Annotated in this window: 158 protein-coding genes, 1 pseudogene and 3 riboswitches; of the genes and pseudogenes, 73 read left to right on the forward strand and 86 right to left on the reverse strand. The window is 73.8% G+C overall.

All coding sequences use genetic code 11. The features are described 5' to 3' along the window. Window positions 1–209, forward strand: a 209-nt coding sequence (locus tag ACFV1L_RS11495; RefSeq protein WP_380365032.1) for a hypothetical protein, incomplete at its 5' end; no start/stop codon positions are given. Between the two features lie 308 nt (window positions 210–517). Here ACFV1L_RS11495 and ACFV1L_RS11500 read toward each other — a convergent pair. The 4 genes from ACFV1L_RS11500 to ACFV1L_RS11515 all read right to left on the reverse strand — a co-directional run bounded on the left by ACFV1L_RS11500 (window position 518) and on the right by ACFV1L_RS11515 (window position 2,936). Continuing rightward, window positions 518–778, reverse strand: a complete 261-nt coding sequence (locus tag ACFV1L_RS11500) for a hypothetical protein (protein WP_380365033.1) — start codon at window positions 776–778, stop codon at window positions 518–520. Then, a complete protein-coding gene (locus ACFV1L_RS11505) occupies window positions 775–1,935 on the reverse strand; it encodes an anion permease (protein ID WP_380365034.1) in 1,161 nt (386 codons plus the stop codon). Before ACFV1L_RS11505 ends, ACFV1L_RS11500 begins: the two co-directional genes overlap by 4 nt. A gap of 270 nt (window positions 1,936–2,205) precedes the next feature. Further along, window positions 2,206–2,625 (reverse strand): SRPBCC domain-containing protein, encoded by a 420-nt coding sequence (locus ACFV1L_RS11510; protein ID WP_380365035.1) that lies wholly within the window; start codon window positions 2,623–2,625, stop codon window positions 2,206–2,208. Continuing rightward, window positions 2,622–2,936 (reverse strand): ArsR/SmtB family transcription factor, encoded by a 315-nt coding sequence (locus ACFV1L_RS11515; RefSeq protein ID WP_380365036.1) that lies wholly within the window; start codon window positions 2,934–2,936, stop codon window positions 2,622–2,624. The genes ACFV1L_RS11510 and ACFV1L_RS11515 overlap by 4 nt, the downstream gene beginning before the upstream one ends. A gap of 172 nt (window positions 2,937–3,108) precedes the next feature. Between ACFV1L_RS11515 and ACFV1L_RS11520 the strand changes: the two genes are divergently transcribed. Then, window positions 3,109–4,173, forward strand: coding sequence for a helix-turn-helix transcriptional regulator (locus tag ACFV1L_RS11520; RefSeq protein WP_380365037.1), 1,065 nt, complete (start codon window positions 3,109–3,111; stop codon window positions 4,171–4,173). Here the strand turns inward: ACFV1L_RS11520 and ACFV1L_RS11525 are convergent. The 10 genes from ACFV1L_RS11525 to ACFV1L_RS11570 form a co-directional block, all read right to left on the reverse strand. After that, on the reverse strand, window positions 4,164–5,123 hold the full coding sequence (locus ACFV1L_RS11525; RefSeq protein ID WP_380365038.1) for an SDR family oxidoreductase: 960 nt from the start codon (window positions 5,121–5,123) through the stop codon (window positions 4,164–4,166). The two genes, ACFV1L_RS11520 and ACFV1L_RS11525, sit on opposite strands and share 10 nt — an antisense overlap. 50 nt (window positions 5,124–5,173) lie before the next feature. Further along, window positions 5,174–6,424 carry a type III PLP-dependent enzyme gene (locus ACFV1L_RS11530; RefSeq protein WP_380365039.1) on the reverse strand — a complete coding sequence of 417 codons (1,251 nt, stop codon included), beginning with the start codon at window positions 6,422–6,424 and terminating at the stop codon, window positions 5,174–5,176. Continuing rightward, window positions 6,421–8,151 carry an IucA/IucC family protein gene (locus ACFV1L_RS11535; RefSeq protein WP_380365040.1) on the reverse strand — a complete coding sequence of 577 codons (1,731 nt, stop codon included), beginning with the start codon at window positions 8,149–8,151 and terminating at the stop codon, window positions 6,421–6,423. Before ACFV1L_RS11535 ends, ACFV1L_RS11530 begins: the two co-directional genes overlap by 4 nt. Next, on the reverse strand, window positions 8,148–9,344 hold the full coding sequence (locus tag ACFV1L_RS11540) for an MFS transporter (RefSeq protein ID WP_380365041.1): 1,197 nt from the start codon (window positions 9,342–9,344) through the stop codon (window positions 8,148–8,150). The genes ACFV1L_RS11535 and ACFV1L_RS11540 overlap by 4 nt, the downstream gene beginning before the upstream one ends. Then, window positions 9,341–11,011 (reverse strand): IucA/IucC family protein, encoded by a 1,671-nt coding sequence (locus ACFV1L_RS11545; protein WP_380365042.1) that lies wholly within the window; start codon window positions 11,009–11,011, stop codon window positions 9,341–9,343. The genes ACFV1L_RS11540 and ACFV1L_RS11545 overlap by 4 nt, the downstream gene beginning before the upstream one ends. Then, complete coding sequence (locus ACFV1L_RS11550; RefSeq protein ID WP_380365043.1) at window positions 11,008–12,204, reverse strand: ATP-grasp domain-containing protein; 1,197 nt, start codon at window positions 12,202–12,204, stop codon at window positions 11,008–11,010. The genes ACFV1L_RS11545 and ACFV1L_RS11550 overlap by 4 nt, the downstream gene beginning before the upstream one ends. A 37-nt stretch (window positions 12,205–12,241) precedes the next feature. Then, complete coding sequence (locus ACFV1L_RS11555; RefSeq protein ID WP_380365044.1) at window positions 12,242–13,237, reverse strand: ABC transporter substrate-binding protein; 996 nt, start codon at window positions 13,235–13,237, stop codon at window positions 12,242–12,244. Between the two features lie 85 nt (window positions 13,238–13,322). Next, on the reverse strand, window positions 13,323–14,150 hold the full coding sequence (locus tag ACFV1L_RS11560) for an ABC transporter ATP-binding protein (protein WP_380365045.1): 828 nt from the start codon (window positions 14,148–14,150) through the stop codon (window positions 13,323–13,325). Beyond that, window positions 14,147–15,256 (reverse strand): FecCD family ABC transporter permease, encoded by a 1,110-nt coding sequence (locus ACFV1L_RS11565; protein WP_380365046.1) that lies wholly within the window; start codon window positions 15,254–15,256, stop codon window positions 14,147–14,149. Before ACFV1L_RS11565 ends, ACFV1L_RS11560 begins: the two co-directional genes overlap by 4 nt. Next, a complete protein-coding gene (locus tag ACFV1L_RS11570; RefSeq protein WP_380365184.1) occupies window positions 15,253–16,221 on the reverse strand; it encodes a FecCD family ABC transporter permease in 969 nt (322 codons plus the stop codon). The genes ACFV1L_RS11565 and ACFV1L_RS11570 overlap by 4 nt, the downstream gene beginning before the upstream one ends. Before the next feature lie 159 nt (window positions 16,222–16,380). Between ACFV1L_RS11570 and ACFV1L_RS11575 the strand changes: the two genes are divergently transcribed. After that, on the forward strand, window positions 16,381–17,121 hold the full coding sequence (locus tag ACFV1L_RS11575) for a (2Fe-2S)-binding protein (protein ID WP_380365047.1): 741 nt from the start codon (window positions 16,381–16,383) through the stop codon (window positions 17,119–17,121). Window positions 17,122–17,460: 339 nt separating this feature from the next. On the opposite strand, the gene ACFV1L_RS11580 is transcribed toward ACFV1L_RS11575, so the two are convergent. Further along, the gene (locus tag ACFV1L_RS11580; RefSeq protein ID WP_380365048.1) at window positions 17,461–17,826 is read right to left on the reverse strand and encodes a hypothetical protein; all 366 of its coding nucleotides are present in this window, start codon (window positions 17,824–17,826) and stop codon (window positions 17,461–17,463) included. Here ACFV1L_RS11580 and ACFV1L_RS11585 point away from each other — a divergent pair. The 3 genes from ACFV1L_RS11585 to ACFV1L_RS11595 all read left to right on the forward strand — a co-directional run bounded on the left by ACFV1L_RS11585 (window position 17,798) and on the right by ACFV1L_RS11595 (window position 21,501). Beyond that, window positions 17,798–18,526, forward strand: a complete 729-nt coding sequence (locus ACFV1L_RS11585) for a glycoside hydrolase domain-containing protein (protein ID WP_380365049.1) — start codon at window positions 17,798–17,800, stop codon at window positions 18,524–18,526. The two genes, ACFV1L_RS11580 and ACFV1L_RS11585, sit on opposite strands and share 29 nt — an antisense overlap. A gap of 1,097 nt (window positions 18,527–19,623) precedes the next feature. After that, window positions 19,624–20,748 (forward strand): hypothetical protein, encoded by a 1,125-nt coding sequence (locus ACFV1L_RS11590; protein ID WP_380365050.1) that lies wholly within the window; start codon window positions 19,624–19,626, stop codon window positions 20,746–20,748. A gap of 39 nt (window positions 20,749–20,787) precedes the next feature. Beyond that, window positions 20,788–21,501, forward strand: coding sequence for a hypothetical protein (locus ACFV1L_RS11595; RefSeq protein ID WP_380365051.1), 714 nt, complete (start codon window positions 20,788–20,790; stop codon window positions 21,499–21,501). A gap of 17 nt (window positions 21,502–21,518) precedes the next feature. Here the strand turns inward: ACFV1L_RS11595 and ACFV1L_RS11600 are convergent. After that, window positions 21,519–22,397: pseudogene (locus ACFV1L_RS11600) on the reverse strand (IS5 family transposase). A 528-nt stretch (window positions 22,398–22,925) separates the two neighbouring features. Here ACFV1L_RS11600 and ACFV1L_RS11605 point away from each other — a divergent pair. Beyond that, the gene (locus ACFV1L_RS11605) at window positions 22,926–23,207 is read left to right on the forward strand and encodes a hypothetical protein (RefSeq protein WP_380365052.1); all 282 of its coding nucleotides are present in this window, start codon (window positions 22,926–22,928) and stop codon (window positions 23,205–23,207) included. 134 nt (window positions 23,208–23,341) lie between these two features. Here the strand turns inward: ACFV1L_RS11605 and ACFV1L_RS11610 are convergent, their stop codons facing one another. Next, a complete protein-coding gene (locus ACFV1L_RS11610; RefSeq protein WP_380365053.1) occupies window positions 23,342–23,671 on the reverse strand; it encodes an STAS domain-containing protein in 330 nt (109 codons plus the stop codon). Next, on the reverse strand, window positions 23,668–24,174 hold the full coding sequence (locus ACFV1L_RS11615) for a J domain-containing protein (RefSeq protein WP_380365054.1): 507 nt from the start codon (window positions 24,172–24,174) through the stop codon (window positions 23,668–23,670). Before ACFV1L_RS11615 ends, ACFV1L_RS11610 begins: the two co-directional genes overlap by 4 nt. Before the next feature lie 235 nt (window positions 24,175–24,409). On the opposite strand from ACFV1L_RS11615, the gene dnaK reads away from it, so the two are divergent. From dnaK to ACFV1L_RS11630, 3 genes are all read left to right on the forward strand, one after another. Continuing rightward, window positions 24,410–26,263 carry a molecular chaperone DnaK gene (gene dnaK / locus ACFV1L_RS11620; protein ID WP_380365055.1) on the forward strand — a complete coding sequence of 618 codons (1,854 nt, stop codon included), beginning with the start codon at window positions 24,410–24,412 and terminating at the stop codon, window positions 26,261–26,263. A 113-nt stretch (window positions 26,264–26,376) separates the two neighbouring features. After that, on the forward strand, window positions 26,377–26,715 hold the full coding sequence (locus tag ACFV1L_RS11625) for an ArsR/SmtB family transcription factor (protein ID WP_380365056.1): 339 nt from the start codon (window positions 26,377–26,379) through the stop codon (window positions 26,713–26,715). After that, entirely contained in the window at window positions 26,712–27,944 is a 1,233-nt protein-coding gene (locus ACFV1L_RS11630) for an MFS transporter (protein ID WP_380365057.1), read from the forward strand. The genes ACFV1L_RS11625 and ACFV1L_RS11630 overlap by 4 nt, the downstream gene beginning before the upstream one ends. Window positions 27,945–28,067: 123 nt before the next feature. Here the strand turns inward: ACFV1L_RS11630 and ACFV1L_RS11635 are convergent, their stop codons facing one another. Further along, a complete protein-coding gene (locus tag ACFV1L_RS11635; protein WP_380365058.1) occupies window positions 28,068–28,862 on the reverse strand; it encodes a metal-dependent hydrolase in 795 nt (264 codons plus the stop codon). 423 nt (window positions 28,863–29,285) lie between these two features. Here ACFV1L_RS11635 and ACFV1L_RS11640 point away from each other — a divergent pair, with 423 nt between their 5' ends. Genes ACFV1L_RS11640 through ACFV1L_RS11650 form a run of 3 tightly spaced genes read left to right on the forward strand, consistent with a single transcriptional unit; the run spans window position 29,286 to window position 33,943 of the window. Beyond that, window positions 29,286–29,663 (forward strand): WXG100 family type VII secretion target, encoded by a 378-nt coding sequence (locus ACFV1L_RS11640; RefSeq protein ID WP_380365059.1) that lies wholly within the window; start codon window positions 29,286–29,288, stop codon window positions 29,661–29,663. After that, window positions 29,660–33,442: a DUF6531 domain-containing protein gene (locus tag ACFV1L_RS11645; RefSeq protein ID WP_380365060.1), complete on the forward strand. Its 3,783-nt coding sequence runs from the start codon at window positions 29,660–29,662 to the stop codon at window positions 33,440–33,442. The genes ACFV1L_RS11640 and ACFV1L_RS11645 overlap by 4 nt, the downstream gene beginning before the upstream one ends. A 3-nt stretch (window positions 33,443–33,445) precedes the next feature. Continuing rightward, entirely contained in the window at window positions 33,446–33,943 is a 498-nt protein-coding gene (locus tag ACFV1L_RS11650) for an Imm15 family immunity protein (protein ID WP_380365061.1), read from the forward strand. Window positions 33,944–34,348: 405 nt separating this feature from the next. Here ACFV1L_RS11650 and ACFV1L_RS11655 read toward each other — a convergent pair whose 3' ends face one another. The 3 genes from ACFV1L_RS11655 to ACFV1L_RS11665 all read right to left on the reverse strand — a co-directional run bounded on the left by ACFV1L_RS11655 (window position 34,349) and on the right by ACFV1L_RS11665 (window position 35,987). Then, window positions 34,349–34,549 (reverse strand): hypothetical protein, encoded by a 201-nt coding sequence (locus tag ACFV1L_RS11655; RefSeq protein ID WP_380365062.1) that lies wholly within the window; start codon window positions 34,547–34,549, stop codon window positions 34,349–34,351. A 163-nt stretch (window positions 34,550–34,712) separates the two neighbouring features. Then, on the reverse strand, window positions 34,713–35,804 hold the full coding sequence (locus ACFV1L_RS11660; protein WP_380365063.1) for an RICIN domain-containing protein: 1,092 nt from the start codon (window positions 35,802–35,804) through the stop codon (window positions 34,713–34,715). Between the two features lie 45 nt (window positions 35,805–35,849). Further along, window positions 35,850–35,987, reverse strand: coding sequence for a hypothetical protein (locus tag ACFV1L_RS11665; RefSeq protein ID WP_380365064.1), 138 nt, complete (start codon window positions 35,985–35,987; stop codon window positions 35,850–35,852). A gap of 668 nt (window positions 35,988–36,655) precedes the next feature. On the opposite strand from ACFV1L_RS11665, the gene ACFV1L_RS11670 reads away from it, so the two are divergent. Continuing rightward, the gene (locus tag ACFV1L_RS11670; protein WP_380365065.1) at window positions 36,656–37,105 is read left to right on the forward strand and encodes a hypothetical protein; all 450 of its coding nucleotides are present in this window, start codon (window positions 36,656–36,658) and stop codon (window positions 37,103–37,105) included. Here ACFV1L_RS11670 and ACFV1L_RS11675 read toward each other — a convergent pair. Together ACFV1L_RS11675 and ACFV1L_RS11680 are read right to left on the reverse strand one after the other, a co-directional pair. Next, complete coding sequence (locus ACFV1L_RS11675) at window positions 37,073–37,336, reverse strand: hypothetical protein (RefSeq protein WP_380365066.1); 264 nt, start codon at window positions 37,334–37,336, stop codon at window positions 37,073–37,075. The two genes, ACFV1L_RS11670 and ACFV1L_RS11675, sit on opposite strands and share 33 nt — an antisense overlap. Before the next feature lie 327 nt (window positions 37,337–37,663). Further along, window positions 37,664–39,811 carry a CHAT domain-containing protein gene (locus ACFV1L_RS11680; protein ID WP_380365067.1) on the reverse strand — a complete coding sequence of 716 codons (2,148 nt, stop codon included), beginning with the start codon at window positions 39,809–39,811 and terminating at the stop codon, window positions 37,664–37,666. Window positions 39,812–40,079: 268 nt separating this feature from the next. On the opposite strand from ACFV1L_RS11680, the gene ACFV1L_RS11685 reads away from it, so the two are divergent. Continuing rightward, window positions 40,080–40,952 (forward strand): IS5 family transposase, encoded by an 873-nt coding sequence (locus ACFV1L_RS11685; RefSeq protein WP_380365068.1) that lies wholly within the window; start codon window positions 40,080–40,082, stop codon window positions 40,950–40,952. A 26-nt stretch (window positions 40,953–40,978) separates the two neighbouring features. On the opposite strand, the gene ACFV1L_RS11690 is transcribed toward ACFV1L_RS11685, so the two are convergent. Beyond that, complete coding sequence (locus ACFV1L_RS11690; protein WP_380365069.1) at window positions 40,979–42,112, reverse strand: IS630 family transposase; 1,134 nt, start codon at window positions 42,110–42,112, stop codon at window positions 40,979–40,981. Between the two features lie 107 nt (window positions 42,113–42,219). Here ACFV1L_RS11690 and ACFV1L_RS11695 point away from each other — a divergent pair, with 107 nt between their 5' ends. Then, window positions 42,220–42,636: an ester cyclase gene (locus ACFV1L_RS11695; protein WP_380365070.1), complete on the forward strand. Its 417-nt coding sequence runs from the start codon at window positions 42,220–42,222 to the stop codon at window positions 42,634–42,636. A gap of 567 nt (window positions 42,637–43,203) precedes the next feature. On the opposite strand, the gene ACFV1L_RS11700 is transcribed toward ACFV1L_RS11695, so the two are convergent. After that, complete coding sequence (locus tag ACFV1L_RS11700; protein ID WP_380365071.1) at window positions 43,204–44,142, reverse strand: pirin family protein; 939 nt, start codon at window positions 44,140–44,142, stop codon at window positions 43,204–43,206. 137 nt (window positions 44,143–44,279) lie between these two features. Between ACFV1L_RS11700 and ACFV1L_RS11705 the strand changes: the two genes are divergently transcribed. Continuing rightward, window positions 44,280–44,768, forward strand: coding sequence for a carboxymuconolactone decarboxylase family protein (locus ACFV1L_RS11705; protein ID WP_380365185.1), 489 nt, complete (start codon window positions 44,280–44,282; stop codon window positions 44,766–44,768). A gap of 106 nt (window positions 44,769–44,874) precedes the next feature. Further along, window positions 44,875–45,486, forward strand: coding sequence for a DUF4291 domain-containing protein (locus ACFV1L_RS11710; RefSeq protein ID WP_380365072.1), 612 nt, complete (start codon window positions 44,875–44,877; stop codon window positions 45,484–45,486). A gap of 60 nt (window positions 45,487–45,546) precedes the next feature. On the opposite strand, the gene ACFV1L_RS11715 is transcribed toward ACFV1L_RS11710, so the two are convergent. After that, the gene (locus tag ACFV1L_RS11715) at window positions 45,547–46,089 is read right to left on the reverse strand and encodes a GNAT family N-acetyltransferase (protein WP_380365073.1); all 543 of its coding nucleotides are present in this window, start codon (window positions 46,087–46,089) and stop codon (window positions 45,547–45,549) included. A gap of 280 nt (window positions 46,090–46,369) precedes the next feature. Next, window positions 46,370–47,146, reverse strand: a complete 777-nt coding sequence (locus ACFV1L_RS11720) for an alpha/beta fold hydrolase (RefSeq protein WP_380365074.1) — start codon at window positions 47,144–47,146, stop codon at window positions 46,370–46,372. Window positions 47,147–47,425: 279 nt separating this feature from the next. Between ACFV1L_RS11720 and ACFV1L_RS11725 the strand changes: the two genes are divergently transcribed. Next, on the forward strand, window positions 47,426–48,286 hold the full coding sequence (locus ACFV1L_RS11725) for an S-methyl-5'-thioadenosine phosphorylase (protein WP_380365075.1): 861 nt from the start codon (window positions 47,426–47,428) through the stop codon (window positions 48,284–48,286). Window positions 48,287–48,399: 113 nt separating this feature from the next. On the opposite strand, the gene ACFV1L_RS11730 is transcribed toward ACFV1L_RS11725, so the two are convergent. Continuing rightward, on the reverse strand, window positions 48,400–48,723 hold the full coding sequence (locus ACFV1L_RS11730; RefSeq protein ID WP_380365076.1) for a hypothetical protein: 324 nt from the start codon (window positions 48,721–48,723) through the stop codon (window positions 48,400–48,402). Between the two features lie 389 nt (window positions 48,724–49,112). Here ACFV1L_RS11730 and ACFV1L_RS11735 point away from each other — a divergent pair, with 389 nt between their 5' ends. Next, a complete protein-coding gene (locus ACFV1L_RS11735; protein ID WP_380365077.1) occupies window positions 49,113–49,457 on the forward strand; it encodes a hypothetical protein in 345 nt (114 codons plus the stop codon). Between the two features lie 76 nt (window positions 49,458–49,533). Here ACFV1L_RS11735 and ACFV1L_RS11740 read toward each other — a convergent pair whose 3' ends face one another. After that, window positions 49,534–50,538: a Ku protein gene (locus ACFV1L_RS11740; protein WP_380365078.1), complete on the reverse strand. Its 1,005-nt coding sequence runs from the start codon at window positions 50,536–50,538 to the stop codon at window positions 49,534–49,536. 32 nt (window positions 50,539–50,570) lie between these two features. On the opposite strand from ACFV1L_RS11740, the gene ligD reads away from it, so the two are divergent. Next, window positions 50,571–51,470 (forward strand): non-homologous end-joining DNA ligase, encoded by a 900-nt coding sequence (gene ligD, locus ACFV1L_RS11745; protein WP_380365079.1) that lies wholly within the window; start codon window positions 50,571–50,573, stop codon window positions 51,468–51,470. Window positions 51,471–51,603: 133 nt separating this feature from the next. Here ligD and ACFV1L_RS11750 read toward each other — a convergent pair whose 3' ends face one another. Together ACFV1L_RS11750 and ACFV1L_RS11755 are read right to left on the reverse strand one after the other, a co-directional pair. Next, window positions 51,604–52,512: a GNAT family N-acetyltransferase gene (locus tag ACFV1L_RS11750; protein ID WP_380365080.1), complete on the reverse strand. Its 909-nt coding sequence runs from the start codon at window positions 52,510–52,512 to the stop codon at window positions 51,604–51,606. A 296-nt stretch (window positions 52,513–52,808) separates the two neighbouring features. After that, the gene (locus tag ACFV1L_RS11755; RefSeq protein WP_380365081.1) at window positions 52,809–53,570 is read right to left on the reverse strand and encodes an alpha/beta fold hydrolase; all 762 of its coding nucleotides are present in this window, start codon (window positions 53,568–53,570) and stop codon (window positions 52,809–52,811) included. A gap of 110 nt (window positions 53,571–53,680) precedes the next feature. On the opposite strand from ACFV1L_RS11755, the gene ACFV1L_RS11760 reads away from it, so the two are divergent. Continuing rightward, entirely contained in the window at window positions 53,681–54,472 is a 792-nt protein-coding gene (locus ACFV1L_RS11760; protein ID WP_380365082.1) for a DNA-formamidopyrimidine glycosylase family protein, read from the forward strand. Between the two features lie 24 nt (window positions 54,473–54,496). Here ACFV1L_RS11760 and ACFV1L_RS11765 read toward each other — a convergent pair whose 3' ends face one another. Further along, window positions 54,497–55,132: a uridine kinase gene (locus ACFV1L_RS11765; protein WP_380365083.1), complete on the reverse strand. Its 636-nt coding sequence runs from the start codon at window positions 55,130–55,132 to the stop codon at window positions 54,497–54,499. Window positions 55,133–55,210: 78 nt separating this feature from the next. Here ACFV1L_RS11765 and ACFV1L_RS11770 point away from each other — a divergent pair, with 78 nt between their 5' ends. The 5 genes from ACFV1L_RS11770 (at window position 55,211) to ACFV1L_RS11790 (ending at window position 58,980) form a co-directional block, all read left to right on the forward strand. Then, on the forward strand, window positions 55,211–55,714 hold the full coding sequence (locus tag ACFV1L_RS11770) for an HD domain-containing protein (protein ID WP_380365084.1): 504 nt from the start codon (window positions 55,211–55,213) through the stop codon (window positions 55,712–55,714). Between the two features lie 59 nt (window positions 55,715–55,773). Then, window positions 55,774–55,947, forward strand: a complete 174-nt coding sequence (locus ACFV1L_RS11775; RefSeq protein WP_380365085.1) for a hypothetical protein — start codon at window positions 55,774–55,776, stop codon at window positions 55,945–55,947. Continuing rightward, a complete protein-coding gene (locus tag ACFV1L_RS11780; RefSeq protein ID WP_380365086.1) occupies window positions 55,944–56,234 on the forward strand; it encodes a dsRBD fold-containing protein in 291 nt (96 codons plus the stop codon). Before ACFV1L_RS11775 ends, ACFV1L_RS11780 begins: the two co-directional genes overlap by 4 nt. A gap of 228 nt (window positions 56,235–56,462) precedes the next feature. Beyond that, complete coding sequence (locus ACFV1L_RS11785) at window positions 56,463–58,127, forward strand: protein kinase (RefSeq protein WP_380365087.1); 1,665 nt, start codon at window positions 56,463–56,465, stop codon at window positions 58,125–58,127. Between the two features lie 13 nt (window positions 58,128–58,140). After that, window positions 58,141–58,980, forward strand: coding sequence for a hypothetical protein (locus ACFV1L_RS11790; protein ID WP_380365088.1), 840 nt, complete (start codon window positions 58,141–58,143; stop codon window positions 58,978–58,980). 64 nt (window positions 58,981–59,044) lie between these two features. Here ACFV1L_RS11790 and ACFV1L_RS11795 read toward each other — a convergent pair whose 3' ends face one another. Further along, window positions 59,045–59,323, reverse strand: a complete 279-nt coding sequence (locus ACFV1L_RS11795; RefSeq protein WP_380365089.1) for a hypothetical protein — start codon at window positions 59,321–59,323, stop codon at window positions 59,045–59,047. Window positions 59,324–59,468: 145 nt separating this feature from the next. Here ACFV1L_RS11795 and ACFV1L_RS11800 point away from each other — a divergent pair, with 145 nt between their 5' ends. From ACFV1L_RS11800 to ACFV1L_RS11815, 4 genes are all read left to right on the forward strand, one after another. Next, entirely contained in the window at window positions 59,469–61,874 is a 2,406-nt protein-coding gene (locus ACFV1L_RS11800; RefSeq protein WP_380365090.1) for an FHA domain-containing protein, read from the forward strand. A gap of 3 nt (window positions 61,875–61,877) precedes the next feature. Beyond that, window positions 61,878–62,588, forward strand: a complete 711-nt coding sequence (locus tag ACFV1L_RS11805) for a hypothetical protein (RefSeq protein ID WP_380365091.1) — start codon at window positions 61,878–61,880, stop codon at window positions 62,586–62,588. After that, window positions 62,585–63,559 carry a serine/threonine-protein kinase gene (locus tag ACFV1L_RS11810; protein WP_380365186.1) on the forward strand — a complete coding sequence of 325 codons (975 nt, stop codon included), beginning with the start codon at window positions 62,585–62,587 and terminating at the stop codon, window positions 63,557–63,559. Before ACFV1L_RS11805 ends, ACFV1L_RS11810 begins: the two co-directional genes overlap by 4 nt. A 285-nt stretch (window positions 63,560–63,844) precedes the next feature. Further along, window positions 63,845–65,725, forward strand: coding sequence for a M1 family aminopeptidase (locus tag ACFV1L_RS11815; RefSeq protein WP_380365092.1), 1,881 nt, complete (start codon window positions 63,845–63,847; stop codon window positions 65,723–65,725). Between the two features lie 158 nt (window positions 65,726–65,883). Here ACFV1L_RS11815 and ACFV1L_RS11820 read toward each other — a convergent pair whose 3' ends face one another. Then, the gene (locus ACFV1L_RS11820; protein ID WP_380365093.1) at window positions 65,884–67,701 is read right to left on the reverse strand and encodes a streptophobe family protein; all 1,818 of its coding nucleotides are present in this window, start codon (window positions 67,699–67,701) and stop codon (window positions 65,884–65,886) included. Between the two features lie 596 nt (window positions 67,702–68,297). On the opposite strand from ACFV1L_RS11820, the gene ACFV1L_RS11825 reads away from it, so the two are divergent. Further along, window positions 68,298–69,299, forward strand: coding sequence for a DUF6777 domain-containing protein (locus ACFV1L_RS11825; protein WP_380365094.1), 1,002 nt, complete (start codon window positions 68,298–68,300; stop codon window positions 69,297–69,299). A 53-nt stretch (window positions 69,300–69,352) separates the two neighbouring features. On the opposite strand, the gene ACFV1L_RS11830 is transcribed toward ACFV1L_RS11825, so the two are convergent. Further along, window positions 69,353–69,913 (reverse strand): dihydrofolate reductase family protein, encoded by a 561-nt coding sequence (locus ACFV1L_RS11830; protein ID WP_380365095.1) that lies wholly within the window; start codon window positions 69,911–69,913, stop codon window positions 69,353–69,355. A 264-nt stretch (window positions 69,914–70,177) separates the two neighbouring features. On the opposite strand from ACFV1L_RS11830, the gene ACFV1L_RS11835 reads away from it, so the two are divergent. Further along, on the forward strand, window positions 70,178–71,305 hold the full coding sequence (locus ACFV1L_RS11835) for a serine hydrolase domain-containing protein (RefSeq protein WP_380365096.1): 1,128 nt from the start codon (window positions 70,178–70,180) through the stop codon (window positions 71,303–71,305). On the opposite strand, the gene ACFV1L_RS11840 is transcribed toward ACFV1L_RS11835, so the two are convergent. The 3 genes from ACFV1L_RS11840 to ACFV1L_RS11850 all read right to left on the reverse strand — a co-directional run bounded on the left by ACFV1L_RS11840 (window position 71,287) and on the right by ACFV1L_RS11850 (window position 74,498). Beyond that, a complete protein-coding gene (locus tag ACFV1L_RS11840) occupies window positions 71,287–71,592 on the reverse strand; it encodes a DUF2087 domain-containing protein (RefSeq protein ID WP_380365097.1) in 306 nt (101 codons plus the stop codon). The two genes, ACFV1L_RS11835 and ACFV1L_RS11840, sit on opposite strands and share 19 nt — an antisense overlap. Window positions 71,593–71,757: 165 nt before the next feature. After that, window positions 71,758–73,134 (reverse strand): NRAMP family divalent metal transporter, encoded by a 1,377-nt coding sequence (locus ACFV1L_RS11845; RefSeq protein WP_380365098.1) that lies wholly within the window; start codon window positions 73,132–73,134, stop codon window positions 71,758–71,760. After that, window positions 73,131–74,498, reverse strand: a complete 1,368-nt coding sequence (locus ACFV1L_RS11850) for a magnesium transporter MgtE N-terminal domain-containing protein (RefSeq protein WP_380365099.1) — start codon at window positions 74,496–74,498, stop codon at window positions 73,131–73,133. The genes ACFV1L_RS11845 and ACFV1L_RS11850 overlap by 4 nt, the downstream gene beginning before the upstream one ends. A 657-nt stretch (window positions 74,499–75,155) precedes the next feature. After that, window positions 75,156–75,328, reverse strand: a riboswitch (M-box (ykoK) riboswitch). Window positions 75,329–75,579: 251 nt separating this feature from the next. On the opposite strand from ACFV1L_RS11850, the gene ACFV1L_RS11855 reads away from it, so the two are divergent. Next, window positions 75,580–76,923 carry an acyltransferase gene (locus ACFV1L_RS11855; protein WP_380365100.1) on the forward strand — a complete coding sequence of 448 codons (1,344 nt, stop codon included), beginning with the start codon at window positions 75,580–75,582 and terminating at the stop codon, window positions 76,921–76,923. Between the two features lie 7 nt (window positions 76,924–76,930). Here the strand turns inward: ACFV1L_RS11855 and ACFV1L_RS11860 are convergent, their stop codons facing one another. Beyond that, window positions 76,931–77,812, reverse strand: a complete 882-nt coding sequence (locus tag ACFV1L_RS11860) for a GNAT family N-acetyltransferase (RefSeq protein WP_380365101.1) — start codon at window positions 77,810–77,812, stop codon at window positions 76,931–76,933. A gap of 373 nt (window positions 77,813–78,185) precedes the next feature. On the opposite strand from ACFV1L_RS11860, the gene ACFV1L_RS11865 reads away from it, so the two are divergent. From ACFV1L_RS11865 to ACFV1L_RS11875, 3 genes are all read left to right on the forward strand, one after another. Continuing rightward, window positions 78,186–79,619, forward strand: coding sequence for a glutamine synthetase family protein (locus ACFV1L_RS11865; protein WP_380365102.1), 1,434 nt, complete (start codon window positions 78,186–78,188; stop codon window positions 79,617–79,619). 141 nt (window positions 79,620–79,760) lie between these two features. Further along, window positions 79,761–81,137: an aldehyde dehydrogenase family protein gene (locus ACFV1L_RS11870; RefSeq protein ID WP_380365103.1), complete on the forward strand. Its 1,377-nt coding sequence runs from the start codon at window positions 79,761–79,763 to the stop codon at window positions 81,135–81,137. 4 nt (window positions 81,138–81,141) lie between these two features. Next, window positions 81,142–81,909: a 3-oxoacyl-ACP reductase gene (locus ACFV1L_RS11875; RefSeq protein WP_380365104.1), complete on the forward strand. Its 768-nt coding sequence runs from the start codon at window positions 81,142–81,144 to the stop codon at window positions 81,907–81,909. A gap of 88 nt (window positions 81,910–81,997) precedes the next feature. Here the strand turns inward: ACFV1L_RS11875 and ACFV1L_RS11880 are convergent, their stop codons facing one another. Both ACFV1L_RS11880 and ACFV1L_RS11885 read right to left on the reverse strand, forming a co-directional pair. Then, window positions 81,998–82,387, reverse strand: coding sequence for a hypothetical protein (locus ACFV1L_RS11880; RefSeq protein ID WP_380365105.1), 390 nt, complete (start codon window positions 82,385–82,387; stop codon window positions 81,998–82,000). 194 nt (window positions 82,388–82,581) lie between these two features. Beyond that, window positions 82,582–85,686, reverse strand: coding sequence for a SpoIIE family protein phosphatase (locus ACFV1L_RS11885; protein ID WP_380365106.1), 3,105 nt, complete (start codon window positions 85,684–85,686; stop codon window positions 82,582–82,584). A 136-nt stretch (window positions 85,687–85,822) separates the two neighbouring features. Here ACFV1L_RS11885 and ACFV1L_RS11890 point away from each other — a divergent pair, with 136 nt between their 5' ends. The 3 genes from ACFV1L_RS11890 (at window position 85,823) to ACFV1L_RS11900 (ending at window position 89,150) form a co-directional block, all read left to right on the forward strand. Beyond that, complete coding sequence (locus ACFV1L_RS11890) at window positions 85,823–86,770, forward strand: pseudouridine synthase (RefSeq protein ID WP_380365107.1); 948 nt, start codon at window positions 85,823–85,825, stop codon at window positions 86,768–86,770. Window positions 86,771–86,902: 132 nt separating this feature from the next. Then, window positions 86,903–87,829 (forward strand): diiron oxygenase, encoded by a 927-nt coding sequence (locus ACFV1L_RS11895; RefSeq protein WP_380365108.1) that lies wholly within the window; start codon window positions 86,903–86,905, stop codon window positions 87,827–87,829. Window positions 87,830–87,977: 148 nt separating this feature from the next. Next, complete coding sequence (locus ACFV1L_RS11900; protein WP_380365109.1) at window positions 87,978–89,150, forward strand: CapA family protein; 1,173 nt, start codon at window positions 87,978–87,980, stop codon at window positions 89,148–89,150. 21 nt (window positions 89,151–89,171) lie between these two features. Here the strand turns inward: ACFV1L_RS11900 and ACFV1L_RS11905 are convergent, their stop codons facing one another. Continuing rightward, window positions 89,172–90,368 carry a transglycosylase family protein gene (locus ACFV1L_RS11905; protein WP_380365110.1) on the reverse strand — a complete coding sequence of 399 codons (1,197 nt, stop codon included), beginning with the start codon at window positions 90,366–90,368 and terminating at the stop codon, window positions 89,172–89,174. Between the two features lie 3 nt (window positions 90,369–90,371). Further along, window positions 90,372–90,538, reverse strand: a riboswitch (cyclic di-AMP (ydaO/yuaA leader). A gap of 560 nt (window positions 90,539–91,098) precedes the next feature. Here ACFV1L_RS11905 and ACFV1L_RS11910 point away from each other — a divergent pair. After that, window positions 91,099–92,352 carry an MFS transporter gene (locus ACFV1L_RS11910; protein ID WP_380365111.1) on the forward strand — a complete coding sequence of 418 codons (1,254 nt, stop codon included), beginning with the start codon at window positions 91,099–91,101 and terminating at the stop codon, window positions 92,350–92,352. A gap of 95 nt (window positions 92,353–92,447) precedes the next feature. Further along, the gene (locus tag ACFV1L_RS11915) at window positions 92,448–93,824 is read left to right on the forward strand and encodes an MFS transporter (protein WP_380365112.1); all 1,377 of its coding nucleotides are present in this window, start codon (window positions 92,448–92,450) and stop codon (window positions 93,822–93,824) included. Window positions 93,825–93,908: 84 nt separating this feature from the next. On the opposite strand, the gene ACFV1L_RS11920 is transcribed toward ACFV1L_RS11915, so the two are convergent. The 3 genes from ACFV1L_RS11920 to ACFV1L_RS11930 form a co-directional block, all read right to left on the reverse strand. Further along, window positions 93,909–94,622: a hypothetical protein gene (locus ACFV1L_RS11920; protein ID WP_380365113.1), complete on the reverse strand. Its 714-nt coding sequence runs from the start codon at window positions 94,620–94,622 to the stop codon at window positions 93,909–93,911. A 54-nt stretch (window positions 94,623–94,676) separates the two neighbouring features. Next, on the reverse strand, window positions 94,677–95,369 hold the full coding sequence (locus ACFV1L_RS11925; protein WP_380365114.1) for a tyrosine-protein phosphatase: 693 nt from the start codon (window positions 95,367–95,369) through the stop codon (window positions 94,677–94,679). 505 nt (window positions 95,370–95,874) lie between these two features. Continuing rightward, window positions 95,875–97,323, reverse strand: coding sequence for a glycine hydroxymethyltransferase (locus ACFV1L_RS11930; protein WP_380365115.1), 1,449 nt, complete (start codon window positions 97,321–97,323; stop codon window positions 95,875–95,877). A 30-nt stretch (window positions 97,324–97,353) separates the two neighbouring features. Next, a riboswitch (ZMP/ZTP riboswitch) is annotated at window positions 97,354–97,461 on the reverse strand. A gap of 169 nt (window positions 97,462–97,630) precedes the next feature. Here ACFV1L_RS11930 and ACFV1L_RS11935 point away from each other — a divergent pair. Both ACFV1L_RS11935 and ACFV1L_RS11940 read left to right on the forward strand, forming a co-directional pair. Beyond that, complete coding sequence (locus ACFV1L_RS11935; RefSeq protein WP_380365116.1) at window positions 97,631–98,146, forward strand: DinB family protein; 516 nt, start codon at window positions 97,631–97,633, stop codon at window positions 98,144–98,146. 85 nt (window positions 98,147–98,231) lie between these two features. Further along, window positions 98,232–98,723 carry a hypothetical protein gene (locus tag ACFV1L_RS11940; protein ID WP_380365117.1) on the forward strand — a complete coding sequence of 164 codons (492 nt, stop codon included), beginning with the start codon at window positions 98,232–98,234 and terminating at the stop codon, window positions 98,721–98,723. A gap of 107 nt (window positions 98,724–98,830) precedes the next feature. On the opposite strand, the gene ACFV1L_RS11945 is transcribed toward ACFV1L_RS11940, so the two are convergent. Next, window positions 98,831–100,132 carry a carbohydrate-binding protein gene (locus ACFV1L_RS11945; RefSeq protein ID WP_380365118.1) on the reverse strand — a complete coding sequence of 434 codons (1,302 nt, stop codon included), beginning with the start codon at window positions 100,130–100,132 and terminating at the stop codon, window positions 98,831–98,833. Between the two features lie 337 nt (window positions 100,133–100,469). Then, the gene (locus ACFV1L_RS11950; RefSeq protein WP_380365119.1) at window positions 100,470–101,333 is read right to left on the reverse strand and encodes a TetR/AcrR family transcriptional regulator C-terminal domain-containing protein; all 864 of its coding nucleotides are present in this window, start codon (window positions 101,331–101,333) and stop codon (window positions 100,470–100,472) included. 264 nt (window positions 101,334–101,597) lie between these two features. On the opposite strand from ACFV1L_RS11950, the gene ACFV1L_RS11955 reads away from it, so the two are divergent. Continuing rightward, window positions 101,598–103,127, forward strand: a complete 1,530-nt coding sequence (locus tag ACFV1L_RS11955; protein ID WP_380365120.1) for an MFS transporter — start codon at window positions 101,598–101,600, stop codon at window positions 103,125–103,127. Window positions 103,128–103,330: 203 nt separating this feature from the next. Here ACFV1L_RS11955 and ACFV1L_RS11960 read toward each other — a convergent pair whose 3' ends face one another. From ACFV1L_RS11960 to ACFV1L_RS11970, 3 genes are all read right to left on the reverse strand, one after another. Next, a complete protein-coding gene (locus ACFV1L_RS11960) occupies window positions 103,331–104,959 on the reverse strand; it encodes a cellulose binding domain-containing protein (protein WP_380365121.1) in 1,629 nt (542 codons plus the stop codon). Window positions 104,960–105,438: 479 nt separating this feature from the next. Further along, on the reverse strand, window positions 105,439–106,374 hold the full coding sequence (locus ACFV1L_RS11965) for a lytic polysaccharide monooxygenase (protein ID WP_380365122.1): 936 nt from the start codon (window positions 106,372–106,374) through the stop codon (window positions 105,439–105,441). Between the two features lie 431 nt (window positions 106,375–106,805). Continuing rightward, window positions 106,806–107,324 carry a protein phosphatase gene (locus ACFV1L_RS11970; RefSeq protein ID WP_380365123.1) on the reverse strand — a complete coding sequence of 173 codons (519 nt, stop codon included), beginning with the start codon at window positions 107,322–107,324 and terminating at the stop codon, window positions 106,806–106,808. Window positions 107,325–107,524: 200 nt separating this feature from the next. On the opposite strand from ACFV1L_RS11970, the gene ACFV1L_RS11975 reads away from it, so the two are divergent. Next, a complete protein-coding gene (locus tag ACFV1L_RS11975) occupies window positions 107,525–108,949 on the forward strand; it encodes a lamin tail domain-containing protein (protein WP_380365124.1) in 1,425 nt (474 codons plus the stop codon). A 96-nt stretch (window positions 108,950–109,045) separates the two neighbouring features. On the opposite strand, the gene ACFV1L_RS11980 is transcribed toward ACFV1L_RS11975, so the two are convergent. From ACFV1L_RS11980 to ACFV1L_RS11995, 4 genes are all read right to left on the reverse strand, one after another. Further along, window positions 109,046–109,792 (reverse strand): hypothetical protein, encoded by a 747-nt coding sequence (locus ACFV1L_RS11980; RefSeq protein ID WP_380365125.1) that lies wholly within the window; start codon window positions 109,790–109,792, stop codon window positions 109,046–109,048. A gap of 149 nt (window positions 109,793–109,941) precedes the next feature. Further along, complete coding sequence (locus ACFV1L_RS11985) at window positions 109,942–110,913, reverse strand: hypothetical protein (RefSeq protein WP_380365126.1); 972 nt, start codon at window positions 110,911–110,913, stop codon at window positions 109,942–109,944. Window positions 110,914–111,193: 280 nt separating this feature from the next. After that, complete coding sequence (locus ACFV1L_RS11990) at window positions 111,194–111,751, reverse strand: hypothetical protein (RefSeq protein ID WP_380365127.1); 558 nt, start codon at window positions 111,749–111,751, stop codon at window positions 111,194–111,196. 51 nt (window positions 111,752–111,802) lie between these two features. After that, entirely contained in the window at window positions 111,803–112,408 is a 606-nt protein-coding gene (locus tag ACFV1L_RS11995; RefSeq protein WP_380365128.1) for a hypothetical protein, read from the reverse strand. Window positions 112,409–112,504: 96 nt separating this feature from the next. Between ACFV1L_RS11995 and ACFV1L_RS12000 the strand changes: the two genes are divergently transcribed. Then, complete coding sequence (locus ACFV1L_RS12000) at window positions 112,505–112,918, forward strand: SRPBCC family protein (protein ID WP_380365129.1); 414 nt, start codon at window positions 112,505–112,507, stop codon at window positions 112,916–112,918. Window positions 112,919–113,059: 141 nt separating this feature from the next. On the opposite strand, the gene gdhA is transcribed toward ACFV1L_RS12000, so the two are convergent. Both gdhA and ACFV1L_RS12010 read right to left on the reverse strand, forming a co-directional pair. Then, window positions 113,060–114,439 carry an NADP-specific glutamate dehydrogenase gene (gene gdhA, locus ACFV1L_RS12005; protein WP_380365130.1) on the reverse strand — a complete coding sequence of 460 codons (1,380 nt, stop codon included), beginning with the start codon at window positions 114,437–114,439 and terminating at the stop codon, window positions 113,060–113,062. 342 nt (window positions 114,440–114,781) lie between these two features. Next, entirely contained in the window at window positions 114,782–116,488 is a 1,707-nt protein-coding gene (locus ACFV1L_RS12010) for a glycoside hydrolase family 13 protein (RefSeq protein ID WP_380365131.1), read from the reverse strand. A gap of 314 nt (window positions 116,489–116,802) precedes the next feature. Here ACFV1L_RS12010 and ACFV1L_RS12015 point away from each other — a divergent pair, with 314 nt between their 5' ends. After that, window positions 116,803–117,306 carry a helix-turn-helix transcriptional regulator gene (locus ACFV1L_RS12015; protein ID WP_380365132.1) on the forward strand — a complete coding sequence of 168 codons (504 nt, stop codon included), beginning with the start codon at window positions 116,803–116,805 and terminating at the stop codon, window positions 117,304–117,306. Window positions 117,307–117,328: 22 nt separating this feature from the next. On the opposite strand, the gene ACFV1L_RS12020 is transcribed toward ACFV1L_RS12015, so the two are convergent. From ACFV1L_RS12020 to ACFV1L_RS12030, 3 genes are all read right to left on the reverse strand, one after another. Continuing rightward, window positions 117,329–118,093: a TetR/AcrR family transcriptional regulator gene (locus ACFV1L_RS12020; RefSeq protein WP_380365133.1), complete on the reverse strand. Its 765-nt coding sequence runs from the start codon at window positions 118,091–118,093 to the stop codon at window positions 117,329–117,331. 107 nt (window positions 118,094–118,200) lie between these two features. Beyond that, a complete protein-coding gene (locus tag ACFV1L_RS12025) occupies window positions 118,201–119,745 on the reverse strand; it encodes an MFS transporter (protein WP_380365134.1) in 1,545 nt (514 codons plus the stop codon). A 165-nt stretch (window positions 119,746–119,910) separates the two neighbouring features. Then, window positions 119,911–120,441, reverse strand: coding sequence for an RICIN domain-containing protein (locus tag ACFV1L_RS12030; RefSeq protein ID WP_380365135.1), 531 nt, complete (start codon window positions 120,439–120,441; stop codon window positions 119,911–119,913). Window positions 120,442–120,638: 197 nt separating this feature from the next. Between ACFV1L_RS12030 and ACFV1L_RS12035 the strand changes: the two genes are divergently transcribed. After that, a complete protein-coding gene (locus ACFV1L_RS12035) occupies window positions 120,639–122,114 on the forward strand; it encodes a helix-turn-helix domain-containing protein (RefSeq protein ID WP_380365136.1) in 1,476 nt (491 codons plus the stop codon). Window positions 122,115–122,117: 3 nt separating this feature from the next. Here ACFV1L_RS12035 and ACFV1L_RS12040 read toward each other — a convergent pair whose 3' ends face one another. After that, the gene (locus ACFV1L_RS12040; protein WP_380365137.1) at window positions 122,118–125,621 is read right to left on the reverse strand and encodes an NACHT domain-containing protein; all 3,504 of its coding nucleotides are present in this window, start codon (window positions 125,619–125,621) and stop codon (window positions 122,118–122,120) included. A gap of 126 nt (window positions 125,622–125,747) precedes the next feature. Between ACFV1L_RS12040 and ACFV1L_RS12045 the strand changes: the two genes are divergently transcribed. Both ACFV1L_RS12045 and ACFV1L_RS12050 read left to right on the forward strand, forming a co-directional pair. Continuing rightward, a complete protein-coding gene (locus tag ACFV1L_RS12045; protein ID WP_380365138.1) occupies window positions 125,748–125,999 on the forward strand; it encodes a hypothetical protein in 252 nt (83 codons plus the stop codon). A 7-nt stretch (window positions 126,000–126,006) separates the two neighbouring features. After that, window positions 126,007–126,357, forward strand: coding sequence for a DUF6191 domain-containing protein (locus ACFV1L_RS12050; protein ID WP_380365139.1), 351 nt, complete (start codon window positions 126,007–126,009; stop codon window positions 126,355–126,357). 24 nt (window positions 126,358–126,381) lie between these two features. Here ACFV1L_RS12050 and ACFV1L_RS12055 read toward each other — a convergent pair whose 3' ends face one another. Together ACFV1L_RS12055 and ACFV1L_RS12060 are read right to left on the reverse strand one after the other, a co-directional pair. Next, window positions 126,382–127,797 (reverse strand): cytochrome P450, encoded by a 1,416-nt coding sequence (locus ACFV1L_RS12055; RefSeq protein ID WP_380365140.1) that lies wholly within the window; start codon window positions 127,795–127,797, stop codon window positions 126,382–126,384. Window positions 127,798–127,996: 199 nt separating this feature from the next. Beyond that, window positions 127,997–128,509, reverse strand: coding sequence for a DUF1453 domain-containing protein (locus tag ACFV1L_RS12060; RefSeq protein WP_380365141.1), 513 nt, complete (start codon window positions 128,507–128,509; stop codon window positions 127,997–127,999). 75 nt (window positions 128,510–128,584) lie between these two features. On the opposite strand from ACFV1L_RS12060, the gene ACFV1L_RS12065 reads away from it, so the two are divergent. Beyond that, the gene (locus ACFV1L_RS12065) at window positions 128,585–129,211 is read left to right on the forward strand and encodes a TetR/AcrR family transcriptional regulator (protein WP_380365142.1); all 627 of its coding nucleotides are present in this window, start codon (window positions 128,585–128,587) and stop codon (window positions 129,209–129,211) included. A gap of 100 nt (window positions 129,212–129,311) precedes the next feature. Here ACFV1L_RS12065 and ACFV1L_RS12070 read toward each other — a convergent pair whose 3' ends face one another. Continuing rightward, window positions 129,312–130,130 (reverse strand): transglutaminase-like domain-containing protein, encoded by an 819-nt coding sequence (locus ACFV1L_RS12070; RefSeq protein WP_380365143.1) that lies wholly within the window; start codon window positions 130,128–130,130, stop codon window positions 129,312–129,314. Between the two features lie 185 nt (window positions 130,131–130,315). Between ACFV1L_RS12070 and ACFV1L_RS12075 the strand changes: the two genes are divergently transcribed. Further along, window positions 130,316–131,173 carry a CHAD domain-containing protein gene (locus tag ACFV1L_RS12075; protein ID WP_380365144.1) on the forward strand — a complete coding sequence of 286 codons (858 nt, stop codon included), beginning with the start codon at window positions 130,316–130,318 and terminating at the stop codon, window positions 131,171–131,173. Between the two features lie 22 nt (window positions 131,174–131,195). Here ACFV1L_RS12075 and ACFV1L_RS12080 read toward each other — a convergent pair whose 3' ends face one another. Further along, window positions 131,196–131,999: an NAD-dependent epimerase/dehydratase family protein gene (locus tag ACFV1L_RS12080; RefSeq protein WP_380365145.1), complete on the reverse strand. Its 804-nt coding sequence runs from the start codon at window positions 131,997–131,999 to the stop codon at window positions 131,196–131,198. Between the two features lie 168 nt (window positions 132,000–132,167). Here ACFV1L_RS12080 and ACFV1L_RS12085 point away from each other — a divergent pair, with 168 nt between their 5' ends. After that, complete coding sequence (locus ACFV1L_RS12085) at window positions 132,168–133,067, forward strand: hypothetical protein (protein WP_380365146.1); 900 nt, start codon at window positions 132,168–132,170, stop codon at window positions 133,065–133,067. An 85-nt stretch (window positions 133,068–133,152) separates the two neighbouring features. Here the strand turns inward: ACFV1L_RS12085 and ACFV1L_RS12090 are convergent, their stop codons facing one another. After that, a complete protein-coding gene (locus tag ACFV1L_RS12090) occupies window positions 133,153–133,908 on the reverse strand; it encodes a uracil-DNA glycosylase (RefSeq protein WP_380365147.1) in 756 nt (251 codons plus the stop codon). Window positions 133,909–134,060: 152 nt separating this feature from the next. Here ACFV1L_RS12090 and ACFV1L_RS12095 point away from each other — a divergent pair, with 152 nt between their 5' ends. Together ACFV1L_RS12095 and ACFV1L_RS12100 are read left to right on the forward strand one after the other, a co-directional pair. Then, window positions 134,061–134,990, forward strand: a complete 930-nt coding sequence (locus tag ACFV1L_RS12095; protein ID WP_380365148.1) for a slipin family protein — start codon at window positions 134,061–134,063, stop codon at window positions 134,988–134,990. Window positions 134,991–135,126: 136 nt separating this feature from the next. Beyond that, window positions 135,127–135,549 carry a CBS domain-containing protein gene (locus ACFV1L_RS12100; RefSeq protein WP_380365149.1) on the forward strand — a complete coding sequence of 141 codons (423 nt, stop codon included), beginning with the start codon at window positions 135,127–135,129 and terminating at the stop codon, window positions 135,547–135,549. A gap of 84 nt (window positions 135,550–135,633) precedes the next feature. Here the strand turns inward: ACFV1L_RS12100 and ACFV1L_RS12105 are convergent, their stop codons facing one another. After that, window positions 135,634–136,527, reverse strand: coding sequence for an SGNH/GDSL hydrolase family protein (locus tag ACFV1L_RS12105; protein ID WP_380365150.1), 894 nt, complete (start codon window positions 136,525–136,527; stop codon window positions 135,634–135,636). 106 nt (window positions 136,528–136,633) lie between these two features. Further along, window positions 136,634–137,173 (reverse strand): PaaI family thioesterase, encoded by a 540-nt coding sequence (locus ACFV1L_RS12110; protein WP_380365151.1) that lies wholly within the window; start codon window positions 137,171–137,173, stop codon window positions 136,634–136,636. 103 nt (window positions 137,174–137,276) lie between these two features. Between ACFV1L_RS12110 and ACFV1L_RS12115 the strand changes: the two genes are divergently transcribed. Continuing rightward, on the forward strand, window positions 137,277–138,380 hold the full coding sequence (locus ACFV1L_RS12115) for a PP2C family protein-serine/threonine phosphatase (RefSeq protein ID WP_380365152.1): 1,104 nt from the start codon (window positions 137,277–137,279) through the stop codon (window positions 138,378–138,380). 598 nt (window positions 138,381–138,978) lie between these two features. Here ACFV1L_RS12115 and ACFV1L_RS12120 read toward each other — a convergent pair. Further along, window positions 138,979–139,833, reverse strand: coding sequence for a maleylpyruvate isomerase family mycothiol-dependent enzyme (locus ACFV1L_RS12120; protein WP_380365153.1), 855 nt, complete (start codon window positions 139,831–139,833; stop codon window positions 138,979–138,981). Window positions 139,834–139,990: 157 nt separating this feature from the next. Between ACFV1L_RS12120 and ACFV1L_RS12125 the strand changes: the two genes are divergently transcribed. Next, complete coding sequence (locus tag ACFV1L_RS12125; protein WP_380365154.1) at window positions 139,991–140,989, forward strand: Gfo/Idh/MocA family protein; 999 nt, start codon at window positions 139,991–139,993, stop codon at window positions 140,987–140,989. Here ACFV1L_RS12125 and ACFV1L_RS12130 read toward each other — a convergent pair. The 3 genes from ACFV1L_RS12130 to ACFV1L_RS12140 form a co-directional block, all read right to left on the reverse strand. Further along, a complete protein-coding gene (locus tag ACFV1L_RS12130) occupies window positions 140,974–143,859 on the reverse strand; it encodes an FAD-binding and (Fe-S)-binding domain-containing protein (protein WP_380365155.1) in 2,886 nt (961 codons plus the stop codon). The genes ACFV1L_RS12125 and ACFV1L_RS12130 overlap by 16 nt on opposite strands. A 76-nt stretch (window positions 143,860–143,935) precedes the next feature. Then, window positions 143,936–144,604 (reverse strand): DUF981 family protein, encoded by a 669-nt coding sequence (locus tag ACFV1L_RS12135; protein WP_380365187.1) that lies wholly within the window; start codon window positions 144,602–144,604, stop codon window positions 143,936–143,938. Window positions 144,605–144,770: 166 nt separating this feature from the next. Continuing rightward, window positions 144,771–145,193: an arsenate reductase ArsC gene (locus ACFV1L_RS12140; protein ID WP_380365156.1), complete on the reverse strand. Its 423-nt coding sequence runs from the start codon at window positions 145,191–145,193 to the stop codon at window positions 144,771–144,773. A 70-nt stretch (window positions 145,194–145,263) separates the two neighbouring features. On the opposite strand from ACFV1L_RS12140, the gene ACFV1L_RS12145 reads away from it, so the two are divergent. Further along, window positions 145,264–145,569 carry an ArsR/SmtB family transcription factor gene (locus tag ACFV1L_RS12145; protein ID WP_380365157.1) on the forward strand — a complete coding sequence of 102 codons (306 nt, stop codon included), beginning with the start codon at window positions 145,264–145,266 and terminating at the stop codon, window positions 145,567–145,569. Next, the gene (gene arsB, locus ACFV1L_RS12150; RefSeq protein ID WP_380365158.1) at window positions 145,569–146,660 is read left to right on the forward strand and encodes an ACR3 family arsenite efflux transporter; all 1,092 of its coding nucleotides are present in this window, start codon (window positions 145,569–145,571) and stop codon (window positions 146,658–146,660) included. Before ACFV1L_RS12145 ends, arsB begins: the two co-directional genes overlap by 1 nt. A 418-nt stretch (window positions 146,661–147,078) precedes the next feature. Here the strand turns inward: arsB and ACFV1L_RS12155 are convergent, their stop codons facing one another. Both ACFV1L_RS12155 and ACFV1L_RS12160 read right to left on the reverse strand, forming a co-directional pair. Next, window positions 147,079–147,552, reverse strand: coding sequence for a GNAT family N-acetyltransferase (locus tag ACFV1L_RS12155; RefSeq protein WP_380365188.1), 474 nt, complete (start codon window positions 147,550–147,552; stop codon window positions 147,079–147,081). A 14-nt stretch (window positions 147,553–147,566) separates the two neighbouring features. Continuing rightward, a complete protein-coding gene (locus ACFV1L_RS12160) occupies window positions 147,567–147,944 on the reverse strand; it encodes an ArsR/SmtB family transcription factor (RefSeq protein WP_380365159.1) in 378 nt (125 codons plus the stop codon). A 112-nt stretch (window positions 147,945–148,056) separates the two neighbouring features. Here ACFV1L_RS12160 and ACFV1L_RS12165 point away from each other — a divergent pair, with 112 nt between their 5' ends. Further along, complete coding sequence (locus ACFV1L_RS12165; protein ID WP_380365160.1) at window positions 148,057–149,439, forward strand: FAD-dependent oxidoreductase; 1,383 nt, start codon at window positions 148,057–148,059, stop codon at window positions 149,437–149,439. A gap of 39 nt (window positions 149,440–149,478) precedes the next feature. On the opposite strand, the gene ACFV1L_RS12170 is transcribed toward ACFV1L_RS12165, so the two are convergent. The 3 genes from ACFV1L_RS12170 to ACFV1L_RS12180 all read right to left on the reverse strand — a co-directional run bounded on the left by ACFV1L_RS12170 (window position 149,479) and on the right by ACFV1L_RS12180 (window position 152,648). Continuing rightward, window positions 149,479–150,348, reverse strand: a complete 870-nt coding sequence (locus ACFV1L_RS12170; protein ID WP_380365161.1) for a hypothetical protein — start codon at window positions 150,346–150,348, stop codon at window positions 149,479–149,481. Window positions 150,349–150,592: 244 nt separating this feature from the next. Beyond that, complete coding sequence (locus ACFV1L_RS12175; protein WP_380365162.1) at window positions 150,593–151,591, reverse strand: glycosyltransferase family 2 protein; 999 nt, start codon at window positions 151,589–151,591, stop codon at window positions 150,593–150,595. Between the two features lie 244 nt (window positions 151,592–151,835). Next, window positions 151,836–152,648: a lytic transglycosylase domain-containing protein gene (locus ACFV1L_RS12180; RefSeq protein ID WP_380365163.1), complete on the reverse strand. Its 813-nt coding sequence runs from the start codon at window positions 152,646–152,648 to the stop codon at window positions 151,836–151,838. 549 nt (window positions 152,649–153,197) lie between these two features. Here ACFV1L_RS12180 and ACFV1L_RS12185 point away from each other — a divergent pair. The 3 genes from ACFV1L_RS12185 to ACFV1L_RS12195 all read left to right on the forward strand — a co-directional run bounded on the left by ACFV1L_RS12185 (window position 153,198) and on the right by ACFV1L_RS12195 (window position 155,033). Then, on the forward strand, window positions 153,198–154,505 hold the full coding sequence (locus tag ACFV1L_RS12185) for a metallophosphoesterase (RefSeq protein ID WP_380365164.1): 1,308 nt from the start codon (window positions 153,198–153,200) through the stop codon (window positions 154,503–154,505). An 88-nt stretch (window positions 154,506–154,593) separates the two neighbouring features. Next, a complete protein-coding gene (locus tag ACFV1L_RS12190; RefSeq protein ID WP_380365165.1) occupies window positions 154,594–154,764 on the forward strand; it encodes a hypothetical protein in 171 nt (56 codons plus the stop codon). Then, on the forward strand, window positions 154,749–155,033 hold the full coding sequence (locus tag ACFV1L_RS12195; protein WP_380365166.1) for a hypothetical protein: 285 nt from the start codon (window positions 154,749–154,751) through the stop codon (window positions 155,031–155,033). The genes ACFV1L_RS12190 and ACFV1L_RS12195 overlap by 16 nt, the downstream gene beginning before the upstream one ends. A gap of 10 nt (window positions 155,034–155,043) precedes the next feature. Here the strand turns inward: ACFV1L_RS12195 and ACFV1L_RS12200 are convergent, their stop codons facing one another. Further along, the gene (locus ACFV1L_RS12200; RefSeq protein WP_380365167.1) at window positions 155,044–155,499 is read right to left on the reverse strand and encodes a DUF2000 family protein; all 456 of its coding nucleotides are present in this window, start codon (window positions 155,497–155,499) and stop codon (window positions 155,044–155,046) included. A 49-nt stretch (window positions 155,500–155,548) separates the two neighbouring features. Between ACFV1L_RS12200 and ACFV1L_RS12205 the strand changes: the two genes are divergently transcribed. From ACFV1L_RS12205 to ACFV1L_RS12215, 3 genes are all read left to right on the forward strand, one after another. Further along, a complete protein-coding gene (locus tag ACFV1L_RS12205; RefSeq protein WP_380365168.1) occupies window positions 155,549–156,355 on the forward strand; it encodes an AraC family transcriptional regulator in 807 nt (268 codons plus the stop codon). Window positions 156,356–156,508: 153 nt separating this feature from the next. Continuing rightward, window positions 156,509–157,735 carry a PQQ-binding-like beta-propeller repeat protein gene (locus ACFV1L_RS12210; protein ID WP_380365169.1) on the forward strand — a complete coding sequence of 409 codons (1,227 nt, stop codon included), beginning with the start codon at window positions 156,509–156,511 and terminating at the stop codon, window positions 157,733–157,735. A gap of 139 nt (window positions 157,736–157,874) precedes the next feature. Continuing rightward, window positions 157,875–159,074, forward strand: coding sequence for a glycoside hydrolase family 6 protein (locus ACFV1L_RS12215; protein ID WP_380365170.1), 1,200 nt, complete (start codon window positions 157,875–157,877; stop codon window positions 159,072–159,074). Here ACFV1L_RS12215 and ACFV1L_RS12220 read toward each other — a convergent pair. Then, a complete protein-coding gene (locus ACFV1L_RS12220) occupies window positions 159,058–159,588 on the reverse strand; it encodes a MarR family winged helix-turn-helix transcriptional regulator (protein WP_380365171.1) in 531 nt (176 codons plus the stop codon). The two genes, ACFV1L_RS12215 and ACFV1L_RS12220, sit on opposite strands and share 17 nt — an antisense overlap. Before the next feature lie 113 nt (window positions 159,589–159,701). On the opposite strand from ACFV1L_RS12220, the gene ACFV1L_RS12225 reads away from it, so the two are divergent. Then, window positions 159,702–160,556 (forward strand): alpha/beta fold hydrolase, encoded by an 855-nt coding sequence (locus tag ACFV1L_RS12225; RefSeq protein ID WP_380365172.1) that lies wholly within the window; start codon window positions 159,702–159,704, stop codon window positions 160,554–160,556. Window positions 160,557–160,613: 57 nt separating this feature from the next. Further along, window positions 160,614–160,970 carry a VOC family protein gene (locus ACFV1L_RS12230; RefSeq protein ID WP_380365173.1) on the forward strand — a complete coding sequence of 119 codons (357 nt, stop codon included), beginning with the start codon at window positions 160,614–160,616 and terminating at the stop codon, window positions 160,968–160,970. Between the two features lie 6 nt (window positions 160,971–160,976). Here ACFV1L_RS12230 and ACFV1L_RS12235 read toward each other — a convergent pair whose 3' ends face one another. Together ACFV1L_RS12235 and ACFV1L_RS12240 are read right to left on the reverse strand one after the other, a co-directional pair. Beyond that, window positions 160,977–161,336: a 5-carboxymethyl-2-hydroxymuconate Delta-isomerase gene (locus tag ACFV1L_RS12235; protein WP_380365174.1), complete on the reverse strand. Its 360-nt coding sequence runs from the start codon at window positions 161,334–161,336 to the stop codon at window positions 160,977–160,979. Window positions 161,337–161,442: 106 nt separating this feature from the next. After that, on the reverse strand, window positions 161,443–161,820 hold the full coding sequence (locus tag ACFV1L_RS12240; RefSeq protein ID WP_380365175.1) for an ArsR/SmtB family transcription factor: 378 nt from the start codon (window positions 161,818–161,820) through the stop codon (window positions 161,443–161,445). Window positions 161,821–161,913: 93 nt separating this feature from the next. Here ACFV1L_RS12240 and ACFV1L_RS12245 point away from each other — a divergent pair, with 93 nt between their 5' ends. From ACFV1L_RS12245 to ACFV1L_RS12255, 3 genes are all read left to right on the forward strand, one after another. Continuing rightward, window positions 161,914–163,887: a heavy metal translocating P-type ATPase gene (locus ACFV1L_RS12245; protein ID WP_380365176.1), complete on the forward strand. Its 1,974-nt coding sequence runs from the start codon at window positions 161,914–161,916 to the stop codon at window positions 163,885–163,887. After that, window positions 163,884–164,303 carry a (2Fe-2S) ferredoxin domain-containing protein gene (locus tag ACFV1L_RS12250; RefSeq protein WP_380365177.1) on the forward strand — a complete coding sequence of 140 codons (420 nt, stop codon included), beginning with the start codon at window positions 163,884–163,886 and terminating at the stop codon, window positions 164,301–164,303. Before ACFV1L_RS12245 ends, ACFV1L_RS12250 begins: the two co-directional genes overlap by 4 nt. Before the next feature lie 255 nt (window positions 164,304–164,558). Then, window positions 164,559–166,589 (forward strand): SpoIIE family protein phosphatase, encoded by a 2,031-nt coding sequence (locus tag ACFV1L_RS12255; RefSeq protein ID WP_380365178.1) that lies wholly within the window; start codon window positions 164,559–164,561, stop codon window positions 166,587–166,589. Here ACFV1L_RS12255 and ACFV1L_RS12260 read toward each other — a convergent pair. After that, a complete protein-coding gene (locus ACFV1L_RS12260; protein ID WP_380365179.1) occupies window positions 166,567–166,989 on the reverse strand; it encodes an SRPBCC family protein in 423 nt (140 codons plus the stop codon). The two genes, ACFV1L_RS12255 and ACFV1L_RS12260, sit on opposite strands and share 23 nt — an antisense overlap. A gap of 192 nt (window positions 166,990–167,181) precedes the next feature. Here ACFV1L_RS12260 and ACFV1L_RS12265 point away from each other — a divergent pair, with 192 nt between their 5' ends. Continuing rightward, a complete protein-coding gene (locus ACFV1L_RS12265; RefSeq protein ID WP_380365180.1) occupies window positions 167,182–167,829 on the forward strand; it encodes a hypothetical protein in 648 nt (215 codons plus the stop codon). A gap of 61 nt (window positions 167,830–167,890) precedes the next feature. Here the strand turns inward: ACFV1L_RS12265 and ACFV1L_RS12270 are convergent, their stop codons facing one another. From ACFV1L_RS12270 to ACFV1L_RS12285, 4 genes are all read right to left on the reverse strand, one after another. Beyond that, window positions 167,891–168,280: a M48 family metallopeptidase gene (locus tag ACFV1L_RS12270; RefSeq protein WP_035858159.1), complete on the reverse strand. Its 390-nt coding sequence runs from the start codon at window positions 168,278–168,280 to the stop codon at window positions 167,891–167,893. A 102-nt stretch (window positions 168,281–168,382) separates the two neighbouring features. Next, complete coding sequence (locus ACFV1L_RS12275) at window positions 168,383–169,819, reverse strand: hypothetical protein (protein WP_380365181.1); 1,437 nt, start codon at window positions 169,817–169,819, stop codon at window positions 168,383–168,385. 202 nt (window positions 169,820–170,021) lie between these two features. Next, window positions 170,022–170,501 (reverse strand): Zn-ribbon domain-containing OB-fold protein, encoded by a 480-nt coding sequence (locus ACFV1L_RS12280; protein WP_380365182.1) that lies wholly within the window; start codon window positions 170,499–170,501, stop codon window positions 170,022–170,024. A 197-nt stretch (window positions 170,502–170,698) separates the two neighbouring features. Then, window positions 170,699–171,415, reverse strand: a complete 717-nt coding sequence (locus tag ACFV1L_RS12285; protein ID WP_380365183.1) for a TetR family transcriptional regulator — start codon at window positions 171,413–171,415, stop codon at window positions 170,699–170,701. Window positions 171,416–171,617: the final 202 nt, after the last annotated feature.

Here is a 171,617-nt window from a genome sequence, read left to right on the forward strand (position 1 = left end):
TGCCGTCCGCGTCGATGGCCACGCCGTGGTGGTGGCCCTTGCCGCTGTCGATCCCCGCCCATATCCGGCTCATCGTGCTCCTGACGTGCGTTTTCGTGCTGCTCGTACCACGGACGACCTCGCCGGCATTGCTCTACGCAGCGACTTTCTCGCACTTCCTAATCGGCGGCCGAGTCGTCGTGGGGTACTGGGCGGCGAAGCGAGGTTAGCCACGAGACGGCAGCCGCCTGATAGCCACACCCAGCACCCCTGGGTGGTCCAACCCTACGAATGACCAGACCAACCCGGCTCAGAAGGTAGAGCCGCCTGACGCCCCTTCCCCTGCAAGCCCGGGTACGCCCACGCGCACCCGGGCTGCCGGCGTGTTCCCGGCGGCTTCCGCCGGGAAGCGGACCGGGCCGGGCCGCGCAGGACCGGGGTCTCGTGAGGGCGATGTCCGTGCGCAACCCGCCGGTCGGGCCCGTGAGTTCGGCAGCACACGGGACGGATCGTCCGTCCGCAGGCGGGCCGGGTGGGGTCAGCGGTGGCCGACGATGACCGAGATGCCCCACCCGATCGACGCGAGGACCACGGCGAAGAGCAGTCCGGCCAGGGCCCGGCGGAGCGGCCCGGCGGTGGGGCGGCCGGGCGAGGTGCGACCGGGGGAGGGTGCGGCGGCGGTGCCGGGCGGGTTGAGCAGGCGCAGGCCCAGGGCGAACAGGGCGGGCAGGCCGGCACCGGTGAGCAGGCCCACCACGACGATCCTCCAGAGCGCGTCCAGGTTGATCCAGGAGCTCACGGACTGACCTCGTCCCCGTTCCTGGCGGGGCCGGGCACCACCGTGCCGGTCCACGCGGCATTGACGTTCTCCGGCGTCACGGCCGGATGGCGGGAGGCGACGAAGAAGGCCGCCGACGCCAGGATCAGCGCCACGAAGATCACCACCACGCCGGCCGTCCCGCCGATGCCGTTCGCGACCCCGTAGGCCAGGGCGCCGACCAGGGCGGCGGCCGGCAGCGTCAGCACCCAGGCGGCGACCATCCTGCGGGCGAGCTGCCAGCGGACCCGGGCCCCGGTGCGGCCGACCCCCGAACCGAGGATCGACCCGGTGGCGACATGGGTGGTGGAGAGGGAGTAGCCGAAGTCGGTCGAGCAGAGGATGACGGCGGCCGACGCCGACTCCGCGGCCAGGCCCTGCGGAGGCTCGATCTCCACCAGGCCCTTGCCCAGGGCCCGGATCACCCGCCAGCCGCCGAACCAGGTGCCCAGGGCGATGGCCAGCGCGCAGGAGACGATCACCCAGTCCGGCGCCTTCGACCCGGGCGGCAGGGTGCCGGCCGCGATCAGGGCCAGCGTGATGGCGCCCATGGTCTTCTGCGCGTCGTTGGTGCCGTGGGCGAGCGACACCATCGACGCCGAACCGACCTGGCCGAACCGGAAACCGCGCCCGCGCGCCGAGTCGGGCACGCCGCGGGTGAGGCGGTAGACCAGGAACGTGCCGGCCACCGCCACCAGGCCGGCGATGAACGGCGACAGCGCCGCGGGCACGATCACCTTGGAGACCAGGCCCTGCCACTTGACGGCCGAGAACCCGGCCGCCGCGACGGTCGCGCCGACCACGCCGCCGACCAGCGCGTGCGAGGAACTGGACGGGATCCCGAGGTACCAGGTGGCCAGGTTCCACAGGATGCTGCCGGTCAGGCCGGCGCAGACCACCGTCAGGGTCACCTTCCCGGTGGCGACCAGGCCATTGGCGATGGTCGCCGCCACGGCGGTCGACAGGAACGCGCCGACCAGGTTCAGCACCGCCGACAGCGCGACCGCGATCCGGGGCGGCAGCGCCCCCGTGACGATCGAAGTCGCCATCGCGTTGCCGGTGTCGTGGAATCCGTTGGTGAAGTCGAAGCCCAGCGCCGTGGCCACCATCAACGCCAGGACCGCGTCGTTGCCGGTCACACCCACGAACCTAGCCCGCACACCGGGCCACCCCCGGCCCCTCACCCACCCGGCACACCGGACGCCGAAGGCCCGCCATCCGATCGGCCGAACACGCCGCGCTGGACAGCCCCGTCCCCGGCCCTGTGCTCAAGGGGCCACGGCGTGCTTCCGGTGCGGCCCCGTGATCGGCTCCGCCCGGCCTCGCCCCGGTCGACGTCGACCAGCCCGTCCCCGGTGCGCGTGTGGCCGTCTTCCCCGGCGGGCGGTGGGGTGGCTGTGCGCCGGTTCCTACCGGGACGCCGCAGTGAGGGCCGGGTCGATGCGCCGCAGGACGTCGGGCCAGCCGCGTCCCATGCCGTCGAGCGCGGCCCTGCCGAGCGGGGAGTCCAGGTCGAAGCCGGCGTGTTCGAGGAGCAGGCGGGTGCCGGTTCCCTCCGGGTGCAGCCGCCAGGTGATCGTGGTGTCCAGCGAGCCCGGGGCGAAGCTGTAGCGCAGCAGGCGCTCGGGCTCGACGGCGAGCACCTCGCACTCCTGAAGCCCCCACGGCCCCATGTCCAGGGTGAAGCGGTGTCCGACGACGGGCTGCACGTCGCCGGCGGCCCACCACTTCGCGTGCAGCTCGGGATCGGTCAAGGCCTTCCAGACCGCCGAGGGCGCATGGGCGACGAACTGGTCGCAGTGGATGACGGTCGGGTCGGGGGTGGTCACGGGTTCTCCTTGTCGATCAGGTCGGCGAGCGCCGCCATCCGGCCGCGCCAGTAGTGCTCGAAGGGATGCAGCCAGTCGCCCACCTCGGCAAGCGGCTTCGCCTCCAGGTGGTAGTAGCGATGCCGCCCCCGTGGCTCCTCCCGCACCAGCCCGGCGTTCCTGAGCACCGCCAGATGCTCGGAGACCGCGGGCCTGCTGAGTGCGAACTGCCCGGCGAGCTCACCGGCCGCGCTCGGACCGTCCCGCAACGCCTCCAGCAGCCTGCGCCGCACCGGATTCGCCAGCGCGCTGAACACATCGACTGTTGCCATGCCCACCACTATCCGTCGGGAACTTCCGACATGTCAACTTTTCCCGACGCATCCGCGGAGCGCCACGCCATGCCGAACGGACGGTCCCCGCCGACCTGCTGGCGTGCGGTCCGACCCTCGGCACTGCCCCCCGGGTGAGCTGCCGGGTGGTGGATCGGCGATGCTGGTGCGCATGCGTGCTGCCCGTCTGATCCGCATGGCGCTCCTGTTGCAGTCCGTTCCCGGCCTCACCGCTGCGGATCTGGCCCGGGAGCTGGAGGTGTCCGAACGGACCGTCATCCGTGACGTGCAGGCGCTGCAGGAGGCCGGGATCCCCGTCCGGTCCGAGCGGGGCAGGGCCGGGGGCTACCGGCTCGCCCCCGGGTACCGGACCCGTCTCACCACGCTGGACCCGAGCGAGGCCGAGACCCTCTACCTGTCCGGCCTGCCCTCCGCGCTGCGCGACCTCGGGCTGTCCGACGCGGCCGACACCGCCCGGCTGAAACTCTCCGCCACCCTGCTGCCCTCCCTGCGGGCGGCCGCCGAGTCCTCGGCCAGGCGGTTCCACCTGGACGCGCCGGCGTGGTTCCGCGAGCCGTCCACCCCGGAGCTGCTCCCGGAGCTGGCCCGCGCGCTCTGGGCGGACCGCGCGGTCGAGTTCGGGTACGCCCGCCCCGGCCGTGAACCCGGGGCGCCGCGCCGGGTGGAACCGTACGGACTGGTCCTGAAGGCGGGCGTCTGGTACCTGGTGGGCCGGAATCCCGACGCTGCGGGCACCGCCTACCTGACCTACCGCGCCGACCGGATCACCGCGCTGCGCACGCCGACTGACGGCGCGTTCACCCGCGACGCGTCCTTCGACCTGGCGGCGTACTGGCAGGAGCACAGCGCCCGCTTCGCCCTCTCGCTGCTGCGCGCCACCGTCACGGTGCGGCTCACCCCGGCGGGCGCGCGCCGCCTGCCCGAGGTCACCGACCGGGCGGCGGCCGAACGGGCGCTGGCCGCCGCCGCGTCCCCGGACCCCGGCGGCCGGGTCACCGTCGAGCTGGCCGTGGAGTCCGAGGACATCGCGTTCGCCGAACTGCTCCCGCTCGGCGCGGACGCCGAAGTGCTGGCCCCGCCCGCGCTCCGCGGCCGCTTCGCCGAGCACGCCCGGGCCCTCGCCGCGCGCTACTGCGACGCAGGGCCGGACGCCGCAGACCTTGCCGTGACGGCGGAGGGGGTACGGGGCGGCGGCCCCGCCGAGGATCAGCGATAGTCCTCCGCCAGGACCGGATCCCCCTTCCCGGCCCGCTCGCCCACCGCGTCGAAGTACGCCCAGGCGTCCGGCCTGCTGCCGTCCACGTCCGTGACGCCGTAGACCCGGGCGAGCTCGGCGCTGGACGTCGACTTCCGGTTCCACCGCTCGGCCCGGCGCGGGTCGGCGGCCAGCGCGGCCACCCCGCGCGCGAGGTACTGCGGCGTCTCCGCGATCGCGAACGTGGGCTCGACGGCGATGACGTCCCGCCAGTTCTCCTCCGTCACGCCGAAGTGCGCGAGCATCTGCTCGGAGCGCAGGAAGCCCGGGGTCACGCACACCGCCGCGCCGCCGTACTCCGCCAGCTCCTCGCCCAGGCCGAAGGCCATCCGGATCGGGGCGTTCTTCGCCAGGTCGTAGTAGAGGTTCTCCCGGTACCGGCGGTTGGTCGCCGCCGTGCCGTCGGTGACCTCCACCAGCAGCGGCGCGGCCGAGCGCACCAGCAGCGGCAGGCCGAGCGCCGCCGTGATCACGTGCGAGCGGACGCCCAGTTCCAGCATCCGCAGCCCGTCGGCGAGCGGCGTCTCCCAGCTCTTCTTCCCGAAGATCGACTCCACGGTCAGGCGTTCACCGCCCCACAGGTCGTTGACCAGGACGTCGAGGTGCCCCTGCTCCTCCTCGATCCGCCCGAACAGCGCCCGCACCTGCGCCTCGTCCAGGTGGTCGGTGGGCACCGCGATCCCCACCCCGCCGGCCGCCGTGACCAGCTCTCCCGTCTCCTCGATCGTCTCGCTCGCCCGGCCGACCTCGCTGACCCGCTCACGCGTCGTCCGTCCGGTCACGTACACCGTCGCCCCGGCCCTGCCCAGCTCCACCGCCAGCGCCCGACCCGCACCCCGGGTCGCGCCCGCGACCAGGGCGATCCGGCCCGCCAGCGGACGGGGCTGGGCATCGTTCGTGTTGTTCTCCATGCTTCAACGATCGACGCCAAAGGTGACAAGCGCCGTCACCCTTAATTCCTTCACGAGTCGTCCGCCGCATCGACACCTGCGGCTGCGCCGGGCAACCGACGGTGCGCGGGGAGGACCGGCCCCCGGTCGCCGCGGAGGTAGTGGAAGGCCGGCCGGGGGTGCATCAGGAACTCGTGGTGCGAGATGTTCCAGGCGTACGCGCCGGCCATCGCGAACAGCAGCCGGTCGCCGGCCCGCAGTCCGGCGACCGGGGCGCGGGCGGCGAGCACGTCCTTGGGGGTGCAGAGCTGGCCGGCGACGGTGACCCGGGTGTCGGTGGCGGCCGGGCGCGGCCAGGGGTGCGGCCAGCCCTCGACGGGCAGGACGGTGAACGGCTGGGAGTGGCCGCGGGTGGCCGGGGTGCGCAGGTGGTGGGTGCCGCCGCGGACCACGGCGAAGGCCTCGCCGTGGCTGTGCTTCACGTCCAGCACCTCGGTGACGTACCAGCCGCAGTGGGCGGTGAGGGCGCGGCCGGGTTCGATCCGGAGCGTCGTGACGCCCGGGTGGCGGGCCAGGAGCTTGTCGAGGCCTTCGCCGAAGGCGGCCCAGTCGAAGCGGGCGTCCGGGTCGCCGTAGTCGACGGCCATGCCGCCGCCGACGTTCACCTCGTGCAGCGGGAGGCCGTGGCGGGCGGCCAGGCCGGCGGACCAGTCGACGATCCGCCCGGCGACGCGCAGGTGCTCGGCGGCGGTCAGGCCGCTGGCCAGGTGGGCGTGGATGCCGCGCAGGCGCAGCCGTTCGAAGCCGGGGGAGGCGAGCAGGGCGAGGCAGTCCTCGATCCGGTCGGGGTCCATGCCGAACGGGGTGGGGCGCCCGCCCATGGCGAGGGCGACGCCGTCGAGGGCGTCGTCGCCGACCGGGAGGTTGGCACGCAGCAGGACGTCCACCGGCCGGTCGGCGGCCGCGGCGAGGGCGCGCAGTTCGCGTTCGCTCTCCACGTGCCAGCGCCGCACGGCGGGCAGCCGGAGGGCGGCGGCGATCTCCTCGGGGGACTTGCCGGGGCCGCCGAAGGCCAGCGGCGCGTCCGGGACGGTGGCGTGGACGTGCGCCAACTCGCCGCCGGAGGAGACCTCGTAGCCGTCCACCAGGCCGTGCAGCGCGGCGAGGATCGGCGCCTCGGGGTTGGCCTTGGCGGCGTAGTACAGCTCGACGCGTTCGGGCAGGGCCGCCCGGACCGCGGCCGCGTGGGCGCGCAGGGCGGACAGGTCGTACAGGTAGGCCGGGAGTTCGGTCAGCCCGGCGGCGGCGGTGCGGACGGTCACGCGTACTCCTCGGCGGGGGCGGGGATCGAGGTGCACATTCCGGCGGAGAGGGACAGCGGCGAGGCGATCGGCACGTAGGCCGCCTCCCGGTCGGGGCGGCGGGACCAGCGGGTCAGCAGGTTCGCCTTGGCCGGCAGCGGGACGCCGGCCAGCAGGGCGGCCAGCCGCGGCGGGCAGCCGTGTTCGGAGGCGTAGTCGCCGAGCACCGTGCGGAGTTCGTCCCACAGCGCGGCCTCCAGCTCGGGGTGCCGGTCGGCGAGGGCGGCGAGCAGTTCGGCGAGGTGGTTGACGACCAGGCAGTAGACGACGCGGTCCCAGCCGCGCTGGGCGTCGTACGTCATCGGGCCGGCCACCTCGGGGGGCAGGCCGGCGAGCAGCGCGGCGTTGTGCTCCGGGAGCAGCTTGGTGCCCTCCAGGTCGCGGAACAGCACCTGCGCGGGCCTGCCGTCGGCGTCCACGCAGACCAGGACGTTCTGCAGGTGCGGCTCCAGCACCACGCCGTGGTCGAAGTACGCGGCGAGCACCGGCGGGACGACGAGCCGCAGGTAGGCGGCCCACCAGGCGCGGGCGTCCGCGGCGTCGCGCCCGGCCAGCAGGGCGGAGATCTGCGCGGGGCTGGTCGGGTACTCGTCGGCGACGGCGGCGGCCAGCAGCGGGGTCAGGCCGGGCCGGACGGCGGGCGCCAGCCCCTCCCGCACGATCAGTCCGAAGCCCTCGAAGAGCGCGGTGTCCGGTGCCCCGCCCGCGCCCGGCAGGGCGAGGGTGCGGAACGCGGGCTCGCGCAGCACGGCGGCGGCGGGGAACCGCTCCGCCAGGTCGGCGAGCGGCCCGGCGAGCAGGCGGGTGAGGGCGACGGCGCCGGCGAGCTCGTACGCCGAGTTCTTCCGCAGGCAGTTGGTGATCCGCACGTTCAGGCTGAACTTGAGGAACGCGCCGTCGCCGTACAGGGTGCGCACCGAGGCGGTGGCGGCGTACGGGGTGCCGCCCTCGCCGAGGTCGAGGACGTCGCCGCGGTCCAGGGCGGCGGTGAACAGCGGGTGGTCGGACAGCAGTTGGTACTGCCAGGGGTGGGCGGGCAGCAGCGTGTAGCCGTCCGGGACGGGGCGCAGCGCGTCCAGGCGGGCGAGCGCGGCCGGGTCGGCGGCGTCCTGGGCGATGTACTCGGAGCGCACGGCGAGGTGGCGCAGGCGGAACGCGGCGCGGGCCTCCGGGGCGTAGTCGGACCACGAACCGCGCTCCGCGGAACGGGACTTGGGCGCCGGGTGGAAGCGGTGGCCGAGGAGCAGGGCCTGCTCCGATTCCAGGTACCGGTCGTCGCCGGCGGCGGGTCGGCCGGTGAGGGCGGCGCCGACCCCGCGGTGGCTGGAGGCGACCTGGTCGAGGAACTCCTCGTTGGCCACGCCGGTGCGCAGGGTGAGTTCGGTGCGGATGTGCCCGGCCAGCTCCTGCCAGCCCAACTCCCGCCAGCCGTCCGGAGTCTGCCGGCTGACCGGGCCGGTGAAGCGGTGCGCGCCGAGCAGCGAGGTGCGGCGCAGCGCGACCCGCAGCAGGGCGCCGCACCGGGGGAGGCGGAGCAGCAGGGCGCCGTCGGCGACGGCGGTCTGGTGCTCGGGGGCGGAGACCTCGCGGAGCAGGCAGTTCAGCAGGGTGTGGGAGACGGCGTGGTCGGCGGTGGGCAGGGCGTCCGGGCCCGCCGCCGACGGACGGCGGTCGGTCTGGGTGGTCATCGGGGGCTCCAGCGGGTCAGGAGGACGAGAGTGGCGGCGAGTGCGGCCGCGGCGGTGCCGGCCAGTACGGGGGCGGTCGGGCCGAAGGCGCCGTTGACCAGGGCGGCGGCGGCGCCGGCGGCGACCGCACCGCCCTTGGAGACCAGCTCCAGCGTGCCGAACATCCGCCCCGGGGCGCGCCCTTCGGCGGCGGCCGCGGCGAGCACGGACAGGCAGACCAGGCCGAGCGTGAGGCCGACGCCGAGGACCGCCCGGGCGAGCGCGAGGCCGGGCAGGGAGTGGGCGGCGCCGTGCCCGGCGAGGCCCAGGCCGACCAGCACGAAGGCGGCGAACAGGCCGCTGCGGGGCCGGTGGTGGAACATCCGGTGCACCCGGCCCGCGCTCAGCAGGTACACCAGGTGCGGCAGGGCGAACAGGACGCCGGAGACGGTGCCGGAGACACCGGGCAGGCGCTGCTCGACCAGGGCGATCAGGTAGGGGAAGGAGACGATGGTGGCGAAGACGAAGGCGAACTCGAAGAGGTAGAGCAGGCGCAGCGGCCCCGCCGGCGCCGGCCGTCCGCCGCCGGTGCGGGCGGTGGAGCCGTGCGGCCGGCCGGGCTCGGGCAGGAAGGCCAGCAGCGCGGCGGCCGCCAGCGGCAGGACGGCCATCAGCAGGTACTGCCGGTGCGGGGAGACCCACGGGGAGAGCGCGCCGACCAGGATCGGCGCGGCGACCAGCGAGGCCCGGGCGCTGCCCTGCATCAGCGTGAGGGCGCGGGAGAGTTCGGAGCCGCGCAGGGCCGCCCCGAGGTAGCCGTTGGTGGCGGCGAAGGTGCCGCCGAGGAAGCCCTGCAGCACCAGGGCGACGGTGAAGGCGGCCAGCGAGTCGGCCGCGCCGGCCAGCAGGAAGGAGAGGGTGAGGCCGAGTTGGGCGCGCAGCAGCAGCCGCTTGCGGCCGAACCGGTCCGCCAGCCGGCCCCAGAACGGGGCGCCGAGCGCGCTGAACACGGTCGGCACGATGTACAGCAGCCCGGCCCAGCGCCCCTCGCGGTCGCCGAGGGACGGCAGGATCGCGGTCAGGTACGGCGGCAGGCCGAGCGCCGCGAACGAGGCGACGAAGTAGCAGGCCGCCACCGCGTGCACCTGGCGCCGGTCGAGGCCGCCGGGCCGGTCGACGGCCGGGGCGCCGCGTTCCGGCGCCCGGGTGCTCACGGCCGCCCCGCGCGGAGCAGGTAGTTGGGCCCGCTGGTGTAGTGCTTGTTGATGTCGGCGGCACCGGAGCGGTCCTTGGCCAGCAGGGTGCCCGCGGTGACCATGGCTTTGACCGGCAGCCGCTCGGCGTCCAGCAGGTCGGTGCGCAGCGGGGTGCCGACCGGGCCGAGCCGGTCGACGGCCTCGCCGAGCGTGTCGCGCAGCAGGCCGAGCAGCCGGGCGAGCGGGGCGCGGCCGTGCTCGGCGAGGCCGAAGGCCAGTGCGGCGGTGCACAGGTGGCCGGTGATGGTGGTGAACAGGTCGGTCAGCGGCCGGTCCTGGTCGCCGAAGATCCGCTCGTCGTCGAACAGGCGGCGGTGGTCGGCGAGTTCGCCGAGCCGGGCGGTGTTGATCCGGGGGCCGTCGTTGTCCTTGAAGAGCAGCCGCAGCCGGGTCCGGCCGCCCTCCGCGTCCAGCACCAGCGAGGTGTTCTGCTGGTGCGACTCCAGCGCGATGCCGTACCCGAACAGGGTGGTCTGCCAGTCCAGCAGCAGTTCCAGCAGCGCCCGGTACAGCTCCAGGACGGAGCCCCGGTAGAACCGGTCGGCGAGGTGGTCGACCACCAGCCGGCCCCCGGGCGCCGGGGCCAGCAGCGCGGCCAGCGGGACGGTCACCGCGTCGTCGAGCCCGGCCGGGTAGCGGCGCAGCAGGACGGCGAGCAGCTCGTCCCCGGCGGCCTGGGCGTGGCACTGCTCGTCGGCGTGCAGGATCCGTGCGGCGAGCCGCGGTTCGCGGTCCAGCACGGCCTGGAGCAGCAGCTGTCCGGCCGCCCCGTCGGCGAGCGTGCCCGGCTTGATGGTGCGCCGGTTGCGCAGCCCGAGGGTGGCGGTGGCCAGCGGCAGCTTGAGGTGCAGGGACGGGTCGCGGGCGACCGCGACGGTGCGCATCGACAGGGTGGGCAGCACCTCCAGGTACGGCTCGTCGACCAGGACCGCGCCGGGCAGGTCGGGGAGGTGGTCGACGGTCAGCGGGTGGACCGGCAGGGTCAGGTGGTCGCCCGCCACCCCGAACCGGCGGGCGTTCGGCCACCAGCGGGGGAGCGGCTCGGCCCCGTGCACGTCCAGCTCGCCGGCCGGCACGGCCAGCCAGCGCAGCTCGAACGACGGGTGGAACTCCGGCGCGTAGGACCGCAGTTGATGTTCGGTGAGGCCGGCGCGCCCGCGCGCGGTGGGGTACACCGGATGGTCGAGGTGGGCGGCGAGGGTGTCGAAGGCCGGCGAGGCGCCGAGACCGGTCCACCGGGCCGGGTCCGCGCCGTACACCTCGGCGAGCCGGCCGTGCACCCCGTCCCGGACGGTGTCGTGCAGCTCCATGGTGGCCAGGGTCTGCCGGCACTCCTCGGCGAAGGCGAGGTGCCCGGGCCGGTCCCGCGGATCGGCGTCGGCGGCCAACCGGGCCAGGATCTCCGGGAGTTCGGCCAGCGCGCGGCCGTCCGCCTCCAGCAGCGGCAGCCGGGCGGCGTACTCGCACTGGAAGCCCTCGGGCGCCACCGGCAGCGCGTACCGGCCGCTGCGCAGCCACGGCCCGTCGGAGCGCTGCTCCAGCGCTGCGCCGGTGCGCAGGCCGAGCACGTCCTCGCGCAGCAGGGCGGAGAGCACCCGCAGCGTCAACTGCTCGGCGGCGGTCACGGGGCGATCTCCCAGCGGTTGGCGGCGATGAAGGCGGCCACGGCGCTGTCCGCCTGCTGCTGGCTCGGGGCCGTCGCCCAGACCACGCCGAGGTAGTCGCGGTTGGTCCGGTGGTGCTCGTGGCGCTCGCCGATCCGGCGGGTCGGCCGGTAGGAGAGGGCGACGCCGTCGGCCTCGCTGTCGTACGGGCCCGGGGCGGCGGTCAGCGTGCCGGCCCGGTCGGCCAGGATCGCCTCGTTGCGGGCCCGCCGGTCGGTGCGCAGGCCCAGGTCGGCGGGCAGCCGCTCGCCGAGGTGGGCGCGCAGCACCAGTTCGAAGAACGGGACGTCGAGGATCCGCGCCAGCATCAGGTCGCACTGGTCCCCGATGGCGCGGTAGTTGACCTCGATGATCCGGGCCCGGCCGTCCGGCTGGACGACGAACTCGGTGTGGCAGGCCCCGAGGCCGACGCCGAGCGCGTCGAGCTGGGCCAGCACCTGCCGGGTGACCTCCGGCGGGTGGGCCGGGACGAAGGTCAGGACCTCCTCGATGAAGTCCGGCGGCGGGGAGAGCCGGGTCCGGAAGCCGCCGAGGACGTGCCGGGTGCGGCCGTCGCCGAGGGTCTCCAGGGTGTGCAGCTCGCCCGCCAGGAACTCCTCGACCACCAGCGTCGCCCCCGGCCGCCGGGCGCGGATCTCCGCGCAGCGGCGGGCGAGTTCGGCCGGGTCGGCGACCAGCGAGACGTCCTCGCTGGCCACGCCCTCGCGCGGCTTGACCACGCACGGGTGGGGGACGTCCGGTCCGGACGGGTCGGCGCCCGGCGGCAACTCGGCGGAGCGGACGGTGTCCAGGCCGGCCAGCGCCAGGTGGCGGCGCAGCAGGCCCTTGTCCTTGGCGCGCAGCGCGGCCCGCCAGTCCTTGGCCGGCAGCCCGAAGTACTCGGCGGCCAGCGCGGTCTGGGTCTGCAGGTGGTCGCTGTTGCTGAACACCGCGTCGGGGGCCGCCAGTTGCGAGACGGTACTGATCACCGCGCGGAAGTCGCGGACCTCGCACCCGACCACCTCCGGTCTGAACTCCCGGTCCGCGTAGGCCCGGCGGTGGTCCTCGACGCTGTCGGTCAGCACCGTGACGTCGAGTCCGAGCTTCGCGGCCGCCGGCAGGAAGCCGTCGGTCACCGAGTCGGTGGGGTTCAGGGCGAGAAGGTAGAGCCGCATGGTGGTCACTCCCAGTGCAGGTGGCGGAACGGAAGGGTTACTCGGGCGCGTCGACGCCGGCGGCCTCGGCGATGTCCTTGAGCATCTCGTCGGCGGCCTGGACGCCGATCCCGGACATCCAGGTCTCGTCCGGGACGGTGAAGACCTTGCCGTTCTTCACCGCGTTCAGGCCCTGCCAGACGGCGGTCTGCTGGATCTCGGCCTGCTTGGTCTTGCTCGGGTCGTCGGAGGTGGTGACGAACACCAGGTCGGCGTCGGCCTGGTTGATCTGCTCCGGGCCGACCTCCAGCATCGACTTGTCGACGTCCGGCGCCTGGATGGCGCGGGCCATGCCGACGTCCGCGAGCACCACGCCACTGAACGAGGCGTTCTGGTAGAGGCGGGTCGGGCCGGCCACGAACCGGACCACCGACACCGTCGGCGCCTTGCCGCTGTACTTGGCCCTGACCGCCTCGCCGAGCCTGGCCGCCCGGGCCTCGTAGTCGGCCACCGCCTTCTTCGCCTCGGCCTCCTTGCCCAGCGCCTCGGCGTAGAGCTTGAGGTTCTCCTTCCAGGGCTGCCCGGTGGTCTCGGCCATCACGGTCGGGGCGATCGCGTTGAGCTTCTCGTACACCTTCTGGTGGCGGACCTTGGAGGTGAGGATCAGGTCCGGCTTGAGGGAGGCGATCAGCTCCAGGTTCGGTTCGTTCATCGGACCGACGTCCTTGGTGCCGTCGACCCTGCCCTTGAGGTACGCGGGGAAGCCGCCCTCGGTCTTCAGGTGCGGGGCGACCGCGCCGACCGGGGTGATGCCGAGCAGCGTGACGTCGTCCAGCTCCCCGGAGTCCAGCACCACGACCCGCTTGGGCTGCGCCTTGATCTCGGCGGTTCCCATCGCGTGCTTGACGCTGCGCGGGAAGACCGCGGCGCTGTCGCCCGCGGCCCGGCTCGCGGCCGGCCGGGAGTCCGTGGAGCCGCTGCTGCCGCAGGCGGCCAGCAGGGTGGTGGAGAGGACGGCGGCGAGCACGGCGGCGGGGAGTCTGCGGTTGATCATGTCTCTGTCCTTGCGGGAGTGTTTTCGGGCAGGGTTCGTCGCCCGGTGGCGACTTGTCGTGGCACCACCGGAAGCCGAGGGGGAGTCAGCGGCGGGCCAGCGGCACGACCAGCGGAGTGCCGGTCTCGGGGTCGGGGATCACGCGGCAGGGCACCTGGAAGACCCGCTCGACCAGGTCGGCCGTCAGCACCTCGCCCGGCGGGCCGGCCGCGGCCAGTTTGCCGCCGTCGAGCACCACCAGGTGGTCGGCGTAGCGGGCCGCCTGGCCGAGGTCGTGCAGCACCATGACCACCGTCCGTCCGAAGTCCCGGTGCAGGTCGGCGACCAGGTCCAGGACGTCCAGCTGGTGCCGCAGGTCCAGGAAGGTGGTCGGCTCGTCCAGCAGCAGCAGCTCGGTGTCCTGGGCCAGCGCCAGCGCGATCCAGGCGCGCTGCCGCTGGCCGCCGGAGAGCTGGTCCACCGGGCGGTCGCGCAGCGCGTCGGTGCCGGTGCGGCGCAGCGCCTCCTCGACGGCGTCCCGGTCGGCGGCCGACCAGGGGGTCAGCATCCGCTGGTGCGGGTAGCGGCCGAGCCGGACCAGCGCCTCCACGGTGACCGCCTCGGGCGTGACGGGCTGCTGCGGCAGCAGGCCCATCCGGCGGGCCAGCGTTCTGGCCGGCATCCGGTGGATGTCGGCGCCGTCCAGGGTGACGGTGCCGGCCGCCGGGCCGAGCAGCCGGACCAGGCCCCGCAGCAGGGTGGACTTGCCGCAGGCGTTCGGGCCGACGATGGCGGTGACCGCGCCGCCGGGCAGTTCGAGGTCCAGGCCCCGGACGACCGTGCGGTCGCCGTAGCGCAGGTGCAGGCCGTGCGCGGCCAGCCGGTCGGCGGCGGCGGTCGTGGCGGCGGTGGCCGTGGTCGTGGTGGTGGTCATCGGGAGCTCCTCTGCGGCTGTCGGCCCTGGCGGATCATCAGCGCCAGCAGCCAGGGGGCGCCGAGCGTCGCGGTGGCGGCGCCGACGGGCAGGCCGTGCACCGGCAGGACGTGCAGGACGAGGTGGTCGGCGGCCAGCAGCAGCAGCGCGCCGGTCAGTGCGGTCAGCGCCAGCGTCGCCGGGGTCGGCGGCCCGGCCAGCAGGCGCACCAGGTGCGGCACGGCCAGCGCCACGAAGGCGACCGGTCCGGTCAGCGCGGCGGCCAGCGAGGCCAGCACCACGGCGAGCAGCAGCAGCGCGAGCCGCGCCCGGTGCGGGTCGAGGCCGAGCCCGCCGGCCGAGTCGTCGCCCAGGTCGAGAACGGCGACCTGACGGTTCATCAGGAACACCGCCGTCACCGCGACCGCGACGGCCCCGCCCACGGCCCACACCTCGGGCCAGGTGCGGCCGTACAGCGAACCGGTGGTCCACTGCAGCGCCTGGCCGGCCAGCTCCGCCGGGAACCGGACGATCATCAGGTTGACCGCCGCCGCCAGCCCCGCCTGCACCGCCAGACCCACCAGCACCAGCCGGGTCACGGCCAGCCGGGAGCGCCACGCGAACGCTCCGAGCAGCGCCGCCGCGAGCAGTCCGCCGCCGAGCGCCGCCAGCGGGGTCAGCGCCTGCGAGGCGCCGGTGGCCAGCAGCAGCACCGCGCCGAACGAGGCGCCGCCGGTCACCCCGATGACGTCCGGGGACGCCAGCGGGTTGCGGAACAGCCGCTGCAGCAGCGAACCCGCCACCGCCAGGCCGGCCCCCGCGAACAGCGCCGACAGCACCCGCGGTGCGCGGAACTCCCGCACCACCAGCACGTCACCGTCCGCGCCGAAGCCGAACAGCGCGCGCAGGGCGTCCAGCAACGGGATCCGCACCTGGCCGGTGGACAGCGCCACCCCGGTCAGCAGCACCAGCAGGACCGCGGCGGCGGCGATCAGTACGAGGCTCCGCCGGCGGGCCCGGGCCGCGGCACCGCGCGTCGTCGGCACGACGAGCGGCGGACGGCCCGCCGCGGAGCGGGGCGTCGTCGGCACGACGGGCTCCGGACGGCCCGGTACGGACCGGCTCATCGCGCCGCCACCTTCCGGGCCAGCACCGCGAGCAGCGGCGCGCCGAGGAACGCGGTGACGATGCCGACCTCGATCTCGGACGGACTCAGCACCAGACGGCCCAGCACATCGGCCGTCAGCAGCAGCACCGGCCCGGCGATCAGACAGCCCGGCACCAGCAGCCGGTGGTCGCCGCCCAGCAGCGGACGCACCAGGTGCGGCGCGGCGAGTCCGACGAACGCCACCGGCCCCGCCACCGCGACCGAGCCCGCCGCCAGCAGCACCACGGCCAGGCCGCCCACCACCCGGATCCGGGCCACCGGCACGCCCAGCGCCTGTGCGGCCTCGTCGCCGAGCGCCAGCGCGTTGAGCGCGGGGGAGACCAGCAGTGCGAGCAGCAGCCCGAGCACGACCAGCGGCAGCACCTGGTACAGCGCGTCCAGGCTGCGCCCGCTGATCGAACCCGCCAGCCAGAACCGGGCCTCGTCCAGCGTCCGACGGCTCGCCAGCATCAGCGCCGAGGTCCAGGAGGCGAGGACGGCCGAGAGCACGGTGCCGCCGAGCGCGAGCCGCACCGGGTCGAGATCGCCCGAGCGGCGGGCCATTCCGTACGCGAGCAGCGCGGCGCCCGCCGCACCGGCGACGGCGAACCAGACGAACTCCAGCGGCCGGGTCAGGCCCAGCGCGAAGATCGCCACCACCACGGCGAAGCCCGCCCCGGCGTTGATCCCCAGCGTGGTCGGCGAGGCCAGCGGGTTGCGGGTGACGCCCTGGGCGACCGCCCCGGCCACTCCGAGGGCGGCGCCGGCGGTCACTCCGATGACGGTCCGCGGCACCCGCAGGCCCACCACGACATCGGCGTCGCCGCCGTGCGCCGTTCCGGACAGGGCGTCAATCACGGTGGACAGCGGGATCGATCGCGATCCGAGGGCGAGGCTGAGCGCCGCGCAGAGCACCAGCACACCGACACCGGACGCCAGCAGCAGAGGCCGCCGGACCGTCGAGTGCCGAGCTGCCGGGGCTGTGGACGCCGGGGTTTCGGTACTGAGCACGAGATCAAAGTTTGGTGAGGCTTGCCTAAGTTCGTCAAGTCCGAGGTGAGCGTGTGTAAGGTTTGCCTCACCTCAATCCCACGGGGGGTCACCATGCTCCACCTGCCCGCCGGGTGTCCGCCGACGGCCGACAGACTGGCCGAGACGTACCGTCAACTTGGCGAGTACTGCCCGGTGTTGGGGCTCACCCTGGTCGACTGCGCCCCGCCGGCCGGCCGGCAGTGGATCCCCGCCGACCGGCTCGCCTCCTCCGTCGAACAGCTCATCGACGGCGAGACCGCCCGGATCCGCAGCCGACACGGCATCACCCCGCGGCCACACGTCGCAGCCTCCCGGCTGCTGCACCACTACCTGTGGAGCGCCTCGCTGCTGATCAGCGGCGTCTGGTACCTGGAGCGACGAGTCCCGGTCCTGGCCGCCCGCGACCTGTGGATCGCCGCCGACACCGGCGACTTCGCCCTCCGCCCCGGCGACTGGGCGCTCGGTGACGAGGCCGCCCTGCGCGATGCCGTCGCCGCCCACGTCGGACCCGTCCTCGCGGCCTTCCAGCCCCACGTCCGACGCGGTCCCCGCGCACTGTGGGGCATGGCCACCGACGACCTGGTCTCCGGCATCCGGTACCTCGGCCTCGTGCTCGACCAGGAGGACCGGGCCGTCACCGTCGCCACCGCCCTCGTCCCCGCCGACACCCCGCCCTGGACCGGCCCCGCCGCCTTCCGCCGCGAACACGGAGCCTGGACCCGCACCCGCAGCGGCTGCTGCCTCTACTACGCCATCGACCCGGCGAACCCCTGCGGGACCTGCCCGCGGCGAGAAGCACCGTCCCGCGGATGACACCCCGCCGGACCCGGCCTCCCCGTGACGGGGCGACACCCGCCGGGCACGGCCGGCTGGTGCGGACCGCGGCCTGACGGGCGACGGCCCGGTGCAGCGGCCCCTCGTCGAAGTGCCGGGCCGCGGCGGGCCGGACAGTCCGGTTCCGGCAGCACCGGTGCGCCCTCCGGGCCGGCCGGCAGCGGGTGACTTCCCGGGGCGGGGCCGCTCCGGGCCCCTCCGGCCGTGGTGGGAGACAGGAGCGCGGGCGTCCCGGCTGCCGGCGCCGGCCTGCGTGGAACGGACGCGGTCTCAGGTGATATTCATACGGGCATCGTTCGCCGCTCCTGCGGACACGTCTCAGTGAGGAACCTCTGTGCCGAACACCCCCCGTCGCAGGGGGCGCAGCGTGATGCTGTCTGCCGTCTGCGCGTCCGTTGTGGCTGCCGCGTTGGTGCTCGGCTCGTGTGCGAAGCCTGCGGACGGGCCGCGCAGCGAGGCGGCCGGCGAGTCGGCCGGGACGGTGCCGGGGGCCTCGCCGTCGGCGAGTGACGGTCCGTCGGCGGCGCCGTCGGCCTCGGGGTCCGCGTCGGCGTCGGCGTCGGCCTCCCGTTCCGCGTCGCCGTCCGGGTCCGCCTCCGCCGTGGTCTCCGCGTCGGCCGCCGCCAAGCCGTCCGCGGTTGCGGGCGGCGCACTGGTGGGGGCCTCCAGCGGGAGCGTCTTCACCGGCCTGGCGTTCGACACCTGCACCGCGCCGCCGCTGGCCACCATGAACGCCTGGCGCGGCGCCTCCCCGTACGGGGCGATCGCCGTCTACGTCGGCGGCAGGAACCGCGGCTGCGCGCAGCCCCAGCTCACCGCGTCCTGGGTGGGCGCGGTCGCCGGCTCGGGCTGGAAGCTGGTGCCGCTGTACGTGGGGGCGCAGCCGCCGTGCCAGACCGGCGCCAGCCCCGAGAAGATCACCGCCGACACGGCGGTCGCGCTGGGGGCGGCGGACGGCGCCGACGCGGTCGGCAAGGCCTCCGCGCTGGGGATGCGCCCGGGCAGCACGCTCTACCTCGACATGGAGGCCTACAACACCGCCGACACGGCGTGCGCGGACGCGGTGCTCGCCTACACCCAGTCGTTCAACCGCGCGGTCAAGGCCCGCTCGTACCGGCCCGGCTTCTACGGCTTCGCCTCCTCCAGCGCCGCCGGCATCGCCAAGGCCGCCGAACAAGGCGCCGCCGACCTCCCCGAAGCCCTCTGGTACGCCAAGTACGACGGCGCCGCCGACACCACCGGCAGCTTCCCGTACAGCAGCAGCCTGTTCGGCGGGCACCGCCGCGCCCACCAGTACCAGGTCAACCAGCGCGAGACCTACGGCGGCGCCACCCTGACCGTCGACCGCAACGCCTGGGACGCCCCCGTCGCCATCACCGGCTGACCGCCCTCCCCGGTCCTGCCGCCCGGCCGACCGCCGAAGCGGCACGGATTCGTGCGGGGGAGTGGTGCAGGCCGGGAGGGGAGGTCTTGATGTGGGGGGCAGGAGCCGCCGATCACCACTCCGGCCGGCGGCCGGCAGGACGCCGGCCGGGCCGCACAGGAGCGGCCACCCACCCCGGCCCGGACCGCAGCGGCGCAACCGACGGTCCTCGCCTGCGGCTGGCGGGACCGGACGACCCGTCAGTTCTCCCCCCGGCTCTCCGTGTTCGGGTCGTCATGGACGGCTCCAGCCCGTCCATGACGCTCCTCGCGCACGACCGCGCCGTCGCCGCCGAAACCGCCACTCTGCACACCACCGCCCCCGCCACCACCGTCCTGGCGGGTGCCGCCACCACCCGCGCCCGCCGGCGCGTTGCTTGCCCGCGCCGAGGCCGTCTCTGTCGGCGGTGTCCGGCACCTGCCCCGGTGTGGGCGTCGCCACCGTCACCAGCACTGGGGACCGACTCGCCGGACGGTTGACCGCCGCTGCGGCCGCTGCCCGACGGGCGGATCGACCGACAACCGTTCGGGGCCCGACGACTTCGCCATCGAGCTGCATGACGACGGCACCGTCGGCACGGGCTGCTGCGGTGATCCGCAGGGCGGTCCGACCAGCTCCGGCGGTCGTTGTCCCTCCCCTCATCGGCCGCTCTTCGACAGGTTCCTGCGAGATGAGGGGGCGGACGGGCGCCGGGCGCGACGCCGAACGTGTCGTCTGCCGCAGCCCGGGTAGCCGCACCCGCGGAGTACGTGCACGTTCGGACGTCGCAGGGGAGCAGTGATCGTGGGAACACCACCGAATGACCCGGTACCTCCCAGTCCTACCCCGGTTCCGGGGCCCGGCCCGGCGCCGGGCCCGGTGCCCGGGCCGGTGCCCGCGCCCGGTGGGCCGGATCCGGTTCCGCCCGGGCCGCCTCCGCCGGGGCCCGATCCGCAGCCGCCGCCCGCGCCGGGGCCGGCACCCCGCCCGGAGCCGGGACCGCTGCCCGGTCCGGGGCCCGCTCCCGAACCGGTGACCTGAGTATCCGGGCGTGCTCCGGGGACCGCAGGGGTGATGTCGTGAAATCCCAGTTCCTGCACCGTCTTTACGAGCCTGACTCGCCCGTCGCATCGGTGTACCTCGACACCTCCCGCGACGACATCGACGATCCGGACCGGGCGATCGAGCTGCGCTGGCGGCACCTGCGGGAGAACCTGCTGGCCCACGACGCGGACCCGGACACCGTCACGGCGATCGACACCGTCATCGCGGGTGCCGGAGCGAAGCGAGGCGTCGTCGGCCGGCACGGGCAGGCCGTGTTCGCCGCAGCCGGGCGGATCCTGCTCGACGAACGCCTCGCGGAGCCGCCGACGCAGGACACCGCCCGGTACGGGACGCTGCCCGACGTCCTTCCGCTGGTCCTCCAACGCGCTCCGGACCTCCCCTACGCCGCCGTCTCCCTCCACCGGGTCCACCCGCCGGGCCGCACGGCGAACGGGGAGGAGCTCGAAATCGACCACGACCTGGGCCGCTGGCCGGCCAACCGCGTCAACTCCACCGCCGTGCACCGGCGGATCCCGCTCACCGACTGGGCCCCCGAGGCCGAGCGGATCCTCGGCGAACTGGCGAGCGTCGCCCCGGACGACGCCCCCGAGCTCATCGTGATCGCCGGACACCCCTGGGCCGCCAACACGATGATCCGGCTGGCCCCCGGCCCGCTGGCACGCCGCATCGTCAAACTGCGCGACACCGAGCACCACCGGCCCGAGCCCGGACGGGCGGTCCTGGAACACGAGGCGGCCCTGCTGATGGCGGACCGACTGGCCGAACCCGACCAGCGCCGGCTCGACGCCTTCCTCACCCGCAGAGCCCGTGACCACGACACGGCCGAGGGACTCGCCGACACCACCGCGATCCTCCAACGCGGCCAGGCCGCCGCCCTGTTGATCAGCCGCTCCCTGCCCTCCCTGCCACCGCTGTGGGTGGGCCCGGAGCCGACCGACCTCGCACTGTCCGCCGCGGACCTCGCCGCCTTCGGCGTCGGCTACTCCTGGGAGACGGCTGCGACGGACGCCCTCGTCCGCGCCGCCGTGGGGACGCACGCGGACCTGATCGTGGTCCCCGCCGACCAGGCGGCCTTCACCGAGGGCATCGCCGCGCTGCCCCGGTACCGCGACGCCGGGCACGACCACGAGGACGGGTAGGTTCTGTCCGGCGGATCTTCGTGCGGCATCATGTGCGAGGTGACCTCGACGCTGCCTGATGACCTGATCACCCGCCTGATTGAGGCCGATAAGCCAGCTGATGTTGTCCATGCCGGGGCCGCTTGCCTGGCTGGGATGCTCGACGGGTTCGGGTGGGTCAGGTCTCGGCATTCGCTGGAGCGCCGGGAATCGGTTCGCCGGGAGGTGCTCCAGTTGGAGAAGAGCAAGTGGAACCGATCGGGACACTTGATCAAGTTCACCGTGACGAGCCTGACCGTCTTCGACGACGACCTGGGCAGGTGGCGTCGGGCCAACCCCGAGCTGACCGTTGACCGCCCTGAATCCGTCGAGTCGATCGTCTGCGCCTCCAGCTTCCTCGACATGCCTGGTCAGCACTTCGTGGTGCTCACCCAGGCCGAGGAGCGTCCGACGCAACTGGAGCAGTTCGCAGCTCACCTTCGTGACACCGCGCTCCAGTGGTTCGCCAGTACCGCCGATCCCGAGCAGATCGCGCGGACAGTTCCTGATCCTCTTCTCACCAGGTGGGGGTTCGCGCAGGATCTGGTCGAGTTCCTCGTCAGCACCGGCTACCACCCGCAGGCGCAGGCACTCTGGAGGAGGGTTCAGGAACACCAGCCGGCCCACCGGCAAGCGTTCGCGGCAGGCCGGGCCATGGCCGGGACCGGAGAGCGACCCCGCTGGCACACACCCGAGGCCCTCGGGTGGAGTGCCTCCGTCCTGGGACTGCTGTAGATACCCTGTGCGGCGGTTCAGGGACTGAGCCACAGGCGTATCGACGCGACGGTGACGGTGCCGTGGAAGACGTAGGCTCGCTTGTCGTACCGCGTCGCGACGGCCCTGGAGTGCTTGAGCCGGTTGATCGTGCGCTCGACCTCGTTGCGGCGCTTGTACGTCTCCATGTCGAAGCCCGCGGGCCGGCCTCCTTGGCTGCCGCGGTGCCGGCGGTTGGCCCGCTGGTCCTTCGGCTCCGGGATGGTGTGCTTGATCTGGCGTCTGCGCAGGTAGCGACGGTTGCGGCGGGAGCTGTAGGCCTTGTCGCCACCGAGGTGGTCGGGGCGGGTGCGCGGATGGCCGCCGCTGGGCGCTTGACCCTGATGCGTTCCAGGACCGGGATCAGCTGCGGGCTGTCGCCCCACTGACCGGGCGTGATCAGCATGGCCAGTGGACGACGTCCGCCTTCCCCGGCAAGGTGGATCTTGGAGGTCAGACCGCCACGTGACCGGCCGATTTCCTCGTCGGGGCGGTGCTGCCGGGGCGTTGATCTCCGCTTCGGGATACGGGGTGTTCCGTGCGGTGCACCGGCAGCGTGCTGGTGGGCCCGGCGCGAGGTGGAGTCCACGCTCACCATGCTCCAGTCGATGCGCTCCTGGGAGTCGGCCTCGGCCTGGACGCCTTGGAGGATCCTTCCCGGGTGCCGTCCGCCGACCACCGGCGGTGGCGCTCGTACACGGTTTTCCAGCTACCGAACCGCTCCGGCAGGTCCGCCACGGGACGCCCGTGCGGACCCGGAACAGGATCCCGTTGATCATCGTCCGGTGATCAGTCCACCGTCCGCCTCGGTGCCCGGTCTTCGGCAGATGTGGTGCCAGTTGCATCCACTCGTCGTTCGTCAGATCGCCCCGCCCCACGACCAACCAATGGTCCACGCGAGGCGATCACATGATCCGCCGGACAGAAACCTAGCCCGCCCTCCGTTCATGCACGGTGAGCGGCAGTGACGTGGCGGACACCGCGGAGGTCCGACACACGGCGGTCAGGCCTTCTCGACCGCAGTCGCACGGGAGCCTTCCTCGACGCTGTAGGTGACCTTGTCTCCTTGGTGCAGAGTCAGCGACTCGTCAGGGTTCAACAGGTCATTCGCGCGGACACCCCTGCTACCAGGAAAGACCCTGTTCATGCGCGCTGACATTCCCCGGCAGAAGCCGATATCGGGTGCGGACGAACACGGCGGTAGAGCGCCTTGCGGCAGTTTCCGGTGGCTGGTCGGCCGCGCTGCCGCTATCCCCGTGGCCGCACGCGCCGACGGGCGTCCTTCGCACGATCGGCGCGTCGGCGCGCCTGCCGGAGGCGGTTCCGCGCCCGCTGCACCAGTCGGGGCGCGGGTACGAGCAATGAACTCGGGAAGGTCAGCCTGCTCGGAGACATATAGTGCGTCCATGTCCAGCGAGTGGAGCGGGCCGGAAGCTCGGAAGAGCGCGAAGCCGGCGACCTACGAGAGTGCCAGTGCCGCAATCCTGGTCTCGCTCGACTACGCCAATCTCGACATGGACTTCCCCCGCATCGTGCACTGGCTGAGGCAGTTGCCCACGGGAGACCGCGATCGCCTCCTGGGCGAACTGGAAGCAGTCGCCGCCACCGATGCGGTCCGCCGGGACGACGCAACGTACCTGCTGGACGACCTCGGGCTGCGCCGCGTCCACTGGGACGACCAGGCATAGAGCCGCCTCCCACGGCCCGGCCGGCGGCGACGGTGGCGAAGGCCCCGACGTGGACGGCCCTGCGTCCGTAGCGGCGACGGGGCCGGCGCCGCCAACCAGAAGCGCTCCCAAGGCTCGGGACTGCATGGCCGAGGTCAGCCGGGCCGGTGGGGTTCGACCAGGTCGGCGAGGCCGAGGAGGTCGAAGAGTCGGGCGACGATCGGGGCCCGCACCTCCGTGACCTTCAGGTCGACGCCTTCCTCCCGTGCCTGGTGGTGGAGGCGTTCCACGGCGTCGGCGCCCGAGCTGTCGCAGAACCTCACCTGTGCGAAGTCGAGGTCGACGCGGCTGGGCCGGCGTGCCAGGCACTCCTTGACGCGGTTCTCGAGCTCCGCCGCGGTGGCGAGGTCGACCTCGCCCGCGACCGCGACGGTGACCCGGTCGTCCCACCAGGAGACGGCGCTGCGGAAATCAGTGCCGTTCACAGCCATGGCTCCACCTCCCGCAGCCGATGCACCGTCCACCGCCACGGGTCGCCGGGAGCGTCCGGGGCCGGGGCCGACGCGCCCAGTGGTGCGACCGACACCGGGCCCACCCGGATGAGCGGTTCGGACCGAGGGGGCGTTGCCGCTCCGGCAGGTGGCGGCGTGGCACGTGCCGACCCTGCGCCATCGGCGTCCCGGACGATGCGTACGGACACCCGGCGGACGGCGGCCGGGGCACGGTCCGACGTGCGGCCGGCCACGGGGTGCGGCCGGGTGGTTTCGCGTTCGGCGTCGTAGGCGGCCCGCAGTTCGGGATCGTGCAGGACCTCGTAGGCGGCGACCACGGCACCCAGTCGCTCCGCCGATCCGGGCTCGGCCGGGCCGGTGTCGGGGTGCAGGAGCCGGACCAGGGCGCGATAGGCCAAGGTGACCTGCCGCGCGGAGGCCGTGGGCTCCACGCCCAGCACCGTGTAGTGGTCGCGGCGGTCTCGCGATCCCGTCATGGCGGCTCACCTCCCGGGCAACCCCCCCGGCAAACCTCCTCATTGACCTGGATAGAACCGTCCCCGGTCGCTGTCAAGATGCCCGCTCGTCCCGTCGCAGCAGGGGAGCGACGCCGACGTCCCGCTGCTTCTCCTCCAACCGCAGCCATCGATCTATCATTGAGTCCATAAGGCTCAAGTTTCCTTCCTCTCCCTGAGGCAGGACGGGAGGAACGGGCGGAAGAGGAGACCGGCCATGACACGCGCAGTCGGTATTGACCTGGGAACGACGAACTCGGTGGTCTGCGTGCTGGAGGGCGGCGATCCGGCCGTCCTCGCCAACGCCGAGGGCGCCCGCACCACCCCGTCGGTGGTGGCCTTCGGCAAGGGCGGCGAGGTGCTGGTCGGCGAGGTCGCCAAGCGGCAGGCGGTCACCAACGTGGACCGCACCGCCCGCTCGGTGAAGCGGCACATGGGCGAGAGCGACTGGCGGTTCCCGGAGAGCGGGGACGTCGACGGCAAGCGCTACACCGCGCAGGAGATCTCGGCGCGGGTGCTGCAGAAGCTCAAGCGCGACGCCGAGGCGTACCTGGGCGAGGACGTGACGGACGCGGTGATCACCGTGCCCGCGTACTTCAACGACTCCCAGCGCACCGCGACCAAGGAGGCGGGCGAGATCGCCGGCCTGAAGGTGGCGCGGATCGTCAACGAGCCGACCGCCGCCGCCCTCGCGTACGGCCTGGACAAGGAGAACGACCAGACGGTGCTGGTCTTCGACCTCGGCGGCGGCACCTTCGACGTCTCCCTGCTGGACATCGGCGAGGGCGTGGTCGAGGTGAAGGCCACCTCCGGCGACACCCACCTCGGCGGTGACGACTGGGACCAGCGGATCGTCGACCACCTGGTCAAGCAGTTCAAGAACGGCTACGGCATCGACCTGTCCCAGGACAAGATGGCTGCCCAGCGCCTCCGGGAGGCCGCGGAGAAGGCCAAGATCGAGCTGTCCGCCGCGACCGAGACGACGATCAACCTGCCCTACGTCACGGCCTCCGCCGAGGGTCCGCTGCACCTGGACGAGAAGCTCACCCGGGCCCAGTTCCAGCAGCTCACCTCGGACCTGCTGGAGCGCTGCGAAGGCCCGTTCCACCAGGCCGTCAAGGACGCCGGGATCGAGGTCTCCGACATCGACCACGTCATCCTGGTCGGCGGCTCGACCCGGATGCCGGCCGTCACCGACCTGGTGAAGAAGCTCACCGGCAAGGAGCCGCACAAGGGCGTCAACCCGGACGAGGTCGTCGCCGTCGGCGCCGCTCTGCAGGCCGGTGTGCTGAAGGGCGAGGTCAAGGACGTCCTGCTGCTCGACGTCACCCCGCTGTCCCTGGGCATCGAGACCAAGGGCGGCATCATGACGAAGCTCATCGAGCGCAACACCACGATCCCGACCCGCCGTTCGGAGACCTTCACCACCGCCGAGGACAACCAGCCCTCGGTGACCGTGCAGGTCTACCAGGGCGAGCGGGAGATCGCGGCGTACAACAAGAAGCTCGGCATGTTCGAGCTGAGCGGCATCGCGCCCGCCCCGCGCGGCCTGCCGCAGATCGAGGTCACCTTCGACATCGACGCCAACGGCATCATGCACGTGGCCGCGAAGGACCTCGGCACCGGCAAGGAGCAGAAGATGACCGTCACCGGCGGCTCCTCGCTGCCGAAGGACGACATCGACCGCATGATCCGGGAGGCCGAGCAGCACGCCGAGGAGGACCGCCGCCGCAAGGAGGCCGCCGAGACCCGCAACCAGGGCGAGCAACTCGCCTACGGCACCGAGAAGTTCCTCACCGACAACCAGGACAAGGTGCCGGCCGACGTGAAGACCGAGGTGGAGGCGGCCCTGGCGGAGCTGAAGGAGAAGCTCAAGGGCGAGGACACTGCCGCGATCCGCGCGGCGAGCGACCGGGTCGCCCAGGTCAGCCAGAAACTGGGCCAGGCCCTCTACGCCGAGAGCGACCCCGGTGAGCCGGGCAGCGGCGCCACCGCCCCGCAGGCAGCGGAAGAGGAGGTGGTGGACGCCGAGATCGTCGACGAGGACGAGCCCAGGGGGCGCGCCGGATGACCCCCCGTCCAGTCGCTGCGCGCCGACGGGGATTCGGCGGATCCGCTTGATCGTGCGAGAATTCCCGCACTATCATCGTGCGAAAATATCCGCACGATGTGCAGGGGGTTCCCATGGCACCGCCACGGGTGTACGAACATCCCGAGGTCGACGAGATCGCCATCCCGCGCGTGCTGTTCGCGCTGAGCGAGCCGCTGCGACTGTCGATGGTGCGGATGCTCGCGGAACGCGGCGAAGTCGACAGCATCGAACTGGGACCGGACCTGCCGCGCTCGACACTCACCCACCACACCAGCCTCCTGCGCGAGACGGGGGTGGCACTCGTCCGCGCCGACGGACGCAAGTGCATGATCCGGCTGCGCCGTGAGGACCTGGAGAAGCGGTTCCCCGGCTTGATCGACACGGTCCTCGCCGGGTACGAGGAAGCGCCGCCCGCAGGGGAGGACGGGTGATCCGCCGCCTCTGGCCGCTGGTCGCGGCCGCAGCCGCGCTGGGCGTCGACGCCTACGTCCTCGCCGGGGTGCTGCCCTCGATCGCCGACTCGCTCGCGGCCACGGTGGCGGCGGTCGGCCTGGGCGTCACGGCCTTCACCGCCGCGTACGCCCTGGCGGGGCCGCTGCTGTCGGGAGCACTGATCCGGCGGAGCGCCGCGGCGGCGCTGCTGATCGCCCTGGGCGTGTTCAACCTCGGCAACCTGCTGACCGTGCTCGCACCGCGGATCGAGGTGTTCCTCGCCTCCCGGGTGCTGGCCGGAGCCGGCGCCGGAGTGCTCACCGCCGTGGCGACCGCGACCGCCACCGCGATGGCCCCCGACCGTCAACGGGGCCGCGCCATGGCCCTGGTGACCTTCGGGCTGTCCACCGGAACGGTCGTCGGCGTGCCGATCGGAATGCTCGTCGGCGACCGGCTGAACTGGCGGTGGACCATGGGCCTGGTCGTCGCCGTCGGCCTGGTCAGCATGGTCGCGCTGGCGGCCGGGGCACGGACGATCCCGCCGCTGCCCGCGCCGCCCGGCCCCGCCTTCACGGTCCTCCGCTCGCCGAGGACCCTCGTCGGGACCGCCGCCGCCTTCCTCCTCGGCGTGGCCAGCCTCGGCCTCTACACCTACCTGCTGCCCCTGGCCGAGTCCCGCGGACTCCAGGGCTGGGGGTTCGCGCTGGTGTGGGCCTGGGGCATCGGCGGAGTCACCGGCTCCGCCCTGGTCGGCAGGGCGCTCGACGCCTACGGGCCGCGCCCCCTGCTCATCGCCCTGCCCGCCGCGCTCCTGGCCGGCTTCGCCGCCTTCTGGCTCTGCGCCGTCCCGGCGGTGTGGCTTGCCGCGGCGGCGCTGTGGGGCGCTGCGGGCTGGGCGAGCGTCCCGACGCTGCAGCAGGCGCTGACCGCCGACCGGCCCCGGGAGGCGATGCCGATCGTCGCGTTCCAGATGGCCGCCATGTACCTCGGCTCCGCAGCCGGGGCCGCCGCGGGCAGCAGCCTGCTCGCCCACGGCGCCGATCCGCACGAACTGCCCGCGTGGGCGCTGGCACCCACGGCCCTCGCCCTGGTGCTGACCGGACGGCTCGGAGCCGGTGCGCTCGGCGCGCGCCGCGAGAACGCCGTTCCGGCGACTCCGCCCACGGCCGGCAGGAAGGAGCAGCGCGGCCCGGACGGCACGGCCGAACCGCAGGGCTGCCGGCCCTGAGGACCGTCCGCCTCCCTGATCCTGCGTCACCTCGAAGTCGGACCTCGCGCCCCGGCACGACCTCCGCAGGCCCGGCCGTCGACGACCTTGCCGGGCGCGGATCGTGCGGGGCGCCGGGGTCCGTCAGCCGACCACCCGGAGGGCGACCAGCGCGCCGACCGCGCTCAGCCCCATGAAGATCGGCGTCAGCACCTTCACCTCCACCTTGCTCCCGGCCCGGAACCGCATGCCCTTCGGCGGGCCGACGGGGTACCAGCGCTTCCGGCCGATCGGGATCGGCCACAGGATCGGGCAGCCCGAGACCGTCAGCGCGTCACCGACGCAGTGCACCAGCGCACCCAGCACGATCGGCAGGCCGATCCACAGGTACTGCTGTCCCGGCTGGTCGAACAGCCACTGCGAGCCGTTGCCCGGATCGTCGAGGATGTCCGCCAGCATCCACGCGCTGGTCACCCCGAGCAGCCACACCAGCACGTCGCTGGAGACCCGGGCGTGCCGCCACAGCAGACCCTCGATGGCCAGCACCATGTGCACGAACAGCACCGTGAGCACGCCCCACCGGCCGCCGTACACCGCGACCGCGGCGGCCACCGCCCCGCACATCACCGCCCACGGCCAGGTGTGCGTCAGCGTCCGGTGCCCGCCCGAGCGCCGGGCGTCGCCCTTGCCCCGGGTCGACTTGTAGACCGCGGCCGACACCTGGTCGATCACCTCGCACATCCAGCGCGACACCGGCCCGAACGCCCGCGATATCGTCGCGGCCTTGTGGTCCAGGTCCGGCGCGAGCGCCGCACCCGCCGTGATCAGCGCACCGACCAGCAGTACCGGCCAGGGCATCGGCTGATCCAGCACGGCCGCCACCGCACCCACCGCCACCCAGGCCGCCGCACCCGACAGCGCGTGCGCCGGTCCCATCATCGTGATCCCACCCTCTCGCTCCGCCAGGACCGTCCGGCACCTGACGGAGCGTGAGCATAGCCATCCATGATCACCGGACGATCACACCGGCCCCCGCCCACGGGCGGAGGAGCCCTGTCGCCGGGGCGGCCCCCGTCGATTTCGGCGATCCCGACGGGATCCCGCGCGGGCGTGGTCAACGACGGCAGCGACCTCGAACCGGAGCCGCCGGCCGTGCTCGACCTCGACGCGATGGATCGCTCCACCACGCCCACCGTGCCCGCCTGCGCGGCGGCCCGGTGTCGTGGTGCCGCTCGGACGCCCCGCCGCCAAGGCCGACCGGCAGCTCTGCGTTCGCGGGGGATTCCTCGTTCCCACCTCTCGCCGTTCGACTTTGGCCTAGGGTCGAACGGACATGCGGGTGCCGTCGGGGGAGGGCGTGGCGTGGCGATCGAGCTGCCTGGCGAGGTGGTGGAGTTCCTGTCGTTCATCGGGATCAACTGGCCGACGGTGAACGAGGACAAGGTGCGCGAGTTCGCTTCCCATGTGCGGGAGTTCGCGCAGAACGTGGAGTCGGTGCACCAGCGGCCGACGTCGACGGTCCGGCAGTTGGGGCAGGCGTACGAGGGTGCGTCGTACGAGGCGCTGCTGGCGAAGTGGGCGTCGCTGTCGGACAGTCACTTCAACGAGCTGGTGCAGGCCTGCCACGTGGTGGCGGACGCGTTGGACGAGCACACGCGGATGATGCACGAGCAGGCGGACGCGGTGGCGGGGCACGCGCAGGCGTTCGGTTCGAAGATCGCGGGGGTGAGCTTCGAGTGAGCAACCAGATCGTCAAGGCGCTGGAGCACGGCGCGGAGAAGCTCGGGAAGACGCTGGCGGAGGACGCCGGGAAGGCGCTCAAGAACCTCTACCGGCACGCGGGCGACAACCTGAGGAAGGTCGCGAAGAACGTCCGCGAGATCGAGGAGAAGCACGTCAAGGATCTGGAGAAGATCCTCAAGGGCGAGGGCAAGGGCGGTCTCCCGCACCCGCGTTCGGGCGGCGGCGGGCGCAGCGGCAAGGCCGGCGGCTCCCACCCGAAGGGCCGGGGCCGCGACCAGGTGAAGAGCCCGCGCACGGAGGGCCGTCCGCAGGACACCCGGTGCGGTGGCGGCGAGCCGGTCGACATGGCCACCGGGCGGATGTACATCGACCAGGTGGACGCGGCCCTGCCCGGGTCGCTGCCGCTGGAGTTCACCCGCAGCTTCGATTCCGGTCTGCTGACGGGGCGTTGGATGGGCCCGAAGTGGATCTGCACCTTCGACGAGCGGCTGGAGATCGACGAGCACGGCGTCGTCCACATCCGCCCCGACCGGATCACCCAGGCCTACCCGCACCCCGAGCCCGGCGACCCGGTGTACGCCTCCGCCGGCTCACGGAACGAACTCGACCTCGTGGACGGGCTGTTCACCGTCACCGACCCCTCAACCGGCCTGGTCCGCACCTTCACCCCCACCCCGGACGGCGAGGAGGCCCTGCTCACCGAGGTCCGCGACCGCCACGGCCGCCACTACACCCTCGCCTACGACGAGGACGGTGCCCCGCTCTCGATCACCCACACCGGCGGTTACCGGCTCCTCGTCACCGTCGACAACGACCGCATCACCGCCCTGCGCCTCGCGAACGCCACCGACACCGGCGGCGACGCGCTGCTGATGCGCTACTCCTACACCGACGGCCACCTCACCGCCGTCTACAACTCCAGCGGCAAGCCGATGCGGTTCACCAACGACGCCGCCGGCCGCCTCACCTCCTGGACCGACCGCAACAACTCCCAGTACCGCTACACCTACGACCACCTCGACCGCGTCACCGACGAAGGCGGCAGCACCGGCGCCCTGCGCTTCACCTTCACCTACGGCGACCCCGACCCGGCCACTGGCCTGCGCACCCACACCGAGACCAACGCGCTCGGCCACACCACCACGTACACCGTCAACGACCGCGCCCAGATCACCGCGATCACCGACCCGCTCGGGCACACCACCCACTACGAACGCGATGACCACGACCGCCTGCTGGCCGAGACCGACCCGCTCGGCCGCACCACCCGCTACGAGTACGACGGCGCCGGCGACCTGACCGTCGCCATCCGCCCCGACGGGGAGCGCACCACCGCCGAGTACGGCGACCTGCCGGGCCGTGCCGTCCGGATCGCCGAACCCGGCGGCGCGGTCTGGCAGTTCGCCTTCGACGGCAACGGCCTGCGCACCGCCGTCACCGACCCGCTCGGGGCGATCACGCGGTACACCTACGACGAGCACGGCCACCCCAGCACCGTCACCGATGCCCTCGGCAACCGGACGACGCTGCGCTGCAATCCGGCCGGTCTGCCGGTCGAGATCACCGACGCCGCCGGCGCGGTGGTCCGGCACCGCTGGGACGCCTTCGGCCGCCTGGTGGCCTTGACCGATCCGCTGGGCAACAGCACGTTCCAGACCTGGACGACCGAGGGCCACCTGGCCTCCCGCACCGGCCCGGACGGTGCCACAGAGAGGTGGACGTACGACGGAGAAGGCAACTGCGTGGGCCACACCGACCAGCTCGGACAGACCACGGCCTTCGAGTACACCCACTTCGAGAAGATCGCCGCCCGCACCACCCCCGACGGCGCCCGGACCACCTTCGACTACGACGCCGACATGCGACTGGTCTCGGTCACCAACCCCCTCGGCCAGACCTGGCACCTGACGTACGACCCGGCCGGGGAACTGATCGGCGAGAGCGACTTCGACCGGCGCACCACCCACTACGAGCTCGACGCCGCCGGGCAGGTGGTCACCCGGACCGACCCGCTCGGCCGCCCCACCCGGTACAGCTACGACGTGCTGGGCCGCCAGAGGGCCCGGAACGCCGACGGGCTGCTCACCACGTACGAGTACGACCTCGCCGGGAACCTGGTCCGGGCGGCCAACCCCGACGCCGAACTCGCCCGCACCTTCGACGGCCTCGGCAACGTACTGACCGAGACCGTGAACGGGCGGACACTCACCCACCACCGGGACCTGCTCGGCCGGCGGATCCGCCGCTCCACGCCGTCCGGCCACCTGACCGAGTGGACCTACGACCAGGTGGGCCGGCCGCTCTCCCTCACCACCACGGGCGGACGCCTCGACTTCGCCTACGACCTCTCGGGGCGGGAGACCGAACGCACCCTCGGCAACGGTGTCACCCTGACCAACAGCTGGGACGCCTCCGACCGGCTGACCGCCCAGACCGTGCGCGCCCGGACCTCGATGCTCCAGCACCGCAGCCTCGCCTACCGCCACGACGGGCGGCTGACCGGGATCGAGGACGCACTCGACGGCCCGCGCGCCTTCGGCCTGGACCCGGCCGGCCGCGTCACCTCCGTGCAGTCCTCCGAGCGGAACGAGAACTACGCCTACGACGGCGCCGGCAACCTCGTCCACGCCGACTGGCCGTCGACCGACGCGACCCGAGCGGCCCTCGGCGAACGGACCTTCACCGGAGCCCGGCTCGCCTCCGCCGGCCGGGTCGCCTACACCTACGACGCAGCCGGCCGCCTGACCAGGCGTCAGGTGACCCGGTTGTCCCGCAAACCGGACGCCTGGCAGTACACCTGGAACGCCGAGAACCGCCTCACCCAGGTCGTCACACCGGACGGCACCCGATGGCGCTACCTCTACGACCCGCTGGGACGCCGGACAGCCAAGCAGCGCCTCGCCGGTGACGGGACCGTCGAGGAGCAGACCGACTTCACCTGGGACGGCCCGACCCTCGCCGAACAGACCACCCGGGCCCCCTACCTGCCCGGCGCGCACACCCTCAGCTGGGACCACGACGGGCCGCGCCCGCTCGCCCAGACCGAGAGCATCGCCGCCCCGGGCCCCGGCACGCCGCAGGCCGAGGTCGACCGGCACTTCTTCGCCATCGTCACCGACCTGGTCGGCACCCCGACCGAACTGGTCGACCCGGCCGCCGGCACCATCGCCTGGCGCGCCGGCTCCACCCTGTGGGGCACCACCGCCTGGCCTCGGACCAGCACCACCTACACCCCGCTGCGCTTCCCCGGCCAGTACTTCGACCCCGAGACCCGCCTCCACTACAACGTCCACCGCTACTACGACCCCGAGAACGCGCGCTACGTCTCACCGGACCCGCTCGGCCTCTCAGCCGCCCCCAACCCCGAGACCTACGTCGGCAACCCCCACACCTCCTTCGACCGCCTGGGGCTGTCACCGCACACCAACATTCCCCGGGGATACCGCTCCCAGCCCGCGTTCGGCGGCAGGGAAGGCGGCCCGTGGGACGACCCGTACCACCCCCACAACGTGGAGCAGAACCGCAAGGACTGGCGCGAGTACTACAACGACTACCTGGCACGGCTCGCCCAGAAAACCGTCAAGGCGGGCCGCGGCCCGTCCGAGATCCACCGGATCGACGGGCCCGAGGAGAGCGTCCCCGGCAGCAAGTGGCACGCCCAGAAGAAGGGCCGGGGCTCACCGGCCCTGAACCAGGACGGTACCTTCCACGACGGGGACCCGAAGTACAGTCAGAAGACCTTGGCCTGGCTGCGCGAGTACGGATGGGACGTGTAGACGGTGGAGTTCGAGCACGACTTCGACAACCTGCTCGCCGACGAAGATCTCGACAGCTTCGAGGAGTTCCTCGGTCCGCTGGAGACCTTCGACGAGGTGCCGTTGTACTCCCGGTACTCCCAGCTCGACTTCCTGGCCCCGCTCACCCGCCCGGAAGCCAATGCCTGGCTCGTCCGCGCCGCAGTGACGTACCTGGAGCGGCTGGCGGCCCACGTCGCCGGCCGCGCCGACGACTTCTTCTGCATGGTCTCGATCACCGGCTGGGACGACTACCGCGACGGCGACTTCCTCACCCCGTCGATCTGGTACACCCGGGCCGGCAATGGAGTCCTCGACCACCTGAGCCTCACCCCCGCCACCGGCGACGAGGCGCGGTTCGTCACCGAAGCGGTCGCCGGAACCGACGGGGCCCAGGTCCTCACCAGCGCATCGTCCGCGGCCGGCCGCTTCCCGCTCCCACGTCTCTACGTGACGGTTCCGGCCATGCCCCTCCCGGCCTGACCCCCGCTCAGTGATGCCGACGGGGCCCGGCGCCGTCCGTCGGCTCCGCGTGCCGGCGATCGCCACCGAGATGCCCGTCGGCCACGATCAACTCCCTTGCGGCATGGGCAGCTTCGTCAAGACGTGCGAGGACTCCGCGAGCCGGTGGCCGCGGTGCCCGCACGCGTCCACGATCCGGTACCGCAACGCGACCGAGCCCGGTCAGGACGCCGACGACGACGGCCTCCTCCGGACTCCACACGCCCAGGCGCAGGAACAGCGTACGAAGGTAGGCCGCCATCGACTTCTGCGCGGCACCGAGGCCGAGTGCGCGGGCGACCGCCTCGGTGGTAGGGCCGTCCGCCCAGCCGTAGAGGATCGTCAGACACCGGGGAGGCGGGCCCGAGCCGAGCCGTCGCCGCCCCCTCAGTGCCGATCGGGGCGCTGACGAGGCCGGCCGCGGCGGCCGTCCAGCCGGAGAGCTGGGCGCTGGAACGGGCGCCGGCGCGGCGGCGATGCCGCGGGGCCGATGCCTGTTGCGACGAGGACGGCGAGCTTGTGCTCCTGGGCCGTGAGGTCGCGCAGGCGGGTCAGGTGCACGGTGTCCGGCTGATCGGCGGCGGTCACAGCAGCACCAGGACCGGGGGTGCCGGCGGTGTCCGTCCGCCCCGCCGGCGGGCGGCCTTCGCCCGCCGGTTTGTGGCTCTTGGGCCGAGCACAGATCGGTGGAGCGAAGGCCGCTGTCGTGCGTTTGAACGGCTGACCCGGGCACCCGTGCCGGGTGCCGGGATCACGGGTTGGCGCCCCGGGTCCAGCGCTGGCCGGCGGTGCCGTTGCAGGTGGCCTGGACGACCAGGGTGGCGTCGGCGGTCCCACCGCTGGCGGTGTCGAGGCACAGCCACGAATCGGTGCTCTGGATGCTGCCGTTGGGGTTGAGCGTCCACTGCTGGTGCGGGTTGTCCGCGGCGCACGGCCAGACGATCACCTTGCCGCCCGGGGTGGTTTGGGAATTGTTGTCCAGGCACATGGAAGTGTCCCAGCCGTAGAGCCCGAGGTGCAGGAAGCCCCGGATCGATCCCCCATTGGGGACGAGCGGGCTGGAGGGGACGGGGGAATGGGTGTTGCCCAGGGTGTTGGGCGTGAACGTCCAGTACTGGCTGTCCGTTCCGTTGCAGGACTCGATGTCCGTCTGAGCGCCCGAGGCGGCGCTGGGGGCGTTCAGGCAGCGACCGGAGGACCTGCCGGTGAAGGCGCTGGTGGTGGTGAAGCCACGGACGATGTGTGCCCCCGCCCCCGCGGGCGCGGTCGCAAAGCTTGCGCCGGCGCAGCTGCCGTACTCGGCGATGTTGGACAGGGTGCCGGACAGGCCACCCCCGTCGACTGTGGTGGGGTTGCCGAACAGGACGTCGGAGACCGTGTTCCGTTCGCAGGAAGCGTGGGCGTCGAAGTAAACGTACTCGACGAACCCGCTGCCCGAACTCTTGAGCAGGCCGGACGGCAGCGTCCAGCTGCCGATGTGCACGAGCAGGTGGGAGGTGGCCGGGTCGAACACGTCGCCCGTCCAGGTATTGGTGGTGGAAGTGCTCCCGGTCGGCCGCACCTTGAGGTGGTAGGCGTGGCCGTACTCCCCCGTGAAGAGGACGGAGCAGGACTGGCCGGCCCCGGAGTCGGCACCCGGACTGCAGTTGGGGTCGCTGCTGGAGGTGTTGCCCGGGGTACCGGCGGCGCCGGAGGCGAAGACCGAGAAGGTGGCACGGAACTGCTGAAGGCCGCCGGAGGTCTGCTGGGGCTGAAGACCCGTGTAGCCCGTAAGGCCGTTGGAGAAGGAGAACTGCTGGGCGTAGTAGAGGCCGATCTGCTCGCTCGCCGGCTCGATGGCCATCGGGAAGGTGAGGTCACTCAGCCCCGCGGCCGGGGCGTTGGGGATCTACCAATTGAGGCCCACGTTGCCGCCGAGGCCGAAGTACACGGCCGAGGCGGGCTGCGGGGCGACGAGCATCAGCGCTGCCACCGCCAAGCCCGCCAGGGCGGCGCCGTAGCGCCGCAGTGTCAAGGAGAGACGCATCTCGGGTTTCCTTATCCCTACCGCCGCTGCGCAGTGCGCCGATCAGCGGGACGACTGGATTTCGCCTGCAACGAGCCGACAGGGCAGTGGCAGCGAGAACACGCAGGCGGCCCTCCCCGGACGGCCGACCCCACCGCCTGAGCACACACAGTATGCACACAATCACCCACCGTTGACGCCGTTTCCGGCAATCAGTCACCCGGGGGCGGACATGACCGAGTTCCGCACCCCGAACGTCCCGCCGGACAGACCGGAGCGCCGGCCCTGGCGCCGTCGTCCGGCCCCCCGCCACCCGACGACCTGGAGCGGGAGACACCCGGCCCCTGGCGTCTGCCTCGCGATCTCGCGCAGGCCGTGCGGGAACTCGGGTCGGATCGGCTGCCGGCTGTTCGGGGCCGCCGAGGTCGCTCACCTGGCAGCCGTCGCCCACCTCGAAGGTGCCCACCCCGCACCGCAGGCGAACCCCGGGCCGACAGCGGTCCACCCGGCAACGGACTGCACGAGGCACTCGACCCCGCACTGCGCACCCGGTCGGGCGGCCGCCGCTTGCCGTCTCGCCGGTGGACGTCGAGGCCGCCGTCGCCGGGTGGCACCAGAAGCGGTCAAGCAGGTGATCCGGCATCAAAAACCGGTGTCTTGGCCGTCGGTGTCGGGTCGAGGATGCGGCGATGGACCATCGAACCCTGCACCTGCGGCGGCTGACACCCGCCGAGTACGAGACCGCGACGGAGCGCCGCGAGGTGGAGACCGCACGTGAACTCGCCGCCTTCCTCCCGGCGGAGCTCGCCCGGGAACGGGCCCGGGAGGGCACCGCGCACTTCCTCCTGGACGGGCGGGAGACGTCCGGCCATCACCTGGTGGTCGCCGAGGACGCCGCCGGGCGGGCGGTCGGCGACGCCTGGGCCCGGACTCGTTCAACCACAGCCAAACGGCTCCGGCCCGCCCGGCCCCTCGATGAGCAGGGTCAACCGATCCTCGACCGTGTCCTTGTTCAACGCTGTCGCACCCACGACGCCGTCCCGGTCGGCCATCTGCCGGATCGTCGCCTTCTCTCGCAGCGGTGGCGGTCCTTCACGTTGTTCGGGTCAGCGCCCAGCTTCAGAGTCGAGGAAGGCTGACGGAAGTCGGCCGGCGGCGGCCAGCCGGCGGAGGCTGAGTCGCACGGCAGCCGGGCGCAGGCCCAGGTCCGCTGCGATGGTGTCCGGGCCGAGGCCGGGTTCGGCGCGCAGACGGTCGAGGACGGCTTCATCGGTCCGGCGTTCGGCGATCAGCGCGGTGCGGTAGGCGGCCAGCGCGCCGCCGCCCAGTAGGAGCAGGCCAACGGCACACACTCCGTACCGCCCGTCCATCGCGGCGAGGACGGCGGTGACGGCGCCAGTGGCTGCGACGGCGCAGAGGGCGACCAGCGGTCCGGGACGGCGGGTGGGAGATCGGTCACGGGCGAGTGGTCCTTTCGTGCCGACGGGAGCTCGCGGCTACTGCCTGCCCCGGAAGTCGCAGCCGGGGCAGGCGTCTTCGCCTTGGGACGACCGACTTGCCCCGCTGGGTGATGACGAGGCCCTCGGCTGACCCCGCTCGCGCGGGGACGACGTCTCCAGCAGTGACCGGGACCAGCCGCCATCCACCATTGGCAAACTATGGGATCTGCAGGGCCCGGCCCGTACAGACCCCCGCCTTTAGCCGGCGGCGAAGGTTCGTTCGGTGTGATGGCGGAGAGACGAAAGGAAGATCCGGTCGGGGCGGCCGGCGAAGACGTAGAAGAGGGACTCGGGGATGTAGCCGGGGCTGCGGAACCAGTTGCGGATGAGGGGACCCTGGCCCTGGTCGTCGGCGATTTCGCCGAGGATTTGCTCGGTGTCCTCGTAGACATGTGCCCGGCGGATCCGGCCGGTGGCGCGGTTAGCCATGAATTCCGCGATCACGGGACGGCCGGTGAGGGTGGGGCTGGCGGCCCACTTCTTAAGCTTTGGGGTTGCGGTGAGGATGTCGTTGACCGCATTGGAGGACTGGACGTGATGCCAGACGTCCAAGAGGGTGGCGAACTGTCCGGGCTGGGCGATCTCTTCGGCGAGGTACACCAGGAAGCGGTTCATCAGCGTGGCGTTGTGTCGGACGTCGACCGGGACTTGGGTGCCGAGGACCGCCAACGCGCCCTCTCGGAGCAGGAGGTCGGTGATTGCTATGGCCCCGGAACCGCGCGGGGCGACGTGGCAGGCGCTGAGCATGACCACGGGGGGCATGTGGTCGATCCCCAGGAACAGGCGGGCGGCACCGCCGATCTGGAGTGCAGCGAAGTTACCTACCATCGTTCCGTGCGCGCTGAGGACGAGGATGTCAGGGCGGTGTTCGGCCACCGCCTCCTGCAGGGCACCGAGGGTGAGTGTCTCGGCCTGGACGACGGTGAGCGCGTCAGAGGTAGCGGTCTGGCGGGCCAGCCGCCAGCCTTCGCGGGAGAGCCGCCCGATCCGGTCGCTGACGGGGATGCACTCGGCGATCAGCACCTTGATGCGATGGTTCAGGCCGAGCGGCGGCGGGACGGCGGTCTGGAGCTGGAGTGTCCTGGTCAGTGGCTGGAGCGGCCGGTAGGCGACGGGCAGGCGGGCGCACAGCGGAGAAGTGTCCCCGGGCATGGTGAGAAGCCCGAGGGGAAAGTCGGAGAACACCGTCAGGGCCGGGGCGCGTTGGACAGCGGCCCGCAGTTCGTCGCTCCACAGCGGCCGGGCGGCGTCGTTCAGCCGGGTGAGTAGGCGTCGGGTGGCGGCGCTGCTGGGGCCGTCGATGAAATGCCGTTCGAGGTCAGCGAGGGCGAGGAACGCCTCCCGGGGTACGGTGGGCAGCATGAGGCCCAGCCCGCTGCTTGCGATGGCTTGGTGGGTTACCACGAACTCGACGGCCGCCCGTTCGACCAGATGATCGGGGCGTTCGTGGAGGGTGACGGACCAGGTGTCGTCTGGGCTGACGGCGGGCTGCGGTTCGAACTGCTGCCGGAGTTGGCTGTCGTAGGCGTTGCGGGCGTACGCGGGAGCCGTACCAGGCAGACCCAGCGCGAGCGGCACTCGCAGCCTGGCGGCTTCCTCCCGGGCAGTCTGGGGGAAGCGGCGTTCGGCGTCTTCCGGGGAAGCGCCCTCCCGTTCGAGGCGTGCCAGGGTGGCCAGGTGATTTTGTCCTCTGAGAGCATGGGTGAACGCCCGGTGGGTGTCCGTGTCTTGGACGGTCGACTCCGTGGTCGGCCAGCCCATCTGCCGGGCCAGCCTGCGGTGCGGCAGGGTGAGGGGGGCCAGGTCCAGGCGATGGGTGAGGGACAACTCGCCGGTGAGTGCCGGTAGCTCGGGGACGTAGTGCTGCTGGATGGCATGCCACTGGGCGGCGAGGGTGGTGTCGTTCAGTCGCGAGTAGGGGGTCGCGGTCAGGGCGAACCCCAGTGACGAGGCCCGTTCCTGGGTCTCGTCGAGCAGTTCGTCCGGGCAGACGGCGAGGACAGGGTGGCGGCCTTGCAAGAGGTAGCCGACCCTGTCCGCATCGAAGCAGTCGATCGGCACCATCAGGATGTGGTGGTCGAGGAGTAACTGCTGAGCGGCCTTCAGCTTCCGGATCGGGGTGTCGACCAGGTCCAGCAGCGTGGCGGGGAGGTGCAGGCAGTACCAGAGCCCGGGGAGCACAGCGGCCACGGACTTGGCCAGGCCATGCGGTGCCGTCGACTCCGCGTCGTCCGGCCGCTCAAAGACGACCGGCACGTACGGCAACGTGTCCTGCGCGCGGCCCTCTCGGGGGCCGGGGCTGAACAGGACCGCGTACAGCGGGGGCAATTCCAGAGATGACGGCATGAAGTGGGGAACCTCGCGTGCGTTCGACCGATGACCTAACAATCTACCTTGCCAGTAAGGGAGTTGACCTTTGAGCAGTGGAAGAGGTGTCGAGGACGGTGTTCGGTGGCTGGGGCGAGGCCGACGGCCAGGGAAGGGGGCGGTGGGCTTGGGGGAAGCTGGCGAGGGTGACCTCGGTCATCAACTTCGTGGGTGCGCAGTGCGACGTTCCGCCGACGTGGTCGACGGCTAGGGAGTGTCCTTGGATCGGATCGTCGTTTGATCTGCTGTGGAGTCCGGGGGTGGGTTGAGCGACGAGGGCTGGGAGCGGCTCCGGCATCTGTTGCCGTCGGATCCGCCTCGGGGCGGAAGATGGCGGGACCACCGGTCGGTGATCGACGCGGTGGCGTGGAAGGTCAGGGGCAACAACGCGTGGCGGGACCTGCCCGAGTGGTTCGGCCCGTGCCAGACGGTCTTCGGCCGGTTCCGCCGTTGGGCCCGGGACGGCACGTGGGAGCGGATCCTGACGGAACTGCAGGCCCAGGCCGACGCCGTCGGGGACATCGACTGGCTGGTCGGTGTGGACTCCACCACGGTGCGCGCCCGTCAGCACGCCGCGGGAGCCCGCAAAAAGGGGGCGCCCGCCGGCGAGTCCGCCGACCATGCCCTCGGGCGCTCCCGTGGCGGGCTGACGACCAAGGTCCACCTGGCCCCGGACGGCCGGTGTCGGCCGCTGTCGCTGGTCGTCGCGGCGCTGGTCGTCGCGGCCGGACACCGGCACGACCCACTGTTCTTCGAGGCGGTGGTGAACGGCATCCGGGTGCCGCGGATCGGGCCCGGCAGGCCCAGAACCAGGCCGGAGCGGGTGAGCGCGGACCGCGCCTACTCCTCTCGCGCGATCCGTGCTCACCTCCGTGAACGGGGTGTCACCGCAGTGATCCCGCAACCCGCGGATCAGGTCGCCAACCGCAAGAGGCGCGGCTCACGCGGCGGCAGGCCACCGGCCTACGACCGGCAGGCCTACAAGCACCGCAACACCGTCGAGCGGTGTGTCAACCGGCTCAAGCAGTGGCGCGGCATCGCAGTGCGCACCGAAAAGCCCGCCGTCCACTACCTCGCCGCACTCCGCGTCCCAGCGATCTTCCTCTGGCTCAAGCCATGACCCGAAGGACACTGCCTAGTGCCGCGTCAGGCAACGTTCGCCCTGTTCACGACTTCGCGTAGGCGTTCGTCGGCGGCGTGCTTGTTCCGCCAGATGATGTAGCGGCGGATCATGCTGCCCTGGGCCTTGTGGCTGGCGTGGTCGGTGCCGTCGAGCGTGAAGTAGCGCAGGGCGGTGAACTGGGCCTCGATCCGGTTGAGCCAGGAGCTGTTGGTCGGGGTGTAGGCGATCTCGACGTTGTTCGCTGCGGCCCAGGTTCCGACCCGCTGGCACCGCTTCGTCGTGAGGTGCGGAGAGTAGTTGTCGCAGATGATCGCGATTCGCACGTCGATCGGGTGCAGTGAGCGCAGGTAGCGGCAGAACTCCAGGAACTTGGAGCGGTTCTTGGTCTTCTTGATGTGGCCGTAGAGCTGGTCCTTGGCGAGGTCGTAGGCGGCGAACAGGTGCCGGACCCCGTGCGGGCGGGTGTAGGTCGCCCGCTGGCGGGGTCTGGGCTCGCGGTCGGGGTCCTTGTGTCGGCCGCCGCGTTCGGCCCATTGCCGTCCGGGGTGGGGCTGGAGGTTGAGTGGACCGAACTCGTCCATGCAGAAGATGACTTCGGGCTCGCCTGCCTCGGGTATGACCTCGCCGTCGGCGATCGCGTAGAGGTGCTCGACCCGGGCCTTCTTGGCGGCGTAGTCGGGGTCGCGGGAGGTCTTCCAGGTCTTCACGCGTTGAAACGAGACGCCTTCCTCGCGGAGCAGGGTGCGAAGGCCCTCGTGGCTGATGTCGTCGACCACCCCCTCGGCGACCAGGAAGTCGGCCAGCTTGGCCAGGCTCCAGGTCGAGAACGGCAGGCCGTGCTCGGCCGGCCTGGACTTGGCGATCTTCTTGATCTCCCGGCGTTCGGGCAAGGTGAACGTCCTCGGACGTCCACCCCGGTACTTCGGGTAGAGCGAGTCGAAGCCGTCCGCGTTGAAGTTGTGGATCACGTCGCGGACCCGGTCCGCGCTGGTGAACGTCACTTCGGCGATCTTCGCCACGTCCATGCCCTGCGCGGAGAGCAGCACCATCTGGGCCCGCCGCCAGGTCACCACCGACCCGGTTCCCCGGCGGATGATCCGCAGCAGCCGCCCGCCCTCGTCGTCGTCGATCTCACGGACCCTCACTTTCTCAGCCACGGGGTCATTCTGGATGCTCCGGCGGCTGGTGCCCGCGGTGTGTTCGAGCGAGGCTGGCTGGCGGCGTGTACTGGCGAGTCCGATCAGCCGATGGATACGGTCCTTCCATGTCGGACTCACCCGAAGTCATCAGCCAGCGCAATGCCGAGGTCGTTCGCCGCTATCTGCGGGTCTTCGAGACGCGGGAAGTCGACGAGTTCGAGGAACTCGTCGCCCAGGACGTCCTTGTTCACGGCGCGGGCATTCACGGCCAGGGGCGGCACTACCCCGAGGGAGCAGTGCTGACTCCGGGGCTGTCCCATTGCCGCGTGCAGGTGGACGACCTCTTCTCCGCCGGCGACCGGGTGACCGTGGCTTTCACGCTCACCTACACCCATGACCGCAGCGGCCGGGATCTCACCATGACGGGAGTCAAGTCCTACCGGCTCCGAGACGGGCGGATCGTCGAGTTCTGGGGCGAGACCGACCTGTACGGCCTCCTCCGCCAGGCCGGACTCGTACCCGAGCAGATTCCGCCCTTCTAACCGGACCACACCAGAGCCCGTCGCCCCCGACCAGAACGGTCACGGAACGGGGCAAACGTTGCTTGATACGGCACTAGGTAGCCGCAGCAGGTCCTGGAAGCCTGTCGGCTGGGACCATATACGCAGCGACCTCGGCCCCCTTCAGGCCGCCGCCGTCACCGATCGCTGGCGCACTGCCGCCTACGGGTGACCCAGTCCCTTCTCTTTGCTGGCCAGGGCCCTACTGCGGGCGGGTCCAGGGGGTGGGCGGTGCGAGGTCGGCAAACGTGTCGGGTTTGCCCCGATGATGCGGCAGCTGCTGAGGTGGCGGGTCCGACGGCGGCTACCTGCGGATGGAGCTCCCCTTCACCGCCTGACGGCGCGTCAGGAAAGTCGGCAAAAGGTCGGCATTCATCGCCCACAGCCTGCAAAACCGGCCCGCAGACGGGAATCGGCGAGGCGCTGGCGACCACCGTCCAGACCTTCGCCAACGGTGCTTGCGGGTGCGGCATCGAGCGCCAGTAGCGGTCGCGGGGTGGCGTTCAGAGGCCAGCGTCGCGACCGCTATGCAGGTGGCATTTTGGCAGGTCAGAGACGGTTTCCGCGAGCCTTGAGGGCCACGTTCGGGAGTTCCGGCGCGGGCAGGCGGTCGCCCGGGTAGCCCTGGACTTCGCCGAAGCGGGCGGAGGCCTGCTGCCATTCCTCGCGGGCCTGGACGATCTCCTCGGCGGTGCGGCCGATGAAGTTCCACCACATGACGATGGGCTCGTCGAAGGGGGTGCCGCCGAGGAGGATCAGGCGGGCGGGGGTGGCGGAGGGGTTGGTGAGGGTGAGGGTGGTGGGGCCGGGCGGGAGGTAGCCGAGGTCGGCGGGGTGGAGGGGGGCGCCGGCGAAAGTGATGTCGCCCTGGTCGACGAGGAGGCCGTGTTCGAAGGCGGGGTCGATGTCGAGGGTGAGGGTGGCGCCCGGGTCGAGGGTGAGTTCGGCGCCCAGGAGCGGGGTGAAGGTGGGGACCGGGGAGGTGTCGCCGGCCAGGGTGCCGAGGAAGACGCGGGCCTCGGCGCCGTCGAGGGCGACGGGGTCGGGGACGTGGTGGTGGAAGTCGCGGCCGGTGTGCCGGTGCTCGTCGGGCAGGGCGACCCAGAGCTGGACGCCGTGCAGGACGGTGGTGGCGGCCGTGGAGGTCTCGGAGTGGGCGATGCCCTGACCGGCCGTCATGAGGTTGAGCTCGCCGGGGCGGACGAAGGCGTGCACGCCGAGGCTGTCGCGGTGCTCGATCTCGCCGCTGAACAGCCAGCTGACGGTCTGCAGGCCGATGTGCGGGTGCGGGGCGACGTCCATGCCGCCGGTGGTGGCGACGTCGTCGGGGCCGTAGTGGTCGATGAAGCACCAGGCGCCGATCAGGGTGCGCTCGCGCTGGGGGAGGGTGCGCCGGACGGTCATCGCCCGCGGGCCGCCGAGCGGGACGTCCCGCGGGGGAAGGACGCGGACGGTCTGCGGGCGGGGCCCGTTTTCGATGGTACTCATGGTGTCGTTCCCTCCCGGGCCGTCCGGAACCCGGAGTCCCGTGCGGCTCGTTCCGCAAATCGTTTCATCTTCAACTATTATGCGCGATAGTGTCCGACAAACACCAGCGCGCAGCCGGAGGAGTTCAGGTGACCGAGGTGGCGACCACCGCGCCCGACCAGCGGGTCTACATCGACAAGCAGCACCCGCAGGCCTTCCGGGCCATGCGGTCCACCGCCGAGACGGTCCGCGAGGCCGCCGCCGCGGCCGGGCTCGACCGCCGCCTGGTCGAGCTGATCAACCTGCGGGTCTCGCAGCTCAACGGCTGCGCCTACTGCCTGGACGTGCACACCAAGGCGTCGTTGCAGGCGGGCGAGAGCGTGCAGCGGCTCGGTGTGCTGAGCGCCTGGCGCGACACCGCGCTGTTCGACGAGCGCGAGCGCGCCGCACTGGCACTCGCCGAGGCGACCACCCACCCCTCCGACGCCGCCGCCCAGGAGGCGGCCTACGCGCAGGCCCGGACGGTGTTCGGGGACGAGCAGATCTCCGCCGTGATCTGGGTGGCGATCACCATCAACGCCTTCAACCGCGTCTCGGTGCTGAGCAAGCACCCGGTCCGGCCCGCACGCACCACCGCCACGGGCTGACGCCGCGTCAGCAGCCCAGGGGCGGCCCGGGCGGCGCCCCGGCCGGCGGCCCGCTCCCGCCGAAAATGCGTGGCAGGCGGGGGCGGCACGGTGGCAGGGTCGGAGAATGGTTCAGCAGCGCAGGCCGTCCCGTGGGCCCGCCCCGTCCGGGCGGGCGTCCGACCTGTACGCCGTCCGCGCCGACTTCGACGACAGCACGATCGTCGTCTACCAGGCGTACCCGCCGGCGATCGCCGACGCCGCCCTGAGCGCCGGGCGGTTCGTCGCGCCGTTCTCGTTCCGGCGGATGACGTGGATCAAGCCCTCGCTGCCCTGGCTGCTGCACCGCAGCAACTGGGCCGCCAAGCCCGGCCAGGAGCGCATCCTGGCCGTCCGGATCACCCGGCAGGGGTGGGAACGGGCGCTGGCCGCAGGCGAGTTGACCACCGGGGACCAACAGCGCCTGGCGGCGGCCGAGGTGCACGTCCAGTGGGATCCGGAGCGGTCGCTGCGCGGCGCGGCGCTCAACCACTACAGCATCCAGGTCGGCCTGGGGCGGGAGACCGTCCACCGGTACGTCGAGGAGTGGATCGTCGGACTCACCGACCTCACCCCGCAGGTCCGGCGCGCCGCCGAACTGGTCCGGGCCGGCCGCGCCGAACAGGCCCGCCGGCTGCTCCCGGACGAGCACCGCTACCCGCTCCCCGCCGGCCTCGCCGCGCGGCTGTGCCACAGCTGAACGCCGGTCCGACCGGCAGGGACGCCCCCGGCCCCGGGCGGCGGGCCCGGTCTTCGGCGATCAGTCGCGGTCGTCGGGCAGGTCGGCCGGGCGGATCCGGTAGACCTGAAGGTTCAGGTCGTAGTACTTGGTGGTCTCGCCGACCCAGCGCATTCCGAGGCGTTTCGCCACCGCGTGCGCCCGGTCGTTCTTCGGCCGGGCCACCGCGAAGATCTCCTCGACGTCCTGGGTGAACGCCCAGCGCAGCAGCGCCAGGCCCGCCTCCGTCGCGTAGCCCTGACCCCAGGCGTGCGGGGCGAGCTGCCAGGTGATCTCCAGGTCCTCGTCGTGCGGCGGCAGCGGACGGATGCCCAGCCCACCGACCACCTTCTTGTCCTCCCGGCGCTCCAGCGCCCACCGCCCGCGCGGCGGCAGCAGCCCCGACTGCTCCTGCGCCCAGGCCTGCAGTCGCGCGCGCATCGCCTCGACGTCGGCGACCTGGGTCATCGCGGGCGTCAGCCAACGGGCGACGTCCGTGGAGCCGTACACGCTCAGCGCGTCCTCGGCGTCGTCGGGCGTCCACTCGCGGACGACGAGCCGATCGGTGGTCAGGCTGATCCCCATGGGCGGAGCCTCCCTCATTCGGTTGGCGGACGTCTCCCTCCCCGGAGTGTGCGCCCCCGACCCGCGCCCGTCGAGCGGGACGGCCGGTCCGCACCGCCCGTCACCGCCCGGTCGCCCCGGGCGCACGCGGACGGTCGTCCCGGGCGCACGCGGACGGTCGTCCCGGGCGCACGCGGACGGTCGTCCCGCGCGCACGGGGAGGTTCGAGTCCGGCCGGGGACGGGCCGGGGCATGGCGTGCGCAGGTCGGCGGCGGCCCGGGTCGCCCGAGGGCGCGAGCGTCAGCGGCGGCCCGCCAGCGGGATGCACAGGCCGTCCGAGCCGCCGCGCTCCACGGCCAGCGCCGCGCCGATCTCCTCGGGCAGCGCCCCCAGGCCCAGCAGCGCCAGCGCCAGACCGGCGGCGGTGCGGTGCCATTCGCCGGCCCGGCGCATCAGGGTGTGGCCGCTGCCGAACACCCGGTAGCCCGCCACCCGCGCGCCGTGGTCGCGGGCCCGGATCGCGAACAGGTCGGTGTCGGCAGGCGGCGTCACCCGGTCGCGGTCGCCGTGCAGCATCAGCACCGACCGGCCGCGCAGGTGCTCGGTCGGCTCGTCCCGCGGACACCACGGCGCCAGCGCCACCACGCCCCGCACGCACGGGTGCGCGGCGGCCCGCAGCGCAGCCCGGCCGCCCATCGAATGCCCGATCAGCACGGTCGGCACCGGGCCGAGCGTGTCCGCCAGCTCCGCGAGCGCGGCCTCCGCGTCGCGTGCCGCGTCCGCCCGCTCGCCGTTCCAGCCCCGGCAGCGGTAGTGCACCGTGCCCACGGCGAGCGAACGGCCCGCCGCCGGTTCCGGACCGCGCGCCACCGCCCGCTCCACGGCCCGCGCGAACGGGCGCATCCGCAGGCCCGGCAGGTTCAGGGCCGGCACCGGCTCCGGCCCGAACTCCCGCCCGCCGTGCAGCACCAGCACCGCCGCCTCCGGCGCCGCCGGCCGCACCCGCCAGGACAGCGCCCGGTGCGCCGTCCTCGTCCCGCTCCCGCCGGAGTGCAGTGCCGCCCGCCCGTCGTTCATCACACCGTCCTGTCACCGCGCCGACCTGGGCTGCCACTGTACGCGGACGCCCCCGCCGGGCGGGAGCGCCGGCCGCCGCCTGGCAGCCGACCGCACAACGGGCGGCCGCCCGGGGTTCGAACTGTCCAGGGCCGGTGCGGGACCGCGGACCTGACTGCTCGTAGGGTGGGGTCTGCCCACGGCGGGCCGCCCCGCCCGCCGGACGGCACCCCAGCCGCGGACCCGCCGGCCACCGAGCCGGCCCGGGGCCGCGTCCGACCGGCAGAGCCGAGGAGAGCCATGGCCGACGTCCACCCGCTCCGCACCGACGGCACCGCGACCGCCGAACTCGGCGTCATCGGCGGATCCGGACTGTACGCGCTGCTCGACGACGTCACCGAGGTCCACGTCGACACGCCCTACGGGCCGCCCAGCGACTCGCTGTTCGTCGGGGAGGTGGCCGGCCGGCGGGTCGCCTTCCTGCCCCGCCACGGCCGCGGCCACCGGCTGCCGCCGCACCGCATCAACTACCGCGCCAACCTGTGGGCGCTGCACTCACTGGGGGTGCGCCAGGTCCTCGGCCCGTGCGCCGTCGGTGGCCTGCGCCCCGAGTACGGGCCGGGCACGCTGCTGGTGCCCGACCAGTTCGTGGACCGCACCTCCGGCCGGGTGCAGACCTATTACGACGGGCTGACCCTCCCCGACGGCTCGGTGCCGGAGGTCGTGCACGTCTCCATGGCCGACCCCTACTGCCCGGACGGCCGGAGCGCCGCCCTCGCCGCCGCCCGTTCGCTCGCCTGGGAACCCGTCGACGGCGGCACCCTGGTGGTGATCGAGGGCCCGCGCTTCTCCACCCGCGCCGAATCCCGCTGGTTCACCGCCAACGGCTGGTCCGTGGTCGGCATGACCGGACACCCCGAGGCCGTCCTGGCCCGTGAACTCGGTCTCTGCTACACCTCGTTGGCACTGGTCACGGACCTCGACGCGGGCGTGGAGACCGGCGAGGGCGTCACCCACGCCGAGGTGCTGGAGGTCTTCGCCCGCAACGTCGACCGCCTGCGCACCGTCCTGTTCAAGGCCCTCGAGTCGCTGCCCGCCACCCGCGACTGCCTGTGCTCGCACACGCTCGACGGCCTGGAGACCGGCCTGCCCGGCGTCTGACCGCTCGCCGTGCCGGAGAGCCGTGACACCGGTCGGCCGACGCCCCCGCTCTCTGACGGGGCGTCGGCCGATCGACGGTACGGCGGGCGGAGGCGCCGGAGCGGACGGGTCCGCTACCGGTCGCGCCCGCGACGAGCGAGGCGCGCCAATATCATCAGGGCGGCCAGCGCGGTGCCCCAGGCCGCCACCACGGCGACCAGCAGCACCGGCGAGCGCAGCGCCACCGCCAGGCCCAACAGTCCGAACGACAGTGCCAGACAGCACGCGATCACCACGACCACCGACCGTGGGCGGGCCACCAGCGACCGTCGAAGCCGCGCCAGCCTCGCTGGTCGCATCGTGCGCAGCTCGCGCTCCAGCTCCAGATCGCTCCCCAGCTCGGCCTCGATCTGCTGAAGGATCACGAGCTCACGCGGGGAGAGTGCCGGTCCGTCCATCAACCACCTCCGCGCCGCCAGGCAGGCGCGCTCCGGCCTTCCCGGCCGGCGCGCCCCTACGTCCCAGGTAGGACACATCTGCCCGCTGCACGCCGGTTCTAACATGCGAACGCCCGGCCGAACGGCCTTGCTGCCACTGGCGTTTCGCCCCGTTCGGGGCTCACGCGACCCGCGCGCCGCGCCGATCCCACCGGCCCCGGCCGCGTACCCCCGACCAGCGCTCGCGCGGCCGGTGCGACGGCGCGCGGCGTACGCGGGCAGAACCGATTCGCCACCGGGCCCCGCCACTACCGTGGTGCGCGCCGGACCGGACCCGCCGGCCCCGGACCATGCACGCCCACGCACGCCCGTGCACTCCCACGCGCGACCGGAAAGGCCGTACCACCCCGATGCACCTGCGCCACGCCGCTGCCGCCACCGCCGCCACGCTCGCCCTGCTGTTCGTCACGCCGAGCCCCGCCGCCGCGGCCGTCGGCGAGTTCCGGTACACCTACTACGACGACTTCGGAAACCGCGCCGCCGGCGTGCTGGTCGACCCGGACAGCCGCGTCTGCGTCACCCTGCCCGAGGTCGCCGACCCCGCGAGCACCGAACCCGCCTTCGGCCCGCAGAACGTCACCGACTCCACCGTCACCGTGTTCACCGGCCCCGACTGCGACGGCGACTACTACACCTTGCGCCCCGGCGGCCGCGCCTCCGACCGCCTCAAGCTCCGCTCGGCGCTCTTCTCCTGACGCCACCGAGTCCCTCACTCGCTGCCGCCCGGCCCCGTTCAGCTGGGGCCGTGCGCCGCCGCTGGGTGAGGGCACGTCAGGACGCCTTGCGCGGCGCGGCCTTCTTCGCGGCGGTCTTCTTCGCCGGAGCCTTCGCCGTCTTCTTCGCCGCCGCACCGCTCCGGCCGGACGCCGCCCTCCGGGGCCGCTTCACTGTGCTCCCGGACGCCGACTCCTCCTCGGCCGCCCCGGCCTCCGCCTCCCCGCCGTCCGACGAATCGCCGGTCGCCCGGGAGGCCTTCGCCCCCCTGCCGTGCTCGCCCTTCGCAGCCTTCACACTGCTGCGCAGCACCGCCATCAGGTCGATGACCTCGGCCTCGCCGCCCTCGGCCCGCTCCTCCAGGTGCGGGGCCTCCACCCCCGCCAGCTTGGCCTCGATCAGCTCCTGCAGCGCCGCCTGGTACTCGTCGTGCAGCGCGGACAGGTCGAAGTCCTCCGACAGCGTGTCCATCAGCGAACGCGCCATCTTCAGCTCCTGCGGACGGACCGTCACCTTCTCGTCCGGCGCCATCCCCTGCGCCGAGCGGACCTCGTCCGGCCACAGGCAGGTCTGCAGCACCAGGGTGTCCTCGTGCACCCGCAGCACCGCCAGCGACTCCCTGGTCCGCATGGTCACCTTGGTCACCGCGATCTGCCCCGACTCGCGCAGCGCGTCCCGCAGCAGCACGTACGGCTTCGCCGGGGCCTTGTCGGCCGTGGCCACGTAGTAGGCCTTGGAGTACATCAGCGGATCGATCGACTCGGCGGGGACGAACGCCAGCACGTCCACCACCTTCTTGCTCGGCAGCGGGAGCTCCGCCAGGTCCTCGTCGCCGAGCACCACCTGCCGACCGTCCGGGGACTCGTAGCCCTTGGCGATCTCGCTGTACGGAACCTCCTTCCCCTCCGCCTCGCAGAACCGCTTCAACCGGATGCGCGAACCGTCCTTCTCGTGCACCTGGTGCAGCGAAGGGCCGCTGTGCTCCTCCGTGGCGGCGTACAGCTGGACCGGCACGCTGACCAGCCCGAACGTGATGACGCCTTTCCAGGTGACCTGTGGCATGGCATGGCCCTTTCGCGGGGATTTCCCACGGTATGCCCGAGCGACAGGTCACGGAAGTCGAGGGCCGCCGCCTGGTTCTCTCCCACCTCGACAAGATCCTGTGGCCCGCCACCGGGTGGACCAAGGGCGAGGCCCTCTACTACTACGCGCAGATCGCCCCCGCGATGCTGCCGCACCTTCGCGGCCGCGCCGCCAGCTTCCTGCGCTTCCCCGCCGGCATCGGCGAGGAGGGGTTCTTCGCCAAGAACCCGCCGCCCGGCCTGCCCGCCTGGGTCCGCACCGTGACCGCGCCCAGCCACGAAGGCCCCAAGCAGCGCGTCGCCGTGGACGACCTGCCCACGCTGATGACCGTCGCCAACGGCTACGCCCTGGAACTGCACGTCCCGCAGTGGACCGCCGAGAGCGGACCCGACGCCCACGACCGCCTCGTCGTCGACCTCGACCCCGGACCGGGCGCCGACCTCACCCACTGCTGCCTGGTCGCCCTGCTGATCCGCGACGCCCTCGCCGCCGACGGCCTGGTCTGCCGGCCCAAGACCTCCGGCAGCAAAGGACTGCACCTGTACGCCGCGCTGCGCCCCGCCCCCGCCGGGCAGGTCAGCGACTACGCCCGCGCCCTCGCCGAACGCCTCGCCCGCGAGTACCCCGCCCTGGTCGTGTCCCGGATGACCAAGGCGCTGCGCCGGGGAAAGGTGTTCGTCGACTGGTCGCAGAACGCCACGGCGAAGACCACCGCCGCGCCCTACACGCTGCGCGCCACCAGCGTCCCGGGGGTGTCGGCCCCGGTGAGCTGGAGCGAGGTCGAGCAGTGCACCGACCCGGCGGAGCTGACCTTCAGCCCCGAGCAGGTGCTCGAACGGTTCGCGGAGCAGGGCGACCTGCTGGCCGAACTCCTCAGCGACGACCAGGCGTTGCCGGGCCCGGACAGCTGATGCCGGTGACGGCCGACGCGAGCCCGGTGAAATCCCGGGGGCCCGGTGAGCCCCGACCGGGCCTGGGTCGGACCGCCGGTGCAGGACGCGGTGCGGGACGCGGTGCGGCAGGTGGGGCGGCGCTGATGTGGCGTCAGGACACGGCGGTCTTCGCGGCGGGCTCGGCGATCAGGGCGGTGGCGGTGCGGCGGAAGCCGATGCTCTCGTAGATCCGCGCCACGGCGTCGTCGCTGGCGGACAGGAAGACCGTGCGTATGCCGGTGGCCTGGGCGTGCTCGACCAGGTGTGCGGTGACCCGGCGCGCCAGGCCCTGCCGCCGCAGGGACGGGAGCGTCGCCACGGCGACGATCTCGCTGACCTCGCCGACCGGCTGGTGGCAGCCGGAGGCGCCGGCCAGGCCGTTCGGCCCGACGGTCGCGGCGACGACCGTGCGGCCGGCCTCCATCCGGCCGATCATCCGGGTGACCAGGCCGTCGGCCAGCGCCGTCCGGGTGGCCTCGGCCAGCTGCTCCGGGCCGGCCGCGCCGATCCGGGTGCCGGGCTCGGCGAAGGCGAGGTGCGGCACGGCGACGGCGCTCGGCAGCAGCGGGTCGTCGGTCGTCAGCACCCGGACCTCCGGGCCGCCGTCGGCCGCCGGGGCGGCGGTTGACGCAGCGTCGAGCTCCAGGACCAGCAGCGGGTGCTCGTGCACCTCCAGGCCGGAGGCCTCGATCGCGGCGCGCAGGCCCGGCGTGGTCTCGTGCACCCACTCGAAGGACTCCGGGGCGCCCAGCTCGCGCTGGCGGGCCCGGACCCGGTCCACGTCGGCGGCGGTGAACTGCCCGTCGCCGCCGAGCGTCGGGCGCCCGTAGTAGTGCCAGCCCGGCCCCGTGCGGACGAACAGGGTGAACGGGCCGTGCTCCTCGGCGGTCGCGGAGAACCGGGGAACGGCGTCGTAGAACTCCTCGAGCCGGGCCAGGACGGCCGACGGCCCGGCTGCCTCCGCCGCCGCGGTGGAGCTGGAGTCGGTGTCGTGCAGGGAGTTGCGCATCGTGCCGTCCAAGGTGTGGCGCGTCCTCTCGGGGAGGTTGATCACGCGGAATCAAAGCAGCCCGATCGGACGGCCGCATCCAGTTTTTCGAACCGCGCGCACGCCTTGTTCGACCTGGTCGGCCCGGCGGGGCGCCGGGCGAGGAACCGATTCTGCTCCGCCCGGCAAGGCCCGTCGCAGGGCGGAAATGAGGGGAGGTCACCTCTCCCGGGCGAGGCCGGGCGATGCCGGGTGGGCCCCGGGGCCCGAACAGGCAGCCGATGTTCACCCGGGAGAGGGATGGAAGCAGGAGCGTCGCTGACGTCCCGTCAGGCCTTCCACACCTCGGCGAGGTGGGCGATCAGCAGCTCGGCGACCTCGGCGGGGCGCTCCAGCGCCGGCAGGTGGCCGGCCCAGGGGAGTTCGCGGTGCTCGCCGTTGGGCAGCAGGGCGGCCACGTCGGCGGCGATCCGGCGGAAGTCGTCCACGTCGTGGCGGCCGCCGAACACCAGCGCCGGGGCGACGGCGTTGCGCAGGTCCACCTCGGTCTGCGTCGGGTGCACCTCTTCCTCGGGCGCGAGCTGCACCTCGTACGCGTTGCGCTGCATCACGCGCAGCTTCGCCCTGGCGGCCTCGTCCGCGTCCGGGCCGAGCCAGGTGTCGACGTTCAGCTCGACCGCCTCGTCCAGCCGGCCGGCCTCGACCAGCTCGATCTCGCGCTCGCCCCAGGCCACCAGTTCGGCGCTCGGCTCGTGGACGGAGCTGCCCGGGCAGAGCAGCGTCAGCGAGTGGACCCGCTCGGGGTGCAGCGCCGCGAACTGGGTGGCCATGTTGCCGCCGAAGGAGGCGCCGATGAGCGAGACCCGGTCGATGCCGAGCTCGTCGAGCAGCTCTTCCAGGTCCGTCAGATTGCTGTACGGCGCGTCCGCGCAGGGGGTCTCCCCGAAACCGCGGAAGTCGCACCGCACCACCCGGTATCCGGCCTCGCGCAGCGCGTCCCACTGGCCGTCCCACATCCGCCGGTCGCAGACGGAGGAGTGCAGCAGGAGAACCGCGGGGCCGTCGCCGGCCACCTCGTGAGTGATCGTCATTGCGCCAACCTAGAACAGCGGAACACCGCCCGACCAGGGAATTGCCTGTCAGCAGAGGTGGCGGGGCGGGGCCGGGGCGCGGTGTCCGCGGCGGGCGGCATGATGGGGGAGTGCCCGAAGGAGACAGCATCTACCGCGTCGCCAACCAGCTCAACCACGCGCTCGCCGGCGCGGTGTTGACGGTGGCCGACCTGCGCGTTCCCGCCCACGCCACGGCCGACCTCACCGGCCGCCGGGTGCTGGAGACGGTGCCGCGCGGCAAACACTTGCTGACCAGGTTCGAGGGCGGCGTGACGCTCCACACCCACCTGCGGATGGACGGCCGCTGGCAGGTGTTCCGGCCCGGCGAGCGCTGGCGCAGCGGGCCCGCGTTCCAGATCCGGGCGATCCTCGGCACCGAGCAGGGCACCGCCGTCGGCTACCGGCTGCCGGTGGTGCAGCTGCTGCGCACCGCCGAGGAGGACCGGGTGGTCGGCCACCTCGGCCCCGACCTGCTCGGCCCGGACTGGGACGTCGCCGAGGTCCGCCGCCGGCTGCTCGCCGCCCCGCAGCGCCCGGTCGGCGCGGCCCTGCTGGACCAGCGGAACCTGGCCGGCATCGGCAACGTGTACGCAAACGAACTGAGCTTCCTGGCCGGGGTGACGCCCTGGCTGCCGGTCGCCGAACTGCCCGACCTGGACCGGCTGCTGCACCGGGCGCACCAACTGCTGGACGCCAACAAGCTGCGGCCCGGCCACGTCACCACCGGCGACACCCGGCCCGGCTGCCAGCACTGGGTGTACGGCCGGGCCCGCCGGAACTGCGTGCGCTGCGGGACGCCGATCCGCACCGGCACCCACGCGCAGGACCGCACCGCGTACTGGTGCCCGCGCTGCCAGCGGGGCCCGGTGCCGACCGGCTGACCGCGCAGGCGCGCCGACGGCCCGTCAGTTCGGCTCGACCAGCGCCGGGTGGCGCGGGTCGTCCACCCGCACGGTCAGGTCGGCGAGCGCCGCCGGGTCGGTCTCGGTGCGGTAGCGCTCGTGGGCGGGCAGCGTCCAGTGCTGGTCGGCCGGGGTGCGGCGGGCGAGCGCCGCCGGGGACAGGGTGAGGTGGACGGTGAGTTCGAACGGCAGCCAGCGGCCGAGCAGGAACGGGCCGTCCAGCAGCAGCACCCCGCGCGGCGGCAGCTCCAGGTAGCGGGCCCGGGTGGCGCGGTCGGTGGCGGGATCCCAGAACGTCGGCAGGATCCGGCCGTCCGCGCCCGGCTCCAGCGGGTCGAGGACCTCGCGCAGCAGCGCGCCCTGGTCCAGCCACAGGTCGTGGAAGGCGTCCGGGTCCTGCTTGCCGTACTCGAAGCGCACCGAGGCCGGGCGCAGGAAGTCGCCCGCCGACACCCGCTGCACCGGCCGGCCGAGCAGCCGCAGCGGCTCCACCAGCGCATCCGCGAGCTCGCCCGGCCGGGCGGCCGCCGCGCCGTCGACCGCGACCCGCAGACGGCGGTCCGCATCGCCCGGCAACCGGTGGATCCGCTCCGCCAGCAGGCTCACCAGGCGTTCCGGGGAGATCGGGGTCACCCGCACCGGACGCTCACTCCCTCTCCGTCAACCGGACTATATTTTCCGACACCTGATCGTCGCTCATCCGAGGGGGACCCCGTCGTGCCGTCGCCGACTCTCGCCGAAGTGGACGCCCTCGCCGCCCGTGCCCACGCCGGACAGTACGACCGGATCGGCGTCCCCTACATCGCGCACGTCCGCGCCGTGGCGGCCGGAGTCGCCGCGTTCGGCACCGGCCTGCAGATGGCCGCCCTGCTGCACGACGTCCTGGAGGACACCCCCACCGGCCCCGACGACCTGCTGGCCGCCGGAGTGCCCGCCGCCGTGGTCGCCACCGTCCGCCGCGTCACCCGCGAACCCGGGACGGACTACCGGACGATGCTGCTCGACATCGTCACCGACCACGCCGCCACCCTCGTCAAGATCGCCGACAACGCCCACAACTCCCGCGCCGACCGCGCCGCCCACCTGCCCGAGGCGGACCGCGCCCGGCTCGCCGAGCGCTACCGGAACGCCCGCGCCGTGCTGTGGCCGGCCGTCGCCGAGGCCGACCTGCGGACCGTCCTCGCCGTCGTCAACCCCGCCCTGCTGGCCGAACTCGACTGAGACCGCGGACGGGAGCACGCTGGAAGGAGCAGCGGGGGTCCGACAGCGAGGAGCCCAGGATGTCCGAGATGAACGACAGGCTCAACGACAAGGCACAGCGCGACGAGGACGACGTCCGGGCCGCCGACCCCGAGGAAGGCATCACCTCCTACCAGACCATGCACGCCTGGGAGGAGTCGCAGGCGGAGGGCGACCCGATCGCCGAACCGCCCCAGCAGGAGGAACCGCGGTGAGCGGCCGCGCAGCGGTCCCCGAGCCGCACGTCAGCGAATGGAACGTGCGCCTGCGGCTGGTGGAGGTCGGCGACCTCACCGAGGCGCACGCCGTCCTCGACACCGGCGTCAACCTGATCGAGGTCGACGCCGAAGCCCACCGCAGCGCCCAGGACCCCGCCGACCCGGCCATCGGCGACGAACTCGCCGTCGGACGGGCCCTGGCAGCCCTCGGCCAGCAACTGATCCACCGCGGCTCGACCGCCGCCGAGGCCGTCGAATCCGCCCGCCGCCGCGACACGCCGTGACGGGTCGCGCGCCGGACATCCCGACGCCGACGACCGGAGCGTGAAGCACCGACCATCGGCGTGCTGAACAGATCAGTGTGCGAAACAGCCGAATCGTGACCTCCCACCGCGTCCGGCCCGGAACCCACCGGGCCGGACGCGCGTCACCCACCATGGCCGCGCACCCGCGCGGACCGCCAGAGACGGACGGGCCGGCCCGCAGCGCGCGGGAACCCGGGGGTGGACGCGGTGACGAACGAGCAGCACCCGGGCAGCAGACCGGCGGACCGGCCGCCGCAGACCGCCCGCTGGGAACTCCCCGACTACGCCCACCGGCGCGAACTCGGCACCGGTGCCTCCGGCCGGGTCGTGCTCGCCCACCACCTGCCCACTGGCACCCCCGTCGCCATCAAGTACCTGCTCGGCCACCACCCCGACCAGGCCGCGTTCCGGGTCGAGGCGGAACTCCTCGCCGCCCTCGACAGCCCGCACGTCACCCGCCTCCACGAGTACGTGGAGAGCCCGCACGGCGCCGCCATCGTGATGGAACTCGTCGACGGCGTCTCGCTGCGCGAGCTGCTGAAGGCCGAGGGCGGCACCGGCCCCGAAGCCGCCCTGGCCGTCCTCAAGGGCTCGCTGCTCGGACTCGCCGCCGCCCACCGGGCCGGTGTCGTCCACCGCGACTACAAGCCCGGAAACGTGCTGGTCACCCGGGACGGCACCTCGAAACTCGTCGACTTCGGCATCGCCGTCCGCACCGGAACCGCCGGCGCCGTCGCCGGGACGCCCGCCTACATGGCACCCGAACAGTGGGCCGGGAAACCCGCCTCCCCGGCCACCGACGTGTACGCCGCCACCGCCACCTTCTTCGAATGCCTCACCGGCGCCAAGCCCTACGCCGGTACCACGCTGATGGAACTCGCCGTCCAGCACACCGAGGCCGAGATCCCCGCCACCCAGGCACCCGAAGCACTTCGCCCCCTGATCCGCGCCGGCCTCGCCAAGTCCCCCGACCAGCGGCCCGTCGGCGCCGAAGCCCTGATCGGAGAGCTGGAGGCGGCCGCCGGCGCGGCCTACGGCGCCGACTGGGAGGAGAGGGGCCGGCGGCGGCTGGCCGCCCTGGTCGCCCTGCTGCCACTGCTGCTCCCCTCGGCCGGCGACCCGGCCATCGGCGGCACCACGTACGCCACCACCGTCCTGCCCGCCGGACCGCCCGCCCGCCACCCGGGCCGCCGGGCCCGCGGGCAGCTGATCGCCGCCGCAGGAGCACTGGTGCTCGCCGCCGGGGCGCTCACCGCTGTCGCCGCCGCCGACCCCGGCGACGGGCCCGGGGCCGTGACAGCACCCGCGGCGGTCACCACCGTCGGTCCGGCCGCCGAGCCGCCGACCGGCGCCGACCCGAGCACGTCGGCCCCGTCGACTGCCGCGCCCGCTGCCTCGCCCGGCGCGACGGCGAGCGCCACGGCCGGGCCGTCGCCGTCGAGCAGTACGGCCAAGCCGGCCACCTCTCCGAAACCCTCCGCCACGGCCGACCCCGCCGGCCCCGCCACCAGCGCCGCCCCCACTGCGCCCACCCCCACACCCACACCGAGCAGCGCGGCACCGATCGCGGTGGCCCTCGGCAGGATCGGCGTCAAACCCTTCGCCACCACGCTCAGCGCCTACGTCCCGGTGACGGTCCGGACGGCCGGGCCCGGCACCGCGACCGTGACCTTCGCCTGGCGCGACGGCGACACCGGCGAGGTCGTCGGCACCACCGCGGCCGGCCCCGTCCCGGCCGGAACCACCACCGTGACGAGCTCCTTCACCTTCCCCTGCGGCCACCGGAGCGGGACCGTCACCGTCACCACCAGCCCCGCCGCCGGCAATTCGGCCACCACCGGGCCGTACCTCCTGATCTGCCCGCCCCGGTGAGAGGAGCAGCACGATGACCGACCTCCCGCCCGAAACCGGACTGGTCCTCGGCCCGGTCCGCCGCCGCACCCCAGCGACCGACGGCCCGTCAACCCCGGTCGCCGACACCACCGTTCCCCTGCGCCCCGCCGAACACCGTGCCGACGGGCCCGGCGGCGACGGGCGAACCGTGCAGCTGCGCGCAGCGATGCCGTCCGGCACCGCACCCGCGCAGCAGACCGTCCGGCCCGCCGCGCAGCGGACCGAGGAGACCGTCCGGCTCGACGCGGTCGCCGCCGAGGAGACCGTCCCGGTCGACTCCGCGCGGACGCAGCCGCTGGACGCCGGTACGACCGTGAGCGCGGCACCGCCGCCGCCGGACGGGCTGCGGCGCTTCGGCCCCGGGGTGCCGCCGCGGACGGCCGCCGTGTGGCGCGGCGAGGACGTCCCGGGGCCGCCGGAGCGGCCGAAGCCGGGGCGCCGGTGGGACCGGTGGCTGCTGGTGCCGCTGGTGATCACGCTGCTGCTGCTCGGCTACTTGCTGTGGGACCGTTACGGCCGCCCCGTCGCGGTGGTCGGCGTGACGGCGAGCAGCGACCCGGCCGGCCCGGGCTGCGACGGCACCGCCGTGATCACCGGAACGCTGGAGACCGACGGCGGCGCCGGCGACCTCACCTACCGCTGGATCCGCAGCGACGGCACCGACTCCGGGCCGATCACCCAGCACGTCCGCGCCGGGCACCGGCACACCGACGTCGCGCTGCACTGGACGTTCCAGGGCCACGGTGAGGTTTCGGCCACCGCGCGCCTCGAAGTGCTGAACCCCGGCGGCGGACGCCGCGCCGAGACGACGTTCGACTACCGCTGCCCGTGACCGCCCGGGCACGCCGAAACCCGGGGCGCGCAGCTGCCTGCGCCCCGGCCCGGGTACCGCACGTTCAGGCCTGCGGCGCCGCCGCGCCGCCGCCCTCCTTCACGGCCTCCACCATCCGCTGGTGCACCTCGCGCGCCGCCGCCTCGTCCGCCGCGGCCACCGGGCTGCCCTCCACCGTGAACCAGTCGAGCGCACCGCTGTACTGCACCGTCAACCGCGCCTCGCCGTCGATCCACATGGTGTGCACCGTCAGGTCGCCGGTGATGACACCGATCTCCACGGTCTTCACACCGCCGTGGCCGGACAGAATGCCCTGCGTGGTCCAGGTTGCCCAGGTGTTCACAAACCCGCTCCCATCCGCCGCCCTACCGGCCACTCGCTCCCGACCCCACAGGTACCCAACCCGTGGCGACCGTCTTCCACTGTCACCCGGAAGGCCGAAAACCGCCCCCCGGGCGGGTGCCCACCGCCAGGAATAGCATCGACGTATGGGAGAGCGAGAAGCAGCGCTCACCGCGCCGAAACTGGTCCTCGAAACCGGCGGCGACTCGACGGTCATCACCCCGAGCCGCACCTATGCCCTGGGCCGCGATCCCACCAGCGACATCGTGCTCACCGACCCCCGGGTCTCCTGGCACCACGCCCGGCTGCACGCCGGCGACGGCCACTGGATCCTCGACGACACCGGCTCCACCAACGGCACCTGGGCCGACGGACACCGGATCGTCCACCTGGAGGTCGAACCCGGCACCGTACTGTGCCTCGGCAGCCCCGCCGACGGACCGCGCTGCACCTTCCGCGAGATCCCCCGGCCGACCGCCGTCCACCCGCTGCCCGGCGGACCCGCGGCGGCCCGACCGTCCGCCCTGACCGCGATCACCGGCTCGCTCCGACCGCCCTCCAGCGTCCGGCCGCTGCCGACCAAGGTCTTCCGGATCGGACGCGCCACCGACAACGACCTCGTCCTCGGCGACCTGTCCGTCTCCCGCCACCACGCCGAACTGCGGGCCCGGGCCGACGGCCGCTACGAGATCGCCGACCTCGACAGCCACAACGGCACCTACCTCAACGGCCAGCCCGTCCTGCAGGCGCCCGTCGGGCCCGGCGACCTCGTCGGCATCGGACACTCGGTGTTCTGCCTGGTCGGCGACGAACTCCAGGAATTCGTCGACACCGGCGACATCGACCTCGACGTCTCCGACCTGACCGTACAGGTCGACGGCGACCGCACCCTGCTCGACCACGTCACCTTCCCGGTCGGCCAGAAGAGCCTGCTCGCCGTCGCCGGACCCAGCGGCGCCGGCAAATCCACCCTGCTCAACGCGCTCACCGGCCTGCGCCCCGCCGACCGCGGAACCGTCAGCTACGACGGACGCGACCTGTACCGCGACTACGCCGAACTGCGCCAGCGCATCGGACTCGTCCCGCAGGACGACATCCTGCACACCCAGCTGACCGTCCGGAAAGCCCTCTCCTACGCCGCCGAACTGCGCTTCCCCGACGACACCGCGCCCGGCGAACGCGCCGCCCGGGTCACCGAGGTGATCGACGAACTCGGCCTCGCACCGCGCAGCGACCAGGTCATCTCCAGCCTCTCCGGCGGCCAGCGCAAACGCGTCAGCGTCGCCCTCGAACTGCTCACCAAACCGTCCCTGCTGTTCCTCGACGAACCCACCAGCGGACTCGACCCCGGCATGGACCGCTCCGTCATGCAGATGCTGCGCGGCCTCGCCGACGACGGCCGGACCGTCATCGTGGTCACCCACAGCGTGCTCAGCCTCGACCTCTGCGACCGGCTGCTGCTGCTCGCCCCCGGCGGCCGGATCGCCTGGTACGGGCCGCCCGGCGAAACCCTCGACCACTTCGGGTACGCGCACTGGCCGGAAGCCTTCGAGGCGTTCGAGAACCAGACCGACCGCGACTGGGCCGGCCAGTTCCGCGAGTCCGTGCCCTACCGCAAGTACGTCGCCCGCGCCGCCGGGCAGCGGCCGCCGGCCGGCGCCCCGCAAGCCGCCGGCACCCCACCCGCCGAACCCCGACTGCCGGCCGCCGCCGAAACCCCCACCACCAAGCCGAAACCGCGACGCTGGCGCAAACAGGTCGGCACGCTCTGCCGCCGCTACGCCAGCGCCCTCGCCGCCGACCGCACCTTCCTCGCCGTGATGATCGCCCTGCCGTTCGTGATGGGCGCCATGGCGCACGCCCTGGCCGGCAGCCGACTCGACCAGAACACCGCCCTCAACGCACTGCTCATCCTGTGCGTCGGCGGCGTGCTCACCGGAGCCGCCAACGCGGTGCGCGAACTGGTCAAGGAACGGACGATCTATCAACGCGAACGCGCCGTCGGCCTGTCCAGATCGGCCTACCTGTGCTCGAAGATCATCGTGCTGGGCACGGTGACGGTCGTTCAGGCGGTGGTGCTCACCATGGTCGCGCTGGTCGGCGTCCGGCTCCGACCACAGGGCGGCAGCGGAGTCTTCCTGCCGCCGCTGGTGGAGATCACCCTCGCCGTCGCACTGCTCTCGCTCACCGCGATGATGCTCGGCCTGCTGATCTCCGCCCTGGTGAAGAAGGAAGAGGTGACCATGCCGCTGCTGGTGCTGGTCGCCATCATCCAGGTCGTGTTCTGCGGGGCACTGCTGCAACTCGACCACATCCCGGTGCTCAACCAGCTCTCCTGGCTGGTCCCGTCGCGCTGGGCGCTCGGCGCGATGGCCGCCACCATCGACCTGCACGCCATCGTTCCCGGCAGCCTCACCGACGACCCGCTGTTCGCCCACCGGCCCGGCACCTGGCTGCTCGACATGGGGATGCTGGTCGCCCTCGCCGTGCTGTACGGCCTGATCGTCGCCCGGCTGCTGCGCCGTCACGAACCGGCCGTCATGCGGCGGTAGCTCATGGGCACCCCCGGCGGATTCCGGCCCACCCACGTCGTCCCCGGCGACGGCATGCCCACCTGGACCCACCCCGACCCGGCCGCCGTCGGCATCCCGCTCGACCCGCTGCTGCCGGTCGTCCTCGCCGAGGCCAACGGCAACTGGGCCCGGATCGTCTGCTCCAACGGCTGGACCGCCTGGGTCGACGGCCGCCTGTTGGTCGCCCTCCCGCAACGGCCGCCGACCGCCGGGCTGCCGCTCACCACCGGCGACGACCCGCGCCCGCTGCTCGCCGCACTGGAACGCGGCCTCGGCAGCTACCACCGGCTGCTCGACGACTACGCGGCCGGGCGGATCGACCTGCAGGCCTTCCGCGACGGCACCCGCGACCTGCGCCTCGGCGCGGTCATCGACGGAGCCTCCGCCTGGCTGCTCGACCTCGACCGGGGCCGCTGGTACTACTGCGACGCAGCGCAGGCGCAGAGCTACGCGGTGGCGGACGGGGACCAGCGCGACTCCGGTGGTGCCGGCGGGTCGGGCGGGTCCGCCGGTGGGGGCGCCCGCGGGGGCGAGGGGCGCTCGGAAGCAGGCGGGACCGGTGAGCGGGGCGAAGGGGAGCGGGTTGGGTGGGGTGCCGAGGCTCGGGGCGCCGAGGCTCTGGGCGCCGACGCTCGGGACGGCGCGGTTCGGGACGGCGCGGTTCGGGACGCCGCTGAGCGTGGGCGGAGCTGACGGTGCCAGGGGAAGAATCGCTGGCCGCTGCCGAGCAGGGTGAACTCGGTGGACGGACGCTGGCCGGGTACCGGCTGGAGCACGTGATCGGCCGGGGCGGCATGGCCATCGTGTACCGGGCGGAGGACCTCCGGCTCGGCCGCACGGTGGCGGTGAAGCTGCTGGCACCCGAACTCGCCCGCAACGAGACGTTCCGGCAGCGCTTCGTCCGGGAGTCGCGGGTCGCGGCGTCCCTCGACCACCCGAACATCGTCCCGGTGTACGAGGCGGGCGAGGTCGAGGGGGTGCTGTACATCGCCATGCGGTACGTCCGCGGCCGGGACCTGCGCAGCCTGCTCGACCGGCAGGGCCCGCTGACGGTACGCCAGGTCGTGCGGATCGCCGTCCAGGTGGCCAGCGCCCTGGACGCGGCGCACGCCCACGAACTCGTCCACCGCGACGTCAAGCCCGGCAACGTGCTGATCGCCGAGGGCACCGACCCGGACCACCCCGAGCACGCGTACCTCACCGACTTCGGACTGACCAAGAAGTCGCTCTCCCTGACCGGCCTGACCAGTGTCGGCCAGTTCGTCGGCACGCTGGACTACGTGGCCCCCGAGCAGATCTCCGGCAAGCCCGTGGACGGCCGCTGCGACGTGTACAGCCTGGGCTGCGTGGTGTACGAGATGCTCACCGGCGGCCCGCCGTTCCGGCGTGACGACGACCTTGCGCTGCTCTGGGCGCACCTCAACGATCCGCCGCCGGACGTGCGGGAGCAGCGCGCGGATCTTTCCGAGGACGTCGCGGACGTCCTGCGGCGGGCGATGGCGAAACGGCCGGAGTCCAGGTACGGGAGCTGCCTGGCGTTCGTCGCGGCGCTCCGCGCGGCCTCCGGCGCCCTGCCCGGACGGCTGCGCCGGGCACCGGGCCAGGCGCCGCCGCTGCCGCCGTCATGGGCACGGCCGGTGTTCGACCCCGGCGGCGTGCGCTGACGGAAGCTGAGGGGCAGCGCCGGCCGGTCCGGCCGGCCCGACTGGTCTCAGCGGCCTCAGCGGCCTCAGTAGTCGCGGTGGTCCCACAGGTCCCGGTCGGTGCGGGGCCGGTGCCGGTGGCTCTTCGGGTGGATTCGACCAAGTTGCCGGTGGGTCACCGTGCTTGATGATTCGTAGGGTGCGACGTAACGATCTATGGCATGCTCCTATCAATTCTTGGAGTTTGCTGGCAATCTGCCCCTCGGCCAGGGCCCCCACAGACCCTGGCAACCGAGAGGAGCACCGATGAGCGACAGACTCCGCGTCCTCGCCACCCGTGCCGCCGCGCTGCTGGGCACCACCGTGCTCGTGGCCGCCGGCACCGCAGCCCTGACTGCCCCCACCGCGCAGGCCGCCGAGGGGACCAAGGGCGTGGCGGCCGCGAGCTGCACGGCGACCCAGGTGGTGGCGAACGGCGGATTCGAGTCCGGCACCACGCCCTGGACCTCGTCCAGCGGCGTGATCACCAGCGGCGGCGGACAGACCGCCCACGGCGGAACGTCCTTCGCCTGGCTGAACGGCTACGGGTCGGCCCACACCGACTCGCTGGCGCAGACCGTCACCCTTCCCGCGGGCTGCACCACCGCAAGCCTCAGCTTCTGGCTGCACGTCGACACCGCCGAGACCAGCAAGACCACGGCGTACGACAAGCTCACCGCGAAGATCGGCACCACCACCCTCGCCACGTACTCCAACCTGGACGCGGCGGCCGGCTACGTGAAGAAGACCTTCGACGTCTCCGCGTTCGCCGGACAGACCGTCAGCATCTCGTTCAGCGGTGTCGAGGACTCCGGCCTGCAGACCAGCTTCGTGCTGGACGACGTGGCGCTCGACGTCTCCGGGGACGGCACCACGCCGCCGCCCACCACCGACGCCACCCGGACCCCCGCGCCCACCGGATACACCGTCAACCTGACCAGTGACGCGACCGGTGCCAACTGGACCGGCCACCAGAGCATCGGCTTCACCAACCCCTCGGCAACCCCGCTGACCGAGGTGTACCTGCGGCTGTGGGACAACTACCACGGCAGCTGCCCCACGACGCCGATCACCGTCACCAACCTGACCGGTGGCACCGCCGGAGCGCTCACCGTCGGCTGCACCGCGCTCAAGGTCACCCTGCCCGCGCCGCTCGCCCAGGGCGCGAGCGGAAGCGTCGGCTTCGACCTGTCCATCGCCGTCCCCTCCGGCGCGGACCGGTTCGGACGCGACGGCGCGTTCGCCAACATCGGCAACGCCCTGCCCGTGCTCGCCGTCCGTGACGCGGCCGGCTGGCACCTGGACCCGTACACCAACAACGGCGAGTCCTTCTACACGCTGGCATCCGACTACACGGTGACCCTCGACCACCCGAGCAGCCTGCTCGTCCCCGCGACCGGCACCTCGGTGGACACCCCCGGCACCAGCGGACGGACCATCACCACCGCCACCGCCAAGAAGGTCCGCGAATTCGCCTGGGCGGCCGGCCCGTTCAGCAAGATCTCCGGCACCTCGCCGGGCGGCGTCGCCGTCAACATCTACTCCGTCAGCGGCATCAGCTCCGCCGACTCGCAGTCCATGCTGACCACCGCCAAGTCCGCCGTCGACTCGCACGCCGCCCGCTTCGGCGCCTACCCCTACGGCGAACTCGACGCGGTGATCGACAACAACTACTGGTTCGGCGGCATGGAGTACCCCGGCTTCGTGCTCGACCTGGTCTCCACCACCGCCCTCACCCACGAGATCGGCCACCAGTGGTGGTACGGCATCGTCGGAGACGACGAGTACAACAGCCCCTGGCTGGACGAGGCGTTCACCGACTACGCCACCGACCTCGCGCTCGGAAAGACCGGCACCAACTGCTGGAGCAGCGTCTCCTGGGCGTCGTCCGCCGAGAAGATCACCAACTCGATGGCCTACTGGGACGCCAACTCCTCCCGCTACTCGACGGTCATCTACAACTACGGCAAGTGCGCCCTGCACGACCTGCGCCGCACCATCGGCGACGCCGCGATGACCACGCTGCTGCACGACTACGCGGCAGCGCACTGGTACGGGATCTCCACCACCGCCGAGTTCAAGGCCGCCGCACAGGCCGCGACGACCGTGGACCTGACCTCGTTCTGGACCCAGCACCGCATCGGCTGAGCGGCCGAGAGGGGAGTGACCGGCGGAGGCCGCGCACTCGACAGCCGAGCACGCGACGACCCGACGGCCGTTGCCGTTCCCGCCCGCCCGGCCCGGAACCCCACCGGGCGGGCGGGGACGGCACGCCCCACCGCAGCTTCCTGTGCAACGATTCCCGGTCAGCGCCGCGGTTCCTCCCCATCGGGCCCCGCCCGGTGGGCGGAGTCGCGCCGTGCCGCGGCGCTTCGGTGCCGGGTCAGCCGCGGGGCGAGGACCCCGCCGACGAAGCCCGCGAGGGCACCCCAGCCGGCAGCCGACGGGACGAGCGTGAGCAGGTCCGGAACCAGTTCGGTCGAACCCGTGCCGCTCAACCCCAGCACCGACAGCCCGTACACCGCCGACACCCGCGTCAGCAGGCCGACCGCCAGCATCGCCAGGGCCAGGAGCACGGCAAGTTGGAGTGCCGTGCGCCAGGCCGGAAGCTGCGGACGAGACCGTGCCGAGGCCGCCACGCCCGTGGCCAGCACAAGCAGTGCGGCGACCGGCAGCAGCAGCCACACCCAGCCGCTCTGCTGCGCCAGCGATCCGAGTTCGAGTGACACGTCTCGGTCGGAGTGCAGCACCGCAGCCAACGGCTGGGGGAGCGGCAGACCCAGGTTGCCGGCCACGTGCCCGTGCCAGGACCCGCCCATCCCGATCCCCAGAGCCAGCCAGGCCAGGTTCGGCAGGCCCAGGACCACCACTGCGAGCGTCTCTCGCGGCTCGTTGCCCGCCGCTGCCGCCGCAAGGCCGCCGACCAGACCCAGGCCGACGTACAGCAGCAGCAGGGAAAGCACCGCGCGCACGGTCGGTCGCAGGGAGCGGTGCCAGGGCACCCAGCGGGCCGGGAGCGGCGTGCGGTGCGACGCCGCCAGTGCGAGCGCGACGACCGCGGTCAGCCACAGGAGCGCGCAACCCACCGCCGGGGCGGGATCCACCCGGAATCCCACGACCGGGGCCAGGCCCAGCGCGCCGCCGATCTGGTCGATCAGCGGGTCGCCCGTCGACACCGTGAAACTGTGCCGCGCCGTCCAGGCGAGCAGCAGCGCCACCGTCGTCCAGCACCCCGCCAGGGCGAGTGTGCGTGACAGCAGGGCGGTGCCGCCCGCCGGCGGGTGCCGGCGCAGGGGGCGCAGGAACAGGAACGCCGCAGCCAGTGCCCCGGCAAGCGTGACGGACAGTGGAACGGCCGTCAGCCCGCCGTGCGCGGTCGCCCCGAGGAGCGCACTGCCTTCGAGGTGGACCGGCACCCCCATGGACATCAGCACCGTGGCGGCCAGCGCCGAACCGAAACCGCTGCCGGGCAGTCGATCGGCGTGGGCGAGCCACAGCCCGAGCGCGGCCACCGCCGTCATCGCCACCAGCGCGCCGAGGCCGGTCACCAGCGTGTCCACCACAACGGCGACCCAGGACGGCAGCGACGAGCTGCCCCTGAAATCCGGGCGCGGGGGAGTGCCAGCAGGTGTCACACGACTCACCGGCCCTTCGAGCAGAGCCCCGTACGGGTGGCCGACCGCGACGGGCCAACCTTTCCAGCTTCGGACAGCCCAGCGCGCACGGCGAGTTGTCGGAGTGGCTGGAGACGAGGCGGCGGGCTCGGCGATGCGGGCGGACAATGGTGGATGCGCAGTGTGGTCTCGGGGGAGTCCGACCGGGAGGAAGTCCCGTGGCTGAGCAGCCGACACCTCGGCAACCGGAAGAACCGGACAACGAAAGCAACAGCGAACCTCCACCGCCTCACCGCCCCACCGAGGTGGCGGGCGAGTCGGCCGGCCCGCCGACCGAGGTGGTGGGAGAGCAGTCCGGTCCCCCGACGGAGGCGGTGAGAGGGCCGGCCTCGGAGCGGACGGATACGCCACCACCACGTTCGAGTACGGACGGTGACGTGGCGTCAGTCGCGGATTCGACCTCAGCCGCTGGTTCGTCGGGACCTCCGACGGAGTCGGCGAGCGGAACATCTGGGCCTCCTACGGAGGTGGTCGGTGGTTCGGGAGCGGACACGGGGCGACGGACGGGCGGGCAGGACGCCGACGGGACCGTGCGATCGGGACAGAACGCGCAGGGTGACGGGGCGCCGGGCGGGGCGGACGGGTCGTCGGGTGCGGAGACCCCGACGGAGTTGGCGGGCGGGACGGCTGGGCCTCCTCCGGAGGTGGCAGGGGGGTCGGTGTCCGGCTGGTCGGCTTCGACGGATGTCGGACGGAGCGCTGGGCGTGAGGGGCCGGCGAGCCGTGGGACGGGCGATTCCCTGCCGGGGACCGGATCCGGGTCGGCGAACGGGCCGGACTCCGTGAGCGGGCCGGACGCCGTGAACGGGCCAGGATCCGGGGCCCGCGCCGAGGCGGGCCCGCCGCCGTCCTCGGGCGGTGCGGGACCTGTCGGGCCGCCGTCCGGTCCGCTGTCGGCGGGTGGGCAGCGCCAGTCGGACGGGGCCCGGTCGCCGGACGCGTCCGGTGGTGGGGCGCCGCCGCCCAGCGGTGGTGGGCGCGTGGTGGAGGGCGGTAGCGGGGACGGCGGCGGGGGTGCCGGCCGGCCGTGGTGGCGGAAGGGTCCGGTGCTGGCGACCGCGGTGGTGGTCGCCGGGCTCGGGGTGGCGCTGGGTGTGGTGCTCAGTAGCGGCTCCTCAGGTGGTGGGTCCGGGCAGAACGTGGCGCTCCAGCCCGTCGCAGCTGCGGGCCAGGATCCGTTCACGGGATCCGTCGCCTACGCCGCAGGCCCGGGCACGGGCGGGTCGAGCGGGTCGCCGAGCGGTGGGAACGGGGCCTCCTCGGCGGCCAGTTCGCCCGTGGCGGGTGGCACCGTGGACGGTGGCACACCGGGCCTGTACGGCGGTACGAGGGAGGTCGCCAGCTGTGACGTGCCGAAGCTGTCCGGCTACTTGACCGGCAACCCCGACAAGGCGCGGGCCTGGGCCGGCGTCGAAGGCATCGACAGCTCGCAGATCGACAGCTACCTGCACGGCCTCACTCCCGTGGTGCTGAGGCAGGACACCCGGGTGACCAACCACGGCTACCACGACGGCCAGGCGACCTCCTACCAGGCCGTTCTGCAGTCCGGCACGGCCGTTCTGGTCGACAACCAGGGTTTGCCGCGGGTCCGCTGCGCGTGTGGCAACCCGTTGTTGGCACCGACCGGGTCGGGGAACACTTACACCGGCACGGCGTGGACCTCCTTTCAACCGAACGGTGTGGTGACGGTGACACCGGCAGCCGCGCCGGTGACGCAGATCGTGCTGGTCGACCAGGCGACGGGAAGTCAGTTCGACCGACCGGTGGGCGGGACGGGCGGATCGGACGGCTCCCCGAAGCCGAGCGCGTCCGGTTCGGCGTCCTCCCCGGGCGGGTCGGGAAGCGGCTCGCCGTCCGGCAGGTCGCCCTCGGGTCCGTCGACCGGTCCGTCGGCCGGGTCGCCCTCGTCCGGAGCGTCGGGATCCTCCGGAAAGGGCTCGCCGGGATCTGGGCCGGGCTCCGCGCCCGCCTCGTCGCCTCCCAGCGCGGCGCCCTCGGAGCATCCGAGTTCGGGTGCGACAGGGACAGGGAGCGGCTCGGCCGGGTAGCGGCGCTGCTCGGCGCGTGAAAGCGCCGCGATTGCCCTCGTGGGGCACCGCGTTCAGCGGCGCAGGTATCGGAGCATGGTGACACCGCTTTCGAAGGTGTGGGTTTCGGCGAGGACCAGGTCGGTTCGGGTGTCGGACGGCGGGAAGAGCGGTCGGCCGCGGCCCAGCACCACAGGGTGGACGTAGAGGCTGTATTCGTCGATCAGGTCCAGCCGGCGAAGCTCGGCGGTGAGGACGGCGCCGCCGACCGCGAGGTCGGACGCGGAGCGGGCCTTGAGAGCGGTGATCGCCTGTGGTTCGACGGAGCGGGCGATCGTGGTGTTCCAGTCGGCCTGGGCGAGCGTGCGGGAGAAGACGGTCTTCGGCATGTCGCGCCAGATGCGGGAGAATTCGATCATCGGCGGAGTGGCGGCCGGGTCCTGGTCGGCGGTCGGCCAGTAGTCCGCCATCAACTGGTAGGTGACTCGCCCGTCGAGGAAGCCGCTCATCGCCGCGAGCCTGTGATTGAAGTGCTCGTGCAGTTCGTCGTCGACCAACTGCCAGCCGAGATCGCCGTCGGGGCCCTCGAAATACCCGTCGAGGGACACGGACATCATCAGGACGAGCTGGGACATCGGTGCCTCCCGGGACATTTGGCGATCAATGTGGTGTTCGCCAAGGTACCCGGGTCTCCGCGTGCCGTAACGGATATCTGTGGTCGTAAAAGCGAAATCTCCAAGAGGTGGATATCGGGGTCAACCGGTCGGCTGATGGGACGTCAACTGATCGGCGAGGGAAGAGTATCCAATCGGTCGGCGGGAGGGTTGGAGTGGCCGGGAACACTCCAGGCAGGACCGATCAGAGGTGCGAATACAGCACCGGTATGGAAGGGAATCGACATGCGTGAGCTGCAGAGCATGCTGGAGCGCCGGGTGGCGGACGGCACGGTGCCGGGCGCGGTGGCCCTGGTGGCCCGGGGCGGCTCGGTGGAGACCGCCGAGGCGGGCGAGTTGACCAGACGGTCGCTGGTGCGGATCGCCTCGGTCGGGAAACCGATGATGGCAGCCGCGGTGATGCAGTTGATCGACGACGGTGTCTTCGGCCTGGACGACCCGGTGGAGTACTGGCTGCCGGAGCTCGCCGATCGCCGGGTGGTGCGGACGCCCGAGGCGCCGGTGTCGGACACCGTGCCGGCCGCACGGCCGATCACGGTGCGGGACGTCCTCGACTCCCGTGCGGGCTACGGGTTTCCGGCGGACTTCTCGTTGCCGGCGCTGGTTCCCCTGGTGAGCGAGCTGCTGCAAGGGCCGCCCCAGCCGCAGAAGGTGATGCCACCGGACGAGTGGCTGGCGGCACTGGCCCGGATCCCCATGCTCCATCAGCCCGGCGCGGCGTGGCTGTACAACATCTGCTCGGACATCCAGGGCGTGCTGGTCGCCCGGGCCACCGGCCAGCCGCTCGACGAGGCGCTGGCGGAGCGGCTGTTCGAGCCGCTGGGGATGTCCGACACGGGCTTCTCCGCCCCACCGGGTCAGGCCGGCCGACTGAGCCCGCTGTACCGGCCGAACCCGGACGGGACGCTGACCGTGGCCGACCCGCCGGACGGCCAGTGGAGCACACCACCCGCGTTCCCTTCGGGGGCCGGCGGCCTGGTGTCGACGCTGGACGACGTGTTCGCCTTCCAGCGGATGCTGGTCACCGGCGGCCGGGCCGACGACGGGCGGTACGTCCTGTCCGAGCGCGCGGTCTGGCAGATGACCACCAACTACCTGACGGAGCAGCAGAGAGCGGACGGCCAACTGTTCCTGGAGGGCCAAGGCTGGGGCTTCGGCGGATCGGTGGACGTGGTGCGGCGCGAGCCGTGGAACGTGCCCGGCCGGTACGGCTGGGTCGGCGGCACGGGCACGGCGGCCCACCTGGTGCCGACGACCGGGCTGATGACGGTGCTGCTCACCCAGCGGGAGATGACCGGGCCGACACCGCCGCCGCTGATGCGGGAGTTCTGGCGCTACGCGGCCGGCGGCTGATCCGACAGCACGGTGAGGGTCGCCGCCCGGCGGTAGCTGGACCCGTCGCGGGTGCGGGTCAGGAGCTGAGCCTCGATCAGGTAGCGGCGGAGCATGGAGGTGTCTGCGTGGACGGTGCGCAGCGCGTCATTGACCTCGCGTTCGCTGTACGAGCGGTCGGGCTCGAACAGCGACTGCGCGAGGTGGTCGAGCAGGGCGGTGCGACGGGCCGGCTTGCGCGGGATCGAGGTCAGACGGCCCTCGGTGAAGAAAGCGGCCAGGTCGGCAGGCGGTTCGTTGACGGACATGACACGAAGCCTCGCAGGGCGGCTGCTGGGCGGACAACCCGATTTCCACGCCGTGACGCCGGCCGGCGGCCGGCGTCACGGCAGAGGAGGATGCACATGCGCATGACGACAGGACGGTGGGGTCGGCTGCGAGCGCTGCTGTTCCGCTGCCGGCGGCACGGCGGCTCAACCCAGACCGCACCAGCCCAGGACGGTCTGCACCAGCAGGATCGTGGACATCAGCGCGACCCCGGCCACCACGGTGGTCGCGGCGATCCGGTACCGGCGGCCGTTCGCGGCGGCGCCGAGCAGCGAGCGGCGGTTGGTGAGCACCAGCAGGTAGACCAGCACGATCGGACTGATCAGCCCCTGGAGTACCTGGGTGCCGATCAGCAACTGGATGACGTCCACCGGGGTCAGGGCCACCACCGCGCCGAGGGCGATCTGCGCGGTGAACACACCGAGGAACAGCGGTGCGTCACGGAACCGCCGGGAGACCGAGCGCTCGACCCCCGCGGCCTCGCCGATCGCGTAACTCGCGGAGAGCGGGACCACGGCACCCGCCAGGGCCGAGGCCCCCAACAGCCCGAAGGCGAAGAGCAGTTCCGCGCCCTGGCCGGCGACCGGCTCAAGGGCCCGGGCGGCCTCGGCGGCGGACTGCAGCGGGCCGGTGCCGCCGATCGCCGATGCCGTGGCCACGATGATGGTCAGGCTGATCAGGCAGGCGAACACCGCGCCGAGCACCGCGTCCGCCCGGATCAGCTTGTACTCCTCCGGCTTCGCCCCCCGATCCACCACGCCGGCCGCGGCGTAGAACTGCATGTACGGGCTGACGGTCGTTCCGATCAACGCCACCGCAAGGAGGATGAAGTCGCCGGACGGCTGGAGGTGCGGCACCACCAGGTTCTCGCCGACGTCACCCCAGCGCGGGTGCCCGAGGATCATCGCGATCGGGTACGCGAAGAACGCCAACGACATCACCAGGAAGATCCGCTCGGCCCACCGGTACGAGCCGAACAGCACCAGCGCCCACAGCAGCACCGCAGCGGGCGGGACGACCGCCCACTTCGGGATGCCGAGCAGGTCGAACGCCGCACCGATGCCGGCGAACTCGCTCACGACCAGGCCGGTGTTGGCGAGCAGCAGGCAGCCGACCGCCAGGGCGGTCAACCGGAGGCTGAACTGCTCGCGGATCAGGGCGCCGAGGCCCTTGCCGGTGTACGCCCCGAGCCGGACGGCCATCTCCTGCACCATGACCAGGGCGATGGTCACCAGCACCATGAAGAACAGCGTGCCGTAGGTGAACTGGGATCCGGCGGAAGCGTAAGTGGCGATGCCCGCGGCGTCGTTGCCCGCGTTGGCAGCGACCAGACCGGGGCCGGCCACCATCGTCACCGCGGCGATCCGGCGCAGCCCGCGTCGGCGGCCCTCGGGTGGTGCCGATACGGCAGTCGGTCCGGGGCCGGTGGCCGCGGCATGCGGCGCCGAGACGGTGACGGTCGGAGTCGAGGCGTCCTGAAGGCCGGTGGAGTGGGCGGCATTGAGGTCGATGCGGGCGTTCACTGGAGGAACCTCCGGAAGTGCAGGCGCCCGCGCTCGGGCAGCAGGGCGTCGAGGATGTCGTCGGCGAGGATCCGACCCAGCGGCCGTCCGTCTTCGCCGACCACCAGGAGGGAGGACTTCCGGGCGGCCACCAGACGGTCGGCGGCCTGGGCGAGCCGGGTGTCCGGGGAGAGCGTGACCGGCGCGCCGAACTGGGCCAGCCAGGCCACCAGATCGGAGACCCGGGCGGAGTCCTCGGCCACCGCCAGGTCGAACAGCGACACATCGGCGACCAGCCGGTCGGCGGCGTCGAGCACCACCACGGCATCGATCTCGGTGCGGTGCTCGGCCTGCGCGGCCAGGTCGGCGCGGACGTCGGCCACGGTCTGCTCCAGCCGCGCAGTGACCAGACGGGTCGTCATGGCACCGCCCGCAGTGCCCTCCCGGTGGGAGAGCAGACCGCGGAGTTCCTCGGCCTCCCCGCTGGGCATCCGCGCCAGCAGGGTCTCCCGCTCACGGGGTGCCAGGTCGCGCAGTGCGTCGGCGGCCTCGTCGGGCTCCATCTCGTCGACCAGCCGGGCAGCGTGTTCCGGTCGGGCCTCGCGCAGCAGGTTCTCCAACTCGGCGGGCTCCATCTCCTCCAGAGCGTCCGCGGCCTGCTCGGGCTCCAACCAGCCCAGGAGTTGCTGGCGTTCGCTGCGGCCGAGATCTTCGAGGATGTCGGCGAGATCGGCGGGGCGGAGCCGGTGCAGCGCGGAGCGGGAGTCACGCAGCCGGACTTCGGCAGGCCCGTCGGTGGCCTGCTCGCCGAACGGCGCGAAGGACTGCCAGTCGAGGACGCGGTCCGGCGTCGGCCGGGCCTGCCAGCGGCGCGGGCCGAGCCGGCGCACCAGTGTCGGCAGCGAGACGTCCACACCGACCAGGACCACCCGGCCCACCAGCGGAGCCAGGTACAGATCGGCGGCCCGGGTCACCTGGACGCCGTCCACGTCGACGAGTTGGTGGTCCAGCACGTCACGGGCCAACAGCACCTCGCCCGGACGGCGCTGGAAGTCGCGCAGATCGATCCGGGAGGCGCGCAGCTGCACCTGCCAGGCGGCCAGGCGCCCGATCGCGTCGGCCGGGAGGAAGGCCCGGCGGCGGCCGATCCGCAGGATCAGGCCGGTCATCGGCGGGTACGGGTCGGGCCCGTACAGCCGGGCGACCACGTCGGCGAGTCTGCCGACCTCGGCCCCGGCCTGGTTGGTGACGGGTGCTCCGGCCAGGCCGGCCAACGAGACGAGGGAGGAACGCACCGCGCGGCTGGCAGTGGCGCGGCGGTTCAGATTGATCCGCCGGTCGCGGAGCCTGGCGGTGGTCGAATGGAAGAGCGTGTTGGTGGCCATGGCGAACACCCCTTCTGCCCCGGCGAGGCGGGGCCGAGAGGCGGATCGGGACAGCTCCTCGTGCCCGCCGGTGGACGCCCGGGCCCGGGCACGGCTTCCACCGTCTCCGAGGCCGACGCCGGCCGGCCTCGGTCAGCGCGTCGACCGGTCAGCCGGCGACACCGGACCGGCCCGGTCAGCACCTGCCACTCGGGAACGGAGCCGCCGGGCGCAAGAGCTGGAGCGGCCCGTCCGAAGTTGCGGACGGCTTCGGGCCGGCTCGGGGCACCGGCTGCGCACAGCAGCCCGACATGAGGGCTGGACCCGTGCGGTATCGGACCGGTCCCGGGCAGCAGACAACAACTGCAGCCGTGGGGCGGGGTGCGCCGGAGGGCGGTGACGACCGGGCAGCGCGCGTGCCGAGCAACCGGTGGACCGACGAGCCTGCCGCAGCAAGCACGGTGGGCACGACGGACCTGGCGGAACCCGGGCGGACGGTGTCGCGGAGTCAGTGGAGGAAGAGCTGCCTCGAACCGCAGAACAACGGCAACGGCGAGGACGAAGCGGGAAGGGGCTGACTGTGCCCCGGACTACTGCAGTCCATCTCGCCCTCCTCCCGGTCCTGGCCGACGAGTTCCACTCGCCGCCGCACGGCAGGCGACCGGACCATGATGGTCCGGCGCACCCCAACTCGTCAGAGCTTTGGCACTCCACGGCGTGTCCCCGACGAGGGGGAAGCCACTTGGGATCACCCCTTGGGCCGGGGAGACCTGTCCTGATCCGGAGCGTCTCTCGACGGGTGGGATCAGTGGCCTGTGTCCGTGAAGACGCCTCACCGAACGAGGTGTCTGTCGTTACGGGATCAGGATAGGCCCCCCGCCACCGCCGCCACCCCATCCTTGACCAGGGTTTGACTCCGACCTGGTGTGACCTGGGGCAATGACCGAGGACCGGCCTGTCGGCCGGGCCCGAACACCGGGCGCGTACGGGGCGGCAGGGAGCGGTCGAGCGGCCGGGGGTCGTGACGGAACCGCAACGCGCCGGGCGGGGCGGGTGTGAAGGACGACCGAGATGATGACCACACGGGGGAGAGGGGAACGACGTGAAGGAAACGTCGGAACGGAACGGGTACGTCGAGCTGCTGCGGGCACTGGCGATCGCGCTGGTGGTGATCGGCCACTGGCTGATCACCGCACTGGAACGCGAACCTGACGGGTCGTTGGCGGCCCCCGAGCTGATGGCCACAGTGCCGTGGACCCAGTGGCTGACGCTGCTCTTCCAGATCATGCCGGTGTTCTTCCTGGCCGGCGGCTACGCGGCCGCCGGCTCCTGGAGCCGGTGCCGCGCCGAGGGCGGCACCGCGGCCGGCTGGATCCGCGGGCGGGCGTTGAGGCTGCTGCTGCCCACCGGCGCCTACCTGGTGCCCGCACTGGGCGGGCTGCTGGTGGCTGCCGCAGCCGGTGCCGATCCTGCGCTGCTGGGGATGATCGGCTGGGCACTGGCCATGCAGTTCTGGTTCCTGCCGGTCTACTTGACGATCAGTGCGCTGACGCCGTGGCTGTACGCGCTGCACCGGCGGTGGGGCCCGGGCTCCGTGGTCCTGCTGGCCGCTGCGGGCATCGGCGTGGACGTGCTGGCCCTCGGATCGGACGCGGGCTGGGCGGAGCGGGTCGGCCGGCTGAACTACCTGCTGGTGTGGGCCGTCGCCTACCAACTCGGCTTCGCCTGGCGGGACGGCGGACGGACCGTCCGTCCCTGGTTCGGGGCGGCGCTGGCAGCGGGCGGTGCGGCCGGGTACGCGGCGCTGGTCGGGCTCGGGCCGTTCCCGGTCAGCCTGGTGCTGGTCTCCGGCGAGGTGGTGTCCAACACCAACCCGCCCTCGTTGGCGATGCTGGCCTGGCTGCTCGCCCAGTGCGGGGTGTGCCTCCTGTTGGCGCCGTTCGCGAAGCGGGCCCTGCGGCCGGTGCGGCGGCAGGGGTTCGTCGGACCGCTCGGCCGGGCCAGCATGACGCTCTACCTCTGGCACATGGTGCCGGTCCTCGTCGCCGGTGCCGCGTTCTACCTGACCGATCTGGCTCCCGAGCCGGAGCTGGGCTCGGCTGCCTGGTGGGCCTGGCGGCCCGTCTGGATCCTGGTGCTGGCCGCACTGTTCGGCCTCCTGCTGGTGGCCCTGCGGCCGGTGGACCGGCTGCTGATACGCCTGGCCCTGCGGGCCCGGCCGCAGGCGGCGATCGACGGTGCCCGGCGACCGGCCGTCCTGGTCGCCGGAGTGGCCGGCACGGTCTGGGCGCTGGCGCACTGGGCCGTACAGGGCCTCGCCCCGAACGGTTCGCCGGACTGGTCGACGGTGCTCGCGTTCACCGTCGGGTCAGTGCTGGTGGCCACCGCCGCCGGCCCGTGGGCGGCAGCGGAGGCGACAGAGACGGCGGTGCGGCAAGGGAGCTGAGGAGAGGTCAGGAGGAGAGGGAGAGGCGGAACTCGACGGAGCGGTGGGTCGGGCGGTAGCCCAGGGCGTGGTTCACGGCGAGCATGCCGGCGTTGTGCTCGGCGGTGTCGGTCAGCAGTCCGGTGATCTCCGGCTGCTCGGTTCGCGCCCAGCGGATCGCCTCGGCCTTCATGGCCCGGGCCAGGCCCCGTCGGCGGTGGGCGGGCAGCACGCCGGTGCCGTAGTGCTGGGCGTCGCCGGCCCGGTCGGCGGGGAGTACCAGTTCGGTGAAGCCGGCGATGGTGCCGGTGGCCTCCTCCACCGCGACCACGGTGTGCAGGAGTTCACCCCGGTCCGCGACCGCCTTCGCAGCGGTGAGGACCCGCGCCTCGTCCCAGACGAGGACACCGAAGTCGGTGTCACCCATCGGCATGTCGTCCATGGCAGTGCGCGAGAGGGTGAAGGTGGCCAGCCACTCGTCCGGGCAGCTGCCGAGCCAGGAGACCAACCGGTAGCCGGGGTGGAGCGGGTGCTCGGCGACCGGTGAATCTGCGGGAGCGGTCAGGTCGAGCCGGGCGTACTCGAGGACCAGCGCCCGCGTGAAGTCCCGCGCGGAGAGGAACCCGTCGCCGGGGGAGCCCGCGACGGCCTGGGCGAGCAGTACCTGGCGGCCGTCCTCGCGGGCGGCGGAGGCGGCGGCCGAGAGCAGTGCCGAACCGACGCCGCGCCGGCGTTCGGCGGGGTGGACGTTCAGCGTGAGGGAGGACAGGTGGGCCTGGGCGGGTGAAGTGAACAGCGCCAGGGTGGCGGTACCGAGCGGCGTGCCGTCGGGGTCGGACGCCAGCCAGGTCAGGCGGCGGGTGTGGGCGAGCGGAGCAGGGTCGGCGAGGGTGGTCAGACGGAAGGTCACGGGTGGTGGACTCCAGAGGGGAGGGCGGCAGGGCAAGGGGCGTGCACGCGGCACCGAACCAGGTGCGGCGGACCGGTGCAAGCGAATTCCGGTGCGCTGCGGCGGCGTTGCGGCCCGGCGGCCGGAAGTGGTCGGGGGTGCCGCGGTGACTGGCGTCGGCCGGTGGGGAAAACGCAGCGCGGTGAGCAGAGCTGATGGACCGTCATATGAGAGGTACAGGTGATGTTGTGACGAGGGATCAGTTTCTGCCGACACGCGCGCGGTCACTGGTGCGGGCGGGGCCGGGGCGGAATCATCGTCGCTGTGGTGGTCGGCGTCACGGCAGTCGTACGGGCTGCCGAGGCGCACCCGGGGCGGCGGAGGTGGAGGGCGGATGACCGACGCGCGACTCACGGTGGAGCGGCTGCGCAGTCTGGTGGCCGAAGGCGCGGTGGAGACCGTGGTGCTGGCCGTCACCGACATGCAGGGACGGTTGCAGGGCAAGCGGCTGGCGGCGGAGCACTTCCTGAACGAGGTGCTGGCCGGCGGTGCCGAGGGCTGCGGCTACCTGCTGGCCGTGGACGTGGAGATGAACACCGTCGACGGCTATGCCGTGTCCTCCTGGGAGACCGGGTACGGCGACCTCGTGTTCCGACCCGACCTGACGACCCTGCGGATGGTGCCCTGGCACCCGGCCACCGCCATGGTGCAGTGCGACCTCGCACACCAGGACGGCAGCCCGGTCGTGGTGTCGCCGCGGCAGGTGCTGCGCCGCCAGCTGGACCGGCTCGCCGGGTACGGGTGGCGGGCGTACGTGGGCACCGAGCTGGAGTTCATGGTGTTCCGGGACAGCTACGAGCGAGCCTGGGAGAAGCACTACCAGGACCTCACACCCGTCAATCAGTACAACGTGGACTACTCGATCCTGGGCACCGGACGGATCGAACCGCTGCTGCGCAGGCTGCGCACCGGGATGGCGGGCGCCGGGCTGGTGGTGGAATCGGCGAAGGGCGAGTGCAACCTTGGGCAGCACGAGATCGCCTTCCGCTACACGGACGCGCTGACCTGCTGCGACGACCACGCGGTGTACAAGACCGGCGCGAAGGAGATCGCCGCGCAGGAGGGCGTCAGCCTCACCTTCATGGCCAAGTACGACCAGCGCGAGGGCAACTCCTGCCACATCCACCTGAGCCTGCGCGACCAGCACGACCGCCCCGTGTTCCCCGCCGAGCCGGCGCACCAGCAGGAAGGCGGGCAGGGCGACACCGAGGGCCGGGGCCAGGACCACGGCCAGGGCGGGCCCGGACAACAGAGCCGGTTCTCGCGGACGATGGAGCACTTCCTGGCCGGTCAGCTCGCCTGCCTCGGCGAGTTCGCGCTGCTGCTCGCCCCGACCGTCAACTCGTACAAGCGCTACGTGCCCGGCAGCTTCGCACCCACCGCGATCGCGTGGGGCCGCGACAACCGGACGTGCGCGCTGCGGGTGGTCGGCCACGGCGGGTCGCTGCGGTTCGAGAACCGGGTGCCCGGCGGGGACGTCAACCCGTACCTGGCGGTCGCCGCGCTGATCGCCGCGGGGCTGTACGGGGTCGAGCACCAGCTGCCGCTGGAACCGGAGTTCACCGGCAACGCCTACGCCTCCGACGCACCGCGGGTACCCGGCACGCTGCGCGAAGCGATCGAGCTGTTCGACCGCAGCGAGGCGGCGACCGAGGCGTTCGGCAAGGACGTGGTCCGCCACTACGCCCACGCTGGCCGGGTCGAACTCGCCGCGTACGACGCCGCAGTGACCGACTGGGAGCGCCGCCGCGGCTTCGAACGGCTGTGAGCGCCGGGACCGGAGCACACACCCGATCGCCGCCGTCCCGGTCGCGCGGTGACCTGAGTCCGGAGGACCGGCGCGAAGACCGCAGCACCCGGCACGGCAGCGCAGGCACCGCAGCGCCGACAGCACACCCGAGGAGAGCGCGTGATCGAGCAGTCCGATCCGTACCAGGTGGTCAACCCCGCCACGGAGGAGGTGATCGCCACCGTCGAACTGGCCGGGCAGGCCGAGGCCGACGCCGCGATCGCCCGTGCCAAGGCCGCGTTCGAGAGCTGGCGGGCCGTCGGCCCAGGCGACCGGGCCCGGCTGCTGCGCCGCTTCGCCGCCGAGGTGGACGCGGACCGGGAGCACCTGGCCGAACTGGAGGTCGCCAACGCGGGACACACCATCGGCAACGCCCGCTGGGAGGCCGGGAACGCGCGCGACGTCATCGAGTACTACGCGGGCGCGCCCGAGCGCCTGTTCGGCCGTCAGATCCCGGTCGCCGGCGGCCTCGACGTCACGTTCCACGAACCGCTCGGCGTGGTCGGCGTGATCGTGCCGTGGAACTTCCCGCTGCCGATCGCCGCCTGGGCCCTCGCACCCGCCCTCGCCGCCGGCAACACGGTGATCGTCAAACCGGCCGAGCTCACCCCGCTCACCGCGCTGCGACTCGGTGACCTCGCCCTGCGCGCGGGGCTGCCCGAGGGCGTGCTGCAGGTCCTGCCGGGCCGCGGGCCGGTGGTCGGGCAGCGCTTCGTCACCCACCCGGACGTCCGCAAGGTGGTGTTCACGGGGTCGACCGCCGTCGGCAAGTCCGTGATGGCCGGCTGCGCGGCCCAGGTCAAGCCGGTGACGCTGGAACTCGGCGGCAAGAGCGCCAACATCGTGTTCGCCGACGCGGATCTGGACAAGGCCGCGGCCACCGCCCCGTACGCCGTGTTCGACAACGCGGGGCAGGACTGCTGCGCCCGGTCCCGGATCCTGGTCGAGGCGAGCGTGTTCGAGGCGTTCATGGCCAAATTGGAGACCGCGGTGCGGGCCGTCCGGGTCGGCGACCCGGCCGACGAGAAGACCGAGATGGGCCCGCTGATCTCGGCCGCGCACCGGCAGCGCGTCGCCTCGTACGTGGACGGCGACACGGAGGTGGCGTTCCGCGGCAGCGCCCCGGACGGGCCGGGCTACTGGTACCCGCCGACGGTGCTCGCGCCGATCGCTCCCGACCACCGGGCGTTCACCGAGGAGGTGTTCGGTCCGGTGGTCGCGGTGGTGCCGTTCCGCGGCGAGAGCGACGCGGTGCGGATCGCCAACGCCACCGAGTACGGCCTGTCCGGTTCGATCTGGACGCGCGACGTGGGCCGGGCGCTGCGCGTCGCCCGCGCCGTCGAGGCGGGCAACCTGTCCGTCAACTCGCACTCCTCGGTGCGCTACTGGACGCCGTTCGGCGGCTTCAAGCAGTCCGGTCTGGGGCGCGAGCTCGGCCCCGACGCCCTGCACGCCTTCACCGAGACCAAGAACGTCTTCATCGCGACGGAGGAATGAACCCATGACCAAGCGACTCGAGGGCCGGGTGGCGGTCGTCACCGGCGCGGGCAGCGGCATCGGCCTGGCCACCGTGCGCCGGTTCGCCGCCGAGGGCGCCAAGGTGGTGTGCGCCGACATCGACGAGGAGACCGGCGCCAAGGCCGCCAACGAGGTCGGCGGCCTGTTCGTGCGCACCGACGTGTCGGACGAGGAGCAGGTCCGGGTCCTGTTCGACACCGCCGTCGAGCACTACGGCAGCCTGGACGTGGCGTTCAACAACGCCGGCATCTCACCGCCCGACGACGACTCGATCCTGGTCACCGGGCTGGAGGCGTGGAAGCGCGTCCAGGACGTCAACCTGACGTCCGTCTACCTGTGCTGCAAGTACGCGATCGGGCACATGCGGCGCCAGGGCAGGGGCTCGATCATCAACACCGCCTCGTTCGTGGCGGTGATGGGCGCGGCCACCTCGCAGATCTCCTACAGCGCCGCCAAGGGCGGAGTGCTGTCGATGAGCCGCGAGCTGGGCGTCGAGTTCGCCCGGGAGGGGATCCGGGTCAACGCGCTGTGCCCCGGCCCGGTCAACACCCCGTTGCTGCGGGAGCTGTTCGCCAAGGACCCGGAGCGGGCCGCCCGCCGACTGGTGCACATCCCGCTCGGCCGGTTCGCCGAACCCGAGGAGATCGCCGCCGCCGTCGCGTTCCTGGCCAGCGACGACTCCTCCTTCATGACCGCCAACACCTTCCTGGTCGACGGCGGCATCTCCGGCGCCTACGTCACCCCGCTGTAGCCGCCCCGCCCGCGGACCGGCCCGGCCGGCCGGGCCGGTCCGCGCGCCGCCCGGCCGACCGTCCCTGACGGGGCGTCACCCGTGCGGGTCACTGCGAGGAGAACGCGTCCCCGCCGATCGCGAGCGCGTCGCCGTCGTACGCCGTGGCGTCGCCGTTGACCGACAGCGCGGCCCCGGTCAGCGCCTCCGCGTCGCCGTCCACCGCGAGCGCGCTGCCGCCCTGCGCCCAGGCGTTGCCGCCGACGGCCGTCGCACGGCCGCCCAGCGCGCCCGCCTCGCCGGCGAGGGCCAGCGCATCGCCGCCCTGGGCCCAGCCCTTTCCGCCGACGGCCGTCGCGCTGCCGCCCTGCGCCGTCGCGTCGCCGCCGACGGCGAGCGACCCGTGCGGGTACGAGTGCGCCGAAGCGGCGCCCGCGGAGCCGAGCAGGGCGAGGCCGGTGAGGAAGGCGGTGGTGAGCCCGGCAGTGCTGGAACGCATCGAGTCCTCCAAGGACGGTGCTGTGCACGACCGATCCTGGCGGACGGGCGGGCGGCGGCGCGTGCCGTCCGGCGCGCCGTCACCCGGCCGGCGCAGCGCCGCTGCCGCGGCGGGTGAGCGATACGGGTCGAGAAGGGCGCCGAGGACCGGGCGGTGGGCCGCGGGAATCGAGGCCTGCCGGTGGGACGATCGGATCAGCGGGCCGGGATCTCCATCTCGAACCAGACCACCTTGCCGTCCCGGGTCGCCCGACTGCCCCAGCGGTGCGCCAGCTCGTTGATCAACTGCATGCCCCGGCCGCCCTCGTCGTGCGGACCCGACGGCCGCAGCCGCGGCTCCCGGCTGTCCGCGTCCGACACCTCCACCGTCAGCAGCGTCCCCCGGAACAACCGCAGTTGCAGCGGCGAACCCGCGTGCATCAACGCGTTCGACAGCAGCTCCCCGGTGAGCAGCACCACCGGCTCCACCAGTGAACTCAGCCCCCAGCCCGACAGCGTCCGCCGGGTGAACTGCCGGGCGTGCCGCAGCAGCGCCGGATCGCCGGACAGCGGGAGGGTGGCCAGCCGGTCCTCGCCGACCGGCCCGGCATGAGCCATGATCACCGCGACGTCGTCCTGCCCCATCGTCGCCCCGAAGGCGTCCAGCACCACGTCGCAGCCCCGCTCCAGGTTCCGCTGACGGTGCGTCACGGTCTTGCGCAGCAACTCCAGCCCCTCGTCCAGGTCCTGGCCGCGCCGCTCCACCAGCCCGTCCGTGTACAGCACCAGCAGCCCGTCCTCGCGCAGCGGGAACCGGATCGACTCGAACGGCACGCCGCCCACGCCCAGCGGAGCCCCGGGCGGCGGCTGCACCAGGCGGGCCTGCCCGTCGTGTTCCGACACCACCGGCGGCAGGTGCCCCGCCGAGGCGAGGACGCACTCCTCGTCGACCGGGTCGAACACCGCGCACACGCAGGTCGCGAACTGGCCCTCGCCGAGCTGCGCCGTCGCCTCGTCCAGCCGCCGCAGCACCCGCGCCGGATCCAGGTCCAGCGTCACCAGCGTGCGCGCCACCGTCCGCAGTTGGCCCATGGTGGCGGCGGCCCGGATGCCGTGGCCCATCACGTCGCCGACGATCAGCGCCACCCGGCCGCCGGTCAGCGGCACCACGTCGAACCAGTCGCCGCCGATCTCGTCGCCCACCGTCGAGGGCAGGTACCGGTGCGCGATCTCCAACCCGGGCGTGCGGTGCACGTCCTGCGGCAGCAGGCTGCGCTGCAGGGTCAGCGCGGTGTCCCGCTCCCGCCGGTACAGCCGGGCGTTGTCGATGCACACCGCCGCCCGCGCCGCCAACTCCTCGCCGAGCGCCAGGTCCGCCGCCGTGAACGACTCCGGGTTGGCCATCCGCGCGAACTCCACCCCGCCCAGCACCTGGCCGCGCGCCAGCAGCGGCACCATCAGGTACGAGTGCAGGCCCGCGTCCAGGCTGGGCTGCACCCGGTCCGGGTAGGTGACGATCCGGTGCAGCGCCGCCTCGTCGACGTGCGGCACCAGCACCGAGCGCCGGGTGCGCATCGCCTGCGCGTACAGGTGCGCGGAGTGCGAAGCCCCGCCGACGTCGTCCGCCGCGTCCGCCATCCGCACCCCGGCCGCGCCGGTCTCGTCGTTCACCCGCTCGCCGACCGCGACGGCCCGCAGCAGCACCGAACCCGACTCGGGCACCGGCTCCGGGTCCTCGCCCGCCAGCACCGCCTCGCGGATGTCGACCGTGACGAAGTCCGCGAACCGGGGGATCACCACGTCCACCAGCTCCTGCGCGGTCAGCTGCAGATCCAGCGTGGTGCCGATCCGGGTGGACGCCTCGTTCAGCAGCGCCAGCCGCTGCTGGGCGGTCTCGGCCGCCTCCAGCGCACGCTGGCGCTGCTCGGACGCGTCCCGCTCCCGGGTGTACAGCAGCGCGTTGTCGATCGACACCGCAGCCCGCGCCGACAGCTCCCCGGCCAGCGCCACGTCCCCCTCGTCGTACGGGGCCTCGGTGCGCGAGCGCATGAACGTCGCCGTGCCGATCGCCGATCCGCGGGCGATCAGCGGCACCACCATGAACGACCGCACCCCCTGCTCGTGGATCGCGGCACTGCGCACCGGATCATCGGCGAACCAGGTCATCGCCGGGTCGTCCGCGCGCGGAACCAGCACCGGCCGGCTGTGCGTCAGCGCCCACGCGTACGGGCTGCCCGGATGGTAGTGCTGCACCGCGTTGACCGGGCCGATCGACCACATTCCGCTGCCGGGAACGGTGTGGAACGCCAGCCGCCGCAGTACCGCGGACCGGTCGGAACGGTCCGGCAGGGCACCCGCCTCGCCGCGCACCATCGACTCCAGCACCTCGACGATCACCGTGTCGGCCAGCCGCGGCGTGGCCGTCTCGGCCAGCTCCCGGGCGGTGGTGGGGAGGTCGAGCGTGGTGCCGATCCGGGTGGACGCGTCGTTCAGCAGCGCCAGCCGCTGCTGGGCGGCCTCGGCGGCGGTCTCCGCCTCGAACCGGTCGGTGATGTCCACGACCGTGACGCACACCCCGAGCACCGTGCCGTCCGGCTGCTCCAGCCGGAAGCAGGCCACCGACCAGGCGTGCTCGCGCTCCGGATCGGCCGGCGTCCGGCCGTGGGTGCGGGCGTCCAGTACCGACTGCCCCTCGGTCAGGACCCGCCGCATCATCTCCTCGACCTGCTGCCCGTCGATGCTCGGCAGGACCTCGGTCAGCCGCCGGTCGAAGTGCTGCTCCCGCGGTACGCCGTTGATCCGGGCCAGCGCGTCGTTCAGGCGGACGAAGCGCAGATCGGTGTCGAACACCGCCATGCCGACCGGGGACTGGGTGAAGAAACCGTCCAGCACCGCCAGGTCGGAGGCCAGCCGCCGCACCGCGCTGACGTCGGACGCCACCGCCAGCACCATCGGGACGCCGCCCGGGCCGAGGATGGGAAAGGTCCGGAAGTCCAGCCGCACCACGTGCCCGTCCCGGTGCCGCACCGGGAACACCCCGGAGAACGGGCGGCCGCCGAGGATCCGGGCGAACAGCTCCAGCACCTCCGGACGGCGCTCCGCCCCCACCAGCAGGTCCGCGGCCCGGGCGCCCACCGCCTGCGAGGCGGGAAAACCGAGCAGGGTCTCGGCGTCCGGGCTCCAGTGCAGGATCCGGCCGTCGGACGCGACCAGCGCCGTCGCCACCGGAATGGCCAGCAGGCCGTCCGGCAGCGGCGCACCGCCCTCCGTGAACGGAGAGGTGGCGCGGGTCCGGGGGATGCCCTGCTTGTCGGTGTCCATCTGGCCACCTGCCGTTTCCGGGGGCGGGTACCGCCCTGCCATCGTCGCACGGCAGACCGCGCGCGCCCAGACGGGTGAGCGCCCGCTATCGTGGGCCGGATGGACACCCGTCGGACCGACCCGCAGGCGGCGCCCGGTGGCGCGTAGGACCCCCGCCCCGCCGAGCCCGCTCCCGCAGCGCGACGGCATCGACCCCGTGCACGTGCGGCTGCCGCTCGAAGGCACCTGGCCGACCGTCGGCGCCTACCTGGAGGAGCGCTACGGCACGGCCGCCGGGCCGGGGCGGATCGCCGCGATGCTCGCAGCGGGCGAGTTCGCCGGCCCCGACGCTCCGATCGCCCCCGACACGCCCTACCGGCCCGGCGGCCACGTGTGGTTCCACCGCGAACCCGGGCCGCCCGAACCCGTGGTGCCGTTCCCCGTCGAGGTGCTGTACCGCGACGAGCGGATCGTGGTCGCCGACAAGCCGCACTTCCTCGCCACCACGCCGCGGGGCAGCCACGCCACCGAGACCGCCCTCGCCCGGCTGCGCCGGGACCTCGACCTGCCCCGGCTCAGTCCCGCCCACCGCCTGGACCGGCTCACCGCGGGCGTGGTGCTGTTCGTCGCCGATCCGGCCTGCCGGGGCGCCTACCAGGGCCTGTTCGAACGGCGGGAGGCCGTCAAGCGGTACGAGGCGATCGCCCGGCACGACCCGGCGGTGGCGCTGCCGACCACGGTGCGCAACCGGCTGGTCAAGGACCACGGGCGGCTGGACGCCTACCAGGTGCCGGGGGAGCCCAACGCGGAGAGCCGGGTCGAGCTGCTGGAGGCCCGCGACGGCGTGGGCCGCTACCGGCTGGCACCGCGCACCGGCCGCACCCACCAGCTGCGGGTGCACATGAACGGGCTGGGGCTGCCGATCCTCGGAGACCCGATATATCCCGCGCTGCTGCCGGAGCAGGACCCGGAGGACTACCGGCGCCCGCTCCAACTGCTGGCTCGCTCGCTGGAGTTCACCGACCCGGTGGACGGCGGGGCGCGGCGCTTCGTCAGCCGGCGGGAGCTGGCGGCGTGGGCCGACCCGGACGGCTGGGGCGCCTGAGGGTTCGTCGGGACGGCGATGGGGCCTCCTTGTGCGCAGTGTATTGACGGGCAGTCTAATAACTTCTACCTTCGCGGCAGTGGCACCGTTCCACCCACGACGCCCCTCGACCCCCACCGCGAAGGAGCCGGCATGCCGCCCCAGCCCGCCGCAACCCCGACCGCTCCCGACCGCGAGCGCGCCGCCCCCGACCGGGAGCGCACCGCCGAACGCCTGCTCGCCTCCTCCGCGAAGCTCTCGTTCAACCCCCTCAAGGACGTCGACTGGGACGCCGACCCCGTCCCCGGCGCCTACTACTGCCCGCCCCGCCACCTCTCCCTCTACGGCACCGACCTGTGGGAGCGGATGACCGAGGACGAGCGCATCGAACTCTCCAAGCACGAGGTCGCCTCGATCGCCAGCGTCGGCATCTGGTTCGAGGAGATCCTCATGCAGATGCTGCTGCGCCACGCCTTCGACCGGGACCCCACCAGCAACCACGTCCAGTACGCGCTCACCGAGATCGCCGACGAGTGCCGGCACTCGATCATGTTCGCCCGGATGATCGCCAAGATGGGCGTTCCCGCCTACGGCGCCGGATTCGTCGCCCACAACCTCGGCCGGCTGTTCAAAGCGATCTCCACCCACAGCCAGACCTTCGGCGGCACCATGTACGTCGAAGAGATCCTGGACGCCTTCCAGCGCGAAGTGATGAACGACGAGACCCTCCAGCCGCTCACCCGGCAGGTCTCCCGGATCCACGTCATCGAGGAGGCCCGGCACATCAGCTACGCCCGCGAGGAACTCGTCCGCAAGCGGCTCGGGCCGGTGCAGCGGCGGTGGGAGCAGCTGTTCCTCGGCGTCGTCATCTACTACGCCACCACCGCGCTCATCCACCCCCGGCTCTACGCCGCCGTCGGCATCGACCCGAAGGTCGGCAAGGCCGTCGCCCGGGCCAACCCCCACTGGCGCGCCACCAAGACCGAGATGGCCCAGAAGGTGATCGGCGTCCTGGACCGGGCCGGACTGGTCGGCTGGGCCAACCGCTGGCTGCTGCGCGCCGCCGGAGTGATCGCCTGAGCGGCCGGAACACCCCCGGCCGTCGCTGACGGCCCCGCACGCACAGGACACCGGCGCACAGTTGTGACCGTCCGGTGCGGATGTGGCCTTCCGGTGATCGACCTGCGCGGATAGGGTACGACGCATCGAACGATCCGGGGGGATCACCATGCGCCGCGCACCACTCGGCACCGCCGCCGCCGCCCTGCTGCTCGCCACCGTCGCCGGATGCGGCGGCCCGACGCCGTCCGCCGGCGGGGCCACGGCCAGTGCCCCCGGCGGCGACTCCGCCGGGGGCGCACCGTCCGCCGCATCCGGCAGCCCCGGCGCGGCGGACGGCGGCGGCGCGAGTGCGGGCAGCACCACGAGCGCGGGCGCGGCAGCACCGAGCGGAGCGGCGGGCAGCATCACGGTCGCGTTCGCCGGCGACGTCCACTTCGAGGGGAGGACCGCCGCCCGGCTCGCCGCCCCCGCCGCCGAGACCGCGCTCGGACCGATCGCCAAGACCCTGGCCGCCGCCGACCTGGCCGTGCTCAACCTGGAGACCGCGATCACCGGGCGCGGCAAGCCCGAACCCAAGACCTACACCTTCCGCACCAGCACCAAGGCGCTGACCGCGCTCAAGGACGCCGGCGTCGACGTGCTCTCCCAGGCCAACAACCACGCCGTCGACTTCGGTCCCGACGGCCTCACCGACACCCTCGCCGCCAAGGCCGCCTCCCCGATCCCGCTGATCGGCATCGGCAAGGACGCCACCGAGGCCTACGCGCCCCACCTCACGACCGTGCGCGGGGTGAAGGTCGCCGTCCTGGCGGCGAGTCAGGTCGACGACCTCACCAACCAGAAGTGGCGGGCCGGCCAGCACAAGCCGGGCATCGCCTCCGCGTTCGACGAGAAGGCGCTGCTGCGCGCCGTCACCGACGCCAAGGCGCAGGCCCCCGTGGTACTGGTCTACCTGCACTGGGGCGAGGAAGGCGTGGCCTGCCCCACCGCCGCACAGACCGCCCTCGCCAAGAAGCTCGCCACCGCAGGCGCCACCGCCGTGGTCGGCACCCACGCCCACACCATGCTCGGCGCGGGCATGCTCGGAAACACCTACGTGGCGTACGGCTTCGGCAACTTCCTCTGGTACGGCACCTCGAACTACACCGCCTCCGACGAGACCGGCGTCACCACGCTCACCATCACCGGCGAGGGGCGGGTCACCGGCGAAACGTTCACCCCCGCGCACATCGACGGCCGGGGCGTGCCCGTCCCGCAGACCGGCAGTGCCGCGAAGAGCGCCCAACAGCGCCGCGACGGCCTGCGGGGCTGCACCGGGCTGGCCGCCGTCCCCAAGTGACGGCGGCCAGCCCGGCGGGCGTCAGCCCAGGTTCAGCACCTGGCCCGGGTGGATCAGGTCCGGGTTCTCGCCCACCACCTGCTGGTTGTCCTTGTAGAGCTCGGCCCAGCCGCCGTCCAGTTCATGCGTGCGGGCGATCTTCGCGAGCGTGTCGCCCGGGCCGACGGTGTACGGCTGCGGGGCGGTGGTCGCGGCGCTCGGCGCGGCCGCCGGGGTCTCGGCGGACGCGGCCGGGGCGGTCGGTGCGGTGTCGGCCCGGCCCGGGGACGGCGCGGCGGACGTCGGGTCCGTGGCGGGAGCGGTCGGTGACGGAGTGGTGGTGGCGGGGGCGGACGGCGTGGGCGGTTGGGTGTTGCCGTTGTTGCCGTTCCCGTTCCCGTTCGGGTTGCCGTTCTGGTCGCCGGCGGGCGTGGACGGGCTCGGGGTGGCGCTCGGGTCGGTGGACGGCAGCGGGACGACCGGGACGACCGGGACGACCGGGGTCACCGGGGTGACCGGCGCGGTCGGGGTGGCGTGGCCGTCCGGGACGGTGGTGCTCGGCGCGGTGGTACCCGGAGCGGGCGTGGCGGCGGGCGGCTGAGGGTTCGTCAGCTGCACGTAACGCTCGTACAGGCTCTGGTGGCTGGTCCAGAACCAGCCGCCGTTCTTCTGGTACCAGTAGACGTGGTAGACGGGGTCGTAGCCGGGCAGGCCGGAGAAGACCGGGGCGGCGCTCGGCTTGGTGACGGTGCCGTCCGGAGCCGCGTTGGCGGCGGCGACGCCGCGGGCGCCGCGCAGCGAACCCGTCTGGTCCGCCGAGTCGTTGTCGTCCACCACGCCGGGGGCGGTGGCCACGCTGAGGTTCGCCGAGTCGGCGCACCCGGACCAGGGCTGCGGGCCCTCGGTGGCCAGGATGCGTTCGGCGACCGCTATCTGCTGGCTGCGGGTGGCCCCGTTCGGCAGTGCGGCGTACTGGGTGCCGCCGTAGTCGACCCAGCGCTGGGCGTTGATCTGCAGGCCGCCGTACAGGCCGTCGCCCGCGTCGGCGCTCCAGTTGCCGCCGCTCTCGCACTCGGCTACCCGGTCCCACACCGCGCTGGGGGCGGCGTGCGCACTCGTCACCGCGAGCAGGGGCAGTGCGATGCCGACACCGGCGGCGCCGGCCGCGGCGATCGCCCGCTCGGCCGTCTTCTCCGCCTGGCTCTGCCGACGGTGGCGTCCGGAACCCGTGAAGAGCATGCCCGATCCTCTCCGCACGCCTGCGAGGTGAGCTGTCGGGTTCGGGCCGGGAGGGAGGCCCGGCCGCCGCACTCCGGTCGGACCGGCGCGGACGGCTTCACCCCTAGCCGTGGGGAACGGCGTCCTGCGTGGTTCCCCCGCCCCTGCCCGGGTTGTGGTGGTCGACCCGGCGACGCGGCGGACAGGGCTCGGCGAAACCGCGCGCGGGGGCCCGGCGGTGCGGGCCGGACCGAGCCTATTCACTCGAACGGCGCAATCACAAGCGCATCGCGCCCGCGTCACGGTCGAATCACGCCCGCCCGGAGGGCCGTCGGACACGGACCGCCCTTGCGGGAGCGGGGGAGCGCTGCGACCGTGCGTGGGCGACCTGTTGACGATCATTTCGGTGGCGGCGGCGATCCTCGGTGACCCTCGGCGGGGCGGCGGCGGCCCTCGGCGGCGCGGTGGCGGGGTGCGGCGTCCGGCGTTCGGACGGCGGGATGGTCCGGAGGTCGGTCGGCCGGTCGGGAAAATCTGGCCGATCGGTGGGATTGGAGAGGCCGGACGAAGGGAACGCGGGCGGCCCGGAACGGCTCGCCACCGGCTGACGGCACCCCAACCTGCTTGCGGCAGAGCCAAGTTGGCACCAATCGGGGCAAATGTCGGTGTTGCGGATAATTCGCGCGACAGCGGGTTCGGCGGCTCCCTACCATCGCGGTGATCGTTACCCCGACCTGCTGTGGAGGTGCCCATGGCTGGGCTGATTCCCGAAGTGCTCCGAGCGGAGCGCCAGTTCGCCCGGCTGTTCGTAGGCCAGTCGTTGTCCGTCCTGGGCGACAGGGTCTCGTTCGTGGCGCTGCCGTTCGCCGTGCTGTCGATCGGCGGGTCGGCTGCCGACGTCGGTCTGGTGGCCGCGGCGGGCCTGGTGCCGATGCTGCTGTTCACGCTGGCCGGCGGCGTGTGGGCGGACCGAATGCCGAGACAGCGGATCATGCTGGCCTCGGACCTTGTGCGGTGCGCGGTCCAGACCGCCGTGGCGGTGCTGCTGTTCACCGGGACGGCCACGGTCGGCGCGCTGGCGCTGCTGATGGTGGTGTTCGGCGTGGCGGATTCGTTCTTCCTGCCGGCGTCCACGGGGCTCCTTCCGCTGTTGCTGTCCGGGGACCGGCTGCGCGAGGCCAACGCGTTGCGCGGGTTCGTGAGCTCGACGGGGCTGGTGGTCGGTCCGGCGCTGGCCGGTGCGCTGGTCGCCCTGGCCGGGCCCGGCGGCGCCCTGCTGGTGGACGCCGCGAGCTTCGCGGCCAGCGCCCTCGTCCTGGCCAGGCTCGGCCCGGTGGGCGGGCCGGTGCACGCGGAGCGGGCCGAGCGGCTCGGCTTCCTGGCCGAACTCCGGGTCGGATGGCGGCAGGTGTGCGACCGCTCCTGGGTGTGGTCGAGCATGCTCGCGATAGCCGTCTACCACGTGGTGGTGCTGCCCTCGGTGTTCGTGCTCGGCCCGGTCCTGGCCGACCGCGAGTGGGGCGGCGCGGGCGACTGGGCCCTGGTCGTGATCGCCTTCGGTCTCGGCTCGATCGTCGGTGACGTCTGCGCCTACCGCCTGAAGCCGGCCCGGCCGATGGCGGTGGCAGCCGTCGCGATGGCGGTCGCCTCCTGCCAGGCGCTGATCATCGGATCCGGCGCACCCGTCCTGGTGATCGCCCTGCTGGAGGCCTGTACCGGAGTCGGCGTCTCGCTCTTCTTCGTGCTGTGGGAGACCTCGCTGCAGGTGCACATACCCGAGCAGGTGCTGTCCCGCGTCAGCTCCTACGACCACCTGATCGCGGTGGCGCTGATGCCACTCGGCCTGGTGCTCGCCGGTCCGCTCTCGGAAGGGCTCGGCGTACACCGCACGCTGTTCGGCATGACAGCGCTGGCGGTCCCGGCCGCGCTCGTCCTGCTGGCCGTGCCCGCCGTCCGGCGGTTGCCCGCGCAGGCGCAGGAAGAAGCCCTCTCCATTCATCCATAAAAGATTGGAATATGATCGATGCTGCACCGCTCGATCGACGCCCGCGGAGCACCGTCCCGAGCCACCACGTCCGACGCACCATCCGGGAGCCCGCCATGTCCGTCCAGGCCCAGCGTCCCCTGCCGCCCCCGGGGGCCACGCCGAGCGCTGCTCCGCGCACCACTCCGGGCGGCGGGTCCCCGGGCAGGCCGATCCGGCTCGGCCTGCGCGCCAACCTCGCGCAGTTCAGCCTGCTGGTGGCGGTCAACGCGCTGGTCGGCGGCATGCTCGGCCAGGAGCGGACGGTCCTGCCGCTGCTCGCCGAGCGGGTCTTCCACATGTCCGCCTACACCGGCGCGCTGACGTACATCCTGGCGTTCGGGGCGACCAAGGCAGTCACCAACTTCTTCGCCGGGACGCTGTCCGACCGGTACGGACGCAGGCCGGTGCTGATCGCGGGCTGGCTGGTGGCCCTGCCGATACCGGCGATGCTGGCCTGGGGCCCCACCTGGGGCTGGATCGTCGCGGCCAACGTGCTGCTGGGCGTCAACCAGGGCCTCACCTGGTCCACCACAGTGATCATGAAGATCGACCTGGTCGGGCCGGCCCGGCGCGGCCTCGCGATGGGTCTCAACGAGGCGGCGGGATACCTCGCGGTGGCCGTCACCGCGACCGCCACCGGGGCCGTCGCCGCCCACTGGGGCCTGCGTCCGCAGCCGTTCCTGCTCGGCGCGGCGTACGTCGCCCTCGGCCTGGGCCTGGCGGTCGCCGCGGTCCGGGAGACCCGTGAGCACGCCCGGGCCGAAGCCGCCGCCCACCCGTCCCCGCCGGGCACCGGCACCGAGCAGGAGGGCGCGGCCACGGCGGGACCGCACACTCCTGCCGACGACCGGGCCGCACTCGGCACCGCCCGAATAGCCCGTACCACCAGCCTCGGTGACCGGGCGCTGTCCAGCGCCAGCTGGGCCGGCATGGTCAACAACCTCAACGACGCGCTCGCCTGGGGCATCTTCCCGCTGCTGTACGCCGCGCACGGGCTGGAACTCGGCAGGATCGGCATCCTGGCCGCGCTCTACCCGGCGGTCTGGGGCGCGGGGCAGATGCTCACCGGCTGGTGGTCCGACCGGATCGGCCGCAAGCACCTGATCACCGCGGGCATGCTGCTCCAGGCCTTCGCCCTCGCTCTGGTCGCGGTCGGGACGTCCTTCCCGGTGTGGGCCGCCGCCCAGACCCTGCTCGGCGCGGGCACCGCCCTGGTGTACCCGACCCTGCTGGCCGTCATCGGCGACGTCGCCCACCCCGCCTGGCGGGCCCGCGCCGTCGGCGTCTACCGGCTCTGGCGCGACGGCGGCTTCGCGGTCGGCGCACTGATGGCGGGCATCCTCGCCGACGCGTACGGCGTGACCACCGCGATCTGGGCGGTCGCCGCCCTGACCGCCCTGGCGGGCATCACCGTGGCAGTGCGGATGTACGAGACCCACCCGCGCACCTGACCGACCGTCAGCGGCGCACGACGACGCGCACGTCCGAGGAGGCGCCTACAGGAGGCGTCTACAGGAGGCCTCTACAGGAGGTGCCTACAGGAAGAGCGAAGCGATGCCCAGTACCAGGGCGAGGGCGGGCAGCACCGCGAACCAGCCCAGGCCGAGCCGGTAGGGAGTGCTGAGCCCCCGGCGACGAGGCGGGGCGTTGCGGCGGACGCTCAGCAGTACCAGTCCGGCACCCGGAACGAAGGAGAACAGCCACAGGCCGAACAGGAACTTGGCGCCGTCCGCCAGCGTCTGGCGGGCGCCGAGCTCGACGCAGCCGCCCGTCGGGGAGCAGCTGACGTCCAGCACGGTGCCGGCCGCGTACCGGGTCGGGGCGTCCCGCAGCAGCCAGGAGCCGTCCACCGTGTCGGCGGCCCCGCGCTCGCCGTGGCCGTAGCAGTTGTAGGCCTTGGTGCGCCCGCCGCCGTTCGCCAGGCAGGCGTCCACGGTCATGCTCAGCCTCGGGGTGCCGCGCCAGCCGACCTGGTAGCTGAAGTCGGTGGCCGCCTGGCGGACGAGCAGGACACCGAGGAGACCGGCGAGCAGGAGACCGAGCACGCCGAGGGCCATCGCACAGCGGGCCGAGAACCGGGCGTTGCCGGATCTGCGGAGCCCGTCCTTCGGCGCGGCGACCGTCCCGGGGCCCGCGGCGGTGGCCACCGGCGCGACCGTCGTGCGTACCGGGCCGGTGGCAGTGGTGGGTTCGGCGGGGGCAGTCGGGTCGTCGGGGTCGGTCAGGTGGTTCGGGTTCGTGGCGTCCATGGTTGATCCCCCGTCGGTTCGCGCCTCGTCGGCACCATAGCGCCGGGAAGGCCGCTACGGGCAATCTGCGGAGCGGAACTCGGAGCGCAGGGCGGCGAGTTCGGACGTTCGCGCGCCGTGCGCCCGCAGGTGGTCGTCCAGCGTGCCGTGCTGGGAGCGGACGGACAGCAGGGCGCGGCGCAGGTGGACGGCCGCGACCGGGCGGGTGGCGTGGCCGGGGACGGCGGGGTCGGGGGCGGTGAGCCCGAGCGCGGCGTTGGAGCGCAGGAAGTCCGAGAGGATCTCCGGCTCCCCCGCACCGAGCAGCGACTGCAGCAGTGCGACGACCACACCGGTGCGGTCCTTGCCGGAGGCGCAGTGCACCAGGACGGCCCGGTGGTCGGCGCTGAGCAGCGCCCGGATCGCGGCGACGGTCGGGCGTCCGGCGAGCTCGGCCATCAGCGGGTACAGCTCGGCCGGCTCCTCGGGCCAGCGCTGCTCGGCGAAGACCGGGACGTGCAGGTGCCGGATGCCGCTGCCGTCGAGCGCGTCCGGCCGGGCGACGGTCTCCGGTGTGCTGCGCAGGTCGAGGACGGTGCGCACCCCGAGGTCGCGCAGCGTCCGCACGCCGTCGGGCGTCAGCCGGTCGAGCGCGCCGGAGCGGTACAGCACTCCACGGGGGAGCGCGCCGGCTCCGCCCGCGTCCCGGAAGTTGCGCACCCCGGGGACGGCGGGGCCGTCCAGGGCCGTCATCGGTTCGTCCGTCATCACGGCGGTCATCCTAGGCGTGCCCGGTCCAGGGACGGCCCGCCGGGCCACGGGCGGCGTCCGGAATGACGGGGGCGTGGCCGGCGGCACCGGGACTCGGGTCGCCGGGGCCTGCGCCGTGTTGCCGCATGGCTCGCGGAGCCCGTCGGCCAGGCCGTCGTGCTCGCAGGGTCGTGCTCGGAGGGTCGTGCTCGCAAGGTCGTGCTCGAACGGTCGCGCTCGGAGGGGCGTGCTCGCCGGGTCGTCGGCCGGTGCGGCGTCCTGACCTGCCGTCAGGCCGTGGCGGCTCGGGCGGTCGGTCGTCGCCTCGGGGTTGCTGCGGAGCGCGACCGCCGGGTGGACGGGGTCGGTGTCCGGGTGGGCGCGGGCCCGGCAGTGGGTGCCGTGGTCCCGGGCTGACCGGTCGTCGGAGCGGGGAAGGCCCGGGCGCGGCGGGGAAGACCGCAGCCCGGGCCGTGGGCGGGGCGTCCGGACGGGGACGCGCCCTCGGAGGGGAGGAACCGGGTCAGCCGAGGGTGATGCCGGGGTAGAGCGGGTGTCCGGCCAGCAGGTCGACGGCGCGCTCGGCGACCGCGTCGCGGACGGCCCCGTCCAGCACGTACTGCGCCTTGGAGGAGCCCGCGGCGGTGGTCGCGGACAGCACGGTGTGGATCAGGTCCGCGACCTCGTCGAACTCCGCCGTGCCCAGTCCGCGGGTGGTGAGCGCGGGAGTGCCGAGCCGGACGCCGGAGGTGTACCAGGCGCCGTTCGGGTCCTGCGGGACGGCGTTGCGGTTGGTGACGACACCGGAGTCCAGCAGCGCCGCCTCGGCCTGACGGCCGGTCAGACCGTAGGAGGAGACGTCCGCCAGCACCAGGTGGTTGTCCGTGCCGCCGGTCACCAGCCGGGCGCCGCGGCGCAGCAGGCCCTCGGCGAGCGCGTGGGCGTTGTCGACCACCTGACGGGCGTACACCCGGAACTCGGGGCGGCGGGCCTCGGCGAACGCGACGGCCTTCGCCGCCATCACGTGCGACAGCGGGCCGCCGAGGACCAGCGGGCAGCCCCGGTCGACGTGCTCGGCCAGCTCGGAGGTGCACAGCACCATGCCGCCGCGCGGGCCGCGCAACGACTTGTGCGTGGTGGTGGTGACGATCTGGGCGTGCGCCACCGGGTCGAGGTCGCCGGTCAGCACCTTGCCCGCGACCAGGCCGGCGAAGTGCGCCATGTCGACCATCAGGGTCGCGCCGACCTCGTCCGCGATCTCCCGCATCCTGCGGAAGTTCACCAGCCGCGGGTACGCGGAGTACCCGGCGACCAGGATCAGCGGCTTGAACTCGAGGGCGATGCGCCGCACTTCGTCGTAGTCGACCAGGCCGGTCGCCGGGTCCGTCCCGTAGCTGCGCTGGTCGAACATCTTGCCGGAGATGTTCGGCCGGAAGCCGTGCGTCAGGTGGCCGCCGGCGTCCAGCGACATGCCGAGCATCCGCTGGTTGCCCAGGTCGCGACGGAGTTCCGCCCAGTCCTGCTCGGTCAGGTCGTTGACGTTGCGCACGCCGGCCCGCCGCAGGGCGGGGCTCTCCACCCGCTGCGAGAGCACCGCCCAGAACGCCACCAGGTTGGCGTCGATCCCGGAGTGCGGCTGCACGTAGGCGTGTTCCGCGCCGAACAGCTCCCGGGCGTGCTCGGCGGCCAGCGACTCCACCGTGTCGACGTTCCGGCAGCCCGCGTAGAAGCGGCGGCCCGGGGTGCCTTCGGCGTACTTGTCGCTCAGCCAGTTGCCCATCGCCAGCAGCACGGCGGGCGAGGCGTAGTTCTCACTGGCGATCAGCTTCAGCGAGGCGCGCTGGTCCTCGATCTCCGCGCCGATCGCCGCGGCGATCCGCGGCTCGACGTCGCGCACCACGTCGAGGGCGCTGCGGAAGGCGGTGTCGGCGGCGGGGCTGCCGAAGGTGTGCGGGGTCAGGGACTCGGCCAAGGCGGTCTCCTCGTTCGGAACGGCGACGATTCGGACGGCCCAGGCGCTCGGCTACAGCACCCCGGAACCCGAAGGTCCCGAGCGGAGCCGCTCCCCGATGGTGAAGTCCATCCCAGCGCGCCAGTCACGGCTCACCGCGATGCTACCAACCACCGCGCCCGCACCCGTCCCCGCCCCGGCGGAGTCCCGTCACCGCGCCGGCCGCGTCCCGTCCCCGCCCCGGCCGCGCCCGATTCGCCCCGCGCCCGCCCCGTCGGCGCGGAAAACCTCTGGTGGGACCGACCGGGCGTTCGGCATGATCGTGCTCATGACCTGGACCGTCCCCGCCCTCACCCGCGCCGGTGGCTCGCTCACCGCCCCCGAGGCCGAGCTGCTCCCCGACTACCTGGCCTGGCACCGCTCGACCTTCCTGTACAAGTGCCAGGGCCTGACCGGCGAACAGCTCGCGCTGCGCCCGCTGCCGGCCTCCTCGCTCTCGCTGCTCGGCCTGATGCGCCACCTGGCCAAGGTGGAGCGGACGTGGTTCCGGATCCGGTTCGCCGCGGAGGACGTCCCGCCGCTGCACGCCGTCGAGGGCCACAAGGACGCCGACTTCGACCTGGTGGACCCGGCCCGGGCCGAGCAGGAGTACCACCGGTTGCTGGAGGAGCAGCGTCTCGCGGACCTCGCGGTGGCCGGCGCCTCGCTGGACGCCACGCTCGCCGCGTACGGCGAACAGCAGTCGCTGCGGATGACGTACCTGCACGTCACCACCGAGTACGCCCGCCACAACGGTCACGCGGACCTGCTGCGCGAGCACATCGACGGGGTCACCGGAGCCTGATCGGGCCCGAAGTGCCCTGACAGGCAAGGGGAATGGACAGGCCCCGGTCGAACGGTCCGTCAGGTGACCGGATAGCATACTGAGTATGGGACCTCTCGAACCGAATGTGCCCGAGCTGATCCTCGGCCTGATCGTTTTCTTCCTGTTGTTCGCGGTGCTCGGCAAGGTACTGCTGCCGCGCATCGAAAAGACCCTTGCCGAACGTCACGACAAGACCGACGGCGGACTGGCTCGCGCCGAGGCCGCCCGGGCCGAGGCGGAACGCCTGCGCAAGGAGTTCCAGTCGGAGCTGGCGGCCGCGCGTCACGAGGCCGCCGCGATCCGGCAGACCGCCGCCGAGGAGGGCGCGGCCCTGGTCGCCGCCCTCCGCGCCGAGGGTCTCCAGCAGCGTGAGCAGCTGGTCGCCGAGGCGCACGTGCAGCTGGCTGCCGACAAGGTGCTGGCCGAGGCCGAACTGCGCGAGGACGTCATCAAGGTGGCGACCGAGCTGGCCTCCCGGGTGGTCGGCGAGCCGCTCGCCGACCTGCCCTCCACCCGCGCCATCGCGGAGGAGTACCGCAACCGCGCCACCGTCTGACGCACTGTCGGCCGACTGATCCGCACGAACGGACGGGCCGCCCGCCCCCGGGACTTCCGGGAGCGGGCGGCCCGTCCGGCGTTCCGGCCGTGCCACCGCGCGAGGGGTCAGGAGCACGGGCCGTCGTCGGCCCAGACGCCCCACTGGCCGCTGGCGGACGGGTTCTCGTTCAGCGTCCACCACTTGGCGTGGTAGTTGTGGCCGTTGTAGCTGGCCTTGTCGCCGCCCACGTACGTGGTGCCCGCCTGCCAGGCCGGGCTGCACGGGGTGGTGCCCGTCGAGGGGCTGGAGCCGCCGCTGGGCGAGGTGCTGCCGCTCGGCGAGGGCGAGCCGGTGGGCGGGGTCGCCCCGGCGAACTTCACGGTGAACTTGGTGAAGTCCCAGTCGTTCTGCGCGACGCTGGAGCAGGACCCGGACAGGCCGGGGTCGACCGTGCCCGGACACTGCCGGTCCCGGTTGACCGACCAGTAGGTGTAGCGGGCCAGCTTGTGCGCCGTAGCGAAGTCCAGCACGGTCTGGAAGTCGGCCTGCCGGAAGTACTCGGCCGCGTCGGTCCGGCCGTTCATCATCGACACGCCCTCGTGGGCGTACGCGGTGGCCTCGTTCCAGCCGAAGGTGCTCTGCAGGATCTGGTTGAACTTCACCAGCGCGTCGGTCTGCGCCGCCGCCCCGTTGAACCCGCCGTCGAACGGCATGATCGAGTAGTTGTTCGGCGTGAACCCCTGCGACTTGGCCTCCAGCAGCATCTGGGTGCCGAACCAGCCGGTGCCGGCGTTGGTGCCCGCGGTGGTGATGGAGATGTACAGCCCCGGGTTGTTCTGCTGGAGGATCCGGGCCGCGCCGATCTCGTTGTGGATCGCTGCGGTGTTCTCGTACTCCGGCTCCTCCAGATCGAAGTCGATCGCTTTGAGGCCGTACTTGGTGACGACCTTCTGGTACGCGGCCGCGGTCGCCTCCGGGGTGCCGCAGGTCTGGCCCAGCTTGGTGCCGCCGTAGCCGCCGACCGACACCGAGACGTCGCCGCCCTTGGCGCGAACGGTCTGGATCACGGCGGGCATGGTGGTGTCGGAGTCGATCGAGGAGGTTCCGCCCCAGGCCGGGCTGCAACTGCTGCCCTGGGCCAGGACGAACGCCAGCTGGAAGGCCTTCTGCCCGGTGGCGTCCATGACGGCGGCCGCGTCCGGCGGGCTGTTGTCCTCCGGCATCAGGTACGGCGCCGAGGCGTACCAGTTGGAGCCGATCCCTTGCGCGGTGGCGGCGTTCGCCGGGCCGGACGCGGTGACGGCGGCCACCCCGCCGGCCAGCAGGCCGAACACGGACAGTGCGACGGCCAGCGCGCGGCGCGGACGGCGGAGACGGTGGGCCGGGGTGTCACCGGCAGGGCGGTGTGGGGGAAGTGCGCGTTCCATCGAAGACCTCTCCAGGAGGCGGCGAGGACGGCGGCCCGGACGCGCGCGGTGGGGGTCCACGTGGGGGTGCGCGCCCGGGTCAACGGTCGGGTACCGGGCCGAGGTTGACGTGACTGACCTTTGGTATAGACCTGTGCCCGGTCGCCGTCAACCCTTGCCGGCGCTCGACCGGCAGTGCGGCGTGGCCTGCGGTGACGCCCGGCCCCGCGGTGACGCCCGGCCCTGCGGTGACGCCCGGCCCGGGCGTGGCCTGCGGTGACGCCCGGCCCCGCGGTGACGCCCGGCCCTGCGGTGACGCCCGGCCCTGCGGTGGCGCCGGGCGTGCGGTGCCGCCCTGTCAGCCGTCCGTTCGTCCGGTGCCGCCCGCCGGGCCGGATGTCGTCCGGCCGGGGTCGTCCGCCGGGCCGGAGCCGCCCGACGCGTCGTGCCACGCGGGCCCCTCGGACACCAGGCCCGTGCGGCCCACCGGAGCACCGGCCTCCGCGGCGGTGCGGGCCCCGGCCGGGAGGAAGGACTCCAGGCCGCGCAGGAACACCTCGATCTTGAACGCGTACCGCTGGTCGCCGTCGCCCGCCATCATGGTCTCCGCCATTCCCTGGAGGGTCGGGAAGCGGTCGGTCGGCAGGTCGTGCAGGTAGCCGCGCAACTGGTCGAAGTACGCGCCGAGATCGGTGCCCCGGGCCATCCGTTCGGTGTACACGGACGCCTCGTACGCGTCGGTGTCGATCAGCTGGCCCAGCCCGTCCAGCGCCCAGGCCGCGACCTGCGGGGGCAGGCCGACCCGGAGCAGCAGGTCGAGCAGGAACTCGGTGATCCGCAACTGGCTCTCGCCGATCGGGATGCTGCCCAGCGACACCAGCGACACGTCCCGATGGGCCGTCAGCACCCGCTGCGCCTCGAAGCAGATCTCGGTGATCTGCTCCTTCCAGCGTTCGGGCTCCGGCCGGAGCGGCAGCCGGATCTCGGCCACCACCCGCTCCAGCATCAGGTCGAACAGCTCCTCCTTGTTGGAGACGTGCGCGTACAGCGACGCCGGGCCCGTGCCGAGCTCCTGCGCGACCCGGCGCATCGTCACCCCGGACAGCCCCTCCGCGTCCAGGACCCGGATCGCCGTCTCGACGATCAGCGACCGGCTCAGCGGCTGGCGCGGATCGGCCTTGCGTGGCTTGTGCCACGGGATCGCGGGCATCTGCGCGGGCATCGGGGCCACCTGCTTTCGCTGAACTGTCGACCGGCGATCATCGTACTCTGGACGAACAGCGTTCGACCGGTGGGCGAAGCGCCCGGTCCGCGGGCGGATCTCGGGGCGAGCCTCAGGGGCGGGTCGGGGAAGAGCTCGGGGAGAAGTCAGGGTAAAAGCGTTTGACGGGAACGGCGCTCCACTCGTAGAACAGTGTTCGTTCGAAGAAACACCGTTCTCTGCGCGGCCCGTCCACCCGCGCCCGGCATTCCCCAGGAGTTCCTGATGACCGACGCGGTCGGACTCTCCCCTTCGGCACCGCCCTCCGCGGGCGCGGCCGACCCCTACCGCTGGCGCTGGGTCGCGTTGTTCGTCATCCTCGCCGCCGAGGTGATGGACCTGCTCGACTCGCTGGTGACGAACATCGCCGCGCCCGCGATCCGGCAGGACATCGGCGGCGGCGAGTCCACCATCCAGTGGCTCGGCGCGGCCTACACGCTGGCGATGGCGATCGGCCTGATCACCGGCGGCCGGCTGGGCGACATCTTCGGCCGCCGCCGGATGTTCATGCTCGGCGCGGCCGGGTTCACGCTCGGCTCGCTCGCCTGCGGCCTGGCCCAGGAGCCCTGGCAGCTGGTCGCCGCCCGGGTCGCCCAGGGCCTGCTCGGCGCGGTGATGCTCCCTCAGGGCCTCGGCATCATGAAGGAGATCTTCTCGCCGAAGGAGCAGGGCGCGGCCTTCGGCATGTTCGGCCCGGTGATGGGCCTGTCCACGGTCGGCGGCCCGATCCTGGCCGGCTGGCTGATCGACGCCGACTTCGCCGGCACCGGCTGGCGGATGATCTTCCTGATCAACATCCCGCTCGGGCTGTTCGCCCTCGTCGGCGGCCGGGTCTTCCTGCCGGCCCAGGGCGAGGGCCGGACGGTCCGGCTCGACCTGGTCGGCGCACTGCTCGCCGCGATCGGCGCGGCCGCCGTCATCTACCCGCTGGTGCAGGGTCGCGAGCACGACTGGCCGCTGTGGGCGTTCGCGCTGCTGGCGGTCGGCGTGGCGGTGTTCGGCGTCTTCGGCTGGTACGAGTCGCGGCGCAAGGCCGCCGGCGCGGACCCGCTGGTCGAGCCGAGCCTGTTCGCCAAGCGCGGCTTCAGCGGCGGCATGGTGCTCGGCCTGATCTTCTTCACCGCCATGACCGGCTTCTGGCTGACGTTCAGCCTCTACACCCAGCTCGGCCTGCACTACAGCCCGTTGAAGTCCGGCCTGGCCGGAGTGCCGGCCTCGGTCGGCATGGTCATAGCCTTCGTCGCCTCGCAGGCGCTGCAGCGCTTCGGCCGGAAGGTCATGCACGTCGGCCTGCTGGTGATGACGGCCGGCGTGCTGGGCCTGATGTACACGCTGCACAGCCAGGGCGCAGGCGTCACCCCGTGGCAGACGGTGCCCGCGCTGGCGGTCACCGGCCTGGGCATGGGCCTGGTGATGGCCCCGTTCTTCGGCATGGTGCTGGCCTCGGTGGAGACGCACGAGACCGGTTCGGCCTCCGGCACGCTGACGGCCGTTCAGCAGCTGGGCGCCGCGCTCGGCAGCGCCATCCTCGGCACGGTGTTCTTCGAGCGTCTGAAGACCGCCGACTTCGCCAGCGCCGAGCAGGTCACCCTGTGGGCCGAGATCGGCATGCTGGCCGTGGTGTTCGCCGCCATCTTCCTGCTCCCGATGCACGCCCGCCCGGAGGGCGAGGAGCCGGGCGAGGGCAGCCAGGAGGACGGCGCGGGCGCTGAGGCACCCGGCCCTCGCAAGGAAGGGGAGCAGCTGCCGGTGTGACGCCACGTCAATGACGGGCCGGTCGGCAGTGACGGGCCGGCCGGAAGTGACGGCCCGGTCGGCAGTGACGGGCCGGCCGGAAGTGACAGCCGGGTCGGCAACGACGGACCGGTCGGCCGGCCTCCGGCACCTGGCATCCGCTGCCAGGTGCCGCCGGCGGCCGACCGGTCGTCGGCCCAGTGGTGGGTCCGCGGGGCGGACGGTCAGCCGTTGTACGCGGCGAACAACTTCGAGAACTGGTAGGGGGTCTGCGGAATGTTGGTGCACTTGGGCAGCGAGCCGGTGCAGGCGTTGGCGTCCCGGGTCATCTCCCAGAAGGCCAGCTCGCCGAGGTGGTTCTGCTGGGCGAAGGCGATCAGCTGCTGGGCGTCGGAGATGCCGAACACCTCGGAGGCGGTGTCGTTCTGGCCCAGCATGGGGGTGACACCGACCATGGCGTACGCCTGAGCGTCCGTCAGGTTGGTCCACACGGAGCGGATCTGTGCCTGTGTGGACTGGGCGGACTGGATCGCGTAGGTGCCCATCTTGCCGGCGGGGCTCGGGGCGGCCCAGCCGCCGAAGTCCATCGCCATGACGTTGACCAGGTCGACGGCCAGGCCGGCGTTCTTGGCGGACTGCAGGATGTAGACGCCGTCGGCGGTGAGCCCGCTGGGCAGCACCGGCAGGGTGAGGCTGACCTTCAGGTCGCGGCCCTTGGCGCGCTGCGCGGCCTGCACCTGGGCGAGGGCGGCGGAGCGGCGGTCGACGGAGGCGTGGTCGGTGACGGCGGTGCCCTCGATGTCGAAGTCGACCCGGTCGAGCGCGTAGACGTCCACCACCTTCTGGTACTGCGCGGCGAGCGAGGCCACGGTGGTGCAGGACTGAGCCAGTTCGGTGCCGTTCGCGCCGCCGAACGACGGGCGGACGTCACCGCCGGCGGCCCGGACGGCGTCCATGTCGGCCTTGTTCCAGCCGGTGGCGGGGTCGTACGCGCCGAACCAGCTGGCGGTGCACGGCTGGCTGCCGTTGATGATGAAAGCCAGCGAGAACTCCTTGAGTCCGCTGGCGGCGGAGAGCGCGGGCAGGCTGGGCGTCGGGTAGGCGCCGAGGTCCACGTAGGGGGCGGCGGTGCCGGGCGTGGTGCCGGAGCCCGCGGTGGCGGTCACGGCCGCGGAGGCGGCGGACTCGTTGCCGGCGGCGTCGAAGGCGCTGACGGTGAAGCTGTGGCTGCTGCCCTGGAGCAGGCCGCGGACGGTGGCGCTGGTGCCGGTGACGGTGGCGACGACGTCGCTGCCTTCGCGCAGGTGGTAGCCGGCCACGCCGACGTTGTCGGTGGCGGCGTTCCAACCGAGGGTGACGCTGCCGGGTCCGGTGCCGGTGCTGCGCAGGTTGCCGGGGACGGTCGGTGCCGCGCTGTCGGCGGGCGCGCCGGCACACGGCTGGTTGTTGATGGTGCAGTTGACGGGCGCGCTCTGGGTGGCGCCGGTGGTGACGCCGAAGCCGACGGTCGGCGCGCTGGCCCCGGGGGCGAGCGGCGCGGCCCAGGTCGGCGAGGTCACCGTGTAGTGGGTGCCGGTGGGGGTGCTGGTGGAGGTGAGGGTGCCGTTCCACAGGCTGGAGACGGTCTCGCCGGTCGGCAGGTCGAAGGAGAGCGACCAGCTGTTGACGGTCGTGTTGGTGTGGTTGGTGACGGTGTAGCCGGCCTGGAACCCGTTCGACCAGCTCTGGGTCACGGCGTAGTCGGCCACGAGTCCGGAGACTCCGGCGGCCGCGGCCGGGCCGGCCGAGGCGGCGGCCAGCGGGGCGACGAGCAGGGCCGCGCTGGCGGCGAGAGACAGGGTGACGCGCCTCATGGGCGGGTTCTCCTCGACGGTGTGGGGGAGTGGGGGAGTGCGGCAATTGCGCAGCTGTGCAAGGCGCGGAGCCGGGCGGGCGCGTGGTGCGTGGTGTGCGACTGCACGGGGCCATGGCGTACGGGCAGTGGATGCACGGGTGCGCCGGCCGCGCAGCTGCGCGGTGGGTGCGGGGGCGCACTCAAGATGGTTCAGACCAATCCGGGCCGTCAAGGTGAAGTCCTGCGGTTTTGCGAGGAGTTGACGGTTCGGCGTGCCGCAGGTGAGGTGATCGGCGCGGTCGGGGCCGGATCACGGACAGCGGCGGATCACGGACAGTGGCGGATCACGGACGGCGGAGGGCGACGGGCCGGAGCGGGGCACGGGCCGGAGCGGGGCGCGGGGCGGCGCAGGGCACGGGCGACGGAGGGCGCGGCCCCCGAACTGTGGGGGATGGGGCCGCGCCGCCCGCCTGACCGGAGTCAGGCGTTCGTGGGCCGTCAGGCGGTGACGGCGGCGCCGCGCATCCGGCGGGCCAGGTACACGCCCGAGGCGGTGGCCGACAGCAGTGCGGCGCCGGCCAGGCCGAGCAGCGCGTTGTCGCTGTCGTCGGTGCGCACCGACGCGGCGGTGGTGGAGGCGCCCGCGGCGCCGGTGGTCGCGGCCTGAGCGGTCGTCACGTCGCCGCCGTGGCCGTGGTGCGAGACCAGCGAGTGCGAGGCGCCCGCGTCGATCTGCGCCTCGGTGGGCGCGGTCGGGGCCTGGGCGGCGAACGCGCCGGCCGCGGCGGTGCCGCCCGAGCCGAAGTCGACGTCCGAGCAGCCGTAGAACGCCTCCGGGCTGTCGGTGCGCTGCCACACCATGTAGACCAGTTGGCGGCCGGTGCGCTGCGGCAGGTTGACGTTGACGTTGTAGTAGCCGTTGTCCGAGGTGCGCGGGCTGGCGAAGGTGGCGATCGGGTTCGCCAGGTCCAGGTTGGACCACTTCAGCGGCTGGGTCGGGTTGTAGCTGCTGTTGGTGATGTACAGCGTCATGACGCCCTGGTGGGGCGCGGTGACGCGGAAGTTGAAGGTCTTCGCGCCGGCCGTCACCGAGGTGGCGGGCCAGTCGGTGCGGGCCCAGTCCAGGGCGCGGTACTTGTCGCGGTTGGCCGAGCAGAGGTGGCCGTCGGGGATGATCTGCCGGCTCTGCCCGTTGGCGCTGGCGATGTTGACCTCGTTCCAGTCGTACAGCGGCTGGGTTCCGCTGTCCGCGACGAGGTCCTTGCAGACCTGGGACTTGGGGGTCTCGGGGCCCTCCGCGTAGCAGGCGGCGACGCGGCTGGCGGGTCCGAACATGGCGCCGTGGGCTCCGGCGGTGCCGGCGGCGAAGGTGGTGGCGACCAGGGCGCCCGCGCCCACCGCGGACGCGGTGAGCAGACGACGGGACCAGGACATGGTTCTCCTCGGGAAAGGCCGGGTCGATGGTGGGGGAAAAGGGGCGGACATGTCCGCCCGACACCCCGGGGCGCGACCCCGGGGCGGCACGGTGTGGACCCGGCACACCGCGAACGGACCGAAGGCTACGATTGGCCTATACCAATTGACAAGTGTCTGCCATTTCCGGCCAGCCCCCGGATGGCGGCATCCGGCCACCCGCAACACCCGTGCCGAGCCCCCGACCTGGCACCCCGTCAGCCGCCGTCGAGGGCCCGCTCGACGGCCGGCACCAGCGGAATCGGCCTCCACCCGCCCCCACGTCCTACCGTCGCCGTACCCGACCGGCTACGCCCACCGCCCGCCCCGGCCCACCCGGCGGCACCACCGGATAAGAAGCCGATAACCCACCCCTAACCCTGCGCCAAGCCGCCCTGCCCGCCGACGTCCCGTCAGTCCTCGCCTGCGCCGAGCGAACTGAGCAGCCGCGCCGTGGCGAGCCCGGTCTCCAGGTACGCGACGAACAGCTCGTTGTGCAACGCCCACGCCGAACGCCGCTCCCGCACCCGGCGGACGGCACCGGCGCGGTCCGCCCCCAGCTCGATCAGCGCCTGTGCGACCACCAGTCCCGAGCGGTTGTAGCCGCTGTGGCAGCGCACCAGTACCCGGCGTCCGGCCACCACGGCCGCCGCGGTGCGCTCCGCGAGCGCCTGGACGGCGGCCAGTTGCCTCGCGTCCAGGGCGGCGTCGGGCAGCTCCGCGACCAGGTGCTCGACGCCCGGCGCCGGCCCGTGGCCGGGGGCCGTCCACAGGCTGACCACCAGGTCGAACTCGGCGTCGACCCGCAGCGGGTGGCGCTGTCCGGCGGGGTCGAGCCAGTGGTGGCCGCCCATCCACAGCCCGGGCACCACCTCGTTCCACGGCGCCTCGGGGTCCGGCGGGCCGGGGTCGTTCTTCGGACGGGTCTTCATGTCCTCGCCTCCCGGGCCGTCAACGGCGGTGCGCACGCGCCCGGTTCCCGGATCGGGGCCCGGAGCGGGGCCCGGAGCGGGCCGGGGCGGGGTTCGCCGGGCGTTCATGAAGGGAACAGGTGGCTGTGGGGCTTCGTTGGGGCGGGGTCGGGAGGTTGGTCCGCGCCGTGTTCAGACTGGAGCGAGGGACGGAGAACGTGATGGAACCGCGTGCCCCCAGGTGGCGTCGCCGCCTCTCGACGCTGTTGGCCGCCGTGGCGCTGCCGGCCGCCGGGGTCGGAGTGCTGACCGCCTCGCCGGCCGCCGCCGCGCCGGCGGACGACGTCCGGATCAACGAGGTGGTGACGACCGGGTCGGTCAACGACTCGATCGAGCTGTACAACAAGGGCACCGCGACGATCGACCTGTCGGGGTGGATCCTGAAGGACGACAACAACAGCAGCAAGTACAGGATCGCGTCGGGCACCAGCCTCGCCCCGGGCGGCTTCAAGGCGTTCGACGTGCACGGCAGCTTCGGCCTGGGCTCCGCCGACAGTGCCCGGCTGTACCTGGCCGACGGCGCGACGCTGGTCGACTCGTTCAGCTGGACCTCGCACTCCGACCCGTCCTGGTCGCGCTGCGCCGACGGCACCGGCGGCTGGACGCAGGCCGCCACGCCGACCCTCGGCACCGCCAACAACTGCGGTACCGGCGGCGGCTCGACGACGCCCGTGGCCTGGCCCGGCGGTTCGACGGTCGCCACCGCCGACGCGTCCAACGTCTTCGGCACCGACCTGTCCGGCCTCCACCAGGAGGGCGGCGTGATGTGGGGCGTGCAGAACTCCGGCAAGCTGTGGCGGCTGGTCCCGAACGGCTCCGGCGGCTGGACGCCCGACACCGCCAACGGCTGGGGCTCCGGCAAGGCGCTGCGCTTCCCCGGCGGCACCGGGACCCCCGACGACGAGGGCGTCACGCTCACCGGAGCGGGCTCGGCGGGCGGCGTCTACGTCTCCAGCGAACGCAACGCCGACTCCTCGTCCACCAGTCGGCTGTCCGTGCTGCGCTACGACGTGTCCGGCAGCGGCAGCACGCTGACCGCCACCCGCGAGTGGAACCTCACGGCCGACCTGCCCGCCACCGGCTCCAACCTCGGCCTGGAGGGCGTTGCCTGGGTGCCCGACGGCTACCTGACCGGCGCGGGCTTCAAGGACGCGTCCACCGGCGCCGCCTACGACCCGAGCCGGTACGCCGCGCACACCGGCGGCGTGTTCTTCGTCGGCGTCGAGGGCTCCGGCACCGTCTACGGCTACGTGCTGCTGGAGGCCGGCGGGTTCACCAAGGTCGCCACCGTGGGCAGCGGCATGGCCGGCGTGATGGAACTCCAGTGGGAGCCGCAGGCCAACCGGCTGTGGGTGGTCTGCGACGACACCTGCTCCGGCCAGCACCGCACCTTCCAGGTGAACGCGAGCGGCGCGTTCGCGGTCACCGCCGTCTACAACCGCCCGTCCGGCATGCCGGACATCAACAACGAGGGCTTCGCGCTCTCCGGCGCCGACGCGTGCGCGGGCGGCAGCAAGCCCGTGTACTGGTCGGACGACAGCAACACCAGCGGCCACGCCCTGCGCAAGGGCAGCATCGCCTGCTGAGACCGCGTCAGCGGCGGGCGCCGGCCCCGGCAATGGCACCGGCCCCGGCCCGGCCCCGGACTCCGGAAGGAGTCCGGGGCCGCGGCGTGCCGGAGGTCAGAGATCGGCGGGCGGTGGGGTGTCGGCGACCGGGCCGAACTCGGCCAGGCCGGTGGTGGACCGGACCGCATAGCCGTTGGCCTCGCAGCTCAGCGTCAGCTCGGAGAGCCGGCCCGCCCCGTCGATCAGCAGGTCAGTCGCGCAGTCCGGGACCTGATGCTGCGCCAGGTGCGCGCGGGCGTCGGCATCGAGCGCCCCGGCCAGCTCGGCCACCGGCAGGCGTCCGACCAGGTGGAAGCCGGTTCCGCCGCGGAGGGTGCGGATCTTCGCCATGCCGTGGAAGGACCCCGGGTCGGCCCGCAGCAGCGCCTCCGCCATCGGCCGGTGGTCGGCGAGCAGCGGCTGCGTCGAGCGCGCCGACGTCACCCACGGCCGGTCGCCGGTGCGGGTGTACACGGCGTCCCGGGTCACCGTCAGATAGGTCTGGGTCCGGACGTCCTGCTGCACCGACACCGCGCCGAGTGCACCGGTCTGCGCGTCCCCCGCCACGTTGATCGCACCCTGCCGCCGCACGCTGAGCGGGCCGTCCGTGAGCTGGACGGACAGTATGGCCGAGAACGGTTGCTGCGGTGCGGCCAGCACTGCCCGGAGCTGGGCCGACTCCTGCGCGGGGTCGTGCGGGCCGGGTGCGCCGGCCGTCGCCGGCGGGGAGGCCGCCCCGGTCGGCGCGGGTGCCGGCCCCGGCGGCGGCGTCGTCGTCGCCGTACACCCCGTCAACGCGGCCGCCAGCACTGCCACGGCCATCCCACCCCTGCGCGTCGCTGCGGACACCGTACTCACCGTCACTCCCCTTCGATCGGCGGGCGACACGTTGTCGCAGGTCGCGGGCGGAGCGCAAGCGATTTCGAGTTGCGTCGGGAAGACCTTCGGTGACGGTCGGTCAGAAGCCCGGTTCAGGAAGGGAATCCGGCGTGCACGTGGTCGTGGTGGGTCCGGTCGCTGAAGAACTGGTTCGCCGTCGCACCGCCGGACAGCAGGCGCGGGCCCCCGACGTTGTACGAACCGGCGGCCGCGGCGGCGCGCATGAAGGAGTCGACCAGGTCGGCCGGGGTGCCCGGGTCGACCACGGGGCGGCCGTCGATCTGCCAGGTGTCGAAGGCCAGGCCCTTCGGGTGGTCGCTGGGCCGGTCGGTGCCGAACACCAGCTGCGGATGGCCGGACCGCACCACGCTGACCTGGTAGCTGTACGGTCCGGCCAGCGTCAGCATCGCGGCCAGAACCGCGTCGTGCACCTGGCCGCTGCGGACGTCGGCCACGGCGGCCGGCGGCAGGACGATCCGGGGCTGGGCGAGGACCCCGGTCGCCGGGTCGGTGAGGGCGGCCGCCGCCCGGCCGGGGCCGGCAGGGTGCAGGGCGGTGACGGCCCACCGGGGATCGGCGCGGGACAGCCGCACGTCCACCGTGGTGCCCGTGGACTGCGGCGCACCGTCCGCCCCGGTCCGCCACTGCCGGCACACCACCAGGACGCTCGCCGAATCGCTCAACAGCCCGCCGTACTGCGCGTAGACCACCTCCACCGCGGCCTGCGGGGCGTCCGCCAGCAGCGGCCCGCCCTGCTCGGCGAGCCCCGCCGGGAGACCCAGTGCCGCCACCCGCTGTCCGGCCGCCTCCGCGCCCTGCCCGCCCCGCGGCCAGGTGCCGATCGCCTCCACCACCTGCACGGCCCGGAGTTTGACGTCCGGCTGGAGCTCCCCCGGCCCCGGCTGCCACGCGGCGGGCGAGGGGAACGGGGAGCCGGTGGGGGAAGGGGACGGAGACGAGAAGTTCCGGGCGATCGGGTGCGAGGCGGAACACGCCGTCAGGGCACCACCGAGCCCGGCCAGCAGAACGGACCGGCGGCGGGGAGCGGAGTGCGGGACGGTCATTCGCCCACTATCGGTGCAGACGGCGGGCGGACCGGAGGTGACGCGCCGTCGGGTCGGCCCCGACCCCGCGGAGCGGACGCCGAGGCACTGTCGGGCGGGTGGACCTGGCAGGACGGCGACAGCCCGGAGGCCCGCGAGGGCGGCCGGACCGAACCGTTCGAGGCCGAGGCCAGGCTCGCGCCCCTGGCGGCGGCACCGGCGCGGCCGGCCGGAGCCGAAGCCGCCGACCACCGGGACCGTTTCGCCACCCGCGCGGGCTCCCGGCGGAACTGCACGCACGTCAGGTCAGGAGGTGGCCGAGGTAGCCGGCGGCGGCGAGCAGGGCGGTGGCCGTGCAGTACAGGTGGGCGAGGCGGGTGAGGCGGGGACTGCGGAGGGCGGCCGCGCGGGCGGGGGCGAGGAGGTCGAGGCTGCGGGTGGCGAGGAAGCCGAGGGCCGCGCCGGCGGTGAGGAGGCCGAGGCCGAGGAGGGCGACCGGTCGGGCGTAGTGGTGGAGGGTGAGGGTGGTGCAGGTGGCGTCGTCCGTGCAGCGCACCGTCAGCACCGTGCCCGCCGAGTAGGTGCGGGGCGCGTCGGGCAGTCGGACGGAGACGCCGTCGACGGTGCCGTGGCAGGTGGTGACGGCGGTGCGGATCGTGCGCCGGTCGACGGTGCACGAGCTGACGGTCAGCGAGCGTCGGGGACTGTTGCGGGCGTCCGACAGCTCCCGGAACCGGGCGAGGCTCACGGCCAGCACCGCGACGCCGAGACCGGCCGCCACCAGGGCCGCGACCAGGCGGACCCAGGCCGCGCGGGTCGGTCCGCTTCCGCGCGCTGTCGCGGCCTGCTGCTGGGGCATGACGGCCCCTCACTTGTCTCCCGAACGGCTGTGCGGCCCCAAGGTACCGCTTCAGAGGAAGAGGCGGGCGAGCAGGCCGGCGACGGTGAGCAGGACGGCGCCGACGGCAGCGAGCACGGTGGTGCGGCGGGTCAGCCGGTGGCGCAGGGCTTCGGCGCGGTGCGGGGCGAACAGGTCGACGGCGCGGGTGGTGAAGGCGGCCAGCGCCCCGCCGGTGACCAGCAGTCCGCCGACCACGAGGCCGAGGGCGAGGACGTGGTTGCCCGCGGTGAGGACGTCGCAGACGCCGTCCGAGGTGCAGCGGGCCTTCACCGCGGTGCCGGGAGCGTACGCCTTCGGCGCGTCGTGCAGTTGCAGCCGCGCACCGATGACGTCGGTGCTGCCCGGGTCGCGGGTGCCGTGGCAGCTGACGGTGCGGGACCGGCCGTGGTCGCGGACGGCGCAGGAGTCGACCAGCACCCGCAGTTCCGGTCGGCGGTGCTGCTCCGCGAGTTGCCGCACCCCGCCGAGTCCGCCGAGGACCAGCAGGACCCCGAATGCCGCCCCGAGCAGCGGGAGCAGCAGGGAGACCGCTCCGGCCGGGGAGGGCGACGGGCGCGCGCCGCGCTTCGGGGTCGGACCGTTCTTCGTCCGGTCGGGTCGCTTCCTGTCGGCCATGGCGGGCCGTCCCCTCTTCCCCCGTGCGAGCGGCGCCCTGCCCGGCGCGACGGCCCAACCTACCTCAGGGCCGGAGACCGCGGATAGGATCACCGAATGACCGAGTTCCGCATCGTGGAAGCAGTGGCGCTGTCGCCCGAGGAGACCTGGCGGCGCGTCACCGACTGGCCCCGGCACGGCGATGCGGTGCCGCTCACCACCGTCACCGGCGACTGCCGGACCGTGGTCGCCCGTACCGGCGTCGGCCGGCTCGGCTTCGCGGACGTGATGGACGTCGCCCGGTGGGAACCCCCGCAGGACGGCGGCCCCGGCCGGTTCCGGCTGGTCAAGCGCGGGCCGGTGGTGACGGGTTGGGCCGAGATCGAGCTCCGGCCGTACCGGGGCGGGACGGCCGTGCGCTGGCGCGAGGACCTGCGGATCGGCGTCCTGCCCGCACTGTTCGAACGGCCGACCGCCTGGTGCGGCCGGGTGGTGTTCCGCCGGGCACTGCGCAGGCTGCTGCGCGGCTGAGACGTCGGAGACGTCCGAGCGTCCGGGACATCCGAGCGTCCGAGACGTCCGAGGCTTTCGAGAGTCAGAGACGTTCGAGAAGGCCCGACGAGAAGGGCCCGGACCGCCGCCGTGGTCCGGGCCCCGCTCCATGACCGGACGTCAGATCAGGCCCTGGGCCAGCATCGCGTCGGCGACCAGCTCGAAGCCGGCGATGTTCGCGCCGACCACGTAGTTGCCGGGGCTGCCGTACTTCTCGGCGGTGGTGAAGCAGGAGTCGTGGATGTGCTTCATGATCTCGCCGAGGCGGTTCTCGGTGTGCTCGAAGGTCCACGAGTCGCGGGAGGCGTTCTGCTGCATCTCCAGCGCGGAGGTGGCGACGCCGCCGGCGTTGGCGGCCTTGCCGGGCGCGAAGGCCACGCCGGCCTCCTGGAAGACCCGCACGGCCTCGGGGGTGGTGGGCATGTTGGCGCCCTCCGCGACGGCCTTCACGCCGCCGCGGACCAGCGCCAGCGCGTCCGACTCGTGCAGCTCGTTCTGGGTGGCGCAGGGCAGCGCCACGTCGCAGGGGACGTTCCAGACGCCGGTGCCCGCCACGTACTTGACGTGCGGGCCGCGGGCCTCGGCGTAGTCCGAGACGCGGCCGCGGCGGGACTCCTTGACCTCCTTGAGCAGGGCCAGGTCGATGCCCTTCTCGTCGACCACGTAGCCGGTCGAGTCGGAGCAGGTGAGGACCGTCGCGCCCAGCTGCTGGGCCTTCTCGATCGCGTAGATCGCCACGTTGCCGGAGCCGGAGACCACCACGCGCTGGCCCGCCAGGCTCTCGCCGCGGGTGCGCAGCATCTCCTCGGTGAACATCACGCAGCCGTAGCCGGTGGCCTCGGTGCGGGCCTGCGCGCCGCCCCAGCCCAGGCCCTTGCCGGTGAGCACGCCGGACTCGTACCGGTTGGTGATGCGCTTGTACTGGCCGAACAGGTAGCCGATCTCGCGGCCGCCGACGCCGATGTCACCGGCCGGGACGTCGGTGTACTCGCCGAGGTGGCGGTGCAGCTCGGTCATGAACGACTGGCAGAAGCGCATGATCTCGGCGTCCGAGCGGCCCTTGGGGTCGAAGTCGGAGCCGCCCTTGCCGCCGCCGATCGGCATGCCGGTCAGGGCGTTCTTGAAGATCTGCTCGAAGCCGAGGAACTTGACGATTCCGAGGTTGACGGAGGGGTGGAACCGCAGTCCGCCCTTGTACGGGCCAAGGGCGGAGGAGAACTCCACCCGGAAGCCGCGGTTGACGTGGATGCCGCCCTTGTCGTCGGACCACGGGACGCGGAAGATCAGCTGCCGCTCGGGCTCGCAGACCCGCTCGACGATCCGCGCGTCGACGAGTTCGGGGCGCTGCTGCAGGACCGGGCCGAGCGTCTCCAGGACCTCGCGGACCGCCTGGTGGAACTCGTTCTCGCCCTGGTTCCGCCGCAGGACCTCCTGGTAGAGCGGCTCGATCAGGCGGGCGCCGGCGTCGGTGGACGCGGCAGAGCTGGGGGTGGCCGGCATCAAGGCACAACCTTCCGTGGATCGGATGGTGCACGAGGGCGCCCCGTCCCGGGGGCCGCCCTTGGTCCTCCTCGCCGTTGAGGATCGCCGCCGACGCGCCTGACACGCGCCGCGCGACGGGGTGGGACCTGTGGTCCACACCATTGTCACAGTGCTGACCTGTATTCATCGACAGCGTGTCCAGCATGTGAACAGCCGATCAGGTGATTTCGGCCGCCGGCGGCTCCCCGGAGCCCGACCTCAACGAATCGTGCAGATCCGGTGACGGTTCGGTGCTCGCCCGCCGGAGATCCCCTGCGCCGTGGTGGGTTCGCGGGCAGGGGATCCGGCGGGCGGGTGCCGCTACGTCCGGGGCTGGATCCACCAGGCGGTGGTGGCCGGAGGGAGGACGTCGGGCGGGCAGGGGGCGGAGGAGAGGAGGGGAGTGCCGGTGACGGGGGCGGGGGCCGGGGTGGTGCCGAAGTTGGTGGCCACCAGGAGGCCGTCGCCGCGGGTGAAGGCGAGAACGTTGGGCGGGGTCTCCAGCCAGCGCAGGGTGCCCTCGCCGAGCTGGGGGAGCAGGCGGCGCAGGTGGAGGGCCTCGCGGTAGAGGTGGTAGGGCGAGGCGTGGTCGGTGAGGGCGCGCTCCGCGGTGTGGGCGGCGAAGGACGGCGGCTGGGGCAGCCAGGTGGGCGCGGAGTCCTCGGGGCCGAAGCCGAACGGGATCTCGGTGCCGGACCACGGCAGCGGGACGCGGCAGCCGTCCCGGATGCCCTTGCGGCTGCCGGTGCGGAAGAAGATCGGGTCGGTGATCACGTCGTCCGGCAGGTCGTCGACCTCCGGCAGGCCGAGCTCCTCGCCCTGGTACAGGTACGCCGCGCCGGGCAGCGACAGCATCAGCAGGGCGGCGGCGCGCGCCCGTTCGGGGCTGCCGAAGCGGGTGGTGGTGCGGACCTGGTCGTGGTTGTTGAGGACCCAGGTGACGGTGGACCCGGTCGCGGTGATGTCGCGCACCGCCGCGTCGATCACCTGGTGGAAGTGCTCGGAGTCCCACGGCGCGTGCAGCAGGTGGAAGAAGAACGCCTGGTGCAGTTCGTCCGCCCGCACGTACTTGGCCTGTTCGGCCGGGGTCGGCACGGACGCCTCGCCGACCAGCAGCCGCTGCCGGCCGTCCTGCGCCGTGTACTCCTCGCAGATCGACCGCCAGGACCGCCACACGTCGTGGACCTCGGGCTGGTTCCAGGCCAGCGGGTTGACCGAGTCGCGGGTGCGCTCGTCGGCCTCCGGGTCGGGGGAGTCGGGGAGTTCGGGGTGCTTGAACAGGCCGGCCGCGACGTCGATGCGGAAGCCGTCCACGCCGCGGTCGAGCCAGAACCGCAGGACCTTCTCGAACTCCTCCGGGACCTCCGGGTTGCGCCAGTTCAGGTCCGGCTGCTCGGGGGTGAACATGTGCAGGTACCACTGGCCGGCGGTGCCGTCCGGCTCGGTGATCCGGCTCCACGCCGGGCCGCCGAACATCGCCCGCCAGTTGTTGGGCGGCAGCTCGCCGTCCGTGCCGCGGCCGTCCGCGAAGTGGAACCGGGCCCGCTCGGGGCTGCCGGGGGCGGCGAGCAGCGCGTCCTGGAACCACGGGTGTTCGGTGGAGCAGTGGTTGGGCACGGTGTCCAGGACCAGGCGCAGGCCGAGCTTGCGGCAGTCCTCGACCAGCAGGTCGAAGTCCTCCAGCGAGCCGAACATCGGGTCGACGCCCTTGTAGTCCGCCACGTCGTAGCCGTGGTCGTGCTGCGGCGACGGGTAGAACGGGTTCAGCCAGATGCCGTCGACGCCCAGGCGCTTGAGGTACGGCAGCCGGGCGCGCACCCCGGGCAGGTCGCCGATGCCGTCGCCGTTGGAGTCCTGGAAGCTGCGCACGTAGACCTGGTAGATCACGGCGTCCCGCCACCACAGGGAGTCGGGGGCGGCGGGCGCCGTCTGCTCGACCGGGAGTTGGCGCTCCCCGGTGGCGGCGGCGGAGGGGCCGGGGACCTCGGCGGGGCGCGGCGGATCGCCGGGGACGACGGACGTGATCATGCGTCACCTTCACGGGAGCGCGCGAGGGAGGTCGCGCTGACAGGCGTGGGAACCGGCTTGCTGACAGGCCGTCAGTTCCTCGGAGATACCTGCATGTTAGGTATAGGCCAGAGAGTGTGTCCAGGAGACTGCCGGGACGGATGTCACTTCCTGCGCCTCAGGGTGCCACCACCTGGACCGATCCGGGGCGGGTTCCGGACGAATAACCGGGCGCGCACCGGGGTAGGGCAACGCCCAGGAGCGCCGCCCGGCGCACGGCCGACCACGGTCCGACCGCCCGGCGCACCCCCCCGGACGTTCAAGGAGGCACCCGCGTGCGGCTACCCCTGCTCGCACTGCTCGCCATGGGCCCCGCGCACGGCTACCAGCTCCGCCGCGCCCTGGAGAGCACCTTCGGCCCGGCCTACCCGCGCACCAACGACGGGCAGGTGTACATCACGCTGGGCCGGCTGGAGAAGTCCGGCCTGATCGAGGGTCAGGACGTCGCCCAGGACGGCCGCCCCGCGAAGCGGGTGTTCGCGCTCACCGACGCCGGGCGGCGCGAGCTGGCCGACTGGTTCGCCCGGCCGTCCGAGGGCGCCAAGGTCCGCGAGGAGTTCTTCCTGAAGCTGGTGCTCGCCCCGCAGACCCGGCTGGCCGACCGCCGCACCCTGATCGACGTCCAGCGCTCGCACTGCCTGGCCGCCCTGCGCGGGCTGCACGCCAGCGCCGACCGGTCCGCCGGGCACGGCGCGTCCCGGCTGCTGATCGAGGGCGCCGTGCTGCAGTTGAAGGCCGAACTCGACTGGTTGGAGCGCTGCCAGCAGGAGTTCACCTGACGGACCGCCCCGCCGGGCGCGCTCACCGGGCCGCGGCCCCGGCCGCCATGCCGGCCAGCAGCCAGTCCAGGGCGCGGTGGAACTGCTGCTCGCGCAGCACCGCCTCGGGCTCCTTCGGCCGCTCCACCACGACGCCCGACTCGGCGACGCCCGGGATCTCCAGCACCGCCTCGGTGATCTCCTCGATCAGCCCCTCGGTGGTGGTGCCGGCCGCACCCGCCTTCTCCTGCCAGTTGATCTCGGTGGCGGTGAAGCCGTACGTGTACTGGAAGATCGCCGACAGCGCCGCCATCGCGTCCGGCTCCGGGAGCGGCGACTCGCGGGCGATCTCCAGCGAACGGGCCGAGAAACGCACCGAGTTCGGCCCGATGTTCAGGTAGTCGTGGTAGATCCGCACCGCCCACGGGTGCGCCAGCATCGCCGCCCGCCAGGTCACCGCCAGCGCCCGCAGGCCGTCCTGCCAGCCCAGGCCGTCGGTGGGCCGGGGCAGTTCCATCTCGCCCGCCACCACGTCCAGCGCCAGTTCCAGCAGGTCGTCCTTGTCGGCGACGTACCAGTACAGCGACATCGGCGTGACGTCGAGCCGGGCCGCCAGCGCGCGCATCGAGAACTTCGCCTCGCCCTGCTCGTCCAGCAGCCGCACCGCCGCCGCGACGACCACCTCGCGGTCCAGGCCGCCCGCGCCGCCGGCGGCGGCGCCCGCCGCGCGGGTGCCGCGGCGGCCCCGGGCGGGCTGCGGAGTGAGCCACACGCTCTTCTTCACCTGTGAGGCGCGCTTGACGGCCACGCTGCTCCTTCGCGTTCCGGGATGCCGGGGAACCGGGCTGACGGTGCCTACACGGTACGCGCCCGGACCCGCGCGAGGTGCGCGGGCCCGGGGAGGTCGGCGGCCGGTCAGCTCGGCGAAGCCGCAGGTGAGGGGTCCGGCTGCGCGGGCGGGGCGGCCGGAGCGGCGGGCCGGTCGGCGCGGTGCAGCAGCGCCGCCGAGAGCAGGCCGCCGAGCAGCACCGCGGCCGCGCCGATCAGCTGACTGGACGTCAGCCCGTCGGCGAACGCCGTCCGCACCGCCGCGCGGGAGCCGTCGTCGGGCGCGGCGGCCAGCGCCTCCGGCAGCGACCGGGCGGCGGAGCCGGGCACCCCGTCCGGCAGGCCCGCCGCGAAGCGGGAGCCGAGCACCGCGCCGAGCACGGCCACGCCGAGGCCGCCGCCGAACTCGGTGGCGGTGCCCTGGAGGCCCGCGCCCGCACCGGCCCGCTCCGGCGGGATCGCGCCCATCAGGGCCGAGGCCATCGCCGGGGTGGCCAGCGCGATGCCGCAGCCCATCAGCAGCAGGCCCGCCAGCAGCCCGGCGTAGCCGTGCGCCGAGCCGGTCAGCGCGATCACGGCGAGACCGCCGGCCAGCAGTGCCATGCCGATGGCGATCGCGCCGGAGAAGCCGGTCCTGGGCAGCAGCCGGGCGCCGACGCCGGTCAGGTTGAGCGCCACGATCACCAGGGCCAGCGGGGACATCCGCAGGCCGGCCTCCAGCGGCCGGTAGTCGAGCACCAGTTGCAGGTACTGGGTGAGCAGGAACAGCGAGCCCGCCATGCCGAAGGCGCTCAGGATGCCGCCCGCGACCGCGCCGTTGAACCGGCGGTTGCGGAAGAACACCATGTCGAGCATCGGCGCCGGGGTGTGCGCCTCCCAGGCGACGAAGCCGCCCAGTGCGAGCACGCCGACCGCCGCGGACAGCAGCACCTTGGTCGAACCCCAGCCGTCCACCGGGCCGGAGATGATCGCGAACACCACGCCGACCATGCCGACGGTGGACAGCACCGCGCCCGGCAGGTCGGGGCGGCGGCCGGCCGGGTCGCGGCTCTCCGGCAGCAGGCGGGTGACGGCGAACAGGCCGAGCAGCGCCACCGGAACGTTGATCAGGAAGATCGAGCCCCACCAGAAGTGCGCCAGCAGCGCGCCGCCGAGCAGCGGGCCGCCCGCGAAGCCGAGCGAGCTGACGGCCCCCCAGATGCCGATCGCCTTCGGCACCTCGGCGCCCTGGAAGACCTGCACGACCACGGCGAGGGTGGTGGTCATCAGCAGGGCGCCGCCGACGCCCATGCCGGCCCGGGCCGCGATCAACTGCCCGGAGGACTGGGCGAAGGCGGCCGTGGCGGAGCCGATTCCGAACAGGGCCAGGCCGGCCAGCAGGGCGCGCTTGCGCCCGTACCGGTCGGCGAGGCTGCCGGCCGTCAGCAGCAGGCCGGACTGGACCAGCGCGTAGGCGTTGATCATCCACTGGACGTCGGCCGTGCCCGCGCCCAACTCCTCGGTCAGCGACGGGATCGCCACGTTCAGCACGGTGTTGTCGAGCAGGACCACCAGGGTGGCCAGGCAGACCACCGCCAGGATCACCCAGCGGCGCGGGTGCGGGGCGGTCGCGGGGACGGGCGTCGGTGACAAATGGGCTCCCAGGGACGGACGCGAAGGGGCGCGGCCGGGTACGGCCGGGCATGCGTTGTACACCGTAGAGGAACTCTTCTACGGTGTACAACGAATATCTCCGCGAGGCTTCCCGGGAGGGAGCGGCCGTCGGTCCTCACCGCCGCCCCGGCCGGCCCACCGCGGTCAGGCGGTGTGCCAGCGCTGGTCGTCCGCGTCGTTGCAGTACCACTGGATGATCGGGGTGCGGTTCGCGGAGCTGCCGCCCTGCACGCTGACGCACAGGTTGGAGTTCTTGTTCCGGAAGCGCATCTTCCAGGCGTCCGCCGTCATGTAGTTGTCGATGTACCAGACCTGGTTCGCGTTGCCGAGGCAGTCCCACTGGCCCAGCTGGGCGCCCGCCGCCGTGGTCCAACCCGGGGCCTCCAGGCACTTGCCCCAGTTGTTGACGATCTCGTAGGCGCCGCCGCCGGTGTTCTCGAACGTCCACATCTGGTCGTTGTTGCCGTTGCAGCTCCACTGGATCGCCAGGGTGCCGTTCCCGCTGCCGCCGCCGTCGTTGGCCAGGCACTGGTTGGTGGCGTTGCTCCTCAGGTTCCCCAGGAAGTCGCTGGCCGCGGAGGCCGAGCCGGTCGAGGTCAGCGAGAGCGACACCGTCAGCGCGGTGACGGCGCCGGCGGCGGAGAGCGTGCGGCCGAGGCCGGTCCTGCGGGTCATGGGATCCTCCCGATCGGTGCTGCTGGGTGCGGTGCCCGGCCACCCTAGGGCCGACGCGCCGTCAGCACCGGTGCCGGACCGCCCGGTGAGCGGGCCCGGAGGGTGTCGCACCGCACACCGGGCGTGTTGATCTCCGGCGCGCGGCGCGGATAGCCTGGACACGAATCGACTTTCGGATGTCACGCGGGGGAAGCGACATGCCCGAGACGTCCCCACCGGCAGGTCGGACCCTCGAACGCCTGCGCCGCGCCGACGACGTGCTCGACCTCCAGGCCGCCGGCCGCCGCGGCGGCACCGCCGCCGTCCTGCGCCGCCTCGCCGCCCGCACCCGCGCCGGCGTCCTGCTGCTCCACCCCACCGGCACCGACGCCTGCCCGCCACCCACCCCCGTCGCCGCCGCCGAACGCGCCCTGGCCCGCAGCGCCGTCCGCGAAGCCGCCACCCGCGCCGCCGGCTCCGCCGCCGTCGGCCGGTCCGCCCTCACCTGCCTGGTCGTCACCCTGCCCGGTCCACCCGGCACCCGCCCGCCCGTCCTCGCCGCCGTCGCCCGACAGCCCGCCCCGCCCGAACTACCCGTCCTGCTCGCCGACGCCGCCACCGTGCTCAGCCTCACCTGGGACGCCGAACACGGCCGCCGCCAGGCCCACCGCGCCCGGCTCGCCGACACCGGCACCCGCGAAGCCGTCCTGCACCTGCTGATCGACGGTCAGATCGCCGTCGCCCGCCGGCTCGCCCGCACCCTGCGCCGCGAACTGCCCGACACCGTACGGATCTACGCCGTCGAAGGACCCGCGGCCGGCCGCCGGGAAGCCGCCGACCGGTCCACCGCCGGCGTCGGCTGGGCCGGCCGCGAACCCGGCACCGCCCGCCGCACCCTGGTCCTCGAACCCGCCGACCCCAGCCGCCCGACCGCCCCCTGGCTGCACCACCCCGCCGTCGCCGACACCTGCCACGTCGGCATCAGCGACGCCGTCCCGCTGCGCGACACCGCCACCGCCCACCGCCAGGCCCTGCACGCCCTCGCCGCCGCCCGCCGACACCCCGACCGCCGCGCCACCCACACCCCGCCCCGCGGCCTCGCCGACGCCCTCGGCGCGGACGGCGCCCACTGGGCCGCCGCGACCCTCGCCCCGCTGCACACCCACCGCCCCGCCCGCCCCCAGGACCCCGACGGCCCCGTCCTGCTCGCCACCGCCGCCGCCTGGCTGCACCACCCCGCCGACGCCGCCGCCCGCCTCGGCATCCACCGCAACACCCTGACCGCCCGCGTCGCCCACCTCCACCGGCTCCTGCGCCTCGACCCGCACCGGCTGGCCGACCGCGCCACCCTCGCCCTCGCCCTGCGCTGGGACACCGCGCCGACGGACCGTCGGTGCCCGCCGCTCGACGCCCTGCTGTCCCAGCCCCGGGCCGTCGACTGGGCCCGCCACCTGCTCCACCCGCTGCACGCCGCCCCGCCCGAACTCGCCCACACCCTCCGCTGCTGGCTCCGCCACGACGCCCGGATCGCCCCCGCCGCACGCGAGTCGGGCCTCTCCCCGTCGGCCGTCCGCAAACGCCTCACCCGGATCGAGACCCTGCTCGACCGCGCCCTGCTGCGCCCGCCGACCGCCGTCCACGACCTGTGGCTCGCCCACCGGTCGCTGGCGCTCGGCGACCTGACGGCACGTTGAGGATCAGCGCGCGTCGAGTTCGAGCGCCGGGCCGAGCCAGGCCAGCATCTGCCGCAGCCGCAGCCGTTCCTGCTCGTCCAGGCCGGGGCGGCCGATCATCTCGCGCAGCCAGGACGCCGCCTCGGCGCCCGCGTCGGCGGCCAGCAGGTCGTTGAGCAGCTCCAACTCCTGGTCGCTGGGCAGCCAGAGGATCTCCAGCGCGTGCCGCCAGCATTCGAGCGCGGCCTCGCGCTGGCCGAAGCCCGCGAGCCCCCGGGCGATGGTCCGGAGGTCCGAGACGGAGAGCCTGGTGCGGGTCTTGACGGTGCGGATCACGGTGGGCAGGTAGCCCAGCCCCTCGGTCTCGACCAGGGTGCCGAGCGCGCTGGAGATCTGCTGGCCGGTGGCTGCCGGGGAGGCGAGCAGCCGGTGCGCGAGCGTCGCGGCGAGCGGGGCCAGGGAGTCCGTCGACGCGTCCAGCGCCGCCAGCACGCCCGCCACCCAGTCCTCGTCCGGCCCGGGCTGCTCGCCCAGGACCTGTTCCACCACCGGCCGGAGCTCCGCCGGGCGGGCCTTGAGCAGCACGCCGGCGGCGTCCTTGTAGTACGACTCGACCCACAGCGGTGTCCGCAGGGCGAGCGCGGCCAGGACGGCGGCCTCGGCGCTCGCCCCCGCGTCCAGCAACTCGCGTGCGCAGCGCGGACGTTCGAACGGGGTCAGCTCCTCGCCCTGGTTCAGCAGCGCCATGATGGCGGGCGCGGCGGCGCTGCCCTCGGCGGCCAGCCAGGCCGCCACCACGAGCGAGGTCTCCGACGTGGGCCGATTCGGCGTGGACAGCACCTGCCGGGCCCACTCCACGGCCAACCGGGTCTCGCCGGCCTCGGCCGCCGCCCGGGTGAGCCAGGCCGCGAGGTACGGCGGCTGACCGGCCGCCGGGGTGGCGTTCTTCAACGCATCGACCACCGGCTCGGGCCGCTCCCTGCCGTGCACCCGGGCCCAGATGTCCGCCGCGTTCCGCAGCTGCCGGGCCGGCATCCGCTCGGAGCGCAGCATGTGCTCGGCGACCCGGGCGGCCGCGGCCGGCTCCCCGGACTCCTCCAGGGTCCGCGCCAGCACATCGCGGCCGTTGCAGTCGAACACCGGCCGGTTCAGGGCCGCGACCGCCACCTCGTCCGCGCAACGGCCCTGGGAGGACTTGAGCCAGGCCCGGGCCGCCCGTTGCAGGTCACCCGAGCGGGCCGACGGGTCGGCCAGCACCTCCCGGGCCAACTCCCGGACCCGGTCGGCCTCGCCGAGCACCTCCAGGGCCTCGGCGGCGATCGCCGTCTCCCAGGTGTCGGCCCGCGGCCCTTCCCGGACGGAGCGGGTGCGCGCCAGCACCGCCTGCCGGGCGGGCAGCCCGAGGGACAGCGAGATCCGGGCCGCGTCCGGCAGCTCCCCGTAGGCCCCGGGCAGGACGTCCGCGAGCAGCGCCTCCGCCTCGGACGGCGCGCACACCCGGCTCAACGCCTCCAGGGCTCCCAGGCGTTGGGTCGCCGTCAGGACCCGGCTCGCCGCCAGGGCGCGCAACCGGTCGGCCGTCCCCGGCCGGTCCGCCAGCGCGGACAGCGTGGCGAACGCCTCCCGCAGGGCCGACTCGTCCTCCTGGTTGCGGACGCTCGCCTGGAGCCGCTCCAGGATCCGAGCCCACTTCTGCTCGGACACCCGCACGCCCTCGGCGACCAGCAGACCCGCCAGGTTCACCGGGTCCGTGTCGAAGACCGTCCGGCGCAGCAGGTGATCGACGATCAGGTCGGCGTCGCAGTCCGGCCGTTCCGCCCACAGGCAGAACGTGAACAGGGCCAGGGTGTGCTCGGCCTCGCCCACGCCCTTTCCCGCCCAGCTGTCCAACCCCGGGAAATCCGGCGGAATTTCGGCCGCGTAGGACCGGGCGGCCAGGAACTCGGCGAACGAGTGGTGCAGGAAGCGCAGGTCGTCGCCCTGCGGGACGAGCAGCGCGGTGCCGAGCAGCAGGTGCCGCAGCTCCGCCTCCCAACGCCCCGTCAGCGCCATCTCCGGCGGCCGGTGCTCCTGCACCCACCGGCGGGCCGCCGCCTCCAGGGAGCCGTCGCTCTCGATCCGGTGCCGGGCCAGCGCACCGACCAGCTGCTCGCGGACCTGCCGGACCCAGCCGGCCAGCTCGCCGTCCCGCCCGTCCCGGCCCGCGCCGCGGCTCATCAGGTGGTCGTGGAACAGCTGATAGAGACTCAACCGGTTCGCCGGCAGCGGACGGTGCGGGTCGATCGTCGCACTGACCGCCGCGAGGGTCGCCAGCAGCGGGTTCTGCACCAGCTCGCTCAGCCGCCCGTCCTCGGTCTCCCGCAGGAACCGCGACGCCGCGGCCTCCGTCTCCGCCGGGCCCCGGTCCTGCGCGCGGAACCACTGGGTGGCGAAGTTGCGCAGCTCCGCCCGGCTGAACGGCTCCATCCGGTACGAGCTGAACGCGGCGCCGCGCAGCGGGGTCAGCTCGATCTCCGGCAGCGGACGGGTCGTCACCAGGAAGCGGTACGCCCCGTCGGACCGGGCGTGCTGCGCGAGCACCCGGATCAGCTGCGCCCGGGCCTGCCGGTCGGTGATCTCGTCGAGCCCGTCGACCAGCACCAGCCACTGCGCGCCCTGCACCCGGCCGGTGAACAGCCCCGGGTCGGCCTCGGCGACCAGGCTGTGGCCCATGCTGTCCTTCGCCGCGTGGCACAGCGCGGCGCTCCACGACCCGGAGTGCTCCACCAGGGCGCGGGCGGCGATCCGCAGCGGCACCAGCGGCTCGGTGGCCGGAGCGGCCAGGGTGCTCTCCTGCCGGAGCCAGACCCGGGACAGCAGCCAGGTCAGATGGTTCGTCAGAGTGGACTTCCCGGAACCCGGCCCGCCCGTGACGAGCAGGTGCCCCGGCCGCTCGAAGATCTCGCTCAGCGGCAGCACGGTGTCCCGCTCCGTCGAGGAGGCGTGCGGGTACGAGCTCTCCGACCCGGCCGCGGGCGTGCCGTGCGCCTCGGGACCCGCGGCCTCCCGGGACGGCGCCACCGCCGCCCGCATCTGCTGCCGCACGTAGATCGCGGACAGCGGCGGCTCCTTGACGTCCAGCACGTCGTACGGCAGCCGGTCGGCCGAACGGGACTGCGCCTCCAGCAGGTTGCGCAACGCCAGTGCCGGCAGCGGGAGTTCCGACCAGGACGTCAGGCGCGGACGGGAGGACTGCTGCTCGGCGGCGGTGGCCCGGTCCCGGGCGTCCTTCGCCCGGGTCCAGATCGGCACCACCTCGGCCGGATCCCGGCCGAGCGCCGTGGCGAGCGCCTTGGTGAACTCCAGGGTCAGCAGCCGCGACGCGTTGTGCACGCCGTACACCGCCGCCTTCCCGGCGAAGCCGGTCCGGACGAACGCGTTCGGGGTGCCGTATCCGGCGCTCACCAGCGCCTGCCGGAACCAGGACGCCAGCTCCAGCAACTCCGGGTACTGCACCTGCTCGTCCTTCGGCGGACGCCCCGCTGGCATGTCCTCCCCACTCGGTCGCCGACCCCGGATTTCCCCGAGTTTCCGTAGCCTAGTGGGAAATTGACGCCCCGCAAGAGTCTGGAATCCGGCCGTCCGGCCATCGACTCACGAGCGGGGAGACCGACCATGGGAGTGTTCGACACCGGTGATCCGGTGGTGCTGACCGTACTCGGCGCGGCGAGTGCGGCGGCGACCGTCGCCCGCGCATGGATCCGCCACCGCACCGCGATCCGGCTCGAACAGGAACGCACCCGGCGCGTGCTGGGCGCCCTGACCGGCACCACCCGCCAGGGCCGGGCCGAGGTGGTGCGGGCCTGCGCCGAACTCGAGGCGACGGCCTCCCGCCCGGGGAACTCCCGTCGCACCGCCGGGCGTTGAGCCCGTCATGGTGGCAGTGGTGGCGGTCATGGGCAGCCTGGTGTTCCCCGCGGCGCTGGTGCTGCTGGGGTTCGCGGCCTCGGCGGCCCGGCGGGCCCTGCCCCGCGGACCCGGACCGGCCGGCGCCGCGCGAGGATCCGGACCGGCCGGCGCCGCGCGGGGCGTCGGTGCGCAGGCCGGAGAGGAACTGCACGCCCTGCTGTACGCGGGCAAGCGGCTGCAGCTGGAACAGCGCCGGATCGAACTCGTGCTCCGCGACGACGAGCACGACGGCGCACCCCCGCGCACCGGCATCGACCTCGCCGCCGGAACGGCCCGGATCCGGCGGCCCGGCGCGGCGGGGCACCGGGCGGCGTGACGGCGCCTCGGCGCAGGCGGACGGTCAGAGCGCGGCGACCCGCAGGCGGAGGCGGCGCGGGCGCAGGACGGTGGCGAGCGGGACCGGCCGCAGGTCGGCTCCCGGCTCCGGGACGAGGCGCCGGCGGGACAGCAGGGCGGCCAGGACGAGGACGCACTCGGTGCGGGCGAACAGGTCGCCGACGCACTTGCGGGTCCCCGTCCCGAACGGCAGGAACGCCAGCCGGGCCGCCGGGGTGACCCGTTCGGGCCGCCAACGGTCCGGATCGAACTGGGCGGGCGCCCGGAACGCGGCCGGGTGCCGGGACACCGCCGCCGGGGAGACCACCAGCGTGCTGCCCGCCCGCAGCGGGCGGCCCGCGAGCTCGGTCGGCGCGGTCGTCACCCGGGTGAACAGCCAGCCCGGCGGGTGCAGGCGCAGCGTCTCCGACACCACCCGGTCGACGGCGCCCAGCCTCGGCAGGTCCTGCCACCCCGGGGCGCGCCCGTCCGCCAGCACCTCCGCCAGCTCGGCCCGCACCTGCTCGGCGGCCGCCGGATGGTGGGAGATCCGCCACAGCGCCCAGGTGAGGGTGGCGGCGACGGTCTCCGTGCCGGCCGCCAGCAGGGTGATCACCTGGTCGTGCACCTCTGCGTCGGTGAGCCGCGCCCCGTCCTCGTCGCGCGCCGCGAGCAGCGCGGACAGCAGGTCCGGCCCGGAGCGGGCTGTGCCGTCGGTGCCGGCGGTGCGGTCGCCGCGGTCGGTGCCGTCGGCGTGGTCGGTCGGTGCGGCGGTCCGGTGGTCGGCGACCAACTGCCGGACGGCGTCGTGCAGGTGGGCCAGCGCCCGGCGGTAGCGCAGGTGGGACGGCAGCGGCAGGCGGCGCACCGGCCCCGGCAGGAGCATCTGCCGGAACAGGCCGTTCAGCACGGTGTCGAAGGACTGCTCCACGCTGCGCGCCGGCTCCGCGTCGATCGCCGTCGAGTACAGCGTCCGGCCCAGGACGCGCAGCGCGAGGCCGTAGCAGACCGGGAAGGCGTCGATCACGTCGCCCGGCCGCCAGGCGGCCGTGACGGACGCGGTCTCGGCCCGCACGGCGTCCGCGAACCGCTCCACCTGCGAGCGCCGGAACGCGGACCGGACCAGTCGGCGCCGGCGGCGGTGGTCCCGGTGCGGGCAGGTGACCAGGCCGTTGCCCATGACGTCCCGGGCCCGCTCGTAGAACGCCCCGCCCTTGTCGAACAGTCGGTCGTCGGCCAGCACCCGGTTCAACAGGTCCGGATGGCAGGGCACCTGAGCGGTCGTCGGGCCGAGGCGCACCGCCACCAGGTCGCCGTGCGCGTGCAGCGAGGACAGGAACCCCGCCGACCCGCGCAGCAGCCGGAGCCCGTGCCCGACCAGTGGCAGGGCGCCCGGTGCGACGGCGGCGGAGTAGGTCGGAGGCGGCGGCGACTGCGGCATTCCTCCACGGTAGGCAGCGCGGATCGGACTCCGGCCGAGACGCGCGGCCCGCCGCGCACCGTCCGGGCGCGCCGTCCGGGCGCGGCGGGGGAGTGCGAACGAGGATTCGCGGGGTGGCTCCAGGCTGCCCGGGTTGACGGCACCTCGCGTGCCGCGCCGCGGCGGCCCGGCCAACGGCGGCCCGGTCGCCCGGCGTGTGCTACCGGCGGAACCGGTCGGGACCGAGCAGCGCGGACCCGCCCCGGCGCTCCGGCGCGAACGGCACGCCGGAGGTGACGCCGCGCCAACCGACCACCAGGGCCTCGCCCAGGAACCCGATCCCGATGGACAGTTGCAGTGGCCGGGCGTCCGACGGCAGCCCCGCGTGCTCCGCGAGCACCGAGAACCCCGCCATCAGCGCCAGTGACAGCAGGGCGACCAGGAACGTCCAGGCGGTGTAGCGCTGCCAGAGCACGCCGTCCCGCGGCTCGACCCGGACGGTCGCACCGCGCAGCGCCCCGGTCGCGAACCCGAGCGCCGTGCCCGCGGCGATCCACGCGGCGTCGCCCGGGCCGAGGCCGTCGCGCTTCCAGAGCGTCCACGCGCCGAGTGCGGTGAGGACCACCGCCGGCCCGAACAGGTCCCGCAGGTTGAGCGGTTCGCCGCGCAGGCGGCGCACCACCACCGCGACCACCAGCGCCGCGATCAGGACCGCTCCCAGCCATCCGCGCATCGTCGGTTCCCCCCGAATCTTTTTAGCTCGACTGTGCCAAAAAAGAATTTAGCCCACCCGTGCTATAACGGCAACATGCCGAAGATCGTGGATCCCGCAGAGCGCCGCCAGGCCGTCGCGGACGCCGTGCTGCGCGTCGCGGCCCGAGAAGGACTCGAACACGCCTCGCTGCGCAACGTCGCCGACGAGGCCGGTCTCGCGATCGGCTCGGTGCGGCACTACTTCGCGGGCAGCTCGGAGCTGATGATCTTTGCGGTGGGGGAGCTGGCCCGCCGCATCGAAGCCCGGATCCGCACCCACGCGGCAATCCTGCTGGACCCCGCCGCGACCGGCGACCGGCGCGAGCGGACCGTCCAACTCCTCGCCGAGACACTCCCGTTGGACCCCGAGCGGAGGACCGAGTCCGCCGTCTGGCTGTCCTTCGTCAGCGCCGCCCGGGCCCGGCCCGAACTGCGCGAGCGGCTCGCCCGGATGCAGGCCGGCCTGGACGACCTCGTCCACCGCGTCCTGATCGAGGCCGACCGCAGCGGCGCGCTCGCCCCCGGCCTCGACCTCGCCGTGGAGACCCGCCGCCTCTCCGCCCTCCTCGACGGCCTCACCCTGCAGGCCGTCCAACACCCGCTCCTGGTCGGCCCGGACGAGATTCGCGCCGTGCTCCGGCGCCACCTCGACAGCCTCGCGGGGCCGGCCCGGCAGGGCTGACCGGGACGGTCCGGGTGCCCGTGGTCGGATGCCTGCGGTCGGGCGCGTGGGATCGGTGGTCGGGCGCGTGGGGCCCGGGCGGCGGGCGGTCGACGGCGGGTCAGTGGCCGGCGGCGCGGCGGGAGAGCAGTGGTTCGGCGAGGAGGCGGGCCGCCGGGCAGAGGGTCTGGCCGTGCCGGGCGAAGAGCGCGTCACGCGAGTCGAAGTGGCCGAGGTCGGCGCGGACCTGGGCCGACAGGTCGCACGGGCCGGTGCCGGGGCAGGCTGCGGACGCGGTGCCGTCCCAGTCGACCGCCGTCCGGGAGAGCGCCTCGAACAGGGTTTCCGGGCCGGAGTTGGTGAAGGGGCCGCCGGTGCGGGCGGCCGTCCGGCCGTCCGCGAACAGGGCCGAGACCGGCAGCCACGGACCGTCGTCCGGAGTCCGCTCCGGGAGGCGGAACTCCGGCCAGGCGAGCACCACTTCGGCGGGCACCACCGCACGCAGCCGGGGGAAGCGCGGATACCAGAACCGGCCGTCCACGACCAGGCCCCGCACCCGGGTCGGCACGCCCCAGCTGCGCGCCACCGCCTCCAGGACGGCCATCCGCTGACTGCACGAGCCCCGGCCGGTCCGCAGCACCTCCGACACCGGGCGGCCCTCGTCGACCGAGTACACCGGCCGGACCGCGCCGGCGATCCAGCGGTGCGCCCGGCGCAGGGCCGCGACGGTCGGAGGGGTCTGCTCGGTCGGGCCGGTTCCCGGCATCTGCTGGGTCGGGCCGGTGGACGGCGGCGCGCCGAGTGCTGCGACGGCGGCGCGGACCCGAGGGTGCGTCAGGTCGAGGATCCGGGTGGGCGCGGTGCTGCCCGCTGCGGTCGCGGACGGGACGGCGGTCGTCCGGCGGTGGTACCCGCGGGGCATCAGCAGCGTGCTCGTCATGGCCGTCCTCGTTCCGTCCGGGGTCCCGGCCCAGCCTGGCAGGAAAACTGAACGCGTTCAAGTGGAAGGGGCGGGGAAGTGTGCGCAGGCACCTGACGGACCGTCGCCCGCCCGGACGGCGCGGCGCTCCGCCCGGAGCCCCCGGCGTCGGCCTACCCTGGACAGCACGGAAGGACGTGGCGAACGTGGCACACCGGATCGACGGCAGCACGGGGGACGTCCTCACCGCACGCCTGCGCACCCTGACCACGAGGCTCGCCGACCTCGAACCCGACGTCCGCGCCGACCGGCCCGACGCCGTCCACCAGATGCGCATCGCCGCCCGCCGCCTGCGCAGCGTCCTGCGCACCCACCGCCGCCACCTGGCCGGCGACCACACCGGCCTGGAGGACGAACTGCGCCTGCTCGGCCGGATCCTCGGCCGCGCCCGCGACGCCGAAGTGCTCGGCGAACGCCTGCAGGACCACGCCCGCGACCTCCCGGCCGGGGGCGACCGCGAACGCGTCCTCGCCGAACTCGCCACCTGGCACGCCCGCGAGGCCCGCGAGGCCCGCGCCGGCGTCATCGCCGCACTCGACAGCCGACGCTTCCGCGCCCTGCTCGCCGCACTCGACGCGCTCGCCACCGACCCGCCGCTCAGCGCCCGCGCGGCCAAGCCCGCCGGCCGGGAACTCACCCGCACCCTCCGCCACGAACACCGGCGCACCGTCGAACGGCTTGCCGCCGCCGAGAGCGCCCCCGAGGGCACGGCCCGCGAACACGCCCTGCACGACGCGCGCAAGGCCGCGAAGCGCGCCCGCTACGCCGGCGAGACCGCCGGCCGCGCCGCCCGCAGCTTCACCCGCCGGATGAAGGCGCTGCAGGACGTCCTCGGCCGGCACCAGGACGCGGTGGTGGCGCGGGAGGCGGTGCGGGGGCTTTCGGACGGGGGGTTCGGGTACGGGGTGTTGTTCGGGCGGGAGGTGGGGGAGGCGGGGTTCGCGCGGGAGTTGTTGCCGGGGGTGGGGAAGCGGGCGGGGCGCCGGGTGAAGCGGATGCGGTGACGGCCTGTCAGGTGGGTGCCCGTCAGGGGTGGAGGTGGGGGAGGGTGAATTCGGGGAGGGCGTACGGGCCGGCCTGCGGGGCGGCGGGGTCGGTGGGGGTGTCGGCGCCCGGGATCGCGGCGGCGTGGGCTTCGGCGTCGTCGACGGGGGTGTAGTCCAGGACGGACGGGTCCGGGAGTTCCCAGAAGCGGCGGGTGTTGGCGGAGACGGCGTACGCGGTGGCGAAGCGGACGCTCGGCGGGGCGGTCAGCGCGGCCCGGACGAAGCCGACGGCGTCGCGGGGGCTGAGCCAGGTGGAGAGGTGCCGGGGTTCGGTGGGTGCGGGCTCGAAGCTGCCGATCCGCAGGCAGACGACGGACAGGCCGAACTTGTCGGCGTAGAGCCGGCCGAGTGCCTCGACGGCCGCCTTGCTCACGCCGTACAGCCCGTCCGGGCGGACCGGGTCCTGCGGTCCGGTGAGGCGCCCGGCCGGGTGGAAGCCCGTCACGCGGTTGCTGCCGGCCAGCACGACCCGCGGAATGCCGGTGCGGCGGGCCGCCTCCAGGACGTGGTGGGTGCCGAGGACGTTGACCTCCAGCAGGTCGGGGAGTGACGCCTCGTCGGGAATGCCGCCCAGGTGCAGCACCCGGTCCGCGCCGGCCAGCGACTCCTGGACGGCGGAGGCGTCGCGAAGGTCGACGGTGCGGACCTCCTCGCCGTCGGCCTCGGGCCGCAGCGGCACCCGGTCGAGCAGGACCAGCCGCTCCGCCTCGCCCCGAAGTGCCGTGCGCACCACGGAGCCGATCCGCCCCGCCGCGCCGGTCAGCGCCACCGTACCCAGCCGCACCGTGCCTCCCCTGGCTGCCCCGTCCCCGGATGTCCCGGGTGCTCCGCATTCTGGTGACCGGGCGCCGCCCGATCAAGGGTCCGACGGTACGTGTCCGCAGCATCGGCACTTGATCATGGTGAGCGGGCGTGGTTCAGTGCACGGCGACACGAAGACGGGGGAGGGTCGATGGCACGCGGATGGACCCGGGTGACGGGGTGGGCGGCCGTGCTGAGCGGTGTGCTCGCGGCCGGGCACGGGGCGGCGGTGGCGCTGCTGCCCTCCGGGCAGGCGGCCGGGACGGTCGAACGGGTGCTGCCGGGTGCCGTCGCGGTGCTGTGCGCGTCGGCCTGGCTGGCGGCCGCGGTGCTCGACCGGCGGCGGGCGCCGCTGCGCAAGGACTTCGCGGTGGGGCGGCCGTCCTGGCTGCTGGCCGCGCTGATCGGGGTGGGCATGGTGCTCGCCTCCGTCGCGGCGCTCGCCCAGGCCAACGGGCCGGACCAGGCCGACGGGCGGCAGCTCCGCCGGATCGCGCAGGCCGGCGGGGTCGAACGGCAGATACCGGTCGTCGCGGTCCGCTCCGAATCCGAGACCCTCGGCCGGGTCAACCGCCACCGCGTCACCCGCACCACCGTCGACCTCCAAGTGCCGTACGAGAGCGGGCCGCGCACCGTCACCGCGCAGGTGGAGACGCGCGGCGAACCGCGGGTCGGCCAGCAGCTGACCGTCCGATTCGCGCCCACCGCACCGGAGTTGGGCGTTCGCGCGGAGCGGGAGATGACGGTGGACGGGCTCGGGCTGATCTGGATCCTGGGCCTCGGGGCGGTCTGCCTGCTGTTCGCTCCGATCGTGGCGATCGGCGCCCGGGAGCGGATCCACGCCTGGCGCCGCTACCGCCCGGACGTCCACCTGCCCTCGCTCGCGCTGCTCGCACTCGGCGCCGCCGCCGCGGGCTACGTCGGGCTGGCCCTGCCGACGCCTTGGCTCGGCTGGCCACTTGCGGCGTTCGCGGCCGCCACCCCCTGGCTGTGCACGATCTTCGCCGCCCGCCTTTCGCCCAGCGGCGGCGCGCAGGCGGACGGCGGCTGACGGGCCGTCAGGGTGCTGCCGCGCGGCTCCGGTCCGGTGATCCCGGCTGCCCACCGGGGCAGTCGCGCGGCGGGCCGACGGGCCGTCAGGACGGGGTCAGACCGGCGGTGGTGGCGGCGGTGCGCAGGAGGTCGTCGACCATCGCGGGGGTGAGGCGGCCGGTGTAGGTGTTGCGGGGGCTGACGTGGAAGCAGCCGTACAGGTGGAGCGGAGCACCGGCGTCGGCGGCGGGGAGGACGGCGTGGGCGCCGTGGCCGAACACCGGGCGGGGGCGCGGCACTTGCCAGCCGGCCGCGGAGAGGGCCGGGAGGACGGCCTGCCACGCGAAGCCGCCGAGGGCGACGACGGCGCGGACGGTCGGGCGCAGGTAACCGAACTCCCGGACGATCCACGGGCGGCAGGTGTCGCGCTCCGCGTTGGTCGGCTTGTTCTCCGGCGGGGCGCAGCGCACCGGGTCGGTGATGCGGACGCCGTACAGCTCCAGGCCGTCGTCGCGCCAGGTGGAGTGGGGCTGGGAGGCCAGGCCGAGCCGGTGGAGCGAGGCGTACAGCAGGTCGCCGGACGGGTCGCCGGTGAAGATCCGGCCGGTGCGGTTCCCGCCGTGCGCGGCCGGAGCGAGCCCGACCAGCACCAGCCGGGCGTCCGTCGGACCGAAGCCCGGGATCGGCCGCGCCCAGTAGTCCTGGCCCTGGAACGCCCGGCGCTTGACCCGGGCCGCCTCCTCGCGCCACTCCACGAGCCGCGGGCAGGCCCGGCAGCCGACCACCAACTCGTCCAGCTCGGCCAGGCCGTGCACGTGTTCGACCAGTTCGGAGGGCTGTTCCGCGGCGGGCAGATCCATGGCCCCGATCCTACGGGCGCGACGCGCAGGAGCGGCGGACCGCCGGCGGGAGGCGGTGGGAAAACGCTTTCCGGTCGGGACGGCGGCCGTGCCCGGCGGCGGAGTAGCGTGGAGGTACAGGTCTGCGTGCCGTACGGGGCGAGGTGACGGCGATGATCGTGGTCGACGTGGTGATCGTGCTGCTGCTGGTGCTGGCGGTGTACGCCGGATTGAGCGTGCGCATGGTGCAGCAGTACCAACTCGGGGTGGTGTTCAGGTTCGGCCGGGTGCTGGACGAGATCAGGGCACCCGGCCTGGTACGGATCGTGCCGATCGCCGACCGGCTGCGCCGGGTGAACGTGCAGATCATCACGATGCCGATCCCCGCACAGGAAGGCATCACCCGCGACAACGTGACCGTCCGGGTCGACGCGGTGGTGTACTTCAAGGTGATCGACCCGGTGAAGGCGATCGTCAACGTGCAGGACTACTCGTTCGCCATGTCGCAGGTCGCCCAGACCTCACTGCGCTCGATCATCGGCAAGAGCGAACTGGACGACCTGCTGGCCAACCGCGAGCCGATCAACCAGGGCCTGGAACTGATGCTGGACAGTCCAGCGCTCGGCTGGGGCATCCAGATCGACCGGGTCGAGATCAAGGACGTGGCGCTGCCCGAGTCGATGAAGCGCTCGATGGCCCGGCAGGCCGAGGCGGACCGGGAGCGGCGGGCCCGGATCATCACCGCCGACGGAGAGTTCCAGGCGTCCGCGCGGCTGTCGGAGGCCGCGAAGGTGATGGCCGCGACGCCGGCCGCACTGCAACTGCGGCTGCTGCAGACCGTGGTGGAGGTCGCCGCGGAGAAGAACTCCACGCTGGTGCTGCCGTTCCCGGTGGAACTGCTGCGCTTCCTGGAGAGCTCCACCGAACGCAACGCCGCGCAGGCCGTCGAGGCCACCGAGGTCGCGGCGCAGCTCGCCGAGACCGAGGAGGGCGCGGAGGACTCCCCGGACGTCGAACAGCTGGAGCTCCCCCAGGTCGCCGCGGCCGCCGAAGTGGGCCTCCCGACCCGCCCGTTGGACGTCGCCCCACGACACGCCGCGTGACCGGCCGGGTGGCCGCAGTGGCGGGGAGGCGACCGGTGCGGCCAGCGGTGGCGGGCGTCCCGCCGCACGGGCCAGCATGGAAGAGGCCCGTGGACGAAGACGACCAGTGGACTCAACCGGCTCGGGAGGTCCCGCCATGACCACCGCCAAAGAGATCATGCACCCCGGAGCGGAGTGCGTCACCGGCGAGCAGACCCTCGCCGACGCCGCCCGGATCATGCGCGAACGCCACGTCGGCGCCCTGCCGATCTGCGGCGACGACCAGAAACTGCTGGGCATCGTCACCGACCGGGACATCGTGCTCAAGTGCGTCGCCGACGGACGCGACCCCAGCACCGTCCAGTGCCTCGAACTCGCCGCCGGCCGGCCGACGGTCATCGAGGAGGACGAGGACGCCGACCTGGTGCTCGAAGTGATGGAGACTCAGCAGGTGCGCCGCCTGCCCGTCATCAACCACCCCGACCACAAGCTCGTCGGCATGATCAGCGAGGCCGACATCGCCCGGACCCTCCCGCAGGAGCGCGTGGCGGAGTTCGTCGCGGCGGTCACCGCCGGCTGACGGCCCCGGCCCCGGCCCCGGCCGCGACCGTCGGACCGGGCCCCGGCCGCGACCGTCGGACCGGGCGGTCCCGACGGCTGGGGGTCAGTGCAGGTACTGCTTGGGCAGCTTCGCCAGGAACTGGTCCGCGATCACCTGGTAGCCGGCGTCGTTGGCGTGGATGTCGCCGCGCGCCATGTTGGTCCACTGCATGATCCGCGCCACGTTCAGCGGCACCTGCTGGCCGCCCAGCGGCACCAGCGGCGCGAAGGACGTGGTGGCGAACGCTCCCGCGACGTCGGCGGTCGGGACCCGGTGGCGCGCGTCCACCGCCTCGATGACCGAGTTGAGCGCGCCGGCCAGCGGCACCGAGGCGGTCGCCATCGCCCTGCCCTGATCACCCGTCATCCAGGCCGCCAGGAACGGGTCGTACAGGTTCATGCCGACGATCCGGGTGTGCGGGCCCGCCGCCTCCCGGAGCGCGCCGAGGATGCGGTCCAGGCCGGTGCGGACCTGCTCGATGCCGTTCAGCGCGCACGGCAGGTCCAGCGAGCCGCCCGCCGCACAGCGCTGCACGTCGTTGGCGCCGATGTCGATCGTCACCAGCACCTCGTCCTTCCGGTGCGCCTCCAAGTAGGCCACCGCCGCCTCCAGTTGGGAGCCGCCGAAGGAGTGCGGGTACGGGCAGCCGCCGTTCGCCATGGTGCCGGTGGTCTCGCCCGGGCAGCCCAGGTCGGTGAACTCGAACGGGCGGTGGTCGCGCGCCGCACGCTCGCCCAGCGTCCTCGCCAGGTCCTGCGCGTAGCCGCGACCCACGACGTGGCCGCCGCCCGGCGTCGACTGGTAGCCGGCCGCCAGCGAGTCGCCGACCGCCAGGTAGTACGCGGTGCGGTGCTGCCCGCCCTGCGCCGCCGAAGCGGGAACGGCCGCCGCGCCGGTCAGCGTCAGAGCGGCGAGAGCGGCCGCAACGAGCGTGCGGCAGCAGGGGATCGGGCGCATGGAGCCTCCAGGCGGCGAATGATCGAGGACACGGACCAGGGGAGGCTACTGCCCGGTACACCCCCGCGAACAGGGGTGTGCACCGGGCAGTGCGGGGCGGGTCGGATCAGCCCGGGAAGGCGTAGACCGTGGTGGCGTGCGCGACCGGGTCGTCCGGCGCGTCCGGCGCGGTCAGCGTGATGTCCGCGAAGGCGATCCGCCGGCCCAGCTTGGTCAGCCGCGCCGTCACCAGCAGGTCGGTGCCACGGGCCGCGCGCTGGAAGGTGATCGACTGCTGGACGGTCGTCATCGGCCCGAACCCGCCCAGCGCGGAGGAGACCGCGACCACCGTCGCCGTGTCCGCCGCCGCCATCATGGCCTGCCCGGACAGCCCGCCGCCGTCCCGGGCCAACTGGTCCGACCACGGCAGCCGCAGGACCGCGTGCCGCGCCCCGGTCTCCACCACCGACAGGCCGAGGGCCTGCACCCACGGCGCGAAGCGGTCGGCCAGGATACGCGCGGCCTCCGCGAGTTCCAGCGGGTGCTCGGCGGACCGGGTGCTCGCGGACCGGGTGTTCGCGGGCGGAGTGCTCGAAGGCGCGGTGCCCGAAGGCGCGGTGCCCGTGGTCGGGTCGGAGTCGGAGCTCGTGGGCGGGGGCGTCGTCATGGCGTGATCGTAGGGGCGGCCCGTGACGCAACGCCATATCCCGTGCGCGCAGCGTTCACCGGTCGTGGGCGGGAGCGCCGCGAGGCATGGTGGTGGAGTGGACGTGCGGCGTAGCCTGGCGGGACTGCGGAGCGAGTGGCGCACCGGACACCTGATGGTGCTGCTGCCGCTCGGCCTGATCGTGCTGATCTCCGCCACCGACATCCTGATCTCCCCGAACATCCACCTCGGCCCGCTCCTGGTCGTCGCACCCGCGATCACCCCGTCGTTCGCCGGCAGCCGCCTGACCTTCCTGGTCGGCGTCGCCGCGCTGGTCGCCCAGACCGTCATCGCCGCCCTGCACGGCGGCCTGCTCACCGCCAACCACCAGGCCCAGATCGTCGCGCTCGCGCTCGTCACCGGTGTCGTCGTCGCCTACTGCCGGGTGCGCGAACGGCACGGGCTCGAACTCACCCAGGTCCGCACCGTCTCCGACGCGGTGCAACGCGTCCTGATGCGCCCACTGCCCGACCGGGCCGGGCCGCTGCGACTCGCCACCCGCTACCTGGCCGCCGCCGACGAAGCTCACGTCGGCGGCGACCTGTACGCGGCAGTGCGGGCCGGTCGGACGACCCGGCTGCTGATCGGGGACGTCCGCGGCAAGGGACTCGGGGCGGTCGGTGACGCGGCCGCGCTGCTCGGGGCCTTCCGCGAAGTGGCGCACCGGCACGAGGATCCGGCGCGGCTGGCGGACGCGCTGGAAGTGTCCTACCAGCGCCACCTGGCCGAACTCGCGGACTGCGGGCAGGAGATCAGGGAGAACTTCGCCACCGCGATCGTGCTCGACCTCCCGGACGACCGGCCCGTGATCAGACTCGCCGACTGCGGGCACCCGCCGCCGCTCCTGGTCACTCCGGACAGCGCCCGACTACTTCCCGTCCGCCGGGCCGGTCCGCCGCTGGGCATGGGCGAACTCGCCCCGGCGGCGCGCCGCACCGAGGAGTTCGCGTTCCCGCCCGGCAGCATGCTGCTCCTCTACACCGACGGTGTCACCGAGGCCCGCAACGGCGAGGCGACCTTCTACCCGCTTCCGACCCGCGCCACCCACCTCGCCCCTGCACCCACCCCGGAGGACTTCCTCGACCGCCTGCGCCACGACCTGCTCGGCTACGTCGGGGGGCGGCTGATGGACGACGCGGCGCTGATCGCGGTGGCGAGGGACGGGTGAGAGGGCGCTGCGCTTGGCGGGTGTGGGGACTTTTTTGGGGGGGGTGGGGATGTGGGCTATGTCGGGGGCGGCTGATGGACGACATGGCGCTGTTGGCGGTGGCGCGGGACGGGTGAGAGGGCGCTGCGCTTGGCGGGTGTGGGGACTTTTTTGGGGGTGGGGATGTGGGCTATGTCGGGGGGCGGTTGATGGATGACGTGGCGCGCTGCTGGCGGTGGTGAGGGACGCGGGTGAGAGGGCGCTGCGATGGGCGGGCGAGGGGCCTTTTTTTGGGGCTATGTCGGGGGGCGGCTGATGGCTGACGTGGCGCTGTTGGCGGTGGCGCGGGACGGGTGAGAGGGCGCTGCGGTGGGCGGGTGTGGGGCCTTTTTTGGGGCTGTGTCGGGGGGCGGCTGATGGATGACGTGGCGCTGTTGGCGGTGGTGAGGGACGGGTGAGAGGGCGCTGCGCTTGGCGGGTGTGGGGCCTTCTTGGGGGTTACGTCGGGGGCGGCTGATGGATGACGTGGTGCTGTTGGCGGTGGCGCGGGACGGGTGAGGAGGCCGCTGCGTACGGGGGTTGTGCTGGGGCCACGGGCGGGGCGTGGGCGGTGGCGGGGTTACGGGGACGGGATGAGGCGGGTGAGGCGGGTGGCGAGCCAGGGGCGGCGGCCGGTGGCGCGGAGGTGGCCGAGGGCGATGGCCCGCCACTGGGGGGTGCGGTGGAAGGCGACGAGGAGGAAGGCGACGGGGTCGGCGGAGACGCGGCAGTCGGGGGTGCGGGGCGGGGTGTCGCGGGTGACGGTCAGGGTGGCGTCGCGGAAGGTCAGGCAGAGGCGGGGGCCGCCGCGGACGGTGAGGTCGAGGACGAGGTCGACGTCGCGGGCGGCGGTGCGGTCGAGGGCCAGTGGCATCATGATCGGCATGGCTTGGCCGAGCACCAGGGCGGCGTGGTCCGGGGGTATCCGCCAGGGCCGGCGGGTGGCGCGGGCGATGTCCCGGCCGTGCACCAGGCACTCGCTGAGCAGCAGACCGGTGGCCGCCGCGACGGTGAGGGCGGGGCGGGGGCCGTACCAGGGGGTGGCGACGGGGGCGTCGGGGGCGAGGTCGGCGGTGGCCCGGAGGAAGCGGGCGGTCCGGGCGGCGAGGAATCCGGCGGCGTCGCCGTCGAGTTGGGCGCCGAGCATGGCCACGGCGCGGCCGTTCACGACGGCCATCCGGGGGCCGAAGGGCAGGTCTGCGGTCGGCAGGAGTTCGTCCCAGTCCACGGTGTCCTCGTTCGACACCGAGGAGCAGTAGGCCAGGAACACGGCCGCCACGTGGGCGCCGACGTCGGCCACCGACCAGCCGGGAAGGACGGCCCGCGCGCCGGACTCGCGGGTGGATTCAAGGAGTTGGACCAGGCGCTCGGCGGTGGCGGCGAGCGCGGCGCGGGTCCGGCGGTGGTCGGCGGACGGATCGTGGTGCTCGGCCATGGCGGCTGCTCCCGGTGGGGGTGGGTGAGCGGACCGGAAGGTTACCGCCTGGTAGTTCGCGGCGGAAGGGCACGTTGCGACGGACTGCCGGGCGGGCGCGGGCGGGGCGTGGATAGGCTGGGCCGGCCCCCACGCCCCGCCGTTGCGAAGGACCAGCATGCAGCCGATCACCGACCGTCCGATCCGCTGGGGCATCCTTGCCACCGGCGGCATCGCCACTTCCTTCGTCGAGGACCTGGCCGCCGTGCCGGGCGCGCAGGCCTTCGCGGTGGCGTCCCGCCGGGAGGAGTCCGCCCGGATGTTCGCCGAGCGGCACGGCATCGGGCGCGCGTACGGCAGTTGGCAGGAGCTGGCGGCCGATCCCGAGGTGGACGTGGTGTACGTGGCCACGCCGCACTCGGCGCACCACAGTGCGGCGAAGCTGCTGCTGGAGGCGGGCAAGGCGGTGCTGTGCGAGAAGCCGTTCACGCTGAACGCCGCCGAGAGCGCCGAGCTGGTCGCGCTCGCCCGCAAGCGGGAGGTCCTCCTGATGGAGGCGATGTGGACCTGGCTGGATCCGTCCGTCCGCCGGATCGTCGAGCTGATCGACGACGGCGCGATCGGTGAAGTGCGGTCCGTGCAGGCCGAGTTCGGCTTCGTCGGACCGGCCGACCCGGGGCACCGGCTGTGGGACCCGGCGGCCGGCGGCGGCGCGCTGCTGGACCTCGGCGTGTACCCGGTCGCGTTCGCCCAGCTGCTGCTCGGGGAGCCGGAGTCCGTGCAGGCGACGGCCCGGCTGACCGATCGCGGCGTGGACGCGCACACCGGCATGCTGCTCGGGTACGGGAGCGGGGCGACCGCTCTGCTGTCCTGCTCGCTGGAGGTCCAGTGCGGCCAACGCGCCTCGATCCAGGGCGACTCGGGCCGGATCGAGATCGAGCGGGACTTCTTCCACCCGGCCGGCTTCACCCTCCACCGCGAGGGCCGCGACCCCGAGACCTTCCACGGTCCGGTCGGGGACGGCCACGGCTACGGCCTGGAGGCGGCCGAGGTGATGCGCTGCCTGCGGGCCGGCGAGACCGAGTCGGCGCTGGTCCCGCTGGACGCCACGCTCGCGGTGATGCGCACCCTGGACGCGGTGCGGCAGCGGATCGGGGTGCGCTACCCGGGCGAGTGAGGGGCCCGGAGACCGGGCCGCTCGGACTGCTCGAAGGCCCGGAGCAGAACCTCGGCGAGGTGCAACGGCCGGGCGGACGGCTCCAGTTGGGTGATCTGGGTGCGGCAGCTGAGGCCGTCCGCGAGCAGCAGGGTGTCGGGGTCGGCGGCCCGGACCGCCGGCAGCAGGGCGCGTTCGGCGAGGGCCACCGACACCTCGTAATGGCCCTGCTCGAAGCCGAACGCTCCGGCCAACCCGCAGCACCCCGGGTCGATCTGACGGTTCGTCAGGCCGAGCCGCTCGGTCAGGCGCCGATCGGCGGCGGTGCCCAGGACGGCGTGCTGGTGGCAGTGCACCTGGGTCATCGCCGTCCCGCCGAGCTTCGGCAGCGCGACCTCCCGCTCGTCCAGGAACTCGGCCAAGGTGCGGACCCGGGACGGGAGTTCGGGCTCGCCGCCGAGCAGCTTGGGCCAGTCGCCGCGCAGCGTGGCGGTGCAGGACGGCTCCAGGCCGACCACCGGCAGGCCGGGCGGCAGTCGGCGCAGGCTGCGGCGGACCACCCGGCGGGCCGCGCCGAGCTGCCCGCTGGCGATCAGCGTCAGTCCGCAGCACACCGGGCCGGCCGGCAGTTCGACCCGGAAGCCGAGTCGTTCCAGGACCAGGACGGCCGCCACCGCCGGTGCCGGGTCGAGCAGTTCGGACATCGAGTCGGGCCAGAGCAGGACCGCCGGGCCGGCCGGGTCGGCGGGGTGCGCGGCCCGGTGGGAGCGGAACCAGGCGGTGAACCGGCGCTCGGGGAGAGCGGGCAGGGCGCGCCGCGGGTCGATGCCGCCCAGCCGCTTGAGCACAGCACCGGTGAACCGGCCGCGCAGCACGGCATTGGCGGTGCGCGGCGCGAGGTGCGCCAGGCGCAGCCACAGCGGCAGCAGGCCCAGCGACCAGTGGGCGGCCGGACGCGGCCTGAACCGGTAGTGGTGGTACAGGAATTCGGACCGGTAGGTGGCCATGTCCACGTGCACCGGACAGTCGCTCGCGCAGCCCTTGCAGCCCAGGCACAGGTCGAGCGCCTCGCGGACCTCCGGCGACCGCCAGCCGTCGGTGACCAGTTCGCCGCGCAGCATCTCGCCCAGCAGCCGGGCCCGGCCGCGGGTGGAGTGCCGCTCCTCCTCGGTCACCTGGTAGCTCGGGCACATCACCCCGCTCGCGGTGTCCACGCACTTGCCGACGCCCACGCAGCGGTGCACCGCGTCGAGCAGGCCGCCGGCGTCCTGCGGATAGGCCAGGGTGACCGGAAACTCCTGCCCCGGGAACCGGAGATCGGCGTCCAGCGGGCGCGGGTCGACCAGCAGGCCCGGATTGAGCAGGCCGTCCGGGTCCCAGATCCGCTTGAACCGGGCGAACAGGTCGATCATCTGCGGCGGGAACATCCGGGGCAGCAGTTCGGCCCGGGCCTGCCCGTCGCCGTGCTCGCCGGACAGCGAACCGCCGTGCGCCACCGCCAGATCCGCCGCCTCGGTGACGAACTCCCGCATCGCCTGCGGCCGTTCGCGCAGCGGGAAGTCCAGCCGCAGGTGCACGCACCCCTCGCCGAAGTGCCCGTACGGCACCCCGCGCAGGCCGTGCCGCTTCAGCAGGGCCCGCAACTGCCGCAGGTACGAGCCGAGTTGCTCGACCGGTACGGCCGAGTCCTCCCAGCCGGGCCAGGCCGCGCCGCCGGGCGCGCCGTCCGGACCGGGCGGCAGGCGGGTGACGATGCCGGCGCCGGCCTCGCGGATCGACCACAGCGCACGCTGCTCGGCGGGGTCGGTGACCAGTGCGGCCGTCGCGGTGCGCTCCCGCCGTACCTGCTCGGCGAGTTCGCGGGCCCGGTCGGCGGCCTCGGCCGCGCTGTCGCCGCCGGTCTCCAGGAACAGCCAGCAGGCGCCGGCCGGCAGCCGGTCCAGCACCGGCGGGCGCGGACCGGAGGCGAGCAGCGCGGCGACCAGGTCGGCGGCCATCCCCTCGCAGGTCAGGGGCCCCAGGTGCAGCAGCGCGGGCACCGCGTCGGCGGCCGCCGTCTCGTCCGGGTAGCCCGCCACCAGCAGTGCCCGGTACGGCGGTTCGGGCACCAGCCGGACGGTCGCGCCGAGCAGCAGGGCACACGTCCCCTCGGTGCCGGTGACGGCCCGGACCAGGTCGTGGCCGCGCTCCGGCAGCAGCGCGTCCAGCGGGTAGCCCGAGCCGAGGCGGGGCAGCGCCGGCACCGCGCGGCGCAGCAGCGCCAGGTTGTCGGCCGCGAGGGCCTGCAACTCCCGGTGCAGGCGGCCGAGTCGGCCCGGGGCGGCGGCCAGTGCGGCCCGGCCGGCGGGCGGCAGCGGGCCGGTGACGGTCAGTTCGGTGCCGTCGGCGAGCAGCAGGTCCAGGCTGTGCAGGTTGTCGGAGGTCCGGCCCCAGGCGAGCGAGTGCGAACCGCAGGCGTCGTTGCCGATCATCCCGCCGAGCGTGCACCGGCTGTGGGTGGACGGGTCGGGGCCGAACCGCAGGCCGAACGGACGGGCGGCGCGCTGGAGTTCGTCCAGCACGGTGCCCGGCTCGACCCGCGCCGTGCGGGCCTCCGGGTCGACGGACAGCACCCGGCCGAGGTGCCGGCGGAAGTCCAGCACCACCGCGCCCGGCCCGATCGCCTGGCCGCCGATGCTCGTCCCCGACCCGCGCGCCACCACCGGCGCCCCGAACTCCCGGCACACCGTCAGCGCCGCCCGCACGTCGTCCCGGTCGGCGGGCTTCACCACTCCGCGCGGGACGTGCCGGTAGTTGGACGCGTCCTGGCCGTACACGGCCCGCTCGGCGGTGTCGAAGCGGACCTCGCCGCGAACGGCGGCGGCGAGGGCGCGGGCGAGGTCGGGTGCCATGGCCCGATCATCCCAGCGGGAGGGCCCCCACGGGTGCGGGGCACACGGTGCGGGTCGGACGGGGGCGGCCGCCCCGCTACATGGTGTTGACGATCAGTCCGATGTGGGTGAAGTAGTTCAGCGCCCCGAACAGCAGGAACGCCAGGCCCGCGAGCGTCCAGCAGATCCCGGCCGTCCAGGCCACGGCGCCGCCCCGGCGGCGCAGGACGAACGGGAACAGGACGGCGCCGACGCCGGTCAGCACGTACAGGGCGGACATGAAGCTCGCCTCCAGCATCGGGTGGCCGGCGAACTCGCCCGAGATCGGCTCCTCGGGAGGCGCGGCGAACAGCGTGTAGCGCCAGCCCGCCGCGGCGATCCCGAAGCACGCCAGTCCGAGCCCGAGGACGAGCAGGGACACCGGCGCGGCGAGCGCGGCGACCGTACGGCCCCGGTCGACGCCGACCTCGCCCAACGCCGCGCCGCGCCGCCAGAGGAAGAACGCCGCGAAGAGCAGCAGCACCCCGAAGCCCAGTGACGGCTCCCCGAAGATCACGTTGTCGAACGGGAACCCCTGCCCGGCCAGCGGCCAGGTCAGCGTCATGTGCAGGCCCGTCGCGAACAGGATCACCCCCAGCGCGCCGAACCCCATCGCCCAGGCGTCGGGCACGACCGGACGGTCCGTCAGCAGCAGCCACCCCAGGGCGACGACGAGCAGCAGACCCGCCCCTGCGCACAGCGACATGATGGTGTTGTAGGTGGGCATGCGGGCCCAGTCGATCTTCAGGCCGTTCGCTTCGGCCGCGAGCCTGATCAGCGTGGTGTGCACAGCAGGACCGTAGGGTTCGCGCCTCCCGGCCGCGGGCCGCTGCCGGGCGCGTCCGCCGATGCTGCCCGATCGGAGCAGTCGGAAAGCGCTTGCCGGCGGGACGTCAGGACGCCGGGCGGGTCCGGGCGTCGATCTCGGCGACCAGCTGTTCGACGCGCGCGCGGACGGCGTCGCGGATCGGGCGGACGGCTTCGACGCCCTGGCCGGCCGGGTCGTCCAGCGGCCAGTCGAGGTAGTGGCGGCCGGGGAAGTAGGGGCAGGCGTCGCCGCAGCCCATGGTGATGACGTAGTCCGAGGACCGGACGGCCTCGGGGGTGAGGATCTTCGGCTTCTGGTCGGCGATGTCGATGCCGATCTCCGCCATCGCGGCGACGGCGGCCGGGTTGACCTCCGGGCCGGGGACGGAGCCGGCGGAGCGGACCTCGACGCGGTCGCCGGCGAGGTGGGTGAGGAAGCCGGCGGCCATCTGGGAGCGGCCGGCGTTGTGGACGCAGACGAAGAGCACGGAGGCGACTGGCGCGGTCATGGGAAGGCGTCCTTCGGGTGGGCGGGGGCGGGGGTGGTGTCGGCGCTGGCCGCCGTGAAAGTATCAGCCCATGGTGATGTCAGTCGACACTGAACTGTTGCGGGTGCTGTCCGACCCGCTCAGGCTCCGGATCGTGACCCTGCTGGCCCGCGAAACCCTGTGCACCACCCACCTGGTGGAGGAGACCGGCGCCCGGCAGACCAACCTCTCCAACCACCTGAGGGTGCTGCGGGAGGCCGGCGTGGTGGACACCGAGCCCTGCGGCCGGTTCACGTACTACCGGCTGCGCCCGGACGTCCTGGAAGCGCTTTCCGGGCAGTTCGCCGACCTCGCCGCCACCGCCCGCGCCAACGCCGACGCCAAGAGGTCCTGCTGATGCCCCGCACCGCGCCCGCCCCCGAGAGCAGACCCGAAGCCGCGTCGGTCGCCGGGAAGCTGTCGTTCGTCGACCGCTACCTCGCGGTGTGGATCCTCGTCGCGATGGCCGCCGGCCTCGCGCTGGGCCGGCTGATCCCCGGGCTGAACGACGCCCTGGCGAAGGTGGAGGTCGGCGGCATCTCGCTGCCGATCGCGCTCGGCCTGCTGGTCATGATGTACCCGGTGCTCGCCAAGGTCCGCTACGACCGCCTCGACACCGTCACCGGCGACCGCCGGCTGATGGCGTCCTCCTTGGTGATCAACTGGATCGTCGGGCCTGCGGTGATGTTCGCGCTGGCCTGGATCTTCCTGGCGGACCTGCCCGAGTACCGTACCGGGCTGATCATCGTGGGCCTGGCCCGCTGCATCGCCATGGTGATCATCTGGAACGACCTGGCGTGCGGCGACCGCGAGGCCGCCGCCGTCCTGGTCGCGCTCAACAGCGTCTTCCAGGTCGTCATGTTCGGCGTCCTGGGCTGGTTCTACCTCGACCTGCTGCCCGGCTGGCTGGGCCTGGGCGAGGGCGAGCGCCTCGACGTCTCCATGTGGAAGATCGCCCTGAACGTCGTCGTCTTCCTCGGCATCCCGCTCGTCGCCGGCTTCCTCACCCGCCGCCTCGGCGAGCAGAAGCTCGGCCGCGAACGCTACGAGGCGAAGGTGCTCCCGAGGATCGGCCCCTGGGCGCTGTACGGCCTGCTGTTCACCATCGTCGTCCTCTTCGCCCTCCAGGGGAGAACGATCACCTCGCAGCCGCTGGACGTCGCCCGGATCGCCCTGCCGCTGCTCGCCTACTTCGCCCTCATGTGGTTCGGCGCCTTCGCCCTCGGCAAGGCCCTGGGCCTCGGCTACGACCGCACCGCCACCCTCGCCTTCACCGCTGCCGGCAACAACTTCGAACTCGCCATCGCCGTCGCCATCGGCACCTTCGGCGTCACCTCCGGCCAGGCCCTGGCCGGCGTCGTCGGCCCGCTCATCGAAGTGCCGGTCCTGATCGCCCTGGTGTACGTCTCGCTGGCCTGGCGCGGACGCTTCGTCCCCACCCCGTCCTGATCGCCCGCCGCGCCCGGCCGCCCGCCGTGTCCTGGCCCCGCCGCCCGGCGGCCGTCCATCGAAGACCGGTGCGGGCGGCTGCCGGGCGGTGGTGACGTTTCGCCCAGGGCATCCGAGCACCCGCTGGTCCGTGACGTCTTCCCGGACCTGGTCGCCGGTCCGACCGAGCTGCGGGAGCACCGGGGTGAGCCCGAACTCGCGGCCGCGGTGCCGGTGTTGCGCGGGGTCGAGGACTGCGGCTGCGGCGACGCCTTCCGCCGGAGCGTCCGCACCCGTCCGGTCGGCCGTACGGGCCGGGCCGCCGGTGCCCGAGACGGAGGGGCTGAACGCGGTGGACGGGCGGACCAGGTACGTCGAACCGGTCGACCGCCCGCCCGTGCGGGACGCCCGGACCCCGCAGTAGCGGCCTGACGGCGCGTCAGCCGATGATCGGGCTCCGGCGCTCGATCAGGACGGTGTCGCGCCACACCCCGTGGTGGCGGGCGACCCGCTCGCGGGTGCCGACGACGCGGAAACCGTGCCGGGCGTGCAGGGCGAGGCTGGCGGCGTTCTCCGGGAACACCGAGGACTGGACCGTCCAGATCCCGGCCGCCTCGGTGGAGGCGATCAGTGCCTGCAGCAGGGCGCCGGCCACGCCGCGGCCGCGGTGCTCGGGGTGGACGTACACCGAGTGCTCGACCACCCCCGCGTACACGGGGCGGGAGGAGACCGCACCGACCGCCGCCCAGCCCAGGACGCGCCCCTGGGCATCGAGGGCGACGTACCGGTGGCCGGGCAGCCGGGCCGCGTCGAAGGCGCCCCAACTCGGGGGCTGCGGCTCGAAGGTGGCGTTGCCCTCGGCAATGCCCGCGCGGTAGATCGCCAGGACCTGGTCGGCGTGCTCGGGCGTCATGGCGGTGATCACGGTCAACGGCCCTCGGTCGGGCGGTGGTCGAGGTCGAGCAGCGCGGTGAGGCCAGCCAGGGCGGACGGCTCGACCCGGTAGTAGACCCAGGTGCCGCGCCGCTCCGAGCTGAGGAGCCCGGCCTCGCGGAGCTTCTTCAGGTGGTGGGAGACGGTCGGCTGGGAGACGCCGACGTCCTGGATGTCGCAGACGCAGGCCTCGCCGCCCTCGTGCGAGGCGATCTTGGAGAAGAGCCGCAGGCGCACCGGATCGCCGAGCGCCTTGAACGCGGCGGCCAGGCGCACCGCGTCCGGCTCGGAGAGTTCGGCCGAGCCGAGGGGCGGGCAGCACGCGGCGGCCGCGGACTCGAGGACCGGCAGCCCGACACTGGAATTCGACATACGTCTATGTTGACATTCGTCGAAGCAAGGGGCAAGGTCGGAACCGCCATCACATCGACGTTCATCGAAACAGGTGCCCGGGTCGAGCCCCGAACACCGCGAAGGGACCGCCATGACCGCCAGCCCCGACCGCTCCGAGCTGCCCGTCCTGGTCGTCGGCGCCGGCCCGATCGGCCTGGCCGCCGCCGCCCACCTGCTGGAGCGCGGCCTCGAACCCCTGGTGCTGGAGGCCGGCCCCACCGCCGCCACCTCCGTGCGCGGCTGGTCGCACGTCCGCCTGTTCTCCACCTGGGCCGAACTGGTCGACCCCGCCGCCGAGAAGCTGCTCGCCCCCACCGGCTGGACCCGCCCGGACCCGGCGGCCTACCCGTCCGGCGGCGACTGGGTAGCCCAGTACCTCCAGCCGCTCGCCGACGCCCTCGGCGACCGCGTCCGCTACGGCGCCAGGGTCACCGGCATCGCCCGTGCCGGGCGCGACCGGATCGTCGACGCCGGGCGCGCGGACCAGCCCTTCACCGTCCACGTGGCCCACCCGGACGGCGCCGAGGAACGCCTGCTCGCCGCCGCCGTCATCGACGCATCCGGCACCTGGACCACCCCCGGCCCGCTCGGCGCCGACGGCCTGCCCGCCCTCGGCGAACGCGCCGCCGCCGGCCGCATCGCCCGCCGCATCCCGGACCTCGACGACCCCGCCGTGCGCGCCCGGTACGCCGGCCGCCGCACCGCCGTCGTCGGCACCGGCGCGTCCGCGTTCACCGCCCTCGCCGCCCTCGCCGACCTGGCCCGGCACGAACCCGGAACGCACGCCGTCTGGGTGCTGCGCCGCGGCATCACCGGCTCCACCTACGGTGGCGGCACAGCCGACCAGCTTCCCGCCCGCGGCGCCCTCGGTCTCGCCGCCCGGAAGGCCGTCGAGGACGGCCGCGCCGACGCCCTCACCGGCTTCCGCACCACCGCCGTGGAACCCGCCGCCGACGGCCGCCTCGTGCTGCGGGCCGAGGACGGCCGCCGCAGCGAACCCGTCGACGAGATCCTGGTCCTCACCGGCCTGCGCCCCGACCTGAGCTTCCTCGACGAGCTGCGCCTGGCCCTGGACGACCGCCTCCAGGCCCCCACCGCGCTGGCCCCGCTGATCGACCCGAACCAGCACTCCTGCGGCACCGTCTACCCGCACGGCGCCCGCGAGTTGGCGCACCCCGAGCAGGACGTGTACCTGGTCGGCATGAAGTCCTACGGCCGCGCGCCGACGTTCCTGGCGATGACCGGCTACGAGCAGGTCCGCTCGGTGGCCGCCGCGCTGGCCGGCGACCACGAGGCCGCCGCCCGGGTCGAACTCACGCTCCCCGAGACCGGAGTCTGCGGCGGATCGGGCCGCTACGACGAGCCCGAGCCCGAGGCCGAGCAGTCGGGCGGCTGCTGCACCACCGCGCCCGCCGCGCCGGTGCCGCTCGCGCTGACCGTGCTCGGCAGCGCCTCGGCGGGCGGTTGCTGCTGACCGTCCAACGGCCCGACGGACGGTCAGCAGCCCTGTTGGTCAGGCGGATTCGGAGGCGTTGGCGGTCTGCTGCGGGATGGTCGCCACCGCCAGCTCGGCCGGCTGGGGCTTCGTCAGCGGGGCCACGGGGGCCGGGGCCGCCTCGTCCGCCCCGCCCGGGGTCGCCGGGGCGGCGGCGGTCGGCACCGGTGCGCCCGGCGCGGTGGCGGCCGGGGCGGCGGTGGGTGAAGTCGGGGCGGTGGGCTGGATCTTGTCGTCGCGTTCGTCGTCGCCCGCGCCGTCGCGGGTGGTCAGGACGGTGTCGAAGATCTCGCGGAGCTTGTCGGTGGCCTGCTTGGAGAACAGGCCGCACAGGCCGGCGATCCCGGCGAAGCCGTACGGGTTGGTGGCGGTGCCGTCGGTGCCGTTGGCGAACAGGCCGCCGCGCAGCAGGAAGTAGACCAGCAGGGCGAGGGCGCCGCCGATCGCGGTGCGCAGCAGGTACCAGGGCAGCCAGCTCGGCAGGAGCTGGCGGTTGCCCGCGTAGGTGGCGAAGGACGTGGCGGCGTGCACGAAGCTGCCGAGCCCGCTGGCCGCCAGGACGGCCACCAGCATCGCGGTGTTGGAGGTCAGGTGCCAGGGCCCGAGTCCGAGCACGCTCCACGGCATCGGATCGGAGACCGGGGCGCGTTCGGCGGTCAGCGTGGTGAGCGGCGTCCAGACGCTGATCAGCGCGGCGACGCAGACGAACGCCTCGGCCAGCAGCAGCACGCCGAGCAGCAGGACCGCCCACCCCGCCATCTGCTGCTGGGGCGGGAGTTGAACGGTCGACGCCGGGCCGGGGCCGCCGTCGGCGGAGTACACGTCGGAAACGGGGTCCGGGGCGGGGTCCGCGGCCCGGTCGGCCGGCGGGGAGACAGGGGCAGTCATCGGGGAGTTCGCCTTCCGGTCCGGTGGTGCACGGAGAGGGTGCACGGAGGTGGCGCGGCAGAGCCGGTCGCGGGGAGGGACTCTACCGTCCGGGTCGGACCGACGATGCGTCAGGACGCCCGGCCGGAACGCGAGATGGCCCGCCCGCGGCGCCCGCGGCCGTCCACCGCCGCGAACCGCCACCATCGGCCCCCACTGGAGCGTGTACCCGCCAGGGGGCGCGGGAAAGCGCGGAGCGCCGGACTCAGCGCCGCACGCCCGCCAGCCGGGAGAACTTGGCGACCTCGAAGGTGGCGTACGAATTCGACGCCAGCAGCGAGAACTTGATGCCCTCGCGGCCCTCGGGCCGGCGGTAGCCGGCCGGGAGGAACCGCTTGTAGTGCTCGGCGGCGCGCTGGAAGAACTGCGGGCGCTCGGCGCGGCTCAGGCAGCCCGGCAGGTCGAAGACGAACAGGTAGTGGCGCACCATCCGGGTGAACAGGTGCGCGCGCAGCTCGGACGTGACCGGCACGGCGTCGGCCGGCTGCGCGTCCAACTGCTCGAAGGTGCCCTCGTAGCGGTCGAACAGGTCGAAGTGGCTCGCGCCCTCGCTGCCCGCCGGGTGCAGGGTGTGCCGGCGGCGGATGGTGACGCACTCGCGGTCGAGCACCGCGATGCGGGCGGCGGCCATCAGCGAGCGGTGCACCGCCGGGACCTCCTCGTAGAAGCCGTCCGGGAAGGCCGGCGCGGTGCCGGTGCGGATCAGCCGGTCCCACACCAGCGGCGGCGCGCCGAACACCTCCGGGTGCTCGGCCGCGGTGAACACGCCCGGACCGGCGGCGGCCAGCATCTCCGCCGCGTTGCCCGGCCAGACCTTGTCCCGGTACTCGCGGTTGTGGCCGAACAGCAGCAGGTCCACCTCGCCGGTCTCGGCGAGCCGGGCGTCCATCGCCTCGAACGCGTCCGCCGGGAGCAGGTGGTCGGCGTCCAGGAACAGCAGGTACTGGCCGCGCGCGTGCGCCGCGCCCGCCATCCGGGCCCGCCCGATGCCGGGCTCCGCGTCCAGCCGCAGCACCCGCACCCGGGCGTCGCGCAGCTCGTACGCCTCCAGCAGCCGCTCCTCCGGGCAGTGCGGGGAGGGCGTCTGCACCACGATGATCTCGAACTCGCGGAAGGACTGCCCGAGCAGGGAGTCGAGACACTCCTTCAGTTGTCCTTGCTCGTCGTAGGCGGGCAGCACGACGGTGATCAGTGGTGGGGCCATGGGCGGGAGGCTAGGGGCGGGGACAGCCTCAGGCAAAGGTCGGAAGCCGCTCGAAAGCGGCTATTCCGGACAGCTGTCGCGGGACGTTCGCCGAATCTTCACCAAATGGACACGATCGTGCGATGAAATGTCCGGATAGAGGGCGGAACGCCGCGACTTGCTGACGTATCGTCAGATGTACGCATGGTGGTGGAGCTGCGCACACACCGTGCCGAACGCGCCCCGAGAAGTGCGCCCAGCGCCCTCAGTACCAGTTGTGCGCCTGCCAGAACGACCACGCCGCGCACGGGCTGCCGTACGTCTCGTTCATGTACTGCAGGCCCCACTTGATCTGGGTCGCCGGATTGTCCTTCCAGTCCGCACCCGCCGACGCCATCTTCGAACCCGGCAGCGCCTGCATCAGCCCGTACGCACCCGAGGACGGGTTGGTCGCGTGCACGTTCCAGCTGCTCTCCCGCTCCACGATGTTGCTGAAGCACTGCAGCTGGCCCGCCGGGACGATCTGCGCCGCGATCTGCTGCGGCGTCCCGCTGTACGTCGGCGCGGAAGCGGCGGTCGAGGCGAACGCGGACGCGCTCGGCGTGCTGCTCGGCAGCGCCTGACGCTGCTGCGAGCGCGAGGCCGCCTCCTGACGGGCCTTCGCCTCCGCCGACGCCTTCGCCGAAGCCGAGGCCGAAGCCGAGGCCGAAGCCTCCGCCTTCGCGGACGCTTCGGCCTCGGCGGACGCTTCGGCCTTCGCCCTGGCCTCCGCCTCGGCGCTGGCGCTGGCACTGGCGCTCGCCTCGGCGTCCGCCTTGGCCTTCGCCTCGGCGCTCGCGCTCGCGCTGGCACTGGCGCTCGCCTCGGCCGCGGCCTGCGCGGAGGCGGCGTCCGCCGCCGGCTGCAGGCCGTTCGCCGGGACCGGGTGGGCGGCGGCCTCGGCCGGCGCGGCGTCCTGCGGCAGGGCGATGGCCAGGGTGGCGGTGCCCGCGACGGCCAGGGTGGCGATGCCCGTCACCACGGCGTGACGGTGACGGCGGAGCTTCTCCGAGAAGCTGAGCGTCCTGCGGTGCTGCATGGCGACCTCTTCTGCTCGTACGGGCCGGACGGCCGGTCGGACACGGCGGCCGCCGACCGGCACGCGGCGCGGCACGGCGCCGATGCGGCACAGCACTTGCACGAACGTGGCAGGCGGGAACAGCGGACCGGGTGGGACCGGCCGGACTGCCCGGCGGACGGGGGACATTCTTGGCAGACCACGGAGAGTCGCTCAATGGGCCCGAAAACTACGCTCCGTCGTAGTGGGACGGCCGGCGGACGCCGAGCCGGACGGCCCCCGGAGCCCCGCCCGCCGGCCCGGACCGCACGGCCGCCGCCTCCCCCGCAGACCGGCGCTGACCTGCGACATCGTCCCGCCCGAGCGGGCGGGCGCGGAGCCGCGGCAGGCGCTGTCGGCCGGACCGGCCGGGAACCGACTATCGAGGACCGTAGGAGCCCGCCGCGATGTGCGCGGGCTCACAGCAACCGCGCGCCCGTCGGAACGCACCGCACCCGCTCGGCCACGCCCGGTCGACCGGAACGGCACCCCGGTCACAGCCCGCGACCGCCCCGCCCCGATACTTGCCGCATGGTGATCGCGGTGGTGGTCGGAGTGGCTGCGGTGCTCGGCCTGTTCGGGGCGGCGCACTGGTACCTGTGGCGGCGGCTGGTCCGCGACGTCTCCCGCCCCGGCGGCCGGTACCGGCACACCGGCACCGTGCTCGCCGTCCTGCTGCCCCTGCTCTCCGTCCTCGCCCTGGTCGGCAGCCGGGTCTTCCCGCTCGCCGTGCAGCGCTGGTTCGCCTGGCCCGGGTACCTGTGGCTCGCCGTCCTCCTCTACCTCCTGCTCGCGCTGCTGGCCGGCGAACTGCTGCGCCCCCTGCTGCTCCGGCTGGCGCGCCGCCGGGCCCCCGCCGCCGGGCAGCCCGCCGCGGCGGCCGTCCCCGAGCCGGTGGCGGTCGAAGCGGTGGCCTCCGACGGGGCGGCCGCCCCCCGGCCGACGGCTCCCGGGGCGGCGCTCCCCGAGCCGGAGCCCGGCGCCCCGGTGCCCTCCGGCCCGACCGCCGCCGAGCCGTCCCGGCGGCTGTTCGTGTCGCGAGTGGTGGCCGGGGCTGCCGCCGGGGTCGCCGTCGGCGTGGTGGGCAACGGCACGTACGGGGTGCTGCGCGGGCCGCGGGTGAAGCAGGTGACGGTGCCGCTGGCGAAACTGCCGCGGGCCGCGCACGGCTACCGGATCGCGGTGGTCAGCGACATCCACCTCGGACCGATACTCGGCCGGGCGCACACCCGGCGGATCGTCGACACCATCAACGCCGCACAGCCCGACCTGGTCGCCGTGGTCGGCGACCTGGTCGACGGCAGCGTCGCCGAACTCGGCCCCGCCGCCCACCCGTTGGCGGATCTGCGGGCCACGGACGGCGCGTACTTCGTCACCGGCAACCACGAGTACTTCTCGGGCGCCGCGCCATGGGTCGAGTTCGTCCGCGAACTCGGCGTCCACCCGCTGGAGAACGCCCGGGTCGAACTGCCCTGGTTCGACCTCGCCGGCGTCAACGACATCGGCGGCACCGCGCAGGGCCAGGGCCCCGACTACGCCAAGGCGCTGGACGACCGCGACCGCGGCCGGGCCGCCGTCCTGATGGCCCACCAGCCGGTGACCGTCCACGACAGCGTCCGCCACGGCGTGGACCTCCAACTCTCCGGGCACACCCACGGCGGCCAGCTCTGGCCCGGCAACTACCTCGCCGAACTGGCCAACCCGACCGTGGCCGGCCTGGAGCGGTACGGCGACACCCAGCTGTACGTCACCCGGGGCGCCGGTGCCTGGGGCCCGCCCGTCCGGGTCGGCGCCCCCTCCGACATCACCGTGGTCACGCTCGCCTCGCTCCGGGCCTGAGGGGCCCTGGCGGTCCGAGGGCCGTCAGGAGCGGCGCGGCCGGAAAGCCGTTGGCCGGGGCGGAGGCCCGCCCGGCAGGATCTCCGCCATGGAACGAGAGCCGCAGCGGAAGCCGCAGCGGAAAGAGGGAGTGCCCGCGGTCGACCTGGCGTTCATCGCCGAGCAGTGCGCGGCGCTGGTCGCCGACAACCACGGCCGGCAACTGGAGACCGGAGCATCGACGGACTGGCCGAACTCGACGCCGTGTGCGCCGAGTTGATCGCCGACGGCCCGCTCGACGATCCGCGGACTGGCCTGTGGTGGCGGCTGGTCGGCGCCTGCACCGGCGAGGTGATGGTCCGCTGCTGCGGCGGCGAGTGGGCCGACGCCGGCGACGACTCCGACGGCCCCGCCGTCCGGGCGCCCGGCCTCACCGCGTTCCCCTTCAACACCGCGCACCGGGTGCTGCTCGGCGAGGAGGGCAAGAGCCTCCCGTCCTCCGCGAGCCTCGTCGCGGCGATCGCCCGCCACCGCGGACTCGCCGGCTGACGGGCACCCGTCACGGGTGCATGCGCGCCCCCTTGAGCACCTTGTCCACCGCGTTGCGCGGACCGTGCAGCGCCAGCCCCACCAGATCGAGCGCCGCCGTCGGCACCGCGCGCACCGCGGCCCGGTTGTCGCGGTCGTTGCCGGTGCCGAACAGCTCCGCGGTGAACACCGCCACCGGCAACGACCGGGCCAGCGCCCGGCCGTGCGCCGCGGACAGCAGCACCCCGTCGCCCTCGAACACCAGCACCGGCTGACGGAACATCGGCAGGTACGGCGTGCCGTCCGCGTCCGCGTACGGTTCGCCGATCAACTCCGGTACGGCGGTGCCCAGCCCGCTCACCACGAAGGCCGTCACGTTCAGCCGCTGCCACGGTGCGAGGTCCGAGCGGAGCAGGACGGCGATCTTCGTGTCGGAGCGAGGGGCGGAGGCCGGGGCGGCGGGGGAGGGGAGCGGGTGCGTGTCCATGGAGTGAGCGTGCCCCGCCCGGCGGTGCGCGGTCTTGTACGTTCTTTGCATGGCGACGACGGCGGCCCGGCAGGAGATCACGGCCTGGCGGCCGCGCGTCCCCGGCGTGGTCGAGGTGCTGCACGCGCACCTCACCGAACACCGCTACCCCATGCACGTCCACGACTCCTGGACGCTGCTGATCGTCGACGACGGCGCCGTCCGCTACGACCTCGACCGGCACCGCCGGGGCACCCCCCACGGCACCGTCAGCCTGCTGCCGCCGCACGTCCCGCACAACGGGTCCCCGGCCACCGAGGGAGGCTTCCGCAAGCGCGTCCTCTACCTCGAAACCGGCCGGATCGGCGAGGAGTTGATCGGACCGGCGGTCGACGGACCGGACCTCGCGGACCCGCTGCTGCGGCAGCGCGTCGGGCAGCTGCACGCGGCGCTCGGCCGGGCCGGGGAGGAGTGGGAGGCGGCGAGCCGGCTGGCGCTGATCTGCGCGCGGCTGCGCGAACTGCTGCGCCCGCGGGCCGCCGGGCCCGCCGAGCCGGTCGGCCGGGGAGTCGCCCACGACCTGCGCGACCTGCTGGACGCGCGGCTCACCGAGCGGACCACGCTCGACGAGGCCGCGAACCTGCTCCACGCCCACCCCGCGCACCTGGTCCGCGCGTTCACCGCCGCGTTCGGCCTCCCCCCGCACCAGTACCTCACCGCCCGCCGCGTCGACCGCGCGCGCCGCCTCCTCCTGGACGGCCACCCGCCGGCCGCCGTCGCCACCGCCCTCGGCTTCCACGACCAACCCCACCTCACCCGCCACTTCCGCCGCATCCTCGGCACCACCCCGGGCAGGTTCGTCCGCGGACGGCGGTAGCCGCCCCCGTCCGCGCGGTCGGGGAAACGGGATCACCCCGGGTGCGAGGGGCGGGGGGCGGGTGCGTACGCTCTGGGGCGTTCGGGTGCGGATGAGCGGGGGGCCGGGGTGGCGAAGGACGCGGGGGCCGGGTCGACGGGTCGCGGACGGCGGGTGGCCGTCAGGGCTGGTGCGGCCGTGGGCGCGGCCGTGCTGGCGGTCGGGGCGGCGTGGCTGTTCCTCGGCGATTCGGGGTACTGGCCGGGGGCGTCGCTGACGCGCGCCTGGGAGTCCGACCGGGACGGGACGTCGTCGGAGGACGGGGCGCACCGGACGTGGGCGGTCGGGGACACCCTGGTGCGCGGCCGGTTCAACAGCGTGACGGGGTTCGAGGCCGGGACGGGCCGCAAGCGGTGGGAGTACCTGCCGCCGGGGCACAGCCGGATCTGCGCGACCAGTACGGCTGTTGACGGTTCGCTGGTGCTGGTCGCGTACGGCGACCTGGCCGGGACGGCGGGCCGGGGCTGTCCGACCGTCGCCGCGCTGGACCTCTCCGACGGCCGGGAGCTGTGGCACGGCGACCGCAGGACGTGGGAGCTGGAGGCGGGCCGGTCCAACGAGGACCTCCTGGCGGTCGGCGGCGGGCTCGGCGTGGTCCTGGACGCCGGCGTCGACGCCGGCGCGGTGCGCGCCGTCGACCTGCGCACCGGTGCCGCGCGGTGGACCGCCGCCGTGCCGGCGGGGTGCCTGCCGGGGAAGGTGGCGTCGGCGCCCGGGCAGGTGCTCGCGGTGCTCACGTGCGAGGGCGAGGTGAAGCTGGCCGCGTTCGATCCGGGCAGCGGGGCCTCGCGCTGGACCGTGCCGCTGGACGAACGCCGGGGCGTCGCCGACCGCGCCGCGGTGACGGTGGTGTCCACCGCCCCGATCGTGCTGCGGGCCGACGAACGCGGCCAGGGCCTCGACGCGTTCCTCGTGTTCGGGCCGGACGGCCGCCCGACCTCCCGGGTGGAGGCCACCGGCGAGCACTACGGCTCGATCGGGACGGACTTCGCCGTCTCCGGCGGGCGGCTGTTCGCCCACACCACCGTCAGGAGCAAGGACCGCCTGGTCGCGTTCGACCTGACCACGGGCACCGAGGCGTGGCAGGCCGACATCGGCCGGGCCAAGGCCCACTTCCGGGCCCTGCACGCCGAGGACGGCCGGGTCATGGTCCTGATGTACTCCAGCCGCTACCACGACAGCCTGACCGTCCTCGACGCCCGCACCGGCGACGAGAAGGAGGACCGGGCCTTCCGCGACCACGCGGGCGACGTCGTCGACGTCTTCGCCCACGGCGGCCTGGTGATCACCGTCCGGGCGGGCGGCGGCGCCCGCCCGTTCGCCGGGTACGAGCGCTGGTGACGCCCGGCGCGGAGTGAAAGTTTCACACCGCGGGCCCGGTGCGGCGGCGGGTGCGGCGCGCGGGGGTTGACGGTGCGTCGGGCGGGATGGGTGCATGGCCGCTCCGTTGGATGCCGACGTCTGCTGGGAGAGATCCGCCATGCGCCCACCCCACCCCGTGCGAGCCGCACTGTCGCTCGCCGTGCTTCTCGCGTCCGGTCTCGGGCTCGCCGTCGCCCCGTCCGCGGGGGCCGCCGAACCGGCGTCGCCGACGCTGGCGGCGGACTCCCGGTTCTACGTCGATCCGGGCAGCAAGGCCGCCCAGCAGGCGCTGACCGACCTGAAGGCGCACGACCTGGCGGGCGCGAAGGCGATGGCCGAGCTCGCGTCCTGGCCGGTCGCGCAGTGGTTCAACGGGACGGCGACGCCCCAGCAGACCACGGACGCGATGGCCGCGCTGCAGGCGAAGGCCGCCCGGGCCCGGCAGGTGCCGGTGGCGGTCGCGTACAACGTGCCGGGCCGGGACTGCTCGCAGTACTCGGCGGGCGGGGCGGCCAACAGCGCCGAGTACGCGCAGTGGATCGACGCCCTCGCGCGCGGCATCGGCGACCGGACGACCGTGGTGGTGCTGGAGCCGGACGGCCTCGCGCTGTCCCCGGCGTTCTGCGGCGGCACCGCCGCCCAGCAGCAGGACCGCCTCGCCGAGATCGGCGCGGCCGTCGACCGCCTGGCGCAGCAGCGCGGCGCGCTGGTCTACCTGGACGGCGGCCACAGCGGCTGGCAGAACGTCGGCACGCAGGCGCAGTTGCTGATCGACGCCGGCGTGGACCGCGCCCGGGGCTTCTTCCTGAACGTGTCGAACTACATGACCGACGCCTCGCTGGTCCGGTACGGCACCCAGGTGTCGAAGTGCGTCTGGTACCTGGAGCACAACCCCGGTGCCACCGGCGACAGTTGCGCCAACCAGTACTGGCCGGAGGCGGACGCGGACGCCTGGTACGCGGCGAACGTCCCGGCGGACGCGACGCTGGTCCGCTTCGTGATCGACAGCAGCCGCAACGGCCAGGGCCCGTGGACGCCGCCGGCCGGCAAGTACACCGACGCGCAGACCTGGTGCAACCCGCCCGGCCGCGGTCTGGGCACCCGCCCGACCGCCGCGACCGGCGTCGCGCTGCTCGACGCGTACCTGTGGATCAAGGTGCCCGGCGAGTCCGACGGCAGCTGCACCCGCGGCACGGCCGGGCCCGCCGACCCCGAGTACGGCAGCGTCGACCCGGTCGCCGGCGGCTGGTGGCCCGAGCAGGCGCTGACCCTCGCCCGCAACGCCGCGCCGAAGCTCGGCTTCAACCCCGGCCGCTGACGCCGGACGGCCCGGGCGCGGCCGCCCCCGCCCCGCCCGGGCCCGGCCGTCCGCCCGGTCCGTGCCGGGCGACCAGGGCCCGCATGGACGCCAGGAAGCCCGTGACGGCGGCGAGTTCGGCGGGGGAGAGGCCGTCCACCAGGGCGACGGCGTCGCCGATCAGCGGGCCGAAGAAGCCCTCGCCGAGGGCGATCGCCCGGTCGGTGACCTCCAGCAGGACGCGGCGCCGGTCGTGCGGGTCGCGGGTGCGGCGGACGTGGCCGAGCCGTTCGAGGCGGTCGAGGACGGCGGTGGTGCCCGCCGAGTTCAGGCGCAGCTCGCGGCCGAGCAGGCCGGGCGTGGCGGGGGTGCCGGCCCGGGCGGCGTCCAGCAGGGCGATCAGGGCGCGCAGGTCGGTCGGGTGCAGGTCGTTTCGGCGGGCGAAGTCGGCGGCCAGCAGGTCGAGTTCGACGGTCAGGGCGCGGAGCTGATGGACCGTCTGCAGGCCGTCGCCGTCGCGGAGTTCGTCGGTCATGCGGTACGGCCTTTCGACGGGGGCGGGTGCGCGGACGGGCGGACAGGTGCATAGTATCTCGCCGGGCGAGACAATCGCTCAGCGAGACAACCCTGCCCGTGGAGGCTGCCGCCATGGCGTTCGACCGTTCCGCCTTCCTGTCCGCGTACGACACCCTGCTCGGCCGCTGGCCCGTCCCCGTCGAGACCCTGGACCTCGACACGGCGTACGGCGCCACCCGGGTGAACGCCGCCGGACCGGCCGGCGGGCTGCCGCTGGTGCTGATCCACGGAGGCGGCGCCACGGCCGCCAGCTGGTGGGCGAACATCGGCGAACTCGCCCGCGAGGCCCGGGTGTTCGCCGTGGACCGGATCGGCGAGGCGGGCCGCTCCGCGAGCGGCGGGCGACAGCCGCTGCGCCGCGTCGAGGACCTGCACGGCTGGCTGGACGCCGTCCTCGACGGACTCGGCCTCGACCGCGCCGACCTGTGCGGACACTCCTACGGCGGCTGGATCGCCCTGAGCTACGCGCTGCGCCGCCCCGACCGGGTCGACCGCCTCGCCCTGCTCGACCCCACCGGCAGCTTCACCTCCTACTCGCCCCGCTACCTGCTGCACGCCGCCCCCATGCTGGCCCGCCCGAGCGAGGTCCGGGCCCGCGCCTTCCTCGCCTGGGAGACCGGCGGCATCCCGCTCGACCCGGACTGGACCCGCCTGTACGGCCTGGCCGCGACCTTCCCCGCCGCCCGGCCGGTCACCGGGCCCCGCCCCCGCCCCGAGGCGCTGGCCGCCCTCCGCGCCCGCTGCCTCGTCCTGGCCGCCGCCGGCAGCCGCTCCCACCGCCCCCGCACCCTGGTCGACCGCGCCGCCGCCCTGCTCCCGCAGGCCGAGGTCCGCACCCTGCCGGACGTCTCCCACCACGCCCTGCCCTACACCCGGGCGGCCGAGCTGAACGCGGAGCTGACGGCCTTTCTGGCCCGCCGGCCCTGACGGCGCGGGGCGCTACCGTCGAAGGCGGCGAGTGGCGTCGACGGGAGGAGAGCGGTCGTGGCGGTGCGCAGGGTGGTGCCGAACGTACGGGTGACGGACCGGCGGGCGATGGGGGAGAGCCGGGAGTTCTACGCGCGGCTCGGCTTCGAGGAGGTGATGGACCTCGGCTGGATCACGACCCTGGCCGCGCCCGGCAGCCCCACCGCACAGGTGAGCCTCATGACGGGGGACGCGACCGCGCCCGTGGCGCCGGACCTGAGCGTCGAGGTGGACGACGTGGACGCCGCGTACGCGGCGGTGCGGGCCGCCGGCGCGGAGATCGTGCACCCGTTGGCCGACGAGGAGTGGGGCGTGCGCCGGTTCTTCGTCCGGGACCCGAACGGGCGGGTGGTGAACGTCCTCGGGCACCGGTGAGCGGGACTACCAGCCGGTGCGCAGCCGGTAGGACGGGGTGAGGTCGCGGACCTCGGCGGAGCGGACGACCTGGCGGCCGAGGACGGGCCGCAGGTGCTTGTCCAGCAGCCGCAGCACCTCCTCGGACAGCCGCGCCTTCAGCCCCTCCGGCCGACCCGGCAGCAGCCCGATCGCGATGTGCACGAAGGCGGTCAGCTGCCCGTCCGCGTCGTCCACCCAGGTCTCCGCCGCCTGCCGGAAGAAGGTCTTGCACACGCCCCGGGAGGCCACCCACTCGCGCACCAGCGGGTGCAGTTCGCGGACGAAGCCGGGGCGGTCGAAGGAGTCGGCCAGCTGGGGCGAGTAGTCGACGGTGATGTGGGGCATGGCGGACCTTCTTCGCGCAGATGCTTGGCTTCTACACCTGCCATTGAATCCCCGCCCACCCCGGGCGCCGCGCCCGGGGTCCCACATGGCGGACGGCCCGCGGCGGTCAGTCGGCGGCCGCGGACCCCGGCGGGACGTCGCGGATGCCCAGGCGCAGGTGCTCCACGTGGTACAGCGCCTGGTCGAGCAGCTCGGCGACGTGGTTGTCGTACAGCGCGTAGACGATCGACCGGCCGTGGCGCTCGCCGGTGACCAGCCCGAGGTTGCGCAGCAGCCGCAGCTGGTGCGAGCAGGCGGACGCCTCCAGGCCGACGGCCTCGGCCAGTTCGCCCACCGAGCACGGCCCCTCCTGCAGCCGGGCCAGGATGTGCAGCCGGGACGGCGTGGCCAGCGCCTGGAGGGTGGCCGCGACGTCGGCCGTTCCGACGGCATCCAGGCGCTCGCGGGTGGTGGCGCTGGTGGCGGTGTCGGTTCCGTGGCCCATGCGCTCATCATACTCACCACACCTGAAGACCTGTTCAGATGTTCCGGTATGGTGGCCGTGTCGTCCCGTCCGCCCGCGAAGGGTTGCACTGCCATGTCCTCCGTCCTGGACCGGCGGCCCGCGCCGCCCGTCGCCGCGCCCCGCCCGGCCCCGCCGAAACGGCGCACCCGCGTCCTGGCGCTGCCCGAAGCCCGGTGGGCACTGGCCGCCCTGCTGCTCTTCCTGGCCGCCCTCCCGCTCGACCTGGCCGGCGCCCCCGCCTGGGCCTGGGGCCCGCTGTACGCCCTCGCCTACGCCACCGGCGGCTGGGAGCCCGGCTGGGCCGGCCTGCAGGCCCTGCGCGAGAAGACCCTCGACGTCGACCTGCTGATGATCGTCGCCGCCCTCGGCGCCGCCGCCGTCGGACAGGTGATGGACGGCGCGCTGCTGATCGTCATCTTCGCCACCTCCGGCGCACTGGAGGCGATCGCCACCGCCCGCACCGCCGACTCGGTCCGCGGCCTGCTCGACCTGGCCCCCGCCACCGCCACCCGGCTGACCGCCGGCCCGGGCCCCGCCGAAGAGACCGTCCCCGTCGAGGAGTTGGCGGTCGGCGACACCGTGCTCGTCCGGCCCGGCGAACGGATCGGCGCGGACGGCCGGGTCCTCGACGGCGCCAGCGAGGTCGACCAGGCCACCATCACAGGCGAGCCGCTGCCGGTCGCCAAACGGCCCGGCGACGAGGTGTTCGCCGGCACCCTCAACGGCACCGGCGCACTGCGCGTCCGGGTCGAACGGGACGCCACCGACTCGGTGATCGCCCGGATCGTCGCCATGGTCGAGGAGGCGTCCGAGACCAAGGCCCCCACCCAGCTGTTCATCGAGAAGGTCGAACAGCGGTACTCCCTCGGCATGGTGGCCGCCACCCTCGCCGTGTTCGCCGTCCCGCTCGCGCTCGGTGCCGCGTTCACCGACTCGCTGCTGCGCGCCATGACCTTCATGATCGTCGCCTCGCCGTGCGCGGTCGTCCTCGCCACCATGCCGCCGCTGCTGTCCGCGATCGCCAACGCCGGTCGGCACGGCGTCCTGGTCAAGTCCGCCGTCGTGATGGAACGCCTCGGCCAGGTCGACACCGTCGCCCTCGACAAGACCGGCACCCTCACCGAGGGCACCCCCCGGGTCACCGACATCCGCCCGCTGCCCGCCGCCGGACTGACGGAGGACCAGCTGCTCGCCCTCGCCGCCGCCGCCGAACACCCCAGCGAACACCCCCTCGCCCGCGCCCTCGTCGACGCCGCCCGCACCCGCCGGCTCCCGCTCGCCACCGCCGAGGACTTCACCGCCACCCCCGGCGTCGGCGTCACCGCCACCGTCGGCGGACGCACCGTCACCGTCCGCGCCCCCGAACGCGACTGCCCCGCCACCGGCAGCACCGTCGCCGCACTGGAGGGCGCCGGACGCACCGCCGTCGTCGTCGCCACCGACGGCACCCCCGTCGGCGTGCTCGGCCTCGCCGACCGGCTGCGCCCCGACGCCGCCGCCACCGTCCGCGCCCTCACCGCCCTCACCGGCGACGCCCCCGCGCTGCTCACCGGCGACAACCCGCGCGCCGCGCGCCGACTGGCCGAGGAGGCCGGCCTCGGCGAGGTCCGGGCCCAGCTGCTGCCGCAGGACAAGGCCGCCGCCGTCCAGGAGTGGGAACGCGCCGGCCGCAAGGTGCTGGTGGTCGGCGACGGCGTCAACGACGCGCCCGCGCTCGCCGCCGCGCACACCGGCCTCGCCATGGGCCGGGCCGGCTCCGACCTCGCCCTGGAGACCGCCGACGCGGTGATCGTCCGCGACGAACTCGCCACCGTCCCCGCCGTGGTGGCGCTCTCCCGGCGCGCCCGCACGCTGGTCGTGCAGAACCTGGCCGTCGCCGGCGCGTTCATCACCGTCCTGGTGGCCTGGGACCTGCTCGCCCCGCTCCCGCTGCCGCTCGGCGTGCTCGGCCACGAGGGATCCACCGTCCTGGTCGGCCTCAACGGCCTGCGCCTGCTGCGCGAAGCCGCCTGGACCGGCGCCCTCCGCGCAGGAGGCACCGCATGAGCCGCCGCTCCGACCGCACCCGGCAGACCGCCGAAGCCGCCGCCGCGGCCCGCTGCACCGTCACCGTCTGCCGCGGCTGCTGCTGCGGCGTGGCCGCCAAGAACCCCCGGCTCGACCACGAGGCCCAGCTCGACGACCTGCGCACCGCACTGGCCGGCGTCGCCGCCGTCCGGCGCACCGACTGCCTGGACGCCTGCGAACAGGCCAACGTGATCGTGGTCCAGCCCTCCGCCGAGGGCCGCCGGGCGGGCGGCCGGCCCGTCTGGCTCGGCCTGGTCAACGACCGCGACGCCGCCGCCGACATCACCGCCTGGGTCGCCGCCGGCGGCCCCGGCCTGGCCGAGCCGCCCGCCGTGCTCGACCTGTACGCCTTCCGGCCGTCCCGCCGGGTCCGGGCCGAACTGGAGTCCGAGTAGCGACCGCGGCGCGCAGCCCGCCACCTCGGCTGCGCGCCGCCGGCGCACCGGCCGGCGCCGGGTGAAAGCCGCACATCGGCGGCGGAAAACCGGGCGCGGCCATTGGCCCGGCCGGAGCCGGGAGTGTAGGAATGGGCGTATGACCCGGTTTCGGGCAGCACCCGGCGGACACAGCGTGGCGGGCCAGGCCTCCCCGCGCCGGACGCCCATGGGCCGCCGCGAACCCCTGAGCCCCGCACGGCGCGGACGGCGCGGATGACCGACCAGCCGCCCGAGACGCCCCGCGACGCCGAACCGGCCGTGGTCCGCGAAGGCGTGCTGCTGATCGGCGCCGGCCCCGCCCTGCTGTTCGCCAACGACGAGGCCCGCCGGCTGCTCGAACTGCCCGCCGACTGCGAGGGCCGCCCGCTCGGCGCGCTCGGCCTGCCGCCCGCCCTGACCGCCCTGCTCGACGGCGGCCACGACCTCACCGACGCACCCGTCGCCGTGCACGGCCGCACCCTCGGCCTCGACCTGCGCCCCACCGACCGGGCCGGCGGCCCGCCCTGCCGGCTCGCCACCCTGCGCGACACCGCGGCCCTCGCCAACCCCGACACCGCCCGCCGCCGCCTCGAACTGCTGTACCGGGCCGGCGCGTCCATCGGCACCACCCTCGACATCACCCGCACCTGCCAGGAACTCGCCGCCGCCCTCGTCCCCGACTTCGCCGACTTCGCCTGCGTCGACCTGTACGAGGGCGTCCTCGACGGCGGCGAACCCCGCCCCGGCCGGCACCGGCCGCTGCGCCGCGCCGCGCTGTCCGGCATCACCGCGCAGCCCCCGCTGCTCGGCCCCGGCGCGCCCGTGCCGATGATCCCCGGCACCCCGCGGGCCCGGGCCGTCGCCGCCTCCCGCTCGGTCGTCGAACCCGACCTGTCGGCGGCCCTCGACGCCTGGGACGAAGTCAGCCCCGGCACCGTCGACGCCATGCGCGACGAACAGGTGCACACCCTGATCGCGGCGCCGCTGTGCGTCGGCGACACCCTGCTCGGCGTCGCCACCTTCTGGCGGGCCCGGCCCCGGCCGGTGTTCGACGCCGAGGACGGCGCCCTCGCCGAGGAACTCACCGCCCGGGCCGCCGTCCAGGTCGACAACGCCCGCCGCTACACCCGCGAACACACCATGGCGGTCGCCCTCCAGCACAGCCTGCTGCCCGCCGGCCTGCCCCAGCAGCAGGCCCTGGAGGTCGCCTCCCGGTACCTGCCCGCGCAGGCCGGCGTCGGCGGCGACTGGTTCGACGTCATCCCGCTGTCCGGCGCCCGGGTCGCCCTGGTGGTCGGCGACGTGGTCGGCCACGGCGTGCACGCCGCCGCCACCATGGGACGGCTGCGCACCGCCGTGCACACCTTCTCCTCGCTCGACCTCGCCCCCGAGGAACTGCTCGGTCACCTGGACGCCCTGGTCAACCGCCTCGACCAGGAGAACCCCCGCCCCGACGGCGCGGAACGCCCGATCACCGGCGCGACCTGCCTGTACGCCGTCTACGACCCGGTCTCCCGGCGCTGCACCTTCGCCCGGGCCGGCCACCTGCCGCCCGCCGTCGTCCACCCCGACGGGCGGGTGGAGATCCCCGACCTGCCCGGCGGACCGCCGCTCGGCATCGCCGGCCTGCCCTACGAGGCCGCCGAACTGGAGCTCGCCGAGGGCAGCCGGCTGGTGCTGTACACCGACGGGCTGGTCGAGTCCCGCGCGCACGACCTCGACCACGGCATGAAGCTGCTGCGCGCCGCGCTCTCGCACCCCGGCCGCAACCCGTGGCAGATCTGCGACGACCTGCTGGAGGCGCTGCTGCCCGCCAATCCCGCCGACGACATCGCCCTGCTGGTGGCCCGCACCCGGGCCCTGCCCGCCGACCACGTCGCCGACTGGGACGTCCCCGCCGACCCGGCCGCCGTCGCCCGGATCCGCGCCGCCGTCACCGGCAGGCTGGAGGAGTGGGGCCTGACCGAGCAGGCGTTCGCCGCCGAGCTCGTGCTCAGCGAACTGATCACCAACGCGATCCGGCACGCCATCGGTCCGATCCGGGTCCGGCTGCTGCGCGACCGGGCCCTGATCTGCGAGGTCTGGGACGGTTCCGCCACCTCCCCGCACCTGCGGCACGCCACCGACACCGACGAGGGCGGCCGCGGCCTGTTCCTGGTCGCCCAGCTCGCCGAGCGCTGGGGCACCCGCTACCCCGCCAGCGGCAAGGTGATCTGGGCCGAACTGGCGATCGACGAGCCGCTCACTCCTCGCACAGCTGCTTGAACAGCCGCAGGTCGGACCGGACCGCCTCCTCCACCGCCCGGCTCTGCGCGAACCCGCGCGGACCGCCCAGCGCCTCCTTCAACTCCTCCGGGTCGTACTCCAGCCGCACCTGCACCCGGGTGTGCGTGGCGTCCAGCGGGCGCAGCGCGAAGGTGCCGCGCAACGGCGGGCCGTCGGTCTCCCAGCTCATCACCCGGCCGCGCCCGTGGTCGGTCAGCTCCGCGTCCACCCGGTGCCGCTCGCCGCCGAACTCCACCTCCAGGTCCGCGTGCCGCCGCCCGCGCGCCGTGGCGTGCACCACGCCGCCCACGAACTCCGGGTACTCCGCCACCCGGTGCAGCTGCGACCAGGCCGTCCCCACCGGGGCGGTCACCTCGATCTGCTCCTCCAAGGTCCGCATCGCGCGCACCTCCGCATCGTCGACGCTCCCTTCCAGCGTGCAAGGGACGGCGGTCGGCGGCAAAGGCGACCGGCGCGGGGCCCCGGCCCGGCGCCGTCGCGGGGCGCGGGGCGGACGGCGGATCGGCTATCGTTCCGGCCAGCCGCTTCGACCGGCCGGAACGACCAATACGAATACCTGTCGGGGGACTTGATGAACGATCAGCCCAATCCGCCGCTGCCGCCCGGTGGGCCGCCGGCGGACCCGAAGGCGTCGGCCGCCAAGACCTGGGGCGTGATCGCCGCCGTGGTGAGCGCGGCGGCCGGTGTGGCGAGCGCGATCGCGGCCTTCATGGGCGGCGGCTCGGGCGGTCCCGCCGCCGCGCCCCCGCCGGCCGCGCAGGCCACCGCCACCGCCCCGGGCCAGGCGTCCGGCGGGACGGCGACGGGCGGGACGGGCGGCGCGCCGACCGCCGGGAACGCGGCGGCGGTGCGCTGGTCCGGAAAGGTCCGGTTCGGGCTCTCCGGCCTCGACCTGTCGACCGTGCCGGCGAAGGCGCGCACCGGCGACACACTGGGCGGCAGCATCTGGCCGAGCGCACAGCGCAGCGGCAGCAGCGGCATGAAGATCAAGGGCCAGGTGGCCCCGTGGACCGGCCCCGGCGAGCCCACCGCGGAGGGCTGCCGCACCCTCCTGCAGACGCAGCCGCAGAAGGAGGTCGACGTGCTGGACGGCGACCGGGTGTGCGTCGTCGACGACCACTCGCCGATCGGCGTCGTCACCGTCACCGCCACCCACTACGACGCGGGCAGCTACGGCGAGCTGGAGGCCGACCTGACGGTGTGGAACCTGAAGCTCTGACCACGACGCGCAGGCCCCGGCCCCCGACGGACGGGGACCGGGGCCTGCGGGGCACGGCCGGTCAGGACTCCGGGAAGGCGCCGTCGAACGCGGCGGCCAGGCGGAGGTACGGGACCGCCTCGGCGTGCCGGCCCTGACGCTCCAGGACGCGGCCGAGGACGAGGTGCGCGTAGTGCTCCACCGGGTCGCGCTCGATCACCGCGCGCAGCTGCTCCTCGGCGCGGCGCAGCTGGGCGGAGTGGTAGTACGACCGGGCCAGCAGCAGCCGCGGGCCGACCTGCTCCGGGACCTCCTCGACCAGCTCGGCGAGGATCCGCGCGGCGTCCGCGTACGCCTTGGAGTCGAAGAACAGCTGGGCGCGGGCCCAGCGCTCGGCCACGGTGCCCTCGTGGAGGGTGGCCTGCTCCGGGCGCAGGCCCGTCGTGGTCTCCGGGCGGAAGTCGGTGGTCATGCCCTGCTCCTTCCCGTTTCCGGGTCCTCGTCGGACCTCCGCGGCCCGACAGGTGGTTGAACATTCACCTACCGGGGTCTATTCCGCACGGGAACGGGACGCTCAGAGCCCCGCGGCCAGATCCAGCAGGCGCAGCATCAACGGCACCGGCAACGCCGGGTTCGCCGCCGCCGGCCCCGGGCGCGCGCCCGGCTCCAGCAGGCGCAGCAGCACGTCCAGCGGCAGCCGCGGATCCGCCGCCGCCGCATCCGCCACCACCGGGTCCGGATCCTCCGCCAGCCGCGCCAGCACCCCGGTCGGCAGCTCCGGATCGCGCAGCGCCGCCCGCCGCAGCGCCGCCTCCGGCCGATCCGCCCACGCGGCCAGCCCCGGCGCCGCGAACCGCTCCAGGGCCGGCAGCGAGGCCGGGCCCAGCAGCTCCGCGTACACCGACCGCAGCAACTCGCCCGGCGCGTCCGCACAGTGCTCCGCCAGCGCCAGCCGCACCGGGAGCTCCGGATCCTCCGCCAGCAGCGCCGCCACCTCGTCCGGCAGCCGCTCCAGCGACGCCACCGCCCGCCGCACCAGCGGATGCCCCGAACCGGCCAGCCGCAGCAACTCCGCCGGATCGCCCGCCCGTTCGGCCACCCACGGCAGCTCGGGCGGCGCCCCGTCCGGCATCCGGAAGGCCACCGCCGCACGCTGCCGCTCGGTCAGGTCCGGCCGCAGCGACACCGCGAGCCGCACCGCCGGGTCCGGGTCCGCCGCCAGGGCCAGCGCCAGATCCGTCGGCAGCCGCGGATTGGCCGCCGCCGCCCGGCGGATCCGCGGATCGTCGTCCAGCACCAACCACTCGCCGAGCGCGCGCTCCAGGGCGGCCCCCGCCGCCGTCCGCTCGCGCCGCACCGGATCGCTCTCCGCTATGTACCCCGCCAGCGTCACCGGCAGCGGCCGCTCCACCCGCAGCGCCCGCTGCACCGCCGACCGGACCGCCGGATCGCGGTCCGCCCGCAGCGCCGTCCGCACCGGGAGCGGCAGTTGGGGCCAGCTGTCCGCCGCCACCGCCGCCGCCCGCACCAGTGGCGAGCCGTCCTGGGCCAGCCGCACCAGCAGCTCCGTCGGCAGGCCCGCGCAGCCCGGCACCCGGCGGCGGGTGTCCGGATCCCGGTCCGCCGCCAGCGCGGCCAGCGTCTCCGCCGGCAGCTCCACCCGGTGCGCCGCCGACGCCGCGGCCCGCCGCACCCGGCGCTCGCGGTCCGCGGCCAGCGCCGCCAGCACCGCCGGCGACAGGCCCGGCCGCTCCGCCAGCGCCGCCCGGACCCGCCAGTGCGGATGCCGCAGCGCCGTCTCCAGCACGCAGTCCGGCAGTTCCGGCCGCACCGCCAGCCAGCCCGGGCCGGCGCCCTCGCCGCCGTCGCGGGTGTCGCTCAGCAGCCGGCACAGCACCTCGGCCGGGGCCGCCGGATTGGCCGCGAGGCCGGTGCGCCACTCGCGGGCCGGCGGTGGACCGGACATCGGTCGCCAGACGGCGGCCGGCTGATGGGCGCTCAGATCGAGCACGTGCAGTACCTCCCCCGGAGCAGCAAACGTCACCGAGCCTACCCGCGTGGTGGCGCTCCGTGCACGGGATCGCGCCACCCCCACACCTGCGGTTCGCAGGATGTGGGAAGTGTGCGCGCGGTGCGGACCGCCGGGGGAGGGGAGAGGCCGGTGTCCGCGGCTCGGGTGGCACTCGGTGCCAGGGGAGGGATCCGACGGTGCGTCAGATCCGCGGCACCAGGCGGAAGGTGAGCACCCGGCCGCCCTCCTCGCTGGTCACCAGCTGCACCCGGGCCCCGATCGGCACCGCGCCCGGCAGGCCGCCGAGCACCGCCGCCTGCACGGTGAACCCCTCGTCCAGCACGATGAGGTACGGGCGGCCCAGGTGCGGGCCGCGGCGGGTCGGGCGCAGCAGCCGCTGCACGGTGCCCTGTCCGGACGCCACCGCCGGCTCCAGGTCCGCGGAGCCGCACACGGGGCACAGCAGGCAGGTGCCGGCGCTCGCCGAGTGGCACCAGTGGCAGCGGCGGTAGCGCAGCTGGGTCTCCACGACCGGGTCCGCGGGCTGTCGCTGGAACCCGGCCGGGACGAGGTGGGGAGCGAACGGGTCGGCCGCGGCGGTGAGTTGAGCCGCCGGGCCGGACAGGACGGGGGAAGCGGTCGGGGCCGCCGTCGGTGCGGCCGGGGCGAGGGTGGGGGTCATGGCCGTCTCCTTGCTGAGCCGGTGTGCGCCGCCGTACCGCCGCCCGGGCGGGCGTGCGGTCGGGGCGGTCTGCCAGAAGGGACGGTATGGCACTCAGTGCCCCGTGTAAAGGTACCGAGTGCCAGTCGGTCCATCGGACAATCCGCATGGCGGTCGGGGCCGGCGCCGGCCCCGCCGGCCGGCCCGGCGACCCGCGGTCAGGACTCCAGCGCCGCTTCCACGCCCTGCACCACCCGCCACATCGGCGTCCCCCGACGGGCCACCATGACGACCACCTCCTCGTCCTGCGACTCGGCCCGGCCCTCGGCCGCACCGTCGCCCCAGGTGTCGATCACCAGCTGCAGCGCCTCGTCCACCGCCGCGCCCACGTCGCCCTCGCCGCCCGAGCGCAGCCACGCCCGCAGCGCGAAGTTGTGCGCCGCGACCACCGCCGCCGCGATCACGTCCGCGCGCAGCGCGCCGTCCGACCGGGCCGCGTACCGGGTGCGCAGGTGGCTCGCCAGGGTGCGCTCATAGCGCCACACCACGGACAGCTCGTGGGTGCGCAAGTTCGGTACCTTCTTGGTGAGTTGGTAGCGGCCCACGGAGAACGCCGGGTTCCCCGCGTACATCCGCAGCACCAGCCGGGCCGCGTCGCAGACCTGCGCCACCGGGTCGCCCGCCGGGTCGGCCTGCTCCAGCAGCGCCGTCATGTCCGCCAGGCAGCCGTCGTGGTCCGGGAAGACCACCGCCTCCTTCGACGGGAAGTACCGGAAGAACGACCGCCGGCCGACGCCGGCGAGCGAGACGATGTCGTCGACGGTGGTCTGCTCGAAGCCGCGCTCCGAGAACAGCTCGAACGCCGCCTCCACCAGCGCGTCCCGCATCGTCGGCCGGGTCGCGGCGGTTCCGCCCTGCTCATGCACCTCGCTCATACCCCGGACGGTAGCACCGACCCGGAGGGCAAAGCTGGGCGAGGCGATACTGAGTGTGCATAATCGGGGGTACTGAGTGCCACCACCGAGGAGACTGCCATGACCCAGGACTTCGACCTCTTCCGGCTGAGCGAGGAGCACGAGATGCTCCGTGAGTCGGTGCGTTCGCTGGCGGAGGCGAAGATCGCGCCGTTCGCGGCGG

The sequence above is a fragment of the Kitasatospora sp. NPDC059646 genome (assembly GCF_042734615.1).
Lineage (GTDB): Bacteria > Actinomycetota > Actinomycetes > Streptomycetales > Streptomycetaceae > Kitasatospora.

What these genes read in the sequence shown, in the direction of transcription:
- ACFV1L_RS12070 (WP_380365143.1), bottom strand. Translation starts at nt 130,130, where the DNA reads ATGACGAGCACGCTGCTGATGCCCCGCGGGTACCACCGCCGGACGACC.
- ACFV1L_RS11985 (WP_380365126.1), bottom strand. Translation starts at nt 110,913, where the DNA reads ATGACCGTCCCGCACTCCGCTCCCCGCCGCCGGTCCGTTCTGCTGGCC.
- ACFV1L_RS11960 (WP_380365121.1), bottom strand. Translation starts at nt 104,959, where the DNA reads ATGAGGCGCGTCACCCTGTCTCTCGCCGCCAGCGCGGCCCTGCTCGTC.
- ACFV1L_RS12000 (WP_380365129.1), top strand. Translation starts at nt 112,505, where the DNA reads ATGACCGAGTTCCGCATCGTGGAAGCAGTGGCGCTGTCGCCCGAGGAG.
- ACFV1L_RS11965 (WP_380365122.1), bottom strand. Translation starts at nt 106,374, where the DNA reads ATGTCCTGGTCCCGTCGTCTGCTCACCGCGTCCGCGGTGGGCGCGGGC.
- ACFV1L_RS12270 (WP_035858159.1), bottom strand. Translation starts at nt 168,280, where the DNA reads ATGACCACCGACTTCCGCCCGGAGACCACGACGGGCCTGCGCCCGGAG.
- ACFV1L_RS11990 (WP_380365127.1), bottom strand. Translation starts at nt 111,751, where the DNA reads ATGCCCCAGCAGCAGGCCGCGACAGCGCGCGGAAGCGGACCGACCCGC.
- ACFV1L_RS11950 (WP_380365119.1), bottom strand. Translation starts at nt 101,333, where the DNA reads ATGCCCGCGCAGATGCCCGCGATCCCGTGGCACAAGCCACGCAAGGCC.
- ACFV1L_RS11850 (WP_380365099.1), bottom strand. Translation starts at nt 74,498, where the DNA reads ATGGCCACCAACACGCTCTTCCATTCGACCACCGCCAGGCTCCGCGAC.
- ACFV1L_RS12095 (WP_380365148.1), top strand. Translation starts at nt 134,061, where the DNA reads ATGATCGTGGTCGACGTGGTGATCGTGCTGCTGCTGGTGCTGGCGGTG.
- ACFV1L_RS11835 (WP_380365096.1), top strand. Translation starts at nt 70,178, where the DNA reads ATGCGTGAGCTGCAGAGCATGCTGGAGCGCCGGGTGGCGGACGGCACG.
- ACFV1L_RS11635 (WP_380365058.1), bottom strand. Translation starts at nt 28,862, where the DNA reads ATGATGGGACCGGCGCACGCGCTGTCGGGTGCGGCGGCCTGGGTGGCG.
- ACFV1L_RS12235 (WP_380365174.1), bottom strand. Translation starts at nt 161,336, where the DNA reads ATGCCCCACATCACCGTCGACTACTCGCCCCAGCTGGCCGACTCCTTC.
- ACFV1L_RS11675 (WP_380365066.1), bottom strand. Translation starts at nt 37,336, where the DNA reads ATGGACGGGCGGTACGGAGTGTGTGCCGTTGGCCTGCTCCTACTGGGC.
- ACFV1L_RS11940 (WP_380365117.1), top strand. Translation starts at nt 98,232, where the DNA reads ATGGGACCTCTCGAACCGAATGTGCCCGAGCTGATCCTCGGCCTGATC.
- ACFV1L_RS11805 (WP_380365091.1), top strand. Translation starts at nt 61,878, where the DNA reads ATGGGCACCCCCGGCGGATTCCGGCCCACCCACGTCGTCCCCGGCGAC.
- ACFV1L_RS12110 (WP_380365151.1), bottom strand. Translation starts at nt 137,173, where the DNA reads ATGACGACGCCCCCGCCCACGAGCTCCGACTCCGACCCGACCACGGGC.
- ACFV1L_RS11865 (WP_380365102.1), top strand. Translation starts at nt 78,186, where the DNA reads ATGACCGACGCGCGACTCACGGTGGAGCGGCTGCGCAGTCTGGTGGCC.
- ACFV1L_RS12090 (WP_380365147.1), bottom strand. Translation starts at nt 133,908, where the DNA reads ATGGATCTGCCCGCCGCGGAACAGCCCTCCGAACTGGTCGAACACGTG.
- ACFV1L_RS11520 (WP_380365037.1), top strand. Translation starts at nt 3,109, where the DNA reads ATGCGTGCTGCCCGTCTGATCCGCATGGCGCTCCTGTTGCAGTCCGTT.
- ACFV1L_RS11830 (WP_380365095.1), bottom strand. Translation starts at nt 69,913, where the DNA reads ATGTCCCAGCTCGTCCTGATGATGTCCGTGTCCCTCGACGGGTATTTC.
- ACFV1L_RS12185 (WP_380365164.1), top strand. Translation starts at nt 153,198, where the DNA reads ATGGTGATCGCGGTGGTGGTCGGAGTGGCTGCGGTGCTCGGCCTGTTC.
- ACFV1L_RS12100 (WP_380365149.1), top strand. Translation starts at nt 135,127, where the DNA reads ATGACCACCGCCAAAGAGATCATGCACCCCGGAGCGGAGTGCGTCACC.
- ACFV1L_RS12035 (WP_380365136.1), top strand. Translation starts at nt 120,639, where the DNA reads ATGCCCGAGACGTCCCCACCGGCAGGTCGGACCCTCGAACGCCTGCGC.
- ACFV1L_RS11535 (WP_380365040.1), bottom strand. Translation starts at nt 8,151, where the DNA reads ATGACCACCCAGACCGACCGCCGTCCGTCGGCGGCGGGCCCGGACGCC.
- ACFV1L_RS12130 (WP_380365155.1), bottom strand. Translation starts at nt 143,859, where the DNA reads ATGGCACCCGACCTCGCCCGCGCCCTCGCCGCCGCCGTTCGCGGCGAG.
- ACFV1L_RS11875 (WP_380365104.1), top strand. Translation starts at nt 81,142, where the DNA reads ATGACCAAGCGACTCGAGGGCCGGGTGGCGGTCGTCACCGGCGCGGGC.
- ACFV1L_RS12285 (WP_380365183.1), bottom strand. Translation starts at nt 171,415, where the DNA reads ATGAGCGAGGTGCATGAGCAGGGCGGAACCGCCGCGACCCGGCCGACG.
- ACFV1L_RS11665 (WP_380365064.1), bottom strand. Translation starts at nt 35,987, where the DNA reads ATGCGTCTCTCCTTGACACTGCGGCGCTACGGCGCCGCCCTGGCGGGC.
- ACFV1L_RS11560 (WP_380365045.1), bottom strand. Translation starts at nt 14,150, where the DNA reads ATGACCACCACCACGACCACGGCCACCGCCGCCACGACCGCCGCCGCC.
- ACFV1L_RS12245 (WP_380365176.1), top strand. Translation starts at nt 161,914, where the DNA reads ATGTCCTCCGTCCTGGACCGGCGGCCCGCGCCGCCCGTCGCCGCGCCC.
- ACFV1L_RS12085 (WP_380365146.1), top strand. Translation starts at nt 132,168, where the DNA reads ATGGCACGCGGATGGACCCGGGTGACGGGGTGGGCGGCCGTGCTGAGC.
- ACFV1L_RS11800 (WP_380365090.1), top strand. Translation starts at nt 59,469, where the DNA reads ATGGGAGAGCGAGAAGCAGCGCTCACCGCGCCGAAACTGGTCCTCGAA.
- ACFV1L_RS12175 (WP_380365162.1), bottom strand. Translation starts at nt 151,591, where the DNA reads ATGGCCCCACCACTGATCACCGTCGTGCTGCCCGCCTACGACGAGCAA.
- ACFV1L_RS12170 (WP_380365161.1), bottom strand. Translation starts at nt 150,348, where the DNA reads ATGACTGCCCCTGTCTCCCCGCCGGCCGACCGGGCCGCGGACCCCGCC.
- ACFV1L_RS11740 (WP_380365078.1), bottom strand. Translation starts at nt 50,538, where the DNA reads ATGCCACAGGTCACCTGGAAAGGCGTCATCACGTTCGGGCTGGTCAGC.
- ACFV1L_RS12265 (WP_380365180.1), top strand. Translation starts at nt 167,182, where the DNA reads ATGAACGATCAGCCCAATCCGCCGCTGCCGCCCGGTGGGCCGCCGGCG.
- ACFV1L_RS11670 (WP_380365065.1), top strand. Translation starts at nt 36,656, where the DNA reads ATGGACCATCGAACCCTGCACCTGCGGCGGCTGACACCCGCCGAGTAC.
- ACFV1L_RS12250 (WP_380365177.1), top strand. Translation starts at nt 163,884, where the DNA reads ATGAGCCGCCGCTCCGACCGCACCCGGCAGACCGCCGAAGCCGCCGCC.
- ACFV1L_RS11730 (WP_380365076.1), bottom strand. Translation starts at nt 48,723, where the DNA reads ATGGACGGACCGGCACTCTCCCCGCGTGAGCTCGTGATCCTTCAGCAG.
- ACFV1L_RS11980 (WP_380365125.1), bottom strand. Translation starts at nt 109,792, where the DNA reads ATGGCCGTGGCAGTGCTGGCGGCCGCGTTGACGGGGTGTACGGCGACG.
- ACFV1L_RS12200 (WP_380365167.1), bottom strand. Translation starts at nt 155,499, where the DNA reads ATGGACACGCACCCGCTCCCCTCCCCCGCCGCCCCGGCCTCCGCCCCT.
- ACFV1L_RS11720 (WP_380365074.1), bottom strand. Translation starts at nt 47,146, where the DNA reads ATGAACGACGGGCGGGCGGCACTGCACTCCGGCGGGAGCGGGACGAGG.
- ACFV1L_RS12225 (WP_380365172.1), top strand. Translation starts at nt 159,702, where the DNA reads ATGGCGTTCGACCGTTCCGCCTTCCTGTCCGCGTACGACACCCTGCTC.
- ACFV1L_RS12240 (WP_380365175.1), bottom strand. Translation starts at nt 161,820, where the DNA reads ATGGGCCACGGAACCGACACCGCCACCAGCGCCACCACCCGCGAGCGC.
- ligD (WP_380365079.1), top strand. Translation starts at nt 50,571, where the DNA reads ATGCCCGAGCGACAGGTCACGGAAGTCGAGGGCCGCCGCCTGGTTCTC.
- ACFV1L_RS11775 (WP_380365085.1), top strand. Translation starts at nt 55,774, where the DNA reads ATGTCCGAGATGAACGACAGGCTCAACGACAAGGCACAGCGCGACGAG.
- ACFV1L_RS11700 (WP_380365071.1), bottom strand. Translation starts at nt 44,142, where the DNA reads ATGAGTACCATCGAAAACGGGCCCCGCCCGCAGACCGTCCGCGTCCTT.
- ACFV1L_RS11880 (WP_380365105.1), bottom strand. Translation starts at nt 82,387, where the DNA reads ATGCGTTCCAGCACTGCCGGGCTCACCACCGCCTTCCTCACCGGCCTC.
- ACFV1L_RS12255 (WP_380365178.1), top strand. Translation starts at nt 164,559, where the DNA reads ATGACCGACCAGCCGCCCGAGACGCCCCGCGACGCCGAACCGGCCGTG.
- ACFV1L_RS12260 (WP_380365179.1), bottom strand. Translation starts at nt 166,989, where the DNA reads ATGCGGACCTTGGAGGAGCAGATCGAGGTGACCGCCCCGGTGGGGACG.
- ACFV1L_RS11925 (WP_380365114.1), bottom strand. Translation starts at nt 95,369, where the DNA reads ATGACGGACGAACCGATGACGGCCCTGGACGGCCCCGCCGTCCCCGGG.
- ACFV1L_RS12135 (WP_380365187.1), bottom strand. Translation starts at nt 144,604, where the DNA reads ATGCCCACCTACAACACCATCATGTCGCTGTGCGCAGGGGCGGGTCTG.
- ACFV1L_RS11515 (WP_380365036.1), bottom strand. Translation starts at nt 2,936, where the DNA reads ATGGCAACAGTCGATGTGTTCAGCGCGCTGGCGAATCCGGTGCGGCGC.
- ACFV1L_RS11995 (WP_380365128.1), bottom strand. Translation starts at nt 112,408, where the DNA reads ATGGCCGACAGGAAGCGACCCGACCGGACGAAGAACGGTCCGACCCCG.
- ACFV1L_RS11955 (WP_380365120.1), top strand. Translation starts at nt 101,598, where the DNA reads ATGACCGACGCGGTCGGACTCTCCCCTTCGGCACCGCCCTCCGCGGGC.
- ACFV1L_RS11820 (WP_380365093.1), bottom strand. Translation starts at nt 67,701, where the DNA reads ATGTTCCGCTCGCCGACTCCGTCGGAGGTCCCGACGAACCAGCGGCTG.
- ACFV1L_RS12030 (WP_380365135.1), bottom strand. Translation starts at nt 120,441, where the DNA reads ATGACCCGCAGGACCGGCCTCGGCCGCACGCTCTCCGCCGCCGGCGCC.
- ACFV1L_RS11565 (WP_380365046.1), bottom strand. Translation starts at nt 15,256, where the DNA reads ATGAGCCGGTCCGTACCGGGCCGTCCGGAGCCCGTCGTGCCGACGACG.
- ACFV1L_RS12140 (WP_380365156.1), bottom strand. Translation starts at nt 145,193, where the DNA reads ATGACCGCGCCAGTCGCCTCCGTGCTCTTCGTCTGCGTCCACAACGCC.
- ACFV1L_RS12220 (WP_380365171.1), bottom strand. Translation starts at nt 159,588, where the DNA reads ATGACCGACGAACTCCGCGACGGCGACGGCCTGCAGACGGTCCATCAG.
- ACFV1L_RS11615 (WP_380365054.1), bottom strand. Translation starts at nt 24,174, where the DNA reads ATGACGGGATCGCGAGACCGCCGCGACCACTACACGGTGCTGGGCGTG.
- ACFV1L_RS11715 (WP_380365073.1), bottom strand. Translation starts at nt 46,089, where the DNA reads ATGGGGATCAGCCTGACCACCGATCGGCTCGTCGTCCGCGAGTGGACG.
- ACFV1L_RS11755 (WP_380365081.1), bottom strand. Translation starts at nt 53,570, where the DNA reads ATGACGATCACTCACGAGGTGGCCGGCGACGGCCCCGCGGTTCTCCTG.
- ACFV1L_RS12280 (WP_380365182.1), bottom strand. Translation starts at nt 170,501, where the DNA reads ATGACCCCCACCCTCGCCCCGGCCGCACCGACGGCGGCCCCGACCGCT.
- ACFV1L_RS11840 (WP_380365097.1), bottom strand. Translation starts at nt 71,592, where the DNA reads ATGTCCGTCAACGAACCGCCTGCCGACCTGGCCGCTTTCTTCACCGAG.
- ACFV1L_RS11935 (WP_380365116.1), top strand. Translation starts at nt 97,631, where the DNA reads ATGACCTGGACCGTCCCCGCCCTCACCCGCGCCGGTGGCTCGCTCACC.
- ACFV1L_RS12055 (WP_380365140.1), bottom strand. Translation starts at nt 127,797, where the DNA reads ATGCCGCAGTCGCCGCCGCCTCCGACCTACTCCGCCGCCGTCGCACCG.
- ACFV1L_RS11525 (WP_380365038.1), bottom strand. Translation starts at nt 5,123, where the DNA reads ATGGAGAACAACACGAACGATGCCCAGCCCCGTCCGCTGGCGGGCCGG.
- ACFV1L_RS11970 (WP_380365123.1), bottom strand. Translation starts at nt 107,324, where the DNA reads ATGAAGACCCGTCCGAAGAACGACCCCGGCCCGCCGGACCCCGAGGCG.
- ACFV1L_RS12105 (WP_380365150.1), bottom strand. Translation starts at nt 136,527, where the DNA reads ATGCGCCCGATCCCCTGCTGCCGCACGCTCGTTGCGGCCGCTCTCGCC.
- ACFV1L_RS11920 (WP_380365113.1), bottom strand. Translation starts at nt 94,622, where the DNA reads ATGGACGCCACGAACCCGAACCACCTGACCGACCCCGACGACCCGACT.
- ACFV1L_RS11900 (WP_380365109.1), top strand. Translation starts at nt 87,978, where the DNA reads ATGCGCCGCGCACCACTCGGCACCGCCGCCGCCGCCCTGCTGCTCGCC.
- ACFV1L_RS11790 (WP_380365088.1), top strand. Translation starts at nt 58,141, where the DNA reads ATGACCGACCTCCCGCCCGAAACCGGACTGGTCCTCGGCCCGGTCCGC.
- ACFV1L_RS11975 (WP_380365124.1), top strand. Translation starts at nt 107,525, where the DNA reads ATGGAACCGCGTGCCCCCAGGTGGCGTCGCCGCCTCTCGACGCTGTTG.
- ACFV1L_RS12205 (WP_380365168.1), top strand. Translation starts at nt 155,549, where the DNA reads ATGGCGACGACGGCGGCCCGGCAGGAGATCACGGCCTGGCGGCCGCGC.
- ACFV1L_RS12010 (WP_380365131.1), bottom strand. Translation starts at nt 116,488, where the DNA reads ATGATCACGTCCGTCGTCCCCGGCGATCCGCCGCGCCCCGCCGAGGTC.
- ACFV1L_RS12060 (WP_380365141.1), bottom strand. Translation starts at nt 128,509, where the DNA reads ATGCGCGGATGGCTGGGAGCGGTCCTGATCGCGGCGCTGGTGGTCGCG.
- ACFV1L_RS11710 (WP_380365072.1), top strand. Translation starts at nt 44,875, where the DNA reads ATGGTTCAGCAGCGCAGGCCGTCCCGTGGGCCCGCCCCGTCCGGGCGG.
- ACFV1L_RS12145 (WP_380365157.1), top strand. Translation starts at nt 145,264, where the DNA reads ATGGTGATGTCAGTCGACACTGAACTGTTGCGGGTGCTGTCCGACCCG.
- ACFV1L_RS11910 (WP_380365111.1), top strand. Translation starts at nt 91,099, where the DNA reads ATGGCTGGGCTGATTCCCGAAGTGCTCCGAGCGGAGCGCCAGTTCGCC.
- ACFV1L_RS12050 (WP_380365139.1), top strand. Translation starts at nt 126,007, where the DNA reads ATGGTGGCAGTGGTGGCGGTCATGGGCAGCCTGGTGTTCCCCGCGGCG.
- ACFV1L_RS11625 (WP_380365056.1), top strand. Translation starts at nt 26,377, where the DNA reads ATGGCACCGCCACGGGTGTACGAACATCCCGAGGTCGACGAGATCGCC.
- ACFV1L_RS11605 (WP_380365052.1), top strand. Translation starts at nt 22,926, where the DNA reads ATGTCCAGCGAGTGGAGCGGGCCGGAAGCTCGGAAGAGCGCGAAGCCG.
- ACFV1L_RS12065 (WP_380365142.1), top strand. Translation starts at nt 128,585, where the DNA reads ATGCCGAAGATCGTGGATCCCGCAGAGCGCCGCCAGGCCGTCGCGGAC.
- ACFV1L_RS12165 (WP_380365160.1), top strand. Translation starts at nt 148,057, where the DNA reads ATGACCGCCAGCCCCGACCGCTCCGAGCTGCCCGTCCTGGTCGTCGGC.
- ACFV1L_RS11735 (WP_380365077.1), top strand. Translation starts at nt 49,113, where the DNA reads ATGCACCTGCGCCACGCCGCTGCCGCCACCGCCGCCACGCTCGCCCTG.
- ACFV1L_RS12045 (WP_380365138.1), top strand. Translation starts at nt 125,748, where the DNA reads ATGGGAGTGTTCGACACCGGTGATCCGGTGGTGCTGACCGTACTCGGC.
- dnaK (WP_380365055.1), top strand. Translation starts at nt 24,410, where the DNA reads ATGACACGCGCAGTCGGTATTGACCTGGGAACGACGAACTCGGTGGTC.
- ACFV1L_RS12155 (WP_380365188.1), bottom strand. Translation starts at nt 147,552, where the DNA reads ATGACGCCCGAGCACGCCGACCAGGTCCTGGCGATCTACCGCGCGGGC.
- ACFV1L_RS11555 (WP_380365044.1), bottom strand. Translation starts at nt 13,237, where the DNA reads ATGATCAACCGCAGACTCCCCGCCGCCGTGCTCGCCGCCGTCCTCTCC.
- ACFV1L_RS12125 (WP_380365154.1), top strand. Translation starts at nt 139,991, where the DNA reads ATGCAGCCGATCACCGACCGTCCGATCCGCTGGGGCATCCTTGCCACC.
- ACFV1L_RS11680 (WP_380365067.1), bottom strand. Translation starts at nt 39,811, where the DNA reads ATGCCGTCATCTCTGGAATTGCCCCCGCTGTACGCGGTCCTGTTCAGC.
- ACFV1L_RS11895 (WP_380365108.1), top strand. Translation starts at nt 86,903, where the DNA reads ATGCCGCCCCAGCCCGCCGCAACCCCGACCGCTCCCGACCGCGAGCGC.
- ACFV1L_RS11905 (WP_380365110.1), bottom strand. Translation starts at nt 90,368, where the DNA reads ATGCTCTTCACGGGTTCCGGACGCCACCGTCGGCAGAGCCAGGCGGAG.
- ACFV1L_RS12160 (WP_380365159.1), bottom strand. Translation starts at nt 147,944, where the DNA reads ATGTCGAATTCCAGTGTCGGGCTGCCGGTCCTCGAGTCCGCGGCCGCC.
- ACFV1L_RS11550 (WP_380365043.1), bottom strand. Translation starts at nt 12,204, where the DNA reads ATGCGGCTCTACCTTCTCGCCCTGAACCCCACCGACTCGGTGACCGAC.
- ACFV1L_RS12040 (WP_380365137.1), bottom strand. Translation starts at nt 125,621, where the DNA reads ATGCCAGCGGGGCGTCCGCCGAAGGACGAGCAGGTGCAGTACCCGGAG.
- ACFV1L_RS11815 (WP_380365092.1), top strand. Translation starts at nt 63,845, where the DNA reads ATGAGCGACAGACTCCGCGTCCTCGCCACCCGTGCCGCCGCGCTGCTG.
- ACFV1L_RS12215 (WP_380365170.1), top strand. Translation starts at nt 157,875, where the DNA reads ATGCGCCCACCCCACCCCGTGCGAGCCGCACTGTCGCTCGCCGTGCTT.
- gdhA (WP_380365130.1), bottom strand. Translation starts at nt 114,439, where the DNA reads ATGCCGGCCACCCCCAGCTCTGCCGCGTCCACCGACGCCGGCGCCCGC.
- ACFV1L_RS12120 (WP_380365153.1), bottom strand. Translation starts at nt 139,833, where the DNA reads ATGGCCGAGCACCACGATCCGTCCGCCGACCACCGCCGGACCCGCGCC.
- ACFV1L_RS11695 (WP_380365070.1), top strand. Translation starts at nt 42,220, where the DNA reads ATGTCGGACTCACCCGAAGTCATCAGCCAGCGCAATGCCGAGGTCGTT.
- ACFV1L_RS11575 (WP_380365047.1), top strand. Translation starts at nt 16,381, where the DNA reads ATGCTCCACCTGCCCGCCGGGTGTCCGCCGACGGCCGACAGACTGGCC.
- ACFV1L_RS11915 (WP_380365112.1), top strand. Translation starts at nt 92,448, where the DNA reads ATGTCCGTCCAGGCCCAGCGTCCCCTGCCGCCCCCGGGGGCCACGCCG.
- ACFV1L_RS11725 (WP_380365075.1), top strand. Translation starts at nt 47,426, where the DNA reads ATGGCCGACGTCCACCCGCTCCGCACCGACGGCACCGCGACCGCCGAA.
- ACFV1L_RS11660 (WP_380365063.1), bottom strand. Translation starts at nt 35,804, where the DNA reads ATGGCCATCGAGCCGGCGAGCGAGCAGATCGGCCTCTACTACGCCCAG.
- ACFV1L_RS12190 (WP_380365165.1), top strand. Translation starts at nt 154,594, where the DNA reads ATGGAACGAGAGCCGCAGCGGAAGCCGCAGCGGAAAGAGGGAGTGCCC.
- ACFV1L_RS11885 (WP_380365106.1), bottom strand. Translation starts at nt 85,686, where the DNA reads ATGGACACCGACAAGCAGGGCATCCCCCGGACCCGCGCCACCTCTCCG.
- arsB (WP_380365158.1), top strand. Translation starts at nt 145,569, where the DNA reads ATGCCCCGCACCGCGCCCGCCCCCGAGAGCAGACCCGAAGCCGCGTCG.
- ACFV1L_RS12180 (WP_380365163.1), bottom strand. Translation starts at nt 152,648, where the DNA reads ATGCAGCACCGCAGGACGCTCAGCTTCTCGGAGAAGCTCCGCCGTCAC.
- ACFV1L_RS11945 (WP_380365118.1), bottom strand. Translation starts at nt 100,132, where the DNA reads ATGGAACGCGCACTTCCCCCACACCGCCCTGCCGGTGACACCCCGGCC.